Raw genomic sequence first — 230,686 nt, 5'->3', positions numbered from 1 at the left:
CCCTGTTCGTTGGTTACGCGCACGAAAAGTCCCAGCCTCCCTGGCAACCATTTCCGTTATTCTCGGTTTCTTCTTAATAATCGGTGGCGTCTTTAGTGCGATTGCCCCAATGGTTACCAGCCAGTCCAAGGATCTTTTCGCGAGAGTCCAAGAGGGTATTCACCGAGTCCAAGAATTAGTGCAGCAAGAACCGCTCAACCTCGATGCGAGCAGGCTCAATCAGCTCACTACCGAAATCACCAATTTCTTACAAAGCCGTTCCAAAGACATCACCTCAGGCGTGTTCAGTGGTATTTCCACCGCGTCGTCGATAGCTGTCACACTCGTTTTGGTACTTATCCTCACATTTTTCTTCCTCAAAGATGGAGATCGTTTCCTCCCGACAGTACGCAGCTTTATCGGACCGGGCGTGGGCTGGCACATTTCCGAAGCACTAACCCGAGTATGGAATACCCTCACTGGTTTCATCCGCACCCAAGCCATCGTTTCGCTTGTCGACGCCATTCTCATCGGTATCGGCCTGCTTATCCTCAAAGTACCCCTTGCGCTAGCACTTGCTGTTATCACATTCTTCGCTGGCTTTATTCCCATTGTTGGTGCTTTTACCGCTGGCGCACTCGCTGTACTTATCGCATTAGTAAGTCATGGCCTCACCAACGCCATTTTGGTATTGGTGCTTATCGTTCTCGTACAGCAGATTGAAGGAAATGTACTCCAACCAATTCTGCAGTCAAAAGCAATGAATCTACACCCAGCAATCGTTCTGCTCTCCGTTACCCTCGGCTCCACCCTCTTTGGTGTGATTGGCGCATTCCTTGCAGTACCAGTAGCAGCAACCGTCGCAGTCCTCATTCGCTATCATTCTGAGCTTATTGCACTCAGAGCAGGAGAAATTACGCTTGACGACGTCGTGATTGCCACTACAGAATCTGCAACCCCCGCGAAGAATCCCTCCGAAACATGGAATAGTTTTCGCGAACGGCTCAGCAATTTAGGCAAAAGGCAAAGAAACTCAGATTCAGATACTGCGAAAGAACAAGAAAAGACTGCCAAAGAATAAACTGAGCTAACCTCGGTACCTACAACACAAAGCACTGGGCATGGAGAATCATGCCCAGTGCTTTTCTATTCCCTATTCCTATCCTGCTCACGCACATATTCACGCAGATAGGGTAAGGCAAAATCAATGTGTCCACGCTCAGTTTCCACAATCAGTTCTGCATCTAGAAGCCTTCGTCGATAGTTGCTGATATAAGTTTTAGAACGTCGCATACGTTGTGCAATATCACTAATATGCGAGGGGCCATCATCATATGACATACACCTTAAAAAGGCTTTATCCACATTAGATAGCTCTGATAACGCTGGTTCATGCACTAGTTGCCCTAATTTACGTTTAGCCATTGCAATACTTTCTTGCGCGGCTACACGAGTAATGCAGTTTTCTTCTTTGTTTCGGAAAGAATACTGGCCAACTAACTGAATCATAAAAGGATAACCTTTGCAGGCACGCACTGCCATATCCAGTGCCTCCTCAGACCAGCTGACAGAACTTCCTCGTAGTGGGAGTTCAAGTCCTTGCCTTACATCACTATCACTTACCCGACCAAGCTCTATTCGCGCGGCGCGACGCAGAAAAGTAGCTGGATTAATACTCTCCCCATCATCAAGTCTGTCAGCCAGCAATGGTTTAATTGAAGAGGGAATACCAGCCATAGCAACCGCAATTTCTTCTCTTTCACGAACCAAATGCTGAATGACCACTCCGAAATCGATAAGCTCATTCGTATGTTGATAATGCATCTCATCTAACGTAATCAGTACGCCTGCAGGTGGTTGATTCACGCACACATCAACATTACGCTTATATTCCAGTAAGTCTTTCAATGCATCACGCAAAGAGTACGTAGTCTCTGCCAAAGGTTCGGTACCCCAATTAATACCGCCGCCTATACCTAAAATAGAAAGACTCAATCCAGTAAGCTGTTTCTGATTTTTGGCAAGGATACGTAAAATCCTATTCCGAAGACGCAGCATAAAGCCAGAAGTTGCTGTTTCACTTAAAACAAGCCAACCACGCTGATGTGCTTCATCCTCAAAATCATTCAACAAAGCTGTTTTGCCAATACCACGAGAACCAACGATAAGCGAGATACGCTCATGAGTTCCCGGACCATCATCTAATGAAAAGCGAAAGTCTCGGATAATTTCACTGCGCCCAACAAGTAATGGTGGCGTAGCACCCAATGTGGCATTAAATGGGTTCGGCTGGTAAGTCATACTCATCACTATAGCTAACTGAACTTATGAACTCTTATGAACACCTGTGAACTTTATGAATTTTATGAATTCTATGAACTTTATGAACAACTTGCCTTTCAAGGGTTAAGGTGCAAAAAACTCCCATGACATCGCCGATGTCATGGGAGTTTTACTAGAAAAGGCTAACGCACTTTAGCGCAAGCACTAAAGTGCAAACGTGAAATTAGCCCCAAATACCGTTGATAGCAAGTACGGATACTGCAGAAACAATTGCGGCAGCTGGCAAAGTGATTACCCATGCCAAACCGATTGGCTTCATCATGCCCCAGTTAGCTTTCTTCTGAACCAAACCGATACCCAAAATTGCACCAATCAAGATGTGGGTAGAAGACACAGGCAAACCGAGCAAGGACGCGCCCATAACCACTGCAGCTGCAGAAAGCTCGGCAGCGAAACCAGACGCTGGGTGCATTTCAGTAAGTCCAGAACCAACGGTCTGGATAACGAAACGTCCAATGAACCATAGACCAGCAATAAGAGCGACACCACAAGTAACCATAGTTGCAGTCGGCACCTCTGCTTTACCGTTAATGGAATCAGTACGCAGTACGTCGAGCACGGCAGAGAATGGACCGATAGCGTTCGCAATATCGTTAGAACCATGTGAGAACGCAAAAGCAGAAGCGGTGAATACCTGCATCCAAGAGAAGAGGATGAAGGTTGCACGTGGTAGTTCACGGTTCTTCAAGGTACGAGTGAAAATGAATACTGACATCCATACCACTGCAGCGATCATGGCAAGGATGAGGAAGTTACCCAGGTTAGAGAGGTGGAAGTCAAGGTTCTTAAGACCCTTGAACAACATCATTGCACCAATAATTGCTGCACCTACTGCTGCTAGCAAAGGCACCCAGTTTTCTAGTGCACGGTGTGTGTTAAGAGCATCACGACGAACATTGAGCTTATGTAGGTCACGGTAGTAATCTGATTCGATGTTATTTGGATCGTAGTTTTCCTCGTTGATAAGCGTCGAATCGCGAAGCATTGCTGAGGTGTAGCTGATCTTCTCTGTTTCGCTCAGGCTCTCAAAGTTCTTCTTGAACTTTTCGTGGAGCTGTGCACGCTCAGATTTAAGAACATCAAGTTCTTTATCTGCTTTGTCGTTGTAATCGAGAATGTTTTTCTTAATTGCACTGTAGAGCAACCATGCAACAGCACCACCAAGAACAGGAGACAATACCCAGCTCATTGCGATCTGACCGATTTCGCTCCACTGAACCATATCCCAGCCACCAATACCTTGGCTGAAGCCGAGAGTAAGGGAAGCACCAACGATACCACCGACGATGGAGTGAGTGGTAGACACTGGCCATCCCATGCGGGTAGCCACAAGGAGCCAAATCGCTGCACCGAGCAGTGCAGACATCATGATAAAGGCAAAGTGAAGTGGGTCGAGATCAATCGCGTCAAGATCAACGATGCCAGACTTAACGGTGTCGGTCACCTCGCCACCAGCGAGAACAGCACCTGAAACCTCGAAAATAGCAGCAACAACTAGCGCTTGCTTCATCGACAGTGTTCCAGCACCTACTGAGGTACCAAAAGAGTTAGCAACATCGTTACCGCCGATGTTAAATGCCATGAACACACCAAAAATAATGGTGGTGATGAGGATAGACTTGCTTGCTCCCTCACCAACATAATCAAAGGACCAGAGTAAATAAACAACGAGAGTAACAGCTAACAACCCACCAAAGGTAAGATGCCACCACAAATCAGAGGTGCTCTTTTTGCCAGGTTGTGGAATAGCCATGACATCATTAGACATGAAAATTCAACTTTCATCAGATTACGTACAAAAACGACTCTCGTAGTGTCCAGCATGGAAGTGAACTCAAGGTAAATAGAACTAAGCCATAGAGATAATTCTGGCAAAATGCCGTGTTTTTCCCTTGCCTTCGCATAAAAAATGTGAGCAGGCGCACAGATTTAACACACATAACCACCCCCTTTTCCTGCAACACCAAACACATAAAGCACACAAGAATAATAAATAGACAGAGTTGTATATATAATATAGACTCTTATTAGACATATCAGTCTACTTTGGGTCCTACTAGACACACCAAGCACATAGATGAGTTGAAAGGAATAACGATGCAGCCACAGCTATCAGTGATCATCATTGGCGCTAGCGCAACCGGACTTTACCTTGCAGATCAACTCATGTGCCGCCACAATATATCCATCAAGCACATAGATATGGTTGATCGTCGACCAGCACCCATAGGTATCGCACCTTACTCGCTTACCCAGCACCCTTTAGCAAAAATCGGGCGAACCAGTATCCACCTATTGGGCAATATAGAAGTTGGGCGCGATGTATCTCTGACAGAATTAACACAACTCTACTCACTCGTTCTCGACAGCACTGAACTACAACACGCCTCAGAGCACGAACTATCCACACTCTTAACGCGTCTAGAACAGATACGCCCTACGACGTTCCCCCTTGCCTCCTCTGGTCTAACAGAAATCATCCAAAGCCGTAATCTAGCAGTCACACGGTGGGTTAATCCTTTGCAACTGCCCACCGGTTATAGTTTGTCGCACTGGCGCAACCTTATTGACCGTGCTCATGGCATCCCAGTGTGCATATAGTTTCTTAGTTTTTCAACAGAATACTCACACCGTAGAATGGGCACAGTGCATCTCTGCATAGGCTCACCCATGATCCATGCAAAGAGCTATGCAGAAGAAAACCAAGCCCTAAGGATGTGATTGTGGTACCCTCCCCAACCCAGCTCTCTCCTTCTGCAATCCTAGGCATTATTGCGGTCATCATTTCCATTCCAGCATGGTGCTATTTCTTCTTTGCAGGAGCAAAGATCTACCGGCTTATCCGCTCCGGTACTGCCACTACTCCACGCACGAACCAGCCGGTGCGTCGGTTAGCGACAATGCTGCGCAAGGTTTTCTTCCACACTGAACTCGCCCGCAAGCCGCTCGTCGCAGCAGCACATTGGCTGGTCATGATTGGTTTTATCGGCGGATCACTCGTTTTATTCGAGGCGTATATTCAAGTCTTTGCGCCACATAGTGGCTGGTGGCTGCTGCACGAATGGCCGGTCTACCACTTCTGCGAAGAACTCCTTGCTGTAGGAACCATTGTGGGCATTGGCTGCCTTATGGTCATTCGCGCCACTTCCCCCGCACGTTTTTATGGCTCAAATTCCCGTGCCGCTGTGTTCGTGGAATTGGTAGTGCTCATCGAAGGACTGGGAATGTTGCTGGTCAAAGCCGCCAAAATTGCCACCTACGGCGGAGGTAGCGTATGGGCAGACTTCCTCAGCAGATACATTGCACTCTTACTGCCCGCTTCTGCCACCCTGGTCAGTGTTTTTGCCTTAATAAAATTACTCAGCGCCATGATCTGGCTTGGCGCAGTAGCGCACTACATTAACTGGGGTGTTGCCTGGCACCGATTCCTTGCCTTTTTTAACATTTTCTTCCGACGCAACCCCGATGGTTCCCCAGCCCTAGGCGCACTAACCCCCATGTTGTGGAAAGGCAAAGCCCTCACCTTAGATACTCTGGCTGAGCTTGATGAAGGCACTCTCGACAAAGACAACAAAGACAATGCTGACAAGGCGAACCATGTGGAACCGACCGAACCAACCCTAGGCACTGGTACTCTTGCCGATGGTTCCTGGAAAATGCTCCTCGATGCCACCACATGCACTGAATGTGGTCGCTGCCAGGAACAATGCCCGGCATGGAATACCCAAAAGCCTTTGTCACCCAAGCTGCTCATGACCGATATTCGTGATGCTGCCACAACCAACACCCACGCCAATGTCGATGTTCTCAAACTTGTTGGTGAATCAGCAATCATTAATCCCGACGCGCTGTGGTCATGCACGCATTGCGGTGCTTGCGTGGAACAATGTCCGGTGGATATTGAGCATATTGACCATGTGGCAAACTTACGCCGTTTCCAAGTTCTCGCCGAATCTGAGTTCCCTTCCGAACTAGCAGGCCTATTCAAGAATCTAGAGGTCAAAGGCAATCCTTGGGGGCGCAATAACACACAGCGCGCAGATTGGATAAGCAAAGCGCGTCGCGACGGTATCGAGGTACCAGTTTTCGGTGAAGATATCCATGATTTTTCCGATACCGAATACCTATTTTGGGTTGGTTGCGCTGGCGCTTTCGACGATGCCGCCCAGCGTACAACTCGCGCAATAGTAGAGTTACTGCATACTGCTGGCGTGAAATTTGCTGTGCTTTCTCGTGGGGAAACCTGCACAGGTGACCCTGCCCGGCGCGCCGGTAACGAGTTTTTATTCCAGCAATTAGCCAAAGAAAATATCAGCACTCTCAATGAGGTTTTTGAGGGGGTAGTTCCTGGTCAGCGCAAGATAATCACGAGTTGCCCGCATTGTTTTAATACACTGCGCAATGAGTATCCAGATTTTGATGGACATTTTGATGTGTTTCATCATACGCAACTGCTCAACCGTCTGGTTCGTGATAACCGACTCACCCCTATTCCGCGGAGTCCGCACAATCGTGCTCCTATTACTTATCATGATCCTTGTTTCCTCGGGCGGCACAATAAGGTGTTTGATCCGCCGAGAGAACTGCTTGGTGTCACCGGTGCCGAGCTAGTGGAGATGGATCGTACCCGCAATGAAGGCTTTTGTTGCGGTGCTGGTGGGGCGCGAATGTTTATGGAAGAAAAACTCGGTACTCGTATCAATGAAAATCGTGCTCAAGAGGCTGTTGCTACTGGTGCTGCAGAAATTGCCGTCGGTTGCCCGTTCTGCAACACGATGCTCACCGGTGGGGTAAAAACTGTAGCGGCACAAGCAGAGACAGCACCTGCTGTACGCGATGTTGCGCTTATGCTGCGCGACAGCATACTGATCGACGATAAATTACCTGATCCACAGGCTAAAACTTTCTTAGAAACCCCACGACGCACACCGCGTAAGACTACTCAGGTATCTGCTCAGGCAACCGCCAAAGAGCAGAAAACACCTTCAGCAAAGACCCACAAGGCACCTACAGTAGCGCCACCGGCTAATAGTGGCGACGTACCAGTTCCACCAGCTCCTGTCCCTCCAGTAGTGCCAGTGATTCCAACACCAACCACGCCGCCGGTTCCTACAGCACCTATTCACCCTGTAGTACCACCAGCACCAGGAGCAAGTTCTGTTCCAGTCCCACCTGTGGCCACGCCGCCGGTTCCTACAGCACCTGCTCAACCTGCAGTACCACAACCACCAACTCCCTCAGTGCCTATACCACCTGGTTCTGCGCTGCCACCTGGTATAACTCCGCAGCAGGATACTCAGCCTCAAGCAAAAGAAGAATAGTGTTTGGGCCAGCGGTGAGCGTCGAAAAGCATAATGGGGCAGCTAAAAAACTTTCGACGCACACCAATTCCTCATTGAGGATAAAAATTTCCCTAGCTCAATGGGCTTGCGTCCACTATTATGGAACGGTATGAGCAATCCCAACTTTTCTGATTATCGTATTAGTGATGCAGAGCGTGAACACGCCATTGACCAATTAACTACGCATTGTTCTGAGGGGCGCCTGAGTCTTGACGCCTACGAACAACGTGTCGATCAGGTAATCCAAGCAGTGCTGTATTCAGATTTGCTTGCTGTGTTTAGTGATTTACCAGCACCAAGTAGCCCACCTATGGATATCCAGGCAGCTACTCCAGAGCGTACTTATACTGAATCGGAAATTAATGAGCTACGTGTTTCAGGAAGAAGAATCCGTGCAGGTTTAAGCTGTCTTAGTGCTTTGGGCGCCACTTTTTATAGTCTGTATCTCAACGATCCCCTACCATTGGCATTCCTACCTGCGGTTATTATTCTGCTCTACATTATGCGCATTGGTCCAGATTCTTGGTACACGCCTTCGCTTCAGCAGCTTGAGCGTCAGCGCACTCGGGCAATTGCTGCGCAACAACGCAATCAACTTGCACTGATGCGGATGCAGCATCAACAGCAGCAGGCACAGCAGCGTGCTTTATTGCAACAGCGTCGTAATGAGCTCAAACATCAGGTTCTTGATTGGGCGGATGACGCTATCACCCGTTTTAAGCGTTAAAGGCGTATTCTTTCCCTTTTCATCCTTTCCCAAGGATTGCTCTGTGCACTGTATTCTGTGCTTTTCCTAGCGTAAGGGGCTATAGTAATAAAATGACTGAGAAAAAAACTGCCCCTAACGCCACTGCTCCTGCTAAAAAACGCCCGCGTCGTACCTTCGATCAATCAGACAAAATGAAGGATGTGCTCTACGAGATTCGTGGACCAGTTGCGGCAGAGGCTGAGCGTCTCGAACTCGACGGACACCGTATCCTTAAGCTCAATACTGGCAATCCTGCTATTTTCGGTTTTGAGGCTCCCGATGTCATTGTGCGCGATATGATTGCCTCACTCCCCACGGCACAAGGCTACTCTTCCTCCAAAGGCATTATTTCTGCTCGACGTGCAATTGTCACGCGCTATGAGATGACCCCAAATTTCCCGCATTTCGATGTCAATGATGTCTACCTGGGCAATGGTGTTTCTGAGCTCATTACGGTAACCACTCAAGCACTGCTTAACGACGGAGACGAAGTGCTCATCCCTGCCCCCGATTATCCTTTGTGGACCGCGGCTACCTCCCTGGCCGGCGGCAAGCCTGTGCATTATCATTGCGATGAGGAAAATAACTGGTTCCCCGACATTGAAGACATCAAAGCTAAGGTCACTGAGAAAACCAAAGCAATTGTGGTCATCAATCCCAATAATCCTACGGGTGTTGTTTATTCGGAGGAATTGCTCAAGCAAATCGTCGATATTGCTAGAGAACACGACTTGCTCATTCTGGCTGATGAGATTTACGACCGGATTCTTTTCGACGATGCCGTACATACGTCCATTGCCAGCCTAGCTCACGACGTTCTCTGCATTACCTACAATGGCTTGTCCAAGGCATACCGCGTCGCAGGATTCCGTGCTGGTTGGATGATTATTACCGGGCCAAAGCACTATGCCCGTGGGTTCATTGAGGGAATTGACCTCTTGGCTGGCACCCGACTATGCCCAAATGTTCCTGCTCAGCACGCTATCCAAACCGCTTTGGGCGGACGCCAGTCTATCTATGACCTCACCCGAGCAGGTGGTAGATTACGCGTACAACGTGATGTCGCGTATGAAGGACTCAATGCTATTCCAGGAATTAGCTGCGTGAAACCCCAAGGGGCACTCTATGCTTTTCCTAAAATTGATCAGAATTATTATGACATTCACGACGACACTCAGCTCATGCTCGATCTGTTGCGTTCGGAAAAGATTTTGCTTGTCCAAGGCACCGGTTTTAATTGGAAAAAACCGGATCATTTCCGATTAGTGTTTTTGCCTTGGGCAAGCGAACTAAGCGAAGCTATCGAAAGAATCGGTAACTTCTTATCCAGCTATAAACAATAGCTAGAGAGATACTGAAGATAGCTGCGCAAATATCTCTCCTTCTTCTAGTAGTGCTGAGAGTCTGTGGACTCTCAGCACTACTAGAAACGACAGACTCTCAGCACTACTAGAGGCTGCGCCCGAGTGCTTTGTATGTCCATCCCGCTGCTTGCCATTGCTTAGGATCAAGCACATTTCTGCCATCAATAATTGCTTTGGTGCGCACCAAGGCACCTACTTGCACAGGGTCAAGATCGCGGAACTCTTGCCATTCTGTGGCTAAAATAACCAAATCCGCATCTTCTAGTGCTGTTAGAGTACTGTCGGCATAAGTCAGGGTTGGGAAAACTGCACGCGCATTATCCATAGCTTGTGGATCATACACAGTTGTTTGAGCACCATGTAACGAGAGCGAACCTGCCACACTCAACGCTGGTGAGTCACGCACATCATCAGAATTAGGCTTAAAGGCACATCCAAGGACAGTAACATTCTTGCCGATAAGCGAACCACCAGCAGTTTTCTTAGCTAGCGCGACCAAGTGTTCGCGTCTGCGCATATTGATTGCATCTACCTCACGCAAAAAGGTCAAGGCTTCATTTGCCCCTAGCTCACCAGCGCGTGCCATAAAGGCACGAATATCTTTGGGGAGGCAACCGCCACCAAATCCCAGACCAGCACCGAGGAATTTACGTCCGATTCTTTCGTCGTAGCCGATAGCGTCTGCTAAGAGCGTAACATCTGCTCCTGCTGCTTCACAGACCTCACTTACTGCGTTAATGAAAGAGATTTTGGTTGCTAAGAAAGCATTGGCGCTCACTTTCACTAATTCAGCAGTGGCAAGGTCGGTGACCAGGAATGGAGTGCCGCGCGAAATGGGCGTGGCGTAGATTTCTTGAGCGCATTCCACGACCCCAGAATTAGATTGCGAGCAACCAATGACAATGCGGTCAGGGCTAATGGTGTCATGCACTGCATAGCCTTCACGCAAAAACTCTGGATTCCAGGCAATTTCCACTCGGGTACCAGGTCGTGATAAAGAATCAGCAAGCTCTTGCAGACCCGCAGCAGTGCCAACCGGGACTGTGGATTTACCAAAGATTATGTGTTCACCCTCAAGAAGCGGCACAAGTTCCTCAATTACCCCCCGCACATAACGCATATCGGCGGCATATGAACCACGTTGTTGCGGAGTACCCACGCAGAGAAAATGCACATGCGCATGGTCGGCAGCATCAGCATAGTTGGTGCTAAAAGCCAAATGGTTGGCGTCGATATTGCGCTGGAGTACCTCGGGTAGACCTGGCTCGTAAAAAGGAGCCTGACCAGAGGAAAGCAAATCGATTTTGCGCTTATCGACGTCAACGCCAAGTACATCATGTCCAAGTTCTGCCATGCACGCTGCATGGGTTGCACCAAGATAGCCGGTGCCAATAACACTCATCCGCATAGCATCGAACCTAGTGGACACATATGAACACGGGGCAAATAAAATCTAAAAAGCGTTTAACGGAAGTTTAAGTAGGCTTTCGACGGGGTAGGTCCACGCTGTCCTTGATATTTCGAGCCTAATACCCCAGAACCATAAGGCACTTCTGCTGGCGAGGTCATCTGGAATAGTGCCAACTGCCCGACTTTCATACCTGGCCATAGTGTGATGGGCAGATTAGCAACATTGGACAACTCCAAGGTGATATAGCCGCTAAAACCAGGATCGATAAACCCAGCCGTGGAGTGCGTGAGCAACCCTAAGCGCCCCAAGGATGATTTTCCTTCCAACCTGCCTGCTAGGTTCGACGCCAAACTAAACTTTTCCAAGGTAGAGCCCAGAACAAACTCGCCTGGGTGTAGCACAAAAGGCTCATCTTCTGCGACTTCTACCAGGCTGGTGAGCTCGTCTTGCTGCTCTTTAGGGTCAATGTGGGTGTACTTGGAGTTATTAAAGACACGGAAAAATCTATCCATGCGTACGTCAATGCTTGAAGGCTGGATAAGCGCTTCGTCGAAAGGTTCAATACCAAGATCGCCTTGAGCAATAGCTTTACGAATATCTTTATCGGATAGCAACACACCTATAGTGTATATGGAAAAGGTTTTTATTATGTATATCAGGGGCTTATTTTATTATTTCTGCATGAAAAACGGTATATATTCACCTTTTCTTTATTGCAGACTACTCTGTCTATTATTGTCGAACCATGACTTCTTATGACAACACAGATACAACCCAATGGGGATTCGATACACGCCAAATACACGCAGGTCAGCCAGTAGATCCTACAGGTGCCCGTAATCTCCCTATCTACAACACCTCCTCCTATGTGTTCAACTCCGCAGAACACGCCAAACAGCGCTTCGCCTTGGAAGATGCAGGCCCAGTATATTCACGACTAACCAACCCAACCGTGGAAGCCGTCGAAAATCGCATCAATTCTTTGGAGGGCGGAGTGCATACTGTTCTGTTTGCTTCTGGACAGGCAGCAGAAACAGCAGCGATCCTCAACCTTGCGCGCGCAGGCTCCCATATTGTTGCCTCCCCCAGGCTTTATGGTGGAACCGAAACCCTCTTTTCGGTAACTCTAGCTCGCTTAGGAATCACCACCACTTTTGTGGACAATCCTGATGATCCAGAATCTTGGCAGGCAGCAGTGCAAGACAATACTGTGGCTTTTTATGGTGAAACTTTTGCTAACCCCCAGGCAGATATTCTTGACATCCCTGCTGTGGCAGAGGTTGCCCACCGCAATAATGTTCCTTTGATTGTGGACAACACTCTTGCCACCGCAGCTCTTGTTCGTCCGCTAGAACATGGTGCTGATATTGTCGTTGCTTCCCTTACGAAGTTCTACACCGGTAATGGCTCCGGATTGGCTGGTGCACTCATTGATGGTGGTAGTTTTGATTGGACTGTCACCAACCCTAAGACCGGTGAGCCTATTTTCCCTGATTTTGTCACCCCTGACCCTGCCTATCACGGGTTGAAATATGCTGACCTCGGTGAAGCTGCCTTTGGTCTCAAAGCCAGAGTTGGTCTTTTGCGAGATACCGGCGCCACAGCCTCTGCTTTTAACGCTTGGGTGACAGCTCAGGGATTGGATACTTTGTCTTTGCGGGTGCGTCGTCATAATGAAAATGCAGCGCAGGTTGCCGCTTTCCTTGATGAGCATGAATTGGTGAAAAAGGTTAATTATGCTGGTCTTTCTTCTTCCCCTTGGTATGCGGTGAAAGAAAAGTTGGGGTTGGAATACACCGGATCTGTGCTCTCTTTTGACCTGGATGCTGAGAAAATCACAGGTTCTGCTGATAGCGATGCTGCTCGTGAAACGGCCTGGAAGTTTATTGACGCTTTGCGTTTGCACTCGAATCTTGCGAATGTGGGAGATGTGCGCTCACTCGTCGTGCATCCTGCAACCACCACACATTCACAGTCTGATGAGGCTGGGCTTGCTTCTGCCGGAATTAACCAGGCAACTATCCGTTTATCTGTGGGTATTGAGGATATTAAGGATATTCTTGCGGATCTTGACCAGGCTTTTAAGGCAGTTGCTGCTGCGAGCTAAGCAACATTGAGCACATAGTATGGGACAGCATAAGGAATGGGTCAGTTATTAGCTATTCGACGCCATTCCTTTGTTCTTCTAGCTCTAGACTTTCCCGTGCGGCTGATGAGCGCAATAGGTACGGTATATGGAACTTTATCCCACAGGGTTAGCTGAGAGTTTCCTGATGTTTAATCAGTAAACTCAGTATCTTTACACCAGTGATACGCAGTGACATATCAGGTTGTCCACAGAAATGATTTGTAACTTGATGGTCATGAGAAATAGAAAAATTTTCCTTCCTTTTGTGTCCACTGTCGTTATTGCTGGTCTAGCGTTGAGTGCTTGCTCTCAATCTGAATCCGCTCAGGCTCTCGCAACTAGTACAACAGCTACGAGTACCTCTTCTGCTTCTAGTCAAGATGCAACCGCCGACGCAACTACCACCACTCAAACAATCAAAGACACTGCGGCTGCAGCACAAGAGTTCCTGAACACTCTTTCTGAGGAGCAAAAGAACACGATCCTCAAAGACTACACGGATGAGGACAAAACAATTACCTGGTCAAACTTCCCGGTAACTTTCGTACAGCGCGCTGGTATCAACCTCAAAGATCTCAACGATGAACAACGCACCGCAGCCTTGAACGTCCTCAAAGCTCTCCTCAACGACGACGCCTATGCCCAGGTCACAGCGATCATGGAAGGTGATCAGTATTTGTTGGACAACAGCAACTCCACAGAGGATTCCCTTGGTCAGTATTACATTGGTTTCTACGGAAACCCTAGTGATTCTAGTGCTTGGACTCTCCAGTTTGGTGGTCACCACCTGGGCATTAACGCCACCATGAACAAGGACACGCTCACCTTTGCGCCTACTCACCTTGGCACCCAGCCCGCCGAGTTCGTCAATGATAAGGGTGAGACTGTCAAACCTATGGATAAGACCTATGCTGCCGCTTTTGCTTTCTATAACAGCTTGAACGACGACCAGAAATCCAAGCTTTACCAGGGCGAAGAAGTCGCAGCGATGAAATGTGCACCAGGTAGTACCTGTGATTACCCAACGGGCACTGGTATTAAAGGTTCCGATTTGACTGATGCGCAAAAGGATTTGCTTCTCGACGTCGTGGCGCAGTGGGTGGGGCTTGCTGATGAAGAAACCACATCCAAGCAGTTAGAGACTATTCGCCAAACATTAGATGACACCTACATCAACTGGTCAGGTGCCACTACTTATGACATGAATAGTGGGGAGGGTATTTATTTCCAGATTAGTGGTCCAAAGGTTTATATTGAGTTTGCTTGCCAGAATGGTTCAGCCGGTGCTGATGTGGAAGGCGTGATTACCTCTGGTTGGGGTCATGTGCACACTATTTACCGTGATCCGACCAATGACTACGCTAACTCTGCCACCCAGAAAGAAAGTAATGGTCCCGGTGGAGCCGGTGGCCCTGGTGGTCAAGGAGGACCGGGTGGATCTGGCGGAACTAGCGGTTCGGGCGATTCAGGTACCCAAGGCGAACCAAGTGACGCGACCGGAGCGCTACGTAAACCAAGTGAATCAGGCAGTGAAAGTGAAGCAAGTGTGATGGATAGAAAACCACCACAAGGGATACCACCGATGGGCGCTCCTGGAAGAACTAATAACTCTGGCAGCAGCATTTAGAGCCTCGCTTTCTGCGCTAGCAGCACTAAAGCTACACGGTCACGACAATGCAACTTTGCCAATAAATTTGAGACGTGCGTTTTAACCGTCGCCCCAGAGATAAACAGTTTTTCTGCTATCTCTGGATTTGTATGACCTAGTTCAATAAGTTTAAGCACTTCCACTTCGCGAGGTGTCAGCATATTTAATCCTTGGCGTGCCTGACTAGATAGTTCTCCCTGAGTCAACACTGCACGCCAGGACTCAAGCACCGTACCAGTAACTCCAGAAGACAAAACTGATTCACCACGCGCCACAGCGCGTACTCCAGAAATTAACTCCGCAGGATCGGCATCTTTAAGCAAAAAACCATGTGCACCCAGCCGCAAGGCAGTTTCTACATCACGAGGCTCATTGAAAGTAGTAAGCATCAGCACTTTTATTCCCCTCTCAAGAGCAAGTATTTCTCGTAGTGCGCTTAACCCATCACAATGCGGCATCCGAATATCCAAAATTGCAAGATCAAGATTGTAGCGTTGCGCACAGGAAATAGCTTGATCACCATCATGTGCTGTAGCTACAACCTCCATGTCCTCTTGAGAGTTCAAGATAGTTTTCAGCGCACTCACAAGAAGCGGTTGGTCGTCGGCAAGCATAATACGGATAGACACGTTTCTTACTGTACTTGGTGCCCATTATCTTTTACTCCTACCTAGGTAGGAAAAACTTTGCTGTATATTCATCCCATTGATGGAGGAATGAATACAACAAACCTGGCATGATCGAGTCATGAATGAAGAAAAAACAGTTAGTTTGTATCTACGTCTTGAGCTGCTGATCTGGCATCAGAACGAGAACGAATAGCAAAAGACAGCAATAACCACACAAGAAAGAAACCCCAAGTAACCGGAACATAACCCCAGGCAGGTGTCGTGCCAGGAAGAGAGTTAAGTAATGTCCACAGTAACCAGATTCCAATGCCAACAGCAAGGAACACATACCTACTTATGGAACGCGCGCTGATTTCTTTACTTATCAGGATTTTATTGGCACATAATAATACTGTTCCTATTATCAATGCAGCAGCAATACCCGGGAGAGTGTATAACGCAAACATATCTACTAGCCTATCAAGCAAAAATCAGGTACACGCCCTTGCATTCGTATCTGTTCCATAAATGATGTTTTGTCTGAAAACCTCGCAAAACTCGCAAATTTTTCTTACCAACATAGGATCCCATGCGCTTTATCCCATTAATTTTTAGTATGCTCTACGCAATCCTCTACCTAATTCAGGCATTGCAACCATCATGGTTGAGCATTACAGATCTCATACTCGCCATATTGCTGTGCATAGCAACAGGATTACTAGAGACAAGAAAATATCTCGTCCTTGGGGCATTCCTTATTCTTGGCAGTGTATGCGCATGGCAATTAGCTTTTATTCACGCGTTGCCTAACAATACAGGCATCACCCTATATATAGTCCTTGTCCCTTGGGCTCTTTATAAACTTGCCCGCTCATCACATACCCATAGTGCTGCATTGGGATGCCTCTTTGCCGGGGCAGGATCTATCATTTCACCGCTGATGTGGCGAATTAAAGAATATGACTTTGGTTATGGTCTTACCTATCTTGAGCGCCCACAAGATATTGCGTCAATGCTAGTGGCACACTGGTCAGTCATTCTTCTCGTGTTGCTGTGGGGCAAGCGTGAACGAGAAAAACAAGTGCAAGTTCGAGCAGAAGAACGTACACGTATCGCTGCTGAAGTACATGACACTCTTGCCCATTCTCTCGCTGTGATTCGTATGCAAGCATCAGCTGGAATATACGCCCCAGATCAGGCTCAACAGGCACTACAAACCATTCAACAAATAGCCGGAGAAGGAATTGAAGAGGTACGTACCTTTATCTCCAGTTTGCATTCCGACGCCACCCAAACCAGTCTTGCCACTGTAATTGATAGATTCCGCAGCAGCGGTATGGATATTGACGCTGAGCTGGATAATCATCTTCCACCTTCAACCATCATGTATAAAGCACTCAGCGAAACACTCACTAACGCCGCAAAACATCAACTTAATGCAAAAGTTTATATACGAGCTACATATAACAAGTCCTTTGAGCTAGATATCTTATCTATTGGTCCCATACAACAAGGAAAAGGCAATGGCATAGGGCTGAAAAATTTACAAGAAAAAATAGCGGCACACGACGGAATCTTCAGTTTTAGAATAGATGGAGAAAAAGCACATACTCATATATGCCTTTCAATAAATAATTAATCAATTCCTCAAACAAAAAGCTCAGTGGAGTCCACTCCGTAAGGAATGGACTCCATATGTTTTAGACATCAAAAACCTGTCCACCCTAATCTGATCCACAAGAGATATCCCACTCATCCCACCAAACCCAAAACCTCTACTACAAAGAACACTATTTCTCAGATCCAGTTCTCAGATTCAGTCAAGCAAATAACCTTCAAGAAAAGATTTAGAGTTGTTTAACTTTTGTTAATTTTTAGGTCATACTGGATCAGTATCCCAGAAAAACAACGAAAATCATAAGAAGGAATAAAATTTTTCTAAAAAATTTTCATTAAGCAAACCACAAGCTAGATGCGCATTTTTACCCAGACAAAAAGAGAAAATGTGGAGATTTTTCCAATCATGGGTTTGCACCAATGTTTTTGTGATGTAAGGTTAATTACACATTAACTAATTGAACTGTTCCTAGGACAGTTCCCGATCCATTAGGGAAAGGAGCTGAACGCTCATGTCAATCACATTTGGTATCAACAATAAGAAGCTCTCCAACCGATGGAGCCAGATCTTCTCACAATGCGTCGATACCGACGCAGCACCAATGCCAAAGTCCACAACAAAGGATATTGATAACGACAAAGAGATACAATCATTTTTGCGTGAGCAAATGGGTGGCACAATAAAGCAATAAATACCTCTGACCAACAGAGGTAGACATAGCCAGCATTATCTTGCATTAAGCGCACGCATCAATGCGGCACGCATCAAAAGGCGTATCACATCATATCAAAAACTTGATGTGATACGCCTTTTCATATTTTCAATAACAATACTCACCACGAAAATATCCAACACATAATCATTTTTTCGCCCACTAAAACACCGTCAACACCTTCCCAAAACAGCAATAAGGTGGGGATTTCACAAAAAGGACATTAGTTGGTAAATTAGTCTCGGTGATTTAATACATCACAGGGCCTTTAGCTCAGTTGGTAGAGCTACGGACTTTTAATCCGCAGGTCCCGGGTTCGAGTCCCGGAGGGCCCACAAAACCTCTTTAGCTTTTTATTTAGCTAGAGAGTTTTTTATATCCGTAGATTACGGTAAAAGATACTCTTCACCCCAATCCTGTAATGCGAGCAGCACAGGGATCAATGCTTTTCCCGATTCTGTGAGGTAATACGCTTGCCGTGCCCTTGCACCCGCTTCCCGATATTCATTGCGAGCAATTATTCCTGCCCGCTCAAACGTCTTGAGTCTCGTCGAGAGTAAATTTTTAGGACACCCAAGGCTTTGCTGTATCTCACTAAACTTGTTCATCCCGCGCGCAAGGTCACGCAGAATAAGCAAACTCCACTTTTCGCCAATAATTGCCACTGTGCGCGCTATGGGACATTGGGTTAGCGACGGATTTTCATGATTTCCTTTTGACAATTTTCTCCACCCTAGCTAAGTTTATTTTATAAACCTAGCATAGTCTATTGAACTGTTGTCGCATAATGCGCAACCTCCCAACCATCAAAAATAAAGGAGAAAACATGAAAGCACTAGCACTGACCGCATATAACAAACCATTCGAGTGGCTCGAATCCCCCATACCCGAACCAGACACTCATCAAGTAACTGTAGAAATAAAAGCAGTAGGCATTAACCCCTTGGATAACATGATCCAGCAGGGACAATTTAAGCAACTATTCCCATACAAACTACCGATGATCATGGGAAATGAGTTTTCTGGCATTATCACAAAAGTTGGCAGTGGCGTCAGCAATTGGAAAGTAGGCGATGAGGTTTTTGCCCGCCCAGATATCCTCACCCTCGGGGCATTTGCCGAATTTGTCAATGTCGATGTGGCAGATATTGCACCGAAACCATCGCAGCTGTCCTGGGAACAAGCTGCCTCGATTCCTTTGGTATTACTCACTGCGATTCAGGCATTCACGGAGAAAACACAGATCAGTGCAGGATCAAAAGTATTTATCCAAGGCGGCGCTGGCGGCCTAGGCTCCATTGCGGTACAAGTCGCCAAATATCTTGGCGCAACTGTAGCCACCACAGTGAGCACCAAAGATGTCGAGCTCGCACATGATTTGGGCGCCGATATTGTGGTTGACTATCGCACGCAGCGATATGAGGATTATGTCCAAGATTTCGATGTCGTACTCGATACACTCGGCGGCGAAGAAACATTGCGCGCAATGCACACCCTTAAGGCGGGTGGCACATTGCTGAGCGTCGTCGCAGCTCCTGATGCGGAATTTGCCGCACAACTTGGTAAACCACTCTTGAAACCGGTCATGAGTTTCCTCAGCCGCAAGCAGCGTAAAGCCGCCAAACAACACAACGTGACCTACAAATTCCTATTCATGCATGCCAGCGGTCACCAACTAGAGCAATTCACCCCAGCGCTTAACGATGGTTCCATCCGCCCGGTTGTAGGTGAAATTTTCGCTTTCGACGACCTTCCTCAGGCAATCGCACAGCTTAGTGCCAAACGTAGCAGCTCAGGAAAAATTGTTGCAGTGCGGCAATGACATTGTGCATAGGCTTTAGCCCATTCGTTTCCGATTATGACTCACCAATCGTCGGATGATCAATAACAGAGCACACAGCAACACAGAAATCGTCATATCCCATAAAAACCACATAAAAGTGCTTTCACCTAGAGAGATGTCATGAATGCGCTCAGCTATGCCCAAAGAATCCGCCCAAGGAAATAACCGATGCACAGCCGGAGATACCAAAATAAAATACAAAACAGGAACCGTAACGCTAACCGCAGGATTCTGAAATAACAAACCGATACAGCAACCAACCGCCGACAGTGTAATCACTTCACAACCAATGAGCGCATAAGAACCAACACTCATATACGAAGGAACAGCCGGATTACATACCAGAAAGCTCATCAAACCAACCACATACCACAACATCCCCAAAAGGACACACAGAATCACCACAGAATCATGCTTTACGACGCCTGGCCGTCTCGACAACAACTGCCCAAACTCACCGTCAAACTGATTACTACTGGTAGCTGCCACCCAACAACTAGCTAAAACCACCACATAACCCAACACCACAAAAACATTTGCACTACCACCATCTAGTGCCTGACCATTAATCTCCGCACCTAAAAGGGATAAAATCCTCATCCCTAAAACGCAAACAATGGGAAACAACACAGCAATCTGAACAGAGGGCAAGGACAGACATCTTCTTATGCAACTACGCATTGCGAACACAAGTTATCGCCTCTTTCCTACCGCAAGAGCCAAATAGATACCAGCACAAACCACAATCCAGGCGCACAGCAACCCTAAACTCCCCGCTATGCTATACGGACCTTCAGATGCTTTGAGGAACACAAAACTCTTTCCTCCGATTAACGGTAAGCAATTATGAAGAAACGGACTGACAACATTGAGCACTCCGCTGAGTGAAATAAAGAAAACAAGCAAAAGAGCGACGACACTAGCAAAAAGCTTTTGCGAAAGAGCGCCAACCAAAAGCGCCATGAGAGAAAATAATATCGCAAAGACCCATACTCGAAGACACACACCAGCAGCTGTAAGAATAGATAATTCTGCCCGTGCATCAGCATGCAATAATACGAGCAAAACACAATAATTACATACGGCACTTAAGACGGAAACCACAAGCGACCACACACAATGAGTAATCATTGTCCCTATTCTCCGAGCGAATAATCCTCGGGGAAATAAAAGTATTTGCTCATGATCACCATAAGAATACTCACGATGAAAAAGCACTGCCACAGTAATCGGTATAAATATCACAGCACTTTGATACACCGGTCCTAAGTAGCCTTCACTCAGTAAGTCAGTAATTGGTTTATCCGCCAAAGAAGGATCTAGGTTCTGAGATTCAAGATCACCAGTTACCACTGCATTGATGACACTGACGTTCATCACAGAAAAAACAAGTGACAGCACGACTGTAGGAACAAAAGCAATATATACCTCACGCATCGACCAAAATCGACGCAGCTCAGAAACAATTTGATTCATCACAAATCTCCTTTAGAAGAAGACGTGAGAGAAAAATAAGCCTGCTCTAGTGATTGATATTTTCCTCGCAATGTATCTCTATCAACTTGTTCGACAATATGACCACGATTCAAGAAGATAAAGGTCGTCGCTAGTTGCTCTAGTTCATTCATGAGGTGGCTAGTAATAAGAACCGTATTACCTTGTCCGCAATAGTCAGTAAGAAATTCCCGTAACCAACGAATCCCCTCAGGATCCAAACCATTAACTGGCTCATCCAAAATCAGCACTTTGGGATCCCCCAGCAAAGCACACGCAATTCTCAGACGTTGCTTCATCCCAAGAGAAAACTCCTTGACCCTACGTCGTCGTGCATCACCAAGACCAACAAAATCTAATTTTTCATAGCACTCTTTCTTCGTTAGCCCCATAGCCGCAGCAATCCATAACATTTGGTCAATCGCCCGACGAGATGGATGATGCACCATAGTGTCCAAGGAAACTCCTACACGAGCGTGTTGCGTGTAATGGGAATAATCCAAATCACCAAAACGAGCTGCGCCACTATCTGCAGTCTCCAATTGCAGCAATATCCTCAATGAGGTTGATTTTCCAGAACCATTCGGACCAATCAGACTCGTGATTGAACCTTCTGGAACCTCAAAAGATACATCAGACAATACTTCTCTACCCTTAAAAGACTTGCTGACATGATCAAAGGTAATCATTCATTCCCTCCTGCGCACTAAATACAGCATCTATTGCCCACGATAATCACGATGATAATGACCCTTGACATGGAGAAATTCAGCAAAGATTGGCACCACAATCCCTCACTGTGCCGATACGATCGCCATAATCAAACCAAGATCAAATCATCATCAAATCACGGAAGGATTGCCCCCCCCCCCCGCTGTGGATTCATACTTCAGACTACGGTATGCCCTGTTATTCGTCCACAGATAAATACATTTCTCTTCACTCACCTCCCCCTTGACCACGCCTCCCACAGGCGCGCATACTCACCTTTGGCACTCAGGAGCTGCCGATGGGTACCAGATTCGATAATTTGCCCGGAATCCATCACTATAATACGGTCAGACTGAACAGCTTGGTCTAGTCGGTGGGCTACCACCAACGCACTACGTCCCTCTAGCACCCGCTGAGCAGCCAATTCCAACTCCCCCGCCAGCGCCGAACCGGCCTCCGCAGTAGCCTCATCCATCACCACCACAGCAGGATCCATCAACAGCACCCGCGCCAATGCAATCTGTTGCCCCCGCACAGGATCCACCCGAACCCCCATAGCCCCCACTTCCGTATCCAGACCACACTCCAACCCGCGCGCCCAATCACCAGCCCCAACCGCATCCAAGGCTTCCCACACCTGCTGGTCAGTGGCATTTTCGCAGGCGATTGCCACATCTTCGCGCAGCGAGCCGGAGAAAGTGTGGGCTTCTTGGTTCACCATTGCTACTCGGGTGGCACGCTCGGCGTCAGACAGCGCGGACACGGGCACGCCATCCAGCAACACCTGGCCTCCACTGGGCACACGCAAGCCCATCAGTAGCGCTGCGATTGTGGATTTCCCTGCGCCGGACGCCCCCACCAGCGCCACAGTCTGCCCCGGTTGAATCTCAAAAGATACGCCATGCACCGCGGCCTGCCCGCCAGCAGCACCGCCAGTAGGTTCCGCGTCACTCGGATCAGCGCCTAGCTCAGCGCCATCGTCAGCGACGCCACCCGGCTCAGCACCGTCACTCAGATCAGCACCGTCACCCGGCTCAGCGCCACCAGCAACACCACCAGGATAGGAAAACTCCACATCACGCAGCTGAATCAACCCACGCGCAGCAGGGGCACCATAATCCGGCACCGGCTGCGGTGGATCCACCACCACCCCCACAATCCTCGCCAAGGAGGCATACCCAGACTGGATAGTATCCAGCACACGCATCAACATCATGATCGGACCGCGAATGCGAATCATCATCAACGCCGCGGCCGTCACCGTCCCCACGCTCACCGCGCCTGCGCGCACCAACAGAAAACCAACACTCAGCACACCCGCCACCAGGATAAACTCTGCAACAGTAATCCATAGGGATAGCACCATCATGCTCATACGTGCCCGCATCCCCTGCGTCACCACAGCCTCGGATGCCTCCCCAATGCGCGCATGTACCTCCTGCTCCATACGGAATGCGCGCACCGTCGCCCGCCCATGAATCGACTCCAACACCCGACGCGCCCGCGTAGCCATCCATGCGCGTTCCTGCGCATAGCGCCCCGGCGCGACCTTCAGATAACGACGCGCCGCCCACCAATACACCGGCAAGGTAACAAGCGCTACCGCCAGCAAGCGAGGGTCCAGGGAAGTCAGCGCTACCGCCGTCGCTGCGATAGTGAATGTGCTGGTGGTCAGCACAGGTAGGGTTTCGGAGATAGCAGCAGAGACTTCGGCAACATCGTCGGTAGAGCGGCTGACCAAATCCCCAGTACCCGCATCTTCGACGTTATGCAGGGGCAATCCCAGGGCGGTGCCCACCATCGTGCTGCGGAGGTTGGCGATCACGCGTTCACAGATGACCGCCAGAAGATAGAAGCCACTCCCCTGACTTATCGCACCAACCAGGGCAATTGCCGCCATAAGCCCAGCGAGAAGCCCCAGGTTCCCGGAACCATCACGCACCACGTCCACAACTTGCCCCAACAAGCGAGGCATCATCACGGTGCAGCCGGATCCTACGCACAGAAGGATAATGGCGCACAATGCTTTCAGGCGTGCACCTGGTACGGAACGCACTTGGCGCATAACTTCCCGACGCGCCTGCGACCAGGTTGCCAGCGGGAACGCCTGATGCTGCTCGGTATGTTGTGGCGTGCGGTGCACACTATGTTGTGCTGCATGGTGCGCACTGTGTTGTGGCGCGTGCTGTGTCACTGTTGTGCCCTCCGCTCGTCAGTGCGGTGCCCTGTCAGGCATTGTTGTTCCTGCGATTGCTCCTGTTGCTGTGCCCTCCATGCCGGTGCTTGGGACACCACAATGGTGGTTTTACCCCGGCGAGCATTCACCACCCCCTCCACAATGCGCACCTCTGTCATAGAATCCACCGCCGATGTGGGGTCTTGAAGCATCAAAATCGGCGGATCGGCAGCCAAGGCACGCGCTAACGCAACACGCTGACGCTGCCCACCAGAAAGCATCCTGCCGCCCTCCCCCACACGCTTCGACGCACCGCCGGGAATATCGGAGCAGCTCGCCGCCGCCAATGCACGCTGCGCTACCTCTGGGTTCGGGTGGACATTATCAGCGACGGTGCCGTCAAACAGATCAGCCTCATGCGGAACCACCACGGCAATGGACTTCGGCAGATTATCCAGCAATTGCACATACTCTGGTGCAGTGTCCGGATGAATAACAGTCACACCAGCAGGTAATTGCTGCTGTATGCGACGGGCATGGTCGAGGGTTGCGGGTTCATCGTACTGAGGCTGTGCCGTGAGCACACTCACCACGCGTTCAGCAGAGGCACTCGCCACAGCCAAGCGGGAGGAAATGTTTTTCCCCAGCATAGTCATGGGAGTGATGATGAACTGGGTTAAACCAACCACCGTGATCAACTCCCCGATAGAGATATGACCGCGCAACCCCAACCAACCAGCGAACATTCCCACCAACGCCACATACACCGCACCCGTGAACTCGGTGGTGATGTTGAGGCCTGCCTGGGCGGCGTCGGCATGGATCGTCGCAGAATACGCATCATCAGATACTCCGCGATACCGACGCTGAACCGTGCCCACGGCACCCAAACCTTTAAGGACACGCAAACCCTGCACCACATCCGTTGCCATTGCAGCGGCCTTTGCTAATGCCCGCTGCTTCGCACCCGAACGCGCACGCAAAGGACGCGCCGCGCGCAAAGCAATCATCACCACCATCGGGCCGGCAAGCAACACGGCCACACCCAGCGGCGGATAAATAAGGAGAATCATCATGCTGGTGTACAACAAAGAACCAATTTCCGCCACGGGGAAAACAGTGAGCATCAGTACCTGAGCCACACGCGTTGTATCCGTACTAGCAATAGATAATAAGGTACCTGCGGAACGCTGCGGTTCCATACCGCGCGGGTCTTGAATCCGATCCGTCACCGCCATGCGCAACTGATGATTCAGGTTAAGGGTGGAACGCTCCAACAGAAAACGCCCCAGGAACATGGCTGTGGCGTTGCAGGTAAACACCAACAGGAGTGCCACAATCCAGCGGATGAGGGGTGTTAATTCCGAGGTGGCGATGGCTTGGTCGATCGCACGCCCAACGATAACCGGCACCGTTGCATTGCATAAGAAACCAATGAGCACACACACCGAAGCAATAATGCTCCAGGGGCGCTGGGAAAATGCAATACGCGCCAACCAGCGAGATTCATAAGGGCTAGGTAACGGGCGCGGGGTGACGATGAATGAGGTAAAAGGGCCGCTAGATGTGGTGCCCAGGTTTTTCTTGCCGTGACCCATCGCGGAAGATACACCCGACGACTCACGGCGCTGCCACGCGTTATGTTTCATCGTTGGTTATTATCCCACAGAGTTGTTATGGGGTAGGAAAGGCTGTTATGCGAGAGGAAAGTTGGGTTTTGGTGGGGTGGGGCACTGAAGATTGGATTGATTATGAAAAGCTGGGTTGCTGTGGGGTAGCCCAGCTTTCACACTGATTAAGCATTTTTATGACTAATGACATAGGCGCCACTAACACTCAGTGCCACCATCGCAGTCATAAAAATCATCGGCGCGCCGTCGCCCAGCCAAAAATAGATAGCTACCGACAGGAAAAGAGCAATCCATGCCATTAGCAGTGCATAAAAAGGAACTTTTCGCATTACTATCCATCCTTTCAGTTGGTCAGGATTAAGTTTTCCAGAAAACTATTTAATACGGATAGATTTTCTAGCAATAAATAAAGATCCCAGAGAGGCAATAAGCGACCCAACGAATACCGACCACGCAGTAGCGGAATCATGACTAAAAAGCGATGGGACAGTCACGATCGCCACAATAGCTAACGCAAAACCCAATACCAGCAGAACCACTGGAAACACCGATTGTTGCTCATTTAGTTCCATAAAATATATTAAAATACAGAAAATCTACACGCGCAAGAGTTACTGAGTGATTTATAGCAAGCGACGCTTAGAAAAACACAAAGATACCTACGGAACCAGTGGAAATTATGTGGAACATAAACTAACCCGCAATCTAGTACACAGGTTCCATTTCCATTGCTGGCAGCAAAGTCAGCACTGAGTGGTACTCATAAAATTAGTGGATAGTATGAAACAGGTACGAAGCCAAGAATTGCGCAGCTCCAGCACCTAACGACGATGTAAGAGAAAAAAGTGCAACAATATACGCTCTGTCCTTCTCATTCCCAGCACTATATTGAATATCCCATGCAACAACCGTGGCTAAAGTCTGCCCACAATGAGCCAACACAAACACAACAAGCATGAGCAAAACAAAGACCAACACTGCCTGCGCCAAATGCAACACCATCAGCAAAGCTATCGCCATACTAGCCAGAAGAATACTCACCACAAGGATCAGAGAATTTCTTAATCGTCGATCCAACCCCCTATCTAATTGTCCATTCTTAAGAATCCCGCGATGCACAGCAAAGTTGATCACTATACCAATCACTGACGACGCTAATAGCAACCAAGACACCTGCTTACCTGCGTGCGCCACCACAAAAGGAATCAGAGCCACACCGATAGCAACAACACTAAAGGTGAACAATAAATAGACCCACATTCCCCATTCCGACCTAGCCAAAACCGCATCGGTTCTAACACCAAACCACTGAGGAGTACGCTGACGTGGCAGTTCAGAACACCAAGACAATGCCGTCGTACTCAAAAGACACAAAAGATAGCACCCCATCCCGATAGCTACCGCAAAGACTTTTATCCGCCAATTCATAATAGTCACAGCAGATACTGCCCCATCTGCACATAAGATTGTTATCAAAGTCAAAGTTCTCAGTCGCGTTTTATACACAATGATGGTAGCTCTATCCATAAAACGCGGCGGGAGAGCACCACGCAGCGGCGAGACTAATCGCCCCAGGAAAAAGATGGTAACTATCGAAATAATTAAGGTGCTCTGAGAAGTAGAATACCCAAATATGAGATAGGTACTTATCTGAAGAACTTGCACAATGGATAGCAATTTTCTAGTTCCTACTTGGTCTGCTACCCGACCAAGGATTAAAGAAGAAAAAGACCCTGCTAGTAGACCTAATCCAATAGCGTTCATTGCTTGGGAAAAATTAATGATTCCCACTTCAACAATCACATACCCAATACCAGCGCTAAAAAATGCCGTCGCAAACGCATCTGCTAATACATTTGCCCCTATTAAGAACTCTGGGGTTCTATTTTTCAACAACATCATGGGAAAAATCCCCCTACCGCCATAGCACATAGAAGTTGTTTTAATTATTCAGCATATTCAGCACTTGCGCTAAGTCACAATTCAGCGCCACTTCCCCTCACACCTAGCATTATAAGGAGCCTGTACTGGAGTTTGCTAGTCATGCGTCATCAACTCCTGACAGTTCTTCATCTAATCGTGCTACATCGAATTTTAGAAATTCAGGTACTTTCACCAAGATTATTCTTCGGAAGTGACTTTTATAACGTATGCGTGTCTGTCAGAGGAAAATAGCCCACACATCTACTCGAAAAATTTTCGAGTAGTTTCGAGTACTTTTCGAGTAGCCGCGGAGCAGTATTCAGACCCCGTCGCAAAGTAAACTACTCCACCCTGTACGTTTATGACACACTAACCCCCGATGGTTCCCTTTAATGTCACACGCTCACACCACAGGATTTAGGTGTCCTTAACCCAATGCCTCCACGGAGAAATTCTTAGCCGAACGTCCCCACACTTTGGTACCCAGCAAAGCAAGAATCGCCGGCAATAAAAGAGGACGTACAATCAAAGCGTCAAGGCTAACCGCAATCGCTAGACCCAAACCCAACTCACGAACAATGCTGATCTCAGCCACCATAAACGACAGAAAAACACCAATCATAATCACAGACGCCGAGATAACCAGCCGTGATGTTTTATTTACTCCCTCAGAAATTGCTTGAATATGCGTCGCCTCGTGAGTAAAAATCTCTTTCATACGCGACGCCATCAGCACCATATAATCCATGCTCAATCCAAAAACAATAGCGAATATCACAATTGGCGTGACACTATTGATGGAGTTTCCTGTAGCAATTCTCCATACACCAGAAAGCATTCCCATGGCGGCAGAAACAACAAGGGAATTGAGTGCTACAGCTATAATTGGAAGTCTCCAAGACTTAAAAGCCCATCCTAAGAGAACAATACTTACGAGCAGGACCGATATGATTATCCATGGGATAGACTTCAATACCAAGTGGTCAAAGTCCCGTCCTTGTGCTGTAGCACCTGATATATAAATGCCAGGCACTCCTGCCGTTTTATCTACAATTCCCTCGATCATACGATGGGCTTCATCGGAATCAGGCAAACCAGTTGATGTAATTAAGATACGAGCATACGAAATCCCGTCTTTAGAAGCAGATAACTTGTATGGTGATTGATCACCTACCGTATTGGAGGAGATAATGCCATTGCTGTACTCCACATTGTCAAGATTGTGGATAATTCCATTGACTTTTGTTCTGAAACCATCTAGTGATTCTCCTTTTTGAGATACAACTGTCACACTGGTTGGGAAAAGTTCTCGGGGATCAAGTTCTTTTTCAATCGCTTCAATTCCCTTACGGGAGTCTGCACCCTCTGGCAAAATACTTGAAGATGCAACAGGGACCTGCAGTTTTATCCCTGCCAGAAGGGCAACGGCAGCAAGCAGGGGAATGATAATTACCATGCTCACAGCCATAGGTTTCTTCACAGCTTTTAATATTGTGGAATTGCCTGTAGTCTCTGTTTTCTCTGCATGATACCCAGGGAGCTTCCCAAAGAAAACATTATTATTCAGCAAAGTTAACAGTGCTGGCACTAACGTCGATAGTGCCAGTAAAGCAATTAATGTAACAGTAATACCTGCTAAGGCAATGGAACTAAATACCATATTTCGCGCAATAAATAGGGAACATAAAGCAGCAATCACACTCAATCCACCAAATCTAATGGTGTGACCGGCTGTTCCAATTGCCGCTCTCAATGCCTCTTTATTTGAGTTTCCATCCAGCAGGTTTTCCTTGTATCGAGAAATGAGAAATAGGCAGTAGTCCACAGATACTGCTAGACCAATAAGTGAAGCGCCTGTGATGTACATATTCGATACATCCATAAATCTCCCCAAGATAGTTCCAACACCTTGGGTAGTTGCCAAGCACACACCAGCAACAACCAGGGTAAGTAGGGTTGGCCCCACTGATCTATAGATAAAGAGAAGTACAAGTATCAGTAATGGAAAGGCGATCATCTCTGCATGAAAAGCATCCTTTTGTGACTGTATATTCAGGTCATAGTCCAGAGCCGGGGCACCAGTAACATTGACCTCAATAGTTTTTCCTTCCACTGCCTTTGTTACTGCTTTTCTTAATTCAGGAACCAGGTTCTGTGACTCGGTATTATCCCCATTAATTCCCACTTGGATAATTTGAGTATTCCCAGTACCAGATCCTAGATTCGGAAGTTGCCTACTATCTCGCACATTCGCCACTTTAGGTAAGGCGTGGGCAGCTGTTTCAATCTGCTCTATAGTCTGATCAGCAATAGGCTCATTACTGGACACAACAACACTGAGTTCATTTTCCGGATCGCCAAAGGCCTTTTGATTTATTTTCTGCCCCTCAAAAGAAGCACCATGCTGGTCATTAAAACCTCCCGCTTTTACTGTGTCATTGAGATGCAAAGCTCCGAGACCACCAGCGAGGAATATAAGCAACCACAGAAAAACTATACTTTTGGGGTGTCGTTCAACTATGCGCAGTAGCATTTCCTTCTCCTCTTTCTGGCTCGGAACTTGAATTTTTCTTACGACGAAGCATCACGATGTCCTTTCCATATGCCATACTCTTCCCAGATACATGACATACCATGCATGTCATGTCATATATATAACCTCACTAAGGGGAAATTCGCAACAATAGACCCCACAAAACCAGAGAAATATAGAATATAGAGCGAGAAACAGGAAACTTAGGGCACCGATCCTAAGATACGGTAGATTAGATTACATGCCACACAAATCATCCCTTAGCTAAGAGCCGCCCTCCCCGAACAGCTCCCGCACACGATACGCCCAAACATCACAGAAATAATGAAGCAACAGACACAAGAAAGCCAAGAATCCTTGCCAACAGTAAACAGCACAGAATCCCTTGCCAAGCACCCGGAAGAGTTCCGTTACCTCATCCTCGCCCTCCAACGGCAAGGCAATCGCCAGCTAAATAAGGTTTTTTCGGAACTAGGACTCACAAACTCCCAAGCCGAAGCAATTGAAGTAGTCGGATCACAAGGACCATTAACCACCAAAGAAGTGGGACAATATCTTATTTGCGAATCAGGTAGCCCAAGCCGTCTCCTCAGCACCTTAGCGAAAAAAGGATTGACCGTAACTTCCCATCCGTCGAACGATAAACGAGCAACACTCCATGCCTTATCTCCCAAGGGGCGCGAAATCCTGAGCGAAATCCAAGCTCAACGCACTGCCTTTGAGAATCAGCTACAGGGCACGCTCACTACAGCGATAAAAGAGTATCCGGAAAATACCCTCAAACAATTAGTGAGCCTTTTGACAGACCCCGAACTCACATCAGCGATGTCCCGTCGCTTTCCTCATCTATTCCTATGAGTTATACGTCGCACGAAAGAAATCTCAACCACACGCCAAAACTAGACAAGCACATATTCCATTCAGTACTTGAAAACAATCAGATGAAGCATACTCAAGACAAACTCAATGCACACAAGAAGAGTTTTACAAGTTAGTTACTGAGATAGCACAAGAAGTATAAAATTGTTTCACTTCCTATTCCTGCCACCAGATTTTAAGGAGAAACCATGAAATTCCTAACACACCCGCTAACGGAAGATAGAGCCAAATCTATTCTCGAAGCATTGCCTCCAAGCAGGAGAAACACATATATTTCAATAGCACAGAATCATGAAAAATCCACCAACACAATCTCTCTATTAGCAGCCTATCTATACGTTTGGAATGGATATATAGCTTCATCTGTAGACAGAACAACTGGTGAAGTTGAGGTCTTGCTCCGTAATTTTATAGATGAAAAATTCTCTGCTTGGAACAACCTCCAAGCAGAATCTGAATCTTTTGGATGGATACTCCATCCCAGAGATGAATTGTATGAAATCGTGTTCCCAAAGAACGGAAAACCACTCGTAAAGTACGCAGACACTCACTCCGTCAATGGTTCCCCTACTCATGATGATTATGTTGCGGGTCTACCTTTTGGCTCTTGGGTTCACTTACTCCCAAAGAAACATGCTAAGGAAAAGAACGCCAGAGTAATCCTTTGGGAACAGGCCCTAGCGCCGCACTTGAATGTAGCGGACAGGAAAGCTTTTCAAGATGCAGCCATGAAAGTAAAAGATATGCGTAACCGTGCAACACACCGCCGACCTCTGATTAAGAACCTTAACGAACTCAGGGAAACACACCGACGCTGCGTTGAAATAGCAAGAGCAATCAACCCAAACATAGGCGAATGGATTCTGGAAGAAAAATGGATTCCTCAAGCACTTCGAGAAGACCCACGAATAGAAAGATGACCCCGCCATGCGGGGTCAGAGCCTATTTGCCTTGCGGCTTGATACACACAAGACTACTCTTCAACGAAAGAAAGTCAAACCAAGAATGATAGCGGCTTCTAGTAGTCATAAAAACCAAACAGTCCAGAGAAGATGCAGAAATTCTATTGACAGATAGTAAATAGTGGGCTTAACATGTGAAACACACTGCTAATGGAGGTGTAGTCACATGCAGAAAAGTATTGACGATAATGTTTTCTGGAAAGAACTCTTTGAGCCAAAATCCTGGGTATTTACCGGTTTAGCAACTCTAGTTTTCGGAATCATCGCCACCATTATTGAAAGTGGTATTCATGGACTAGGTAATAATATTTCCTGGTACGTCGGATCAATTGCCATAGCAACTCCAGGACTAATCTTTATACTTTTCCGAAAAACTTTCAGTAGAAGAATCTGCATTTTCCTCTCAGTAATGTTAGTTACTACTGAACTTGTTCTTTTTCTGGCGTTTACTTAGAGACAGACCACATACGATAGCATCCCCACATACCTAGAAACTACGCTCTTCTCATGGAAGAACGCAGCCTTACGTCGTTAATTTTTGGAAATGTTGTACTCGAATCACAGCTCATGGGCACCCATATCCGCGTGTACAGCAAAGATTTACGCTCTTACTATATGCACATACTTTCACATTAAAACCTTCACACTCCACACGAATAATACCAACCTCAGTCACTATAAAAGACAGAAAAACACCAGCCATACTCATAGACAGTGAGGTAAGGAGTCGGATTTTATCGGCTCGCACTCTTTATATTTTTTAGCTCTAAGCCAAAAGCCGACTGTGGCGTAAATGGATATCCTTCCTTCTTCCCCAGCTTCCAATAAAGAGGAGATCGGAAACAGAAAAAGAAAACCCCAATACACCAAATAAATGAGAGTACATAATCATACCAATGATAAAGATTTTGCCCTGATGTATGAACAAAGTAGTAAATAGCAATAGGAGTCATACCAAACACAGCAGTAACAAAACCAGGGTTATAGAAAGTTCTGAGCTTGACATTAAAAAGAATCAGATGCATAAACAATTCAAGAAACGCAAAGATTACTGCAGCAAGAGTCAAGAATCTAATTCCAGGAAGAAAAAGGGGAAGCAAATACACGAGAATAAGAAATCCCCAGTTACCGAAAATAGAATTCAGATTATTCGCATCCCATTTTTTCGGATCTTGCTCATCCCTACCAAGAAGAACTTTGACTCCCATGTAAGGAAAACCACCAGGAAAACCAAATTCTTCATAGAAGTGCAGAAATAAACACACGATTAAAGCAAGAATTATACGTTGGGTGAAATCCCACGGCCCCACAATCGCTAAAATTCCGGTAAGTACTGCCAGAAATATTGAAATAATCTGCCAATTATTGACAAATTTTTTCATCTGTAAACCTTTCCCTTCAACTTCAATAGCAACAGATCCCTCCCCATAAGAAGAAGCCTCACTTGCTCATAATAATAGATTCGAGAACAGCATAACGATTAGATAAACTGCAGCACGCTTTCCATCTATCTTTCTCGCTGCCTCAAACAATCAGAACTCCCCTACTATTCCTATCATTCACCTGGCACTACCATGATCCTCATGGACGAACGCAGGCTTACGTCGTTAATTTTTGGAAATGTTGTACTCGAATCACACCTCATGGGCACCCATATCCGCGTGTACAGCAAAGATTTACACTCTTACTATATGCACAGCGATCCTAATGTAGAGCTTTCAGTTCCGCTCAATGAACTCCGAGCAAAAGGCATCTCGGTAGATCACGCAGAAAAACTAAGCAAAAGCATATTCGACTCTTTCTCTAAAGAATTAGAAGAAACATACCCAGGAGGTGCACAGCGTGCACAAGAAGAATTCGTGCGCTGGCTACTAGGGGAAGCAGCAATTGAAACTTCGGAAGAAAATCACCCCTCATGCCCTTTCAATAACTCTTGAAAGGAAGGAACATTGTCCCCTATTCGAGTAGCACTATACCGAGCAGGATAAATATTTTTCCGTTCATCTTGAGTTTCATCACCATGACTAGATTTTCCCACGTCGCGCCCTAAAAACTCAGAAACCAACTCAACTGCAGCTCGTCGTATTCTCTGATCCAATCCACCATCAGAACCAAAATCCTGTGTTGCAGCAAAAATTCCTGTTGGAACCACCACTGCTCGTAAAAATGTAAACAATGGGCGCAATGCAAAATCAAGGACTAAAGAATGACGAGGCGTGCCAGCCGTAGCAGCGATAATAACTGGAACACCATTCAACGCGTTAGTATCCAGGGTATCTATAAACATTTTGAATAATCCTGAGTAGCTTGCACTGAATACAGGAGTCGCTGCAATTATGGCATCAGCGTCGGCAATTTGTTCCCATTCGTCAGTGAGCGCATCACTGGGAATACCAGTACTCATTATGGCAGCAAGATCCATAGCGAGATCACGAATTTCGATGCTGTGCGTTATTAAATTTTCATTTTGGTGGGATGCCTCAGCTTCCACCGCTTGCACTATACGGTCAGCTAACATACGTGTCGTCGAGGGCATACCTATTCCGGCACTGAGAACAACAAGTTTCTTCATCACTACGCATCCCTTACAACATTATCTTTAGCTGGCTCTACCTCATGAAATAATGAATCTGGCCCAGCCGTCACCAAAGAAGAATGGGTCGGTGGATCACTAGGGACATGTGCTGGCCTATGAATCTCAAACTCACGACGTAGAGCAGGAACAACTTCCGTGCCCAAAATCTCAATCTGCTCTAGTACAACTTCTAATGGCAACCCAGCATGATCAATGAGGAAAAGCTGCCTCTGATAATCACCCACTTCATCAGCATATTCAGCATAGCGCTCAATTACCTGTTGGGATGTGCCTACGGTTAATGGTGTGCTTTTAGAAAAATCTTCCATGGAAGGACCATGACCATATACAGGCGCATTATCGAAAAAGGGGCGGAAATAATCTTTTGCTTTCCGTTCAGTTTCCGCTATAAAAACTTGACCACCAAGTCCAACAATCGCCTGATCTGCTGAGCCATGACCATAGTATTCATAGCGTTCCCGGTAAAAATTGATCATCTGTTTCGTGTGGTCAAGTTTCCAGAAAATATGATTATGGAAAAATCCATCTCCATAGTATGCCGCTTGTTCTGCAATTTCTGGGGTACGTATAGACCCATGCCATACAAAAGGTGGCGTATTATCTAGTGGTCGTGGTGTGGCAGTAAAAGACTGCAATGGAGTGCGAAACTTCCCTTTCCAATTAACAACCTCCTCACGCCATAATTTCCGCAGAAGATGATAATTTTCTACCGCTAGTGGGACACTCTTGCGAATGTCTTGACCAAACCACGGATATACGGCACCTGTATTACCACGCCCCATCATTAAGTCAATACGCCCACCAGAAAGATGCTGTAACATCGCATAATCTTCCGCAATTTTCACGGGATCATTTGTTGTAATAAGGGTTGTAGAGGTGGATAGTAAAAGATTCCTTGTAATGCCAGCAATATAGCCCAATGTAGTTGTCGGACTTGAGGAGAAAAAGGGTGGGTTATGATGTTCCCCAATAGCAAAAACATCAAGCCCTACTTCTTCGGCTTTTTTCGCCATTGCAATCAATGCCATGATGCGTTCATGCTCTGTGGGAACTGCACCAGTCACGGGATTAGGTGTAATGTCACTTACTGTAAAAATACCGAATTGCATAACAACTATACCTATCTAATCCGAATAATTAATACCTACTCCATAAGCGCTTACATCTCTTTCAACCACACCTCGCACCCTTTTATTCCAGGCACAGAGCGGCGCATCATTCCAGCTGCACCAAATCAGAGACGCCCTTTAGAGACACAAGAGTCAGCACCGAACCAGAGATACACAGAGAACCAAGCTGATAGCAGTACTTTCACCAAGATTATTCTTCGGAAGTGACTTTTATAACGTATGCGTGTCTGTCAGAAGATTTTTCTATTTTTAAGCGTTCTTCCTGAGGCTTCAGGATCATAGTTTCTACTACATCTTCGCATTCCCACATACGCTCATGCCATTGTTCATCGCTTTGCAAGCAATTTCTTAGATCAATATATTCGATACAAGCCCGAATTTTCGTTTCTTGCACAGGAAGATGGATACCTTTTTTCAACGCAACCATTAAACGCTCAAAAGCGCTAGCACCAGTACTGTACTTCAGCAGATCAGCTATCCTGTCACCCCCAACTCGACCATGTGCTTCAACTAGCTTCGGCTTTCCCTGTTGAAGAATGAACTCTATATGCGATAATCCGAAACGGTATCCAACCAGGTCAAGGATAGCCTGAGCTGCCGTGAACAGTGCCTGACGTTCACTCTCAGAAAGGGGTGCAGGTTGGAGCTGGGCAACCTCAACCAGACCTGTCTCACCGCCGAGAGTTTTCTGTGTAACCATAAGGTTTTGATGTTTTCCATCAATACTAATACTTTCGACGGAATACTCCCGACCAATAAATCTTTCTTCTACCAATACTGGGTACTTAATTGAGGAAGAAATATCATCCCACTGTTCTATAGATACTACCGAATGAACATTCTTTGATCCTGAGCTATCAATAGGCTTGATAATAATTCCACTCGAAGAACTAGAGAGCATATTGAGAACATCCGACGCGTCGTAAGCCTTACAAAACTCTCCAGAATATTGCGCACAAGTTTTTCCCATAGCTTCACGTAGCATGAGCTTGTTACGCATCATTTCTAATGATTGGAACGTGGCAAACTTACTTGTCGATAAGCAAAGTGAAGCATTTACCATGCTAGCCACTTCACTCGAAAGATCCCCCAGCCCCAGACAAATAGTCTCAAGATCTCCAAAATTTACCCCATCTTTCAGCATTGTGTCGATGATGAGGATAGGGTCGCTACAATTAGCTACCTTCAATATTCGAGCTTTCTCTTCGAGTTCATTAGCAGATGTATCATTATCGACAAGAACAGTTACAATAAGCCCATTCTCACAGGCAGCATCAATAACTACAGGGCGGGGATTGATAACATAGATCTTTTTCATATACTTTTAACTCTTCGCTTAATCACCGAAATAAAGATAAGGGATAAGGCAGCAACAGGTACGCATACAATTACTGAACCTTGCAGACTATGCCACCGTTCTATAAGCGCTCCACCTAATGAAGAACCAATAATCGCACATATTCCAGCAGCAGAATCTAACATTCCATAGGCTTTAGTTAAACCCATATGTGAAGGTGCCAACTTCGCCGCTAATGAATCTATCGTCGGACTAACCAGCAATTCTCCAATGGAGAAGAATAAACAGAATAGTAATGGTTGCGCCATACTTGAGAATGGCAGCAAAACACCAAACGCAATAATGAAACTGCTAAAGCCCAAGAGCATGACCGACGTGTCTTCGACATTTTTCAACGCAAGAACCAGTAATGGGTACTGCAAACACAAAACAATAACGGCATTGGCGATATAAATTCCATTCGACGCTTCTTTCACACCAAATACATTTTCTGACATAAGTGGAACAATAATCGACCATTGCGAGTAGATAATCCAATATATACCCGCGATAGCAGCAATAAGCAGAAAAGAGTCTTTACCCTTACCGTCGGAAGTATTCTCCATACTGGTTGCTTGCGCTTCAGGCTGAGAAAACGGAAGAATAGCCAGCAGCAAGGCTAAGAATACATACGCCAGGATGGAAACAATGAGTATTGTATTGAAATGGAAAAAATAATGAAAAGCCGCACCGAGAGCTGGTCCTACAATAGCACCGGAGTTAATCGCCATTGATCGGAGTGTAATGTACTTACGGCTATGTGATAGCCGCATGAGTTCTGTCTTTATCCCCAATGCAGTAGCAGTTGAGCCTAGTGATGCAAGCGCGGCAAATACAACATAAATAAAAGTATTTACCTGGAAAAAGAACACAGCAATGCCGACGGTCCGCAAAATCAACCCTATACAAGCAGTTAATTTTGAGCCCACCCTACTGTTTATGGTTCCTATAACATACGCCAGGACCTTACCCGTCCCGGATAGAGCTCCCAACACCACTCCAACCTCTGTGAGATTCAAGCCCATATCGAGCAGCCGAAAAGTAAGCAGAGGATAGAGCATGAACGTGGAAACACCACTAATAAGGATGGAAATAAGCAAGAAAACAGGTATTTGCTCATTTCTCACACCTGCAAAATGACCGCTCTGAGGAAGCTGATTACTCAATTACACCTCCACCTTCCCACAAAGAATACTGTTCATGTAAAAGAGAAACTAGCATAAATACCCACACCAGGACAGGGCTTTTCATCCTAATACCTTTACTGATTATTTTTTCTTCATTTTCTTGCCGCAAGCCTGACTCTTTTAGGAACTTAAACGTTTTCCAAGCCGACGCACATTATGCGCTGGAATAATAAATCCAGCCCTCAAATAAAATTTTTCAGCTTCTCATCAAAAAGTAAGCACAATCTTTCCACGAACATGCCCACCTTCTCCCAATCTATGAGCTTGCGCTAGTTCCTTGAAGGGGAATTCCTGTTGAATATGAACAACCAATTCTTTCTCCCCTAAAGCCTTAGCGATAGTTTCAAGTTGCACACGATCTGGACGAACAAACACCCAATGCGCGTCATAACCTTGTTCACGCGCTTCTGAAATCTGACTAGGATCAGGACACGTCACAATACACCCACCTTGAGCAAGCAATTTCAACGAATTTTGGAATACTTCCCCACCAACCGTATCCAGAATAATATCGAAGTATTCAACAAAATCACTAAAGTCGTCCTGACTATAATCGATGGGGTGCGCACCTAATGTGGACAGAAACTCTTGGTTCCGAGTAGATGCACTAGCCCACACCCGAGCACCAGCATTCTTGGCAAGCTGTACTGCTACATGCCCCACTCCACCGCTGCCCCCTTGCACCAGTACTTTTTGTCCAGGCTGAATACCAGCAATATCAAACAGACTCTGATACGCGGTCAACGCTGCCAAGGGCACTGCTCCGGCTTCCACAAAACCGATATTTTCTGGAATTTTCGCCACATCTCCAACTTTCACCTGGATATACTCGGCGTAGCAATGCCCAAGGTCTGGAAATGCAGACATCCCAAAAATACGATCACCAACAGCATAACCAGTAGTCTCAGGCCCAGTAGCCACAACCTCACCTGCAAAATCCCAACCAAGCACGATAGGCTCGTCAAGAGCAAGCATGCCAGAAATCCCTGCCCCAGAGCGTGTTTTCCAATCAACGGGATTAATTCCTACTGCACAGTTCTTCACCACTAATCTCCCAGGGAGCGCTTCAGGAATTACAGAGTCTACATACTCGAAATTATCTACAGATCCCCACTGTCGTATTTGAGCTTGTTTCATCATGGTCATTAATCCTCCTTTAATAGCCCTCTCAAAAACTCATATGAGAAAGGAGAAGGCTGAAGTTGATTCCGCTGAAACGCATTAAGCATTTCCTTTGTTAAGAATGCAATAGCGCTCATAGCCCCACAAGAAAGCACTTTTGGGAAATCTAACAACCTACAAGTAACCTAGTTTCTTATGGAAACTATAGCCTGTTCTAAAACTCCTAAATGTTTACTCACAACAATGCCCCTGCCGCAAAATCCTTGACCGAGTATCAGATAAATGGACAGCACTGATCATCGGCAAACTCAGCCAACACCCTTTACGTTTCAACCAACTTAAACGTGATGTTCAGGGCATATCGGCTAAAATTCTTACACAAACTTTGCGATCATTAGAGCGAGACGGCATGATCACCCGCACTGTTTACCCAACCATGCCGGTTGGCGTCGAATACGAACTCACAGAACTTGGACGCTCTTTAGCGCTTCCGCTAGCAGCTATACGCCAGTGGGCAGAAGAACATCGCGATGATGTTTTAGCCGCTAATGAAAAATACGACGCACAAGCCCCCACTCCCTCACCTGCAAGCATAAATGCATCACATAATTACTCTTCAGAAAATTAGAGCTGATGAAGGCGCGCATCAAAATCATAAAGTTTTAATACTAGGTCAAAGTTTGCACCTTCTCGAAAAGTATCGAGGCTACAACGAGTAATAGGATCCATAGACCTCATTGGGTACCAGTAACCAGACAATCGATAATAGCTATGTGTACGCAAAACATGAACCGCATATTCAGGATCCGCGATAATCATTCCACGCTTCTCAAGTAATTCGACTTGCTCATTATAATCTGTGAAAAATTTAGACACTACAATCCCCCCGGATTAGAAAAGGGACCGGCCCTGGACTCCCACCTAGGCGGGCAGCGGAACCGGTCGTGTTGAGAGAAAGGATAACACAATATCTAACTCAGGTACAACCCTCGAAAAAGATACCTTGTCCAAGGGTAATCACATGGCAATATACGCAGTTCAGACATTGAAGTCAACACTACATGGAAGCAGTAACAAATTCAGTTCACGTCGTGCCCATCGCTCCGTCTAATTTCAGACTGGGATACTTCCCAAGCCGCGAGTAGTTCTTGCGCCACGTTACCGCCACCTGGAATAAACGTTTTTAACAAATTTATTATTCGATTGTGGTCAATCATTCCGTCGTCGGCATAGTCCTTAAAAAGCGTTATGGTTTCCTCCGGGAAAGGCAACAGTCCCTTTTCGATATCCACTTCTCGGTCACGTTGGAAAACTAGCACTGCTCCAAGAAGCTTTCGAGCTAGTGCTTCCTGCTCGAAGGTCAACCCAGTTAACATCGCAACCTTTCGGAACTCCATCATTGGAGATGGATAAGGATGTTGCATCTCTATTAGCCGTTCAACCTGGACAGACAGATATTCGATCCTCTGCTCCAGCTGCTTTAACATCTGCTGATTTTCCAAGGCAAGGATCCTTCCTACTAGTATCTCTCCTAGGAGCATATGCCAGGCGCATATGCGTATCAATCCAAAGACCTCAGCTCAGCTGAGGTCTTTGTGTATCCAGGTTTACGTTATGACGGTGGAGACGGTAGAGTAGTGCTTACTGAGTAGGAATCACCTGCAAATCAAAAGAAATTCCGATCCTGAGCTTTTAGTTCAGGGTCGTTTTTTGGGTTAAGGGGGTTAAGGGACAAAAAGTGTGTCTAAAATTTGTTCGGTAGCTAGAACGCCCTGTTGTGTCGGATACCGATGTTGTGACTGTAATCCCTAGGAACCGCTGCATCATATAACGCAGATCCGCAATTCAGCGTCACCGATCCTCTGCTTGCACAAATTATCAGTGCAGTGAATAAAGTTACCAGCAAAACAACCGAAAAATACCACCAGCCTAGCTACGGTGCTAATTTAAGAAAGCATGACAGAGCACGACCTCACCGCACATTCTCTCAACAAACAAGCACGCAGAATCGTCGCTATTGTTGCTGCCCTTAATCTTGTGGGTTGTGTGGCAGAAGTGACTATCGCGGGCCTTATTGGTTCTGCTTCTCTTTTTGCCGACGCCGCCGATTTCCTTGAGGATTTCTTCATCAATTTTCTAGTTCTTGCAGCTCTAGGGTGGTCTGTGACAGCTCGTCGAAAAGCAAGTTTTGGGTTAGCGGCACTCATTTTAATTCCCGCTTTTGCCGCTTTTGGAATGGCGATATGGAAAATCCTATCAGGAAATCCACCTGAGCCTTTTGCATTATCTTTCACAGCTGTTCTTGCCATGATCATCAATATGATGAGCGCATTATTACTTATGCGTTTGCGGCATGGTTCCGGTGCTTTAGTGCGCGGCGCGTGGCTCGCTGCGCGTAATGATGTTTTTGCCAATATTCTGATACTTCTGGGTGGAATTATCACAATAGTGTGGCTATCGATCTGGCCGGATGTCATTATTGGAATTGTTATTGGAATTATTAACCTCTCTGCGGCTAAAGAGGTTCTGGAACAAGCTCAGGCGGAAGAACCTGAGCTGGAGATGACTTAATTACAGAACAAGCCAACTCACCAAAAGATGAAATTGATACTACTGCATATGCTGTATTAGCCATGACGCAACGTATTCCACATCAATCTTGTGATTTACGAGAGCCACAACAAGTTGACCCGCCTCCACAGGATCCGCTTCAATATCAATCCCATTAAGTTCAAGATAAACACTGCATGACAACCACGCAGTCCTTTTATTCCCATCATAAAATGCATGAGCAGCTGCAATACCTTCCAATAAAGCTGCAGCTCTATGGAAAATCGTTGGATAGAGTAATTCCTTATCAAAAGTGTGCAAAGGTCTTGCTAGTGCCGATTCGAGTTTTCCACGATCAAGTAAACAAGAGGCAACGTCACTTCGATTGATTATTGCATTCCGAGCAATGACGACATCTATATCAAGACGAAATTCGTGCGTCACTTGTCTTTAAGCCATTCAAGGGTTACAGACCATTTATCTTCCATCTTAAGAAAAGACTGCTCAACTACCTTTTCCTCAGGTAAGGCGACATCAATAATCGGTGCTTTCGGAACGTCTCTAGACTGCATTGCTTTCTGCGCATAGTATTTCACCATTGCTGAGAATGGAATCAGCCTCGATGAATGCTCGTGTGGAGCGCAGCCTTCTCGACTATCAATCCAAGGCTTTTCGCTATGGGTCTGTTCAATGAGTTGCTCACCTGTATTCTGCCCATAAAACCGCAGCACGGAATCAATCATTGCTTTATCAGCATCGGTTAGCTTTGTGACGTCACCAGCAAGCTCACCACCAATACGATGGTAACGGTCACTTTTGTACAGTTCTCTAATCACAGGACCATCTCGCCAGGCTTCAATTTCATCAGAAAACAAAGGCTTACCAGTCCACGCACCAACCCACGCTTGCGCATAATAAGTAAGCTTCTGAAGCTTCCAGGAATTACCTGCAAAACCTCTCTTTTCAATATACGCAGCAACGTCGATTGCTGTTAGAGTGCTCATAAACATCCCCTCCTTTGTTAACCAGCATAGAACATACATCAACCTAACTTCTTCTCCAATTGAAGCAATCCACCAGTCCTGCACATCAAAAAACGATGGTAAAATGCTTTTACGTTAGTCTCTCTCTATTTTTGAAGAAGGAGCCCCTGAATATTATGTTCGAGACTCAGAACAATACACTCCGTATCCTTTGGCTTGTACTCTCAGTCATTCTCGCCGTTGTAGCACTATTCTGCGCGGTGTACTGGGCACCCATTCACAATAACAGCACAGGTCTATTCTGGGCCATATTCGCTCTTATGGCAGTACAATCCTACTCTCTATATAAAGAAGGTAAGAACTCCTAAAGAACAGATAATCCGGTACTCACCTTATCTGTTAACTTTCTCTCACTAGCTAAAACCGGTAATGGAGTGAAGACTCTAGGTTCGCGAGGCACGGGATTTTGCCCAAAACACAACTGTCTAGCATCTCCACTAACGACGTTAATTACTGCCGATTTATTATTTGCGCTCATTATATGCACTAATCAGAACACGGATTACATATAGACAACTCACACAGAACTAGCAGGAGCATATCCAATACCTGGAAGATTCTCTCGACGTAGTAGGGTTCGAATTAGATGATGATGGTAATCGCAGTACATGAAAATACACAATGAAAGCATAAAAATGGAAAAGACAGCAGCAGTAAACCAGTATCTGCTCCATTGCTTTGCTCTATCTTAGGTATTGTCTTCTGCTTCGAGTTCACGAATAACCTCGCTAAGAGGTTGTGTTTTTTCATTTTCCCTGTTGAGATCAAACTCGAGTGCTGTAATGGTGTCCTCAAGATCTTCCAGCCGCTCTAGGAGCTGGTCTATTTCTTTCATCTGCTCAGCTGGTACAACTACTGCCGCAATTTTACCATTACGGGTAATATAAGTTCTTTCACCACCATGACTAGCTCTAGCAACAATGTCGCCTAAAATCTCACGGGCTTTGGTCAGGTTAATTGTCATTGCTTCTTGGTCTATATCCAAAGTCATCAAAGCACCTCTTCCAGAGTTATATCATACCCAGTGTTATCTATACTACAAGCTTTTTAAGATATAAGCTACCCCTCCAACATCGCCTCAAAAGCGCTCCGGAGCACATCGATATTGCTTCTTCCTGCTGGTTCCTGTTCAATAAACACCAGGCCAAGTGCTTCGGAATCCAGCAGGGAGTGCGTCTCGGGGTACGTCGTACCTGGTGTGGCGTTTATTTCCCCGGAGATCACACCCGGGAGTGTTAAAAGTTCTTGGGGGTTAGCGTCTGTTTTGATTGTGCACGACCGATCTACACTCAGAAACTCAATTGTGGCTTGTTTGAGTAGCCGGTACGACGCCACCCCAGTTTCCAGCCCAGCATCTACCCCAGTACACAGCTCAGTGTCCGCCGTGCCCTCCCCCACCGCAGCCCGCACCTCAGCGTGCAGTTGGGAATCCCCTGTCAGCGCAAAGGTTTTCAGCGGGTGCCCAGCACCATGCGGGCGAACACCCAAGTCAATCAGGCAGGGCCCGTGATCATCAATGATCATCTCTGCATGAACTGCCCCATGCCAATGGTTCAGCGCCTCAAGATATGATTGCGCAAAATGAGTCAGCACGTCGGTTTCCTCCTGGTGTTCGTCGAGCCAACGCAGGCGGTCATACACCATAGAGCCTGTGGAAGATGGGTGCTTATCGTAAGTGCATATAGCTTTGATGTGGTGATTGCCATGCTCGCTGAAAGTATCCACGACGTACTCCCGTCCGGAAACACATTCCTGCACAATTGCCCGCGCAGGCGTTGTGCCGAAGAACCCTGCCTGTGACACTATGTTTTGGATAGCTGCGTGGGCTGCTTTAGCGTCGGACACTATGCGCACCCCAACACTTCCTGCTCCCACATCGGGCTTCACGACGACGGGATACGGGAGATCTGCCAGCACACCAGCACAGGATTCACCCTCTAAATCCCCTGCTAAATCCTCCGCATTGAAAATTGCCCACTGCTTGGGAACTCGAACGTTCTTTTCGGACAGAAAATTGTAGAGGCATTGTTTATTCCAGAAGCGTTGTCCTTTGTCGGGGAGGTTAGCCGCTAGTCCGAGTTCAATTTTGAGTGCTTCGCCACAGGGCACACCTGATTCTGCACCAATGATGATCCTGTCAATGCTGTGTTCATGGCATAGCTGCACGAGTTGAGTAACATCGGATAGTTCAACATTGTCTGCCAACAGGTCGGGAATAGGGGTGCCGTCGGATAAGCCACTATCGAGTGAGCGTTGTGTGCGCACAACATAATACTCCACTCCGGCTTGTTTTAGCAGTTCAGGGTAATATGCACCTGAGCTAAAAGGATCTACTATCAAGGTTGCCATTAGAAACTCCTTTTCCTAGTCACTGTCTCATGCCCACTACCGGATTCTTACTGCTTTACGCTCGCTGCGATTGCGCAAGCCCTCCTGCGATTCGTATAAGCACAACACTCACGATGCTTAATGCCACACAGCCCAACCACACACCGTCGTGAGTGTTAAAGAACATCCAGCTGCCGATACTGGGGCCAAGCGCTGCCCCACCAGATTGGAAAGCGGCAAGTTTTCCCTGGGCAGCGGATTGGGTGGCGTCGGACGCTAATTGTGAAACATAGGTATTGGACATTGGCGCGAAAATACATTCGCCAAGGGAAAACAACACCCACCCGAAAATAGCGAGTGCCATATTTTCCGCGAAATAGCCAGTGACCGCCACCCCCACAGCCATAATGAAAACACCCAGCATCAGCGCAGTATTTGCTGCAAGGCGTTTAATGAGATGGCTCAGCGGATATTCCACAGCAATCACAATCACAGGGTTGATAATCAGCAGCAAAGAATACAATTGCACACCACCAGAAAAGGTATCCAGCCGCAGCGGCACAGCACTCTGATGCTGCGCATAGATCACCATTGTGCACGCCATAGCCACAAGAACCAGCGTCAACGCCAGGCTCATATGCTTGGTGAATCCGCTTTCAGAATGAATAGCTGAGGACGTTTCCCCACCCTCAGGCGAGCCCTGGGATTCAGTTTTATGTGATGTATCCTGCGTATCTCGCCCAGCGTAAAGAATCACGGGTACGATGAGCGAGCTGAGTGCAGAAATGAAAAAGAGCGTATGGAAATGATCTCTACCAATTAACCCCACCAAAGCAGGAGCAACAATACTGCCGACGTTCACGAAAATGCGGTAAAACGCAAAACGTGTAACCCGTTCCTCGGGTTTGGCTGACTCAGCAACCAGCGCTGATGCTGGGCCCACAAAAGCCTGGGACAGCAAAATGCTCGCAGCCGATATAGCAATGACCCACCAGGTGCGGGAATAATCCACTACCCCAAGCAAGAAAAACAGGCAGATATTCATAGCAGTGCTCACGATGAGCACCGTGTTTTTACCCCACACATCAGCTAAGCGCCCACCGAGGATAGAACCAACAATGCCTGCGATTCCCGCAATAAACAGTGCAATGACAATGGTCTGCTGGTTCATTCCAGTTGAGGAAAAGAATATCGCTGCGAAAAGACCCAAGAAACCCGTGGAACGGTTGATGAATGTGGCAAGCGACAGTGCCCAAATGGTTTTACCTGGTGTGCGGCTACTCATTGCTTAATTTTACGACGCATCCCCCAGCAAAACAACACATATGGTGCATAAATATTAAAACTAGGCAGCCCGTACGACGCACAGATTACCCACATGAGCAATAAAACCACTCAGTGGTATTGAAGATGATGAAGAATTTTTATTCACCACTCTGGTATATCAAAAATTGGGTCTTGTCTGAGATATAACACTTGGGGCATAATAAAACTCCACTGAAAGTGAGGCACACTATGACCAAGATAGTTAAATACAGCATTATCATCATTGCCATTGCTGCTATATCTTTCATAATTTCACTCATTGCCAATGGCATTGAATACCGAATACTCGAAGATAGAGGAATAGAACGCAACGCATCAGCCTGGATTATATGGTGGACTAATATTTCATTTTTTGTTGGTGTGGCTGGCTTAGTATCGCTTAGTCTTGGGTGGATCCAACACACAAGGGCAAAGCATAACACCTAAGCCCACCAAAATATTGACCTAGGCAGCCCGTACGACGCACAGATTACCCACATGAGCAACTGCCGCAGAGGCACACATTGTCACAGCAAGCATCAACAATTTATCGGCTCCCAAGGCCACCATTGGACTCACAAGCCCCGCAACCAGGAACTGCGTTGCACCCAAAACCGCAGAACCCGCACCAGCCTGACGTGCAGCAATACCCTGTGCTAACACGGTGGTGTTTGCCATCAACAAACCATTGCCTGAAGTAGCAATGACCGTACATACAAGACACACAATAATGAACCAGACAGGCGCAGCCTCACCATCAGCAACGCTAGCACCCCTCACATGAGGGCCAAGCAGACATGCCACCAACACTAACGCCAAAGAACCAACAGCGATCAGCGCCAACCCCCACTTCTGTAATACACGCGGACTCACCACACCAGATAAACGAACATTCAACACGCTCATCACAATGAGCGAACTGGCGTTAATAGCAAAAAGCACGGAATACACCACCGGGGACATTCCCAATTGCGTTTGGAATACCACGGAAGAACCCGCAATAAACGCAAACATGGTTCCAAAACCAAACCCAAAAATCAGCACATGCCCCACAAAATCCGGTCTACTCAACAAGGTTCCCATGGTGCGATACGTATGCATCACACTCCCCTGGGCGCGTTTACCCACCGGCAGGCTTTCAGGATTACGCAACGCCACAAACAACTGCGCCACCGCAATCACAGCGAGTACCCAAAAGACCCCACGCCAACCAGTGACCTCATGCAACACCCCACCAATAAGCGGCGCCACAATAGGAGCCACACCATTGATAGCCATGAGAAGCGCAAAACTTTTCGCAGCATCAGTAGCACTGGAACGGTCTGTGATGATGGCGCGCACCAGCACAGCACCAATGCCACCAGCAATGCCCTGAACAAGACGCGACGTAATCAAAATATGAATACTGAAAGCCAAAGAACACATAACGCTGGCCACCAGCCCAAGGATGGTGCCAAGGATCAACAAACGGCGCCTACCGAGTTTGTCAGACACTGGGCCGAAAATAACCTGACCCAGCCCCATACCAATCATGAACGTGGTGATCGCCAGCTGAGTGCTAGCAGCATCAGTCGAAAGCGCTTCCGTGATCGCAGGAATAGACGGAAGGAACATATCCGTCCCCAAAGGGCCAGCAGCGAAGATAAGAGCTAGACCGATAAAACCGCTCAATGGTATGGATGACGATGAAGAAAATGATGAAGAATCTTTATTCACCACTCTGGTATATCAAAAATGATGCACCCTTCGTAAGTCGGATTGTATTGCGCCGTGTTATAACTGGCTGTGGTTTGTCATAGCATGCTGTAGCTGGTTGTGGTTTGTCTGTGACATAGAAGCTGTTAGCGCCTCACACGCCCAAGTGCGATAAACAAACAACATTGACACCATCTGGTCGTCGATAGCTCATACCGGTACCCGTGATGACCAGCAGCAACGGTGGTTTCTCATGCTCAAAACGAGACGCAAACTTACGTAGATTCTCTGCCGCAGTATCCACAACTCTCCCAGAAGAACCTAACTTCACCTCAACAAAACACGCCCTGCCCTGCGACGTAAAAATAGCATCCACCTCTAAACCGTCTTTATCCCGCCCATGAGAAATATACTCACCAGTCAACACCTGCAAATCATGCACCACCTGAGACTCAAATAATTGCCCAGCAAACTCCAAGTCTTTCATCAACGCATCGGGGCTGGCGTCCAAAGCAGCCACAGCCAAAGCCGGATCAACCAAATGACGCTTTGGAGTTTGACGTAAACGAGCACGTGAACGCAGGTGAGTAGACCATGCAGGCTGCTCCGTAGCAATAAAGATCCTGCCCAATGCACTGAGATAATTGCCTACAGTTTCCCGTGTAACACCCACATCACTGCCCATTGCGGACGTGGTCATCTCTGTGCCAACACCTCTGGCTAAGGAACGCAATGTTGCCATCACACGCATGGGGTCACGTCGTACTGCATCAAGATTCAGCACATCCACATGCGCCACAGTTTCTAGATAATCACGATTATTAGCCATAGCATCCACCAAAGCTAACCCGAGGTTTCCCGGGAAACCACCCCGACAGAGCCGTTCAATGAGCTCAGGAAAAGCCAAGTGCTGTGTCACTACTGGGTCATAGTCCGCACCGTCTACCAATGCGCGCATCGAAATTTCCCCGGTAGAATGACCTGACTCATAAAAACTAAAAGTGCTCATCCGCACACGTGCAAAACGCCCCGCCCCTGAGTGGCGTGACTCCTGCTCAGACGGAGCTGTGGAACCCGTGAGGATGAACTGACCTTTTTGCTGACGACGATCAATCTCATGCCGCACCACATTCCATATATCTGGGTATGTTTGCCATTCATCAAACACACGCGGAGTGGCTCCTTGAAGAAGAGCGTGAGGTAGTAATTCCAACTGCTGAGGTACTTGGGGATCAATATCTACCTGCACGAAAGAGTGTGCTTTCTGGCGGGCAGTTTCACTTTTACCGCAGCCTTTAGGCCCTTCGATAAGAACACCGCCACTACGATTGAGTGCAGAATCTAGCCACTCATCCGCAATTCTGGGCACATAATGAGTCATCATTTCCCCACTTCACAGACTTATTCGACAATTTGGCGGGATTTCAACCGACACTTTGGACAAAGTTTAGCCGACAATTTGGCGGGATTTCAACCGACACTTTGGACAAAGTTTAGCCGACAATTTGGACAAGTTTTGTTAGTTGTAGTGGAAACGTGCTTGGAGTATAACAACATCGTCGGCATCAACAAGATAAACCAACCGATGTTCATCCGTAATCCGTCGTGACCATACACCCGCAAGCATATGGCGAAGCGGTTCAGGCTTGCCGATACCCGAGGTAGGGTCACGAAGCACATCGTCAATCAACCGATTAATCCGCTTCAGTATTTGCCTATCAGCCTTCAGCCAGAACGTATAATCAGCCCACCCATTAGGAGTAAAAACAAGTCTCATCGGATCAGATCATGTTCCTCGTACTGACCAGCACGAGCCTGCGCAAGAGACTCAAGCAAATGCTGAGCATTTGCAGGAACACGGAGAAGATATGCCGTTTCCTCTAGGGATTCATAATCGGCACGTGAAATGAGAACAGCATCCCCATTCCGAGAGGTAATCTCCACGGGGTTTCGATCATCATTCACTTGTTGAATAAGTGGAAACAAATTCTTGCGCGCTTCAGTTGCAGTGATAGCCATAGTAACCTCCTCTAAATTGTACCAAAAATGGTACCACTCATATATTTTGCCCAGCAATACCACACGTGCACAGAATGAAACGCACCAACCTATCGGTAATCTAGGCAAGTTTCAGCCGACAACTTGGCGTACCCACCGCACACCGACTGTATTCACCCTAGCTGTATCACACGGTCACAACGCTCAGCCACCACAGGATCATGCGTAGCAATAAGCGCCCCACCAGCATCTGCCATCACAGTCTCAAACAAATCCAAAATAGAATCACGCGTACCCACATCCAACGCAGCAGTAGGCTCATCAGCAATCAATAACGTTGGTCGCATCACCGTCGCCCGTGCCAACCCAACACGCTGGCGCTGCCCACCAGATAACTCCGACACCCGTCGCTTAGCACAATGCTCCAGACCATACCGACCAAGCTCCGCTATTGCACGCTCCCGTCGCTGACGACGAGACACTTTAGGCGTAGCATACTCCAACGGAATAGCAACATTCTCCCAGGCACTCAAATACTCAACCACCGCATATTCTTGGTGAGCAAACCCAAAAAACTCATTACGCAGCTTTGCTCTGTCCTTTTCAGACACAGGTGCCGGAGCACCACTAATCACCACCTCACCGCTGCTAGGTACTGCCATAAGCCCAGCAATCATAAGCAACGTCGATTTACCTGAACCTGAAGGACCCATCAACGCAACTTTCTCACCACTAGCAACCGATAACGAAACATCACGAATCGCCTGCACAGACTCAGTTTTTGTTTTATATGTGTGGGAAATTCTGTCAAGAACTAGAAGCTCACTCATCTGACATACTCCGTTCTACGCACGATGCGCCATACCGATAACGCCACAAGACTATAAACCAGAACAATTGCCGCAACCATTACTTTGGCACCCTTATCCATCGGCGGTCCGAGACACCACAAAGCCCCGCAAGCTAGCAGTGGAACCACCACAGCCGCGGCAGCGATAAAAGTCAAAAGCCGCACCATAATCCGTCCACCTTGGGCTCCACACATACGACGAATAACAAAAGACCGTATCTCCGCTGTGATAATATCGCGCAAGGATGCCCAAAACGCACAGAACGCAAGACCACTAAAAGCAATCAAAGCAAGAACATACAGTGCGGATCTAAGCATAAGCTCATCCACGTTTGATTTTTGAGATGCCGATATTGTTTCTGGAATGAGATAGTGCTGTGAATGTTCCCGCGCAGAGGATATGTATTTCTTCACTGTTTCTTCAGGTGGTGAAAGAAACACAGTTCTAGTCATCAATTCTTCTTGCTCATACTCAGTCAAAACATCAATGTCTTCCGTGCGCAGTAAAAGAATTTGCTGATGATCCAGATTTATCTCCCCCATATAAGGATCAAACCACGTAACGCTCTGTGGCAATACACCTTTAACTGGAATATCCATGCCATGAAAATCAACAACAGAACCAGCCTGTAATGCCTGGGCACCGCGCAGAATACACGGTGCTTGACAGGATTGACCTAGCGAGGGGAATAATCTGAATGGTTCTTGCCCAATGACAATGATGGTATGTATCCCGTCAAGAAAGCCTACTTCTAGATCAGGTGTACCCATATTGACATTACCTATTACTGAAGCATATCCATTACCAGAATCTATCTCATGAGAAAGGATGGACAATGTTTCCTTATCACTCCTAAAGAAAGCTTCATTGCTCGGATATATCGGACTGAATACAACAGCCTCAGCCTTACGCAGATTATTGCCGTTATGCAATGCCTCTACCTGAGTAAGAACTTCACTGAGAATAAGTGACAAAACAACTGCGACAACAGAACAGATCAACCCGAGAGATATACTTTGTTTCCAGTGGTAAAAAGCAAGCCGAATACCACCAATGAGCTCATGAATCATCTGATGACACCTCGCTTATCATGCAGAAATAGTGAAAAAACTCCCACATAAACAACTACTGCGCATAGAATACCGAGAGCACAGGTACCCATAATTACCTGAAACATCCCTGCTGGCACGTCGGAATCACTAATACCAGTAATCAACACCGGAAATAGATATGCTCCCACCAGGTACCCCGGAACAATTGCATACAATTGTCTCCTAGTAAATTGCCGAATAAGCTGCCATTTCTTTGCCCCAGTACTAATCCGAACCACCAACTCTTTACGCACAAGTTCCATACGCGTTTTCCAATACAACGCCAGAAAGAAAATGCCCGCCGCAAAAAGTAAAAGCGAAGCCAACACCGTGGAATCATCTTTCAGAGACTCCCATATGGATCGAGCAGGCACCAAAGCCACTGCGTAACCGTCGTTAAGCAAAATAGTGCCTACCTGAGTAACAAGAGATTCTTCAGCATGGGTTAGCAGAAACTTCCCTTTCAGTATCGGGTCATGAGCAGCTGGTACATACAGATACTGTTCATACATACTGTTAGCCACAGGCTTTGGAATAGCTCCCTCAATGCTGCTACCCGACGGCACTAAAGCGCAACTACCATGCTTGTCATATTCCGCTTTGCAATAATTATCCGTATAGAGGTAAATCTGCTTCTGTTCACCCGGAATCGCCAGCTTATGATCCTCAGGCAGCCAACCCAACACCCCATGCGGATCAATCACACCAAGACCAGCAATATCAGCACCATCACTATCCATGATCAGCGCTGAATCATGCTCCGCAAGAACCTCAGTTAAACGCTGGACTATATTAGCATCAGTATGAGTAGCAGCCCCTGGCTCTGCGACGACAAGCAAAGCCGAATCCTGCGTAAAACCATACACTCCGGCACTACGGTTTTCTAGGCTCCATGTGATCGCCCACGCCATGAAGGAGCCAAGTATCCCAAGCAGTAGAGCAAGGATAAAAATAATGCCATTCCTCAACATGCAACTACTCCTTTACTCCTTATCACAAATAACAAGGACGATGAACAATACTGCACCAGCTTGTAAGAGCATTTACATGAAAGTAGATAGCGCCAAATACTTTCTACTTTTGTGCTGTAGATTTTATATCAGTCTGCAATATCTGCCAATAGGTAGGTAAAAAAGATAAAGAATAGATAAATAAAAACCATATGTGTTGCAAAATCTGCTGTTTTTTTTAGAATGGAGATTGTATCTTAAAAATCTCCATCTCACCAACCATCCCCTAAGGAGTATTGCAATGCAAGAACTTCAGAAACGCACTAACACATGGGCAATCATTGCCTTCATACTCATGGTTCCATTCGCAGTGAATGTCGTACTGTTTGGCAGTATCGCAATGAACTACGTATTCGGACTCGGTGCTGTGGCAGCACTACTGATAGCACTCACATACTATGTCGTTCACGAATTAAGAAACCGTCGACTACTCTAAAGAAACTTTTTCATACTCAATCTCTAATAAGAGAATGTAAAAGACCTCGGCAAAAGCCGAGGTCTTTTACAGGTTTAGGGGATTAAACGCCTCAAACCTACCCAAACCTACTCGCCCGGAAGAAGCCCTACGCCAAGGTTCCTAGACCACGTGAAAGAATCTTAAAACCCTCGTGCACCATCTCTTGTACAGAACCAAGATCATCAAACAGAAGGCTGTCATGAGCTTCAATCACTGACTTCATCACCATCACGAAAGTCTGCCCTAAAATGAATGCCTCAAATCTCGTGAGCTTATTTCCACTGTATTCCTGCAAAGCATCAATAACGGGGAGAAAGAAATCTAGGGTGTTTTCTGGAACTTTCTCATGTTCTGATAGTTCCTCACCTTTATCTTCTCCTCGGCACTGGATATAGTCAGCAACGCTATAGTGTTCAAGATGCTGTAATACAACCACGAGCGTATGGATGCTTACTGAACTCTCTTGTGGCTCATTAATGATCTCTATAGCCAGCATCTCTAACAGTTCAACAGTTTTCTTGTTTTGAGGAGAGGCCTGAATCATCTTCGCAATGGCATGGGGGAGCCTTTCGACGAAATAGAAAATAGCTTCTTCTCTATTAGAAAAATAATTGTAGAAAGTGCGTTGGGAAACGTCAGCACGGTCAACAATTGCTGAGATAGTGGTTTTCTCTTCTCCGACTTCCCGGAGGAGTTGCACAGCAACTTCAGCGATTCTTCTTTTAGTTTCTATCTTTTTTTGATCACGACGTCCCAACGTAACCATTACTTTTCCTCCACGCTCATTGTAGAAGCAGGTTGTGCTGTGCCAGATGTGTCAGAATCCAATTCTGGCTCAGTGCTCAATTCTGACTCTGGCGCAGACATGATTGAGGTTGGAGACGTCGTTAAGCTTTCTCCTTCAACGTCCACATGCGGCAAGATTTTGTCAAACCATGCTGGGATTTTCCACGCACGTTCTCCCAGGAGGAACATGGTGGCTGGAATGAAAGTCATGCGGATAATGAATGCGTCGAAGAATACAGCCGCTGCCAAAGCAAAACCCATCACCTTAATGAATGGTTCGTCCATCAAAATGAAGGCAGAAAATACGGACATCATAATCAACGCCGCAGCTGTAACCACACGGGCACCATGCTTGAAGCCGTACGTCGTTGCATCTGATGCAGCTTGACCATGTGCCCAGCCTTCACGCATACGAGTAACCAAAAAGACCTGGTAATCCATAGCAAGACCGAAAACAATACCGATCAACATAATGGGTAGGAAAGAAATCAACGGCTGCGGATCACTAATGATGCCAGCAAAGCCTTCCTGCCACAACGCCACAGTCACACCAAAAGTGGCGGCAACAGAGAGAGCAAAACCTAGTGCTGCAATCAACGGCACCCAGAAAGAACGGAATACCACCATGAGCAACACAACAGCGAGAGCCAAAACAATAGCGATATAAGGAATCAAAACATCAGAGAGACGCTGGGAAATATCCTCATAGATGGGGGTGGTACCTGTGATGGAGTACTGTGCGCCTGTTTTCTCATGGAATTGAGCCTCTTGAGAACGCAGATCAGCTAGAACATCGGCTGCGTGTTCATCAGTTGCGCCATAAGTCGGAGTAATAAACACCTGTGCAGCATCGCCAAGGGATTGTGCAGGGTCTTCCGGCTTACCATTAGTCTTCATAAGCTGGGCATTTTCTACACCTTCGACGCTCTGCAAGACCGCTACAGCTTTATTCAATACTTCAGCTTTGTCTTGATCTTTGACATCAGCGTAATCAACCAAAGCAATCATGGGAGCATTACGTCCAGGCCCAAAGGCCTCATCAACCATCTCATAGGCAGTACGATTAGGTGTACCTTGAGCCGAAGATCCATCACTTGGCATGGCAAGACGTAGATTCATGGCAGGAATTGCCAGCAAAGCCAAGACAATAACAGAACTCAACATCCATATCACAGGGTGTTTGCGGATAACACCAACCCAGCGTGAACCCATAGTTGGTTTTTCCTGTTCAGGGTCCGGTGCTTTAATACCTGGCACACGTCCAGCAAATACCTTTGTACCCACAAGCCCCAATATGGCAGGTAGAAGAGTAATAGCAACCAAAACAGCAATAGCCACTGTTCCTGCTGCAGCAAGTGCCATAGCGGTGAGGAATGGGATATTGATGATAGCTAAAGCAGCCAGTGCAATCAGCACGGTAAGACCAGCGAAAACAACTGCTGATCCGGCTTTACCCACAGCTAGTCCAGCTAAATGCGCACGAGTGCTCAGAGGTAAGGTCTTAAGTTTTTCTGCCAGCTCTTTAGGTTCCAGGTTAGAGCCTTGGACGTGGTTAATGAGTTCATTTCGGAAGCGAGAAACAATGAATAGCGCATAGTCAATTCCCACTGCAAGACCAATCATGGATGCCAGGGTTGGTGTTGTGGAATTGATTGTGTCTGTAAAAGCAGTAGCGGCAAAAACAATACCCAAGCCTGTTCCCACTCCAATCACAGCAGTAATCAGTGGCAGACCAGCTGCTATGAAGCTACCAAAAGTGATTGTGAGAACAACAGCGGCGACGATGATACCAATAAGCTCAGCGGCTCCGCCAATGCTTTGACTTCTGAAGCTATTACCGGACCACCCATACTTAAGATTTCCGGCATTGTCTTTGACTGCCTGCTCAAATGCGGTTTTATCTTCTTCTGAAACATCAGAAGCTGTTTTAGCATCAAAAGTCACACTGATCGTGCCTGTGCGACCATCTTTGCTCAAGGGACTCAACGCCGCAACATCGGCATCAATTTGTTCTTGAGGGATTCCTTGTGATGCTTTTGCCTGAGTAAGCTGAGCTTTAAGCCCTTCACCTGCTAGAACTGGCGAAACAAGAGCGTCTTTATTGACAAGAAAATCTAATTCTTTAAGCGCTCCGACGAGCTTATCGACGTTCTGGGCAGCTTCTCCTTGAGCCAAGGTTTGCCCTTCAGGGGCTTGAATAACCAAGGTTCCTACTGGGGCAGTAAGTTGATCCGCTCCATCTTCGACAGGGAACTTTTCCTTGAGCGCTTTTTGAGTTTCTACTGACTCTAACCCAGGAATATCAAAGGATTGTGCTGTTGGTTTACTGAGTGTACTAGCGGCTACTCCCACTCCTATGAGGATAAGTAGCCATGCTGCGAGAAAACGCCACTTATTTTTATAGGCACTGCGACCTATGCGATAGAGAAATTGAGCCATAACCACATAATTGCACACCATGCGAAAAGTTGCAAACAGTGTGCAATTATTTTCAATTAGTAGGAATCAGCAATACCGCCACAACTACAAACACGCTTTAGCGCTTAAAACGCTGTACTGCATACACAGTTCCATCTGGAGCATATGCAACACCAATGCCAATCTTTGTATAGGAATCAGTGAGCATATTCTGGCGGTGACCAGGAGAGTTAATCCAACCTGGTACTGCTTCGGTATAAGAAACACCCTTGGCCATCCAGATGTTCTCTCCGAAACGACCATTACCAAATGGGTAGTGCATGAACTGACCAGTTTTTGCCATGTATTCTGCCCATAATTGTGCGCCGATAGACAAATCTGGGCTCACCGCTAGTGGTCGCTTACCATTTTGGACGCGAAACGCGTTCGTATCAGCCACAAGGCGCTGACGCTCCACAGGGTTAAGTACGCCACCTGGCACAGCCAGGCTCTTTACAAGACTATCAAGAGTCTCTTGGGAAATAGGGGCAGCCGAAGCAGGTTGAGCAACAAGGCCTGTCGTCGCAATAGCAAATGCAGTACAAGCCATAACTGTTTTCTTAACAAAGCGCATGATCTTTTCTCCAATCCAAAGAAAATACTGAACGAGGGGTTACGTTTCTCAGTATCAAAGACTGTTGAGCGTACTGCAATATCGGAATGCAGTTCTGAAGAAAAATCCTCACCAAGTCCGCGAGACGAAACGTGGCTCGGATATTCTTAGCTCATGATTATTGAAAAAATCGTCGTTATGACCACAGATGGCGCCCTATCCGGCCCGCTTGAATTCCACATAAAAGACGGTGTCCCGTGGTGTCGCTATTCTTATGCCGCCGACGACGTCAGCTTTATTGCCGTCGAAGCTAAAGATGACTCTTCCGCACCAATCCGCGATAATGCAGATCTCCTAGACAGAATTGAATCTTGGAAAATAAATGGAAAACCTCCTCGTGATGCCGATGACAATGTCATCGCATTCCGGTATTAAGAATTATCTGCCAGGGTATGTAGCTGCTGCTGAGCTGGTTGCCAGTAGCCAGCGCGCTGAGCATGAATCTGATAAAAATGTGACGAAGTCACCTGCCCCAAAGCCTCGACATATGCTGGGACAATCTCACGCGGTAACCTCAACCCCATTGTGAGATGTGGAATCCATCGCGCTCCCCGACCGTCAGGGTTGAGCGCACTAATTTCTCGAGCGACTTCTTCTAGGCGCGTCGAGCCTTCCAATAGCCACGCGACTGTCTGTTTTCTTTTACGACCAAAAACCACAACACCACGTCGTTCTAAAGTGGCGGGAATAACCTCTGGTAATAATTCTGCTGCTCGCTGCACTACCTGCGGCTTCAATTTTGGCGCAAAAGTGATGCTAATGTGCGGAGTTTGTTTCTGCTCCGGGAAACCCATAGCCGCTAACTGACCAAAAATTTCACGCACCTGTGCGTCATGCTCTGGCGACAAATACAGCAAAACATTTTCTGGGGAGGTCATGGTTTTAGATTATAAGAACCACAAAAAAGTGCGTTCATATTTTCTTCACATCGGTGTTAATTTTTCGTTAAATTACATTGCTACCTTAGGTTAAATGAATAATTCGCATTCTCAACCGCAGATTTCTCGTCGTCGATTGCTACAAGGCGGCAGCATTTTCGCCGCAGGCGCTGTATTATCCTCACGCAGCAGTAACTACGCTGCTCAGGCTCAAGAAAGCAACACCAATACTGCTCTGCCATTGCACTTCAATAGCGACGGACGGTTTAAGATTGTCCAGTTCAATGACACCCAAGACGATCACATGACCGATAAACGCACTATCGAGTTCATGTCCAAAGTCTTGGATCAAGAAAAGCCAGACTTTGCGCTCATCAACGGTGATGTCATCACCGATGGTCCCACCAATCCAAAGCAGGTGTACCAAGCAATAAACAACGTGGTACTGCCTATGGAGCAGCGCAATATCCCTTGGGCAATCACCTACGGCAACCACGATGAAGACTCGGTTAAAGAAGCAAACACAGGCGTATATGAAAAGCATATGTCACAATTCGTGCGTAGCTATCGCCATAATCTCAATCCTGAGGCCACTGATCGTCCATTCGGGCATTCCGACGCTCAACTCTTGATCGGCTCCGCTAAGAACAAGGACAATGCTGCCTTTGCGATTTGGCTGCTCGATTCTGGTAACTACCTGCCAGAAAATGATTCCGTTCAAGATAATGATGAACTACCGCATTACGACTATATTCGTCCAGAACAGATCAAGTGGTATCGCGAGTTATCCCTGGCTACTGAAAAACGTTTCGGCAAGAAAATCCCGAGCCTGATGTATTTCCACATCCCTACCTATGAGCACCGTGATATGTGGTTCGGCGGTCCTGCAAATCACTCAGACTCTAAGCACAAAGATGCGACCAAGCGTCACAAAATTTCTGGTGTGAAAAACGAAGACGTCTGTTATGGCTCGTTTAACTCTGGCATTTACGGCGCAGTCCGTGAACGTGGCGATGTCCTTGGTATTTACTGTGGTCATGACCATATCAATAGTTACTATGGCGATTATTTTGGCGTAGAACTTGGCTACTGCCCAGGCACCGGCTTTGCCCCTTATGGTTTGCACGACGGCACCATTCTCCAACACACTTTACGCGGAGCACGAGTCTTTGAGCTCAACGAAAATAGTGACCGTATTTATGAAACAACACGGCTCATCTTTGCCAAAGATCTTGGTTTGGATATGCAACCAGCGAAACAACCAATCGCTCAACCAGCCGAGTTGCCTGAATATGTGAAAATGCCGAGCTAAAAACCTGTGCTCATGGCATTTTCAGGTATTTTGTAAACGATGAGCAAAAGAGAAGAGTCCGTAGCAGCAGCGTCGACAAGCTCCCAGCAACCACGCGTTGCTGCTGCTGGTGGCAAGGTAGCCACCACTCTCTCAAAAGATGAATATCGCCAAGAAGTATTCAAGGAACAGCGTTGGATACACCCGCGCGCATGGCCACTGATTATTCGGCGACTATACTTTGAGTTCTTCTACCACTCGCTTATCGACAAAGGCGCGACGCTGAGTTTTTTCACCCTACTTACCGCAATGCCCACTCTGCTCGCCTTTTATGCCATAACGACGCTTTTCCTTGACCACAATCGATCTCAAATACTGCAGCTTACCGACGAATTTATCAGTAAAAATATCCCGCATAATTATGCAGATAATGCACGGCATATCGCACTCGTGCTCATCGGTTCTACTGAGCAGTCAGTCATTATGCTGGTCATAAGTGTGCTTTTTGCGCTATTTTCTTCCTCTGCCTATGTCCGTGCTTTCTCTCGAAGCGCCAATAGTATGTATGGACGTTTAGAAGGACGCAGCATTATCCGTACCTGGGCGACTATGTGGGCTCTCACCCTGACCTTGGTTTTAGGCATGGTCATCATTGCAGGCGCTTACTTCATGCGAGAAGATCTCCTCCTGCCACTACTAGAACGCCTCGCCGAGCCATTAGGTTGGGAAAATGTTTTTCTCTTTATGGCCAATCAATTTCTCCCTGTCTGGCGTTATGTGCGCTGGCCAGCAATTCTGCTACTCACCATGCTTTTTATCGCACTGCTCTATCATGTCACGCCTAATGTGCAGCATGGACGCTTTCGATGGGTAACTTCCGGCTCTATTTTTGCTGTTGCTGGTATTGCCCTTGTGATTTATGTGCTTGAGTTCTATCTCAGCCACTTCGCACATATCGGCTTATTTGGTGCTCTTGGCGGTGTGCTTTCTGCACTCTTTGGTTTGCTCATTGCCAATACCATGCTCTTGCTCGGCATCAAACTCGATGCCGAGGTAGCCAGAATCCGCGAGCTGCAAGCAGGAATAAGCTCCGAGAAACTTATTCGCACACCGCCTCGGGCAAGTAATGCCCTGAATAGTTATCAGAAATTAAATACCCAGTTAGAGCAGCAATCAGTGCAATTGCGTGAACAAGAATAAAGTATCACACTGACTTCTCGGCTTTATCAGTCTATCCATCCACTTTATCCGCGACAGTAAAGCGCTGACGACGATACTGCGGATCATCAATCTCATCGAGGACTGCCTTGGCAAACGTACCAGTGCTCACATAGTCGCCAGCTGGTTGATCCTTGTTGAGAAGATAATCTTGCGTATCTTTACCTGGAGCTATCTCAGGTGATGGTGCAGCAATTGTCCAATCAAGGTCTGTGGCTGCACGATACAAATGAAGTATCTCCACAAAAGCACGAGCTTCAGCCTCATAGTCGGCAGGAAAATCTGGTGAATCTACCAAAAGCGTGCCGTCGGGAAGCTCTAATCCGCCAGCACCACCGACGACTATGACACGCGCCTGTGGTCGAGCCGCGATGAGAGCGCGGTGCGCTGCAATAATACTTTCTGATTCGCCAGTTTCTCGGTTAATCGGAATAGCGATCACGAGAACATCAACATCTGTTGCCACGTGTGCCACCATTTGTGTATCAGCGATGTCACCGACACGATAATCAACCGCATGAATAGGGTGCGCTGGCTGAGCTTTTCGAGAAAAGCCAATAACACTGTGACCGCGTTCGACGGCACGCTCTGCTATTGCAGAGCCAACCATTCCCGTTGCCCCGAAAATTGCAATTGCCACCATTTTTCCTCTTTCCTTTTTGGTATTCACTGCACTTATGTGTGTTACAACAACCATTCCTGTGCCACTATTCCCACCAAGCAGAAATCTCTGTCTATTTTTAATTAGACAAAGTAGACCAAGCTGTCTATATTTGATAGTGTATTTAACAGATAGAAAAAGAAGAAGGAGAAAATGATGAAAGGTTTTCTTGATACTCGAGTATCCCAATTAGATTTTGTGGTTCAATTCCTTGACTGGAAATTCGCCGCCATGGGGAAAACGCCCACAGAACAAGATATCTACAATGAATTAAAAAGTAGTAAACCTGACGAAAATGGGGAATGCCTCAATTCTCCCGAAAATGTCGCATACATCCTCGAGAAATTAGGGGTATAGAAATCGCAGAAATTACAGAAAGAGAGACAAAAATCTCCCCCTAGCTGCAAGAACTAGGGGGAGTTTTGCGGAGGCACAGGGATTTGAACCCTGGGTTGGTTTCCCAACGCTGGTTTTCAAGACCAGTACATTCGGCCGCTCTGTCATACCTCCACGTCCACACATAACTTAAGCGCATAAAAACTTATGCGACAAGAAATGCGCAACGAAAAGATATTGTACCCTAAAGACCCCAAAATAATCTAACCTAGTGTTCTATGAGGGCAATTACTATCAATTCGGATAAAAAGCTGATCCTGGACAACGTCGATAAGCCAATACTCAAACCTGGTGAAGTGTTGGTGAAAGTTCATGCAGCTGGAGTCAATCGCGCTGATTTGCTACAAGCTGCGGGGCATTATCCGCCGCCACCAGGCGAGTCGGAAATTTTGGGATTGGAATGTGCTGGTGAGGTCGTCGATTCAGGCGACACCACTGTTCCGGTTGGTCAGCAGGTCGCGTGTTTGTTGGCCGGCGGCGGCTATGCAGAATATGTGAATGTTCCCGTTGGCCAGCTCATGCCCATACCTGAAGGCTACTCCTATGTAGAAGCAGCCTCTGTGGTAGAGGTAGCCACAACAGTGTGGTCAAACATTGGGATGCTCACTGGATTAGAACCACAACACACCATTCTCATTCATGGTGGCGCTGGCGGAATTGGCACTTTCGCCATCCAACTAGCTAAGCATATTGGCGCCACTGTTGCTGTTACTGCCGGCTCTGCCGAAAAATTGGCAGTGTGTCAACAGCTAGGCGCGGATATTCTCATCAACTATCGCGAGCAGGATTTCGCGGAACTGTTGAAGAACAAATGCGATCGCATTTTGGACATTATGGGGGCGAAATATCTCGACGCTAATGTGCGAGCGCTCGCCCCTGGTGGTCATCAGGTGACAATCGGTATGCAAGGTGGCGTAAAAGGCGAGCTCAACATTGGTCGCTTACTTGCCAAGCGCGGCACATTATCGGCAACTGCTCTACGTTCGCGCGATCTCGACGATAAGGCTCGCATTGTTGCTTCTACCATTGAGAATGTCTGGCCGCTGCTTGCAGATGGCACCATTAAGCACCAGGTGCATAGCACTATCGAGCTTGCCGACGCCCAGCACGCGCATGAGCTACTGCAATCAGGGGCAGTGACAGGAAAGATAGTGTTGACTGTGCACTAGACTGTACTAGTCTGCAATCGGCAATGACAATGGGGACAAAGCAGGTTCACTTTTATCATGCCAAGGAGGCAAGGGCTCTGAGCAGCTGGTCAATATCATTCGTGGTGTTAAAGGCAGAAAGACCTATGCTGATTACGCCCTGTGTCTCTGCCGCACCCATGATATTGAGTAGCGGATCATTGCCAGTCATTGTGGTGATGATTCCGTGGCTGAGCAAACGCTTGTATATGGTGTGCGCTGGAACTCCTGCCATACAAAAACTGATTCTGGGGATACGTTCTGTCTTGGCGTTACGGGCTAGTTCTCCAGTTATGCCAAATAGATGCACTTTGGGTAGCACGCTGAGGGAATCAACAAGGTATCTGCTCAGGCTGGCTAAATAGGCGCCAGTTTCTTGCACTGCACTCTGTAGTCGATTGCGTCTGCTACCACGTTGCTCACCTGCTAAATCAGCAATGTGATCTACGATTGCAGCAACTCCCCCAGCCAACCCTGCTGAGATGGGAAACTCTAATGCTGTGGTGTCAATGCGGGGGAACATACTAGCGTCACGGAAGATGAGCGCTGCGATTTCTGGACCACCAAGAGCGGCACAATCTAGCGCAATGATATCTACTCCAAGCTCTTGAAAGCTCACCGGCTTAGCCCCAACCAGAGCTGTGACATCGCATAGTACCCAGGAGCGGGATTGCTCATGCACTATCTGGGATATTTCTGCAACAGGATTGAGCACACCCACGTGTGGATGCGCAGCGCTCAGGCTTACCAACCGGGTAGAGCCACTCACCAGATCTTTATACTGCCATGCTGGCACTTCTGCTGTACCCACATCAGGTTCGCTATAGCGCACTTCGCCAATGCCTGCGATGGTGGGGTCAATACAGTTGCGATCTGCTCGGGAACTAATCAGGTGTGCCCCACGACGCATCAGAGGTCGAATTGCCTGGGAAAGATGCGTATAGAGCATGGGCAGTTGTGCGCCAAGAATGACACACTGTGCTTGGGTGCCGGTCAGGTCAGCTAGTGCTCTACGAGCAGCATTAATGTGTTCATTGCCATAGAATTTCAGAGCTGGTGCCTGGGCATGGGTGCCGCTTAGCTGTTCGTCGAAAGCGGTGGTTTGCATGAGCCGGGCATTGCGGAAACTTCTCGATACTGCGGCTGCCACTGTTTCTGGCACTTGTGGTTGCGAGTCTGCGTTGAGATAGATCCACCCATCGCTCAAAGAGGTGTAAAGACCTCGCGCGTGGGCAATATCGAAAGACATGGACTACTCCCTCAACAACTCCAATAGATACTTTATTAGTATGCCTGTCAGCGCCAATAATTGCACCAAGCCAGCTAGGCTAACTATTTGTGCAAGAACATGATCATTCTGTTGCAGAAGAAAAACCCACACCTGGGGCAAGCGTGCATCCGGTGAGCAACATTGCTCGGATGACTCATTCTCCAGATACGCAACCGCAACCGTCTATGTCCAAGACGTTTGCCTCAGCGTGGCGCGATCTCACGCGCGGTTTTCGGCAGCATGAATTGTGGCTGCTGCTAGGTTGGCAGGATATTAAGCAACGCTATCGACGCTCAGTGCTTGGTCCACTATGGATAACTATTGCCACAGGCACTATGGCGTTAGCGCTCGGTTTACTTTATTCTGTGCTTTTTAAGATTCCGCTGTCTGATTTTTTGCCACACGTTACCGTTGGGTTAATTATGTGGAACTTCATTTCTGGGTGTATTCGGGAAGGTTCTGAAGTTTTTATCGCCAATGAGGGGTTGATTAAGCAATTGCCTTCCGCTTTATCAGTGCATGTATATCGTCTCGTGTGGCGTCAAGCACTATTTTTAGCACATAACCTGGTTATTTGGGTTATTCTGATGTTGCTTTTCCCACGTCCTTTAGGGTGGCAGGTGTTCTTGGCTGTTCCAGCGGTAGGGCTTTTGGTTATCAATGGCGTGTGGGTTGCTTTGTTTTTTGGCATTATTGCTACTCGTTATCGTGATGTGTCTCCACTATTGGAGTCAGCTACTCAGCTTTTGTTCTATGTCACTCCTATTGTGTGGACTACTGAGACATTAACTCAACAAGTCGGTCCTGGTTCTAAGCGTGCGCTTTTGGCACAGCTTAATCCGCTTTATCACTATTTGGAGATAGTACGAGCACCACTTATTGGCACTGACCTTCCTGTTTATCATTGGTGGGTTGTTATGGCGCTGACAGTTGTTGGTGTGTGTTTAGCTTTGCTCGCTATGCGTCAATGGCGTTTCCGAGTGAGTTATTGGGTCTAGCAGTAAACTAGCGACACTTAGGGAGAAAATATGGTTTCCATTGACACATATAACGCCTGCGTTGATTTTCCTATCTTCGACGCTAAATCTCGTTCCATGAAGAAGGCTTTTCTGGGCGCAGCCGGTGGCGCCATTGGTCGCAACACTGATAACACTGTCGTGGTGGAAGCGCTCAAAGATATCAACCTGCACTTGCGTGAAGGGGATCGTGTTGGCTTAGTTGGCCACAATGGTGCTGGTAAATCCACCTTATTGCGGTTATTGTCTGGTATTTATGAACCGACACGCGGGTCGGCGTTGGTCAAAGGGCGTGTTGCTCCGGTGTTCGATCTTGGCATTGGTATGGATCCGGAAATATCTGGTTATGAAAACATCATCATTCGTGGTCTTTTCTTGGGGCAAACCCGAAAGCAAATGAAACAAAAAATGGATGAGATTGCTGAGTTTTCCGAACTTGGCGAGTATCTCTCCATGCCACTGCGTACCTATTCCACTGGTATGCGTATTCGCCTTGCTTTAGGCGTTGTCACCTCGATTGAACCAGAGATTTTGCTGCTTGATGAAGGTATTGGCGCAGTGGATGCTGCCTTTATGGCAAAGGCACGTACCCGGTTACAAGAGCTAGTACAGCGCTCTGGTATTTTGGTCTTTGCCTCTCACTCTAATGAGTTTTTGGCGCAGCTATGCGATAGTGCAATTTGGGTGGATCATGGGCAGATTCGCCAAGCAGGTGCGGTTGATGAGATTGTCGAGGCCTATGAAGGAAAAGAGGCAGCTGATAGTATCCGCACATTATTAGCAAAAAATAAAAAGGAGAATGAGGTTCGTGGCGCAGGTTCAACTTCACCCCAGCAATAGCACTGCAGCAGTTATCGTTACGCATAATCGTGTGGAATTGCTCCGTCATTCCCTGGAGATTATTGCACAGCAAACGCACAGCGTACAGTGGATTATTGTGGTCGATAATGGCAATGACCCCAGCGTCGAAAAGCTGCTTAATGAGGTTGCTGGATCACGGGCAGTATATGTTCCCTCAGCCACCAATCTTGGTGGTGCCGGTGGGTTTGCTTTGGGGTTTTTGACTGCGCTAGCTCGCGGCGCCCAGGCAATTTGGTGCGCCGATGATGACGGTAGACCAGCAGATATTCATGTGCTCAAAACGCTTTTCGACGTCGCCCACAAGCATAAACTCGCAGAAGTATCACCAGTGGTATGCGATATTAACGAACCAGATACGCTGGCGTTTCCGCTTCGCCAAGGCCTGACCTGGCACCGCAAGGTAAGCGATCTAGAAGGTGAGTTTTTGCCAGGAATTGCCTCCCTGTTCAATGGTGCGCTCATTAGTGCACAAGCTATGGAGCTCATTGGAGTACCCGACTATCGGCTCTTCATTCGTGGTGATGAGGTGGAGTACCATCGTCGACTCGCTCGCAGCGGGCTTGCTTTTGGCACCTGTTTACGCACAGCATATCTCCACCCCAATGGCAGCGCGGAGTTCCATCCCATTCTTGGTGGTCGAATGCACACGCAATATCCCGATAATGAATTCAAGCGCTTTTTCACCTACCGCAATCGTGGCTATTTGATGAACCAACCAGGTATGCGCAAACTGCTCCCGCAAGAATATGCGCGTTTTGCGTGGTTTTTCCTGGTGCAACGACGCGATATCGCTGGTTTTAAGCAGTGGTTGCGTTTACATCATCTGGGCAGAAAAGAACGTTTCGAGCGCCCTTAAGCACCGCTGTCTTCTTGCGCGGCAGGCTCCTTAAAGACCACCAGGCGTTGCACCACAAAATTTACTGCTGTCGCAACACCTTGAGCAATAACAAACGCGATGGCATCTACCCAGAACTTTGTCAGCCCTAGGGCATAGAGTGGTGCTTCCAGCAGCTGAAATAGTCCAAGCTGCACAAGGAATGTGGTCAGATAAAGCAAGGCCACAGCAGCACCGGACTTTTTTGAGGTTTGCGCGTTAAAAGTCCATTTCGTATTGATGAAATAGGCGGTTATGGTTCCAGCTACCCACCCGCAGGTCTTTGCTAGTGGTCGGCTAAGACCGACATTCCTCAGGATAATCGTCAAACCAAAATCAATGACCGCAGAAAAAATACCTACGACGAGAAACCGAATCATTTGGACGCTTAAGGAATTACGAGCAGGAGCAGTTTCAGACACGCCCTCAAACCTACCACAGCGATACCGATGGTCGACGCAACAATTCGCGATAAATATCAATACGATCTACCAGGCTCACAGCATCAGTGCCATAGGCACCCAACTCATCTAGATACGACAATGACTCCTGGCATAGCACACGAATCTCCGCGGCACTGGCATAACCCCACCCCAATGCCTCCATAAGGCTTTCGACGACAGCATCAATGAGTTTTTCATCGCTCAAGCACAATAGCCCAAGCAAAGTTGCCCAATAAGCGTCGCGAGCTTGCGGATCACACTCCAGCGGCAAGTCTTTACGCACTATCTGTTGTTGTGGCGCAGGTGAATGAAGATCAATAGCCTGTAGCAGCGGCACAAAATCATACATTCCACTGCGCTTAATCACCTGCGCTGCTTCTGGGTGAATCATAGATAATATGCGGTTAATTACGTCGTCACCGGTAAGTTTGGCGTTAATCACTGAGGGATCAAAATCACCATTAGTTACCTCAAGCGCCCCACTACCACCGATACATAGCGCTTGTGGCGTACCTCGATCACGCGCAAAACTATCGACGTATTCTATGCCAATGCGCCATAATCCCCAGTAATAATCTATGCGTGATTGCTGTTGCCCCAACACATCATGCACGCTTTTCTCTCTACTGAGAACTCGATCATCCTGATCGCAAAATTTCCACGGAGTGTTTTTTTGCTCAATCCCGAAACAAATGTTAATGACATTATGCAGCTGTTCTAAGCTCATAGCGTCATTTACTCCCACAGAGCGGTACATATCCGCCTGGGCAGTAGACAAAGTAGCACAGATTATCGCCGTATGTGCCTGAGCAGGTGTTGTTCGTGCTCGGCGAAAAGTAGTCAGATCAATAATCTGGGCAACATCAGGATAAGATGTCATAACACCAGAGTAGCGCTATAGCGAGGATAAAGTCCGGGATAAAAGCATTTTCCCAGCTAAAGGCAGTAAATTCTTATTCGCTATCCTGTTTTTCACCCAAGGATGGACGTCGAAAGCTAAAATTTTCTTATGCGCAAAAAGTTCTCTTTATTCCAGCGGCAGAAACAAGAACCTGGTCATATTGCAGCAGAACATACTCATACCCCGATGAACCAATTTATGACCAGGCTTATCGCCCAGGAACTTCCGCTACTCGACAGTGTATCCAGACTCAGGGTCTATGAAATTTTAGATTCTTATACTGGACCGCAAATCACTTCCCAAGAAGAATTGCCACAAGAAATACGCGAAATGCTCGACTTATAAGTTTTTCTTCAGCTATGCAACCCGAACTTTATCCAAAAGACAGGTAGAGTTGAGAGTTAAAGCAAGAAAAAACGATAGAGACAGGTACTACGAACCTTATGGAATTACATACAACTGCCAAGAAACTCACTGGGTGGGGTCGTACTGCACCAGCCACTTCCCAGGTGCTATCCACACCAGATCTAGCGGAAATCATCAAGGCTGTCACTGTTGTTGCCCAAGATAACTCAGATAAACCAGATCACCTCAAGCGTGGCATTATCGCCCGCGGTATGGGTCGTTCCTACGGCGATCCAGCACAAAACTCTGGCGGGTTGGTTGTCGATATGCAGCCACTGAACAAAATCCACTCCATCGACCCAGAAACAGCAATTGTTGATGTTGATGGTGGTGTTACCCTCGACCAACTCATGAAAGCTGCCCTACCCTATGGTTTGTGGGTGCCAGTGCTGCCTGGTACACGCCAAGTGACCATTGGTGGTGCCATTGGTCCAGATATTCATGGTAAAAACCACCACTCAGCAGGTTCTTTTGGCGATCACGTTGTATCTATGGAATTGCTCGTTGCTGACGGTCGTATTCTACATCTGACCCCTGAAGGATCAGACGATGATCCTGATGGCAGCCTATTCTGGGCAACCGTCGGCGGTATGGGGCTCACCGGCATTATTGTGCGCGCACAAATCCGCATGACCAAAACCGAAACAGCATATTTCATCGCAGACACCGACCGCACAGATAACCTTGACGAAACAGTCGCATTCCACTCCGATGGCTCAGAGGTTAATTACACCTACTCCTCAGCCTGGTTCGATGTGATCTCACCAGAACCAAAACTTGGTCGCTCCACAATTTCTCGGGGTTCACTTGCCACCTTGGCACAATTAGAAGAATTAGCACCACGGCTAGCCAAAGAACCACTTAAGTTCAATGCGCCGCAGCTGATGACAGTTCCCGATATTTTCCCTTCTTTTACCATGAATAAGCTCACCCTTTCGGCAATCGGTGAAGCCTACTTCCTCATGGGAGCCCCTTCTCGTAATAAGGTGAAAAATCTTACTCAGTTCTATCAGCCACTTGATCTCATTGGAGAATGGAACCGCGGTTATGGTTCTAAAGGATTCTTGCAATATCAATTCGTGGTACCTACTGAGGCAGTAGAGCCATTCAAGGACATTATTCGCGATATGCAGCGTTCTGGTCATTATTCCGCGCTGAATGTCTTTAAGCTCTTCGGCGAAGGTAACAAAGCACCGCTGTCTTATCCAATGAAGGGTTGGAATGTATGCGTGGACTTCCCCATCAAACCTGGTCTAGGTAAGTTCCTCGACGACCTTGATCAGCGCGTCATTGAATTTGGTGGCAGACTCTATCTTGCTAAGGAATCTCGCACCTCAGCAGAAAACTTCCACAAGATGTACCCAGGCATCCAAGGCTGGTTAGAAACACGCAACGCCATTGATCCAACAGGTGTATTTGCTTCTGATATGTCTCGTCGCCTGGAACTACACTAATCCGCTGCATCATCTATTCGCCCACGTCACTCAGATTATTCAGAAAGTTTTTCCATGCTCAACGCTGTAGGTCAAGTACAAAATATCCTTTTACTCGGTGGCACTTCAGAAATTGGACTCGCCATAGTTACTGAATTCCTCACGCACAGCAGTGCACACGTCACATTGGCAGCACGTTCGCGCTCGCCACGTCTCGAAGCAGCCATAGATCAAATAAAACAAGCAGGCGCGACCGACGTCAGCGTCCTTGACTTTGACGCAACTGACTTTGATAAACACCCTCAGGTAATCGACGATGCCTTCGCTCATGGTGACGTCGATATCGCCATTGTTGCCTTTGGCACTCTTGGGGATCAAGAACGTCTCTGGCAAGAACATGACCTAGCAGTACGCAGCGCACAAACCAACTACACAGCACCAGTATCAGTCGGTGTGCTCCTTGCCCAAAAGTTTAAGCAACAAGGTCACGGCACTATCGTTGCCCTTTCCTCCGTAGCAGGTCAGCGCGTTCGACGCTCAAACTTTGTCTATGGTGCTGCAAAAGCTGGCATGGACGGTTTCTACCTCAACCTCGGTGAAGCACTAAAAGAATATGGTGCTCGAGTTCTCGTCGTACGCCCTGGTCAAGTGCGCACCAAGATGTCTGCTGACGCAGGTGAAGCACCATTGACAGTAAACCGTGAGGATGTCGCTAAAGCAACAGTTGAAGCAGTTATTGCAAAGAAAGACACCATCTTTGTGCATCCACTATTCCGCTATGTCTCGTTAGCATTTAACTTTATTCCGCAAGCAATTTTTAGAAAATTACCTTTCTAATCCTTGCGATATACACACCATGTATCACAATTTGATACAGTCCGATGAATACAGTGGCGTACTCATACCGAGTGCGCCACTAAAACACTCAACAGACTAGGGAGCACAGGGTGCATAGGGAGCACAGTATGACAACAACTACAAGCGCAGCAGATTCCCCGTCCATTTCACGATTCCACATGGATGTTGGTTTTACTCCCAATCCCCTTAGTCGCAAAGCAACCCTGGGCGCTATGACAGCTGCCGTCCTAGCTGGCGGTTTCCTTACTTTAATCGCTTGGCTTATCCTCAAGTCCACTTCATTGCCTGCCTTTGGCGGCTCCCTTGTCTCTCGATCACTTGCCACATTTAGCATTGTTATTGTCGTGGTCATTACCGGAATTTTATTGAGTGCACTGGTTAATGATCAGCGAACAGAACGTGCTATCCCCGCATGGCGACGAGCACTAACCTATGCTGTTTCTTACCTCAGCCCCGCTGGGCTCGTTATTGGTGCCCTAGCAATTCCCCTCTCTGCCACCAAGCTCTACCTCGACGGCGTTGCAGTAGACCAAGGTTTTCGCACTCAATATCTCACCCGACTCACCCAAACATGGCACTTATCTGACATGAACTATGCAGATCTGCCTGCTTTCTACCCTGCTGGATGGTTCTGGCTTGGCGGTCGCTTTGCCAATATCATGCACCTATCCGGCTGGGAAGCATTTCAGCCTTGGGCATTAGTCTCCTTAGCCGGTGCAAGCTGTATGCTCGTTCCCGTATGGCAACGCATTAGCGGCAGCCTAGCCGTCGCCACTGCCATTGCCCTAGTAAGCACTGCCATTGCTTTGGTAATGAGCGCTCAAGAACCCTACGCTGCAATCATTGCCCTTGGCGCACCTGCAGCAGCCATTATCACGTACCGGGCGTTAATGGGCAGTAGTTTTGCCATTGTGGGCTTGAGTGTTTATCTCGGCATCTCTGCCTCCTCATACACCTTGTTTACTGCCACAATCGCACTCAGCATTGTGTTTCTCTCTGGTATTCTCGCTGCTTTCTTTGAGCGTAGTTGGAAACCAATTCTCAGCGTGATCATTATTGGTTGTGGCTCCATGCTCATCGCAGCGTCTGTATGGGCTCCTTATCTTCTCGCCTTGCTAAAAGGTGAGCACACCTCAGGTGCTACAGCAACGCATTACCTGCCCATTGAGGGAACACAAATACCATTGCCCATGCTTGCGGCGAGCGTCGTCGGAATTTTATGTTTCATTGGTGTGTTGTACCTGATCGTTAACTTCCGCGAACCCAGTGTCCGCGCCCTAGGGTTGAGTCTTATTATTTTCTATGGGTGGATTCTTGCGTCCATGTCTACCACTCTGGCGGGTTCGACATTGCTGGGATTCCGTTTGGATATCGTCGTTACGCTTATTCTGGCAGTAGCAGGGGTGCTTGGGTTAGCTGACCTGCGTTTAGTGGGGATACATCGTCTCTACCCGGAGCGTTTCTCACCACGGGTATCGCGCACTATTACTATTGCGTTAACAGTTATTCTGATGTGTGCTGGCATTAAATATGCTCAAGAAATCCCTAATCGCAATGCTCATGCTATTGATCTTGCCTATACCGAAACTGATGGTAATGGTGAGCGCGCAGATAGATACCCAGCTGATTCGGGGCAGTATTTTGCCGAACTTGACCAAGAGATTCGCTCACATGGTTATACCCCAGAAAATGCCATCGTCCTCACAAGTGAAAACGATTTCTTGTCTTACTACCCCTACTATGGGTTCCAGGCTTTTACGAGCCATTATGCTAATCCGCTTGGTGAGTTCGATCAGCGCAACAAACTGATTGAGCAATGGGCTGAGCAAACCTGGGATGAGCTCAAAGAGCCACAAGCATTCCTTGATGCACTTGGTCGTTCCCCTTGGCGGGCTCCTGATGTGTTCATTTTCCGTGGTCATAAGGATGATTCCGAGGGATGGACCTACAACTTGGCTGAAGATATTTACCCGAATAATCCCAATGTTCGACTTCGCGGCATTAAGTTCAATCCTGCTAGCTTCGATTCATCTGAGTTTAGTATCACAGAAATTGGACCATTCGTTGTGGTGACTAGAGTGCACTAAGTGGACATTGGGTTAGAAGAAACGTAAGAGATAAGCTACACTTATTTTTTGTGTCTTTATCCGGTAAAAAAAAACACAGTTTGTACCTAAGCAATTAGTGCTCACTAGCCTTGTCACTGGCTTATTGGGGATGATGCTTTTCATCCTCACCCCATTTTTACCAGTGAACCAGGTTCAGTCTTCACTATCCTGGCCACAGAACTCCTCATTAAGCAGTATCAATGCGCCGCTGGAGAGTTATGCACCAGAAAAAATGGATGTCACGGTGCCAATCTCCGCGATTGGAGATCTTCGTGAGAATCAGCAGCTAGTTCTAGGCACACTGCCTCTGGATAGCAAAAAAGCAACGTCGCGTGGTCTTTTCATACGTTCTGCAGAAGGCGGAATTGATGTTATTGTGCGAGAAAAGGTCATCATTAACCTTTCTGCACAGCAAGTACAACAATTGCCTGCCGACGCCAAACTCGTCATTCATTCCGGCGAAAAAGAAACGACTGTCGCCATCCCAGGCGCTTTCGACGAAAAAGGCAAAGAATACGCAGCGACTATTGAAGAAGACAGCCGCCCACAAATCACTGGTATTTATACTGAGCTAGATGACACGCGCCCCGATGCTGCTCAAGCCTTAATTGCCAATGGGCTCTCTGTCAATGTAGAGATCAACTCTCGTTTTACCTCCAGCCCTTCCTTGCTCAAATTCAGCGCAATGGCATTGGGCGTTGTTCTCACCATCATTTCGTTGATTACCTTGTTCCGAATTGATCGCCATGATGGGCGTGGTCGCATTCATTCCTTGACCGCCAAAAGTTGGCGTCCCACATTCCTTGACGCTATCGTTGGTGCCCTTTTGACCTTCTGGTACTTCTTTGGCGCTAATACTTCCGACGATGGGTTCATCATTACGATGGCAAAGGCGTCGCATAGCTCCGGGTATATGGCAAATTATTATCGTTGGTTTGGTGCCCCAGAATCACCTTTCGGCGCTCCTTACTATGACCTCATTGCCTTGATGTCACAGTTCAATACAGCATCGACTTGGTTGCGCCTACCCGCCTTCATAGCTGCTCTGGGAATGTGGTTCCTTATCTCCCGCATGATTTTGCCAACATTGGGTGAAAAAATTAGCGGACGCCGCGTCGCACAGTGGACTGCGGCTTTCATGTTCCTCGCGTTCTATATGGCTTATGACAACGGTCTGCGTCCAGAACCAATTATTGCCTTTGGCGCCCTATCCACATGGGTACTCTTTGAGCGAGCAATTGCCACCGATCGCTTATTACCAGCTGCACTTGGTACTGCTACCGCTGCTTTCACACTCGCGTGTGGCCCTACTGGCCTTATGGCGGTAGCGGCTTTGCTTGCCTGCTTGTCTGGGGTTTTGGGAATTATCTACCGACGCACCAGCAGCCTTGCCAGAACTGAAACAAAAGTTGCACGTGGTGGCGCATGGCTAGCGCTGCTCGCCCCATTTTTCGCTGCAGGATTCTCAGTGCTAGTGGCAGTATTTTCCGATCAAACCTTGATGTCTGTTTTGGAATCTATACGAGTGCGAAGCGAAAAAGGTCCATCCCTGAGCTGGTACCAAGAATACTTCCGCTACACCACGTTGATGCAAACAACTGTTGACGGTTCTTTTGCTCGTCGTTTCGCGTTCTTGTTCTTGATGGTGTCGCTCGTCCTAGTTATTGTTTCAGTGCTGCGCAACCGCAAAATACCGGGCACTAACCACGGATCGGTTATTCGTCTTATTCTCGTGCTGCTCTTTACTTTCTTCTTCCTCATTTTCACCCCAACCAAGTGGACACACCACTTTGGTATTTTCGCCGGTTTTGGTGGTGTAATTGGTGGATTAGCAGCAGTGGCATTGTCTCAATTTGCGTTGCAAGCAAAACGCACTCGCACCTTAATCACTGGTATTATCCTGCTCGTTTTCGCATTCGCACTATCTGCTACTAATGGTTGGTGGTATGTTTCCAGCTACGGTATCCCGTGGTTCGACAAGACCATCCAGGTCAATCACATTGAGGCCGGTACCGTTATGCTAGTCATCTCAGTGATTGTCATTTTCATCGGCGCGTTGCAATCATATAGTAAAGATCTACACACCACCATTGTTCAAGAAGAAGGTGGTGCTGCGGCAGTAGCCAAAGAAGAAGCACGCAATCGCTTTAAGGCAGCTAGGTTTGCTGGCATAGCCTCGGCACCCATCGCTGTCGCGTGCATTATTTCTGTATTGTTCTCCTGCGCTAGTTTTGCAAAGGGCTTTGCAGCACAATACCCAGCGTATTCCGTTGGGTTAGGTAATCTGCGTACCCTCAAAGGTCAAACTTGTGCAATGGCAGATAATATCCTGGTAGAGACTAATAGCAACGATTCTTTCCTTCCAGTGCTAGATGGTAGTGAACTAGGTGCGTCGCTAGAGAACGAGGAAAACCGTGGCTTTGGACCAAATAATATCCCTACCCAGGTAGAGGAGGATTCCCCAACTGCTACTGTAGAAAGTCTCGCTAAGCCAGTTCCAGCATCAGAAAACACTGAGGAAACTGAAACCAGTGAAGAGACTCCACTCGACGGCAGTGGTGTCAATGGTTCCTTCGCTATTTTGCCCTTTGACTTAGATCCAAGCAGGGTGCCAGTCACTGGTTCTTTCTCGCTAGATTCTCAAACATATTCAGAAGCATTTACCAATTGGTACTCGCTGCCGCAAGCGAAAGAACAAGCACCTTTGGTAGTGGTCAGTGTGGCTGGTCGTATCCAATCAACTGATATCAATGGTGTGCTACAAAATGGGCAATCATTGGTTGTGCAATACGGTAAGAGCAATCCTGATGGTTCTGTTACTGAACTTGGCGAAACAACCATGTTAGACCCACTGGCACACACTTCTATTTGGCGTAATCTACGCTTGCCGTTAGCGGATTTGCCTGCCGACGCCAATGTGATTCGTCTCCACGCCATTGATTCCAGCTTGGATCCAAAACAATGGTTAGCCTTTACCCCACCGCGAGTTCCTACACTCGATACGCTCAACAATGTTGTTGGCACTGCGCCAACACTCATTGACTGGTCTACTGCATTCCAATTCCCATGCCAGCGTCCTTTCGGGCACTATGCCGGTGTGGCAGAAATCCCTGAGTACCGCATTTTACCTGATTATGATGTAGAAAGTGATGTTACTTACTTCCAGGACTATTATGGCGGTGGCATCATGGGTACTGCAGAAGCAGTGAACTATAGCTATCTCATGCCAAGCTACGCTAAAGACGATTGGCTGCGCGACTGGGGTTCTATTGAAGTGCTCAAGCAACGTCCTAATTCCCTAGGTCAAGCTCCACAATTAGCAAAAATTGACACCGAGGTTATCACCCGCTCAGGGCTATGGAAACCAAGCACCATGAGCACTAATACTGAGAATAACTAGCCTCATCCAGTGCTATAGAGCGAGCCGCAGAACACTATTGTTTCCGGCTCGCTTTTGTATTGGCTGGGCGTCGAAAAGCAAAAATGCGCAGATCTGCGTCCTTGGCGCGTATTTTTTATTAAAGTAGGGCACATGAAACTTCATGATCTCTACCGTCTTGTCAATGGTCCTTGGATAGATAACCACGAGATTCCCGCCGATCGTGGCGCCGATGGTGTCTTTCTTGCCCTGCGTGACCAAGCAGAAGAAGATGTACACGCCATTGTGCAGGAGGAAAAAGACTCACTTGCTGGGGTGCTCTACCAATCCTTCATGGATACTGATGGGGTAAATAGTGCCGGTACAGGTGCTATCGACGAAGATATCCGCAGTATTTCCACTGAGTCGGCAGCTGCTTTTCTGAGTTCCTTGGGTAAGCTGGACGCAACCGGAGTCAGTGGTCTGTTGAACTTTTGGGTGGCTAAGGACTCTGCCAGCGAAGACGCTGTTGCTTATGTATTCCAGTCGGGACTGGGATTGCCTAATGAAGCCTACTACCGAGAACAAGCACAAGCAGAGATTCTTGCTGCCTATGAAAAGCATGTGGTCGCCATGCTTGGTTTCTTAGCACCAGATATTTTAGGAGTTTCGCCTACAGAAGCAGCAGCACGTATTGTTGCAGTGGAAAAGAGTATTGCTGCTGGGCATTGGGATGTGGTGGCAAGTCGTGACGCGATCAAGACCAATAATCCCACTGAGTTTGCCGACTTACCTGATCTTATCCAAACGTATTTGCGGGCTATGGGACTACCTGAGCATCGACTTAATGTACGAATGCCAGATTATTTAGATCATCTCATCAGTCTCTTTTCTGAAGAAAGTACGCATAGCCTGGAAGATTTCCGACTCTGGGCACTGTGGCATATTTTGCTCTCTCGCGCCGCGTACTTAAGCGAGGAAATCTCAGCAAAGAATTTTGAGTTTTATGGCACTGTTCTCTCTGGCGCTACCGAACAGCGGGCTCGATGGAAACGCGCAGTGGCAACAGCTGAAGGACTTGTCGGGGAAGAAATTGGGCAGCATTTTGTGCAACGCCATTTCCCGCCTTCCTCCAAAACAGATATGTTGGGATTAGTTGATTATCTCATTAAGGCTTATCATGAGCGCATTAGTGCCTTGCAGTGGATGAGCCCAGCTACTCGCGAGCGTGCTTTAGAAAAACTTGCGCAGTTCCGGGCGAAAATTGGTTATACAGATAGCTGGCGGGATTATTCCGCACTCGACTTCTCCCCACTGGGTAAGGATCTGGTAGCCAATGTACGTGCTGGTGCTGCTTTTGAGCATGAGTATCAGCTCAGTACCATTGGTGCTCCTATTGACCGGGATCGGTGGCATTCCACACCACAAACAGTCAATGCGTTTTACAATCCAACGGTCAATGACATCACATTCCCAGCAGCTATTTTGCGTCCACCATTTTATTCTCCTGACGCTGATGCTGCGGAAAACTTTGGCGCAATTGGTGCTGTCATCGGACACGAAATTGGGCATGGTTTTGATGATCAAGGCTCACAGTATGATGGGCAAGGAAATCTCCACTCCTGGTGGACTCCAGAAGATCGAGAGGCCTTTAGCGCGTTAACCGCTCAGTTAGTAGAGCAGTTCACGGGTCTTGTCCCACACGCCATTGCAAGCACTGGTGCCGAATCCGCTGGTGTCAATGGCGAGTTCACCTTGGGTGAGAATATCGGTGACCTCGGTGGTTTAGGTGTGGCAGTCATTGCTTATCGCAATTACCTTGCCGACCAAGGGCTCGACTTCGCTTCTTCGCCACAATTACCCTTTGAGGTTGAGGGAGCCGAACCAGAGTTATCGGGTCAGACCTTTAATGGATTGCAGCGGCTATTCTTGTCGTGGGCAAGGGTATGGCGTTCTAAGACCCGCCCAGAGGTGGCAAGTAACTATTTGCTTATTGATCCGCATTCTCCTGCCGAGTTCCGTTGCAATGTTATTGCCGGTAATATCGCCGAACTCTATGAGGCATTCGACGTCCAACCCGATTCCCCCATGTGGATTGATGAGGATAAGCGCGTAAGCATTTGGTAAACCCAAACCCCCGGTAGGAGCCATAGTGAGTGAGGAAAACACGTCTGCCCAGCAACACAACCACGAGTTTCAGGTTGGTGGGATAGATCGCCAATTAAGCCAAGAGCAGCAATTAGAGCAACTGAGTTCTTATATTCATGCGCATTATGAGCAGCCGGAGAAGAATCCCCCTTGGGTAAGTCCGCCTGCTCAACCTTCCGACCCAGCACTGGCTGATTCTTATGATGCGCGCTTACCTGACCGGCTCACTCACGCAAGTATGCTCATGCTTGGTTCTGCCTTAGATCACGCCATGCCCGGTGTGGCTTTTGCCGACAAGGTGCAGCTCAAGGCCATACCTGAGCTTAATGCACAACTTTTTATGCCGTCGACGGCTGAATCGACTAATACCCAACGCTGGATTATTACGCTACATCCTGGTGGTTGGTGGAAAGGATCTGGGGTTGCCTTAGAAAATGCATGGCGCCCTGAGGTTGCTGCAGTAGCGGAATTATCTGGTATCCCGTGCCTTGATCTGGATTATCCGCTGTTGCCTGAGCATAATGTCGATCAGGTGATTGCCCATGTGCATACTGCTGTCTCTTGGGTCAGGGCACAGTATCCTCACATACGGTTAGGGGTGTGGGGTTATTCCTCAGGTGGGGCGTTAGCAAGCCTATGCGCCGAGCTTTTCGACGCCCAGGCGCTAACTTTTCCACACCTTGACTTGGATATGTTGCCTAAACAGTTGCGCGGCACGCATGAGTGCACCAAGACAAGCACATGGCCGCGTACTCTCTTCCAGCTTGCCACTTACGATGAGATTGCTGGTAGCTATCCACTGGTGCAACAGGCTGAGAATGTTGTAGTAAAAACCTATGTGTCCCATCATCGTATTTCTACGCCTGAGGTAGCACGCCAACGAGTACGCGATGTTGCTGAGTTTTTTAACCAAACTCTGGGTAGTTGCTGAGGTCTATGTCTTGAAGAGGGTCTGATTCTCTGCCCTCTACTACTGGTTCGGCAACCTCGCATATAGTCAGTGTGGCTCCCGTGGCGTCGGCAATAATGGCCATTCGACCAAAAGCACTATCCCAAGGTTCGCGGATAATGTCGCCACCGAGTTCTGGGACACGAACCACAGCAGCATCGACATCTGCTACGCCCAAGTATGATTGCCAGAAATTGGGCACATGAGCAGCAAAGAGTTGGTGTGCGTCAAGAATACCGGCGAAGGCTGCGCCGTCGACAAGCGCTGTGGTGTAGCTGCCGTATTCATTGCGCTGTTCAGACATGAGCCACTCAAAGAGGTCGGCATAGAATTGGGTTGCTTGAGCGTAGTCGTTCACGCAACTGAGTTCATGCCATACTGGTGTGCCAGGTTCGCCTGCGGCAATGAAAGAATCTTCGCCGCCTGGTTCGATAAGCCCAAAGGCAGCACCGGCATTATCAACCACAATGGCCATACGCCCGAGCCGCACCTCGGCAGCTGGTGCCAGGACTCGACCGCCCAATTGTGCAATCTGCTGGCACTGCGTATCAATATCGCCGCTGAGGAAATAAGTAATCCATGTGTCTGGTTGTGCACTGTTTTTGTCGCGCTGCACAATTCCTGCCACCGGCAATCCTTGGATCCGTGCCACATGATAGCCAGGGGAATATTCTGAGATTTCCCAACCAAATAATTCACTGTAGAACTGCACAGACTGTGCACTATCACTGCTGGTGAGATCGAGCCAATAAGGCATTCCCACTTCAGCTTGGAAGGCAGGCATTAGAGATTCCTCCACTGTTCAGGGTCAAAGTCGTCGTCGGCTGTGGCTTCATCGAAATAATCTTCGAGCTCTTCGTTTTGTGCCACAACCCGAGCACACAATGACCCAACGCAAATCACATCGCCATCACGCAATGTTTTTCCGCGCCTGGTATCTGTGTGCCCATTGACAGTTACCTCACCGGCAGCAATCGCTTCTTTTGCTGCACCACCCGTGTCGACGAGATTGGCTAACTTAATGAATTGACCAAGTTTTATCGTTTCATCACGGATATAAACGTCCTGAGGTGTGCGCATATCTTTAGTGTAATTGCTGCCTATGTGTTATACGCAATTTTATAGCGAGTCGAGGTTGGCTACATCGCTTAATACTGGCACTGCCATATCTTTTACTGGCGAGTTCCATACTTGCATTCGTGAGGGAGTCACCCGCAAATATATTTGGTGGAATTGCTCGCCTTTGAGATAGCCGTTCAGGAATGTCGCTAAGGCTGGATCCTGTGCTGCTTGTTGGCGAGTCTCCTCTGGTACTTCGAGTGCTGCCATGTAGTCGCGTGGAATCGCCTCAACTAAACCACTTGGGCGAGAGCCAAACTCTGATTCCATTGGCAGCATACGCATAGACAGTGCAGTGCCTAGTCTGCCGTCGACGGTATGGAGCGTGAAACGATATGTCTTACCTTGAATAGTCACTGCAACATCACGTTGTGGTGAGGCATAGGCAAACTCGGTAACTTTCATGTTCACGCCAGGAGCTAACTCGCCCTGATAATTGAATGGCGACGCAGCTACTAGGGTTTCTAAGCTCCGATCCTGTGGCGAATTCTCTAATTGCGCACCTACCAGCGGCATATTTGTTTGGGTGAACTCCCACTGCTGGGCGCGAAGATCTTTGTGCCAAAAACCGGTGTGGCCTTGTGCATCCATACCTTCCACGCGTAGTTCTCTGTTGTTGGAGCCTGGTGCTGTGGAGTGAATGGAGATGCGATTGGTGATTTTACCGGGGATTTTGGGTTGGTGATGCCAGTCGTCGGCGGGCAGGCCGATTGGTGCACTTTGTTCGTCGAGTCGATGTTGTAGTGCGTCTTGTGCTGCGGGTCGGTTGTCTTGACCCCAGCCATAGCGGAATTGTGCTGGATCGGAGCCGTTGATGTCGAAGTCGGAGAGTCTGGTATACATATCGCCGTATTTGTTGGTGATAAACATCATGGATCCGGAGGCAGAAATGGCTTCTGCTTGGAATCTCGAGTTCAATGGGGTGCCGACTTCATAGGAATAATCCCGTGCTAGCCAGGGGTCGAGGGAGTAGATACGGGAGCCGTCGTCGCTGAGTGCTACTAGCTGGGTTACTTTAGCCAAAGATACTGGTTGTTGTTTGCCGTCTGGGGTGTCATACACTCGGTCTGTGTGCGTGCCGATGAGGCTAAAGGACCAGCGTCCAGGCTTGGTGGTTGGTGATTGGAGTCCTTTGCCGAGCCATACTGGCCCACCCCAGGCTCTGATCCAGCCCCAGCGTTGTGGGCTGGATTGTAAATTAGAAAGGGTGTAGATCCAACCATCTGCGTCGAGTGCCACGAGTGCGTCGTCGTTAAGCGATATGCTGACAATTTTTCCGCGCAAGCACTCTGGTGTGGGCAGTTGGCGCCACTGTTGTTGGTCGCGGTAGCGCACGAATAGTTCGCCGTTGCGCAATGCTACTTCTAGTTGGTCGTTGAAGCCTTGGGTGTTATCGCGGAGGTCAATGCGCGCTGGTAGGGCTGGGTTATTGGCGAGGGGGAGTTGTTCGTAGCCTTGGGTGCCGTAGTCTGGTGGCACAATTCCTAGTGGGAATTGTCCATTTCCTTTGAGGAGGTCACCAAGATATGGCACGCATTCTTGTGGGCCGGCAGAGGCAGGAATGACTGGTTGAGGTGAGTCGGCAGGAATGGCTCCTGCTGGGTTTATTCCTGTGCATATTCCTAGTGCTACCAGGCTCAGTTCTGCAATTTTGGCTACTCGACGCCGCCCTTGCGGTTTGTGCTGCTTGGGCAACCTTTTCTGTGTATACATATGCCTCTCATTCTCTTAGTTATTGCTAAGCAATGAGTTTCATGATTGCGCTTGTTCCCTCGTACACCATGTAGAGTCCGATGAGGAGGAAGATGATGCCAGCGGCAATGTCAATGAAACTACCGCTGGCAATGATACGTCGTGCGAAGGCGCGAACGGCTATGGCAAAGCCGATAAACCATATGCAACCGACCACAATGAGAAAGAGCGCGATGCCAATTGTCCAACCAATGTTCATGCCTGGCTGGATGAATTGTGCGAAGATGCTGGCAAAGAACACAATTGCTTTGGGGTTGGATAGATTGGTCACAATGCCTAGTCGTAGTGCTTGCGCCATGCTAAGCGACGCACTTTGAGCTGGGTTGGCAGCTGGGTTGGCACTGTCGGCTGCGTCGATTAGCTCTTGATCGGCACTGTGTGTTTTATTGCGTGCTGCCCATCCAGCTTTGATTGAGCCAAAGCCCATCCAGGCGATATATGCGCCACCGAAAAGTTGGATAAGGTGCAGGATAATGGGTTGGGTTTCGATGAGGGCAGCCATTCCCAGTAGTGAGGCAATGATCCACACGGTATTGCCGATCATGATTCCTGCTGCGCAATAAATACCGGAGAGGCGATCTTTGGTACCTACTCGTATTATTTGGAGCAGATCTGGACCGGGTAACGCGATGGCGGCGATCCAGATCATGAATAATGCACCAAGAGAAGCTAAGCTCATGGGCATTTATTCTAACTAAATCACTTGATCTTGTGGGGTAATGACCATGCGATCTATGTTCATGTGTTCTGGTAGGCTTGCCACCCATCTGATTGCTTCGGCGATATCTGCTGCGGTGAGGTTGAGCTTGTCGGCATAGACTTGTGCTGCTTTGTGCGCGTCGCCGCGGAAACGTACTAGCGAGAAATCGGTTTTTACTCGTCCGGGATCAATTTCGCACACGCGTAGGTTTTTGTCGGCAAATTCAATGCGCATGACTTTGTTGACCGCGCTTACCCCGAATTTTGCCGCGTTGTAGCCGGCGCCACCTGCGTAAGCATTAAAACCGGCGACAGAGCTAATGTTGATGATCTGCCCGTTATCGGCTTCTAGCAGGTCAAGGAGGGCTTTTGTGACTCGAACTGTGCCAAGTACATTGGTTTCGTACATCCAGGTCCATTCTTCGAGATTGCCTTGTGCAATTGGGTCAAGACCTTTGGCGCCGCCTGCATTATTCACTAGGAGTTGGCAGTGCCCGTACTCTTTTACTTTTGCGGCAAACTTGTCGACGCTGTTCTGGTCGGTTACATCGAGTTCTAGTGCCACGCCCTGTATTTCTTTGGCTATTTTCTCTAGTCTTTCTAGCCTTCTTGCTGCGACAATGACCAACCAACCGTCTTTGGCTAAGGCTCGGGCTGCGGCCTCACCAATTCCTGAGGACCCACCTGTGACAACTGCTACCTTCTTTGACATTTGCTCACTCCTGTTTCTTATGTGGTTTCTTTTTTGGGTTAGTCATGTGGCCAAAAATGACCGTCGAGAGCCTAAAAAGACTCCCAAAAACTAGGTCAATCATATAGTTACATAACCGTTATATCGCACATATTTCTGCGAAATTTCCGCCATGCGCGTATCCAGACAAGCTACTGATGAGACACCTAAAATGGGCATATTTTTGGTAACAAAACCACATGGTTACGAACTTATATAATTAACCTATTTCTGTCATTCTACAGTTAGCAATGCCCGTGAGCTGCCCATACACTCGGTTGTAGTGCACTTGAGCAGAACAAGTTACAGGTTCCGAGTGAGTGCGCAAGGTTGAATTATCGTCTCATAAAGGTCGTGCACACTATGCAAGTGGCAATGACTGTAGAGAATGAGACAGAACAAAGTTAGAACAAAAAGATTCAGGAAGGAATCAACTTATCATGACTAAGAAGAGCGTTAAAGCACTATTCGACGCAACCGCTTACGACAAAGCTGGCGACAAGCTCGGTGGCGTAAAGGAAATTTTCGTTGACGACAAGACTGGTCAGCCAACTTTCGTTGAGGTTAACCACGGTCTATTCGGTTTGAGCAGCAGCCTTGTTCCACTACGTGGTCACCGTCTTAATGGCGACGAGCTTCACCTAGCTTTCAGCAAGGATCGCATCAAGGATGCTCCATCTCTTGACTCCGAGAAGGGCCTTAACCCACAAGAGCAGAAAGAACTCTACGCTCACTACGGTCTAGAGTCTATCGAAGATGTTGAGTCTTACTCTGCTGAGAACACCACCACTACTCACACCACTGAGCAGGCAACTTTCGCTGGTCAGACTGCAAACACCGAGACTGCTGCAGCTACTGAGCGTCGTACTGCTGCAACCGATGATGACAGCATTGTTCGTTCTGAAGAGCAGCTTACTGTGAACAAGGATCGCGTTCAGTCCGGTGAGGCTCGTATCCGCAAGTACGTTGTTACTGAGACTGAGACTGGTGAAGTTCCTGTTACTCGTGAAGAGGTTCAGGTTAAGCGCGAGCCAATCTCTGCTGAGGATGCTGCTAACTACAACGGCAAGATCGGTGAAGACGAGGCTTCTGTTATCCTGCACGAAGAGCGCGTTACTGTTCAGAAAGAAACTGTTCCTGTAGAGAAGATCTCTCTTGAAAAGACTCAGGTTCAGGACACTGCACGTTACTCTGAGGAAGTTCGCAAGGAGCGCGTAGAGTTCACCGACGACGTTGAGAAGAACTCTAAGAAGTAAAATCCTGCGATAACCGCGCAGAACCATTAAGCCACTGTATGCCCTCATGCGTGCAGTGGCTTTTTATATAGTCATATAGGCTCTTTTATGACCTGTTTATAGACCTGCAATTATGAGGAGAAAAAGATGAGTGATCGAAAAATGCGAGTACCTTGGCCGGAACTGTCCCTGGCTCTCCTCGGCGGTATCCTCATCGTCGTTGGCTTAGTTTTTTCGCTAGGAAGCGTAGGCGCGCTTGGTATTCCGATAGCAGTAGTCTCTGTTCTTGCTGCTCTCTTTACTCTCCCATTATCGTTGCTGCATAGTCGAGGACAATTTGTCTCCCTGTTCGTCGGCACGATTCTTAGCCTCGGTGGTCTTTGGTATGGCATGAGTCAACAAGAGGATGCAGAAATTTTCTCCCCTGCACTCTTAGCTTTCGTCGGAGCAGCACTTATCTTGTCCGCACTATGCAATCTCATTGCGCGTAGAGGATAGTTCTAGCGCATTGCCACGTATTGCTGCCAGGCAAGATACGCACTCATCACCACAACCAACACCAGCAGCGCACGTCGTAAAAGTTTTGTACCCCCACCAAGCACCGTCCGTGCCCCCAATTGTGCTCCGGCGATATTCGCCAACGCCAATACCACCCCTAGTTTCCACATCACATACCCACCTGCAATAAATACCGCAAGTGCACCCAGGTTGGTACTCGTATTGACAATTTTGGCCAGGACTGCTGATTGCATGAAGTCTTTGGCAATGATGGCACTAAAGCTCATAATTAAAAACATTCCGGTACCTGGCCCAAAGACACCGTCGTACATAGCAATAAGTGCTACCACACCCAAAATAGCTACTCGACGCAGCGTCGAGTGTTTTTCCTGATTATCCTGCCGCTGCTGCCCAAATTGCGGGCGCAGTGCCACAAAGGTTCCCGAGAAAAGCAATAACACAATCACCACGGGACGCATGATGTCCTTATTGATCTGTGCTGCCACTAACGCACCACCAGCAGAACACAGCAATGCAAGGGGTACGAGTTGGCACGCAAACCGCTTATCCAATGGTACTTTGCGCGCCAATGCCCATGTGGCTGAGGCGGTTCCACTTACCGCAGCCATTTTATTCGTTGCTGCTGCGGTGGCATAAGAAAATCCAGGTGCCACGCTGAGGATAAGCGGAATGAGGACTAATCCTCCCCCACCAATCACTGCATCCACCCATCCGGCAGCAGTTGCCCCAATGATGAGAACAATCCATTGCGCAATATCCATGAGAGTTATCATAGACCTGCTTGGGTATCGTCGAGAGCTTGTTTGTTTTTCGCTGTACTTTGTTTTTAATAAAATTGCACACGGGATAGATACGCGATGAGTGGAGGAAGTGGCTATGGCAGCAAAAGATAAGCGCATATGGTTGAGGTGGCTGATTGTCGTTGCTGCGTCGATAGTGTTCGGGCTGTTATTTCAGCGACTCCATATTCCTGCGGGTTGGATTTTGGCGGGCATTCTTGCCTCTGGGGCACTTGCGTTATCCACTGGTCAAGAATTGACCATGAATAAGCAGTTTTTTGTGTTTGTGCGAGGGTTCATTGGTATTTTGGCTGGTGTTCCCCTAGTTGGCACCCCATTAGTTGAGCTGACCCCCTATATTTTGCCTGCACTGTTTACCACCGCTATCACCCTTGGTATTGGGGTGATTGGCGGATTATTGCTCTCTAGGGCGCAGCGCGCAATTAGCTCTGAAACTGCTATTTTGTCCATGCTCGCCGGAGGTGCGTCCATGATGCCCATGCTGGCTAAAGAGTTAGGGGCAGATTATCGCTATGTGGCTTTGAGTCAATACTTGCGATTGCTGATTATCTCTATTTCTTTGCCGCTTATCACCCATGTGTTGTCCCCTCAAGGTGCCAGCTCTCATGCAGTGCACCCTCCACTCCAAGCGTGGTGGGTGTTGCTCATCATGGCGCTAATCGCCTTTTTCGGGGATCGTTTCGGGCGGCTATTGCACCTGCCAGCGCCGACTGTTCTTGGACCTATGGTATGTACTGTCATTATCGGCAAGGCATTATCCATTGACTTTACCCCGCCATACCTGGTGCAATATGTTGCCTTCATGGCAATTGGTTGGATGTGCGGTGGTGGATTATCTGTAGCAGCACTCAAACTTTTTGCTGCACAACTCCCGGCAACCTTGATTTTTATTGCGGTTCTTATCTGTGGTTGCGCTGCCACTGCTCTACCGTTAACTAGCTGGCTTGATGTGAGTTATTTTGAGGCGTATCTGGCTACTAGTCCTGGTGCATTAGAGACTGTGCTGGCATTATCCAGTGAAGGCAATGCAGGTTCTGTGGTGATTGCCTTCCAGATTATTCGTGTTATATGTGTGCTGTTATTGGCTGGTTATTTGCCTACGCTGATACGGCTTATATTGCGTCGGCGCTCGGATTAATTTTCGCCATGATGGCGTGTAGGGCGTGTAGATCAGCATCATCCAATCCTAATGACGCTGCTACTTGTGCATACATCTGTTTTGCTTCGGCTTCCATTGCTGTGCTTTTCGACGTTAAAAAGAAATGCACTTTGCGATAATCCTTAGGATTATGTTCTCTGGTTACCAGCCCTGCTGTTTCCATGCGTTTGAGCAGCGGTGACAAGGTGCCAGAGTCAAGGTCTAATGGTGTGGAAAGCTCCCCTATGCTTTGCCCATCTTGTTCCCAAAGGCACACCAGCACCAGGTATTGCACATAGGTAATGCCCCATTCTTCCAAGTATGGGCGATACATTCTTTGCATGAGGCGAGAGCCTGTGTAGAGCTGGAAACAGATGTGCTTATCTAGTTGCATTTCTTGAGCCATATATGCAATCATATTGTACGCAATTAAAAAATACAAGGAGAGAATACCATGACTATCGCACTATTCATCACTGCTGCCCTTGCAGCAATCCTCCATATCTTTATTTTCTATTTAGAGTCTTTTGCGTGGTTAGGTAAAGGACGAGCAGTATTTGGCATGAGCGAACAACAAGCACATGCAACCAAAGAAATGGCATTCAATCAAGGTTTTTATAACCTCATGCTTGCTATTGTCACAATCATCGGCTTAGTTTTGTGGACCATAGCACGTCCAGCAGCAATAGCCCTCATTGGTGCGGGCACCGGTTCCATGTTTGCTGCTGCTCTGTTACTTTTTGCTACTGCACCTGATAAGCGTTCAGCAGCAATCAAACAAGGAACTCTGCCCCTACTGGCACTCATTCTGCTTAGTTTTGCGGCTTAATCCGCTTAGTCCAAGAGCTGAGCTCGCAAAATAGACATCGGAATTGAGCCCAATGCCAAAGCGCGCGAGTGGAAACCTTTGAGGTCTTGACCTTGGGCCAGAGCGTCGTCGCGCAGCTGCTGCCACAGGCGCTGCCCTAGCGCATAGGATGGTGCCTGACCCGGCCAGCCTAGGTATCTATCCAGCTCAAAGGCAAGATTTGCGTCATCCATAGCAGAGTTTTCGCGCAAGAAATGCTTGGCATAAGTGGCATCCCACACGTCAGTACCCTCAGGGTTTTTCTTGCCTAAATGAATCCCAATGTCAAGCACCACGCGCGCTGCTCGCAATCGTTGAGCATCTAATAAGCCCATGCGGGTGCCTGGGTCATCGTGGTAGCCCAATTCTTCCATGAGCGCTTCGGCATATAACGCCCAACCTTCGCCATGACCTGAGTTCCAGCAACCAATGCGTCGCCATAAGTTGAGGTTATCGCGTTCGGCAATCGCTGCACCACATTGTAAATGATGTCCAGGAACCGACTCGTGGTACACAGTGGTTAATTCCTGCCACGTGTGAAAAACCTCTTGACCAGCAGGAACTGACCACCACATTTGACCTGGGCGTGAAAAATCATTGCTCGGTGGAGTATAGAAAATACCACCGGTGCCTGCGGGGTCAATGCGTGCCTGAATTGTGCGGATTGGTTGTGCAATATCAAAATGTACGCCGTCTAATGCCGCAATGGTGTCGTCGGCAGTTTTTTGCATCCACTCTTGGAGCTTGTCCGTACCGTGAATGGTATAGCGCGGCTCATTATTGAGCTTTTTCATTGCTTCGCGCACGCTGGTACCTGCGCCATAGAGTTGAGTAGCAATTTTTTGCTGTTGCGCAATTATTTCCTCTAATTGCGCCAATCCCCAGGTGTAGGCCTCGTCGAGATCGACAATATCGCCGACAAATTGGTGGCTAAATCGCTGGTAGCGCTCTCGACCTACTGCATCGTCGCTAGGAGCTTGGGGAGCAAGATTCTCTGCCAGCCACTCAGCCATAGTGCCAAACGCCTCTTTGGCTGCCAACACTGCGCTATGATCAGCAGCCAAACCAAGGTTTTCCAGCATGGAATCAGAATCGGCTAGTTCTTTGCATTGGCGCATGACTGCATCTACTTGGCGTTGTGGGGCGACTTTTCCTTGGGAGGCCGCCAAAGCCAAAGACTCGCGGTATCCCGCCAATGCTTTATCAACGTGGCTAAGTCGTGCTGCTATTGCCTCTTGTTGTTCTGGTGTGTCCTGCGGCATGAGCATGAAAGTGTCGCGGATTTCTTGCACTGGGGAGGCGATATTATTGAGCAGCTGGAGGTATTCCCCGTTGTGGTGCAAGGATAGTTCGAGGCAAAGACGATCATGTAGTACCTGTGCGGTGACAATATCTACGTCGTCAAAGTCGTCTTCGTCGTCGCTTTCGTCGGTGCAGTCGTCGAGGGCATCGACGTCTGCGATCATCTCGCGAGTGCGGTCAGCGATATTTTCCCAGTATTGCGGGGAAAAATCTTGAAGTTTGTCTTCGTACCCTTCGATTCCCCAGGCAGTTGCTTGAGTTGGCGATAATTGCGCAAGATCGTGGATGTAGGAATCGCAAGAAGCGTCGAGCAGGGATGGGGTTCTTGGGGACTGTCGTCGAGAAGTCATAGTTGGCTAGTTTAGCCACTTTGGGGCTTAATAACCACCCCACGGTCAGCGCTTATTTTTTCATGCTTACCGACGCCCACCTAAGACAAATCTGTCTATAACTTAGGGTTTCTTCCATCCTTTTTGGGGCAAAAATTGACCACAATTTAGACTATCCAGTCTATTTGACTTATTCTGTTTTTATGCGTAACAAGTTTACCGTCGCAAGTACGCCCGCTTTCGCGCGACCGCAAACCCCCGCAGCGGTCTGTATGCATATCACCCGCCTGCAGCAGCCCGTCACCAGACAAACAATCGTTAAACTTTCACAAAAGTCCCAACCGACTGTCACTCGTGCCATCAAGGCGCTTATCGACGCACAACTGATCAAAGAACGTCATGACCTATCGACAATTGCAGGCCCAGGGCGACCCACCATTCCCATCCAATTGAATACTTCGCCTTGGGTACAAATCGGTATAGCTGTGGGTACGCATTCCACATATATTGGCGCCTATAATATCCGTGGTCAGGTGCTGCGCGAAAAGTTTGTCGATATTACTGTTGCGCAGATTCATCCCAAAGAGTTTATTACACACTTAACGCCCCATATTCATGGGATTATTGAAGGCATTGGCTTACCACTGGCTAATCTGGGCATTGCCACATCTGGAACAGTCAATGCTGATGGGTTAGTAACTGCACCTAATTTGGGGTGGGATCGAGTAGATATCAGCAATTACCTGCATAATCAATTTGCTATTCCTATTACAATCACCAGCGTTATCACCGCCATTGCTGGTGCAGAGCAACAATTACAGTCGCCAGAAAAGAAAGACAAAGTGCTCTTGTTCTATGTCGATGATTCTAATGGTGCAGCAATCCTTACTACCGACGGGGTGTATCGCCTTGACGTTGCAAAAACAGATTCTCGCGTCGCTCTTGGGGCGATAGCCGTCGCACTGGCTAAAGAAACAAAACCAGACACCATCGTGTTAGCTGGTTCCGCTTTTGCACAACAAACCGATGCCCGCAAAGTTGGGCATAGCATTAAGCACTCTTATAAAAAAGAGGTGGAATTGCGCGTTATCCCCACGCATTTAGATAATGCTCGCGCAGCGGCACGAGCAGTAGCGCTCGACCGCCTCATCAACGATCCACTCGGCATCGCAGGACGAATGCGCAACGCAAAAGTAAAGGATACTCAGTAGGAATCGTCAATGCGTCGATTAGCGGCACGACCAGGGTGTTCCGGCGTTTCAGCAGGATAGCCCATCGCAATGACCATGCCAACGCCACGATTAGTACGCCCACCCAAACCGAGCGCGTCAAGCACCTTTGCCTCATCCCAACCAGTAGTAGGTGAGGTAGCCAGTCCTTCAGAGCTGGCAGCAATAAGCGCAAAAGAAGCAAGAATCATTGCGTCTTTCATGGCAGTTTCCCGCAAAGCAGCTGCGTCGAGCTTTTCATAATAAGAATTGACATAGGCTGCTCGTTCTTCGCCTAGTAGTTCAACAAGGTCATTAGGCACATCGGTATGAGCGACAGTCACCAAAACCACAGGAGCATCGCGCAATTGCTTCTGACCAGAGGCAGCAAAAATGCCGTCCTTTACCTTTTGATCACGAATAACCACCAAATCCGCACGTTGTGCGTTAAATGCAGTAGGTGCCTCTAGCGTAAGGTGAACCACCTTATCGAGAACTTCATCTGTGATTACCTGGTCAGTATATTTGCGCGTCGCCCGACGTTTTGCAATGGCTTCACTCACGGTCAATGACATTGCTCTGCCTTTCTCAAGTTATCTCTTCACGCATTTAATTGATGCAGCAACAATTATAGGTCAAGGCATAATTATCGCAAGCGCTTATAGGAACACAGATTAGGTATAAACAACTCACACGGAACTAACAGCTATGCATTTTTAATGAGTTTCTGTGCGCGCTGATGAGACACCCCAAGCAAGGCGCCAATATCCCGCAAGGTAAAACCCTGCTTTGATAAATCCTGAGCCGCACTGTGCATAGCGGCAGATGCTTGCATAGAAAGTTCGTGAGCTTTTTCATTGAGTTCGCGTGCCTCTGTAGCAAAAGCTAAATCCTCATTAGATACATCGACATGTATTACCGCATTCTGCGGGTCGTCGGTGAGTTCAGGAAAGAGTGTGAGTGCATCTTTGATTACATCCGGGATTTCGTCGAGTCGTCGTGCTTGTGTGATAATGCCAGGTTCTTCTTTTACACGGAGACTCCACCAGTTTTCATTGAGCGTTGCGGTGACGCGAAAAGTGTTCATGGTTAGTTGATTCCTAGCTGCTTGTAAATGCTTTTTGCATCGTTATTCGGGATTTCTGTGTGACGTGCGAGGGTTGTGTATTTTTCTCCGACCCAGATTCTTGTGTGGTTTGCGCCTTCGATGATTCGTATTTCTTGTTGTGTCTTTTTGGCGTGGTTTCGGATTGTTTTAAGGATTTCTTTTCGCTTCGTCGCTCACGGATTCTATAGCTGTTGAAACTTTTTTGCCAACAACTATAGAAATAAATCCATGCAAAAGGGGTGGTGTTGTAACACACCACCCCACCAGCGTACTAATAGCTGACTATGTAGGCACACTCACCATGCACGACTCGGACTACCTAGGCAGCACGTAAATGACCACCCGTGGTTACTCGCGCACCAGACTTCTGAGTCTTGCCACCAGTATTGGTCTTAGCACCAGCCTTATCCGTCTTAGCGGTCTTAGCGGTCGTGGCTTTAGCGGAATCACCAGGCTTCGCACCCTTGGCAGCGCCTGTACCCTTGGCAGCGCCTGTACCTTGACCATTCACACCAGAATCAGCAGGCTGTGCACCCTTAGCAGCAGAATCATCCTGCCCGCCCTGACCATCGCAATGCTTGGTCACCTCACCAGCAATCACATCACCAGGCTTTGCAGCATCAGAACCAGGCTTACCGGAATCGCCATCACCAGGCTTGCCAGAATCATCAGAGGCAGGATCATGCGGCTTGCCAGGCTTATCAGGCTTCACACCCTCACCAGGCGTATCCTCACCAGGCTTATCAGAAGCAGGATCATCCACCGACGCCTTCGCCACATCAGAATCACCCACAGGACCATCAGAACCAAACTCACCATCACCATAAACAGGGGTTGCCTCAACAGTCGCCACATTCACATGACCACCAGACATCGGCGCCTTGAGCGTTGCATGGCACATAAACGACTCACCCGGCTTGAGCGTGTCCGGCTTATCGTCGCAGGTGATCTGATCAGCAGGAATCACATTATCCGACAGCGCGATGTCACCGAGCGTCGCGGTACCATCATTAGTCACCTCAAACGTAATATCCATATCCTCACCCGGTTGAACCTTCACACCAGGCTTTGTATCAGCATCCTGCCCATTAATCTTCTTCGCAACCTTCACCGACGGGAACACCTCACGACCCTGCGGCTTAGGATCAACCGACGCCTTCGCCACATCAGAATCACCCACAGGACCATCAGAACCAGACTCACCATCACCGTAGACTGGGGTTGCCTCCACAGTCGCCACATTCACATGCTTACCAGACACAGGAGCTGTAAGCGTTGCGCTACAGGTAAACGACTCACCAGGAGCAAGAACCTCAGGCTTATCGTCGCAGGTGATCTGATCAGCAGGAATCACATTATCCGACACCGTAATGTTTTCTAATGTTGCGGTACCGATATTCGACACCTCAAACGTAATATCCATCTGACTACCAGGAGCCACCTTCACACCAGGATCCGCACTCGCCTCCTGACCATTAATCTTCTTCACCACTTCCACCGCAGGGAACACCTCACGAACACTCTTCGGCTTCACCCACGCCTTCGCAGTATCAGAATCACCCACAGGATCTGTTGAACCAGACTCACCCTCACCATAAACAGGAGTTGCCTCAACCGTTGCGATATTCACATGCTTACCAGAGGCAGGAGCTGTGAGTGTTGCCTGGCAGGTAAACGACTCACCAGGAGCAAGAACCTCAGGCTTATCGTCGCAGGTGATCTGGTCAGCAGGGATCACATTATCTGTCAGCGTGACATTGTCTAGTGTTGCAGTACCAGTGTTCGACACCTCAAAGGTGATGTTCATATCCGAACCAGGAGCAAGCTCAACGCCCAAACCATCACCAGCATCCTGGCCATTAATCTTCTTCACCACCGACACAGACGGATGCTTCACATCCTTCTGAGGCTCCTTCACCCACGCATTCGCCTCATCAGAATCCTTCACAGGCCCATCTGAACCAGTCTCACCATCCGCATACACGGGGGTTGCCTCCACACTAGCCACATTCACATGCTTACCAGAGGCAGGAGCCTTCACAGTTGCCTCACAGGTAAACGACTCACCAGGAGCAAGAGTCTCAGGCTTGTTCTCACACACAATGTCTTTGGCAGGGATCACGTTATCAGTAACCTCAACCTTTTCTAATGTTGCAGTACCTGTATTCGACACCTCAAACGTGATGTTCATATCGCTACCTGGAGCAACCTCAGCACCAGGCTTCACATTCGCATCCTCGCCGTTAATCTTCTTCACAACCTTAATGGAAGGCTTCTTTACTTCCTTGACCGGTTCATCCACCCACGCACGCGCAGCATCCGTATCCTTCACAGGAGTATCAGAACCAGACTCACCATCCGCATAAACAGGGGTTGCCTCGACAGTCGCGATATTCACATGATCACCCGAAGCAGGAGCCTTCACGGTTGCCTCACAGGTAAACGACTGGCCAGGAGCAAGAGTATCCGGCTTGTTCTCGCAGGTAATCTGGTCAGCAGGAATCACATTATCCGTGACAGTAACATCACCAAGTGTTGCGGTACCATCATTGGTCACCTCAAACGTGATGTTCATATCGCTACCTGGAGCAACCTTCACACCAGGTGCCACATTCGCATCCTGGCCGTTAATCTTCTTCACAACCCGAACAGAAGGCACACGCTGAGTATTCTGCGGCTCATCCACCCACGCCTTAGCAGAATCAACATCAGTAACTGGACCCTCAGGACCAGACTCACCATCCGCATACACAGGGGTTGCCTCGACAGTCGCGATATTCGTATGCTTACCAAACTCAGGAGCCTTCAACGACGCAGAACACGTGAAACTCTTACCAGGAGCAAGGGTTTCCGGCTTGTTATCGCAGGTGATCTGATCAGCTGGAATCACATTATCCGACACCACAGCACCAGCAAGAGCCACATCACCATCATTAGTCACCTCAAACGTGACCTTCATATCCTCACCCGGTTGAACCTTCACACCAGGATTAGCATTCGCATCCTGCCCATTAATCTTCTTCACCACCCGAACAGACGGAACCTTCACCACCTTCGCAGGCTCGTCGACGCTAGCGTGAGCAGGATCAGAATCACGCGCAGGCTCATCAGAACCAGTCTCACCCTCGCCGTAGACTGGGGTTGCCTGAACAGAAGCGATATTCACATGCTTACCAGCAGCAGGAGCCTTCACGGTTGCCTGGCAGGTAAACGACTCACCCGGTGCAAGGGTGTCTGGTTTATTTGCACAGGTGATCTGATCAGCGGGAATCACATTGTCAGTAACCTCAACATTTTCTAGTGTTGCAGTACCGTCATTGGTGACCTCAAAGGTGATGTTCATATCCGCACCAGGTTGAACCAACACACCCGGCTTCACATTCGCATCCTCACCATTAATCTTCTTCACCACCGACACAGACGGATGCTTCACCACTTTGGTTGGCTCTACGGGAATAACCGGAGTGGACGACGATGGCTTAGGATCCTCAACGGAAGTCGTTGGTGTTGGTTCAACAGACGAACTGGTAGGAGTCGGCTCAGCAGAAGAAGATTCCGTTGTAGACGGCTCAGACTCAACCGATGACGAAGACGGTGCTACAGACGACGTAGTAGAAGTAGGTTCCACTGATGTCGAGGAAGTAGACGCAGTAGAAGACGGCACAGCAGATGAAGAAGTTACTGATTCTGTTGGCTCATCATCACAGATTGTGATTTTTACAGCAGCGACGTCACAACCATCTTCAGAGATACCGCTATAACCTTCACCAACCTCTGAAGTCACACCTGGAAGAACAAACGGCTGGCTTACATCGATTTTTGTCTCTGGATCATCGGATGGTTCGACAAAACCTAAATCACGCGTTATTGCCGTAGTGATAGATTTTCCATCTTCCACGTCAGCACCAATTATGCCCATAGAGTCAGTCTCTTTGGTTACCAAACAGGTGCTATTACCAGTGATACCGTCGTTAGTTCTATTTTTGCGATAAAACTCAAGTAGCCCTTCACTAGGTGTTGTAGAGTATTCCGGCAACGTGTGCTCTAAGAAGCCACGAAAAACATGCTCTTCATTGTATTCTGCATCAGGATCAGGATAGAGTTCCCACATAGATCCCGGTTCCCCGTACGCAGTCCCGGATCCACCAGTCTGAAAACCTAAACCAAGTTCATTAAAGTGCGCACGTGGTCCAGATATTGCAAAAGGAAGGTACGTCTCCTCAGCAGCAACTTTATAATCACCCGTTACTTCTAAGGTAGTAACACCCGGCACATATTCCTCAGGATTAAAAACAATGTAAGTGTACGCATTTCCCTCAGCAGGTGGTGTATAAACAGACGGCTGATCGATACTTATGTAGTAGTCTCCGCCCGTATACTCAAAGTCTTCTAAGCTCTTTTTGCCATAGAAAATACGAGCCTCATATTTTCCATTCTTCCCAAAAGATTGTAAAGTCTCAAATTCGCCGCTATTCAAAGCAGCATATGCATCTACCAGATCAACTGAAATATCTTTCTCACTCACCGCAGGAGTTTCACCCAGACGAGCACCTTGCTGCTGACCAGCAAGATACTCCTCCAAATTCTGATCTGGAGAAGAAACAATACGCATTTTCACATTATCCAGAACAGCAGGAATAGCAATAACATAGCCACCAGATTGCAAGCTCTTATTCTCTGACATAATTGCCGGCTGCACTTGGAATGTCTTTGTCACATGAGCAGTGTCACCTACTTTAGACACACACATATCACCACCATGACAATTGACCACACCACCCGATTGCATATCCATGAGCTTAAGCTCGCTCAGACGATGTTTTTCCTCATCACCAATATGCACCTTAAAGCCATTACTTGTGGGCCAATTAAAATCAACTTTTCCGCTAGAGGTGTCTTCAGCACCAGCTAGCACAGGTGACACTACACCTGCTGCGAGCATTCCTATGCTCATCAATACCGCACCTATACTGCGCGGTATGCTACGTTTTCTCCCCACGACCTACTCCTTAGAAAACCTTAAGAAAACATAAAACACCTAAAGAATAGACCCCCCCCCCCATCAAAACGCCAGTCGAAAGAGAAAAACAATCAAGCACCTACCCCTGAAAATGGCTCATATCTCACCCCATAAATAAAAGTGGTGTTTCGGAAATAACATTTCCTCAAACACCACAGTTAGAAAGCCAGGCAAATACTGAATCGCACCTAGTCCATATTGCGCAATATGCCACCAGTAGTAACACGAGCACCCGATTTTTTGACTCCCCTTACGTCGGAAGTATGCGCAGTAGCCTTCTCAGCACTGGTTTTCTTACTAGATTTATCACAATGCTTTGACACCTCAGCGACAATGACACCAGGCTTGACCGGTTCAGGTTGAGCAGGCGCATCAGAACCAGACTCAGTAGGTACAGGAACAGGCGTTACCACCAAAGACGAAGATGCAGCAGCAGAGGATGGTTCAGGTTCCTTCACAACAGTGGTTGGTGTTGGCTCCGCAAACGATGTGGTAGACGATGGCTTAGCAGAAGAGGAAGGCTCAGATTCTGATGTAGATGGTTCAGATATAGATGTGGCAGGAGCCGCTGAGGACGACGACACCGCAGAAGAAGGCACAGGTTCAGACGTGGTTGGCGCAACCGAAGACGCAGACGGCTCCACCGCAGACGAAGATGTAGCAGATGTAGATGACGGTTTTACGTCAGCAACCTCCTCAGCCTCCACAACAAACTCACCACCACAGGAGGCACCATAATTGCCCACAGTCTCACCCTCAGCAGTCTTGCCCGCCTCAAGATCAGCCTTATCCACATAGTAATTCACCTGCGCCTCATATGTACCACTCTCATTAGGAGCAAACGCAGACACATAGGTGTCCAAAACCACGATAGGGGCAACAGGCTCGCCCTTGCGAAACTCATCAATGGCATCCTCATAATAAGTAATGTTTTTCTTATTACGCGAAGGAGTTGCACCAAAATCAAACCGCGTCATACCAAACAAAGTAGGCTGAGCATCAGCATGACTACCGCTACTGCCATATTTTATCTCACCTGTGTCTGGATCAGTATATCCATGTTCCAGCCTCCCCAGATAAACAGCTCCATATGGGAAATCGACACCATACTTTTCTTTTTCTTCCTCAGACAATTCTGTCGCCGTAAGCATGCTCATCTGCCTACCCATATCTTCACCGAAATCCGCGAGCTTGAACACAATCTCACCAGGAGAAACTTTCTCCACACTCAAATGAGTTTTTAACCACTCGCTAAATGCAGTTTCCACACCAGAACCAGACACTAACCCACCAATGATCTCATCATATTGAGCTATCTGTTCAGCAGAAAACTGGTCAGAAGATCCAGGCCCCTGCATGAAGTATTCTCGTGGCACACCCTGCGCTATCGCTTTATCCATAACAATACGACGAATCGCCTGGGGTACAGAAATATCGGACCACCGTATATTCCTAGCATCAAAACCATTGTAGGAATCTAAAGGCTCTGCTGATTGCAGGCGGATATACTGTGTTGGATCTTCCATGATCTTCGCCGCAAGAGCATGCTCACTCACAGGAGTAGTACCATCAAGGAACTCTAGGTCTTTCTCCCCAGTAGTTTTAATCTGCACATATAAATCTTGGAAGAAAGGATCAAACTGGTAATCCGATGGAGCTAGATGTGCTTCCTTAAACCACAAACGGTTATGCACCGTGCCATAGAACCCAGCACGCTTATCACCAGCAACACCATCCTGACGATAGGCCATATCAGTCAACGCACTGGTTGCCGGATCACGTTGTACACCAAGACCAGCCCACGTGGTATTACTAGTGTCAAAACTACGGTTTTGACACACAAAAAGCTGATTCAGATAATAATCTGCAGATTCATACCCAGCTTTTTCTAGTGATGCGCTATCACCACTCAGCTCCGTAACCTCACCAGTAAACTCTGGATCAGGCAAACGCAACTCATCAGAACCAGCACTCGTGTCCGCGTCGTCGGCAGCTAAAACTGGCGACATCGCACCACCAAAAAGCAAACCGACACCCATCACGACCGCGCCTACACGACGTGATAATCCATGCGCATTCCCCACGACCTACTCCTTAGAAAAACCTTAAGAAAACATAAAGCACCTAAAGAATAGCCCCCCCCCCATGAAAATGTCCAGCCGAAAGAGTGCTCCTTCTGCTCGCACAGCCCTTTTGCACAAAACAATGAAGCGCATTCCCCCTGTTGAATGTGAAAAGTGGGGTGGTGCTTGTTACACCACCCCACATCTGCGCCCACACTATACGTGCTATACGTGTGCAGGACACACGCCTGTTTAAGAAGCAGGCTTTAAGCTGCTAGATGACCACCCGTGGTTACCCGCACACCAGACTTCTGAGTCTTGCCACCAGTATTAGTCTTAGCACCAGCCTTAGCCGTAGTCTTAGCGGTCTTATCCGCAGCAGGCTCAGCCTTCACAGGCTCGCCGGACTGTGCCCCACCAGACTGGGCAGGGTTGGTTGGTTTCTGGCAATGCTTCATCACCTCACCAGCAATCACACCACCAGACTGGCCAGGCTCAGCAGGTTTGCTGGACTCAGGTTCGCTTGGTGTGCCACACGCAGGCTTAGCACCCACAGACTCACCACACGACCCAGCAGGCTTGCTGGACTCAGACCCAGCAGACTTAGCAGGCTTGTCTGCCTCAGACTCAGCAGGCTTAGCAGGCTTAGAAGGCTTCTCTTCCTCAGACTCCTCTGGTTGGTCAGGCTCCACCACCACAGCACGAGCCACATCCACATCCAACACCGGACCCTCAGAACCAGTCTCACCATCACCATACACAGGTGTCGCCTGGGCGGTAGCGATATTCACATGATCACCCGTAGCAGGAGCCTTCAACGATGCGTGACAGGTGAACGACTCACCAGGGGCGAGTGACTCCGGTTTATCCTCACACACAATGTCTTTCGCTGGGATCACATTATCCGTAAGATCAATGCTTTCCAGTACTGCCGAACCAGTATTAGTCACCTCAAACACGATGTTCATGTCTTCACCCGGTTGAACCTTCACACCAGGCTTACTATTAGCATCATCACCATTAATCTTCTTAATGACTGTAATAGAAGGAACCTTCACCACCTTCTCAGGCTCATCCACCCACGCACGAGCAACATCAGAATCCATAACAGGACCCTCAGGACCAGACTCACCCTCCGCGTACACAGGGGTACCTTCCACCGTTGCGATATTCACATGATCACCAGACAATGGTGCCTTCAATGTCGCGGTGCAAGTGAAACTCTCACCAGGCTTAAGTGACTCTGGTTTATCCTCACACATGATATCTTTCGCATCAATCACATTATCCGACAATGCAACGTCACCGAGTGCCACATCACCATCATTCGATACCTCAAACACAATGTTCATATCCTCACCAGGTGACACCCCCACACCAGGCTTCGCATTGGCATCATCGTCGTTAATCTTCTTAATGATTTTGACAGAAGGATTCATCACAGTTGCATCAGGAACATCCACCCACGCATTCGCCTCATCAACATCCTTAACCGGCTGATCAGAACCAGTCTCACCATCACCGTACACTGGGGTGCCTTCAACCGTTGCGATATTCACATGATCACCCGAAGCAGGAGCCTTCCATGTCGCATGGCAGGTGAACGACTCGCCAGGAGCAAGAGTCTCTGGCTTGTTATCACAGGTGATCTGGTCTGCTGGGATCACATTATCCGACACAATGACATTGCCTAATGTTGCGGTACCAGTATTGGTCACCTCAAACGAGATGCCCATATCCTCACCCGGTTGTACTTTCACACCAGGCTTACTATTAGCATCATCGTCGTTAATCTTCTTAATGACGTGAATGGAAGGCTTCTTGACTTCTTTCTGTGGTTCATCCACCCACGCATTCGCCTCATCAGAATCCCGCACAGGAGAATCAGAACCAGTCTCACCCTCACCATACACTGGGGTGCCTTCCACCGTTGCGATATTCACATGATCACCAGACAATGGTGCCGCCAGTGTCGCATGGCAGGTAAACGACTCACCAGGCTTCAACGTCTCTGGTTTGTTATCACAGGTGATGTGGTCTGCTGGAATCACATTATCCGACAATGCAATGTTTTCCAGTGTTGCCGAACCAGTATTCTTAACCTCAAACGAGACATCCATATCCTCACCAGGTTGCACCTTCACACCAGGCTTCGTGTTCGCATCCTCGTCGTTAATCTTCTTCACCACAGTAATAGAAGGCTTCTTGACTTCTTTTTGTGGTTCATCCACCCACGCACGCGCAGGATCATCATCAGACACAGGGCTTGTGGGACCAGACTCACCATCCGCATACACTGGTGTGCCCTCTACACTGGCGATATTCACATGCTCACCAGACACAGGAGCCTTCAATGTCGCAGAACACGTAAACGACTCACCAGGCTTCAGTGACTCAGGTTTATTCTCACACGTGATGTCTTTCGCTGGAATCACATTATCCGACAAAGTGACATTGCCTAAGGTTGCAGAACCATCATTCGTCACCTCAAACGACACCTTCATATCCGCACCTGGGACTACCCTCACACCCGGTGCCACATTCGCATCCTCGTCGTTAATCTTCTTGATCACTTTAATCGATGGGAGTTTCTCCACTTTCGCTGGCTCATCCAACCACGCAAACGCCGAATCATCATCAGTGACAGGAGTATCACCCACAGGATGACCCTCCTCATCAACAGGAACACCAGTTACCGTCGCAGTATCCTTATGTGTGACACCAGAGCTTGGTGCCGGCAACACTGCGGTACAGGTAAACGACTCACCCGGTGCAAGAACCTCTGGTTTATTCTCACACACAATATCCTGAACATTCTTAATCTGATCGTCAGACACTGTCACGTCTTTGAGTGGTGTTTCACCCGTGTTCGACACCTCAAACGAAATGTTCAACGACTCACCAGGTTTCACAGCAACACCAGGCTCACGATTCGCATCCTCACCATTAATCTTCTTCACAACCCGAACACCAGGAACACGTGGTTTCGGTACCCGAGCATTCGCTGGGTCAGAATCCGTTAACGGTGTATCACCCACAGGATTACCATCCTTATCCACAGGTGTAGCAGTCACCGTACCCGTATTCGTATGCATCTCACCAGCCTGAGGTGCAGGCAGGGTTGCATAACAAATCAGTTTCGCACCAGGGTTCAGTTTCTCTGGTCGACCAGGACACGTAATGTTACTTGGATCAGTAATCACATCATCACTGACCACAATATCCTTCAACGGCATATCACCAGTATTAGTCACCTCAAACATAATGTTCATGTCTGAGTCCGCATCAACCACAACAGCATCCTGTGTGGTGTTAGCATCCACAGCGTTAATCTTCTTCACAAGTTCAACACCAGGGACTGCACCATGCGCATTCGCAGGATCCTGTGCTGTTACATCCCCACCATCAACAGGATTACCATCCTTATCCACAGGTGTTGCTGTTACTGTCGCAAGGTTTGTATGCTGCTCACCAGGTTTCAGACCATCAAGAAACGCACGACATACCGCCATCTCAGCAGGCTGCAACACAACAGCATCAAGACTCGTACTTACATTATTCATAGCGCAGGCGATTTTGTCTGCCGGGATCTTATCATCAGCAAGTTTTAAGTTTTTCAGCACCGTATTACCCGAGTTACGGATCATAAACTTAAACTCTAATTCTTTGCCCTCAGCAGCAGCAATACCAGGAGCCTCATTCGCATCCTCCGCACTACCACGAATAAACTGGTCAAGAAGTCGTCCGCCAGGAAAGGTAACAACCCTCACTGTTTTCAGTACACTCACACCAGGCACAGATTTTGCTTGGAGCGGATCACCATGAGCAACACCCTCCATAGCCTGAAACTGTGTAGCTTCACCTTCGCCACAGGAACCATAATGCGCACCACCACCGACGTGAGCGCCTTCCTTGTAACTCACAGGGTCAGTGGAATAGGTCAGGATAGTGTTGTACTTCGCAGCACCAGAATACGGAGCAAACACATCACCACCAAAAACAGAGAGTCGATACAATGCACGCCTCTTGAGCACTGAGGCTACAGCATTAGCACTAGCATTACCATTCTCATCAGGGTAAACCTTGCCTATAGTGCGCAATGATGCAACAGACTCTCCCCAAGCATTCTGCATGATCACAGGTTTATACAACCCAGGAACCTTATAATCCACATACACAGTACCGTTTGCAGGATCATCATTGGATCCAATCACCTCAGGCTTATGAGCTTCTTGCCACGCCTTAAACGCTTCCGCAAACAATTCACCTAAAGCGTCAGCATCTTCTTGAGTAATTGTTTTACTGTTCCAGTCAAAAGACTCACTTAGTCCGTTGGTTCCTGGTTGTGCTTTCGCTTTGATACCTTCAAGATCAAAGTCAGGTGGATACACATACGCTTGTGGAGGAACAGGAGTACCAGAAGGGTACTTAACATCTATGTCATTAGGTATCCAACCACCATACGAATTAGAAAAACCCCAATCAGACCCTGCTGCATTTAGCACAACCTGCAAATGCGAAGAAAGTTCTGTCATTTTCATGGGTGTTTGTGCCTCATCTACACGTACACGCACATAGATGTCTTGGAAGGTTTCGTTCGCACCGCCAACATCACCAATCGGCGGAGTCACAAACACACGACCCTGCGCCTGACCGTACACGCCAGCACCTTGTGCAGCATTCTCATTGGTAGCAGCATAATACTTCAAGCTCATATCATCTGTTTCACATGCCATGCGGGGGATAGGCATACCGCCAAAACCCCTGGGGTATGGGTTCGTGTTGGTATTACATTTTCCACCATCACGTTCAACTGTGGTATATAAATTCCACTCATGATTGTTACCCTGTGAATCAATTGTTGTTGCAGTGTACTTCAAGGACGCCGGGTCACGCTCACACTGACCTCTGGGAATTTCTGCTGTACGTGTAAGTTGTGCCGTACGGTTTACGAATCCCTCAGACTCTGGCTGCAACGTAGCACGATAACCACCGTATATAGAGCTAACAGCAATGATTGTTTTTCCTGACTTAGGATCACTCACTGCTAAGTCACCATCGAGAGGAGGGAAAGCAGTGTGGAATCTATAACCTTGCGATTTCACTTTGATATCAACATAATCCCCTGGTTTTGCGTCATCAGGGAACACGAAATCAACAGTCAACACAACCTTATCCTTGTTAGTAGGATCAGCGGTTACTGTCATGTTTTTAATCACCGAATCAGGCAACCGCTTCCCACTAGCAGTATCCGCCGCTGGTGCTGTTGTCTCTTCTTGAGCCCACACCACAGGCACACCAACACCAGAGCCAGCACCTCCCCAGATACCACTGGATAGTAATCCAGTAGTCATAATCACTGCACCAACACGGCGCAGCAACCAGTGTTTCTTCCCCATGAACACTCCTTAGAAAAACCTTAAGAAAACATAAAACACCTAAAGAGTAGCCCCCCCCCATGAAAATGTCCAGCCGAGAGAGTGCTCACGCACCCACTACAGCACCCCTATAACAAAAACGCCCATGCACAAAGCATGAGCGTCGAAAAGCACAATTATCTTATTGATAGGAAACAAACCACGGACGCGGGTCAACCTCAGTGTATGTTTGCTCCGGACTAAAGGTTGGAGTGTCCTCGTCATAAAAGTTCTTCCACGCCATGAAGAAATCAGGGCTCAAATCTTGGCGTAACACATTCCACGTATCAAACTTTTGCCCAGGATCCCCATGCCCATCAGCGTGCAACACAAAAGCCAACTCAGGGTGGGCAGTGTCGAGATTCTCACGATCCTCAATCATCGCCACCTGGAATTGATGCAGCACAAAAGCCTTTTGCGGTAGCTCATTCTCGCGCACGAACTGCGCCAACCACTCGCTTACCTCGTTAATCTCCTCAGCAGTAGCGCTACCCACCCGCGACAACGGCTTCTCACCAGGATTAAGTTTCCACTCCGGGTCAAGCGCCAAACCAACATAAGGCAATTTCAGGAGCTCCTCATACAGCTTTGCCTGCTGAAGGAAATTCCCAGTACCAGGCTGCAAATCAATCACCGCATAACCGCCTGCCTGACCAATCGCCTCAATATACGGACGCAATTCCGCCACATCAGACTCATTGGAATAATTACCATCCGCTCCCGCGGAACCAGAAGCAACAGTAGCAATAACCTCAAATGCAGGAATCACAGGCTGGTCTTCCAAAGGCTGATACTGCGCAGCCAATTCCTGCACCCGCGCCACGGCCTCCGCAGGTGGCTGCTCCCCCATTGCACCAAGAGCCGGACCAGAAGGATGACCATAAAGCGCCACCATACGACGACCAGGGAATACTAAACCGCCGCCGCCAGGCAATTCTTCCTTACCCGCAATGCTGAGTAATTCGTCGAAATGGCTCTGGTCGCCAAACTCATCCCCGAGAGCAACCACTTTCTTACCGGTCATCACCGCATGGCTTGCCCGTGGGTCGGCCACCGGCAAAACCTCAATCTCAGCGCCAGCAGCACGCGCCGTAGCGACCTGCTCAGGAGCAGTATTTTCCGTAACCACCACCGTTAAATCGCGATACTTGGGGTTTTTCGGCTCTAACGCCGCAATGGCAGCGTTTATGCCCTTTTCAGGTGCGGTTTCTTCCGCAGCACCGTCGAGCTGCTCTGCAACATCAATATCCTTTGCGCCCTCAGGAACCTCATCAATAAATAATGCAGCACCTTGCTCCACAGCCTTGCGCGCCCCATCCCACACACGCTCTTGCGTTGCGACGATCGCCTTAGCCCCATCAGCATCGCCATCGAAAAAACTTTGCCAGGCACTCGCCTTGACCTGCGAGGAACTTAATTCATAGCTAGAATTATTAGCGCCAGCACCATCCTGTGAACTGCAAGCACTAAGTAATCCACCTGCCATGATGGCAGCAGTTAGGATCGCTAACATTTTCCGCGAACGCACGAAAACACCTCAATTATTATTGTTTACTCACAATTCTCTTACCAGCCGCCACTCTACCGAGACATAATCACAAGTTCAACGTTGCTCAAAATAGACACTATCGACGCTACCGTGACGTGAACACTGAGCTTGCCAGCCTGTAGGGCGAATTTGCACCACCATTCTGCGCCCGCATAACTGACAAAAACGCGGCGCTTCCAACCCCGCCCGCGCAGAAGGCGAAAGCTGAATATCGGTTTCTTCTGCTATTTTCTGCCCAGTGTTAGGGTGAAAAATAGCAGGCTCACCGGCTAATAATGCACTTAGTAATTCTTGAGATTGCTGAGAATTCATAGCAATTTCCTGATTCCTGTTCCCGTCCCTGTTCCAAGGCGCTATTCTTAGGCGCTATACACACTATACGCTCGAGTTGAGTGCTTTAATCGGCAAACGCAGTTTGCCAAGCATATCTAAATCCTGTTCCATTGGACGACCAAGCGTCGTGAGATAATTGCCCACAATCACCGCATTGATTCCTCCCAAAAGACCCTGCTCAGTGCCTAAATCACCAAGAGTTAGCTCTCGACCACCGGCAAAACGCAAAATTGTTTTCGGTAGTGCCAAGCGGAAAGCACCAATGGCGCGCAAAGCGTCGCTCGTCTCCATGACTTCTTTATCTGCAAAAGGAGTGCCTGGGCGCGGGTCAAGGAAATTCATTGGCACCTCTGTTGGGTTGAGTTCTGCTAGGTCACAGGCAAATTCAGCACGTTGCTCGAGTGTCTCCCCCATGCCTAAGATACCGCCTGAGCATACTTCCATTCCTGCTTCGCCCACCATGCGTAGGGTTTCTCTGCGTGATTCCCAGCTGTGCGTGGTGACAACATTCGGGAAAAAGGAACGCGCAGTTTCTAGATTGTGGTTATAGCGGTGCACGCCTGCTGCTTTGAGGCGATCGACTTGTTCTTGGGTCAGGATCCCTACTGAGGCAGCTACTTCGATTTCTACTTCATTTTTAATGGCGGCCACTGCTTCTTCTAGCTGGCTCATCAAGCGCTCATCTGGTCCTTTAACTGCTGCGACAATGCAAAACTCTGTGGCACCAGATTTTTGGGTTTGTTTTGCCGCTTCCACAAGTCCTTGAATGTCGAGCCAGGCAGAACGCACAGGGGATTGGAACAATCCAGATTGTGAGCAGAAGTGGCAATCTTCGGGGCACCCTCCGGTTTTCAGGGAGATAATGCCTTCTACCTCTACTTCTTCGCCACACCATTTCAGTCTTACTTCATGTGCAAGTTCCAGCAATGCTGGGATGTGCTCGTCGTCGAGCTGCAATACTTCAAGAACTTCTGCCTTGTTAAGCCCAATTCCTTGGTCTAAGACCTTGGTGCGGGCGCGGGTGAGAATGTCGTTCATGGGCTAGTCCTTCCGATAATTGATCACTGTTCAAGAAGTTTAATCAGAATCACTGAACAGTGTTCATGGATTGGTGGAAAGAATTTCCCCCATCACCACCCCCAAATAGCATTACAATAAGAACATGACACTCTACGACGAAGCCTTAGCACTACTATCCGAGCTCATTCGCAATCAATGCGTCAATGACTACACCCCCGGTTCTGGGCAAGAAATACGCAATGCCGCCACTCTGGAAAAATTCTTCGCTGGCGAAAACGTCCAGATCCAAAAATTCGAGCCTGCGCCTGGCAGAACCAGCATTGCGGTCACAGTACCCGGCAGTGATCCACAGGCGCAACCGCTGACCCTACTCGGCCATATCGACGTCGTGCCTATTGATGAAGCACAGTGGACTAAACCGCCTTTCGACGCCCATATAGAAGACGGAAAAATCTATGGCAGGGGCAGCGTCGATATGCTCTTTATCACCGCAGCGATGGCGACGGCAACGAGAAACATTGCCCGCAAAGGTGGCAATAAGGGCACGGTGACCTTTGTGGGAGTTGCCGATGAAGAATCACGCGGCGCATTAGGCGCACGCTGGATTTCCAAACATGAACCCACCGCTTTTAGCTGGGAAAACTGCTTGTCAGAAACCGGCGGCTCCCATATTCCCGGAGCAGATGGACACGACTCTGTTGTGCTCTACGTAGGCGAAAAAGGCGCTGCACAACGACGACTCCACGTTCATGGTGACGCAGGACATGGCTCCACCCCCTACGGACGAGACAGTGCCGTGGCGAAAATCGCCGAAGTTGCCAAACGCATAGCAGCCATAAAACCTGAAATCTCTAATAGTCCAGAATGGCATGGCTTTGTCGACGCCTTCCGCTTCGATACCAAAACCGAAGAACTCGTACGCTCCGGCACTGACCTAAGCCCTCTGGCAGAACTGGCTGCCTTTGGTGATGCCATTAGCCACCTCACCATCGCCCAAACAGTAATTCGCGCAGGTCAAGCCATTAACGTCTTGCCCAGCCACGCGTGGATAGAGCTGGATATTCGCACTTTGCCAGGTCAAGATGATGATTATGTCGACAGCCTTATCACCAAGGCACTAGGAGAACTTGCCGACGAAGTGCATATCGAACACCTCATCTCTGAACCTGCCATGACCTCGCCAACGGATACCAAACTCTACCATGTCTTAGAAGAAACACTGCTCGAGATATTCCCAGGCGCAACAGTCGTGCCTACCATTGCAGCCGGTGGTTCCGACCTGCGCTTTGCTCGAAACCTAGGCGGCATAGGATATGGCTTCGCTGTCCATGCCCAACAGCGCAGCCTAGGCGAAACCTATGCGCAGCTCCATTCCCACGACGAACACCTCTACCTTGAAGATCTAGAGCTTACCGTCCGCGGCTATGACATGGTGCTGCACAAGTTCTTGTACTAATGCTCTACTGCCCTCACTAATCGAGCTAGCCTCAAGCACTGCTAAAACCACCTGGCTACAGCAGTGCGCCAAGCGCCACAATAGCGCCTAACCCAACAATCGGAATCGCAATCGTACACACCGCAATGTCCTTATACGACAATCGGTGTGTCATTCCGCATACGATGAGCAAGGTCAACACCGCACCATTATGCGGCAATGAATCAAAACTCACCGACGCCATAGCAATAACCCTATGCATAAGCTCCATGCTTATCCCCTGCTCATGCGCCAACTGTGCCAACTGCTCCCCCAAAGTTTGCATGGTAATACTCAAACCACCCGACGACGAACCAGTGATACCAGAGATAACTGCCGTAGAAATAACACCTACAATAAGCGCATTGTCACTCAGATCAAGCATATTGCCCTTGATCAAAGCAAAAACAGCAAGAGAAGCGATAACAGCACCAAAACCTACCTCACTGGCAGTAGTCAAACAAGGGACAACCGCATTCTTTGCCCCTTGCGTACATTGCGATAACGTCTCGGCAGATTTCTTGGGGAACATCACAATGATGACCACAATGGCAGCCAGCAGCGAAATAGTTGGCGACCAAATACCCAACAATGCCTCTATCGACGTATTGCCAAATTTCTCCTGCCCCAGATAATCAGTATCAAGCCACCGAGAAAAACCATACACAAAGGAGAAATTCACCAGCACCACAACGGCAATGGGAATAAGACCCAACACACCCTGCATCCTCACCGATGGCTCTTCTGCTTCCGACGCGTCACCGGAAGTCGTCACAGGTGCGTCGGGAGTGGAATCATCCGAAATATGTGGGAGCGCAATAGCCTTGCCCTGAGCGTCGAGAGGCACAAAGAACTCACCACGCGAATGTAATTGCTTAACGCGAAACTCCAACCAGAATAAACCCAAAACCAGCATTAGAGCAGAAGCAACCAAACCTAACATCGGAGCAGCGTAGGTATTGGTGCCGAAATACGTGGTAGGGATTGCATTATGAATCTGCGGAGTACCTGGCAGTGCCGCAATACCAAAAGTAAAGCTACCAAGTGCAATAGCCGCAGGCATAAGTCGAATAGGGATACCTGTCTCTTGAAAAAGCGCCGTAGCTATCGGCACAATCGTAAACGCCACCACCCACGCAGAAACACCACCATAGGTAAGGAGCGCGGACGCTAACACAGTGGAGAAAATTGCACGCTTAGTACCCAATAAGGCAGTAATTCCGCGAGCAAGATACTGAGCCAAACCAGTAGTAGTCATAAGATGACCAAAGATCGCCCCGAATAAAAACAGTGGAAAATACTTTGTGACGAAACCGCCAAGAGCTGGCATGAAAATCTGAGTATAGCTGGCCAATAATGGCTGACCTGAAAAAAGCAAAGCTAATGCTGCTGCCAATGGCGCGACCACAATAACTGAATGACCACGATATGCCAATGTCACTAAGAGTATTAGCGATAGCAACACACCAATAAATGCAATGACCATATTTGTCTCACTTTGCAGAGATAAGAGATAAGAGATTATGTGAAATGTGTATTTCAGAATGACTGTGCAGGATAAACTTAGGTGCTATGAGTGACATTTCTTCGCCGCACGATGGCACTGGGCATGATGACACTGCGCACGATGGCACTGCCCGCCAGCGGATTTTGGCGTGTTCTCGGAAACTTTTTGCGCAAAAACCCTATGGTCAGGTTTCCTTGAGGGAAATATCGCAATTGGCTCACGTCAGCGTTGCACTTATCATTAAGCATTTCCACAGCAAAGAGGAACTTTTTGCCCAAACAGTAGACTTCACCTCATCTGCACAGGCACTTTTTTGTGGTGAGTTTTCCCAGCTAGGCACTACTGCAGTAAAAGAAACACTCACTGCCCCAATCAATGCCCCTTATTCCATGGCACGTATGATCGCCGTAGCCAGTGGAAATGACACCAGTCTTGATGCCATTGGGCAAAGAATCAAAACAGATCTGATGTGTGTGCTCCACAAACGCATTGCGCAAGAAGCACCATACCCCCAGCCTGCACCTGAATTACGTGCTCAAGGGGCATTGGCACTGCTCATAGGATTATCCATTATGCGACGCTTTGGCGATATTGATTTCCAACAATTCAGTCAAGCGTCGCTCCTCGATTACTATGGTCACAACCTACAAGAGCTTCTCGACGGTCACCCATAGGCATCCACAACATCATTGTGTTATGGCACGCACCTGCTCAATAATTGCCGAGAAATCTCGTCGGGAGTTATCCTCATCAGCTGCCATAAACTGCTCATATTGTTCGGCAGCGATTTTCCCTAACACAGTATCAGTGCCAGTTTCTGTCGCAGCTGCCATAGCGAGTTTGAGGTCTTTCACCATCAATGCTGTAGCAAAACCAGGCTTGAACTCGTTATTTGCCGGGGAACTCGGCACTACATCTGGCACCGGCGCATTGACTGATAGTGCCCAGGAATCACCCGTAGCATTAGACACCACATCAAAAAATGCTTGGTGCGCCAACCCGAGTCGCTCTCCCAGAACCAATGCTTCTGCAAGCACAATTTGGTGCACTGCCAGAATCATATTGTTGCACGCTTTTACTGCCTGACCATTGCCGACTTCGCCACAATGGGTAACGCAACGACCCATGATTGCGCAAATAGATTCAGCTTGTGCAAAGGCAGCATCACTACCGCCTACCATGAAAGCCAGGGTGCCCGCCTCTGAACCAGTTACGCCACCCGAAACCGGCGCATCCACAAAGTTATACCCTGCTTGTTGCACTAGCTCTGCTATTTCACGCGCTTCTGATACTGCAATAGTAGAAGAATCAATAAAGAGTGCTAATGCATCATCACTAGCTGTGCTTTGGGCATGGTCGCTAAGAATATCAGTGATTACTTGGCGCGCAAGGGTGCCATTGGGCAGCATGGTAATGACTATTTCTGCCTCACGGGCAGCGTCGATAGCACTGTCGAAAATAATAATGCCACGTTCCTGGGCGCGAGTGCGCGCTTGATCTACTACGTCAAAGCCATGCACTGTCATGCCAGCTTTGACCAGGTTAGCAGCCATAGGACCACCCATATTGCCTAGTCCGATAAAGGCAATAGTTGTTGTACTCATCGTCTTATTCCCTCTCTATAGCTCTGTATCGCTCTGTATTCCACAGCTCGTCAGCTCATCAGTTCATCAGCGGCATGGTAAATTGCGGGCCGGCTTCCTCATCTTCTGGCCAGCGCGAGGTAACGGTCTTTGTCTTGGTGTAGAACCGGAATGCGTCGGGACCATGCTGGTTGAGGTCACCAAATCCAGAGGCTTTCCAACCGCCAAAGGTGTGATATGCGATAGGCACTGGGATAGGAACATTAACGCCGACCATACCCACTTGCACATTCTTGACGAACTCACGTGCTGCCCCACCATTGCGGGTGAAAATTGCGACACCATTGCCATAACGATGTTCCGTCGGCAGTGCGGTTGCTTCTTCAATGCTCTTTGCGCGCACCATAACCAGCACTGGACCAAAAATTTCTTCGGTATAAATGCTCATTTCTGGTGTGGTGTGGTCGAAGAAACTTGGTCCGGCATAGAAACCATCAGCAATAGATTCCCCAGCAAAGTCATGTTCGGACATATCGAGTTCACGCCCATCTACTACCAGTTCAGCTCCGGCTGCGACACCTTCAGCAATGAGCTTTTCGACGCGCTGCTTTGCCTCTTTGGTCACCAATGGACCATAGTCAGCTTCTGGGTCGAGACTGTGCCCAACTTTTAGGCTCGGGATTTTTTCGACAATCGCTGCACGGAGTTTTTCTGCGGTTTCTTCACCTACTGGAACGGCTACTGATAGTGCCATACAACGCTCACCAGCGGAACCATAGGCTGCGCCTACGATAGCGTCGGCAGCGGCGTCGATATCAGCATCTGGTAGCACAATTGCATGATTCTTTGCACCGCCGAAACACTGCGCACGCTTGCCGGTGGCAGCACACCGCTCATAAATATAGGCAGCGATAGGGGTAGAGCCTACAAAGCCAACGGCTTTGACGACGTCGGAATCAAGGATGGCATCTACTGCTTCTTTGCCACCATGAACCACATTGAGCACACCAGCGGGTCCGCCTGCTTCGATAAAGAGTTCTGCAAGGCGATTTGGCACTGAGGGATCGCGCTCTGATGGTTTGAGTACAAAGGCATTACCACACGCTAGTGCTGGTCCTGCTTTCCAGAGTGGAATCATGGCTGGGAAATTAAATGGGGTGATACCTGCGACAACGCCTAGTGGTTGGCGTAGGGAGTAGGTGTCAATTCCGGTTCCTACTTCGCTGGAGTATTCGCCTTTGAGTTGGTGTGGTGCGCCAAGGGAGAATTCGAGGACATCAAGGCCGCGCTGCACATCTCCTTTGGCGTCTGGGAATGTTTTGCCGTGCTCGAGCGAAAGGGTGCGCGCAATTTCGTCGATATTCTCGGTGATGAGGTTGATCCACTTCATGATGACGCGGATTCGTTTTTGTGGGTTGAAGCTGCCCCAGATTTTTTGTGCTTGTGCAGCACGAGCAATCACACTGTCCACATCTTTTTTATCTGCTAGGACGACTCTGCCTTGTTCTTTTCCTGTGGATGGGTTGAGGATTGCTTGGAAGTTTTCCGTGGTTCCGTGAAAAGTTGCGCCATCGACGTAGTGGTAGACGGTATATCCGTCATGTTCGTGAGTATCTGCACTCATTGTGTCCTCCTTGGGGTGGGATTACGAGATGGGATTACTTAGAGCACAGAATAAACGAGACTTAAGACACATTTCTAGAAAAATAGAGATGTGAACAACATTTACCCCCTATAGTGTCATGACTTTCTCTTGCTTCTCGACGCCCACCCCAAGAAAAACACAGCAGGGGCGACGCTACTCATCACCCCTGCCATTATTGCCACTAGCAGCACATTTATGCGTGGCGGAATTGCGGCGCACGCTTTTCCACAAAGGCACTCATACCCTCTTTTTGATCGTCGGAAGCAAAAATGGCATGGAAAGTGCGGCGCTCATACTGCACACCGGCAGCCAAGAAAGTCTCATAAGCAGCATTAACCTGCTCCTTAATAAGAGTAGTTGCAACCAAAGATTTTTCAGCAATGACCTGAGCAGTCTCCAGCGCCACATCCAGCAACTGCTCTGGGGCAACAACTTGCGCAACCAAACCAGCACATTCCGCCTCTTGCGCACCCATCATGCGCCCCGTCAGACACATCTGCATAGCCTTTGCCTTACCAATAGCACGAGTCAAACGCTGCGAACCACCCATGCCAGGAGTAACACCTAAATTAACCTCTGGCTGCCCAAACTTTGCCTTCTCACCAGCAATAATGAAATCGCACATCATGGCCAATTCACAACCACCACCGAGAGCATAACCATTAACTGCCGCAATAATAGGAGTGCGCAGCGCAGTAAAAGCATCCCAACCAGCAAACCAATCCTGCATATACATATCAGTAGCGCTCTTATCTGCCATTTCTTTAATGTCAGCACCAGCAGCAAAGGCCTTTTCGGAACCAGTAAGAATAATGGCTCCAATGCCGGGGTCAACGTCGAGAGCTTGGGCTGCTTTTACGACCTCACGCATCGTTTCATGATTGAGAGCATTAAGGGCTTGAGGACGATTAAGAGTGATGATACCCACTCTGCCCTGGGTTTCCACCAGAATGTTAGCGAAGTTACTAGACTCATTGCTCACAACTATTCCCACTTCCTGTATCACATATCACAATGGTTAGGGTTCAAGTTGAGCATACTAAACCAGCCTAAAATTTCTGGCAGTTTTGCAAGAACTTTTCCATGAACTTTTCCATTTCGCCCATTTTCTCCATATGAAGAAAATAACAACATCATAAAATCTCCTCGTCACAGCGAAGAACCACACCACTGAGCACCACCAAAACCAGACAACGCTAAAACTACTGGTCAACGCCCCATTGCGAGATAAACAACCACATTCTTCACCCGATTGCTGGCAGCAAAAACGCATAGAACTGCGTCGAAAAAGCGTCACTGGACTCTAGTTTTTTTGGATAACCCTTTATACTAGGGGGCACAAGTATGTCTTTTAAGATATGCCTGGGTAAGTAACAGTTAAGTAATAGTAAGGTGCTAAGACTCAAAGGAGGTGTCAAGGTGTCATTCATGGACAAAATCGCAAAGATTGACAGCGCCATGCAGCGCGGCTTAGACAACAGCTTCGCTCTGGTCTTTGGCGGGCGCGTCGTACCAGCTGAAATTGAGGAATTACTCAAACAAGAAGTCCAAGATAACCTCTTGCACACCTATGAAGGCACCATCGAAGCACCTAATTTTTTTCGAGTCGGGGTAAGCAAAAAAGACGCAGCTAATCTAAGCGAAAACCATCCAGACCTTCCCTTAGATTTTGCCGATCAACTCACCCGCTACGAACGCAATCAAGGGTGGGTCACCCCAGGCATTATCACAGTCCTTATCGAAGTTGATTCTTCCCTCCGGACTGGTCAGCTCAAAGCCCATTCCGATATTGACCCCACATCGGACGGCAATTCCCGTTTTGTTGGAATAGAAACATACGACCCTACACACAACTACTACCTCGATCACAATGCCAACCCGCATGACCCAGGTATCCAGGAAGCAGAAAGGCAATTCGACGTGGCAGATCAGCAGCAACGCCAGTGGCCATCTACTGAACACATTCCTTCACAAGCACCGCTAAGCCCACCGACACCAGGACACAACTTTGGTGGCGTCACGGCTCAAGCAGCACCAGCCGAGCGGATGCCGTCGGTAAGTTTATTACTCCAAGATGGTTCCTCCAGGACATACCATGTTCATTCTGGTTCCAATATCATCGGACGCAGCAATGACGCAGACTTCCGCCTGCCAGATACCGGGGTATCACGCAAACACGCCGAAATCACATGGAATGGGCGCGACGCCATCCTTGTTGATTTGCAATCAACCAATGGCACCACCGTCAATGAAACCCCCATTGATAACTGGTTGCTTGCCGACGGCGATGTTATTACTGTTGGTCACTCCAATATCGAAGTGCGCATTAACAGGTCTGCCTAGGAGAGTAAGGATAAAACAATGGATTCAGTTATTCTGCTAGGGCTACGCATTGGTTTACTGGTTGTCCTATGGCTTTTTATCCTCATGGCACTGGGGGCGTTGCGCAAAGACACAAAAATTATCGCCAACAGTGGAAATAGTGCATTTTCCGCAGGTGCGAGCGCTGTACCAGCGCCAGCAAAGTCACGCATAACCTCTGGTACCCCACGCAGCTTAACTGTTGTCGAAGGTCCGCTGCTCGGCGCACGTCTAGATATTAGCGCCAGCAATGAAATCACCATTGGACGTGCAGCTGAATGCACATTCACCATCGGCGATGACTACGCATCCTCACGTCACGCAAAACTGATACGACGCGGTAATGAATGGTTCATCGAAGATCTTGATTCGCGCAACGGCACCTTTGTCTCTGGATACCGCATCGAGCAACCAGAGAAAGTGGGAGTCGGCGTGGATATTAAAATTGGACGCACTGTAGTGAGGCTGGTTCCCTAAATGCTGAAACTTAATTTTGCCATTGCCTCAGACCGTGGGCTTGTCCGCGGCAATAATGAGGACTCTGCCTATGCAGGTCCTTACCTTCTCGCACTTGCCGACGGCATGGGCGGTCACGCCGCAGGAGAAATAGCCTCACAGCTCATGATTACGCATCTCATGCGTCTCGATAGCGACCCAGGCGAAAATGATATGCTCGCGCTGCTTGGCACAGTCGCCGACGAAGCTAATCAATCTATCGCAGCGACCATAGAAAAGCAGCCTGAAACCGACGGCATGGGCACCACCCTTACCACTTTCTTATTTAATGGACGCGAATTTGGTTTGTGCCATGCCGGCGATTCCCGCGGATACCGTCTGCGTGGCAGTAGACTCACCCAACTAACTGTCGACGACACCTACGTGCAATCACTCGTCGCCAAAGGCGAATTAAACCCTGAGGATGTATCTACCCACCCTAATCGCTCCCTGATCTTTAAGGCATACACAGGTATGCCAGTAGAACCAACATTGAGCATAGTGGATGCCCGCAGCGGAGATCGCATTTTGCTGTGCTCTGATGGGCTTTCCGACCCTGTTACTGCCACCACGATTGAGCAGACCTTATGCACTGGCACGCCTCAAGAGGCAGCAGAAAAACTCATTGAGTTAGCGTTACGCTCAGGCGGACCAGATAACGTGACAGTGGTCGTAGCAGATGTGGTAGATGAGAAAACCACTATTGATCTACCCACAGAAGGTGTTGTCGCCGGAGCACTCGACGCAGAAACAGCCCCCCAATTGCGTCCAGATACCGCAGCTGGTCGTGCCGCAATTGCGCTTTCTCAACCTCAAGCCGATTCTAGTGCCAGCCCTGCCCATGAAGAACACCACCCACCAACTCCTGCAACCAACCAGAGCACTGCTGACGCTACCCCTTCGGTTTCTACTCCTCGGGACACTACCCCTGCACAGCCGATGGTGATTCCACCAACACAACCAACTGAGCAGGCACACCAAGCAGCCGAGGCCACAGGAAAATCAGACAAACCGGCAAAGGCAAAGAAGAAGAGCGCTAAGGCATGGTGGATTACGCTTATCGCCTTCACCCTCGTGTTAATCATTGCTGGTGCTGCCGCATGGTTTTATCGTTCCTTGAATAACACCTACTACATCACTACTCGTGGTGACTCACAGGAAATAGTCATTGAGCGTGGCTCAGATATCACCCTATTCGGGCGCAATCTTCATTCGACTTATCAGAAGACGTGTCTTGATGAAAATGATAATCTCACCCTCACTGAAGCTGATTCCAATAAGAATTGTCGTAGTTTCAGGCTTGATGATCTTCGAGAGACTGCCCGCACCCAAGTAGCAAGTTTGCCTGCTGGCAACTACGACGATGTGCAGCAGCAATTGCAACGCTTGGTTGAGCAACTCCTGCCGATATGCGTAGTACGTGCACATCAACCTGCACAAACATCTACCCCTGGTGCAGTACCACCATCTGCAAGCACTGCACCAACTAGCGCAACTACGGCTATACCGGACGTCGATAAGCACAAGACAACGACACCTACACCGGTTGGTTCTTTGTCATCACCTGGGAAGAATTGTCGGGAGGCGAAATAAGTGGGCTTCTTCTCCCGCCTCACAGCACGGCGCACCGAGTTTGGGCTATTGATTATGGCAACCATAGTCATTGCCGTGGCTTTGGTATCGCTTACTCTTTCCCAAGGCAATACTGTTAACGCAGAAATTGCCTGGGTAATCGGCGGCTTTATCGGTATCTTCACCGTGGCGCACCTTGCGTTATGCGCGCTTGCGCCCAGGGCAGATCAAGTCATGTTACCGGTGGCAGCCACACTCAACGGTCTGGGGCTGGTCATGATTTATCGCCTTGACCTGGCAACAGAGCGCACTTTAGTCAGCAGACAAGTGATGTGGACCCTGGTATCAATTGCCCTGATGATCGCTGTTCTCGTGCTCATCAAAGATCATCGCAGCCTTAGCCGATATTCCTTTGTGCTGGGCTTCATCGGGTTGATTCTCCTAGCATTGCCCCTAGTATGGCCAGTATCTTCCGATACCACTTCCGACGCAAAAATCTGGATCACCGTCGGCTCTTTTTCACTCCAACCAGGTGAGTTTTCTAAAATCCTGCTCTTGCTTTTCTTTGCCCAACTGCTGGTCAATAAGAGAGCGCTTTTTAGCGTGGCTGGTTATCATGTGCTCGGATTAGAATTTCCTCGCCTGCGTGACCTCGCGCCAATCCTTGGCGTATGGGCGATTGCTCTGGTGATTATGGCTGGCGAAAATGACTTTGGTCCAGCATTACTGCTCTTTAGCACTGTGCTCGGCATGGTATATTTTGCCACCAATCGAGTTTCTTGGCTGCTCATCGGGGTAATTTTGGTTGCTGTGGGCGGTACTGCGCTGTATCAGATTTCAGAGAAGATACAGAATCGCTTTAGTAATTTCTTAGATCCCATTGCCAACTACGACTCCACAGGTATGCAGCTATCTCAGTCACTATTCGGAATGTCTACTGGTGGTTTATTTGGCACCGGTCTGGGACAAGGGCACCCACAGATTATTCCCATTGTGGAATCAGATTTTATTTTGGCAGCCTTTGGCGAAGAACTAGGTCTAGTGGGCATAGCCGGGATTTTGATTTTATTTGCCATCTTCGTGACCAGTGGAATTCATACTTCTCTGCTGGTACGCGATTCCTTTGGCAAATTAGTCTCCGCAGGGCTGACTGTGACCATTGCGATCCAGATTTTTGTGGTTACTGGTGGCATTAGTGCACTCATGCCTATGACTGGTTTGACCACGCCTTTTATGTCTCAGGGTGGTTCTAGTCTGATGGCGAACTATATTCTGCTCGGAATTGTGTTGCGCATTTCTCACTCAGCTCGCACCAACTCGGCAGTGGAGGTGAAAAAATGAATCGCGCTATCCGTTTTAGCTCCATCTTCGCGTTATTACTTACCTTGATTTTGCTCATTAACCTCACAGTTGTTCAGGTATTTAGTGAAGAAAAATATGCGCATAATCCGCTGAATCGACGTGAGTTTATTGAGCAGAAGAAAAGCCCACGAGGCCAGATTTCCGCTGGTGGCCATATTCTTGCTGAATCCGTTAAAGATGAGAATGGGTTTTATCAGCGCCAATTCCCTGAGGGCTCCATCTCCTACGGACCTATTCAAGGCTATATCTCAGATACTTATGGTCTGTCTGGCATTGAGCAAAGCTACAATAACATCCTCAATGGTAAAGAAAAACCAGCAAGCCAGTGGTGGAAACAATTGCTTAACGACGAAAAAACCGTCGGCAATGTGGAGCTGACCCTTATGCCTACGGTGCAAGAAGTTGCCTATAGTCAGTTAGCAAATGCTGGTTATGATGGTGCCGTGGTTGCGATTCGCCCTTCCACAGGTGAGATTCTTGCAATGGCATCAACTCCTACTTTTGACCCAGCTGCGATCTCTAACGACGACACCGCAGAAAATGCATGGGAGCAGCTCAATAATGCACCTGGTAGTCCTTTGCTCAATCATGCCACGCAAGAGACTCTGCCACCAGGTTCTACGTTTAAGGTCATTACTACTGCTGCGGCATTAACTGCTGGAACATACGCCCCTGGTTCCACAGTGACTGGCACAAACCAAATTACCCTGCCTAATAGTACCGCTACCTTGGAAAATTATGGTGGACAAAGCTGTGCAGGAGCTAATAGCGTAACCGTAGAAACAGCATTCCAATACTCGTGCAACACTGCCTTTGTGGAGATGGCAATCGGCACCGGCATTAAGCCCTTGCAGGATATGGCTGCTGCATTTGGTATCCACGATGTTTATGACCTCGGTATCCCTATGGCAGCGGGCACAACTGGTGAAATAAATTATGATGCTGAACTGGCACAATCAGCAATTGGGCAGCGTGATGTGGCAATGAGCGTACTCGAAAATGCTGTGATTGCCGCAACAATTGCTAATGGTGGTAAGCGCATGGAACCGCACCTCGTGTCCCGAATCCTCGGCAATGATTTATCCACCACGATGCAAACAAAACCAAAGGAACTCAACCAAGCAATAAAACCTGAGGTTGCCGCTACCTTAACTCAGCTCATGCAAGCATCAGAGCGTCATACCAGCGGTTATACTGGTGCCGATATTGCTTCTAAAACAGGTACTGCAGAGCATGGTGAAGATTCGCGCAATTCTAATCCACACGCATGGTATATCGCTTTTGGACCGTCGAAAGACGCTGATGTTGCGGTTGCGGTTGTGGTGAAAAATGGTGGTGATCGTGGTCAAGCAGCAACAGGTGGTTCAGTGGCAGCGCCTATTGGTCGTGCCGTTATCGAAGCAGTACAAAGGGAGCAGGGTTAAACAATGACTTCAATCAGCGATTCCCAGCATGAGCTCCAAAGGCTCATTGGTGAAGATTACCAGCTCCAATGGATTATCGGTCATGGCGGTATGTCTACTGTGTGGCTGGCCGATGATGTAAAAAACCAGCGTGAAGTAGCAGTTAAGGTACTCAAACCTGAGTTTTCTGATAATAATGAGTTTCTCTCCAGGTTCCGCAATGAAGCTCTTGCGAGCGAAAAAATCAGCTCAGATAATGTGGTGGCAACCTACGACTATCGGGAAGTCACTCATCATGGTCGCACGCTCTGTTTCATCGTCATGGAGTACGTTCGTGGTGAATCATTGGCAGATATGTTGGCAAGAAAGCAATCGCTGCCCGAGGCTCTTGCCCTTGATGTTTTAGAGCAGGCAGCGCATGGTTTAGCGACCATTCACCGCATGGGCATGGTTCACCGCGATATTAAACCAGGTAATCTGCTCATCACGCAGAATGGTCAGGTAAAAATAACTGACTTTGGTATCGCCAAAGCAGCCGAAGCAGTACCGTTGACTCGCACTGGCATGGTCGTCGGCACGGCGCAATATGTCTCCCCAGAACAAGCACAGGGCGTAGAGGTAAAAGCAAGTAGCGACGTCTACTCCCTAGGCGTCGTTGGCTATGAAATGTTAGCTGGTGAACGTCCTTTTGCGGGGGATAGCTCTGTCTCAGTGGCGATTGCGCACATCAATCAAGCACCTTCCCCACTCCCGACGCATATCTCAGCACCTGCGCGTGAACTTATCGGTATTACATTGCGCAAAGATCCAGCGCATAGATATGCCGATGGTAATGAACTCGCACTAGCCATTGCCACTGCTCGTAGCGGGCACCGCCCACCGCAGCCGCAATCTTCTTTGCTCAATCAAGTAGCACCACAACCCTCGCCGACGGCTTCCACATATGCCCTCGGGCAAGTAGCCCAACCAACTACTGTTCTTCCAGCTCAGGATACGCAAGCAACGGCTGCTCGTCGACTAGCTCCTGCGGCAGCTGCCGCGGCACCAGCAGCTCGTGCCCAGAACAGAGTTCACCATAAGGAGAAGGATCGAGGTGGTTTAGGAGCTGGTTTTGCTGCTGCCGTGTTGTTATTGTTACTGATCGGCATCGGCATTTTTGGTTATGTCCAAGGGTGGTTTGGTAAATTCACCTCACATTCTGTGCCCACTACTAGCACCCCAGCGGTGGTAACCCATACCATTATCAAGGAGGAAACTCCAGAGCCAGAACCAGAACCCGTAGAGGAAGAGACTTTTGTTCCTGAGCGTACCTATATCGTGGAGGAACAACCCACAATCGCTGAGGATCCTCAGGAAGCAGAAACAGTGATCTTGGATGAGCCAACTGTAGCGGTAGAGACTGAACAGGTCACACCAACTCGCCTTGCAACAACTATTCGTAATTCTCAGGGTTCAGCAGGAACTGCTGGGCAAACACGTACTGTTGAGCCAATGACCACGGAATATATCGACGAGACTGTGGAAGTACAGTAAGAGAGCAATCGGGAGCACAACGTGAGTGAATTACTGGCTAACCGCTATGAACTAGGGGCAATCATCGGCACTGGTGGAATGTCCGAAGTTTATAGTGCGCAGGACACGCTGCTTGGTCGTCAGGTAGCAATCAAAATGCTGCGTCCTGATCTAGCAAGAGATATTAACTTTCGGGAGCGGTTCCGCAAAGAAGCAAAAAACTCAAGCCTACTGAACCACCCGGCAATTGTTGCCACCTATGACACCGGTGAGTGCGAACAAAACGGATTAGAGATTCCCTATATCGTTATGGAGCTGATTACTGGGCGCACATTGCGCGAGGTACTTGCCGACAGTGGTGCGCTAAGCCCAGAGCAGGCGGCACGGATTCTCATTCCCGTCTGCGACGCTCTCCAATCAAGCCATGATACTGGGATTATTCACCGGGATATTAAGCCTGCCAATATCATGATTACCAATACAGGCAGTGCGAAAATCATGGATTTTGGTATTGCCCGCGCGCTTAACGACGTCACCTCAGCCATGACACAAACCTCAACAGTCATTGGTACTGCTCAATATCTATCGCCTGAGCAAGCTAGAGGCAAAACTGTCGATGCTCGTTCTGATGTTTATGCTCTTGGCTGCGTGCTCTATGAGATGGTCACTGCGAAACCACCTTTTGAGGGTGAATCGCCTTTTTCCGTTGCCTACCAGCATGTTCAAGATGATCCCGTTGCCCCTAGCGAATTCCTTAAAGAATTATCTGCAACGGCCGCACTCAACATTGATGCTGTGGTATTGACCGCTATGGCAAAGCACCCTGGTGATCGTTATCAGAGCACAACAGATTTAGCGCAAGATCTAAAACGCTTAGAACGCAATGCGGTCACTGAAGCTGCACGTCACTATGTTCAACCAACGCACCAGGTCGAGGACGAACCCGCCGCCGAAGTGACTGAAGTCAACACCACTGCTCTAGCTGCACAAAGCGCAAAGCACAAAACTAAAAAGAGCCGACTCTCTCCTTTACCTATCGTGCTACTCGTAGTATTGCTTGGTGCCAGCTCTGTTATTGGCTATGAGCTGTTCCAGGGAGCGGAATCAAAGAAAGTGGAAGCTGCAATGGTGCAAATTCCACAACTGCAAACAGTTCCCCAAGCTGATGCAGTCAAGCGCTTAGAACAACTTGGGCTGCGCGTAAATACCACAGAAGAAGCTAGTCAAGATATTCCACGCGGTAATGTGATCAGAACAAACCCCGCATTCGGCTCTAGTGTGCAGCGCGATTCGACGGTCACCTTAGCTATTTCCTCTGGTAAAGAAATTACCGAAACCCCTGACCTGACCGGATTGAGCATTGAAGCGGCTGCTCAGGTACTCACCGATGCTGGTTTGCAATTAGATCCTGTGGTTCGTGAGGATAGCTCAGATAGTATTCCAGAAAACTCCATCATGGAACAAGCACCTGCAGCTGGTTCACAGGTTTCTAAAGGCTCTAAAGTGGCAATTACTGTTTCCACAGGTGTGGCCACTGAGCGCATTCCTATTGTCACTGGTTTGCTGCGGGATCAGGCGCAAGAAAACTTAACTGCGCTCGGGTTTAACCCACACATTGAATATGTCGATTCCTTAGAGCCCAAAGACACTGTGATATCCGTCGACAGCGAAGGCGCACAATTGCCTAAAGGGACGACGGTAACAGTGAAGGTATCTAATGGAATGCTAATAAAAATGCCCAATATCACCCGCTTGAACACCGACGACGCCCTGAAAGCCCTACGCGGTGCTGGCTGGGAGGGAGGCGCTGCCCAACTAAAAATTGGCTCACCGGTGAAAACTGCTGTTATCCTAGATCGAGGTTTAATTGCAGAACAAGGTACTGCTCCTGGCAGCACTATTCGCAAAGATGCAGCAATAAATGCTCGTCTTTATGAGTTCGATATTCTGGCGTTGGGTTAGTGTTTTGCTCGCACTTGGTATATTGTGCACATAGTTAATTAGATAGAAGAGGTTATTATGCCAAAGGCAAAAATTTCTCAGTCAGTGAGCGCGCCAATAAGCAGCTCCACTGATAATCGCACCCCTGTGAAAATCAATGCCACAGGTACTCCAGTGTGGTACAAAATCATCATGTTTGGGTTTATGCTTATCGGCTTAGGCTGGCTAGTAGTTAATTACCTGGCTGGACTGCATATCCCAGTCATGCGTGACCTTGGCGCGTGGAACTATGCCATTAGTTTTGGTTTCTTTATCGTTGGTTTGTTGATGACTATGGGTTGGCGGTAATAGTCCATAAACCACTCTGTCTTGTCTGTCTTGGGGAGTGTGCTTTAGTTAACCACTAGAGCACACTCCCCAGCTTTGTGTTGAGCAATGCTGAGGGTTTCCCCAATGGTTATGCACAAGTTATTCACAGCTGTGGAAAACTATTTTCCCCAGGTTTGACCTGCACATATGTTTGATTAAAGTCGGAAGTATAATCGCCTATCCAGCGGTTTTTCTTGAAAAATCGTGGAGCACCTGTGAATAACACCAATGTAATTTATCCACATTGTGGATAACTTCTGTGGATAACCTTTGGGTGGCGTCGAAAAGCTCAAGCAAAAAATTGTTCACGCTGGAAAATGAGCACTAGTGTCACTAAGAGCAGCACCACAATCCACACCAACTGCACCCCGCGTGCCTTCTTTCGACGCGCTGTAACCAAGGGCATCAAAGCTATACCAGTCACAACACCACCTAAATGCCCCCAAATCGAAATACCAGGAATGATAAATGTACTGACAATGTTTATCCCCAAGAGCACCAATGCACTTTGCATATTGATGCGCTGATAAAAAGCAATAGCCGTGTAGAGGGTCATGAGGGAAAAAATTGTACCTGAGGCACCAATGACTGGCACCGCATAACTCATCCAAGTAATCGCAGCACTAGCACCAGAAATGCCAGTAATAAAAATCAAGGTATATATGGCACTGCCAAAGAATTTTTCTACTTCACGTCCGAGGAAAATCAAGATAAAAAGATTCATCGCCAAATGACTCGCGCCCTGATGGACAAAAGCATTACCGAAAATTCGCACTAAACCTGCTGGAAATTGGGTTGCATAAGGCCCATACATCATCAATGCGTTGCCCAGGGAACTACCGGCAAGAGAATGGATGATGGAGGAGGATTGGAACACTGTAATTAGCCATATTGCCACCATCAGTGCAGCAAAACAGGTGGTTGCAGGTGCTTGCTTATAGTAGCTGCGCAATGCGCTCATGAAGTTCTCGTCTTTCGGTATCTTGTCAACGCCAATTTCCACTATCGGCTGGAATACATGGAATACTCTGAATACTTTTAGAAAGCTCTAGAATGCCAAAGCCCTTGCACTATCAGTCTTGATAGGCAAGGACTTGTAGGGGTATCACAATTGAGAAGGGGTTATTCCACGATCTCTACTGATTCAATAACAACTGGCTCGGTAGGACGATCAAAGCGATCAGTTGCAGTGCCAGCAATAGCATCGACTACTTTTTGAGACTCAGCGTCGGTTACCTCACCAAAAATGGTGTGATGATTATTCAAGTGTGGGGTTGGTGCCACAGTGATGAAGAACTGAGAACCATTGGTGCCAGGACCAGCATTCGCCATTGCGAGAAGGTATGCGCGGTCAAAATGTAGCTCTGGATGGAACTCGTCAGCGAACATATAGCCTGGGCCGCCACGACCGGTACCAGTTGGATCTCCACCTTGGATCATGAAACCGTCAATAACACGGTGGAACACTGAACCATCGTAGAAAGGACCAGAGGTGGTACCGCTGGCATTTTCAGTTTTATAGTCAGCAGTACCCTTTGCCAAGGTCACAAAGTTTTCTACAGTCTTTGGCGCGTGGTTGCCAAAGAGCTCTACGGTAATATCACCACGATTAGTGTGCAAAATTGCAGTTGAAGTTCTCAAACTCATAGCTACCATTCTAGGCATATTTTCAGCAGGAACGGCAAAACCTCGCTACGCTGGTACCTATAAAGTCTCACGGCACTGAAAGTTTAGAGAATTTTAGAAGGAATTATGAACAAAACAGTTCTATTTACTGCACTACGCTCACTCAAGCACGGCTATAAGAGCTTTTCCCGCTACCGCTCCGCCAAAGCCCGCCAGGCCTATGAAGCACTTCTCGACGCCGCTGCCACCCATGAGGATACTGTAGAAAAGATTGCAGGTAGTGTCTCTGATACAGTTCAGGCAAGCAAAGAAAATATGGCTGAGCTTTATCAAGGCTCTTCTAAGCAAGCCGCATCCTTGATTGCACAATATCGCAAGCGCTTAGAAAAAGCCGCTAGTGAAGCTGCTGCCAAGAAAGAAGAGCTAGCAAAAGCAGCTGAACATAAAGCACAAAAAACCTCGAAAAAACTCAGCAAAGCCTCTAAGAAAGCACAAAAGAAAGCCACACAGCGCGCTGATCTAGTCAAAGCAAAAGTACGTGGGGAAAAACCACGCGCTAGCTTGCCACTTCGGTTGGTTCGCAGCTCTGCACTCATCGCCGCTATCGTTGCTGTTATTGCAGTGGCAACTAATGTGGTGCGCAATAAACTCAACCCACAAACCAACGATGTCCACGATGAGCCACCACGGGTAGAAGATCACCAGGCAGCAAAACCAGAATCAACACTGGTATATTCCACCCAAACCCCAGAAACACCAGAGCAAGAGCATATCCCTTCCCCTGAGGAAGGTGTATCAGAGCGTGATGAACAATTACTCAACGCTCTCGACGAGCAAATCGGCAAACACCGCCTAGCAGAACAAGAAACAGAAAAAGAAGCAGAGCAAAATTAAGCATTCTGCACAAGCTCAGCTTAGCTACGTGCTAATTCGTGGCTAAGCATCTCTAATTCTTGACCACCCGCCATCATTTGGGTCAATTCTGCCAACGTAATTTCTTGTTTGGGTTTATCTAGTATCTGCCGACCTAGGTTGAGAATGGTGAATTGATCCCCCACAAGATAAGCATGATGAGGATTGTGCGTAATGAGCACTACCCCAATACCACGATCCCTCGCTGCTGCAATGAACTTCAATACCATTCCCGATTGTTTTACACCCAAGGCTGCGGTTGGCTCATCAAGCACAATCACGCGAGCACCAAAATAAATGGCGCGAGCAATAGCCACCACTTGGCGTTGCCCACCCGAAAGACTGCTAATCGGGGTTTCAACATCAGGAATATCGACTCCCATATTTTTTAATTGCTCGCTGGTTATTTTTTTCATCTCTTTACTGCGCAAGGCACCAAAACGAGTGCTCAACTCCTGCCCAAGAAAGAAATTGCGCCACACCGACATATCAGAAACCACAGCCAAATCCTGATATACAGTAGCAATGCCCTGCGCCAAAGCGTCGCGAGGAGAAGAGAAAGAGACACTTTCACCATCAATGAAAATTTCACCACTGGTAGGTTTATGCAATCCAGCAAGCACCTTAATCAAAGTAGATTTTCCCGCGCCATTATCGCCCAAAACGCACACTACACTACCTGCACTCACGCTGAGATTTACCCCTTGGAGCGCGTCGAAAGTGCCATAAGACTTCGTGATCTCTGTTAATTCAATAATCGCCATAATATCTACCGCTTCTGTGTAAAGTTGGCAAAGGAAGTGTTAGTAAACACAGCAAAGAGCAACATAGCCCCCAAGAAGAACTTAAACCAATCCGGGTTCCAACCTGCATAAACAATGCCTTGGTTCGTCATACCAAAAATCAATGCACCAATTGCAGTCCCTAACGCAGTACCACGCCCACCAGTAAGCGCACAACCACCAATAACCGCAGCAATAATATAAAGGAACTCATTACCCACGCCTTGACCTGCTTGAATCGAATCAAAAGCAAAAAGAGTATGCATTCCCACAAACCACGTCGCACACCCGACGAACATGAAAAGAATAATTTTTGTGCGTCGCACCGGAACACCCACGGCACGTGCTGCTTTTTTATCGCCACCCACCGCATAAATCCAGTTACCAAAAGTAGTTTTATGCAGGATAAAAGAAGCAAGCGCCACAAAGAATAACCACCAAAAAACAGTAACCCGTATAGCCACAGACCCAATATGAACCGTACCGGCAAATACTGCATGAGCACTAGCAAAACCTTCCATATCAGCAATCGTTGGAGTCGCCACCTGCCCAGTAACCAATTTAGTAATCGCCAAATTAAGCCCTTGAAGCATAAGAAAAGCAGCAAGGGTAATCAAAAAACTTGCAATGCCCGTGCGAGTAACCAAAAAACCATTAAGCGCACCAATAGCTAAAGAAAAAAGCAAAGCAATGCCCGCACCCACCCACGAATTGAGATGAAAATTGTAGTTAAGCATTGTTGCAGCTAAAGCACAGCTTGTTACTGACACACCGGAGGAAAGATCAAACTCATCACCAATCATGAGCAGACCGACCGCCAAAGCAACAATGCCTAACGTAGAACTGGCATACAACACCGTTGCCACCGCGTCGAGAGAGCGAAAAGGAGGTGCCACACTAAAGAAAAGAATGAAAATTGCAATCGCCCCAAGCAAACTGGCAAGTTCCGGGCGACGAATAAAACGCGCCCAGCCTGATTGCTTGCGCAAGCGATCATCAGAGCTACCTACATCATGTGCGCTAGGTGAGGTGTTGGACGCAATACTCATCGCAAACCCTCTTTCGCAGCCTGAGAAATCACAGCCACATTAGAGGCATCCACAAAACTAGGACCAGTATAAACTGGTCGGCCACCACCCACAGTGCCACCATTGCGCTTCGCTAACCAAATAGCATCCACAGCTAGATAACCTTGAAGATAAGGCTGCTGGTCCACTGCCCATGCGATACGACCATCACTAATTGCATCAACAACCTCAGCATTGGTATCAAAAGTAGACACCTTAGCATGAGAACCAGCATTCTTTACCGCCTCAACTGCACGCATCCCCACCGAGGCTTGCAGACTCATCACCCAGTCAATAGTGGAATCTTGGGCCAACTTTGCCTGCATGGTTGCACCAGCAGCCGTGAGATCCTGACCATTAACATACAACAACTCCACCTGAGTAGCACCTGCCCCGGCAGCTACACCAGCACACCGCGCTTCCTGAGAAGAATTACCCTGCTCATGGATGACACAAAGCGCGTGCTTGACATTTTCAGTTGCTAAACGCTCACCGGCTTTGGTACCAGCAACCTTTTCATCCTGACCATAAAAAGCACTCAGCCCATACTTTTGATACGCATCCATACCAGAGTTCAAGCCCACTGTTGGAATACCAGCTGCCACTGCCTTTTGCGCCACCGGACCAATAGCCTCCGCATTAGGCATGGTTACCGCGATACCATCCACACCAGAATCAATCGCAGACTGCACGAGATTTGCCTGGTTAGGTACCTGCGGATCACTCGAATAACGCAGTTCGATATTGTCCTTCTTTGCAGCGTCTTCCGCACCTTTACGCACCAAATCCCAATAGGTATCACCCGGGGCACCATGCGAAATCATGCTCACAACATAGCGTGGCGTATCGACGCCACCAGCAACCCCATTGGCTGACCCATCACCGCGCGGCGCGCCACCAGTAGCAGAACACGCACCCGCAAATAAAGTCAGGGTCGCCGCAGCAACCGCACCAAGAACTCGAAACCGTTTAGACACTGTAGACGCTGTAGACACTATTAACACCGAACCAAAATTACTGACCAAACTTGCCCAGGTCAAACCGCGTGACCTGCGGGTTTATCGATTAAGTAGCGTCAAGCAGGCACAAAGGAGCAGATAATTTTCTTCAATTGGACAAGGGGTTTTTGCCGTATGGTGATCTCATCCCAATTACACAGCTTCACCACCATAAGCCAAGTATGATGTGCACATATCTATTTGCTGAGAATGCTAGGAGGTACTCAACCATGCATATCCATGCTAAGGATATTCGTCGTTATGCTCTCAGCACTTACCTGCGTTCGACTGCTGTGACACTCATTCCAATGCCCCTGTGGTGGATTCTCAACCAACACATCAGCTTATCGACGTACCTCTCCGGCATGGCAACTGTGGGCATAATAGGGATTCTTCTTGATCTTCCCACCTCTATCCTGGCAGATCGTTTCCAACCAAAAGTATTTCTCCAATGTGGATGTAGTGCTTTCATATGCGCTTTTCTCTGTGCCGCATTGTGCAATGGACCAGTTGCTTTTCTTGGTTACCTTTCTTTCAGTACCCTAGCTGGTGCGCTTTTTTCTGGAGCAGATAATGCTTTACTGGTCAGTTTGGTCGGTGACAAAGAGTTTGGGCACGTCAATAGTAAAATCTCAAAGAATCTCTACTGGGCAACCATACTTCTCATCCCCCTGGGCGCGTTTTCTTATCTGCTGTATCCTAGCCTGCCACTCTATCTGCAAGCAGTACTTTTATGCGGTTCTTTTATCGCATTATCCCCAATTGATAGTGCGCCTGCTGCCCTACATAGCCCGCATACCCCACGTACTCGCAATAGTATGTACTCAGCTATGCAGGTGTTTTATCCCTCAAATACTGCTCATGCTGCTGCGTTATGTTCACTGTTTCTTGTCGGTGGGATCGCTGAAACGGTTATTAGCCATGTGAATCGAACTTTTCAGCTTCAAGTCATACCGGATACGACCATCGCAACCCCTCATGTTTTAGGGATAAGTGTTATAGCTTTTTGTACTGGTAATCTCCTTTCAGGGTTTAGTTCTGCTCTTGCTCAGCGTCAGTTTCGGCTGCATAGACCCTATAAATATATATTCTCAGCCGTTATCATTATGCTTATTGTTGGTTTGGGAGCTATTTCTTATTCGCACCCGCTTTTGCTTATTGGCGGATATTTATTGATTGCTCTTGCCAAAGGCATTATTCGTCCCATGTGTTTGGCTTTTCTGCAAGATCTCAAACCACTAGCAGCACCGCAAGCTACCTGGTTTTCTCTCTATTCTTTTGCCGGGGCGATTATCAGTGCTTGTCTTATTTGGTCACTTAGTGTCATGGGTAATGATGTATTGCGCACTATTAATTTTGGGCTTATTGCAGCGTTATTCTTATGCTGTGTATTGATCTTGTGTGCAATTAAACATTCGGATGCGTATTGCATTCATACTGAGAGGTCTGGTTTTTCCGCAAAGAAATCTGCAAAGAAAGTTTGGGCATTAGCTGCTACGACTCCACATTTTGTGCAAAGTTATCGCGATTGTTCTCTCGCGCCTGTCGACGTCGCCCGCTGCATGACTCATGCTTCTCTAGCTCACCCCACAATCATTTCTACTACCGACGAGGAACTAGAGGTTGAGCACTTCCCGGGAATAACTCTCAACAATGCGTCTGGGCAGCAAGCATATGATGCTATCACCGCTATTCTGCGCGACTATTCCACGGCACAATTATCTCCTGATTTGCCGCAAATCTTCCTTGGGCCAGCAGATCTATGGTGTGGCTGTGGTAGTACAGTAGTGCACGGTGACTTACATCCAGAAAATATCTTGGTGGATAAGGCTGGTCATTATGTGGCAGTGGATTGGGATTTAAGCCATCATGGCAGTCCTGTTTATGATGTGCTTTTGCTTCTTTCCCACCCTAGAACTCCTTTAGCAGTGGATCAGAGAATAAGCCTGCTCAAAGAATATCTTGAGCAGGCGCATAACGACGATTGCGTGTTGAGGCAATGGGATCACAAAGCGTTGCTTAGTCACTATATGCAGTGGAAAATCACCAGCATTGAACAGTGGGATACCACGGAGGAGACGTCGAAAGCACAAGAGCAGCTATTGCGGGAATATCGCATTACTGCTCGTCTACTTTAGGCATCTGCCACCCACATCTTGCGATTAGGCGTGGTATGTGTGTTAAGGAGAGCGTCGATAAGCCCAAAGAATTGTTCGCGGTCTGCTTTTTCAATGACAGTCGCATTGCGCTGCACATCGAAAACTTCCCATGCCATAGCGGAATAACCACGGGTGAGATCGGAGTTAGTTTCTACGTCTACTCGATAGCGCGCAGATTTTTGGATGAGTTCAGGATAGAGCAAAGTGGCTAAAGTCATAGAATCAGGGTGGGTAGACCCGTTGATGCCGGCGGCTTCGTCGAAATCTAAGGTAGTATCACACACCGCCTTGAAAAATTGTGCAATCGGGGTACCTACTGCGGTTTTTTCATTGTATTGCGCGCGCGGCAGCGTTGCGTCATTAAAGGTGACTGGATCCCAAGGCATAACGACGATATTCTCAAAGCCTGCATTAAATACAATCTGTGCAGCCTCCGGGTCAACATAGAAATTGAATTCGGCTGCTGGGGTGATATTTCCACGACCATTATTTGACCCACCCATGATATGCAGCGATTTTACATTCTGCACAAAGCTGCGATCTTTCACTACAGCTGTAGCTATGTTAGTCAGTGGACCAATGGCAACGATGGAAATTTCACCCGGGTTTTCCGCTGTGATTCTCAATAATGCGTCCACTGCGTGCTCATCTTCTACCGACGTACCGGAAAAATCCATAGTAAGCCCACCGGCACCGTCGCCATGCACATCTTCTGCGGACGACCACGGACGTAGCATAGGTTGGCTACAACCTGCGAAAATAGGTACTTCGCCGAGTTTACCGGCAGCATTGAGCGTCATATGCGCATTACTTATCTGGCGGTCAAAACCAACATTTCCCGCAACCATGGTGATGGCACGAAAATCCGCACGTTCGCTAAGTAAACCAAGCAGAATTGCCACACAATCATCTTGTGCGGTGTCTGTATCTAGAATGAATGGAACCTTGCTCATCTTTTCTCCTCCGTGGATCTCACCAGACCAATACTACCCAGCCAACACTACCGATGAACAAGCCTGGTTTGCCTGCGGTTCCCACTAAGCCGATTGCCACTAAGCACAGAACGGCAGTAACCGCTTTTTGCGCTCTGCGCGCAAAGCCAACGCTTCTTCCATAGTTACCTCGATAAATCTAGTAATGGTTCCCGCAGCAGCACGGGCAACAACATCCATATCAGCACTAATAACTGTGGCTACCATCGCGTATCCCCCACCTGAAACAGCATCACGGTGCAATAAAATTGGTTGAGTTCCACCTGGTATTTGGATAGAACCTACAGCATAACCAGCATCAACGATATTAGATGGATCGCTACCTGCACCAAATTTTTGCTCACGCTGTACCCATTCCACTCCTGGTCCCTCGTAACGTAATCCCATCCGATCTGCTGTTGCAGTTAGTGACCATTCTTCTTTGACCAGTCGTCTAAAACCTTCTTCTGTGAGATAGTGATCATATAGTCCTCGCACAATTCTTACTTCTTGATAATTGCTAAAAATTGGGCGCAATTTTTCCGCCACATAAAGCAATGTAGGAAAATGCTGCTCCTGATCGCCTGTACGCAATACATCACCAGCAAGTAATCGTCGTCCAGCAATACCACCTAGTTTTCCTAAGATATACGTCGAGCGTGACCCTAAAACAATCGGCACATCAATACCACCACGAACCGCTATATAGAATCGAATACCGGCATCAAGATCACCAAAAGAAAGTTCCTGACCTGGTCGTACGTGGATCCTTGTCCACATTGGCTGTTCTTTTCCATCTAACAGAACCGTTACTGGCGCACCAGTAATTGCTATCTCTACGTAATCATCAAAAAATAATGTAGGACCCACATAAGTACATTCAAGAACTGCTGCATTACGACGATTACCTACCAACGCATTCGCCAAATAAGCACTGAATTGATCAGCGCTGCCGGACTGCGGAATGCCAAGGTGATAATAGCCATTGCGTCCTTGATCTTGAATAGTGGTTGATAATCCTGGTTCAATAACATCAATCCGCATAAAGAACTCCTATTAATTTTTCATTGAGTTTGCGGGGATCCTCCAATGCTTCAACCGCGTTAAATTGCACAGATCGCTTTCTGTAGCGGAATGTTCCTGCTGCAATTTGTGTTTTGATTTCTTGGTATTCTTGCTTGCTAACAGGTCTAAACTTCACGATGTCACCTGGCTGAAAGAGCACCATTGATTCTGTAAAATCTGGTAATTTCTGCTCTGGATCGTAGATAGGAGACGCAGCAATACCAAACATTTGGTATCCCCCTGCACCACGTACAGAATATATGCACGCAAAGCAGCCACCATGTCCAACAGTTAGCTCAGGAGTATCTGTGCGTGGACTGAGATATTTTGGTACTTCAAGTTGCTCTTGTCTGTCTACAAGTTGAAACATGAATGGTAATCCCGCAACAAAACCAACCATAGAAACCAGCCAAGGGCTGCTGTAATGGGCTTTAATGAAATCGGCGGTATCTGAGAAATTATTGATTGCTGCCGCATATTCTAGATCTGTTTTCGTTGGATCTTGGTGATAGCCCTGTCGAAACTTAGTTACTATTTCTGCTGTATAAGGATCATTGTACCATACCGGTATTTCGATTATTCGAGTGTCGATAATCGTAGCATCGTCATCAAGTTCTTTTTCAATACTTCTAATCGTGGCAACCATGTCATGTGGATGAAAAATATCCGGGTCAATACGAATAAGAATTGAGGCATTAGCTGGACAAATATCAATAATTCCCGACTGACCGTGAAGATGTTTAGCTGCTCTTTGCTCTCGTAATTTATGAATTTGTTTGGCAATAGCAGTCACCCGAAAATTAGCAGCTAATGACATCTCATCGCTGACTTCAACAAAGACAAACTCATCTCCGCCAAAAGTTATCCTGGAAATAGGTGCGCCAGTATCAGACATGAACATGACCTTTCCGATCCAGAACCTCACGCACGGCATGAGCAATTTCTACTGAACGAGGCCCATCGGAATGTACGCAAATACTTCTAAAATCTACAGCTATTTCTTTGCCATTCTCGCTAAGAATTGTTCCTGTCTCTAATGCTTGAATCGTACGCTGCGCTACTTCTTCAGGGCTTTTCTCCTCCGGGTGGGCTTTGATGAGCAAGGTTCCTTGGTCAGAATAATCGAGATCAACATAAAGCTCACCGACGAATTCCACCCCCATATCTCGACAGACCTTTTCATGTGCAGTGCCACTTAAACCGAGAAAAGGAACATCATAATTTTTTGCAACCCCCGCAGCTTCACGCATTAATTCTTCATCGCGCGATAACATTCCATAAAGCGCACCATGCGGTTTTATGTGATTGAGCTGCATATTTTCTGCTTCTAAGAATGCAACTAATGCGCCTACTTGATAGGTAATTATTGTTCTTGCATCACGAGAATGTAATGCCATCGACCGCCGTCCAAAACCAACTATGTCTGGCAACCCAGGATGTGCTCCCACTTTTACCCGGTGCTGCCGAGCAAGCGCAATAGTTTCTTCCATAACATTTGGATCTCCAGCATGATAACCACACGCAACGTTAGCAACGTCGATGAGCTCCATAAGACGAACATCATTGCCAAAACTATGAAGTCCAAGTGCTTCACCCATATCAGAATTGAGAGTGTAATGAACCATTTTTCCTCCATGCCCTTTACAGTCTTTTATGTTTGTAAAGCGTTGCTGCGGTTCGCACTCAACCCCTACAACGCGATGTACTTAATAGATTGGTATTCTTCAATACCTTCCGTACCTCCTTCGCGCCCAAAACCAGATTGTTTGATTCCGCCAAAAGGCGCTGCTGCATCGGAGATGGCTCCACGATTTATCCCCACCATGCCAGCTTTAAGTGCTTTGGCAAGATAGTGCGCAGTGTGGATATTTTCGCTAAAACCATAAGCAGCTAGCCCATATTCGGTGCTATTTGCCAACGCGACTGCATCTTCTAGCTTGCTGAATGTGGTCACTGTGGCGACCGGACCAAAAATTTCCTGGTGCATAATATCTGCCTCTGGGGCGACGTCGATAAGCACGGTTGGCGGGTAGAAATAGCCTTGTGCTGGCGGTTTTACCTCCGGTGTGGTGACTTTTGCCCCTAGTGCGCGCGCATTATCCACAAGTTGCGCGATTCGGTCACGCTGTTTTTCGGTAATGATTGGCCCTAGCTGCGTTGCCTTATCCAACCCATGACCCATGCTGAGCTGGGACATTGCCTGCGTGAGCTTATCGACGAACTCCGATGCCAGTGACTCATGCACCAAGAATCGATTTGCTGCGATACACGCCTGACCCCCATTGCGCATTTTCGCCTGCATAGCACAGGTAAAAACCAGATCAAGGTCGGCATCTGCTGCCACCACAAATGGCGCATTACCGCCTAATTCCATGGAGGTACGCAAGAGATTGTGAGCTGATTGCTCCACAAGTTTCTTACCTACAGCAGTGGAACCGGTAAATGTGATTTTCTTCAGGCGGCTATCGGTCATAAGCTGTGCGGATAATTCGGCAGCAGCCAAGGTGGGAATGATAGAAACAACGCCGTTAGGTACCTCATGCTTATGGAATACTTCGGCAATGATTTCGCCCAAAAGTAGCATGGTCAATGGGGTTTCTGCGGCAGGTTTGATAATAATGGTGCAGCCTGCGGCAAGTGCTGGCGCAATTTTGCGAGTTGCCATAGCTAGTGGAAAGTTCCACGGCGTAATCGCCAACACTGGACCTACTGGTTCACGGGTGGCAATGATTGTGCCATTACCTGCTGGTGCTGGAGCTACTCGCCCATGACTACGCACTGCTTCCTCGGCAAACCAGCGGAAGTATTCATTGCCATAGGCTACTTCTCCTTGTGCTTCTGCTCGAGGTTTTCCCATTTCAAGGGACATGAGGGCAGCAAAATCCTCGCTGCGCTGTGCGACGGCAGTAAAGATGTCATAGAGGATCTCCGAACGTGCTCGGGCAGAAAAATCAGCCCATTGCGTTTGCGCGTCGTCGGCAAGCTCAAGTGCTCGATTCCATTCTTCTGCTGAAGCAGATGCTACTTGGGCAAGGGTTTCTTCGGTTGCTGGATCTACGACCGCAAAAGTTTCGCCACTGGCGGCTGGAACATTGTTGGTACCAAGCCAAATACCAGTAGGAACAGTGATTGCTACGCCATGAGCACTATTTTTTATGGTTGTATGTGTTGTCATATTGCCACCTTAACTGTTTTATTGCTGTGGGGTTCTATCAGCTCATCAGCTCTCATGTATTTTCACCCTTAGCCACAATTTTTGATAGCTTGTGCCAATACGCCGAGTCCATCACGTAGGGTTTCTTCAGCGATTACCAGTGGTGGCAGCAATCGAATAATGTTTCCATCCAAACCACAGGTAAGAATGAGCACCCCTGCTTGTTTACATTCTTGGGCAATAGCTGCCGCATAGGCTGCGTCGGGATTGCCTTCTTGGTCAAGTAACTCAATAGCAATCATGCCGCCACGTCCGCGTATTTCTCCCACGCGGTTTGACTCAGCTACCTCGGCTAGTTCTTCACGAATGATGTGTTCTATCGCCAGAGCACGGTCGTTGAGCGCAAGGGTTTCCATTTGTTCTAGTGCGGCAAGTGCTGCTGCACAAGCGACGGGGTTACCGCCATAGGTACCGCCTAATCCTCCTACGACAGCAGCATCCATGATTTCAGCGCGCCCGGTTACTGCCGATAGTGGCATTCCTCCTGCTAGTCCTTTTGCGGTGGTGATGAGGTCGGGAACTACATTTTCGTGTTCTACTGCAAACCATTTTCCGGTGCGGGTGAGTCCTGATTGGATTTCATCGGCGATAAATACCACATTGTTGTCACTGCACCATGCGGAGATTTCCGCTAAAAAGCCTGGTGCTGGCACGATAAAGCCGCCTTCTCCTTGGATTGGTTCGATGACAACGCAGGCGAGGTTTTCTGCGCCGACTTCTTGTTCAATTTTTTTGATTGCGCGTGCTGCTGCATCGTGTCCGCTTAGCCCATCACGGAAAGGATAGGACATTGGGGCGCGGTAGATTTCGCTGGCAAAAGGACCAAAACCAGTTTTATAAGGTTTGTTTTTTGCCGTCATTGCCATTGTGAGGTTGGTACGTCCATGATAGGCGTAATCAAAAACCACTACTGCTTTTTTCTTGGTGTAGGCTCGTGCAATTTTCACTGCATTTTCTACTGCTTCGGCACCTGAGTTGAGCAGCACTGATTTCTTTTGGTGCTCACCTGGGGTTAGTTCTGCTAGCTTTTCTGCCACTGCGACATAGGATTCATAGGGCGAAACCATAAAACAGGTATGGGTAAAGTGTGCTGCTGCCTCACTGATGGCTGCGACTACTGCTGGGTTGGCGGCACCTACGGTGGTTACTGCGATTCCTGAGGCCAGGTCGATGTAGGCGTTGTCGTCGGCGTCAAGTAAAATTGCGCCGTCTGCGTCGACAATATAGCCAGGTAGTCCTGGGTTAAGCGCCTGTGCCACTGCTTTCTTACGACGCTCATCGAGTTCATTATTTTTTGATACGCCCCCAGAGTGCGCAGTAGTTTTTATACTGCGTTGTTGTGGGAGTCGGTACTCTAGGGCAGTTAAGTGCGCATTTGTATTCATACTTTTTATTCTGATTGAACAAATACATAAAGGCTTATATACGCTTTGTATAAATATTTCCTTCTTTTTGGATAATGTGGAGGTTGCTGTGGTTGCTTTGGCTCAGGCAGAAAAATATCTCACGCTTTCTTGGCTTTTGGCGCAGCATAGTTTGGAATTGGAGTCTTTATGCCCTGCTCAGCAGCCTTTTAGCGTCGTACAGCCCAGTGAACTTCCCGACCCGACTCAATTCATTGTCCGCAATTCAATTGTGCTTACCGTAGGTATCGCCTTCGAGCACTGCCCTGAACAATTCCATGACTATGTCGCTTGTCTCAAAGAAGCAGGTGTAGTAGCCATTGGGTTTGGCGTCGGACTCATTTTTGCAGCTGCACCACAACAGCTTATCGACGCTTGTGCTCACCACAATATCGGTTTATTTATTGTTCCGAAAAAAATTCCCTTTGTGTCTATCCTTAATGTCGTAACTGAGGAGTTTTCTCGTCAGGACAAAATGGAGCATGAGCAGTTTATGCACGGTCAGAAGGTCTTGAATCACGCTGCACTTTCTCATGGAATATCTGGATTACTCTCACAAACTGCAGCACTCATTGGTGGCTCATGCACCATTATTGATAATGACAATCGCACTATTGCCCATGTTGCCTACGCAGAAACTGATCGGGAGCCACTGCACCGGGTAGAGCACAAAATGCTCAGTTCAGGGGATCGTTTTCACACTCTCATTACCCACAGTGTGCTGCCATTATCCCGTTTTGATCGTGACATTATTAAGCACAGCATTGGTCTGGCGGATCTTCTTTTGCAGCGACCAGTACAATTGCGCAAAGCACGAACGGAATTAAATACCCTGGCTTTAAGCGTATTGCTTGGCTTTGATGGCAACGAAGAACAGTTGAGGCGTATTTTTAGCAGAATCTCTGATAATCATGGCAATGTGCGCCCCGTGCTTATTCAGGCACATACTCAGGCACATATCAATAAAGCATTTCGCACTATCGACGCACAGCTAAGCGCCAACGACCGTGAATTGTGCGCAATCATGCTCAATGAGCACTCTGCCCTGCTGCTTTTCCGCGCAAGCCGATCCATTGACAATATCTTGACCCTTTTCGGCGAGAGCAAAGAGCAGCTCAAAATATGTATTGATACTACTCATCCGTGGCAGGATATTGATTCCCGTCTCGTCGAACAGCTCAATATCGCGACAAAAGCACTGGCAATCGGCACTCATTCTAGCCCACAGAATTCACCACTGCGGTGGCTGGCAAACCCAAATGTGATGCAAGCTCTCGACGCGCGGGCAAAGATAACCCTGGATAGATTGCGTTCCTATGATGCCCAGCATCATACTGAGCTCTACGACACGCTCAGTGTATTTCTGCAGCAAGGCTCCAATATCACAACAAGCTCTGCAACCTTAGGTATCCATCGACATACCATGCGCTCACGACTACACCGCATAGCAGGCATCTGCGAAATTAATCTCGATGACCCAGTTACCTGTGCAGAAATGCTCTTGGTGGTCATCAGTAGACCAAGTTCTGAGTAGTTTTAGCGGATTCTCATAAACCAGCATCTCATATTATTCGCAGCATGAGATGGGAATATAGGAAAATATAGCAGGAATTAGTAACCTAACTCTTGAGATATTTTCATTTATTTCTTATGCGCTTATAACTTGGAGTGATTTACTATGACTAATTCATACAACCCCTACTCAGGGCAGGATCCTCATACTTCGCAATCAGCACCCACACCTGCACCTGCCGAAAACCCTTTTGGGACATATAGTGCACATCCCTATGCAATGAATAGCGGTGCTTATTCTCATAACTATCCCGGTGGATTGCCATTTACCCCAGCCTCAGTATGGCATCGAATTGGAGCGTATGTAATAGACAGCATTATCATTGGTGTTGCTGCTGGAATCCTGATCTCACCTATCTATTTCATAGTGATTACATCTCTTTCTCACACCGACCCAGATCAGATAGATAGCCTTGACCCGCAAATAATTATCGCTGGCATCATTATCTTTATCATCTCAATACTCTTCTCCATAGCGGGCATCTTCTACCGCGTCTATTTTGACCATAAAAAGCAAGGCACTTTGGGCAAAAAAGCACTTGGTCTTGCTGTAGTTACTCACGACGGCAGCTCAATTAGTAAAAAGCAGGCCTACACCAGAAGTACCTGGTATATCATCATGACTGCGCTGTCTTTTATCCCAGTGATTGGCTCAATATCAACAATCGTTTTATATATTCTGGCGATTGTCACTATGGATAACCCACTCAAACAACACAAGTGGGATCAAAAAGCTGGTGTTCTAGTCATAAAAAATAAAAACTACTGATAGCAAAAAGGCTTCCTAGCAGGATATTTAATTATTTTTAATATCAATGCTATGATTGTTGAAGTCTTTGGGGCATTAGCTCAATTGGTAGAGCACCTGCTTTGCAAGCAGGAGGTCAGGAGTTCGATTCTCCTATGCTCCACGGATAATAAACCCTGCTGCTTTTAGCAGCAGGGTTTTTGGATTCACTAGATAAAATATCCCCGTAATGCAGGGGTTATAGCCAGCCTTGGCAAAAATTTTAGCAACAATAGTGGTAAACCATTGCGCGTCGAGCGAGAGTTGTTTAGAATACATAATGAAGCCTTAGGAAACGGCAATTTCCTAAGGCTTGTGAGTTGCCTCTCTAGTTAAAAAGTTCCTGCAAGAACTTAACTAGAGCAGTAACAAACTTTACGACTCCAGTCGCTAGTTGAAGTTTTGCGAGACTTCTAGCATTGGAGTCCTTTCCTTTGTCACTGACAACAGGCTTCTCACCATGTGGCTCCTCTCGGCTTGTGCTTTCCCCTGGCGAACAGGGGCGGGTGATTCAACCCAAGCGAGGAGCTGCGAACCCGCCCGCCAGAGAAGGAATTAAAGATAATTCACCGCTAGTTAGTTTAGCAAAAATAATTTCTGGATAATAGAGGCTCTGGGTTAAAAATAAACGACAACAATACGGATACCGTCAATTAATTTTCATTAGAAAACTAAAACGAATGTATAATGGCGCTGTTGTTTCAGATGCAAGTATCTAATATCAACTATGAAAGATGAAGATTCTATGGAAAACAAAAAAATTATGGTTACATTCGGAATAGTCATCGCAGCGCTCATCGCAACTATAGCTATTGGTTCTATCGCACTCCAGAGGCATTATAATCACGTCCTACTGCAAGAACTCATTGATGGGGCAAATGAACGAGGGCTAGAATACAGAGTAGTTTTGGACACAGATCTACGTGGCAACTTCTCTTTCGAGATAATAGACGAGCAAGAAAAATAATCTTGCTCGCCTGAACAGACCACATAACTAGGTCATATCCTCTTAAAAAGGCACCCCACTGCGGAAAATCACATTGGCATAGGGTGTAGTTTCTCCAGTACGTATCACAAAGGAACACTGCGTAAGCTGCTGCTTAAGCTGCTCATGTGCAACAGTCTGCACAGGAATATCAGGGATAAGCGCACGCACCTGATCAGGGGTTTGCGTAGCAATCGCGGCACCTTCTACCACTACCTCAGCCAATACCGCACTCACGACGTCGGCAAAGCGCGGTACCCCAAAGACCAGGGCTAAATCAATAACCTCTACATGAGCAGGAATAGGCAAGCCACAATCAGCAATAGCAAAGGTATCCGTGTGCCCGAGCTTGTTAATAGCGCGAGCAAGTTGTGCATGAAGAATTCCTGTTTTACGCATGAGTTACCTCTGGCAAAGTGTCATAGGCGTGTGGATATGAGGGTTGCGCCCCATGCCCTAACGCAGCAAACGCACCCACTCGAGCTGCATACTGAGCAGCCGATACCAAATCTGCACCCTCAAGTAGCTGAGAAACCAGTGCTCCTGTGAACGCATCCCCTGCCCCAGTCGTATCTACGGCATGAATGCGTGGCGTAGCAATAGCGGTGTAATCCACCTGACCAGATGCCGATTCCGCTGTGGCAGCAACTGCCGCTCCCTGCGCCCCCAAGGTCAGTACAACAGAGGGGAAACCTGCTGCTAATAATGCAGTCACAAGCTCGTGTGGTTGGCTATTTCCCTCGGTATTTTCCTCGGTGGTACTTTCAACCTCACCTAATTGTGCAAGTACCAGTCCTGCCTCATGCTCATTGACCACCAAGGGATCAGCCTGCAATAACGTGGCAGAATCTACTTCGATAACCGGTGCAAGATTGATGACCACGCGGGTACCAGCTGCACGCGCAATATCTACCGCGGCACACATCCCCTCAGCAGGGATTTCGCCTTGCAGAAGTACAATATGCGCTTGCGCAATAAGTTCTTGACGCGCATACACCACATCCCTATTCACCAGTGCATTTGCACCAGGAATAACGATGATACTGTTCTCACCATCTGCGGAAACAGTAATAACAGCCAAACCAGTAGTGGTGTCTTGGGCACGCAATACCTGATCAAGACGCACACCTGAAGATTCCAGTAAAGATAATGCAGCACCAGCATAAGCATCATCACCTACTGCACCAATAAAGCTCACCGACGCCCCTTGCAATGCTGCGGCTACTGCTTGGTTAGCACCTTTGCCACCTGCGAGAATATCGCCACCTGAACCCATAAGTGTTTCTCCTGGGCTGGGATGACGCTGCACTGAAACCATGAGGTCAGCGTTGATAGAGCCAACTACAACGAGGTTGGCATAATCGTCGTGGGATTTGCTCATGTTACTTCTCAAACTCCGCTAGGTTATCGCTGGTTACAGTAACTACTGGCACAGAAACTTCAGTTTCAGCTTGTTTACCCTCTAATACAGCTTTTGCTTGTTCTACTGCTCGCGCACCCAACTCATCTGGTTGTTGTGCAATAGAAGCAGTCAAAGTGCCCTTTTTCACTGCGGCTATACCATCTGCAGTACCGTCGAAACCAAAGACTTTTACCTCTTTCCCTGCTTTGGCACCGAGAGCCTCGATAGCTCCTAACGCCATTTCGTCATTTTCGGCAAAAATAGCTTTGACATTAGGGTGTGCCTGGAGCAAATTGGTGGTCACGTTTAGACCTTCAGTGCGGTCAAAGTTTGCTGTTTGCTTTGCAACCACTGTGATGTTGGGATATGCCTTAATGCCTTCACTAAAACCTGCACCACGATCACGGGAGGCAGAAGAACCAGCAATGCCTTGCAGCACGAGAATCTCACCTTGTTCGCCGATGGCAGCGGCAAGAGCATCGGCAGCTTGTTTACCACCAGCAATGTTGTCGGAGGCAATAAAGGAAGCAACTTTTCCTGCACTTGAGGAACGATCCACAGCAATGACAGGAATGTTGGCTGCGTTTAATGACTGCACTGCGGCACCCACGGCATCAGAATCTACTGGATTGACAATCACCGCTCCAACGCCGAGTGTTTCTGCATTTTTGAGTTGATCGGTTTGGGTTGCCGCATCATCAGAGGCATCTTTTATATCTAAGGTAATGCCCAGTTCTTTTGCCTTTTCTTGGGCTCCATCTCGCAATTCGACGAAGAAAGGATTGGTTTGCGTCGAGAGTGCCAAAGTGACAGATTCAGCACCAGATTCTCCACGATTACAGGCACCAAGTCCAAGCGACAATGCGGCAATAGATGCAATTGCGAACGTATTTCGGATTAGTTTCATGATATTCCTCCTATGTGTTTTATTTAATGAGCTGCTTTATTGCGAATGACGTCGAAGCCCACTGCCAAGGCAATGACCACACCAATGACAATCTGTTGCCAAAACGACGACACGTTAAGCAAGTTCAATCCATTACGAATCACAGCAAGCAACAAAGCACCCACCAAGGTTCCCGTTGCTTTGCCTGAGCCACCTGCCAAAGAAGCACCGCCAATAACTACCGACGCAATCGCATCAAGTTCATAACCGACACCGGCTTGAGGTTGCGCAGAAGTTAAGCGACCAGCCATTACTAAACCTGCCAGCGCAGCAAACATACCTGATAGACCAAAAACAGCTATCTGAACCTTATGCACTGCAATGCCAGAAAGGCGTGCTGCCTCTTGATTACCGCCGACGGCATACATTGATCGACCCAGCACAGTACGCTCTAAGATGAACCAGCATATTATTCCGGCAAGGATCATCATCACGATTGGGATAGGTACCCCAGCTATAGTGCTGCCCAGGAAGTTCACTGCTGGCGCCGTGGGAATGGGTGATCCTTGAGAGATAACGAGGGTGGCACCGCGGGCAATGGACATCATGGCGAGGGTAGCGATAAAGGATGGTATCTTGCCATAGGCGGTGGCAAGGCCACAGATAACACCAGCTAATAGCCCTATTGCTAAGCCAATGATGAGGCTGAGCCAACTTGGTAGTCCCACAGAACTAAACATGGATGCAGACACCATAGCGCCTAAAGCTGCAACAGAACCAACAGAGAGGTCAATACCTGCAGTGATAATGACAAAGGTCATGCCGAAGGCAAGAATAGCAACAGTGGCTGCCTGGATACCGATATTGATCACATTGGTGACGGTCAAAAAGTGTGGCGTAGCAATAAATAGAGCAATACATAAGGCAAGCAGACCTACTAATGCCCCATTATTCATCATCCAATTGAGGATTTTCTTACCCAGGGGTAATGAGGGTGTTGAGGTTTTTGCGGTAGTGCTCATGAGACTTTCTCCTCAATTTCTTTAGCAATTTCTTTGGCTTCATGATTTTCTTCAATAACAGCACTGCTGAGATTCGCCACTGCAAGGGTCATAATTTCATCTTGACTTGCTGTATTGGGTAGTTCTCCAGCGATCCTGCCATCTGACATCACCACTATGCGATCAGACATACCCAGCACTTCTGGCAGGTCAGAGGACACCATGAGCACTGCACCACCCGCAGCGGTAATGTCGTTGATGATGTTGTAGATCTCTACTCTGGCTCCCACATCAACACCGCGGGTGGGTTCGTCGAGTAGCAAAACTGTTGAACCTGCCAGCACCCACTTGGCGAACACGGCTTTTTGTTGATTACCACCTGATAAATCGGAAATTGGCTGGTCAATATCCGCCATGCGTATTTTTAATTTCTTGGCAACTTCCTGGGCGCGTTTCTTTTGCCCCCGACGATCCGCCAAGCCATACCGTGCTGAAGAAGATAACGTGGTCAGGCCAAGGTTTTCATTGATGCTGGCATCCAAAATGAGCCCTTGAGCTTTACGATCCTCGGGAACATGACCAATTCCTGCTTTGATGGCTGCTGCGATATTGCCCAATGGCATTGTTTTTCCATTGACCACAATCTTTCCACTATCAATGGTATCGGCACCAGCAATGGCTCGAATAAGCTCAGTGCGTCCTGCGCCAACCAAACCAGCTATGCCAACTACTTCACCAGCATGAACTTTTATGTTGATGTCGTGGAACTTTCCGGCAGCGCTGAGGTTTTTGATTTCTAGTACCGGTTGGGCTTTTTGTGTGGTTATGCGTGGGTATTGTTGTTCAATGTCACGACCGACCATGAGCCGCACGAGTTCATCTTCTGGGGTTGTAGCAGGCACTTCTGCTATGAAATGCCCATCGCGGAGTACAGAAATGCTGTCTGCAAGACGAGCCAATTCCTCTAGATGGTGCGAAATGAATACCATGCCCACGCCTTTGTCACGTAATTGTTCGAGTACGTTAAAGAGTTGGTCAGTTTCTTTGGCAGTAAGAGCTGCGGTGGGTTCGTCGAGAATAAGCATTCTGGCATTCATCGACAATGCTTTAGCAATTTCTACTAATTGTTGGCGGGCAATGCCTAATTCGCCTACTGGTGTATCCACGGACACATCCAGACCAATAAGGCGCAATGCTGCGGCTGCTTGTTGTTTGAGGAACGTGTAGTTCACGAGTCCCCAGCGTGATGGAGTGCGTCCGAGCATGATGTTTTCGGCAACTGTCATGCTTGGCACCAAGTTTAATTCTTGGTGGATTGTAGCGATACCCAGTGCTTCGGCTGCTTTGGTGTTAGGCAAGGTAACTTCATTGCCGTCGACGATGATTTTTCCAGCATCGGGCTGATACACACCTGACATCATTTTGATGAGCGTGGATTTACCTGCACCGTTTTCACCTAGTAGTGCTTGCACTTGCCCTCGACGCACTGCCAAGCTCACATTATCTATGACATTAACTGCACCGAAAGACTTAGAAATGCCTTCTAGCTGCATAATTACGTCAGACATCAAGCTCACCTCCTTATTAGTTTTTTCTTGCTTGTGCCTTTAGTAGTTGAGGCACGGGGAATGAAAGTAGTATCAATAGCGATTATTTCCTGTTCAGGTGGGGGTTGTGCTCGAGACATCCAGTTCACCAATAGTTGCACTGCTTGTTGTCCCATAGCCACTACATCTTGATCAATGACAGAAAGTGGTGTGGGTTGTACTCGCATATAGACCAGATCATCAAAACCCACTAGCGCGACGTCGTCGCCAATGTGTACCTCATGTGCATGGCAGTATTCCATGGCGCCTAGGGTCATCATGGAATCACCGGCAATGATTGCCGTTGCGCCGGCGTCGAGCAGGGCACGAGCACCTCTATGCCCCTGGGTTACCTCGAATCCACCATAGAAAATATGCTCTTGCGTATTATCCAATAATGCGGCATGAGCTGTGCGAAAAGCCTGCAAGCGACCTGCTCCGGTAGAAAGTTCCGCAGGTCCTGCAAGAAATCCGATATGGTGATGTCCTTGCTCAACGAGGTGTTCTAGTGCAGCATAAATACCAGGGTCAGGATGCGACACTACTGCTGGTAGAGAACAGTCGGTTAATACGCGGTCGATAAGTACCAGTGGTACTCCCAATTGCGCGATATGCTCTAATTCTTGTGTTGCCTTAGCGCTCGGTACGACGATCATCCCATCGACTTGATGCTGGTAAAGGGCATTAACGGTGTTTTTGAGTGTGAGAGCATCTTCATCATAAGAAGTGATGATGGTTGATAATCCATGTGCTGTGGCATTTTCTTGAATGGCAGCTGCCATAGTGGCGAAAAAAGGATTAACCAGTGTGGGAATACTTAAGCCAATGGTGTATGTGCGTGCAGTGCGTAACCCACGAGCTTGGATATTGGGTTTGTAATTGAGTTTTTGTGCTGCTGCTTGCACACGATTACGAGTGTCTTCAGAAATAATTGTTTTCCCAGCTAGTGCTCTCGATGCTGTGGATACAGAAACGCCTGCTGCGGCTGCAACATCTTTAAGATTTGCAGATGTGTTCACCAGCAGGTTCCTTTCTTTTTGCATTGCGGTGGAGTGTCCACACATAATGCAAACGATTGCACAAACTAACATCGCTAAAGCTAATGAGTTTTTATACAAAAGTCAAGTGAGGCGAGTCACTATCACTTTCTACTGATAACTGTAAGACACAAGCGATAGGCATTTATGCAACAGAGAAACCATATAATTCTATAAAATCCCGTCTAACTATTCCACAAAATCCGGTCTAGTAATGCCATAAAATCCGGTCTAAGTACCCCACAAAATCCGGTATATGCTATTCTAACTGCATGAATGAACAATACTAGGAGCTAATAATCAAAAACTTAAAGAGGACTTACTTACTACAGGTTTTCTTTTTGAGTCAGCTGTAGTGCATGATCTGCGTATCATGGTCGAGGCTTTAGGTGGAAAGATTTATCACTACCGGGATTCTAATGGTCACGAAATTGATGCAGTATTAACTTTTCCTGATGGGCGTTGGGCTGCAGTAGAAATTAAGTTGGGCGCTAAAGCAGCTCTCAATGCTCAAGATTCTCTCAAAAAAGCAGTCGCACAAATTAAAGCAGCTCAACCTCCAGCTTTTCTAGCAATTATCTCTGGGAATGGTCCAACATTAGCGCTGGGAGAAAACACAATTACTTTTCCGCTGAGTAGTTTAGGGTGGCATGGTAAGTAGAAACGACAAAATTTAGTTAGTCAACAAAAGACAATGTGGAAATTAAAAAAGCCCGCTGCCTGTGCAGCGGGTTTTTGTGGAGCATAGGAGAATCGAACTCCTGACCTCCTGCTTGCAAAGCAGGTGCTCTACCAATTGAGCTAATGCCCCTTGTTTCCGAGTGGGCCTAGCAAGAATCGAACTTGCGACCTCATCGTTATCAGCGATGCGCTCTAACCGACTGAGCTATAGGCCCTGGGAACGAGATAAAACTCTACCTAGTTCCCAGACATAAATGCAAATCAGCTGCATATGGGCTATATTATCGCCAATTTTTATCACTTATCATCGCGCACTGTTAGCTCTAACCCACCGAATAGGTCAACCAAGCTGTTATAGATTACTGCTGTCAAAGGAGCGAGCACGGACAACATGATTGTCACAATGGCACCTAATAGTCCGGCAAGGGATAGCACTAACCCAAAGCTGACAACTTGGTCACCACCAATACCGCCAATGATGTCATTGACATGATCCCAGACTCCGGCAATATCTAAACCGAGGTAGAGCAAACTGGCGCAAATAACCCAGGCAACCAAACCGACAAGGCTCAATGCCAGAGTCGTTCTAAACGCAGCTAAAGGTGAAATGCGGGTCACCAGCACCTTACGTCCTGCCATGATTAGTTCTCCTCTTTATCTGCTGGACCAGTAGTTTCGCCCTTTGCCACAGCTTCTGCTTCTTCTTCACCCTCACCTTCAACATTGCGATCAATTGCGAGCAATTCAACGCCATCTTCAAGATTGACTAAGCGAACACCCATTGTCGCACGCGAACTTGGGCGAATCTGATTAACCTCGGTGCGGATGACACCACCAGCTGAAGTGATTGCAAAGATTTGATCATCGTCGTCGACAGCCAATGCACTGATGAGTTTGCCACGCTTTGGCGTGTACTTGAAGGTCACTACACCAAGACCGCCTCGTCCTTGTGCAGAGTATTCTTCCATAGCAGTACGCTTACCATAACCGCCGCTTGTGGCAACCAAGAGGTACTCTCCGTCACGCACAACGCACATCTCTAGCAGTTGGTCGTCGCCACGGAAGCGCATACCTTTAACACCTGCTGTAGAACGTCCCATTGGGCGCAATTGATCATCATCAGCACTAAAGCGAATAGACTGTCCTTCTTCGGAAACAAGCAGGAGATCATCTTCATTAGAGCATAATGCGGCACCAATAAGTTTATCGCCTTCATTTAGATTGATCGCAATAAGTCCACCAGAGCGATTAGATTCATAGTCAGACAGACGCGATTTCTTGACCCTACCCTGTGCAGTAGCAAGTACCAGATAAGGAGCATCCTCGTAGGATTGAATTTTAATAACCTGCGCAATGCGTTCTTCTGGCTGGAACTCAAGTAGGTTTGCTACGTGCTGACCACGCGCAGTTCGCGTTGCTTCTGGCAGCTCAAAGGCTTTGAGTCGATACACTCGACCAAAGTTAGTAAAGAACAAAATCCAGTCATGGGTAGAACTAACAAAGAAGTGACGCACAATATCATCTTGCTTTAGTTCTGCCCCGCGAACGCCTTTACCGCCACGCTTTTGTGACTTATAAGCATCTACCTTGGTGCGCTTTGCATAACCAGTAGAAGTAATAGTCACCACAACATTTTCACGAGCAATCAGGTCTTCCTCAGTCACATCACCGGTGGCAGCAATGATTTCGGTGCGGCGCTCGTCGCCATGCTTATCGACGATCTCCTTAAGTTCATCACCAATAATTGCGCGCTGACGCTCAGGCTTTGCCAAAATATCCACATAATCGGCGATCTCTGCTTCAATTTCAGCCAATTCATCAATAATCTTCTGACGCTCCAGAGCTGCAAGCCTACGCAGTGGCATTGCCAAAATAGCCTCTGCCTGGATTTCGTCAACGTCGAGTAGCTCCATCAAACCAGTGCGAGCAACTTCAACAGTGGCGGAACGTCGAATAAGCGCAATAACTTCATCAAGCATATCGAGTGCTTTGATGAGTGCGCGAAGAATATGTGCTCGCTTTTCTGCCTCGTCTAAGCGGTATTGCGTGCGTCGAACAATAACTTCAATCTGATGATTAACATAATTGCGCAACATCTGATCGAGACGCAGGGTACGAGGCACTCCATCGACAATAGAGAGCATATTTGCGCTGAAATTGGTTTGCAGCTGTGAATGCTTATACAAATTGTTGAGCACCACGCGTGGCACTGCATCACGCTTGAGCGTAACCACAATACGCATACCCACACGGTCTGAGGACTCATCCTCAATTTTAGAAATACCGGCAAGTTTTCCATCACGAACTTGCTCTGCGATATTAGAGATGAGATTATCTGGATTTACCTGGAATGGTAACTCGGTAATGACAATAGCTTGGCGCGAACCTTCTTCTTCGATGGTACTAACGCCACGCATCCGAATAGAACCGCGACCAGTGGTATAAACATCTTTAATTCCTTGGCTGCCGACGATCAACCCAGCTGTTGGGAAATCTGGTCCTTTGATGTACTCCATGCACGCTTCTAGTGCAGTGGTGTCATCCGCGTCTGGATTCTCCAACATCCAGTAAATAGCATCGGCTAGCTCATTGAGGTTATGTGGCGGAATGTTGGTTGCCATACCCACGGCAATACCATTGGAACCATTCATCAATAGGTTTGGTACACGTGAGGGCAGCACCTGTGGTTCTTGAGTTTTGCCATCGTAGTTGGGAGAAAAGTCCACAGTATTTTCTCGAATGTCGCGCACCATTTCCATGGCCAATGGGGTGAGGCGACACTCGGTATAACGCATAGCAGCTGGACCATCGTTACCGCGAGAACCAAAATTACCCTGGCCGTCGACGAGCGGGTAACGCATATTCCAGTCTTGGCTTAAGCGTACGAGTGTGTCGTAGATTGCGCTGTCACCGTGTGGGTGGAATTGACCCATTGTGTCGGAAACTGGACGAGAAGACTTGACATAACTGCGATCTGGGCGGTAGCCAGAATCGTACATTGCGTAGAGAATACGGCGGTGTACAGGTTTAAGACCGTCCCGAACCTCGGGTAGCGCACGACCAACAATAACCGACATTGCATAGTCGATATAGCTGGTTTGCATTTCTTCATTGAGGTCAATGGGGCGGATACGGTCGAATGTATCTCCCGAGAGATCGTCGCTCATGAATTACCTTACTTTTCTTGTTATAGGAACATCACCCACTTTAATCGAAAAAAGACAAGAAAGCCGCTTATTTTGGCGTATAGTGCCCCAAAAGCAGGCAAGTGGTATCAAAGTGATACCACTTGTTAGGATGAGTTCATGGCAATGACACTTCGACTCACCCATGAACAAGACCGCGCATTGAGCTTACTTGCCCATATGCACGGCACCAGCAAACATGAAGCAGCAGTACGCGCCATAGTCTCTACTGCTGCCCGCGCGCTTGCCGACGCTCATGTCAATGATCTTGCCCATGCCCACATTGACAAGATCTCTCGCACCTATGAAAGACTGAAAGACCGCCCCACTCATGCACGCTCTAAGTAATGAACAAATGCTTATCATTGCTGATATTTTCTGCGAACGCTTTAATACACACATCACAGACTATGCTGCCTTGACCTGTATTAGTGCATTAAGTTCTGCAGCTATTCACTCAGTTCCTATATTCACTACCCCTCAGGCATATCTTGATTATGTCCATCTATTCATTGCACAAAATCCACCACTCGCCCACGCTAATGAAGCATTTAGTGAATACCTAGCGCGTATTTTCGTCGATCTTAATGACGCTACTTAATGTTTTTAACTACCTGAATATGTGTAGCAAAAGCACGCATTATCCAGTAACCTGCCAATCCAATAAAAGGACTAATTCCGCCTATACTAAACGCAAAAATGGCAGCAATCGGTATTTGAGAACCCCACACACTAATAAAATTGCTTAAAAACTCACTGCGAGTATCCCCAACTAAACGTAGTGCAGTCACATTACCGTAAGTAAAACCAATAATCGGACACAGAAGCACGATAATCAAGCTAACAAGAATATACGACCCAATAATATGGGTATCTTTTGCCAGAAACACAAAAGTTAGCGATGAAACAATAGCAACCATAATGGCAGCTACTACCCCAATACCCAGGAATAAACTACGAATTACGTGTATTCCAGCGACACCATTATGCTTTTGCTGCCAGTCATGTTCTTTACCAATGACATACAAGGCTGCCGTCGAAAAGCTTGACACCCAAATATATGCGACGATATGGAACTGCGTACCAAAACGCACACTTGCTAAAGCAGAGGCACCAGAAAAAGATAAAATAGCAACGAAAATAATACTGCCTGTGTAATCTACAAACGCAGAACTAGCTGCTGGCAGTGCCATTTTTTGCCACCCATGATAATTTTCAGCCGAATTTTCCTGCCGCACGTGTACGCTAGCCATACTCCACGTCAATGGCAGTAAAACAAGCAACGGAATACATACGCTAAAGGTGCTTGCTATACCTGCACCTAATGCCCCTAATTCTGGAAAGACACCAATACCAAAAATGAGTACTACATCTAGAAACACATTAATTGGTGCGCTCATTACCATGACCAACAGTGGAATGTTTTTTCGCCCCCACAAAGTCAAGAAAATTACCAAAGTCGTATTTATGATCTGGAAAATCAAGCCCGGAATTCTTGTAATGAAATAACAAAGACCCTCATGCCATAATTCGCTATCAACAAGATGCAAAGCAATGACTGCACCACCAATAGAAACAATCACAATACCTGCAGAAAGAGGAACCAAAAAACTTAAAACATTTTTTATGCCATATGTTTCACGTGACTGTTGTGAATTAACTCGTGGTGCCATGATTCGTACTGCCATGAGTGAACCTAAGAGAACATTCGTCGGTAATTCATAAAGCGTGATACCAATTGCAATTCCAGCAAGAGTCTGAGTGGAATAATGTCCAATAATTAAAGAATCAGTAAGGTCAATGGCAATACTGATAAATGAAGCAGCAATGATAGGTAAAGCATTTTTAGTAATTTCTTTAACTGAAAAATGTTTAGGCTGCATCATTATTCCTTAACTTTCAGAAAACCTAAAGAACTTAGATAGTAATATACGCGCACAAACAAAGTTTGCACGCGTATATTGTTGAGACAAAAGCCCAGAAGCTAAAACTTATACATCCAGGAAACGAACGTCCTTAGCTTTGCGAGTAATAAAGCTACGTCGGGCAGACACATCATCACCCATCAAAATGGAGAATAATTCATCTGCGCGCTGCGCATCCTCAATATCAACCCTACGCAATGTCCGAACACTTGGATCAAGAGTGGTTTCCCATAACTCTGAGGAGTTCATCTCACCAAGACCCTTATAACGCTGGATACCGTCTTCCTTGTTGATCTTGCGTCCTTGAGCAAGACCCTCAGCTAATTGTGCATCGCGTTCTGCGTCGGAATAAGCAAAACCTGGTTCACCCTTGCCCTGCCACTTCAACTTATACAGTGGTGGCTGTGCTAGATATACGTGACCCTCTTCAATGAGCTTTGGCATGAATCTAAACAGCAAGGTCAAAAGCAATGTTGCAATGTGCTGACCATCGACGTCCGCATCGGCCATAAGCACAACTTTGTGATAACGCAGCTTGCTAATGTCGAACTCATCATGAATACCTGTGCCTAATGCAGTAATAATTGCCTGCACCTCAGCATTTTTGAGCACCTTATCCAAGCGTGATTTCTCAACATTGAGAATTTTACCGCGCAACGGCAAAATCGCCTGGAATAAAGAATCACGACCGCCCTTTGCAGAACCACCCGCGGAATCACCCTCCACAATGTAGAGTTCTGATTTGACTGGATCATTAGAACGACAATCGGCAAGTTTACCAGGCAAACCAGCTGAGTTTGTTGCTGATTTACGAGCCATATCACGAGCACGTCGGGCAGCAATACGAGCATGAGCTGAAGAAAGCGCCTTATTAACAATGACTTTTGCTTCTGCAGGGTTAGCATCAAACCATTCAGAGATGTGCTCACCCACCATGCGCTGCACAAAACTCTTTACCTCAGTATTACCAAGTTTTGTTTTTGTCTGTCCCTCAAACTGTGGATCAGCAACACGCACAGAAATAACCGCAGCCAAACCCTCGCGGCAATCGTCGCCAGTTAATCGACCATCTTTTTCTTTGATTAACTTATGCGCTTTAGCATAGTTATTCATCAAAGTAGTCAGCGCAGCACGGAAACCTTCTTCATGGGTACCGCCCTCAATCGTGTTAATTGTGTTAGCAAAAGTATGCACACTTTGGCTATAACCAGAGTTCCATTGCATTGCTAACTCTACTTCTAGACCATCGCCTTTAGCATCAAAACTAACAATCGACGGGTGAATAGCTGATTTAGACTTGTTGAGGAATGACACATAATCCTCAAGACCATTGGGATAGTAGAAAGTCTTTTTCTTTTCTTTCTTTACTACTGCTTGATTGGAATCAGCTTGCTCATCGAGATCTTCCAAGGACGCAAGTTCAGCGCCCTGATCAGCAGCTGCCGCATCAGCAATTGCCTCTAATTCAATTTCTTCTTCAGTAGCTCGCTGATCGGTCAAAGTCATGGTCAAACCTTTGTTAAGGAATGCCATTTCTTGCAGACGACGCGCAATAGTGTCAAAAGAAAACTCAGTAGTCTCAAAAATTTCTGCGTCGGGCCAGAAACGAATAGTGGTTCCTGTACCACGAGCATTGCCACCCTCTACCAAATCATCAGGTACTGCATTGGTGAAGTTTTGGTACCAATGCTTGCCATCGCGCTTAATATCAGCTTCGACGCGGGTAGACAAGGCATTAACCACAGAAATACCCACACCATGTAGACCACCAGAAACTGCATAGGAATCTGAGTCGAACTTACCACCGGCGTGCAATTGAGTCATAACTACCTGCACTGTTGGTGCGCCAGAGGGGTGCATTTCCACTGGGATACCACGACCATTATCCACAACTTCCACGCCACCATCTTTAAGGAGGGTGACATCTACATTAGTGGCGTGACCAGCCATTGCCTCATCGACTGAGTTATCGACGACTTCCCATACTAAATGATGTAAGCCGCGTTCACCGGTAGAACCGATATACATACCTGGGCGTTTACGAACAGCCTCAAGTCCCTCAAGAATCGTAATGGATGAGGCGCCATATTCGTGTTCAGCAGTTGCCACGGAATTAGCACTCCTTGCTCTAAATTGCTCTTAGACGTTTTTATTCTACACTGTTTACTCCCCTACGCGCCTAGCTGCACACGGCTTTTAAGGGAAAATGAGCGCACTATCCATAGGTGTCTCTTGGACCTCTGCCCTTAACGTGCAAAGGACCATGCCGCCATGTAGGTGCTTTGGGACCATAAATATGCAATTTCACCACAACATTATCGCCGACTTCCACAGCAATTTTTTGCAAAATATCATGCTGCATATACCTAAGATTGGTCGCCCACGCAGTCGAGTCACAACTAATATGCAACTCTTTATTTTTCAGCATTTCTATCGTGGTATGCGATGCAACATTATGCCCCACGACGTCGCCCCAATGTGAAATAATCCAACCACCAGCGAGTTCTTTTTTCCATCCACGTGTTGTGATTTCCCTATTCACAATAGAAGAAAAACCCTCTAATTTATTTTTCTTACCCAATCCTCGTCCATCGCGACCAGTTGGATACCCTAAACGCGGTGGTCGAGATGGTGTTTTTTTCCTCGGCCGCACTATTGAAGTAAGTGAGATATTTCGTTTTTTTGCCTGCTGGCGGATACTAAGGAATTTTTGCGTTACTAAATCATCTTCTGGAGAAAAATCATTATCCATGCTTATTTCTCCTGTTCCTGAGGTTGATCGGAGTGCTTTAGTTGTTCAGTCTGGGAAGGATAAGAAAGAACCGACACTCTACCTGAATCAGTATCGCGCACACTGACGTTATAGCGATGTATTTGTTTGTCATGAGCATCGCTTTTAGCAAGATTTTCCGGTAAATCTTCATCAACAGCTGCGGTGATAAAGACCTGTTCCACATCATCAATGATTCCAGCGAGTTTTTGTCTACGCTGGGTATCAAGCTCGGCAAAAACGTCGTCAAGTATCAAAATGGGATTTACTCGGTCTTTTTTTAATAACTCGTATTCACCAAGGCGTAGGGCTAGAGCAAAAGACCAAGTCTCGCCATGACTTGCGAAACCTTTAGCAGGATAATTTCCCAAAAGTACCTCGAGATCATCTCGATGAGGACCAATAAGGCTTACCCCACGATCAATTTCTTTGGTGCGCATTTGTGATAATTCATGCAGCATTGCAGCTTCAAGAATCTCTACTCGTTCTACGACGGACAACTCTTGTGTTTGGAGTTGCTGCATAAGATCAGCATTATCAATAGTGCTGGAATATGCAATGGTCGCAGGACGTGATTCAGGAGCAATATGTGCATAAGCACTATGGACTAAAGGGAGTAATTCTGCGATAAGACTTAATCTAGCTTCAACAATTTGTGCACCATAATGAGCTAATTGCCCATCCCAGACATCTAATGTAGCAAGTGCTGTATCCGTATCTTCGCTAGCTGTGGTATGTGCCTGGGCAGTGTAACCACGTTTGAGAGCAGCAGTAGCAGTTTTTAATAATGAATTACGCTGCCGCAATACTTTGTCATAATCTGCTTTTACCCCAGCCAGTCGTGGGTATCTGCTGGCAATGATGTGGTCTAAAAATCTGCGTCTTTGTTCTGGTTCGCCACGTACCAGCGCTAAATCTTCTGGAGAAAACAACACAGTATGAACTACACCTAATAGTTCTCGTGGTGATTCCAAGCGAGTACGGTTTATCTGTGCCTGATTACTTCCTCGTGCGCTGATAAGTAAATGCGCTATGAGTTCTCTACCTTCATTGATTGCTTTTACTGATATTCGTGCAGATTGCGCACCTTGGCGAATCAACGGCATATCACTTGATACTCGGTGAGAACCTAGGTGCGCCATATATCCGATGGCCTCAACAATGTTTGTTTTGCCAAAGCCATTGCGGCCAACAAAAATGTTGACACCTGGTTGCAGTGCTATTGTGCACTGGTCCCAGGATCGGAAATCACGTAACTCAAGTTCACGAAGATACACTGTGGCGTCTTTTAATCCTTTTAATTCTTAGTTAGGCAGGCGAACTGGCATGAGCAAATAGATGAAATCAGATGCTGGCGTATCAAACATATCGTCCTCACCAAGTTCTGGTAATTGCTCTGGCTCTGGAATGAGAATTGCTGGTCGTGATGGCTCAGTAAAACCGAATACTACTCGGTCAGATGACACAGCACTCAGCCCATCTCGTAAATAACCTGGATTAAAGGCAATGAGCATTTCTTCATCGCCACTAAAAGCACAAGGGATTGCTTCTTCAGCATGACCGGCATCATTTCCACCTGCAGAGAGGATAAGTTCACCTTTGGTGAAGTTCATTCTGATCTGTGCATTGCGATCAGCAACCAAAGAGACACGTCGAATAGCATCTTGTAGCACGGAAACTTCTACACTTGCGATACAACGGTGTTTCTTTGGCAAAAGAGGCTCCACATTAGGAAACTCGGCATCGAGCATACGGCTAGTGGTTTGGCGCGACTCAACTCGAATACCAAAAAGACCATCTGATCCGATGTCCTCACCAGCACCAACAGCAATTTCTACCGGCTCTTTAGAATTTGCGTCTAGGGTACGAGCATTCTCAACTAGATTTTTTGCCAAAATAAGTAGTTTTGCTTGAGCATCTGCCACTGAAGGAACCCAGTTGAGGCGTCGAACAGCAAGACGGAATCGGTCAGTTGCAGTCAGAGTTACCAACTCACCATCAATTTCCATATACACACCGGTCAGCATTGGCAAAGTATCATCTTTACCTGCGGCAATACTGACCTGATTGATTGCATTAATAAAAAGTTGAGTATTAATAGCACCAGTAACCTCAGGTAATTGAGGTAAAGGTGGATAGTCGTCTAATGGAATTGAGGGCAGCTCAAAGCGAGAAGAACCACATACTAGCTGAACTGTGGAACCATCAACATAAATTTCTACTGGTTTAGCTGGCAAAGTATTAACAATGTCGGCGATGAGTTTACCAGCTACTGCTATTCGACCAGGTTGCTTTACCATTGCTGGGATATTTACCTTTGTGGACACTTCATAATCGAAACCAGCTAGTTCTAGTCCCTCGTCATGAGCAGTGATAAGCATAGCTCTTAGCACTGGTTGCGATGGTTTGGGTGATAAGTTTCGGGCAACCCACGATACTGCGCTAACTAAGTCTTCTTTCTCGACCTGAAATGACACATTCTGATCGTCCATACCAAGCTCCCTTTTGTCTTTTAATGTTTAGCCGTTTAGCTCAAAAATTTTTAATAAGAATTACAAAGACTAAAGTACCCGCCTTTCGACGTCAGCGAAACTCCATTTTTGTTCTTTGTGAATAACTGCTTCACTTTTTGTAATTTCTTGCCACTGTGGTTTTGAGCAGTTTTCCCCAAGCCCTGTTTTTATTAGAGATTTTTCTTAAATATATTTGGTAATAACAGTAAGTCCTGTGAAATCTGTGCATAACCATTGTAATTGCACGCTGATAAAAGTTTTTGCGTGTGAAAAATTATGTGTATTTTTTGTGAATAACACAGTTTGCTTGTGGATAACTTTTAGAGTGCTTTTGTTATTCACAATTTTTCCCCAGATTTTCAGTTTTTGTACACATTTTTTCTCTACTTTTCCACAACAGTTTTCCTTGATTTTTCACCCTGCTATTGCGCTGTAATGTGATGAGTTTCATATAGTTACATTGCTGTAATTACACAGCTGTGAATAACTTTTGTGGATAACTGATAAAAAAGAAAAACCTGCAGATAAAAAGATGTTTTTTATCCACAGGTTCTAGTTAGGAATGCAGAGAAATACTCTGCACTAGCCGCACTAGCCTTTAATCTGCATGGTAATCTGCTGAATCTCGTTATAGATCTCTTTGTTTTGTGCGATTTCCTTGCGTATTTTTCTGTCGGCATACATCACTGTTGTATGGTCTTTGCCACCAAAATTTTCCCCAATTTTCGGCAAAGATAGTTCAGTGAGTTCACGGCATAGGTACATGGCTATTTGCCGTGCATGGGCGATGTTTGTCCTTTTGACTTTGCCGCGAATATCAGCTGCTTTTACCTTGAAATAATCCGCAGTTACCTCAATGATTGTATCTGGTGTGATATCCACATTTGACTGGTCAGGGGTTATATTTTGTAGAGCAACTTCTGCTGTTTCTCTTGTGAGCTCAATTTTGTTCACTGAGGCATAGGCAGATACTCGAATAAAAGCACCTTCTAGTTCTCGGATAGAAGAATCAAATCTACTAGCAATAAGTTCTAGCACTTCCCTATCAGCTTCAATGCCTTCAGCTCGAGATTTCTTCGACAGAATTGCGATACGAGTTTCTAAATCAGGTGGATAAATGTCTGCGATAAGTCCTGCCTGGAACCGAGTGCGGAGTCGATCTTCCAAGGTGGTTAGCTGTTTTGGCGGACGATCTGAGCTGAGCACAATTTGCTTACCGCTTTGTTCTAGCGCGTTAAATGTATGGAAAAATTCTTCCTGAGTTCCTTCTTTACCTTGTAGGAACTGAATATCGTCAACCATCAAAATATCAACTTCACGGTAGCGACGCTTAAAAGAGGTTTGACGGTCGTCGCGAACTGAATTGATGTAGTCATTAGTGAATTCTTCACTAGAAACATATTTAATTTTTAGTTCTGGATTTAATTGGTGAGCATAATTACCAATGGCGTGCATCAGGTGCGTCTTGCCTAGACCAGAATCGCCCCAAATGAATAGCGGATTGTAGGCACGAGCAGGCTTTTCTGCTACAGCAATCGCAGCCGAAGCCGGCAATTTATTGGAGTCACTAATCACATAGTTGTCAAAGGTATGAGCAGGATTAAGCGATTCGAGTTTTTGTGCCTTATTCCCTGTTGTCTCGGTGAGAGTTGAACTAGGTGAGGTCGATAGTGTTGCTAATGTTGCTGCCGTGGTATTTGCCTGTGCGAAACTAATAGGATCAGGTTGTGCCACCTGGGTTTGACGCTTGAACCCTGTCTCATCATCAGCACTATGAGTAGTTTCCCAACCTATTTGAGCAGGTTGTGGCGCTGATTCTACCTGAGTAATTTCTTCATGCTCATTTTGCTGCTCGACGACAACCTGTGGATCAATGGTAACTGCAAGAGCAAAAGAGCGACCCATATGTGCGCTGAGCACTTGCGAGATGACACTACCGAGTTCGCCTTCGATAAAGTCCTTCGCCTTGGTATGGGGAACAGCTAGCACAGCAACACCTTGAACGAGTGCCACAGGCTTCGCCAAATGTAGATATGCGCGTTTTTGTGCACTAAGTGGATGCAGATTCGCTTCATTTTTCTCACTCAGTGAGATCAGCTCATCAACAACTTTCTTCCATGTCTCGTTGAGGGAAGTAGTATTTTCCGTCACGTTCTAGATTCCTATACCAATTTTTGTGTTCAAGCGTCCATATGGTTGTGTAATTGCGTCATTTTCAATTCACCGTTTTGTTCACAGAGTAAATTTCCGATGACCTGGAATTCCACAGAGTTTTCCACAGCTGTGGAAAACTCTACAGGATTACTTGTGGAAAAGTTATCCACAAGTAATTCACAAGCCTGTGGATAATGTTAAAAACTAAATTTAAGCCGTCTACCAGCAAAAACATTTAGTTTCCCACAAAGTCTCAACCTCACGTTGAGAGTTATCCACAGAAAAAGTTATTCACAAAAGAACTCCACACATTCTTACTTGAACACACCAGCGTTGTCTAAATGAGAATGAAAATAATTTTTTTCACAGCCTTATAGCAGCGTGATGTGTTACTTTTAGTTCAGATTTCATTAAGAAAACTACATATTGTTTCACGGTGAATAAAGTGCATGAGTAGTGCGATTTTCTACATTTTTATTGATGGCTGGAAAGGCTCAATACCCTACCAAGAGCAAAAATTACAAAAATGTTATTTCAGGGGTAAAATTGGGGTATTCGTATGTCGATTTGGTTAGGACAGCTTTTCTCGCGTACTCTTAAGGAAGTTTCGCATAGCGATGTGCTAGTTGTTACTGATTTCCAGTGATGGTTTGCCTCTCGCTTATGCATTATGAAAATCGCATTGATGTTTATCCAACAAATGAATATCTAGCGGTTGAGGTTTCCTGAGTTATTCAAGAGAAACCAGATATCATTTTTTGTTTGTGAAAAATGATCCAGCGCTTAATGCGCACGCATGACCTACCGTGTCATGCGCGTTCGATATGCGCTGATTATTTTTCTTTGTTATTGAGGAGTTTAATCGTGACTAAAGGAAAGCGGACATTCCAGCCGAATAACCGCCGTCGTGCACGTAAGCATGGTTTCCGTACCCGCATGGCTACTCGTGCTGGTCGTGCAATTGTAGCGGCTCGTCGTCGTAAGGGACGCGCACGCGTTACTGCCTAATGCAGTAGTGCTGCCTAAGTGTTTCGATAACGGTGTTTCCTTCACAGCATAAAATAACTGATTCTGCTACTTTCAGAAAAGTAATTCGGAATGGTAAACGTGCTGGTAGGAGCACCGTTGTTGTTCATTTATACCGAGAAAACTATGCCCATTCCACCACGTCTTCCAAAGACGCCACTGCATATCCCCACATCACAACAGGTGGACCTCGATGTGGTTTGATTGTTTCTAAAGCAGTAGGAAATGCGGTTAAGCGTCACCATCTTTCGCGTTGGTTGCGTGTGATAATAATGGATCAGATAAAACACAATTCCACACTGCGCGCAGATAGGGAGTTGTTGATCGTCGTACGGTTATTGGCACCGGCTAGCACTGCTAGTTTTAGCCAAATGCAACAGGATGTGAGTATGGCGTTGGAAAAAGCATATTCTCGGTTAACACCCCTGGTAAACACATAATCATGGCACAAAAACAACAAAGTTTTCTTACTCGTGGACTATTAAAAGCAGTTGAGTTTTACCAAAAGTATCTCTCTGCACTTAAAATGGGTTCTACGTGTCGTTTTGAGCCAGTATGTAGTGCCTATGCTTTCGACGCACTGACTAATCATGGTGCAGTCAAAGGTTGCATTCTCATTTGTGTTCGATTGGCAAAGTGTGGACCGTGGCATCCAGGCGGATTCGATCCAGTTCCGGTAAAGTCGCGGTGAGTGTGTCTAAAACGTCCAAGATCTTGCGTGTAGTGGAGGAGTTAAAGCTAAGGTGAGTATCATCACATGGCCTATGAATTTAATCTATTGGCCGATTTCTGCCATTTTATGGTTCTGGCATAAAGTCGTCAGTTTTGTACTTGATCCTGGATCCGGTATTTCCTGGTTACTAGCAATTGTGTTGCTTACATTCACAGTTCGTCTTTTGCTCTTAAAACCAACCATCAATCAAATGCGTTCTATGCGTCGTATGCAAGAGTTCCAGCCTAGAATGCAGGAAATACGCAAAAAATACGCAAAAGACCAGCAAAAAATGATGGAGGAAACTCGTAAACTCCAAAAAGAAATGGGCATCAATCCATTAGCTGGTTGTTTACCTATACTTATCCAGATCCCTGTATTTATCGGTTTGTTCCATGTGCTGCGTTCTTTTAACCGCACTGGTACCGGTATAGGTCAGATGGGCTTGAGCATTGAAGAAAATCGCCAAATGGCTAACTACATCTTCTCCCCACAAGATGTGCAATCCTTCCTGGATGCGCGTCTTTTTGGTGTTCCACTATCTGCCTACATCTCTATGCCGGAAAATATGTATGCAGCTTTCCAACCGGTTGATTTCACCCGTGTCAGTATCATGTTGGTTGCAGTACCATTGATTGTGCTTATCGTTGCTGCTACTCACATGAACGCTCGGTTGAGTGTGGCTCGTCAAAAGGAGCGCATTGCCTCCGGTAAACAAAAAGCTGCTACTTCTTCTCAAGCTCAAATGCAGGCAGATATCATGAACAAAATGATGCTCTGGTTCTTCCCTCTAACTATTTTGTTTACGGGTGTATTCTGGCACATTGGTTTGCTCATGTATATGGCATCCAATAACATCTGGACTTTCTTCCAGCAGCGTATGGTGTTTGCCAAAATGGATGCTGAAGAAGAGGCAGAAATTCAGGCAAAGAAAGAAGCAAAACGCGCTAGCGCACCAAAACCAGGACAGCGTCCTAATAATCCAAAACGCAAGAAGAAATAACACTCTCATGGTTATCACCGGCCCACCACGGCTGGTGATTTTTCTTCTACGACACCCTCTATGATGAACACTATGCACAATGTAGATGCCTACGGCAATGAGATAGTCACCTCGCCAGAAATACTCACCCTTGTGGAAGACATCTTTGGCACTCATGCGGAAAAAGCCATTGAATATCATCGTCTTCTCGCTACCGACGGTTCTATCCGCGGTTTTATGGGACCTAGGGAAATACCAAAACTATGGGATAGACACATTCTTAACTGTGCTGTCATTAGTGAACTTGTGCCTATAGCTGGACAACCAACAATCGTTGATATTGGGTCAGGCGCAGGATTACCAGGTATCCCTCTTGCGTTAGCGCGACCAGACATTGACATTTTTCTCGTCGAGCCGCTGCTCAAGCGTGCTACTTTTCTCCAAGAAGTAAGCGAAAAATTAGCGCTAGAAAATGTGCAGGTGATTCGTGGTCGTGCCGAGGAAAAAACAGTGAAAAAGCAAATAGGTAGCGTTGACCTCGTGACCTCGAGAGCTGTAGCGCCGCTTGGAAAATTAGCTGGTTGGTCATTGCCACTCTGCAAAAAACACGGCGCTATGATCGCCATGAAAGGCACAACTGTCAGGGAAGAAATCGCCAGAGATGCTGCGCTAATTAAAAAAGCAGGCGGTGGCACAGCTGAGGTTTTGGTCGTCGGTAAGCAATTAACGCAGCCAACGACCGTGGTGAGAATCCCAAAACTAGATTCGATAAAGAAGTAGAGTAGGATAAATACACGACTAATACCAACGACGAAGAAAGGTCTGTATGGACGAGTTAAACTGGGATGATACGCCGATTGCCGCAGCAGCACGTCGGGCAGCCCAGGTATTGACCCCCAACAGCCTCAGCTTGCCTCGTCCAACCGCACCACGACGACTTACCGTTGCCAATCAAAAAGGTGGGGTCGGGAAAACCACAAGCTCAGTAAATCTTGCTGCAGGACTGGCAATCAATGGGCTTAAAGTCCTCGTCATAGATCTTGACCCACAAGGCAATGCCTCTACTGCACTCGGTGTGGAACACCGCGCAGGAACCCCCTCAAGCTATGAGCTGATTATTGGGCAATGTACCGCCGAGCAAGCAATGGCACAATCGACAGCAAGCGAAAATCTTTATTGCATTCCCGCCACTATTGATCTTGCTGGTGCAGAAATTGAGTTAGTGTCTATGGTGCGTCGTGAGTATCGACTACGTGATGCTCTCGATTCACCATTTATCCAAGAGGCAGACTTCGATTATATTTTCATCGACTGTCCGCCTTCGCTGGGATTGCTCACAATTAACGCTATGACCGCAGTTAATGAGGTACTTATTCCTATTCAATGTGAGTATTATGCGCTAGAAGGTGTTGGGCAGTTGCTCAATAACATTGCGATGATTCGCCAACATCTCAACCCAGAACTGCATATCTCCACCATTTTGCTTACCATGTACGATGGACGCACCAAGCTAGCGGAACAAGTCACCCAAGAAGTGCGGGAGCATTTTGGTGATGTGGTATTGCGGACAAAAATTCCGCGTTCCATCAAAGTCTCAGAAGCACCTGGTTATGGGCAAACCGTGTTGGCCTATGATCCAGGTTCTCGTGGGGCAATGGCATATTTAGATGCAGCGCGTGAACTTGCTCGTCGTGGTGACTATGTACCAAACGAAGATTCGGGTGCTATTGGTGTGGCACCGCAGCCAGAGGCACAAGACTCAGCAGAAACTAAGGAGTAATTAGTGAATCAAGAAACTCGCAAAGGCGGTTTAGGTCGGGGTCTTGCCGCATTGATCACTTCGAGTCCACGCCCTGACACCCGCATTGGTAGTAGCGCTGCCGACGTTGTCTTTGGTCCACAATCCACGAACAAAGATCCTCAGGCCACAGAGACTGAACCCAAAGCGGAAAAAGCTACTAATGGCACTGGTAAATCAAAAAACAAAAAAGCTGCTAAAGCAAAGAAATCCGCTGATAAAAATCTAGCAGCAAAGAATATAAGCGACACTGGTCGTGTTAATCCCATCATCGCCCAGGCAATACAGGATAAGGCACAACAAGAGGCCAGTACCAAAGACCAAGTAGATCAATTTGGGGCTAGCTATCAAGAAATACCCATCGGCCTACTCATTCCTAATGACAAAAACCCACGTCAAGTATTCGATGAGGATGATCTTGGCGAGCTAGTGCACTCCATTAGCGAATTTGGACTATTACAACCAATCGTGGTGCGTTCTACTGGTGATGGGCGCTATGAAATCATCATGGGTGAGCGTCGTTGGCGAGCATCCTCTAAAGCAGGATTAAAAACGATACCTGCCATTGTGCGTCAAACAGACGATTCCGATATGCTGCGCGACGCTCTGCTGGAAAATATCCACCGAGTACAACTCAACCCACTAGAAGAAGCTGCTGCTTATCAACAACTTCTTGAAGAGTTTGGGGTAACAAAAAATGAATTGGCGGATAAATTAGGTCGTTCGCGTCCCATGATTTCTAACATGATTCGCCTATTAGGTTTGCCTGTATCTGTGCAACGCAAAGTTGCTGCAGGTGTGCTTTCCGCTGGACATGCCAGAGCAATCCTGGGTCTAAAGCAAGGCGAACAAGCACAAATTACGCTGGCAGAACGCGTTATCGCTGAGGGAATGTCTGTGCGCGCCACGGAAGAAGCGGTTACTTTGCTCAATCGTGGAGAAGAAAAAGCGCAGCCAGTCAAGCGGGCTAAAGCACCTACACCGCAGTATTTCTCTCAAGCGGCTCAGACTCTAGCAGATGATCTTGACACTAAAGTATCTGTCACTGTGGGTAAACGTAAAGGAAGAATTGTGGTGGAATTTGGTGGTCGTGATGATTTTGACCGCATCATGGAGATTCTTAAACATCAATAAGCCCCTCAATAAATAGAAAAATATAGCGCTGTGGGAAACACAGCGCTATATTTTTCAGCTATCGCAAGGGAATCACAGTCCTTCTTTGGCAAGTAACTCACTGAACTTATAAGTACCAGTAGGCTGATTATCATTATCAAGTAGATAAAGTCGCTTTACCGCAACAACGATAGCCTCTGCAATAGCATCACGCTGGGCAGGATCAGCCAAAATAGCAACATCACCAGGATTGGTGAGATAACCAGCCACAATTTCCACAGTAGGCATCTTGGTCATGCGCAGTAAATCCCAGGTGCGACCATGACTACCACAGTTGATAAGCGAGGTGCGGGCAACAATCTCACGCTGAATAACGCTAGAGAGCAACTCGCCAATAACCGAGGAAGTTCCCTGCTGAGAACCAAAATAGAAGGTAGCTACACCATTGGCTTTTTCATTATGATAGTGATCGCATTGTAGGCAAATCATTAGGTCAGCGTCGAAAGCATTAGCTAGCTCAGCACGATCCTTATGCGACGGATTATCGTGGCGTGATCGAGAAACAATGGTTTCCATACCGGCAGCAATCATGCGCCCTTCGATGCGGCTCGCGAGATCCCAGATGATTTCCTCTTCAGTGATGTCACCAAAAGGTCCTTTGACAACAATGCCTTTATCATTTCCGCCTAGAGCTGGGTCAAGAACTACCCTTTTACCAGCTAATTGTGGTCCCGCAGCGCGGACTATTTCACGCTCGCGAAGCACTTGCGGAGAACCGCCAGTGATTCTTCTGCCCAAGCGCTTAAAAGCGCGGATAGTGTTAGGACCACAAATACCATCAATGTTGAGTCCATAATTCATTTGATAATTTACTAGGGCTTTGTGAGTATGCTCACCAAAATGCCCATCAACACGATCAGTATAGAAACCGAGTTCCTGGAGCTGGCTCTGCAATTGGGCGACATCATCGCCAACTAATTGATTACCAGGCTGGTAACTAAGAACACGCGCCCCCAGGGTATAGGAAGCCTCGCGCAACACTCGCAAAGTTGTTTCATCAATTTCTCCTGAAGCGATAATGCCACGAGATTGCTGAAAGCCCCTGAGAGCGTGCGCAAGATCCTCGTCGAAAAGTGTGTCTGCATCAGTGTATGTTTGCTTTTTAGCATCTTGGATGCTGATTGTCGCCGCACCTTCGGATTCATTAAGTGATCCCAGGCGCGCAAGCGATAACCTGACTTCGGCAACTCGTGGGCTACGATCACCGACTTTTAGCGTTTCAGACACGTTATAGGTTCCTCATATAGCTGACTAGAATGATACTGCTCTAGGATACCAGTTAGATATACTTTTTTAGTTCAGCAACAATCTCAGATTTAGAGCGAACTCCCACAAATTCTGAGACTTTCTCGCCACCTTGGAAAATAAGCACGCTAGGGATTGACATGATCTGGAACATGGCACCAAGGGTACGCTCTGCATCAACATCTACCTTTGCCACAACTACTTGATCACCTAGTTCAGCGGCAACTTCTTCAATAATTGGACCTAGTTTTTTGCATGGACCGCACCATTCAGCCCAAAAATCTACTAATACTGGTCGATCAGCCTCAATAACGGTAGATCGGAATGTATCTTGCGTAACATTAATAACATTTGTACTCATATGTGCTCCCAAAATTAGTTATATTCAGTCATATCAAGTTATACACTAGCCAAATAGTGTTCTACATCAATAGCGCCGCGTGCACCAGAACCAGCGGCAGTAATTGCTTGCTGGTAGTAGTCATCAACAAGGTCGCCGATGGCAAATACGCCAGGAACATTAGTGCGAGTTGAAGGCTGAGCAACGATGACATATCCATGCTCGTCGACGTCTACCTGTGGGCTAAACATCTCAGAACGTGGATCATGTCCGATGGCGACGAACATAGCAGTTACGTCGAGAGTGCTGGTTTCTTCCGTGACAGTATCACGTAATACAAGCCCACTAACAGAGTTCTCACCAGTGACTTCTACCACGGCTTTATTGGTTAAGAAGGTGATTTTCTCATTGTTCTTTGCTCGCTCTAACATAATTGCTGAGGCACGGAACTCGTCTCGGCGGTGAATGATAGTTACTGATTTAGCGAATTTAGTGAGGAAAATTGCTTCCTCCATAGCGGAATCACCACCACCAATAACAGCAATATCATGATCCTTGAAGAAGAAACCATCACAGGTAGCACAGGCAGATACTCCGCGTCCTAAAAGGGTTTGTTCACCAGGGACACCAAGATAACGAGGTGCAGAACCGGTGGCAAGAATAACAGCTTTTGCTTGGTAGAGCTCATCATCTACCCAAACTTTTTTCACATCGCCATCAAGATCAACACGGGTGACCAATTCCATTCTGAGATCAGCACCAAATCGTTGTGCCTGAGTGCGCATATTTTCCATAAGATCAGGTCCCATAATGCCGTCTGGAAAACCAGGGAAATTTTCTACCTCAGTAGTGGTCATGAGGGAACCACCATATTCGATACCCTCAAAAACAAGTGGCGCTAATTCTGCACGTGCTGCATAAAGAGCAGCAGTATAACCTGCAGGACCAGAACCGATAATGATGACATTGTGAATTGTATTGGTATCGCTCATTGCATGACCTTTCAATGCTTATGACTATTGCTGAGTATTAGTGCATACTGAGTGCAGTTAACTCAAGTGTAATCGTGACCGCCATGTTCTTCTAACGACGCTGCCATAGGCATTATTCCACTACATTCTGAACTAAACATCATGCATTGAGCGCTAAATGTGTCTTGAGGTTTTCTCGCGCACGCGAACGACGAGACTTAATAGTGCCAGGACGTACCCCTAATTCTTGGGCAGCGTGAGTAGTGTCAAAACCTAAAAGATCAACAAGTGTTACGGCATTTCTTTGCTCCATTGGTAAAAGAAACAGGGCTGAGTTAATCATGATGCCGGTCGTAAAGCTCTCTGTAGGATCTGCACTCGTTGCTTTGGTAATTTTTTGCTGAGATAGTACATCGTCAATGGTGATGTGATTATCATGATTTTTCCGTTTCGCGTAGAGATCATGCGCATTATTTTGGATAAGTCTATGCAGCCACGTCGAAAAGCTTGATTTGCCACTATAAAGATGTATTTTGTAAAAGGCTTTGAGTAGTCCATCTTGCAGGACGTCGGTGGCATCTTCAATAGTGTTGGTATAGCGCTTGGCGATGGCCCACACTCGTCGAAAATGTTTGGCCACGAGGTCATTGTATGAGGCATAATTGCCACCCAAAAAATCATCAATGAGCAAATCATCCTCGGTAGTGATGACGATATCGCCAAGGGCTGCGAGATATTCAGCAGGTTTGAGCATGAAACATGGTGTGATACCTGTCGTAGTTGGTATAGGCACTATGGGCATATTTCCCCCACTCACGTATGAAGAATGTCGATTGAATTACTAAACAATGAGAAATTATTGATTAGTATTGGAAAACAAAATTTTACCGCTATGGTTATTATCGTCATATGCACACCGCAGTGAACAGAAAACCATACTGTGCCCACACTGCGCTTATACAGCGTTTATGCACAGGAAATATCAGTGATAAAAGCACACTATCCCCTAAAGGGTTACACACCTTTAAGGGATAGCTACAGGAATCCGCCCAAGAACTTACTAATTGCCAATCACTGCCAACTCCACAATTGCATTCTGATTATCCTCAGGAGCACTGGTGATATAAAGCAGCACACCAGCCAATTGCTGCTTAGATGAAAGCGTAATCGAGTTTTCTGTGGTGGTAAGCGTCTTTTCTGCCAATAGTGGCAAGTTATTCACAGAATCTACCTGCTCCTCATCAACAATGCCATATACCTTGACATCCATTGGCTGATCATTGACCGTAGTAACTTCTAATTCGCTAATAATGCCTGGCACAACAGTGCGTACCTCAAGTCCTTGTTGGCTATGAACAAGCCAAGAAGTCTGAGGATCACCGTCGATAGTAAAAGCACTGCTATTGACACTATCTTGGCTGAGCATAGTCGGATCTTGTGCCCATGCTTGGACAGAACTAATAGGACGAATGAGCTCTGGCGACGGCACAGCTTGGGTTTTAGAACCAACAATGTTATCAGCAGAAATAGGGGCATCATTGGAGTCATGCGACAAAAGCGTAGTCAAATAAGCAGTAAGCAATGCACAAATCAGCACCAACACCACGGCAACTATAGTCAAAATCCCGATACCCTTATTGCTATAGCCTGCTCGACCAAAACCAGGAACATTTGCCGGCCGTGGTGCCTTATCCTCAGTCACAGCAAGAGCAGTGGGCTGTTTCTCATCCACATCAGCATGAGGTAACTCAAGGCCAGCCAATTTTTCGGGCAATTGCTCTGGTGGTGTATGCATAAGAGCAGCAATATCAGCAGGTGCAGTTTCCGGATCAATCAATTGACCCAAACCAGCACGAATACCACGCAAATCATTCTCCGCATGAGTACCAGGAAGAACCGCAGGGAAAGCCAACACCGCATGACCCTCAGTAGAAATACGAATACGTGCTCGGTTATCCAACCCCAGCGGAGTGTCTATCTCATGTGCTTTCGTCACTGCTTGGGCAAGCGGCTCGAAAGCATAAGCAGCAGCATAAGGATTCGGGTTAGTTTGTGCGATAGAACTCAACGAACGCCCAGGAACCCAATCAGCAATAATCAGCACCCCATCTCCATAAGGCTCAATTGCGATACCACTAGCAATAGCAGGATGATTAAGAGCAGCCAATACTCGCGTGCGACGAGTAACCTGCGCATTGAGTTGCGCAATTTTGATCCGCAATCCAGTAGGAGTGATATTGCGCGGACTATCTTGTGCTGCCAATTTGCTGAGATCAACGAATACAAGAGCCACTTCCCTACCCGTGGCGCTTTCTTTAGCCTGCCAGAAACGAGCGCCAGTAACACCACCGTGAGCTGCTAAGAGTCGGAATCTACCCGCTGACACCTCTGCACCAGCGATAAGCCGTGGACCATGCACAATACCAGCAGACATAGGAGGTGGAACAGGTGTGGAATTAAAGGAATCGTCGAAAGCAAGGGCTTCTGCACTAACAAAGGATTGCGCATTTAATTGAGGAGTTTCCTGCTCACCAACAGGCGACACACGAATAATTTTATTAAGCCCCGGTATGCGAGTTAGTGAGCGGGCAATGCTATTTACTTCCTCTAGCTTAGAGCGGCTTAATACGATACCAGTCACAAGAAGAAATACCGTGCCGTCGAAAAGCAAAAAGATAATGTGATGCGCACTGCCTAGAGAACTCACCACGGGCAGCACAGTGCCCAGGGCATTAAGCGCCCAAGAACAACCAAGAGCAGCAATAACACCGATACCAGATGCTCCCAGAGCCCAGAATACACTGCGCATAACCGTTGCACTGCCTAAAGAACCTAATTTGCGCCTGAGCAAAAAACCACCAATAACCGCACCACTGATAAAACCAAAACCATTTGCGGCAGCCAGCAAAATCACCACATTTTCTGGTCGGTTAGCAAGCAACGGAGCCAAGCACGATAACAAAACCTTGGTGACCGTAATACCAGCGATAATAAAGGTCGGCGTCCAGGCTTCTTCGCGCGCATAAAACACACGTAAATGCAATAGCACTGTGGCATAAGGCAAAAGCGTAAACGCTGAAAAGCTCAAGGTCATACCCAAAATAGTGGCATCGTGATGATCAAATTCACCATAGGCAAACAACCCGGTAGCAATAGGAGTACCAAAGGCAGTAAAAAACACCACGATAGGGATAAGCGCCAGATAAGTCAGCTTAGAGCCAAGCACCAAATCCTTGACCACTGCATTATTATCACCGTCGGCAGCATTACGCGATAACCGAGGCATAATTGCTGTCAAAAGCGTTACCCCGATAATGCCATAAGGCATCTGCAATAATAACCACGCTTGCTGATAGATATTTGGTGCCCCACCATCTGCACTGGAGGCAATGCGAGTGGTAATGCTATAACCAAATTGCGAGATAGCAACATAAACGACGATAGCCAAAGCCATCCCAGCAAATTCTTTCAAGCGAGCGTCAATTCCCCACAAAGGCTTAAGCGAAATACCTGAACGACGAATTGCCGGTAACAAAATGAGCATCTGCACTACCACACCCAAGGTGGTTCCTAAGCCCAACAACAAAATATGCGGATCACTCAGCGACGCTGGCTCCGAAGGAGATAACTGCCCAGGCAAGAAGCGATAAGCAAGCATGACTGCCAACCCGATAACATTATTAGCTACCGGAGCCCACGCCCCTGGCTTAAACACCCCTTTGGTGTTCAGCACTGCCATAAGCAGCGCAAAAAGCCCATAGAAAATAATTTGCGGCAAGAGTAAATAAGCAAAGTTCGTCGCCTGAATAACATTTACTTTGCCATCACTTTTTAGCATGAGCCTCGTAAGAAAAGGCGCAGCCAGCACAGAAATAATAGTGATAGAACCTAAAAGCGCTGTGGCAAGAGTAAATAACTGACGCACAAAACGTTCACCACGGTCAGGATCTTCCTTCTCAGCACGCACCAAAACTGGGATAACCAACGAGGTCAGCACCGCGCCGAGCACAATCTCAGTAATGAGATTAGGCAAGGTATTTGCGGTATTAAACGCAGAGGAAATCGCTGAACCCAAGGTCGTAACAATAACGACATTGCGCAAAAAACCAGTGATACGCGAAAAAAGCGTCGCAATGGCCATCGAACCAGTAGAGCGCACCACAGTCGAGTAATTCTCAGCTGCTTTTTCTTCCTCGGTGCTTTGCGTGCCTTCGACCTGCTGAGCCTTGGTATCATCCTTAGGCTGAGCAGCACTCAACGCACTTTGATCAGAATGTGCCTTCTGCATTGGCTTTTCTTGGAGCAAAGAACGATCGTGTTTTTGCGCCACCAAACACTTGTCATCTCCCTTAGGTGTTTGTTCAGGAACTGGCGCCGGTGCTGCTGCTTGCACAAAACGACGACGAACACCAGAAGATTCCCTGTGTGCATCCACAATGAGTCTCGCAATCTATTATCTATACATTATCCAGTGCCAAATATGAAGAATATAGAAGAATATATAAGGACATATCAGGCTGAACTACTTAACTACCACCATCAGTGTTACGAGTGGTGTCGTTGGCATTATGCTCGCCATTATGCTCAGATTTGTCGGAATGCCTGCTACGACGAGTTCTAACACTATAACTGTCTTGAGCCCGGTTATGAATCCTCGACTTCATACGATTACGTATCTGCGTACTTTTCTTCCGAACTCGCATGGTCTTTATCTCTTGGAGATTCCACGCAACTCGACCAGATTGTTGCCGCGATTGCGAACGTGAACCATCAGTGTGGTGCACTTTTCTACGGCGCAACACTACCCTACCCAGCAATAATGCGGTCAGACCAAAAACCATAATGATCGTGAGCATGGAAGAACCAAAAATTCCAGAACGCGTTTGCACCCCAATAGTAACTGGTGGACTAATGGCAGCATTCTGCGGTGTCGCCAACCATAAGGACAAATCAGTGCGCTTATTGTCAGTGGCCAATTCAGCAGTCATCGACACTGTAATAGACCCTTTTGCTGGAATAATCAAAGAATCTGGCACATCAACGCTAGTTCCAGCAGGACCGTTATATTGGATATTTGCATTTACCGGCAATGGCAAGCCATTTTGAGCCACGATCAAAATAGGAGAAGAATCACTGATCCGAGTATATACATTGCCCGGTGGCAATAACCCAACCGAATTACGTAATTGAGTTAAGGTATCTCGATTCGCGTCAAGAATGGCATATGCCCTGTTCACGCTCTCATCAAAGCTGCGGATAGTATCGCGCCCAGAATGAGTGAGTGCGCGTAAAATATCTCGGCGTAGGGGTGCGGTGAAATTATAGGGAGACAGGGCTAATTTTTTATCGTTGATCATCAATGAAGTGAGGTCATCGATATAATCTGCCTGCTGCTTGGCGCGCATAATTTCGGTTTCGGATAGCACAGTCGGGTCGTCGAAAGGCGAGCCATAATGCTCACTGTCATTTTGGCTATCCTGTTGTTCTTTGAGTTGTTCTAATTGTTCTCGTTTGGCGTCGTCGAGCTGCATATAGCTTTCCACCGCTAGTGCTTGTGCCTCATTTTCTGCTAAGAGCTGTGCTGCGGTATCGAGCAACTGACTGGGATCGCTTATCGACGTCGGCAGCATGGCAAGCACTGGCTTGGTGGCAGTTGCAATGCTTTGTCGTAGTGCTGCATCTGCTGTGGCATTGCGTGCTGCTAGGGAGTCACGGTAAGGATCAATGCGTGTAGCAGTGTTGCCATAGCCGATCATCTGTGGATTATCGCCCATTGTTGCCAGTGATGCTGCTAGGGAACTATCAAAGCTAATGGCATATATTTGTGGCGCTAAGTAGCTGAACTGATCTACTTGTGGGACTTGCCACAAGGAGTTATCTGCCACTACTACCCGCACTGGTTGTGCCGGTGTGGGGTGAGTAGCACTTTCGACGCTGCTGCGTCTAGTTTCTTCGAGAGAACTGGAGCTAGAGTTATTGCGATCCGGATTTTGTGGTGCAGTATTTTTTTGTTGAGTATCCCATTCTTCAGCAAGGTCAGCACTGTGTTCGAGTTCATTATTGAGCGCACTGCTATCTGCAAAGCCGAGGTTATGCGCTGTTTCTTCTTCGATGTAGCCGCTAGGCGCGATAAGGACATCGAGAGGATGTGCGTCAAGTACCTTTTCTAAGGTGCGTTTTCCTTGTAGAGTTGCTTCACGCATAAGCCAAGAATTATTCGTTGCAGCAACAGCATTGAGATCGGTATTTGCCCAGGGTAATGCGATGGTGCATGAGTTTTTCGCTAGTTCTTTTAGGCGTGCTACAGTTTTTTTTGCTTCTGCTGCGCCTTTGCCTTCTGCAAGGGTGAGTTCTTGGGTATCGAGTCCCCAGGAGTCGCGTAAGCGTTGCTTCTTCGATACGACACTTGGACGTGTATCAGCTACCTGGTATCCCTCTTGCATTCTGCTGAGTGTATCCACTAGCTGTGGGTCGAGTGCCACACAACTGGCATGAGCTAATTGCGGATGTGCTGCTATTGCTTGTTCATAGACATCAAGCAGCTTATCGACGCGACCCTGTTCTTTGAGCTGTTCAATTAAGTTTTCATTGCGCAAAATAAGGGGAGCTTTTTTGGGTGCATCCCCAGTTTCACCAGGAAGAATATCGATGTTGGTGGTGATGGGATAAATAATACTGAGCTGTGCAGGGGTGTGTTCTGGCTGTGTGGCTGTCTGTTTTGTTTCCGGTTCTTTATTTTCTGCTGGCGGTGTGGGTGCTTGCGGTGGTTCAGAAACGGAAAGGGTGAATCTGCTTGTGGTGTATTTTCCTTCTTCATCACTGAGTTTGATGAGGATAGGATAGAAACCTGCGGTGAGTAGGTTGAGGCTTTCTGCGTCGCCAGTTGTGGTAATCGGAAGCGAGATTTCTATTGATTTCCCTGGTTGAATCACTGTATTTGCTAGGGAATCAACTGTTTTTTCTTGTGCTTGATAAGGGAAAAAACTAGGGTCACCTACGAGCACTTTGCGTGTGCCAGCTAATGTTTGCTCTGCGTCGGCATGGGAGACGCTTAATACCAAGTCAGATGTATTGATGGCATGATCGCTATGGTTAGTGATCGTGACGCCTATTTTTATGGAATCACCGAGCATTGTCTTTGAGGGGACGTCGTGAAGCTCTAGACTCATTGAGGTATCTTCGACTCGTAGTTCTGGATTAACCCACAGGTTTGCTACGTCTGGGTTAGTCGGTGATAGTGGAAAAACCTCTGCCTGTGCCCTGGGTATAGGAGTTAGTCCTATGGCTGTGCTAGAACCAAGTGCACATATGAGCATGGTTGCAGATATGTGTCGGGCAAGGCGATGAGTGGTGTGGTTTTTTCTCATCGTGGTGTGCTCCTCCCCTCGCTTGCCTCCTGCCTTGCGTATTGAGGTAAAAGTTCGTAGGCGATACGAGCTAGTTTGCGTTCATCTGCATAGGCAAAATGCTCAATGAGCTGTGAGGCAGGTATCCATGCCACTTCGGTAACTTCAGGGTCTTCGTCATTGAGGTCACCATCAACATAGCGTAATAAATGGTGGTGAACTGTTTTGTGGATCCGAACTCCTTCGGAGACAAACCAATAATCAATGGTGCCTAGGTCGGCAAATACTTCGCCATGAATACCAGTTTCTTCCCAGACCTCGCGTTCGGCAGTAGCGGCAATATCTTCACCATCTTCTACGTGACCTTTAGGCATGGACCATAGAATTCGTCCGCGGCGGTCGAGTCGACCGATGAGTGCAACATATACCCTATCGAGTGCGATACTTCCGTCTTCGCGTATTGCTTCTGCCAGTCCTGACATGACCAAGCCGCCGGCTGAGGTTTCATTACGCACCACCATTGTGCTGTTGTGGCTACTACGCTTTGGCGATTGGCGGAAATTCTTTCCACTCGTTCCATTCTTGTGATTCCGCCTACGACCACGTGAATTACGTGTAGCACGTGAATGTGGTGCACCAGCATTATTTTTTCTATTGCGAGCGGTACGACGACGTTTTGCGCCTTTATTATTCTCAGTTCCACTGTCCGTTTGCCGTGGTTTTTGCCCAGCACGCGTATTTTTCTTTGCTTCTGAGGAATGAGTTTGTGCGCTTTCTGCATGAGAGTTGCCCCGTCGGCGCGCACCTTGATTGTTTTTATTTTGTTTTTTCTTCTCTTTTGTCTGAGAAACTTGCTGCTGTGATTGTTGCCCTGATTGCTTCGAGGTGCGTTTATCCTGATCCTCGCGAGCATGGGCAGCATTATTATTGTGATTATTATTGTGAGCACGTGTGTGTGCTTGGGAATGTGAACGCCTACGGCGACGCCTGCGCTGTGCTGCAGGTGTTCGACCTGTCTGCGCTGGTTGTGCCTGGGAATTATCGTTCATTACTGTCATGCTAACTGCTAGGAGGGGGTAGCGGTGCTACGAACCGCTTTTAACTAGAATTATTTAAGCATACCGAGTCGATGGACGTAGAGTCGATTTACCCTATTCTGTTTTTCGTCCATTAGCGTGGTGGAAACAATGGAAAAGCCGACTAGAGCAGGTAGGATGTTCTGAGTGAATCCACAACATATTGATATTCAGTTAGCTGGTGTTTTAGCTCGTGCACAGGCAGCCCTCAACCAGGAAAAGGCACTGCTGCAACCATTAGCTCAGCTATTCCATGAGCATGGTTATCAGCTGTATGTGGTTGGTGGGTGTGTTCGTGATGCCTTGTTGGGAACCTTAAGCAATGATTTGGATTTCACAACTAATGCTCGCCCACAAGCCATTAAGGAAATTCTTTCTGGCTTTGCCGACGCTATCTGGGAGCCAGGTATTGCTTATGGCACAATCTCTGCAGAGAAAGATGAGCGGCAACTAGAGATAACGACGTTCCGTTCTGATACTTATGATGGGCATAGTCGTAATCCTGAGGTGCTTTTTGGCGATCGGCTTGAAGACGATCTCATTCGTCGAGATTTTCGGGTTAATGCAATGGCAATTGAGATCCTTCCCGATGGTTCTATGCAATTCCACGACCCTATGGGTGGGCTTGATGATCTCATGGCATCGCGTTTGGATACTCCTGCTACCCCAGAGCAAAGTTTTCATGATGATCCGTTGCGAATGTTGCGCGCGGCGCGTTTTGCTGCTCAATTAAACTTTGAGGTTGCTGAGCGGGTCCGGGTGGCAATGGCGCAGATGTCTCAGGATATTGCGCGCATTACTGCTGAGCGGATTAGAGCGGAATTAGATAAGTTGATGCTTGGTCAAGCACCGTGGCAAGGCATTGGGTTGATCGTCGATACGCATATCGCAGATATTATTTTCCCTGAGATTCCTGCTTTGCAATTAGAGCAGGATGAGCATCAACAGCATAAGGATGTTTATGCTCATTCTCTTAAGGTGCTGCGGCAGGCGATTGGGCATGAGCAAGAGCCTGATTTGGTGCTGCGGTGGGCAGCTTTACTGCATGATATTGGCAAGCCGGATACGCGTGCTTTTAATGAGCAGGGTCATGTGTCCTTTCACCAGCATGAGGTGGTGGGTGCTAAGTTGGCTCGACGACGTATGCGCGCATTGAAATACTCCAAGCAGATGATTAGTGATGTGAGCCAGCTGATTTATTTGCATATGCGTTTTCATGGATTCAGCGACTCTGATTGGACTGATTCCGCGGTACGACGTTATGTAGCAGATGCTGGGGAACTTTTGCCACGTTTGCATAAGCTAGTTCGTTCTGACTGCACGACGCGTAATAAGAAAAAAGCAGATCGTTTAGCTCGTGCTTATGATCGCTTAGAAGAACGCATTGAAGCCTTGGCTGCTGCGGAGGATCTTGCACGAGTGCGCCCTGATCTGGATGGGAATGAGATTATGGAAATCCTCGGCTTACAGCCCGGTCCAGAGGTGGGACAAGCATGGACATTCCTCAAGGAATTGCGGCTTGAATGTGGACCATTGCCGAGAGAAGAAGCGATTACCCGATTACAGCAGTGGTGGGCGCATACGCAGAAGGAAGGAAAATGATGTCTCGGTTATTTGCGGATTCCTTATTCAACGCGATGGAAAAAATTGATCCTGTGCCTGGGATGTTGCTCCTGGCCTCCCCTGGTCTTGCCAGTGATGACTTTGCCCGTAGCGTCATTTTGCTCTTGGAACATAATGAGATGAGAAGTTTTGGGGTGAACCTGGTTGCTCGTAGCGACATTGCCATCGGTAATGTGTTGCCTGAGTGGATTGATCTGGTAGCAAAACCCAAAGTTCTCTACATTGGTGGTCCGATCAATCAACAGGCTGTTGTTGGTGTTGGTGTGACTAAGCCTGATGTGGATATTGCGCAGCATGATTGTTTAACCCGTTTAGCTAATCGACTGGTGCATATTGATCTGCATACTTCACCCCAGCAGCTTGATGACCTCATTCAGGAAATGCGTATGTTTGTTGGTTATGCAGAGTGGGCGCCTGGTCAATTAGCGGAAGAAATCGAATGCGGCGAATGGTATGTTACTCCTGCCCTGCCTTCCGACGTTACGGCTGCCGGTGTTGTTGATGTATGGGGCAGTATTATGCGTCGGCAGCCAATGCCATTACCATTGTTTTCAACCTATCCAGAAGAGATTACCGATAACTGATGGTTTCACATGAAACGCGCAAAGAAATACTCGCTGCCATTAAACTTTCGTGGGCAGTGGGTTTGGGGCTTATCCCGCTAGGTCTTGCTTTTGGTCTTTTTCTCACACAATCTGGTTTTGACTGGTGGTGGACGCCTATCTTCTCCATCGTTATCTATGCAGGTTCTATGGAGTTTCTTGCTGTGGGATTAGTAACCCAGGGTGTTGGTCCTCTTTCTGCTGCTTTGACTGGTTTTATGGTGAATTTCCGCCATATTTTTTATGGACTGACTTTTCCACGACATCGGATCAAGAATAAATACGCCAAAGGTTATGTGACTTATGCACTTACTGACGAGTCCTATGCCATAGTCTCAGCCCATGATCTAGCTGCAACTCGTCGAGCTGAAAAACAGCTTTCTGGTAGGCAGATACTTACTATTGTCATTTGGTGCCAATTGCTATGGGTAGTGTCAGGTATTTTCGGTGCCTTGTGCGGAGCGTTTTTGCCTGCAGACATTAAAGGTATGGATTTTGCACTCACTGCCCTTTTCGCAGTTTTAGCGTGGGAGGCTTTTGCTGCTCACAAAGATTTATCATTGATAATTATCGCCAGCTGTCTTGCCTTGGCTGTAATCGTATTGGCTCCAGATAAAATACTTGTCCTCGCACTGACCCTTTACTTTCTGAGTCTAGTGCTGCGGCATCTCTCACCGAGATTGGATAAAGCATTAGAAATTCAACTAGGGAGTAGCGATAAGGATACAAAGCATGATTAACGAATTCACTGCTACTGCCCTAGCAGGGCTCCCGCCAGAGGTAACTTTAGAAAAAGTTGTGGCTGTGCTGTTGCCCGTGGGTATTGTCACCGTTTTATTGCGTCAACTTCCCTTTAGTGCTGTTCGCTTTCTTAAGGGAAGCTCTTTTATGGCATTATTGTCGCGAACAATGCCTGTGGGTGTTATGACAGTGCTCGTTATCTATACGCTCTATAGTTCCCGAACTAATCCAGGCGGTATAGGTGCTTCTGCATTAGCGTTATTTGCTACATTGCTCCTGCATTGGTGGCGCAGGAATGCTGGGCTATCGATCGTGGGCGGAGTTGTGTGTTATATGCTGCTAGTGAACATTGTGTTTGCTTAGCCTAATTCCGGGAATTTTTCTAGGACTTCTTGCCATAAAGCAAAGAAGTCCTTTTCTGTCAGGTAGTTACTCTTAATATCGGGAAAATTCTTATACTTTTCAGGATGAGGCACGGTTCTTTCCGGCGGTGCAGCAAGATTACGTGTGGTGCTTTCATTGGCGGCACCCTGAACTCTGCCGTGAGGATCCAATTCAATAATTTTGAGCAAAGAACATGGTTGCCCTGCTATATGCTCTTGCAGCTGTGCGATATGAGTGCTGGTGCCCACTTGTGGGATTGTCATCGTTAAGCGTATATAAAGTAATTTGCTCATAGAGTTTTAGTTTAACGCATGATTTTTTTAAGGGCAGTTTCACGTGAAACTGCCCTGCGTTACTTATGTCCTATTCACGGGCATAGCGACCGGCTAACCAAGAACAAATGATTAGCTGCACTTGATGGAAAATCATCAACGGCAGAATTAAAATGCTGAGATTAGTGCTTGGGAAAATAATTGCGGCAATTGGTAGTCCAGACGCTAGTGATTTCTTTGAGCCGCAAAAACTAATGGCAATGGTATCTTTTCTGTTGAACCGAAGCAGTGCACTGATTTTTTTGCTTAGAAATAGCATAAAACTTACGAGTAAAACAGAGAATATGATGAGGGTGATTATTTGCCAGGGTGCTATTGCTGACCAGATATGCTCCACCATTCCTGCAGAAAAAGCCGAATAGACAACCATGGCTATGGATCCCCTATCCACAATTTTCGTTGCTTTGCTTGCTGCTAAACGGGCGACCCAGGGGCGAGTGAGTTGACCTAGAATAAACGGAACTAGCAGTTGTAGCGATATGTCCATGAATACCGAAATGTCTATACTGACGGATTCCCCATTATTGGAATTGCCCATTAATAGGAATACCAATAATGGTGTCAAAACAACCCCAGCCAGATTAGAGACAGACGCTGCGACAATAGCTCCTGCAACATTGCCCTTGGCCATCCCAGTGAATGCTACAGAAGATTGTACCGTGGATGGAACCAGAGTTAGATAAAGAATACCAAGATAGAGTTGTGACCCTAAAAGATGTGTTAGTGGTTGTAGTCCCAGGCCAATAAGCGGGAAAATGACGAAAGTAAAACTGAGAACTGTAAGATGTAGCTTCCAGTTTTTCAGCCCGTCGAGAGCTTCTCTGGTGGATAAGCGCGCGCCATAGAGGTAAAACAACAGTGCAATACTTAGCTTGACACCGTAGCTAAATAGCTCAGCAAATCTGCCTTGAGCAGGGAAAATAATCGCGATAAGAACCGCGGAAAGAATAATGACAATCAGTGGGTCCAGTTTTTCTAGCCAGTGGAGCATGGTCATATTCTAGAGGGTATTTTCCCTGGTGTCAGGCAAACTTTTAGCTAAGAGGCGCTGAGCTTTTCACCTTCATTTTTGAGTGTAGCCGCGGTAAGTGGTGCCCGAGAAGGTCCGCTACTTACTGAGCCATCAGCGATATTGAACTCTGACCCATGCTTTGGGCAGCGCACGGTGTTGCCGTTGACCATAGTAATAATGCCATTAGCGTGCGGGCATATCGCAGAATAGGCTTTGTACTCTCCTTTAGTGGGCTGGGCGATGATGAACTTATCAACAATGATCGCACTACCGACGGGTACATCTTGGACAGAAACCGATGCGGAGCCGCTGCCACCACTACCCTGGCTGCAACCACTCAGAGCAAGAGCGCCAGCGAAAGTGGTTGCGGTACCAAGTAAGAAAGAGCGACGGGAACAAACTGTGGCAGATTTTTGGGAGTGAGTAGACATGATTCCATTATATCTCAGTCGTTCCTATGGGTGAGCAATTACATCACTGTGACGTAATTCTAATGACCTCAGGGCTGGCCAGAAAATTGCTAAAAATCTTTTGTCAGTGACGAGTCGCTGCTTTCATAGCAGAAACAAACTCATGGAGTTCTTTTTTGAGAGCTGGCATATCGGTAATATGAGCCGGGTTGGGATGAGTACCAGTTGTATGTGATTCGATAATGGCAGTAATCGCAGAACCGGTGATCGCTCCAGCGGCACCCGCGGAAATAGCATCAGCTACATGGGTTGGTGTAGAGATACCAAACCCAAGCAATACCGGTGCTCCATCATAACGAGTGATATTATCAATTACTTCCTTTAGACCAGTGGTCTGTGATTCACGCTCAGTACCAGTTACTCCATCACGTGAAATGGCATAAATATATCCGCGAGAATGTCTTGCCACTCCTTCAAGAGTTTGTGCACTTGCAGCAGCAGGAGCAATAAAAATAGGTGCAATACCAGCTACTTCAGCAGCTTTAATGAACTCATTAGCCTCTCTCACTGGAATGTCTGGCAGCAAAATACTATCGGCACCAGCTTGAGCAAACTCTTGATAGAAGGCATCGATTCCACGACTAAAAGGAACATTGCCATAAATGAGCATTCCAATGGGGAGCTGTGGATTTTCTGAACGAATAACCTTAATCAGTTCTAAGGCGGAGTCGATCGTTGCGTGATTATCAAGTGCTCGCAGGTGTGATTTTTGGATTGTTGGTCCGTCGGCAACTGGATCTGAAAAAGGGACACCGAGTTCTAAAGCGTCTGCTCCTGCGTCGATAAGCGTGCGGATGATCTCCAGACATTCTGCAGGAGAAGGGTCGCCAAGCATGACAAATGGCACAAAGGCACCTTCGTTTTTTGCGGATAGGGTGTCAAATAGTTGGGCGTAGCGATTGTGTGTCATTGGGCGATCTCCTGGAGTTTGAGTTCGGGGCGTTGTTCAAGCGTGCGACGAATGTGATCCACATCTTTGTCGCCACGACCCGATAACGAAACGAGAATGCTAATGTGCTCGCCTTTTTCCTCTGCCTGAGCAGCACGGTCAAGGGCATAGGCGAGAGCGTGACTTGACTCAAGAGCAGGGATAATCCCCTCTTTTAGCGAGAGAAGTTGAAAGGCCTGGAGAGCCTGCTCATCAGTGACAGCAACATACTGTGCACGTCCAGTAGCAGCGAGATAAGCATGTTGTGGTCCGACACCTGGATAGTCCAATCCCGCAGAGATGGAATATGACTCTTCCACTTGTCCTTCTTCATCGCGCATGAGATAGCTTTTTGCTCCATGCAGAATACCCATTTGACCATTGTTAATGGTTGCACCATGCTTGCCGCTGGCTAGACCAGCACCTCCTGGTTCTGCGCCAACTAATTCCACGGATTCTTCGTCGATAAAGTCGGCGAAAATACCAATGGCATTGGATCCACCACCCACACAGGCAACCACAACGTCAGGTAATCCACCCGTCTGCTCTAGCATTTGTTGTTTTGCTTCGGTGGAAATTACTCTGTGGAACTCTCGCACAATGGTGGGAAATGGGTGTGGGCCGGCCGCTGTGCCAAGTAAGTAGTGCGACTCATGGAATGTGGCAGTCCAATCCCGTAATGCCTCATTCACAGCGTCTTTGAGTGTGCCTGAACCAGAATCGACTGGAACAACCTGTGCACCCATCAATTGCATACGATATACATTTGGTTGTTGGCGTGCCACGTCGGTAGCACCCATATAGATCACACACTCTAGTCCGAGTAGTGCACAAGCTAAGGCAGTTGCAGTGCCGTGTTGTCCAGCTCCGGTTTCTGCGATAATGCGTTTTTTGCCCATGCGCTTAGCCAGAAGTGCTTGACCAATTACTTGGTTGGTCTTGTGCGCACCGCCATGCACCAGATCCTCACGTTTGAGGAAAATCTGTGCATAGCCCTTCCCTTTTCCTGGTAGCGGTAAATTAGAACATAGGGTAAGCGGTGTTGGGCGCCCGAGGTAATCACGGAAATAGCCGCGTAGTTCGGTGAGGAAACTTTCGTCATTCATGGCATCGACAAAGGCTTGTTCTAATTGATCAAGCGCCGGAATGAGTGATTCTGGGACATACTGTCCGCCGAACTCACCAAAATATGCTGGTAATAATGTTTTTTCTGTCATTTCTGTTATTTCTTTGGGTTGAAGTTGCGAATTTTTGCGAAAATTTCTCTCAGCTGAGCGGAATCCTTCTGCCCTGCCCATTTCTGAGCTGTCTGTGGGTATTCCACTCCAGAGTTAATGTCTACACCAAGACAATTTACCCTAAGAGCTTCCTCGATGTTCTTGGTTCCTATGCCGCCAGCAAGCAAACTCTTGGTTTTTATTTCATGAGGAATACGTGACCAATCAAAACTCATGCCAGTGCCTCCATTTCCAGCATCCAAGACGAGCTTATCGACGTTTTCCATAAGGTTGCGGGCAAGTTCTTCTGGTTGCTCTGCATGAGTCATAGAAACTGCACGCCATAACTCTATATGTGCACCACTGCTGCGTATTGCAGTGCGCGCTTGGTCGATAAGGTTGAGTTCTGCTTCGAGACTGCCCTGATAAGGTGCATGGAGTTGGAGTGCGCTCAGCTTGAGCTCCTGTGTTTGGTTAAGGAAGTCGGTGAAGTTATTGGTGAGCGTCGTAATGGCGACATAGCGTAAGTGGGGTTCGCCAGTGACAATTTTTTTTGCCGTTTCATGTGAAACGCTCCGTGGGCTTGGTTTGTGGAAAATGAGTCCGCCATAAACTGCACCCATAGCGCGTGCTGCACTGGCTGCTGCAGGGGTTTGTAGGCCACATACTTTATTGCTGCCATAGATGAGTTCTCGTGCTGCGCTATCAATATCTTCCTGACCGGTGAGATGTGAGCCTACTAAGAAGCCATGAGAATGAGAGCGAATACTGCGCACAGTATGGACGTCACGAATGCCAGATTCTGCAACAATCAGGGCATTATCAGGAATGAGTGCGCTGAGACGCTCAGAACGGGTCAGGTCAATGCTGAGGTCGTGCAAATTGCGGTGATTAATGCCAAAAATCTGTGCACCCAATGCCGTTCCACGTGAAACCTCGTGTTCGTCAATGACTTCGGTAAGAATATCCAGCCCGAGGTGAGTCGCTAAAGTGCTTAACCGGGTGTAGGTTTCATCATCCAGAATGGAAAGCATGAGCAGAATTGCGTCGGCGCCAAAATAGCGAGCAGCATATACTTGCACCTCATCAATAATGAAGTCCTTGCAGAGCACTGGTAAATGTGTACTTGCACGTACTACAGCAAGATGATCGTAGTCGCCACCAAAACGCTCTGGTTCGCATAATACTGATATGCCAGCGGCGTAGCGGGAATAGATACTGGCAATCTCTGCTGGGCGATAATCAGCACGAATGAGCCCTAAAGAGGGGGAAGCGGATTTGCACTCCATGATGAAATGCGCTGCTCCCCTGCCGCCAGCGCAAAGATTATCATAAAGACTGCGATCGGATTTTTCTAATGCCTGCACGTCGACATGAGCAATGCGTGCTCGTATTTCGGCAAGATGCTCACGACGATGAGAAACAATATCCTCTAGCACAGTAGGTAAAGAATTACTCATGGTGACCATCCTTAACGCTATATTTCTGACGACTCTCCAACCACTCGGCAACTGCACCGGAATCTAGGAGCTCCTGGGCGTAGTGAGTTCCTTGTGCTAAAGAATCGACCTTATCGTGAAGATAGAGCATCGCTCCGGCATTAACTGCTAGAGCATCACGATGTGCAATGGCTCCCGAACCGGAAAAGCTGGCACGCATAAGTCGTGCATTCTCTTGAGCATCACCACCAACAAGTGCACTGAGTGGTTGAGAAGCTACCCCTAAATCCTGTGGCGAGAGTTCATAATGCGTAATATCACCATCTTCATGTAACTCCCAGAAAAGGGTTGTGCCATGAAGAGCAATTTCATCAGTACCGCTGCCATGAATAACCAACGCACGTTTGCGTCCAAGCTCTCGGAACACCTCTGCAATAAGCTGCCCCATCGCTGGCTTGGCAATGCCCATAATCTGCAGCTCAGGACGCACAGGTGACAAAATAGGACCAAGAGTGTTGAAAATCGTCGGGAGTTTTAGGGCGCGACGCACCGGCATGACATGGGCAACTGCGGGATGATATGCAGGAGCAAAGAGAAAGGTGAAGTTGCTGTCCTCAAGCTCTTTGAGTGCTTGATCAGAGTCCGCGTCGAGACGAATGCCCAACTCCTCCAGCACATCGGCAGAGCCTGAACGTGAACTCACTGAACGATTACCGCACTTTACTACCTTGCACCCAGCTGCAGCAGTAACCAGCGAGGCGCCTGTGGTGATATTGATGGTATTGGCACCATCACCACCAGTACCAGCAGTGTCAATAATGCCCGCACCTGAAACGGGGAAAGGTCGGGCTGCATCCAGAAAAGCACGAGCTGCCCCGACGATATCCGCAAAGGTTTCACCACGAGTACGCAATGTGGCGAGTAACGCTGCAATATGAATATCGTCATATTCGCCTTGGGTCAATGGTTGGAATACCGCTTGAGCCTGAGCGATGGTGGGCTGAGGATTATCGAGATAGTCAAGAAGCGTCTTGAGCATGGTTTGATTAGTCATAACAATTCTTTTCTTAAACTAGTGCTGCAATAATTTCTGAATACACCTATCCAAAATAATAGGTCCTTGAGGGGTCAATATGGACTCAGGGTGGAATTGCAATCCAATAGCTCCTGCCTGATCACGGGTAGAGTCCTGGGAGTCCTGTTGGTTCTGCACAAAATTATCAGTGCACGCCGCCATAATTACTTCACCAATATCAGAGGGGCACGTCGCTAAGGCACTCATGCCATGAGGGACGTGAGTGCAGCCTAAAGAATGGTAGCGTGCTACTGGAACGCGAGGTGCGGAATGTGTTTGTCCTGGTTGCTCAGTAATAGTTAAGCCAGAAAAAATGCCGCTGGCTTCTCCCGCCTGGTTAAGAATCATATAGTCTGTTTCGCCATGAACAGGTCCACACATCTCCACGGTGCCACCAAAATGATCCAGTAGCGCCTGGAACCCTAAACAAATACCTAGTATGGGCACCGTGCCTAAAGCATGCTCGATAATGCTCATCATGGAGCCAGCTTCACGTGGGTGCCCAGGTCCAGGAGATAAACAGATCAAGTCAGGTTTGGCTGCAAGAACCTGCTCAGGGGTGACATTATTACGGAACACTGTGCACCGGTAGCCACCAACAAGGAAAGTATCGACGAGATTATAAATAAAAGAATCTCGATTATCGATAAGGACAACGTGAATATCTTTAGTCATGGGTGATTACCTCAATCTTTTTCCCTTGTGCCTGGGCAATAGCTGACAATGTGGCATAAGCCTTGTGATAAGACTCGTATGCTTCCTTAATAGGAACAGAATCACGAACCACACCTGCGCCTGCTTGAACAAAAGCGGTACCGCCGCGCACAAAGGCAGAGCGGATAACAATGCAGGTATCCATCGAACCATTGCCGCTAAGATAACCTACAGCACCGCCATAGGAACCGCGCCGAGTACCTTCTACCTCCCTAATCAATTCAATTGCGCGCAATTTAGGTGCGCCGGTCAAAGTACCCATATTCATACAGGCGCGATAAGCGTCGAGGGCATCCAAATCCGTATCTAAGGTAGCCACTACCCTACTCACCAAATGCATAATGCGAGAATAACGATCCACCTTCATAAACTCAGCGACCTTACGAGTAGCGGGCTGGGCAATGCGAGCTAAATCATTACGGGCCAGGTCGATAAGCATAATATGCTCAGCAATCTCTTTCGCATTACTACGCATCTCTAATTCAGCACGAATATCCAGCTCGTGATTAACCGTGCCATCGGGGTTCAAGCCTCTGGGAATAGAACCCGCAACGGGATAAAGCTCAACCTGGCGCGTATGGGCATCAAAAGCCAGATTTGTTTCTGGAGAAGCACCAAAGAGCTCAAAGTCCTGGGCTGTTGTGCTGCCGAGAATGTGCTCACCAAACTCAGCTGGGACATGACCACGCACATAAAACATATATGGGCTGGGGCTTGTCTCGCGCAAAGTCCGATACGCCGCAAAAGCATCAGGACAGTCCATGCGGAAAGTGCGCGCTGGAACAACCTGGTAGATATCACCCTGGCGGATATTTTCTTGGAGCTTGAGCACTTGCGCACAGAATTCATCGTCAGTGGTTTCTGCATAGGCGTATGCCTTTTCCTCTGTGTGTGCCAATGGCGCATAATCACTATGGAAATCGTCGATAAGCTGGGCTAATTGATCAAGATGAGCGTGGAGTTGTTCCTTATCTACGCCAATTGCCTCAATAACAGCCTGCTCAGAGAGGTGATCGACGCGCAGATAGGTCTGAGCTAATAAAAATTGATAATCCGGATAAGAATTAGACCCCGGAGGCACGCTAGCAAAGTGCTCAAAAGTCTCAATATAATCCGAAGCAAAGGCGCCGCCTAGAAACGGCAAAAACTCGCCTTGATACCCGGCCTCCAATTGCAAAGCACGCAGTACCCATGAGGGATTAGGAGCCTGCAAACGCTTGCGCTCATCAAGCTCATCGGCTGGTGGGAAAGCAAAAACCACAGTGCGGTCTTTACGCTGTTCGACGAGATACTCAGCTAATTGTTCAGCTACGCGCTGGGCAATGAGCTTGCCTGCTGTGGTTAATGGCTCGACATATACCTGCTGCCCCACACAGGTAACCCGAGCTGCTCCGTCGAGAATGCCAATGCAGAGTGTTTTTTTCTTAGAATCAATATCACTAGACTCCAGCAACACGCTATCGGTGGCAGTTACTCCCCCGAGGGCGGCAAATAGCCCAGCTACATCTTCGTGATAAGCGACTGAGCGCTTCTCGACGAATATCTCCATCCTTACTCCTTAAAGATACTCAAGCAAATGCGTATGACCAGTGCGCTTGGTGCTATAAGGACTTAAGGTTTATCCAAAAAGACCCGCAGCGCCAGGCAGTGCGGGTCATAAAATAAATGAGGTAATAATTCTTGTGGCATGACCCGCCGTTAAGCGCGCCACCACCATGTACGTGAATTAGTTACCAAAGCCATACTTTGTAAACCTACTGTGAGCATGGTTCTTTCGCAAGTTTCACCCCAGGTGGGGTAAAACTCAGCCCTCTGTAACAGGTTTAGCGGCAGGTTCGGCACCTGCATGAGCTGAATCAGCAGCATCTGCAGTATGCGCTGCCCGACGCAGAGCCGTCACATCTACCTCGGGAGTAGCAGCAGGTTCTGCATTTGTTTCTGTGCTGCAGGTGCCGCCACAATCACACCCTTGATCAGTGCTTTGTTGTTGCTGTTGATCCAAAATTGCGGCTGTCCGAGCACCTAAATTAGCGCCAAGACTAATGAGCACCAATGTGATTAGGCAAAAAGCTATCGGCAAAAGCCATCCCCACCCGTGGGCATTGAATGACATGAGTCCGCCAAAGGAAAGACTGATTGATGCCAGTACCCATATGGGTCCTGCGACATGATGAGCAGCATTCCAAAGCTCTTCAGATTTTCTTACCTCTGGGACCCGAATACCAATGATCTTATTGCCGCGTAATGCATTGCACCAGGACAAGACACCGATGGTGAGGAGAAAAAGTGAGCATAGACTGAGGGCAGTGCCGATAATAATGCCGGTATTCATGAGTTTTAGTTTAACGCTGGCTGGTTGCGTCTTGCTAATTCATGATTAAAGGCTTGGTTGCCGTCGAAAGTTCGGTATAGTAACAGCAAAGTTAATTATTCCCACCTTTAAGGGGTTTGACATGGACATTAAGCGGTTATCCTCGTCGCTATTATTTCGGATTATTCTCGCAATTATTCTTGGTTCCTTGTGCAGTTTGTTCTTCCCAGTGCCCCTAGCACGGGTTTTTGTTACTTTTAATGGGCTGTTTAGTAACTTCCTTGGCTTTTTTATCCCAGTGCTTATTTTCGCATTGATTACCCCAGCAATTGCTGGTCTTGGTCGAGGAGCTGGTAAGTGGCTGGCCATTACTACAGGAATTGCCTATGGATCTGCTGTGGTATCTGGTTTATTGTCCTGGCTAGTGGCTACTTCCTTGTATCCGGTACTCTTGGCTGGGCAGAAGTCGATAAAGGCGGCGGATATTGAAAAAGGCGCGCTTAGCTCATATATTTCCATTGACATTCCAGCGCCTATGGAAGTGATGACAGCGCTCATTCTTGCCTTTGCCGTAGGTGTAGCGATGACGGCAGTAAAGTCAGATACGCTCTATGGTGGTGTTGCAGACTTACGACGAGTGGTCATGAAAATTATTTCCTCATTCATTGTGCCACTACTGCCTATCTATATTTTCGGAATGTTTTTGTCGTTGGGCATGAATGGCAATCTCAAGACAACGCTTATTGCCTTTTCTAAGGTGCTGGTATTGGCAATCGTGATGAGTTTTATCCTGTTACTCATCCAATTCATTATTGCAGGTGCTATTGCTGGTAAGAATCCATTTCGTTCATTGAAGAATATGCTTCCTGCGTATTTCACTGCTCTAGGTACTTCTTCTTCAGCAGCGACAATTCCGGTTACCTATCAAGCAGCTCGTAAGAATGATGTCCATGCTTCAGTAGCCGGTTTCGTTATTCCACTGTGCGCCACCATTCATCTTTCGGGTTCCATGATGAAAATTACGCTTTTCTCTTTTGCGATTATCTTCATGGACAACATGGATCTGAGTTTGGGTACTGCAATCGGTTTTATCCTTATGCTTGGTGTGACTATGGTGGCAGCTCCTGGTGTTCCTGGTGGCGCTATCATGGCAGCGGTGGGCTTACTGTCGGCAAATCTTGGCTTCAGTGAAGATCAAGTTGCGTTGATGATTGCTGCCTATATAGCGATTGACTCCTTTGGCACGGCCTGCAATGTTACTGGTGATGGTGCCATTGCGATGGTCGTCGATAAGTTTGCTAAGGGTAATATCCAGCGCACCGAGTTACTTGATGAAGATGATTTAGGGCTGGCAGTTGCTATTGGTGCTGATGATTAAGTACGCTTAAGCCTTGTTCTCCCGCTGCTAAACTGGTGGCGGGATTTTTGTGTTTTATGTGGTTTCACATGAAACGCGTAGAGAGAGGACAGTAGTGCAAGCACATAAAATAGGGTTTGACCGCGATAAATACATTGAAATGCAATCGCAGCATATCCAACAACGGCGTGAAGAAATTGGCGGAAAACTCTATCTGGAAATGGGTGGTAAACTTTTCGACGATCTGCACGCCTCTCGGGTGCTTCCGGGATTTAGCCCTGACAATAAAATCGCCATGCTCGATCGCATTAAAGACGAGCTGGAAATTCTCATCTGCCTCAATGCCAAAGACTTGCAGCGCAATAAAATGCGCGCTGACCTCGATATTAGCTATGAAGATGATGTGCTGCGTCTCATTGATGTATTCCGCGAGCGTGGATTTTTGGTCGAAAATGTCGTGCTGACCCAAATGGAAGAGGATAACCACAAAGCAGCGCAATTTCGGGAAAGGCTCATCCGCCTTGGAGTAAAAGTTGCACGTCATCGTGTTATTGAAGGCTACCCCTCGAATATCGAGCATATTGTGTCGGAAGAAGGCTTGGGACGCAATGAATATGCCCACACCACACGTGATCTTGTGGTGGTTACTGCACCAGGTCCAGGTTCAGGAAAATTAGCAACCTGCTTGAGCCAGATTTACCATGAACATCGTCGTGGCATAAACGCTGGTTATGCCAAGTTTGAGACTTTTCCAATATGGAATCTCCCCCTTGAACATCCAGTCAACCTGGCTTATGAGGCAGCAACAGTGGATTTGGCTGACGCTAATGTCATTGACCATTTTCATCTGAGCGCCTATGGTACGTCGAGTGTGAATTATAATCGCGATGTTGAGGCATTTCCCCTGCTCAAGTCACTACTTAAGCGCTTAACCGGCAAAACACCTTATCAATCCCCTACTGATATGGGAGTCAATATGGCTGGTTTTTGCATTACCGATGATCAAGTATGCAGGCAGGCGAGCCAGCAAGAAATTATTCGTCGTTATGCAAAAGCACGCGTCGATGAGGTGCGCTATGGGCATAGCAGTGCGATCTCCGAGCGTGCCGCGCAAATAATGGCAAAAGCAGATATTGGTATAGAACAGCGGCGGATTATTACTATCGCACGTGAACGGGCAGCGCAAACACAGGAACCAGCGTGTGCAGCCATACTTGCCGACGGAACGATTATCACAGGGCGCACCTCTGCCCTACTAGGATGTTGCGCTGCTATGTTACTCAATTCATTGAAATATCTAGCCGGCATACCTGATGAGCAGCACTTGCTTTCTCCTGCTGCCATTGAGCCAATTCAGAATCTCAAAACAAAGCATTTGGGTAGTGTGAATCCGCGTTTGCACACCGATGAGGTGCTCATTGCGTTATCAGTGTCTGCTTCTAGTGATCCTCATGCTCGAGCTGCACTGGAGCAACTTAAGAATCTTCGCGGTGTTGATGTGCATACGACGACCATCCTTGGCTCAGTCGATGAAGGTATTTTCCGCAATCTGGGAGTATGGGTGACCAGTGATGCTCAGTATCAAGGAAAATCACTCTATCAAAAGCACTGAGCTTGTACCTTTGTCTTGTTCTCATCACTTTCCTGATCGAGCCTACAGCACACCGGTGGTGCATAAGAGCGTGACTATGGTTTATAGTTGATGTCGTCGTAGTGAACGGGAATGTCGGTGCGAATCCGACAGCGGACCTCGCCACTGTATGAGGCATAAGTATCAATAAGCATTGAATACTTGCGACATAACGCGTCACGGTATTAGCCAGCCACTGTTGCGTATGCAATGGGAAGGCTCACGCGTTATCGCCTTAAAGCCAGGAGACCGACTATGGCACATATAGCGTTATCACCTGCGAGGACTCGGGTGCCGATCGAAAGTTGGAGCATATGCATATTGCAGAAGGATTCTTGCCAATCTCACACGCAATAGGGTGGACGGCGGTAGCCACACCTTTTGTTGCCTATGGTGCTTATTGTGTGCATAAACAAGTAAAAGAACAACCAGAAACAGGATTGCTCTTAGGAGCCGCTGGTGCTTTCAGTTTTGTCCTGAGTGCATTAAAAATCCCCTCTGTTACAGGTTCTTCCTCTCACCCCACTGGCACTGGACTGGGGGCAGTATTATTCAAGCCCCCAGTCATGGCATTTATTGGAACAATAGTGCTGCTATTTCAGGCATTATTACTAGCTCACGGTGGCATTACTACTTTGGGTGCCAATGTGACCTCCATGGCAATAGTTGGTCCGTGGGTGGGCTATGCGTGCTGGTCGGCACTGAGAAAAGCAAAGATCGGGATAGAAGTAGCTATTTTCGGTGCCGCATTTTTCGCCGATATTTCTACCTACATGGTCACTGCTACCCAACTTGCATTGGCGCATCATGGTGGCAATTTCTTCTCAGCATTAGGTTCCTTTTTGGCACTCTATGCTCCCACGCAGCTGCCATTGGCGCTTATTGAAGCTATTGTTACGGTACTGATTATCCGAGCACTAAAGAGTATCGCTGCTGCTGAGCTGATCCGTCTGGGTGTTATGACATCATCAGAGAGCATAGAGGAGACAGCGCAGCCTACTCCTAACCAAGAGGTGTCAGCATAATGAAAAAATCAACATGGGTATCTTTGGGGCTTATCGCGCTTATTATTGTTATTGCTGTTTTGCCCTTTATGATTCATTCCACTAATTCTGCTGGTGAAGAAGCCTTTGGCGGTACTGATGATGGTGCAGAAGAAATTATCACGCAGTATTCTCCTGATTATCAGCCGTGGTTCCAGTCGATTATTGGTGAGCTACCCGGTGAAGTAGAGTCCGGCTTATTTGCACTCCAAGCAGCCTTAGGCGCAGGCGTGGTGGGATACACACTCGGTGTGTATCGGGGGCGCGCTAAAGAACGCGCAGGTAGTGCGTCGAAAGTGCATAAAGACACATAGATATTGTGAATCCACTAGAAAAAGCAGCTGTACGTAATCCCTGGGCAAAGCGTAGTGTTGGGGAAAAAGCCTTTTTATTCTTTGGGTTTGTTGTGCTAAGTATTGGGCTTGCACCGCTGCCGACATTGCCGCTATGTGCGCTCTGCCTGGGACTATTGGTACTGAGAACGCAGGTGCCACTGAGCCTGTTCTGTGCCACTATGAGTGCGTTGAGTTTTTTTATCGCGTTGGGTGTTTTGCCGCTGATATTTCGCTTGAGCCTGCATGGCATTGAGCTTATCGACGCAGGTCCACAGCGTGCAGCACTCTTGCTTTGTCGAAGTGTGATTGCTTCTGCGGCGATGGTGCTCTTTAGCTTGACCACTCCCCTAGCGGAAGTGATTGCTTGGCTGGGTAGAATAGGGCTGCCACAGACCTTGTGCTATGTCATTATGCTCATGTATCGCATGATTAGTATTATGCTGACCACGGCGCAGTCAATGTGGCAAGCTCAAGCGCTACGCTTAGGGCATAGTAATAAGCGGCGTATGGTGCAGTCGGCGGCCGCTCAAGCAGCTTCGCTCTTTGTGATTTCTTTTACAAAGGCACGCAATCTTGGCGCAGGTTTGGAGTTGCGCGCCGATCCAACGGCAATGCAGGTCATGCTGCCCCGACGTCAGGCAAATGTGATGCGCATTATTGCCATTAGTGTGCTTTTTGGTTTTATTATTGCTGCAAGTATATGAGCGCGATAGGACAAAAATATGCCAGAAAACCCGCCGATTATTCGGATTGATAATGTGTCGTTTAGCCACGAACACACCGAAGTATTGCGCGCGATAAATTTTTGGGCACACCCGGGTGAAGTTATTGCGTTGCTCGGACGCAATGGTGCAGGTAAATCCACATTATTCCGTATTATCGCGGGGGCATGGAAACCAGATTCCGGGACAGTATTTCTTAACGAGCAACCATATAGTTATCACCGTGCAGGACGCGATAGAGTACGTCGAGCCATTCAGCTTGTACTCCAAGAACCTGATGAACAAATTTTTTCCACAACAGTTAGCGCTGATGTGTCTTATGGTCCTATTAACTTGGGTTTATCTGAGGAAGAGGTAGCACAGCGAGTTGAATCTGCCTTGATACGTACAGGACTTGTCGAATATGCCAACCACGTACCACACCATTTATCTTTTGGGCAGCGGAAACGAGTCAGTCTCGCTGGGGCTTTAGCAATGCAACCAGCAGTATTAGTGTTAGACGAGCCAACTGCTGGCTTAGACCCGGAAGGCCAAGAGGCAGTGCGTGGGTTCATAGATGAGCTAGCACAAGCCGGCACGACGATTATTTTTGCAACACACAACGTCGATTTTGCTTATGAAATTGCCGATCGTGTTGCCATTTTGACGGATGCTACGTTGCGCATGGGAGAAACTCGGACAATTCTCGCTGACCAAAATTTGCTCACTCATGCTGGGCTCACCGTCCCCTGGGCATTGCGAGTAAGTGAAATTTTGGGGCGGGATATTCGTCGGGTAGCTGATTTAGTTGAGAAAACACAAGGCTAGACATAGTTTCATCCAGTTGCCTAGCCATAGCGGTAAAACGCATATTACTTTGGTGGTAGCAATAGCGCACCGGTAATTATCGACGCATGGAAGGTGCGTGCTGCAACAATAAACCACGCCACTACAAGAAGGCCATAGTAGACCACTGCCCAAAAATCGAGCACGGCGATGTCTATATGGCGTGACATAACACTAAAGCCGGTGACACACGTACCAACTGGGAAGGTAAAAGACCACCAAGTAAGGGAGAAATTCATGCCATTGCGTGCGGCATGGAAGGTGATAAGCACAGCGATTGCTGTCCAGAGCAACGCAAAACCGAGCACTGCCATACCGTATATTTGCCCAAAAATTTGCAAAATCTCTGCGGTAGATTCATCTACTACAATTGTCGATTTTTCCGCCATATTACCGACGGCGGTAACAGATTGCCCCAACGGGCCAAGCACGATGAATAGGGTGGGAACCATTCCCACTGGGCCTGGACCGTGGAGTCCCAATTTAGCAATGAGGAGCACAATGATAGGCACGGCAGTCATTAACGAAATACCGAACATTCCATAGCAACACCATAGGAGTGTTTCTTGCCACTGACCTTGTGGCAGGTATGGAATAAGCGCAGGACCGAGTGCAGCAGAAACCATAGGGGGCACAATAGACATCAGCCAACCACCAAAAGCTCCCTCAATTCCTGCTTGTTGGGCAGAAGCAGTGCGATTAAACCAGAAATAAGGGACGATAATGGCAGTGGCTAAGCCAAGAATGGTACCAATGCTCCACAGTGCGATGGAGATATGAGAAGCAATAGTTATTCCAAAAATCTCTTTGCCGTAAATAAGAAAACCAGCTCCGATAGTCAAAATCGCCATCGGTAGCGCACCATAGAAATGTTGGAACACAGGATGCGTGTGGTGTGCTGAGGCACGTTCGTGGAACATAAACCAGTGCAGAGTTGTAGCAATAGTCACAGCAAGGAAAATCAATACTGCGAGTAGCCACATAATAAAGCCAAAAGTATGTAACCCAGGAAATTGTAGCGGTAATGTTGCCGCAGCATTAGCGACGATTCCCGTTCCCATGACGCTTGCGTACCAATTGGGTACGATATGCGCAAAGAGCATTCTCTTGTGTTCTACTTGGCGAAATACTTTTTTAGAAGTGGGCTGAGCTGTTGCCATGACCGGAAGCACTCCTTATCTGCTGCATAGGTGTAGCTTATGGTGTAGCTATATTGAGGTATATCGAGTCCAATCTGTAATCATAAAAATTATTATATGCCCTGCACATCCCTAAAATTGCCTGCAGATTTTACCCACATTTTAGGGGCATAATGTGGTTTTCCCTTCATGTTGCGCATTTTTCTTTTGGGTTTTCGCGCTTTTGCTGCGGCTGTTGCTGTGCTTGGGTATCTTTGGCTAGTTCAAGGACAGGCTTAAGGTATATTGTGGCTTTGACTTTGTGCCTGGTACATCTCCATCAAGACTCGACTAAACTATTTACCCATGACTGAAACGAAAGAAAATACTGCTACTTCTGCTGCGCCACAGTGTCGTTATACCGCAGAAATAGCTGGTGAAATTGAACGCAAATGGCAAAAATACTGGATCGATAATGGTACTTTTAATGCGCCAAACCCAGTAGGCGATCTTGCGGAAAACACAGGTGCAACGAAACAGCAGCTGGCTCAAGATAAACTCTTCGTTCAGGATATGTTCCCCTACCCTTCCGGAGTTGGACTCCATGTGGGGCACCCATTGGGGTATATTGCCACAGATGTCTATGCTCGTTTCAACCGAATGCTCGGCAAAAATGTATTGCATACCTTGGGTTATGATGCTTTTGGTTTGCCTGCAGAGCAATATGCAATCCAAACAGGCACTCACCCACGCACGACGACGCAGACCAATATCGAAAACATGGAGCGTCAGCTTAACCAGCTTGGTCTTGGGCATGATCGTCGTCGTAAAGTAACCACGACTGATCCAGAGTTTTATAAGTGGACTCAGTGGATTTTCTTACAGATTTTTAACTCATGGTTTGATAAGCAGCAGCAAAAAGCTCGTCCCATTAGTGAGTTGATTCCCTTATTAGAGTCGGGGGAGATGGCAGTGCCGGAAGGGTTCAGCGCGCCATATAGCGAGCTAGATCCAGTTGAGCAACGCAAAGTCGTCGATAGTTTCCGTTTGGTCTATCGCAGCCATTCCACGGTTAATTGGTGCCCAGGTTTGGGTACAGTGCTCGCCAATGAGGAGGTCACTCCCGACGGGCGGTCTGAGCGGGGTAATTTCCCTGTGTTCAGAAAGAATCTTTCTCAATGGATGATGCGTATTACCGCATACTCTGATCGGCTTATCGACGACCTTGATGATCTTGATTGGTCAGACAAGGTAAAGAGTATGCAGCGCAACTGGATTGGTCGTTCCCGGGGTGCGCACGTGCGTTTTAGCGCTCTCGAACATGACATCACTGTTTTTACGACCCGACCAGATACCCTATTTGGGGCTAGTTTCCTTGTTCTTGCACCAGAGCATGAATTAGTTGATGAGCTATTGGCTGCGGCGAATACCGACTCAGCCTATGCCGATTGTGATGCACGCTGGACTTTTGGACAGGACAATCCCCGTGCTGCTGTGGCTCAGTATCGCAAAGCTATTGCTGCTAAAAGTGATGTTGAGCGCCAGGAGAATAAAGAAAAAACCGGTGTCTACCTGGGTGTTCACGCCGTAAATCCCGTTAATGGCAAAGAGATTCCAGTATTTATCAGTGACTACGTGTTGCTCGGCTACGGCACTGGTGCAGTGATGGCAGTTCCTGCCCATGACCAGCGTGATTATGAATTTGCCCAAGAGTTCGGCTTGCCTATTACCCCCGTGGTAGAAGGTGACATTTCTCAACAAGCATTTATCGACGATAATGCCCACATTAACTCTGCCAATGAACGTGGACTCGACATCAACGGTTTGGATAAGACCCAAGCCATTGCCAAGGTAATCGATTGGTTAGTGGCTCACGACTATGGTGAGGAAAAAATCCAATATAAATTGCGCGATTGGCTCTTTGCTCGCCAACGCTATTGGGGAGAGCCCTTCCCTATCGTCTATGACGAGCATGGTTTAGCACACGCGCTACCTGAGTCGATGTTGCCAATCGAATTGCCTGAGGTTGCCGACTATAAACCAGTATCTTTCGATCCCGAGGACGCAGATTCTGAACCACAGCCACCACTAGCAAAGGCAGAAGAATGGGTCAATGTGGAGCTTGATCTTGGTGACGGTCTGAAAAAATACACACGTGATACCAATGTCATGCCCCAATGGGCAGGGTCTTCTTGGTACCAATTGCGTTATATTGATCCACATAACTCAGAGAAGTTCTGTGACATTGACAATGAGCGCTATTGGACTGGTCCGCAGCCAGAGAAATACGGCAGCAATGATCCAGGTGGTGTAGATCTCTATGTTGGTGGTGTCGAGCACGCTGTATTGCACCTGCTTTATGCACGTTTTTGGCATAAAGTGCTCTTTGACCTAGGGTTTGTTAGCTCAAGGGAACCTTATCGACGTCTGTATAACCAAGGCTATATCCAAGCCTATGCCTACACTGATGCTCGGGGTGTCTATGTGCCGGCAGCAGAGGTAGAAGAAAAAGACGGTGCCTTCTACTATCAGGGCGAACAGGTCAGCCAAGAATATGGAAAAATGGGTAAATCGCTCAAGAATGCCGTTGCTCCCGACGACATTTGTCGTGACTTTGGTGCTGATACCCTGCGCGTTTATGAGATGGCAATGGGACCATTGGATACCTCTCGCCCGTGGGCGACAAAAGACGTCGTCGGTGCGCAACGATTCCTACAACGACTCTGGCGTCTTGTTGTTGATGAAAATACTGGCAATACCACGCTTATCGACGCTGAACTAAGCGACCAAGACAATAAAGCACTGCACCGCAGTATTGCTGGTATTCGTGACGACTATGACAACTTGCGGATAAACACCGTGGTAGCAAAGGAAATTGAGTACGTCAATTACCTCACCAAAACCTATCCACATGGGGTACCACGCGCTGCAGTAGAACCACTGATCATCATGGTTGCTCCTATTGCGCCACATATTGCTGAAGAATTATGGCAACGAATTGGCCACCAAGACACCATCACATTCCAAGCCTTCCCGACGCATGAACAACGCTGGCTCAAGGATGATGAAATTGAACTACCTGTGCAGATCAATGGAAAAGTTCGAGCACGAGTCATGGTTCCGGCTGATGCCACCCAAGAGCAGATTGCCCAGGTAGCACTCGATAATGAGAGTGTGCAGGCGCAAATCTCAGGTAAGCAACTCATTAAGAGCATTGTGGTGCCAGGACGCATGATTAACTTCGTGGTCAAATAACCCTGTGAAACCCTTGAGACATTGGATGTGAGGCGCTAGGCATTGAGCTTGGTGCCTCACAATTTTCTGAGTACCGTGCAAGATAATTTTTGCAAGGATATTTCTACAAGAATGCACACAGTATTCACATAAGTTTTACTCAGAGATCCTAGGCTTAGCCCTTATGAACCGAAAAAGCATTGTATCAACACTCGCAGCTACAACTATTGGTCTTATTGCTACCGCACAATTAACCTTTGCTACTGGTACAGCTCAGGCTGAGGAAAAATACACTGGCGAACTACTTTCCACCATTGACCTAGGCGAACCAGCAGAAGGCTTCGGTGGTATCTCCGGGCTTACTCACCTCGGCGGCGATGAATACATGGCGCTTAGCGATGACTCAACTGGCAAATCTCGGATGTACCGCATGACCATCCCCGCAGACTACAATGCTAATGACAAAATCAAGGTCACAGACACCATTATGCTGCACGACCCACAAGGAAACCCATACCCTAAAGAGTCAGTAGACCCAGAATCAATCCGCTTGCTTCCCGACGGCACCCTAGCGTGGACCACCGAAGGATGGGCAAAAGACGGTAACTTCATTGCACCAGGCATCATCATTAGCGATCAACAGGGCAAAGAGTTACGTCGTATAGCAGCGCCGGCATATCATGCGCCAACCCCAGATGGAAAAATGGGTATTTCACATAATCAAGCCAATGAAGGACTCACCCGCATTTACGGCAACGATGACATTCTTATGACCATCAATGAGGGAACACTCATACAAGACGGTGAACAAAATACCGAAGAACACGGCATGAAAGTGCGATTGACCCAATACTCCTTGAGCAAGGGCGAAGCAATTGCGGAATATGTTGTAGAGATTGGACCGCGTTATCCACACTCGAAACTTCGCGGACCTTCTGAAATTATCGCAGCTAATGACGGCAGTTTCTATATCATCGAGCGCGGTTATATCCCAGACAATGGCAACTTAGGCGAAATCTACCGCATCACCCTCGACGGCGCGACCAATGTGCTTGGGCGCAGCGCTCTCGACGGCACTGAAGTCCCAGTGAAAAAAGAATTAGTTTTTGACTTTGCCTCAATGCTCAAAAACGACGGCACCGACCCCATTGACAATGTGGAAGCATTATCCTGGGGACCTGTGCTACCTGATGGTCGCGCCCAGTTAATTGTCATTGCTGATGATAATTTCAACGAGACTCAGCGCACCCTCTTAGACCGCATTGCCATTGCTAAGAATTAGTGTTTTGGCAGGTTGGGCACCAAAATAGATTCCTGCCTTCCACAGTTGTGTGCGCAATAGGGCTTGCGCAGATATAGCAGGGTAACAGCTGTCGACGATACACATACACTTCCCCACCGTGATCATCTTTGCGCGGTGGGCGATTCATTGCTTGGGGGGTATGTTCTGGGCGAACCGTATCTATCCTGCCTGTCTTAACCCCCTCATTCATCAAAAAGACGAGATCCTGCCAGATATCGTCGAAAGCGCTCAGCTGGGCTCCGGGTGTAAAAGGGTTAATCCGCAATCGGAATAGGGTTTCAGCACGATAGATATTGCCCACACCAGCAAATAATTTTTGATCCATCAGCAGTGAAGCAATACTGCGCTGTGAGCGCATGACCTTTTCTCTAATTTTCGCAATATGCTCGGTGCGGGTATCTGCGCGCAAAGGATCAATACCGAGTTTAGTTGTAGCTATGTGTTGTTCTTGGTCGCTGATGAGTCGACACCATTGTGGACCGCGCAAGTGCGCAGAGAGAATATCCCTATTGTCTGGGTGATCAATTTTTAATCGAATATGACCAGGGGTGTGCTCGCGTGGCTCAAAACGAAAACTACCGATAAGCCCAAGATGAATGTGAACAATATGCGTGGGTGAGTCATTCTCAAACTCCAGAAATAAATGCTTTCCCCAGGCAGAGGCGCGCACAAAAGGATGGTTAGTGAGTAGTTGTGCTTCGTGTGCGAAACGTCCTTGCGGTGAGCTGACCAGTGGTGAGCTATGGCAAAAGGCATGGTTAAGGTCGTGACTGAGCTTGTGAATAACGTGTCCCTCGGGCATGAAATATATGCTACGCGCTTAGCGCGCTAGAATAAGCATGTGACTGATGACAAAATTCTGCTGTATTACAAATTTACCCCGATCGTGGATCCCAAAGCATTGATGCTATGGCAGCGCGAACTCTGTACTTTGCTGGGGCTCAAAGGGCGTATCCTCATCTCTAAGCATGGCATTAACGGCACCGTCGGCGGCGATATTGAAGCCTGCAAAACCTATGTCAAGCGGTTCAGGGAGTATGCACCTTTTTATAAAACCTCATTCAAGTGGTCAGAGGGCAGTGCCGACGACTTCCCTCGCCTATCGGTAAAAGTACGCGATGAAATCGTTGCCTTTGGCGCGCCTGATGAGTTGAAAGTGGATGAGCAGGGCGTCGTCGGTGGTGGTGTGCACCTCAAACCAGAGCAGGTGAACCAATTAGTTGAAGAACGAGGCGATGAAGTTGTGTTCTTCGACGGACGTAATGCGATGGAAGCAGAAATCGGTAAGTTCAAGAATGCGGTCGTTCCTGATGTGGAAACTACTCACGACTTTATCCGTGAGTTAGAATCTGGGAAATATGATTGGATGAAAGACAAGCCAGTTATTTCCTATTGTACTGGTGGTATTCGTTGTGAAATTCTCTCCTCGCTCATGATTAATCGTGGGTTCAAGGAGGTTTATCAAATTGATGGTGGCATTGTTCGCTATGGTGAGCGCTATGGCAACAATGGACTGTGGGAAGGCTCCCTCTACGTCTTTGACAAGAGAATGCACATGGAGTTTGGTGCTGGTGTCGAAGATCCAGGATTTGTGCAGCTTGGGCATTGTAAATGCGGTAAGCCAACTAATAAATTTGATCACTGTGTCAATGAAAACACTTGTCGCGATTTAGTGTTGATGTGTCGTGATTGTTTCGACAACATTGAGACTCGTCATTGCGGTAAAGAAGAATGCGCTGAGGTTGCTGCAGAACTTGCGCAGAAAGAAAAAGAAGTAGCAGCAAGCAATGCAGAATAGGCTGATTTGCAGGCAGCCCTTCGTTGCGTTTAGTGTGCGGTGATGCTGATTTGTAGCACTGAGGTCATCCAGACCATGCTGAAAGTGATAAGCGCCCAAAAGGTTCCCATCCACGGGCGCCACCGCAGATAGTTTTTATACTTGTGGTAGGTAATGTATGCGCAGATCAGAGTGCCACTTACCGGAATGGCACTGGTAAGGATTGGCCACCAAACCTGTGCCGCATGAGTGCATAACCATACTGCTTGGTTACTCTCGCAGCGGATACCACCTAAGTGGCGGATGAACATTGCGCTGAGTAGAGAAAGAACAGCAGTAAGTAGTGGAATGAAACAGGCAAAAATTATTGCTTGCTTTGTGGAACGCTTATTGGCTGCTGCTTGTGCCACGGGGTCAGGTTGATCCGCTAGCTCATCAAAAGTTTGTGGTTGTGGTCGATAGCGGTTGGCGTAATCAGCATCAGATCGCAAATCATTTTCTGGATGTTCTGGCTGGTCTGGTTCCAGGATGGGATACTCAAAGGGGCTCATATTACCATCCTGCTAGTTATGGGGGCGGATCATTAAGTCATGAATGACTCCGTCGTGCGGGGTATCAAGCAGATGGAGAATAGACTTTGCGACGGTATCGGCACGTAAGAAAGAATCTGCATGGTATTCTTTTCCTTCCTGTGCGAAGATTGATCGTTGCATTTGCGTATCAATACGACCAGGATAAATCGAGGACACTCGTAGCTGCGGTTCTTCTTGACGCAATGCTTCACACCAGGCACGCGCTGCGTGTTTACTAGCGGAATATGCTCCCCATTGCGGGTGAGTATGCAGCCCTGCCCCAGAGTTGATATAGACCACATGGCCACGAGCATGACGTAGCTGCGGCAATAGTGCATTTGTGAGGTTAATAGGGGCATGGAAATTGATATTCATATGCTGCGCCCATTGTTCATGTGCGGTGTGAGCACACGCGCCAAGAACAGCTACTCCCGCGCAATGAATAAGCGCATCTACGGTGTCTACCTGTGGGATAGCAATTGAGTCCCCGCGAGAGAAATCTGCTTGCCACCAGGTAATATGCTGGGCAATATCAGCATCAAGTTCGGGTATAGCACTGCGATATTGTGCGTGAATATGCCAGCCACGGGTAGCTAAAAGCTGAGTGAGGGCTAGACCAACTCCTTGGCTTGCCCCCGTGATTACTATTGTTTTTGGTTTATCCTGGTGAGCAGCATTCATTGGAACTGATACTCCTCTTCTTCCTAAATAGTGGTGGCACTTTCATTACCACTATTACCACTGTTTTCTTGTGCAGGTATGTGGTGTATTTGAGATGTCTCCTGATGGCAAGCATAGGGGAACATAATGATAGGAACTTTGCTATGAGGGAGAATCTCTGCAGTATGTGAGCCAATGAGTACGCGTTCCACTGTTCCTTGAGGTGTGGCACCAAGGCAGAGCAAATCGCCTTTTTTCCATTTCACGCCGTCGAAAGCGCCGGCCCAACCAATGCCGGAGCCGATGTCGCTTTCGATAACCACATCTGGAAAGTGCTCATGCACTTTATCGCTGAGTCTATCGAGGTTGGCGAGGGTATTTTCATGCCATTCCATCGTGAGCTCATGCGGTAGTTCGAGACGCTCTGAGATAACACTTTCACCGAACTCACTAGGAGATAGTGAGAGGATTCTCAGTGGTATTTTCCAAGAATGTGCTAGTTGCGCTGCTTGATATAAGCCTTCGGGGGAGTCATTTTCGCTGATATGCCCGAAGTTAATACGGGTTACGCCGCGTTTTGATAATTTTGGCGAAAGGGGTGCCAACCCCAACGTAGTGGAAGAAGAGCGGTAGAGAGAGTCTGCAGTAGAAACCAGCCGAAACCGACTTCTAGGGGTGGCTACCCCAGAACTGAGGACGATGAGATCTGCCTTGAAGTCTTTAGCGGCTTGATTGAGCAGTGTTGCCTCATTGGTGCCGTCGGCAAGCACAGAAAAGTGCTTGCTGAGCTGGTTTTCTTTAATTCCCGCTCGCAGTAGTTCGCTGTGAACTGTTTTTTGGAGACGTTCAGATTCTTTCTTGAGCCATTTGCGATATTTGCTGCCTAGACGTGCTATGACAGTTGATGGCCACGGGCGTAGCAAGGTGGTGATGCATCGTATTTTTACATCGGCAGTACGCGCGAGCCAGGCTGCCATTTCAATGGCGTCTGTGCTGGAATCGGCAGGTGACCACGCGACGAGTATGCGCAGTGGACAATGGCTAAGGCTAGTTTCCATAAGTCTCTCTAGCGAAGTGAACTAAGCGGAATAACGGGTGAGGCGGCAGACTAACGCTTTTCGACGGATGACTCAGCGCCAGAATAGGAATCAGCAAGTTCGTTAATGATGTCTGCCAGTTTTTCTAATTGGCTTAGTTGATTCTGGTTGAGCGAAGAAAGCATATCCGCGAGGTATTTATTGCGCTCCTGCCCTACTCGTTCTAGTTCTTGGGTGCCGAGTTGGGTTAACCGTACGCGTACACCGCGTCGGTCGGTTTCATCACGAGTGCGTTCAATCATGCCACGCTCTTCGAGTTGGTGGAGCGCGTTAGAAGCGGTAGGCATTCGGATGCCCTCTGCTTTAGCGATGCTGCTAATGCGTTGAGGACCTTCCTCTGCCAGGAGTGTCATGATGGTTAATTGTGGACCTGAGAGGTCGGAATGTTCGGCGACACGGAAATAAAGCACATGCAGTTTTGTCAGTGCTGGACGGATAAGTGCCGCAATTTCGTATGGGGTTAAATTAGACATGCTCTGTAGTTTAGCTGTTTTTGCTTTCGATAGTATTTTTTCAGCAATTCTATTAGAAGAAAATCAGAAAAATAAAATTGAGTATATTAACTAGCAGGATAAAACCAAGATACAGCAAAGCCGATGAGGGTGTACACAGCTATGGGCAAAGCAACGATGAGAACGAAGTCAGTTCAGTTTTGTAATGTCATTTCGCATAAGTTGCAGCGATTGCAGGTGCTCCAAGCGTGGCGTGGTGGGCATATTCGTCGTGAAGAAATATGTGATGCTGACTTTATCCTGGTTACTGCTGCACAGCATCATGGCTTTTCAGCACCTTATCAATGCCCTATCTGTGCCAACAATCAGTTATTATTTGTGTATTGGGTCTATGGCGATGAGTTAGGCAGAATTTCTTCAAGTGCACGTACTCTCAAAGAAATACAGGAGTACGTCGAAAAGGGGAAAAGCTTTTCCATCCACACTGTAGAAGTGTGTCCTGTCTGTAGGTGGAATCATGTGCTTGAAGAAGCAGTGGCTACACGACATGAGGAATAGGGCTTACAATGGCCGATGAAAATAGTAAAGACAGTAATGACAGAGCAGAAAGTGCAGATCTAGTGACCGAAAATAAGAGATCAAAAACATCTGGTTCGTCACCTAAAAGAAAAGGTAGAGCACAGCATAAAGTAAAGAAAAGTTCTAGGCGCTGGCTGAAGTTTTCTTTGCTGAGTGTCATTCTTGCTGTCATCCTTGTGCCCATTGTCACATTCATAGTGGCGTATATTCTTGCCGATGTACCTGAGCCGGGCGAGTTAGAAACCAAGCAGATTACTGAGATCTACGCTTCGGACTCCAAGTTAGAATTAGCGCGCATTGTTCCACCCGAGGGTAATCGCAGTGAGATCAAAGTATCGCAATTGTCGGATACCACTAAACACGCTGTTCTTGCTGCAGAAGATCGAGAGTTCTACACTAACTCCGGGTTTTCGTTCACCGGTTTTGGTCGCGCAGTATGGGGGCAGCTCACTGGCAATGACTCTGCCGGTGGCGGTTCGACGATCACCCAGCAGTATGTAAAGAATGCGGTAGTTGGTAATGAACGCTCCTACAGCCGTAAGGCAAAAGAGCTCGTGTATTCGGTCAAGATGTCCCAAGAATGGTCCAAGGATCAAGTGCTCGAAGCCTATCTCAACACCATCTATTTTGGGCGTAACTCCTATGGAATCGAAGCAGCTGCTCGTGCATATTTTGGTATCCCAGCGGCTGAGTTAAGCGTCGAACAAGCAGCGGTATTAGCTGCTGCAATTCAGCGACCAAGCCAATTGGATCCTTGGGTCAATATCGAAGAAGCACAACAACGATGGAACTATGTGCTCGACGGCATGGTATCTTCTGGTTGGTTAGATCAAAATGTGCGTGCTGGATTGGTTTATCCTGAAACCCTGGATCCAGCAATTAGTCAAACCTCTGCACAGGCAGAAGGGACCAATGGGCATATTAAAAACCAAGTCAGTGCGGAACTTCTTGCTTTGGGCATTACTCAAGATGATATTGATACTAAGGGTTTGAGAGTAACCACCACTATTGACCCTAAAACTCAACAAGCAACATTAGATGCCGTGGAAGAAAACCTATCTGGCGAGAATGAGAATCTTCGGATGGCAGCGGTATCTGTAGAACCGGCAACAGGTGCGGTACGTGGTTATTATGGCGGTGAAGAAGCTACTGGTTTCGACTTCGCTAATGCTGCTTTGCAGACTGGTTCCTCATTCAAGATTTTTGGATTAGCTGCGGCAGTACAACAAGGTATTCCTACTTCTGCGTATTACAGTTCTGCGCCTTTCCAGCTTCCTGGTGGTATTACCGTTACTAATAATGATGGTGATTCAGGTTGTGGCTCTTGTACCATCAAAGAGTCCTTAAAAAACTCTTACAATACGAGTTTCCTTCGGCTCCAAGAAGATCTTGCCAATGGCACTCAAGATACTGCCGATATGGCTCATGCTCTTGGCGTTGCGCGTTCTTTGCCAGGCATCCCAGAGACATTAACAGAAAATGGTGCCCAACCTTATGAAGGCATTATCCTCGGTCAGTATCAAACCCGTCCGATTGATATGGCTCATGCCTTAGCTACTCTGGCAAATTTGGGCGTTTATCACGATACGTATTTCGTCGAAAAGGTCGAGGACGCTAATGGCGATCTGCTTTATCAGCATGAAAACTCTCCTGGTGAGCGTCGAGTGAGCGAAAAAGTAGCAAGCAATGTGCTCGATGCAATGGCGCCGATTGCTAATTGGTCAGGCTATAATGCCCTTGCTGGTGGTCGTCCTTCTGCTGCCAAGACAGGAACTGTGCAGCTTGGCGATACTGGGAATAATAAAGACGCGTGGATGATTGGTGCGACTCCGCAATTGTCTACCGCAGTATGGGTAGGTACAGCTGATGGATCTGCCATTTTTAATTCCTGGGGCGGATTAATGTACGGCTCTGGTTTACCTGCCTCAACATGGAAAGATATTCTTGACAACGCATTAGAAGACGAAGAAGTAATGTCTTTCCGCTCCCCTATGTCCTTAGGGTATAGCGCAAAGGTATATTATGGCACCGCGCCAAGTAACTCGGGTAGCTCAAGCTCTAAGGCTACGAGTTCTAACTCCAGCTCAAGCAGTAATTCTTCTAGTACATCGGGAACAACTAATTCCGCTAATGATCCTGCTCCGCAAGATTCCGCAGCAACAGATACGACTGATCTTACCAATACAGGTGGCGGAACTGGCATAACCCAAGGCGGCACGGGTACCACGACTGGAACTGGCACTGGTGCCGGCACTGGCACCGGCGGCGGAGCAACAGGTGGAACAGGTGGAACAAGTGGCACTGGTGGCGGAACCAATACTGGAGAACAGGATCAAGGCGGCTTAGACATCCTGCAAGAATTACTAGGTGGCGGTTAGAATCTAGGATGATGTCACGGCTGTATGAGCCGATAAGTTTTGTATAACTGCTTGAATGAAGGAGAACTGAACGCATGACCACTATGCGTCGACAAGTGCGTGAGCAGAATGATTCTCGACCACCAGCTCGATTAGTGCCAGGAAAAATTGGTGATCCACGATATCGCGTTCAGGTTCTCCATGCTGATAACTCGGCGGCAGGATTGCATACTTTTCTTGGCGGCGCACTAGGGCGGTTTGCCGTCGTAGGCACGCAAAGGCTGTTTAGCCCGCTGCGAGTAATTTTCGCATTAGGGTTAGGGATGCTTAGCGCCGGGTTTTTAGCGAAGGCGCCTTGTTTACAGGGTCGGCTCGATAATGGCATTGTGCGGTCGTCGTGGATAAATAATAGACAGTACGTCTCTGCTTGTTATAACGATATTGTCCCGCTTTATTCTGGTAGAGGACTCGATCATTCCGGTTTCCCCTATGCGTATTCTTGGGTAGACGATGGGGTTACTCGCTATATGGAGTATCCGGTGTTAACTGGCATATTCCAATGGATTATGGCCTCGCTTACTCATATCGTTTATCCACTTGTTCGCCATATTCCACTCAAAATTAGTGAGGTAGCGGTCTATTTTTCCATTACCGCCATCTGCTATGGATTCTTGTGGCTGCTGATTTTATGGATCGTGGCGCAATTATGCGGTAACCGAGTGTGGGATAGTCTCGTGGTTGCGTGCTCTCCCCTGCTCATTGCGCATGCTTTTACCAATTGGGATATTCCGTCAATTGCCGCAGCTATGCTGGCAGTATGGTTTGTGGCCAGGAAAAAACCGCTATGGGCTGGTGTGTTTATTGGTATTGGCGTGTCCTTAAAATTATGGCCACTCTATCTTTTGGGTGCGTATCTGATTGTGGCGATTCGCACGAAGCGCTTTATGCCGATGTTTACTATGACTATGGCTGCGGTGGGCACATGGTTAGTCGTCAATGTGCCTATCATGTTGAAATATCCGCAGGCGTGGAAAGAATTTTTCCGCCTCAATTCTGAGCGTGGTTGGGAATGGACAACGCTCTATGCGGTATTTTACCGAGAAACCCCGTGGCAGGGTTTTGGCTCTGCGGGCAACCATGCTGTGCTTAATGTAGTAAGTTCCGGTCTTTTTGTTTGTGCGTGTTTAGCGATCTTCATCTTTGGGTTGCGTGTGTCCCGACAGCCTCGTGTAGCTGAGCTTGCTTATCTCATTATTGCTGCCTTTTTATTAGTCAATAAAGTGTGGAGTCCTCAGTATTCTCTCTGGTTGTTGTGCTTTGCTGTGTTAGCGTTTCCGAAATGGCGTTTGATCTTTACGTGGGGTGTTATTGATTCGCTGACGTGGTTGGTGCTGATGTGGCACATGATGGGTAAGGAAAACAAAGGTGTATCAGCGCATTTCCTTGATCTATTCATTCTCGGTCGGGATATTTGTGTCATTGCGATTGCAGTAGGAATCATTATGCAGATGATTTCTAAAAAAGAAGATGTAGTGTTGCGCGATAATGGCGGTGTGGATCTATTGAGTGGTGTTTTCGCCCCTGCTCCTGCCCCTGCCCCTATTTCTGCTCCTGCCTTTGGAGAAGCGATAGCGCAGCCTAGTGGAAAGTACAGCAAAGGACATAGAGATGGTCGATGAGGTTGTGCTGTGGACTATCGCTAGCGTTTTTATTGGATTCTTGTGCTTTGGTAGTTCCTTTGCTTGTTTCATGTATAAAAAATCTCAGGTATTGGTGTGGTCGCTTTTTGGAGTCGCAGTAGTATTCATCGCGCTTATCCCAGTGTGTTTAGCAGTTTTTGTGGCTAGTAGCCCATAACGTCGAAAAGCTTTTTTGCTTTTCGACGCCAATCCAAAGCAAATAAAACGCGATAAATAGACTTTTGCCTTTTTCTTAGCTACATTAGATAGGTTGCTGACGCAACGATCCTCCTGCCATAGCCAAAAGGGTTATGGCCGATAAGAACTACAAGACCATAGGAGGTGATGAGGTCCGTGCGTCACTACGAAGTTATGATTATTCTGGATCCAACCCAGGATGAACGCACCGTTGCCCCGTCCCTAGACAAGTTCCTTGAGATCGTCCGTAAAGATAACGGTTCGGTGGACAAGGTTGATATTTGGGGTAAGCGCCGTTTGGCATATCCAATCGCTAAGAAGGAAGAGGGCATCTACGCTGTGCTTAATCTCAGCTGTGAGTCCAGCACCGTTCAGGAGCTTGACCGTGTTCTTAACCTTAACGACAGCGTTTTGCGCACCAAGGTGCTTCGCGGCGATAAATAATTTTATCCGCGCACACCTTTATGCACATTAATTCCCAGCTACAATTTCTATGGGCAGTTAATCAATAATCAAGGTAAGGAAGAAACATGGCACAAGGAGATGTGAATATCACTGTGATTGGCAATGTTGTTGCCGATCCAGAACTACGCTTTACCCCAGCAGGTGCTGCTGTGGCTAATTTCCGTGTTGCCTCTACCCCGCGTCGTTTTGATGCACAGACTAATCAGTGGGTAGATGGTGAGGCTATGTTCATCTCATGTAACGTATGGCGTCAAGCGGCAGAAAATGTCGCAGAATCTTTGACAAAGGGAATGCGCGTTATCGTTACTGGTCGACTTCGTCAACGCAGCTATGAAACCCGCGAGGGTGAAAAGCGTAGCGTTATGGAGATTGAAGTCGATGAGGTGGGTCCTTCATTGCGTTATGCTACTGCCCAGATTGCTCGTAACCCTCGTGAGGGTGGTTATGGTGGCAATAATGGAAACTTTGGTGGCTCTAACCAGGGTGGACAAAACCGTGGTTATGGTAGCCAAGGCGGTTTTGGTGGTTCTCGTGAGTCTTCTCGTGAACCTCAGGCTGCTCCACACAATGATCCGTGGAGTAGCGCGCCAGTAGCTGGTGGATTTGATAATGAAGATACTGAGCCACCATTCTAAGAATCTAAAAGCACAGTATCTGCTCTACATCAACCATTTTCACTCCATCTCTATATAGCTTATATAGGGACCGTAATAGGAAAGGCAGGGATCATGAAACTGATCCTCACCGCCGAAGTTGATAACCTCGGTGTCCCAGGTGACATCGTTGAGGTCAAGGACGGCTATGGACGTAACTTCCTGCTTCCTCGCGGGCTAGCTATTGTTGCTACTCGTGGTGCAGAAAAGCAGATTGAAGGAATCAAGCGTGCACAGCAAGCTCGCGCTATTCGCGACCTTGATCATGCACGTGAGGTAAAGGAACAACTAGAGGCGCTCGACGGCGTTTCTGTTTCAGTTCGTACATCAGAAAAGGGCAAGATCTTCGGTTCTGTTTCTACTGAAGACATTGTCGCAGCAGTAAAGAAAGCTGGCGGCCCTAACTTGGATAAGCGTGCCATTGAGCTACCAAAAGGTCACATCAAGACCGTTGGTTCTTATGCCGCTAATGTTAAGTTGCACTCTGATGTTGCAGCTACAGTGAACTTTGAGGTTGCTGCTTCTTAACCAAGAAAGCAGTAACGGCTAATGTGAGTTAGCCCATCCGACAACAGCATAAAATAACCTTGTGTCCCAGAATTTGCTGGGCGCAGGGTTATTTTTTATCTTGGACAGAATACTTTTTGTGGATAACTATGTGAGTAACGACGGAGAAAGCAAAGATAAAAACACTTTTCTTTTGGTTTGTCAAATGCCTTATTGTGGACAAAACCTTTTGTCTGTTGAAAGGTATCCACAAGGAAGAAACTACACTTAACCTGCTGAAATATAGATTTCTCCGAGGGGAAAATGGAGGTTATCCACAAGTTTTCCACAATGGTTGTGAAAAAATAGCAGGGAAAATGTGAAAAAGAATTACCCCCTGTGGATAACTGTGGATAACTCTGTGGAAAACAAATGAGGATTCGTGTGCGAGAATAGAGAGCATGACAAAAAATACACAGAATACTAACCCCCATCTCATAGCAAAAACTAGCACAGCAAATGGGTCAAGCAGGTACAACGATGTTCCTCTAGAAGATTATGCATTATTATCCGATCTGCAAACAGGGCTATTAGTCAGTAAAGAAGGTTCTGTAGATTGGCTTTGCCTCCCCCGTTTTGACTCCCCCGCTATCTTCTGTGGCATCTTAGGCAGCCCCGACGACGGCAGGTGGAAACTTTCAGTACGCGGCGGAATGGTCGTCGAGCGTAGATACAAACCCAATACCTTTATTTTGGAAACTATATGGGAAACCGCCACTGGAAAAGTTAAAGTAACTGATTTCCTGCCCCCTGCCACTCTTCAAGCGGATCTCATTCGTGCGGTGGAATGTCTCGAAGGTGAGATCACCATTACCCACGATCTTCGAGTCAGGTTCAACTATGCGCGGGCACTGCCCTGGTTTAGCCCGACCACAATCCCTGGAACAGAGGAACCAGCTCTGCTGTGTAAAGCGGGTCCAGATGGCTTACTTATCTCTGGCCCTCGGCTTTATAGCGCCTCGCCAGAGGATCTCTCGGAGGAAGGGGAATCTAATCTTTTACCACGCCTCATCGGCGATTTCACGCTCACAGCTGGGGATAAACTCGACTGGTCACTCACCTGGTTCCCATCGTGGCAGCAGACACCTGTTCCTGCTCAAGCTGATGTAGCACTAGAGACTACTACTGATTTTTGGCAAGACTGGATTAGTAATTTTGAGGTGGATTCTCCGTGGAGCACGCTCGTTAAGCGTTCTTTGCTGGTTCTTCGCGCGTTGACTCACTCTGACACTGGTGGAATTGTTGCTGCCCCGACGGCAAGTTTGCCGGAAGATTTTGGTGGGGAGCGCAATTGGGATTATCGCTATACCTGGCTTAGAGATGCTGCCTTGACCGTGGAGGTTATGGTTTCGCATGGTTTTGCCGATGGTGCAATGGATTGGCGTAACTGGCTTTTGCGTGCCGTCGCCGGTGATGTAGAAAATCTACAGATTATGTATGGTTTGGGCGGGGAGCGCGAACTAGATGAAAAAGAATTGCCTAATTTGCGTGGTTATGCGGATTCACGCCCGGTGCGTATTGGTAATGGTGCGGCTGGCCAATATCAGGCTGATGTGGTGGGTGAAGTCATGCTTGCGCTGGCCAGTTTGCGTGATGCGGGATTGGCGGAGGATGAGTTTTCTTGGGGATTGCAAAAGCGTCTTTTGGATTATCAGACTAATAATATCCACCAAAAAGATCATGGTATTTGGGAAATGCGTGGTGAACTCCACTATTTCACTCATGGTCGCGTGATGATGTGGGCTGCCTACAACGAGGGTATTCGTGCCGTGGAGGAGCATGGGCTCGATGGCGATGTGGAGAGTTGGAAGTATCATCGCGATCGTTTGCGTGATGAAATTCTCGAACATGGCTTTGATACTGATCGGGGGTGCTTTACTCAGTTCTATGGGGGCACAGAGGTAGATGCGTCACTTTTGCAATTGCCGGCCACTGGATTCATTGCTGCCGACGATCCGAAAATGCTGGGTACTGTGGCAGCTATTGAGCAAGACCTCGTCGATGAGTATGGCTACGTCTATCGTTATCGCACTGAAGATGGTGTCGATGGGTTGAGTGGCGACGAAGCCCCATTCCTCATTTGTACCTTCTGGTTGATTGAGCAATATGCGGCGTCTGGGCGGGTAGCAGATGCTCAGGAAAGAATGAAAGTGGTATGTCAGGCAGCGAATGATCTCGGGTTATTGGCTGAGGAATATGATCCTCGTCATCAACGTTTGACGGGAAACTTTCCGCAGGCATTTTCGCACTTGTCGCTCATTCGTGCCTCGGATGCTATTGGTCGGGCGTCGGCAAGCGAAAAGATGAGCTAGAATAGGCAAATCGTGAACCTGACGTAGTGAGAAGGCAGAGAAGAATGAGCACACAATCAGCACAGAGTTTTGATAGTTTTGATGATTCATCGGCGCAGTTTGCGCCGGAGCCACCAGACTATGCTGAGTCTGATGCTGGGTACTCATATGGCGGCGGGAACGGTGGGCACGGCGGGTACCGAAAAGGCAATAATTTTCCTAATGAGTTTCGCCAGCCCCCGCATGATAAAGATGCTGAGCAAGGTGTGTTAGGCGCTATGCTCATGAGTCCACAGAAAGTAGTGGATATTATCGAGTTATTGCTGCCAGAAGATTTTTATTTACCAGCACATCAGCTTATCTATTCTGCGATTATTGATCTATTTACCGACGGCAAGGAAATCGACCCCGTTATTGTTTCAGCGCGTTTGGATCGGAATAATGATCTAGAACGCGTCGGCGGAGCACCATACTTACATACACTTACTTCTGTTGTGCCTACGGCGGCTAATGCTCACTACTATGCGGAGATCGTGAGCGAGAAAAGCATTTTGCGTAAGTTGGTTAATGCAGGTACGCGTGTGGTGCAACTTGGTTATGAGGGCACTGAGGGTGCTGAGATTGAAACTGTGCTCGACCTTGCCCAACAGGAAGTCTATGGTATCTCACGCAAAAATACTGCTGAGGATTATTCAATTTTTGCTGATCTCATTCAGCCGACGATGGATCAGCTCGATGAGATCACCGAAAATGGTGGTTTGGCAATGGGTATTCCCACTGGCTTTATCGATTTGGATAATCTCACCAATGGGTTACATGGCGGGCAGATGATTATTGTTGCTGCGCGTCCTGGTGTGGGTAAATCGACTCTTGCGCTTGATTTTGTGCGCTCTTGCTCCATTAAGCACAATAAAGCTAGTGTCATTTTTTCCTTGGAAATGTCTAAGAGCGAGATTGTGATGCGCCTGCTTTCTGCAGAAACCGAGATCAAACTTTCTGATATGCGAGCCGGGCGGCTCGACGACCATGCGTGGACAAAATTAGCAAGTCGAGTAGGGCAAATCGAGAAGGCTCCTATTTTTATTGATGATTCTTCGAGTTTGACGATGATGGATATTCGCTCTAAATCGAGGAAGCTCAAAGAAAAATATGATTTACAGATGATCGTAGTGGATTATTTGCAGTTGATGAGCTCGGGTAAAAGAGTGGAATCGCGCCAGCAAGAGGTGTCTGAGTTTTCGCGTCAGCTGAAACTGTTGGCAAAAGAACTTGATGTGCCACTGATTGCTATTTCTCAGCTCAACCGTGGGCCAGAATCACGCACTGATAAACGACCGCAGATCGCTGACCTGCGTGAATCTGGTTCTTTGGAGCAGGATGCGGATATGGTTATGTTGCTTTATCGACCAGACTCGCAGGATAAGGAAAATGAACGAGCCGGTGAGGCAGATATTATTTTGGCGAAGCACCGTGGTGGTCCAATCGATACTGTGGAAGTGGCGCACCAGCTGCATTATTCCCGGTTTGTGGATATGGCTCGTGGCTAGTTGAATTAGCATCTCGACTACTCTGTGGCTATGATGAGAAAGACTTTTAAGTTTTTCTCAGCTTTGTGTTTTGTGGTTGAGGATGGCTTGGAAAGTGTTTTTGTTCTTTTTCCTAGGAAGAAAATAAGAGGAAATATGTTTTTACAACGTTTTGCTAAGCGTGCTACGGCGGTTGCTGCCGTAAGTATGCTTGGTGCGGGTTTTCTATCCCCCCCCCCTCAGTATTAGCCGCTGGTCCTGACGGTTCTGATGCTGGTATCCAGCGCGGTGGTGCTGATAATGTTTTTGGTTCGTGGGGTGGTGCGAACTGTGACACTGGTTCAACCTGTGTAAAGCAAGTGGGGGATGAAACACAGGTCACCTGGCAAGTGCAACTATCACCTGTGGTGATGTCTGAGGATCACATCCAAACTACTCGTGGTGCGCAGATCATGATCCCATCCACTGTGAAGGATGTGTCGATTAAGCTAACGCATATGCCTAATGTGCAATGGCATAGAGGTGATGCCGCTCAGGGGGAAGACACTCAGAAAACTTATTGGGAAGATTTGGATGGTAATCCGCTACCTGAAGAAAATATCATCTCATCAAGTAATGATAGTTATGTTCTTACCAAGGCAGTGGACTATCAGGTTCCGATCGTTGATTCTTTCGAGAAGAACGATGAAGGGATACCGTATCTGATTGATAATGACACGTATAAAGTATCGTCGTTTATTAAGAATCCTCATGGTTCTTTAGCTGATGATGAAGGGGCTCTATATGGTGTTCAGCGCTCTTCTTTTGCTGATCAGCCTGAGTGGGATTTCTACCAAATCGGCTTGAACGCGCTGGGTGTGTTCACTTTCGAGGTCACCGGTACTGTGGAAGCAGTCGGTGAGGATACTTACATTCCGATTCGCGCGGATAATATGCTGTGGAAATGTATTAAAGAAGGTGGTGGACCTGGTAGCACTGAAGAGGGTTGCTTGAATCTGAAAGAATATGTGTGGGGTCGTACGGGTGAATTACCTCCTGTCTCTATCCCAATGATTCCTGAAGATGAGTCTGCGTCTTCAGCTCGTAAAGCAGAGATTGAGCAGCGCAACAAAGAAATCGCTTTGGAGAATGAGCGTATTGCTAATCTTTATGCTGATCAGGGCACTCGCCATGGCTTAACGAGTGTGGGTACCTGTGCAGTTACTCGTAACACCAATCGCTTTGACACGATTGGTAATGACATTGAGTCTGGTGGTGATCGCTACCGGCAGTATGTGAAGACTTTTAATCTTTACTTGAATCCTACGGTGTATTATTTTGGTTCGTTGCTTGGTGGTGAGGATAACTGCGACCAGGGCTTCCAGCATATTACTCTTTGTCCTGATGAGGAGACTGAGGTTCCGCCTAGCAAGGAGCCTGTAGAGTCTGAGGAACCTACTCCTTCTGAGGAAGAGGAGGTTGATCCTGCTAAGCCTTCTAAGGAAACTGAAGAACCAACTGATTCTGAGGAACCTGGGGAGTCTGAGGAGCCAACTCCAAGTGAGGAAACTCAGGAGCCTACTCCTTCTGAAGAACCTGAACAGGAGAAACCTGTGAAGCCAGCTGAGTATCCTGAAGAACGTGAGGAACCAGTTAAGCCTGTTGTTCCACCAACTGTGCCTGACACAGATGTTGAGGCTGAGCAGGGTGAGGTTGTTACCACCGTTGTAGAACCTGAAGATAAGGAAGAAAAACCTGCCGATTCTAAACCAGAATCCAAGCCTGCACCTAAGACCGTTATTTCTGAAAGCGTGAAGGATAACGTCGCTAAGCAGGCTAAGACTGTAGCGAAGAAAGACCGTCCTAAAGTAACCACGGGTGGACATCTACGCGCAGCGTAATGCTCATGCATGAGCATTACCACAAAGCCGGCACACAGCAGATAGTTGCTTGTTGTGCCGGCTTTCTTATGGGCATTTTCTTAAGATACCTATTGATTCTGTTCCTCAACTCCAAAAGCGGAGCGAAATCTGTTGAGTCGCAGTGAGTTGCTGAGTACAAAAACAGAGCTTAGCGCCATTGCGGCACCGGCAAGCATGGGATCAAGCAACCCCCAGGCTGCCACTGGAATGAGTATGACATTATAAGCAAATGCCCAGAATAAATTGGTTTTTATGGTTGCGAGAGTGCGATTGCTTAGCCGCAGTGCGTCGACAATAGAGCGCGGGTCGCTATTCATAATGGTGATGTCGCTCGCTTCAATGGCAACATCAGTGCCTGCACCCATCGCTAGCCCTAGGTCTGCTTGCGCAAGTGCTGCGGCGTCGTTGATGCCGTCGCCAACCATTGCCACGCGCATTCCTTTGTGCTGCAAGCGCATAATCGTTGCTGCCTTATCCGCAGGTAACACGCCTGCAATCACATTTTCTGGCGCTATCCCCACTTCTTGAGCAATGTTTTGTGCCGCTCCTGTATTGTCGCCGGTGAGCAAAATTGGGGTCAGGTGCATCTCTTTTAATGCGCTGATGGCAGCTTGACTCCCCTGTTTGACCTGGTCACGAATGCTCAGTGCAGCAACCGCTACCTGATCAACGCTCATAACCACCACGCTGGCGCCTTTATCCTGCTCCTTCGTGATAAATGCTGCTAATTGTGACTCGACATCCGCTTGCGGCTTTGTTAATGCCACTACTACCCCATTGATATCTGCCTGCACACCTAATCCAGCGAGCGTGCGAAGATTCTCAGGTTGCAACGAATCAGGTAAATAGGGGTAAGAACCGTAGTGCTGGGCTGCTGTTTCAATTGCGCGCGCAATAGGGTGAGTGGAACCCTGTTCGATTGCTGCAGCTATCCGCAGTACCCATTCCTCAGTGAGTTTAGTTATACCAAGTGGTGTTACTGATTCAGCTGCCACATAGAGCTTTTCGACGCTCATCTGCCCCGTTGTCAATGTTCCAGTTTTATCTAGCACTATGGTTTCGACTTGGCGTGTGTGCTCTAGCACCTCGGCGCTTTTAATCAATAAGCCCATTTTGGCGCCTCGACCTGTTCCCACGAGCAGTGCAGTTGGCGTAGCTAATCCGAGTGCACACGGGCAGGCAATGATGAGTACGGCAACCATAGCCGCAATGGAATCGCTGAGAGCATTTCCCAACCATAGGTGAATCGCACAACTTAGCAGCGCAATGCCAATGACAATGGGCACAAAAACTTGGGCAATTTTATCCACGAGCCGCTCGACGGGTGCTTTCCCCAGTTGTGCTTGAGTGATAAGCGCAGCGATATGTGCCAGTGTGGTGTCCTTGCCAATGCGCGTGGCTCGTACTTCGAGAGTGCCAGTGATATTTATTGTTGCCCCAGTTACTTGGGAGTTCTCCGCGACTTCTACGGGTAACGCCTCGCCAGTAATCATGGATTCATCCAGAGTGGAATTGCCGCGCACAACCACGCCGTCGGTAGCGATCTTTTCTCCAGGACGCACCAAGAAAATATCCCCTACCATTAGTTTCTCAATGGGCAGCGTGAGTTCTTTGCCCTCGCGTAGCACGTGGACTTCTTTGGTGCCCAATTCCAACAAGGAATGTAATGCTTGTGCACTTCGTGATTTGGCACGAGACTCAAACCATTTGCCGAATAGCAAAAACACAATGACCATTGCTGCCGACTCGAAATAGAGGGCTGTCCCCCACTGGTTGAGTATGGTGACCACACTCCACCAATATGCTGCGCTGGTGCCAAGACTAATGAGCGTATCCATTGTGAAAGAACCATGTTTGAGATTTCGCAATGCAGCAGCATGGAATGGATACCCACCCCAAAAATACACTGGGGTACTGAGCGCAAAAACAGTCCACTCCCAATGCGGAAAATGCAGCGAATGCACCATAGAAATGACAAGCACCGGCAGGGCAAAAATCACAGAGATGAGTGCCCGTTTCTTCAGCGACTCTCCCCTGCTCTGTGTCGTTTCCTGTGCAGTGATAAGGTGCGCGCCATAGCCAGTGTGCTGCACAACCTCAATCAGCTTGTCGACGCTGACCTGAGTCTCGTCGAAAGCAATGGTGGCAGTTTCTGTCGCAAAATTGACCTGGGCGTTTACTCCTGGGGTTTTGTTGAGCTTGCGTTCCACACGTGCTGAGCATGCTGTGCAGGTCATGCCGGTGATAGCAAGTTCAATGTGGGTGCTGCGATTATTCGACAGTGTCGGCAAGAGCATAACCCGCTTCGTCGATGGCGGCGATAATATCTTGGTCATTGAGCTGGGTACCTACTACCCTAACCTGACCAGATTCCAGATCAACGGTGACGCTGTGGACGTCGGCAAGCTGATTGAGTTCTTCTGTGATTGCATGAACACAGTGCTGGCAGCTCATGCCCGACACGTAATAGTCTTTTGTTGTCATTGTCATTCTGGGGTTTCCTTCCTGAAAAAGGTGAGGGAATAAAAGTTCTCATTGATTGGTTAGCCTATAGTGAAAGCAACATTTCATAAGAAGGAGTTATTCCCGTGGCAACTGTACCAGTAACCGAAGACACATTTGAGGAAACAGTAAGCAAAGACGGCATTGTTTTGGTCGACGCATGGGCATCATGGTGTGGACCATGCCGTGCTTTTGGACCAACCTATGAAAAGGTATCTGAGAACCATGACGATGTGACCTTTACCAAGCTCGATACCGAGGCAAACCAAGGTTTAGCTGCAGCATTACAGATTCAGTCCATCCCAACAGTGATGGCCTTCCGTGATGGCGTTCTTGTTTACCGAGAAGCCGGGGCTCTTCCTGCCGCAGCATTGGAAGACCTTGTTGCTCAGGTTAAAGCATTGGATATGGAAGAAGTAAAGCGTCAGGTTGCTGAGCAGCAAGACTAACAAGACCAGCAATAAGCAGGATAAATAGGTATACTGCCACCTAAAGGACCAAAAAAGATATGTAACGAGTGAAGGTGACTTTAGGTGGCTAATCCTTTTGCAAAAGGCTGGAAATATCTCACTGCCTCTTTGGATCAGAAAATTGAGGAAAATGCTGATCCAAAAGTGCAGATCAACCAGGCAGTAACAGCAGCTAAGCAGCAGCATGAACAGATTGTTCAGCAAGCCAGTGCAGTTATTGGCAACAAAAACCAGCTTGAGATGAAACTCAATCAGCTAGTGCAGGAACAACAGGATCTTACCGAAAAAACACGCCAAGCTCTGGCGCAGTCCGACGCAGCCCAACGCACAGGTGATGCAGAAGAAAACACTAAGTTTGCTCATGTAGCTGAGATTTACGCGACCCAATTGGTGAGCGTCGAGCAGCAGCTGGAAGAGGCAAAAACCTTGCATAAGCAGTCAGTTAATGCTGCGGAGCAGGCAAAGCAACAAGTTAAAGCATCAGAAATAAAACTTAAAGAACAATTAGCGCAAGCTGATGAACTTATGCGTCAGGTTCAGCAAACGCAGATGCAGGAGAGCAGCGCGCGTAGCGTCGAACAGCTAGGGGCTTTTCAGGCTGATTCCACAGTGCCCAGCATGGATAGTGTGCGGGAAAAAATCGAACGACGTTACGCACAGGCTTTGGGTGCTCAAGAACTCATGCAGGATAGCGTCGATGGTCGTATCGCTGAGATTGATGTTTCAGGTCAGGATATGCGGGCAGCAAGTAGACTAGCCGAGATTCGTGCCGAGCTTGATGCTGGTAAAACTCAAGCTCAGGGTGAAATTGAGCAGTAGCGAGCTGTCGTGTGCTAAGACAAAAATCTGGATGCTACCTCTAAGAGATAACATCCAGATCAGCGCTGCTTAGGCAGTTTTAGCTGTCGAGCTGCCGCACGGTCACATCAACGTGGCGCTCACGAGGAGCTACACCGTAGAACTGTGCACCAAGCTGCTCCCATGTGCGGTTGCTATTGCAACGTACACGGTGGCCGATGAACTCATCAACGATGAATCCCCAGCGCAATGTACCAATCTCACCTGGGTAGATTGGGTATGGGCCAATGTTTTGTCCCATAGACCAGATCATTTCACGGCTGTATTCCCAACCGTACTTACGGGTGATTTCCTCTGTGTACTTCACAGACACGTTCACGGATGTCCACCACTTCTTGGTTTTGGACTCGTTGATGGTCTGCTTCAGTGGAATCTCGCCCTCATCCAAGGTGTTTGCCGCAGAAGCGGAACCCTCGACGTCGAAGCGAGAACCAGTGATCTCTACGTACTCGGCAGTAGCACCAACGCGCTCACAGGTTGTTCCTGGTTGTGGGCCAGAATCAAGAGCCTGTGGCTTTGCTACCGGAGTCCACTCCTCAGTAGGAGCGCCTTCAGTGTTTGCATATGCACTGGTGATCTCGGCCTGTGCCGGGGTGAATCCCGCACATGCCAGACCTACGGTTGCCAGAGCAACAGCTGCTTTGTTGATTGTGCGCATTGCTTACTCCTTGCCGTCGATCGTTGCGGCACCTGGGCCGCTATCGCTCATGGCTGGCATCTCCACGTAGTTCTCGGAGTAGTCACCTTCCTTGGTGGTGTGGTGCCATACAACGAAACGTGTGGAAGGACCTTTACCAACGTACTTGCCGAAGTAAGGCTCCATGCGCCATAGTCCAGTGTTCTTGTCACAGGTACGAACGCGGCCAATGAATTCCTTCATGTGTACGCCGTAGTCAGCACGAACCGTCTCACCAGGCTGAACGGTGATAGGACCTAGCTTGTCACCAACAGCCCAGTTGCTGGTCTGCACAATGCCGTACTTGTTCTGCAGGTGGCCGAAGAAAGGCTCCCAGGTGTTACCGGAGCTCATGGCCTTTACAGATTCGTTCACGCCCTCGGTTACCTCAAGGGAGAACTGGATTGGACGGTCCGTGTTGTTGGTGAAAGAGTTGGTGCCGTTGTAGCGGTCATACTCGTTGGTGATCCAACTTTCGTATGGGTGACGGCTCTGATCTGCTTCCCAGTTGCAGGTGTCGTCATTGACAAAGTCCTGACGGTGCTCATGCTGATCTGGTGTTTTGGTAACTGGTGTAGCGGTTGCCACACCAGAAACCATAGGCACCGACACCACAGTTGCTGCTGCAAGGAGCGATCCGATGATTTTCTTCTTCATGAGGTGGTCCTTAACGAGGATGAAAGATCAATTAGACATCGTTAGAGCGCATAGAGACGCGAACGTGGCGCTCCTTAGGGATATTGCCCCAGAAAGGACGACCAGTGTCTACCCACTGACCACCCTGGCAACGCAGGTTCTTACCCTCGAAGTTGCTGATGAGGAAGCCGTACTCAAGAACACCAGTGTAACCAGGCTTTACTGGGTATGGTCCAAGGGTCTGCCCAACTTCCCAGGTCTGGGTTGAGGAGTAACCAGCGCTAAGGGAAACGTTGATGAGTTTGAGAAGGTCGAAGCTCACGGTTCCGCCAACGTTCCAGTTCTTGGTCTTACCCTCGCGGATGGTTTGGGTTAGTGGGAGATCTTCGTCGTTGTAGTTAGCGACGGTAGCTGTACCCTCAACCTCGAAAGTAGAGCCAGTGATGGTTAGCTCCTGCCCTGCCATTCCTTCACGAGAGCAAGATCCGCCAACTACACCAGGGTTTACCTCGGTGTAAGAAGCTGCTTGTGCAGGAAAAGCGTGAAGAGTGGATGCTGCCAATACGCCAGCGCTAAGAGCAGTCATGAGACGTTTACGCATGAGAAAGCCTTTCTGTGAAAGAAAAATAAGCGATCCTTAGGCTCCCCTAAGGAAAATACTTAGAATTATCTTAGAATGAGTTATTGCGTATGCGCTAGCCCCTTTTGCATATTATTTATCGACGTGTGGTGGGGATGGATATCAGGGCAAGGTGGTTGACGGTTAATTATTTCCGCTCCAAAAGCGTCTGAATGCCGTGCGACCTGCTTATACTTTTCTCAGTATTCTCCGCATGAATATGAGAAATTATTATTTTTCTAAGCTATCGACAGTTTGTGTATAAAAAAGAAAATGCCCTATTTCGGGGGTGATTCCCTTTGGTGAGTATCTAGTGTGCGGTGGAAATGCGAAATAAATTTCGCCCAAGTTCTCCTTGAATTTTAGCGTTATATGCAGCGTAAAAGGGTGAAAAGTTGGAAAAACTCCCACTTTTATCAACGTAATCAAAGCTCTGCTCTGGGTGAGGAGCATCACTATGGGAAATCCACCCTCACTCCCTAAGGAAACCTGAGAAAAACTCAGGAAAACTTTTGGTGGCACGCGCACGCCCACACGCACACGCGCGCATGCACCATGCTTTCTAGACATATCCAATGCGTTCTAGCAGCAGCGCGTTTCCGAGCATATTAGCCCTATGCGCTGCTCGCCTATGTAACCCTTTACCCCTGTGCTTATGAGCTGCTTATTGGCTATTGCGCAATAGTATCCCACGTATTCCAGAATGGAATCCGTCGCGTAAATTGACTCGTTGAGTTTCGGTCAGGGTGTATTCATGGAGAGTTTCGCAGGCGAATTGCAAAAGTGGGCGGTCAATCTCTGGAGGCAATCCTCCACCAGAAAGCATATGGGCGGAATCGCGTTGTGCAGTGCTTGCTGCATTGTCGTACCACCACACAGCATATTGTTGTCCCACGTCAAAAGGTGTTTGATAGCCAGAGGAAGACCATACTTCACTCGGTAATGGTACGTAGCGGGAACGTAGTTTGCGTCGTGGAGCCATCATTGATGGATTTGGGACGGCACGTGGCGTAGGAACTGTGCCTGGAGTAGGCGCTGGCTTATCTTGAGTAGCTTTATCCTCAGCGTCTGCTGCATTATTCGGGCTGGTGCTAGTGGAATCAGAGATCTCTACCTCTAATGATTCCTCAACCCTTGAAGTCACTTTAATAGTTCGTGCGTTGTTGGTGGTATGGTGCGCAGATTCATCCGAGTTTGTGGTTTCGCTTGTCTGCGCTGCAGAATCTTCTGGTTGGGTAACGTGTGGATCAGTATGCTGTGCCGTCGGCGTGCTATCTTCACGTGCTTTATCGACGATCACCTGCGGTTTTTTAGTTTCTGGTTCGGTTAAACCAGCACTTTTCGCTTCGCTGTGCACGTCGTTTAGTGCTTCTTTGTCTTCTTCATCAAATAATTGCGCTACATGGACGTCGATAGCCTCATCGGTATCACCATGATTACCTTGTATGGTGTCATTGTGTGCCGGATCGTTTGTTTGATGTTGCGCGCAGGCTTCTTCTGGTTTTTGCCTGATTACTGGGGGAAGCGGACCTTCGAGGATTTCAAGTTGCATACATTCTGCGAAGTCTTCTCGTGGGTCAAGGATGGTGGTGGAATCGCAGGCATGGCGTAGTGCTGAGGACATGGAGTCCCAGCCAAAGCCATAGAGATGTACGCGAACACCGGCATTTACTGCTTCTTGTACCCCTGGAATCATATCCGCATCGCCAGAAACGATGACAATGTCACTAACTTCTCGACGAACACCTGTCAGTACCATATCGGCTACTAGGCGGGTATCAACTGCTTTTTGTGTACGGCGTTCGCCCCATTCAATGAGTTGACCAGCGCGAAGTTGAACTCCGTCGCAGGTGCGTAATGCTCGCTGATAGCGGTGTGGTCCTGATTCTGGAATGCCGTCGTACCATAATTGTCGGTGAACGGGTTGCCCTAATTGCTGGCTGACCATATTTCCTAAGGTGGTGACTACTTCGGGAAGGTCTATTTCTAATTGCGATCTGGCACCTATTTCCCAGGAATTATAAAAACTTGCTAGTAAATAACTGGTATCAACAAAAATCTGTGTTCTTTCGAGCATGGTTCTAAAACTTTCACTATCTTTGGGTAAAACTTTTCATTAAATTAACCGATCACATATTGTGACTCTGTTACATCTTCTACTATGCCTTATTGCAGGGTGTTAGGCGATAGAAAATTCTAAAAGTGCAGTAAGTGCTGGTGGTAGAAGTATCTTGTGGGGGCAAAATGTCGATTGGGCTTGTCGAAAACTCTTGACAGCAACCTCCCTTAGTTATATGGTTGGTTACATGAGTAACTAACCAACTATGTGGAGGTGTTATGGATGATCAAGCAGCACCATTGTTCCGGCAAATCGCTGTCCTCATTGAAGATTCCATCGTTGATGGCACGCTAGTTCCAGGTGACCGAGCTCCATCGACAAATGAATTAGCTGAATTCCATTCCATTAACCCAGCTACAGCTCGAAAAGGACTGAATCTCTTGGTCGACATAGGAGTGCTGGAAAAACGTCGAGGGCTAGGAATGTTTGTGACGCATAATGCTCGAACCAACATTATCGCCAGAAGAACAGAGAAATTTGCCGCTGATTACGTCGCCCCGCTTATCGACGAAGCCGTGAAACTCGATCTGCGTCGAGAAGCGTTGCACGATCTTATCGAAAAGGTTGCAGAATCTCGTGGTTTGTATCAGTAAAGCAAGAAAAAGTACCGAAAGCACAGAAAAGAGTTGAGGACATGGATGTATTGATCCAAGCCAGGAATCTCAGTATTGGCTATGGCAGTCATAAAAAAGAAAAAGAACCACCAATTCTTAGCAATGTGAATCTCGCGTTGCCTGCCGGCGGTATCTATGGACTAGTAGGTGCCAATGGGCAAGGAAAGACGACATTATTACGAGCACTAGCAGGGCAATTAGCGGTGCAAGGGGAGCTAAGAGTTTTTGGACAAACCCCGTTTGACAATGCACATGTGCTCGATCGAACAGTATTCATGGGCATTGATACCGAGTTGCCCAATCGTAAAGTCTCACAAATCTTCGCCATGTGTGCTAGCCGATGGGTCAATTGGTCGGCGGAATTAGCGCAGAAACTCGTCGAGGATTTCGCGGTGCCAATGGATAAAGATTACAAAGAGCTATCGCGTGGACAACGCTCAAGCGTGGGGTTCATTATTGCACTGGCAAGCGGGTGTCCTCTCGTATTGCTCGATGAGCCATATTTGGGGTTGGACGTCGAAAAGCAAGAAAAACTCTATGCCGCACTGCGCAATTATCGCAGTTCAGAGCGTACTTTTATCATGGCTACGCATCAACTGGCCCAGGCGCAGCCAATTCTGGACCACATTGTGCTTATCGACGCAGGGACAGTCGCGTTATCCGCTGATATTTCCGAATTGCTCGGTAGCATTTTTGAGATCCGAGGCACGAAAAAGCAAGTGGCAGCGGCATTGAGCCCAATACCCAGCGAGTTTATTGTGCAAGAAACGCACATAGTAAGCGGTAGCAAAGCGCTCATTGACCTGCGCAAAGGCGAAAATCTTATTCCGGATTTAATCCAGGGAGCTCACGAGAGTGGTGCAGCGCTCAGAGAAGTAACACTAGAACAAGTAATCACACTCATGACGGGAGATTCTCATGATTCATAGTGCACATCCGATAAAATTATGGTGGCATCTTAACGCAGAAAGTGTGTTATGGCGCGTTATTTACTGCGCTGCCTATGGTTATTTTGTTTTTCGACTGGTTCATAGTGAGCATAGTCTTGTGCTACTTGCTCTTGGGGCGCTATGCGTTGCAGCTATTGTGTCTATCTTCACGTTTGATAGCTATATGCCTTATCGTGCTCTGAGTATTGATATTGCAACTTGGCGACGCGATCAAAAGCTCATTGGCGTGTTTTTTAACGCAATTTTGTTTGCGCTTACCGTGGTTTATGTGTTTGTGGCGCCGAAAAAAGTCGTGGTGCTAGCAGGTATTTTTGGTTTTGGGATGGTCTATCGTCTGCTGTGTACTGCGCAGCCTCATCTTGAAGAAGAAATAAGAGGAGAAATAAAAGATCGGTCTATCGCATCGCGTAAGCAGCGGTGGGTGCGCAAGAGGATTCCTGATACTTTGCGTGGTCAGATTACCTATGCGCCACTCATTGATATGTGGTTGAGCGCTTTCATAGTGTTCTGGATAGCGATCGGTTGCGCCGCGGTAGTGAGCATTCTAAAAAATACGTCGCTAGATAGCGACAGTCTCTTCATCTCCACATTTTTGACCTGCTTCTTCGCAGTAATGAATGCGCGACCAGCCCAGAAATCTTTAGCTGATTTCGTAGCTTTGGGCGGCCAGAGGGCACAATGGCTTCGAGATTACTACCTATCTTCTGCGCTCTTTGTCATTGCGCAAATCGGTTTTCTATTCACCATTACGCTCTCGACGTCTACTCCTGTGTCTCAAGAGCAGTACGCAGTGATGATTCTGCTTATTCTATTCACTCCTCACTTTGTGCTTCAGTCGGGAAATGTTCTGGTTTCACTACTGGTGATTGCTGCGCTTATCGGTATCCTCATGCTCTGGTCCGGTCAGATAATTTCTGGTTGGCTCGCTCTCGTGTTAGTTGCCATCGCCTATTGCGCGATGATGAGCTACGTATGGAAAACGCTAAGAACAAACACACCAAAAAATGGCTTATCAAAGTTTTTTGGAATCTAGTTTTTGTGGTGTTGTGGTGGGGATTTGTGTTTTTTTGTTGGGGTGTGTAACTTTGTGTGAGTCGCTCAGGGCGGTTGTGCTTGTGGGTGGTGGGGGATTCCATTGTGATGCATGGTTTGTTGTGTGTTGTGTGGGGTCTTGTGTTGTTTGAGAACTCGATAGTGTACTGATAGTGATCATTTTTTGATGGTTGATTAACATTTGTTTTTTTGTGGGGAGTGTTTTTGTCTCGTCGATGGGATGCTCTTCATTTGTTTTTTGGTGGATTGATTGATTGCGCTGCATGACATATGACTTGGTTGTGTGTTGTGTGGTGTGGTTGGTTGGTTTGCTGGTTTTTGTTTTTTGTTGGGTATTGGGCTTTTCACGGCCTGTGCTTGCTTACTTTTTTGTTTGTGAGTGTTTTTGTGGAGAGT

At 47.7% G+C, this 230,686-nt stretch carries 211 protein-coding genes, 5 tRNA genes and 1 riboswitch (1 of these 217 cut by a window edge); of the genes, 93 read left to right on the top strand and 123 right to left on the bottom strand.

Annotated elements, in window-relative coordinates; translation table 11 throughout:
* Positions 1–1,060, top strand: the 3' portion of a protein-coding gene (locus tag EML15_RS04540) for an AI-2E family transporter (protein WP_246858160.1). The gene continues 140 nt to the left of window position 1, outside the view; only the last 1,060 of its 1,200 coding nucleotides appear in the window; its start codon lies off the left edge, out of view; the stop codon is at positions 1,058–1,060.
* A gap of 65 nt (positions 1,061–1,125) precedes the next feature.
* On the opposite strand, the gene EML15_RS04535 is transcribed toward EML15_RS04540, so the two are convergent.
* A complete protein-coding gene (locus EML15_RS04535) occupies positions 1,126–2,280 on the bottom strand; it encodes an ATP-binding protein (protein WP_144273673.1) in 1,155 nt (384 codons plus the stop codon).
* 205 nt (positions 2,281–2,485) lie between these two features.
* The gene (locus EML15_RS04530) at positions 2,486–4,090 is read right to left on the bottom strand and encodes an inorganic phosphate transporter (RefSeq protein ID WP_246846930.1); all 1,605 of its coding nucleotides are present in this window, start codon (positions 4,088–4,090) and stop codon (positions 2,486–2,488) included.
* A 329-nt stretch (positions 4,091–4,419) separates the two neighbouring features.
* Here EML15_RS04530 and EML15_RS04525 point away from each other — a divergent pair, with 329 nt between their 5' ends.
* The 4 genes from EML15_RS04525 (at position 4,420) to EML15_RS04510 (ending at position 9,755) form a co-directional block, all read left to right on the top strand.
* On the top strand, positions 4,420–4,923 hold the full coding sequence (locus EML15_RS04525) for a hypothetical protein (protein WP_144273672.1): 504 nt from the start codon (positions 4,420–4,422) through the stop codon (positions 4,921–4,923).
* A gap of 119 nt (positions 4,924–5,042) precedes the next feature.
* Positions 5,043–7,643, top strand: a complete 2,601-nt coding sequence (locus EML15_RS04520; protein ID WP_144274122.1) for a (Fe-S)-binding protein — start codon at positions 5,043–5,045, stop codon at positions 7,641–7,643.
* Between the two features lie 130 nt (positions 7,644–7,773).
* Entirely contained in the window at positions 7,774–8,391 is a 618-nt protein-coding gene (locus EML15_RS04515) for a DUF1707 domain-containing protein (RefSeq protein ID WP_168195004.1), read from the top strand.
* A 92-nt stretch (positions 8,392–8,483) separates the two neighbouring features.
* Entirely contained in the window at positions 8,484–9,755 is a 1,272-nt protein-coding gene (locus tag EML15_RS04510; RefSeq protein ID WP_144273670.1) for a pyridoxal phosphate-dependent aminotransferase, read from the top strand.
* Positions 9,756–9,861: 106 nt separating this feature from the next.
* Here the strand turns inward: EML15_RS04510 and EML15_RS04505 are convergent, their stop codons facing one another.
* Complete coding sequence (locus tag EML15_RS04505) at positions 9,862–11,184, bottom strand: UDP-glucose/GDP-mannose dehydrogenase family protein (RefSeq protein ID WP_144273669.1); 1,323 nt, start codon at positions 11,182–11,184, stop codon at positions 9,862–9,864.
* 56 nt (positions 11,185–11,240) lie between these two features.
* Entirely contained in the window at positions 11,241–11,804 is a 564-nt protein-coding gene (gene dcd, locus EML15_RS04500) for a dCTP deaminase (protein WP_144273668.1), read from the bottom strand.
* Between the two features lie 128 nt (positions 11,805–11,932).
* Here dcd and EML15_RS04495 point away from each other — a divergent pair, with 128 nt between their 5' ends.
* Together EML15_RS04495 and EML15_RS04490 are read left to right on the top strand one after the other, a co-directional pair.
* A complete protein-coding gene (locus tag EML15_RS04495; protein ID WP_144273667.1) occupies positions 11,933–13,294 on the top strand; it encodes an O-acetylhomoserine/O-acetylserine sulfhydrylase in 1,362 nt (453 codons plus the stop codon).
* A gap of 256 nt (positions 13,295–13,550) precedes the next feature.
* On the top strand, positions 13,551–14,942 hold the full coding sequence (locus EML15_RS04490) for a DUF3500 domain-containing protein (RefSeq protein WP_144273666.1): 1,392 nt from the start codon (positions 13,551–13,553) through the stop codon (positions 14,940–14,942).
* Here the strand turns inward: EML15_RS04490 and EML15_RS04485 are convergent.
* A complete protein-coding gene (locus EML15_RS04485) occupies positions 14,939–15,577 on the bottom strand; it encodes a response regulator transcription factor (RefSeq protein ID WP_185967196.1) in 639 nt (212 codons plus the stop codon). The two genes, EML15_RS04490 and EML15_RS04485, sit on opposite strands and share 4 nt — an antisense overlap.
* Positions 15,578–15,729: 152 nt before the next feature.
* Positions 15,730–16,038: a hypothetical protein gene (locus tag EML15_RS04480; RefSeq protein ID WP_144273664.1), complete on the bottom strand. Its 309-nt coding sequence runs from the start codon at positions 16,036–16,038 to the stop codon at positions 15,730–15,732.
* A gap of 122 nt (positions 16,039–16,160) precedes the next feature.
* On the opposite strand from EML15_RS04480, the gene EML15_RS04475 reads away from it, so the two are divergent.
* From EML15_RS04475 to EML15_RS04465, 3 genes are all read left to right on the top strand, one after another.
* Positions 16,161–17,210, top strand: coding sequence for a histidine kinase (locus EML15_RS04475; RefSeq protein WP_144273663.1), 1,050 nt, complete (start codon positions 16,161–16,163; stop codon positions 17,208–17,210).
* Between the two features lie 490 nt (positions 17,211–17,700).
* A complete protein-coding gene (locus tag EML15_RS04470) occupies positions 17,701–17,880 on the top strand; it encodes a hypothetical protein (RefSeq protein WP_144273662.1) in 180 nt (59 codons plus the stop codon).
* Positions 17,881–18,163: 283 nt separating this feature from the next.
* Positions 18,164–18,236 (top strand) — tRNA-Lys (locus EML15_RS04465).
* 51 nt (positions 18,237–18,287) lie between these two features.
* Here EML15_RS04465 and EML15_RS04460 read toward each other — a convergent pair.
* Complete coding sequence (locus tag EML15_RS04460; RefSeq protein ID WP_144273661.1) at positions 18,288–18,623, bottom strand: helix-turn-helix domain-containing protein; 336 nt, start codon at positions 18,621–18,623, stop codon at positions 18,288–18,290.
* 104 nt (positions 18,624–18,727) lie between these two features.
* Between EML15_RS04460 and EML15_RS04455 the strand changes: the two genes are divergently transcribed.
* Positions 18,728–19,723, top strand: coding sequence for an NADP-dependent oxidoreductase (locus EML15_RS04455; protein ID WP_144273660.1), 996 nt, complete (start codon positions 18,728–18,730; stop codon positions 19,721–19,723).
* Between the two features lie 15 nt (positions 19,724–19,738).
* On the opposite strand, the gene EML15_RS04450 is transcribed toward EML15_RS04455, so the two are convergent.
* The 9 genes from EML15_RS04450 to EML15_RS04410 all read right to left on the bottom strand — a co-directional run bounded on the left by EML15_RS04450 (position 19,739) and on the right by EML15_RS04410 (position 30,212).
* Positions 19,739–20,344 (bottom strand): hypothetical protein, encoded by a 606-nt coding sequence (locus EML15_RS04450; protein ID WP_144273659.1) that lies wholly within the window; start codon positions 20,342–20,344, stop codon positions 19,739–19,741.
* A 93-nt stretch (positions 20,345–20,437) separates the two neighbouring features.
* Positions 20,438–21,220, bottom strand: coding sequence for a hypothetical protein (locus tag EML15_RS04445; RefSeq protein WP_144273658.1), 783 nt, complete (start codon positions 21,218–21,220; stop codon positions 20,438–20,440).
* A complete protein-coding gene (locus EML15_RS04440) occupies positions 21,220–21,927 on the bottom strand; it encodes an ATP-binding cassette domain-containing protein (protein WP_144273657.1) in 708 nt (235 codons plus the stop codon). The genes EML15_RS04445 and EML15_RS04440 overlap by 1 nt, the downstream gene beginning before the upstream one ends.
* A gap of 254 nt (positions 21,928–22,181) precedes the next feature.
* Positions 22,182–24,143, bottom strand: a complete 1,962-nt coding sequence (locus tag EML15_RS04435) for an ABC transporter ATP-binding protein (protein ID WP_349236854.1) — start codon at positions 24,141–24,143, stop codon at positions 22,182–22,184.
* Complete coding sequence (locus tag EML15_RS04430) at positions 24,140–25,774, bottom strand: ABC transporter ATP-binding protein (protein WP_246858129.1); 1,635 nt, start codon at positions 25,772–25,774, stop codon at positions 24,140–24,142. The genes EML15_RS04435 and EML15_RS04430 overlap by 4 nt, the downstream gene beginning before the upstream one ends.
* A 146-nt stretch (positions 25,775–25,920) precedes the next feature.
* On the bottom strand, positions 25,921–26,085 hold the full coding sequence (locus EML15_RS04425) for a hypothetical protein (RefSeq protein WP_168195002.1): 165 nt from the start codon (positions 26,083–26,085) through the stop codon (positions 25,921–25,923).
* A gap of 45 nt (positions 26,086–26,130) precedes the next feature.
* Entirely contained in the window at positions 26,131–26,328 is a 198-nt protein-coding gene (locus EML15_RS04420) for a hypothetical protein (protein WP_144273656.1), read from the bottom strand.
* A 196-nt stretch (positions 26,329–26,524) separates the two neighbouring features.
* The gene (locus EML15_RS04415) at positions 26,525–27,658 is read right to left on the bottom strand and encodes a hypothetical protein (protein ID WP_144273655.1); all 1,134 of its coding nucleotides are present in this window, start codon (positions 27,656–27,658) and stop codon (positions 26,525–26,527) included.
* A gap of 448 nt (positions 27,659–28,106) precedes the next feature.
* The gene (locus EML15_RS04410) at positions 28,107–30,212 is read right to left on the bottom strand and encodes an MMPL family transporter (protein WP_246858128.1); all 2,106 of its coding nucleotides are present in this window, start codon (positions 30,210–30,212) and stop codon (positions 28,107–28,109) included.
* 324 nt (positions 30,213–30,536) lie between these two features.
* On the opposite strand from EML15_RS04410, the gene EML15_RS04405 reads away from it, so the two are divergent.
* The 3 genes from EML15_RS04405 to EML15_RS04395 all read left to right on the top strand — a co-directional run bounded on the left by EML15_RS04405 (position 30,537) and on the right by EML15_RS04395 (position 32,507).
* Positions 30,537–31,070: a winged helix DNA-binding protein gene (locus tag EML15_RS04405; RefSeq protein WP_144273654.1), complete on the top strand. Its 534-nt coding sequence runs from the start codon at positions 30,537–30,539 to the stop codon at positions 31,068–31,070.
* A gap of 209 nt (positions 31,071–31,279) precedes the next feature.
* Complete coding sequence (locus EML15_RS04400) at positions 31,280–32,011, top strand: hypothetical protein (protein ID WP_144273653.1); 732 nt, start codon at positions 31,280–31,282, stop codon at positions 32,009–32,011.
* Between the two features lie 208 nt (positions 32,012–32,219).
* Positions 32,220–32,507 (top strand): YfhO family protein, encoded by a 288-nt coding sequence (locus EML15_RS04395; RefSeq protein ID WP_144273652.1) that lies wholly within the window; start codon positions 32,220–32,222, stop codon positions 32,505–32,507.
* Between the two features lie 280 nt (positions 32,508–32,787).
* Here EML15_RS04395 and EML15_RS04390 read toward each other — a convergent pair whose 3' ends face one another.
* Positions 32,788–33,435 (bottom strand): HXXEE domain-containing protein, encoded by a 648-nt coding sequence (locus EML15_RS04390; protein WP_144273651.1) that lies wholly within the window; start codon positions 33,433–33,435, stop codon positions 32,788–32,790.
* A gap of 201 nt (positions 33,436–33,636) precedes the next feature.
* Here EML15_RS04390 and EML15_RS04385 point away from each other — a divergent pair, with 201 nt between their 5' ends.
* On the top strand, positions 33,637–33,990 hold the full coding sequence (locus tag EML15_RS04385) for a hypothetical protein (RefSeq protein WP_144273650.1): 354 nt from the start codon (positions 33,637–33,639) through the stop codon (positions 33,988–33,990).
* Here the strand turns inward: EML15_RS04385 and EML15_RS04380 are convergent.
* The 5 genes from EML15_RS04380 to EML15_RS04360 form a co-directional block, all read right to left on the bottom strand.
* On the bottom strand, positions 33,960–34,625 hold the full coding sequence (locus EML15_RS04380; protein WP_144274116.1) for a CE1759 family FMN reductase: 666 nt from the start codon (positions 34,623–34,625) through the stop codon (positions 33,960–33,962). The two genes, EML15_RS04385 and EML15_RS04380, sit on opposite strands and share 31 nt — an antisense overlap.
* Before the next feature lie 2 nt (positions 34,626–34,627).
* Positions 34,628–35,758 (bottom strand): CE1758 family FMN-dependent luciferase-like monooxygenase, encoded by a 1,131-nt coding sequence (locus EML15_RS04375; protein ID WP_144273649.1) that lies wholly within the window; start codon positions 35,756–35,758, stop codon positions 34,628–34,630.
* Between the two features lie 211 nt (positions 35,759–35,969).
* A complete protein-coding gene (locus tag EML15_RS04370) occupies positions 35,970–37,097 on the bottom strand; it encodes an ATP-grasp domain-containing protein (RefSeq protein WP_144273648.1) in 1,128 nt (375 codons plus the stop codon).
* Positions 37,094–38,281, bottom strand: coding sequence for an MFS transporter (locus tag EML15_RS04365; RefSeq protein WP_144273647.1), 1,188 nt, complete (start codon positions 38,279–38,281; stop codon positions 37,094–37,096). The genes EML15_RS04370 and EML15_RS04365 overlap by 4 nt, the downstream gene beginning before the upstream one ends.
* Positions 38,282–38,509: 228 nt before the next feature.
* Positions 38,510–39,448, bottom strand: a complete 939-nt coding sequence (locus tag EML15_RS04360) for an NADP-dependent oxidoreductase (protein ID WP_144273646.1) — start codon at positions 39,446–39,448, stop codon at positions 38,510–38,512.
* 235 nt (positions 39,449–39,683) lie between these two features.
* On the opposite strand from EML15_RS04360, the gene EML15_RS04355 reads away from it, so the two are divergent.
* Entirely contained in the window at positions 39,684–40,052 is a 369-nt protein-coding gene (locus EML15_RS04355) for a helix-turn-helix domain-containing protein (RefSeq protein WP_144273645.1), read from the top strand.
* Here the strand turns inward: EML15_RS04355 and EML15_RS10195 are convergent.
* Both EML15_RS10195 and EML15_RS04345 read right to left on the bottom strand, forming a co-directional pair.
* Positions 40,049–40,300: an Abi family protein gene (locus tag EML15_RS10195; protein WP_144273644.1), complete on the bottom strand. Its 252-nt coding sequence runs from the start codon at positions 40,298–40,300 to the stop codon at positions 40,049–40,051. The two genes, EML15_RS04355 and EML15_RS10195, sit on opposite strands and share 4 nt — an antisense overlap.
* A gap of 203 nt (positions 40,301–40,503) precedes the next feature.
* Positions 40,504–40,824 carry a hypothetical protein gene (locus EML15_RS04345; protein WP_144273643.1) on the bottom strand — a complete coding sequence of 107 codons (321 nt, stop codon included), beginning with the start codon at positions 40,822–40,824 and terminating at the stop codon, positions 40,504–40,506.
* 556 nt (positions 40,825–41,380) lie between these two features.
* Here EML15_RS04345 and EML15_RS04340 point away from each other — a divergent pair.
* Entirely contained in the window at positions 41,381–41,995 is a 615-nt protein-coding gene (locus tag EML15_RS04340) for a cation transporter (protein ID WP_144273642.1), read from the top strand.
* A gap of 39 nt (positions 41,996–42,034) precedes the next feature.
* Here the strand turns inward: EML15_RS04340 and EML15_RS04335 are convergent, their stop codons facing one another.
* From EML15_RS04335 to EML15_RS04310, 5 genes are all read right to left on the bottom strand, one after another.
* Positions 42,035–42,418, bottom strand: coding sequence for a type II toxin-antitoxin system death-on-curing family toxin (locus EML15_RS04335; RefSeq protein ID WP_144273641.1), 384 nt, complete (start codon positions 42,416–42,418; stop codon positions 42,035–42,037).
* Positions 42,415–42,978 (bottom strand): type II toxin-antitoxin system antitoxin SocA domain-containing protein, encoded by a 564-nt coding sequence (locus tag EML15_RS04330; protein ID WP_168194999.1) that lies wholly within the window; start codon positions 42,976–42,978, stop codon positions 42,415–42,417. Before EML15_RS04330 ends, EML15_RS04335 begins: the two co-directional genes overlap by 4 nt.
* Before the next feature lie 727 nt (positions 42,979–43,705).
* Entirely contained in the window at positions 43,706–44,008 is a 303-nt protein-coding gene (locus EML15_RS04320; RefSeq protein ID WP_144273638.1) for a type II toxin-antitoxin system Phd/YefM family antitoxin, read from the bottom strand.
* 68 nt (positions 44,009–44,076) lie between these two features.
* Positions 44,077–45,366: an ATP-grasp domain-containing protein gene (locus EML15_RS04315; RefSeq protein ID WP_144273637.1), complete on the bottom strand. Its 1,290-nt coding sequence runs from the start codon at positions 45,364–45,366 to the stop codon at positions 44,077–44,079.
* Positions 45,367–45,421: 55 nt separating this feature from the next.
* The gene (locus EML15_RS04310; RefSeq protein WP_144273636.1) at positions 45,422–46,630 is read right to left on the bottom strand and encodes an MFS transporter; all 1,209 of its coding nucleotides are present in this window, start codon (positions 46,628–46,630) and stop codon (positions 45,422–45,424) included.
* Between the two features lie 230 nt (positions 46,631–46,860).
* On the opposite strand from EML15_RS04310, the gene EML15_RS04305 reads away from it, so the two are divergent.
* A complete protein-coding gene (locus tag EML15_RS04305) occupies positions 46,861–47,097 on the top strand; it encodes a hypothetical protein (RefSeq protein WP_144273635.1) in 237 nt (78 codons plus the stop codon).
* A gap of 18 nt (positions 47,098–47,115) precedes the next feature.
* Here the strand turns inward: EML15_RS04305 and EML15_RS04300 are convergent, their stop codons facing one another.
* The 7 genes from EML15_RS04300 to EML15_RS04270 form a co-directional block, all read right to left on the bottom strand.
* Positions 47,116–48,366, bottom strand: a complete 1,251-nt coding sequence (locus EML15_RS04300) for a multidrug effflux MFS transporter (RefSeq protein ID WP_144273634.1) — start codon at positions 48,364–48,366, stop codon at positions 47,116–47,118.
* Positions 48,367–48,499: 133 nt separating this feature from the next.
* Complete coding sequence (locus EML15_RS04295; RefSeq protein WP_144273633.1) at positions 48,500–49,729, bottom strand: DUF4143 domain-containing protein; 1,230 nt, start codon at positions 49,727–49,729, stop codon at positions 48,500–48,502.
* A 135-nt stretch (positions 49,730–49,864) separates the two neighbouring features.
* Positions 49,865–50,122 carry a Txe/YoeB family addiction module toxin gene (locus EML15_RS04290; RefSeq protein ID WP_144273632.1) on the bottom strand — a complete coding sequence of 86 codons (258 nt, stop codon included), beginning with the start codon at positions 50,120–50,122 and terminating at the stop codon, positions 49,865–49,867.
* Entirely contained in the window at positions 50,119–50,364 is a 246-nt protein-coding gene (locus EML15_RS04285; protein WP_144273631.1) for a type II toxin-antitoxin system prevent-host-death family antitoxin, read from the bottom strand. The genes EML15_RS04290 and EML15_RS04285 overlap by 4 nt, the downstream gene beginning before the upstream one ends.
* Before the next feature lie 152 nt (positions 50,365–50,516).
* Complete coding sequence (locus EML15_RS04280; protein WP_144273630.1) at positions 50,517–51,173, bottom strand: ABC transporter ATP-binding protein; 657 nt, start codon at positions 51,171–51,173, stop codon at positions 50,517–50,519.
* Positions 51,170–52,264, bottom strand: a complete 1,095-nt coding sequence (locus EML15_RS04275; RefSeq protein WP_144273629.1) for a hypothetical protein — start codon at positions 52,262–52,264, stop codon at positions 51,170–51,172. Before EML15_RS04275 ends, EML15_RS04280 begins: the two co-directional genes overlap by 4 nt.
* Positions 52,261–53,256, bottom strand: coding sequence for an FtsX-like permease family protein (locus EML15_RS04270; protein WP_144273628.1), 996 nt, complete (start codon positions 53,254–53,256; stop codon positions 52,261–52,263). The genes EML15_RS04275 and EML15_RS04270 overlap by 4 nt, the downstream gene beginning before the upstream one ends.
* Positions 53,257–53,536: 280 nt before the next feature.
* Here EML15_RS04270 and EML15_RS04265 point away from each other — a divergent pair, with 280 nt between their 5' ends.
* The gene (locus EML15_RS04265) at positions 53,537–53,731 is read left to right on the top strand and encodes a hypothetical protein (RefSeq protein WP_144273627.1); all 195 of its coding nucleotides are present in this window, start codon (positions 53,537–53,539) and stop codon (positions 53,729–53,731) included.
* 127 nt (positions 53,732–53,858) lie between these two features.
* Here EML15_RS04265 and EML15_RS04260 read toward each other — a convergent pair whose 3' ends face one another.
* The 3 genes from EML15_RS04260 to EML15_RS04250 all read right to left on the bottom strand — a co-directional run bounded on the left by EML15_RS04260 (position 53,859) and on the right by EML15_RS04250 (position 57,569).
* Complete coding sequence (locus EML15_RS04260) at positions 53,859–54,518, bottom strand: TetR/AcrR family transcriptional regulator (RefSeq protein ID WP_144273626.1); 660 nt, start codon at positions 54,516–54,518, stop codon at positions 53,859–53,861.
* Positions 54,518–56,977 carry an MMPL family transporter gene (locus EML15_RS04255; protein WP_144273625.1) on the bottom strand — a complete coding sequence of 820 codons (2,460 nt, stop codon included), beginning with the start codon at positions 56,975–56,977 and terminating at the stop codon, positions 54,518–54,520. Before EML15_RS04255 ends, EML15_RS04260 begins: the two co-directional genes overlap by 1 nt.
* A gap of 97 nt (positions 56,978–57,074) precedes the next feature.
* Complete coding sequence (locus EML15_RS04250) at positions 57,075–57,569, bottom strand: CAP domain-containing protein (RefSeq protein ID WP_144273624.1); 495 nt, start codon at positions 57,567–57,569, stop codon at positions 57,075–57,077.
* Between the two features lie 153 nt (positions 57,570–57,722).
* Between EML15_RS04250 and EML15_RS04245 the strand changes: the two genes are divergently transcribed.
* The gene (locus tag EML15_RS04245) at positions 57,723–57,983 is read left to right on the top strand and encodes a hypothetical protein (RefSeq protein WP_144273623.1); all 261 of its coding nucleotides are present in this window, start codon (positions 57,723–57,725) and stop codon (positions 57,981–57,983) included.
* Here the strand turns inward: EML15_RS04245 and EML15_RS04240 are convergent.
* The gene (locus EML15_RS04240; protein WP_144273622.1) at positions 57,980–58,486 is read right to left on the bottom strand and encodes a 2'-5' RNA ligase family protein; all 507 of its coding nucleotides are present in this window, start codon (positions 58,484–58,486) and stop codon (positions 57,980–57,982) included. The genes EML15_RS04245 and EML15_RS04240 overlap by 4 nt on opposite strands.
* 94 nt (positions 58,487–58,580) lie before the next feature.
* Between EML15_RS04240 and EML15_RS04235 the strand changes: the two genes are divergently transcribed.
* Together EML15_RS04235 and EML15_RS04230 are read left to right on the top strand one after the other, a co-directional pair.
* Entirely contained in the window at positions 58,581–59,798 is a 1,218-nt protein-coding gene (locus EML15_RS04235; protein WP_144273621.1) for a metallophosphoesterase family protein, read from the top strand.
* A 39-nt stretch (positions 59,799–59,837) separates the two neighbouring features.
* Positions 59,838–60,977, top strand: coding sequence for a YihY/virulence factor BrkB family protein (locus tag EML15_RS04230; RefSeq protein ID WP_144273620.1), 1,140 nt, complete (start codon positions 59,838–59,840; stop codon positions 60,975–60,977).
* A gap of 31 nt (positions 60,978–61,008) precedes the next feature.
* Here the strand turns inward: EML15_RS04230 and EML15_RS04225 are convergent, their stop codons facing one another.
* Positions 61,009–61,665 (bottom strand): NAD(P)H-binding protein, encoded by a 657-nt coding sequence (locus EML15_RS04225; RefSeq protein ID WP_349236853.1) that lies wholly within the window; start codon positions 61,663–61,665, stop codon positions 61,009–61,011.
* A 144-nt stretch (positions 61,666–61,809) separates the two neighbouring features.
* Between EML15_RS04225 and EML15_RS04220 the strand changes: the two genes are divergently transcribed.
* A complete protein-coding gene (locus EML15_RS04220) occupies positions 61,810–62,013 on the top strand; it encodes a hypothetical protein (protein WP_144273619.1) in 204 nt (67 codons plus the stop codon).
* 68 nt (positions 62,014–62,081) lie between these two features.
* On the opposite strand, the gene EML15_RS04215 is transcribed toward EML15_RS04220, so the two are convergent.
* Positions 62,082–62,166 (bottom strand) — tRNA-Ser (locus EML15_RS04215).
* Positions 62,167–62,270: 104 nt separating this feature from the next.
* On the opposite strand from EML15_RS04215, the gene EML15_RS04210 reads away from it, so the two are divergent.
* The gene (locus EML15_RS04210) at positions 62,271–63,221 is read left to right on the top strand and encodes an NAD(P)H-quinone oxidoreductase (RefSeq protein ID WP_144273618.1); all 951 of its coding nucleotides are present in this window, start codon (positions 62,271–62,273) and stop codon (positions 63,219–63,221) included.
* Between the two features lie 55 nt (positions 63,222–63,276).
* On the opposite strand, the gene EML15_RS04205 is transcribed toward EML15_RS04210, so the two are convergent.
* On the bottom strand, positions 63,277–64,488 hold the full coding sequence (locus EML15_RS04205) for an aminotransferase class V-fold PLP-dependent enzyme (protein ID WP_144273617.1): 1,212 nt from the start codon (positions 64,486–64,488) through the stop codon (positions 63,277–63,279).
* A gap of 170 nt (positions 64,489–64,658) precedes the next feature.
* Here EML15_RS04205 and EML15_RS04200 point away from each other — a divergent pair, with 170 nt between their 5' ends.
* The 3 genes from EML15_RS04200 to EML15_RS04190 are packed head-to-tail and all read left to right on the top strand — an operon-like array spanning position 64,659 to position 67,242.
* Positions 64,659–65,507, top strand: coding sequence for an ABC transporter permease (locus EML15_RS04200; protein ID WP_144274112.1), 849 nt, complete (start codon positions 64,659–64,661; stop codon positions 65,505–65,507).
* 30 nt (positions 65,508–65,537) lie between these two features.
* Positions 65,538–66,365: an ABC transporter ATP-binding protein gene (locus EML15_RS04195; RefSeq protein WP_144273616.1), complete on the top strand. Its 828-nt coding sequence runs from the start codon at positions 65,538–65,540 to the stop codon at positions 66,363–66,365.
* Positions 66,334–67,242 carry a glycosyltransferase family 2 protein gene (locus EML15_RS04190; protein WP_144273615.1) on the top strand — a complete coding sequence of 303 codons (909 nt, stop codon included), beginning with the start codon at positions 66,334–66,336 and terminating at the stop codon, positions 67,240–67,242. The genes EML15_RS04195 and EML15_RS04190 overlap by 32 nt, the downstream gene beginning before the upstream one ends.
* Here the strand turns inward: EML15_RS04190 and EML15_RS04185 are convergent.
* On the bottom strand, positions 67,239–67,682 hold the full coding sequence (locus EML15_RS04185; RefSeq protein ID WP_246846929.1) for a GtrA family protein: 444 nt from the start codon (positions 67,680–67,682) through the stop codon (positions 67,239–67,241). The genes EML15_RS04190 and EML15_RS04185 overlap by 4 nt on opposite strands.
* A gap of 10 nt (positions 67,683–67,692) precedes the next feature.
* The gene (locus tag EML15_RS04180; protein ID WP_144273614.1) at positions 67,693–68,583 is read right to left on the bottom strand and encodes a plasmid pRiA4b ORF-3 family protein; all 891 of its coding nucleotides are present in this window, start codon (positions 68,581–68,583) and stop codon (positions 67,693–67,695) included.
* A gap of 129 nt (positions 68,584–68,712) precedes the next feature.
* On the opposite strand from EML15_RS04180, the gene EML15_RS04175 reads away from it, so the two are divergent.
* From EML15_RS04175 to EML15_RS04145, 7 genes are all read left to right on the top strand, one after another.
* Positions 68,713–68,949: a hypothetical protein gene (locus EML15_RS04175; protein WP_144273613.1), complete on the top strand. Its 237-nt coding sequence runs from the start codon at positions 68,713–68,715 to the stop codon at positions 68,947–68,949.
* A gap of 98 nt (positions 68,950–69,047) precedes the next feature.
* The gene (locus EML15_RS04170) at positions 69,048–70,463 is read left to right on the top strand and encodes an FAD-binding oxidoreductase (protein WP_144273612.1); all 1,416 of its coding nucleotides are present in this window, start codon (positions 69,048–69,050) and stop codon (positions 70,461–70,463) included.
* Positions 70,464–70,517: 54 nt separating this feature from the next.
* Entirely contained in the window at positions 70,518–71,279 is a 762-nt protein-coding gene (locus EML15_RS04165) for a decaprenylphospho-beta-D-erythro-pentofuranosid-2-ulose 2-reductase (protein ID WP_144273611.1), read from the top strand.
* 128 nt (positions 71,280–71,407) lie between these two features.
* On the top strand, positions 71,408–73,387 hold the full coding sequence (locus tag EML15_RS04160; protein WP_144273610.1) for a galactan 5-O-arabinofuranosyltransferase: 1,980 nt from the start codon (positions 71,408–71,410) through the stop codon (positions 73,385–73,387).
* Positions 73,388–73,484: 97 nt separating this feature from the next.
* A complete protein-coding gene (locus EML15_RS04155; RefSeq protein ID WP_255455981.1) occupies positions 73,485–76,808 on the top strand; it encodes an arabinosyltransferase domain-containing protein in 3,324 nt (1,107 codons plus the stop codon).
* Between the two features lie 132 nt (positions 76,809–76,940).
* Entirely contained in the window at positions 76,941–78,893 is a 1,953-nt protein-coding gene (locus EML15_RS04150) for a M13-type metalloendopeptidase (RefSeq protein ID WP_144273609.1), read from the top strand.
* A 25-nt stretch (positions 78,894–78,918) separates the two neighbouring features.
* Positions 78,919–79,845, top strand: a complete 927-nt coding sequence (locus EML15_RS04145) for an alpha/beta hydrolase (protein ID WP_144273608.1) — start codon at positions 78,919–78,921, stop codon at positions 79,843–79,845.
* On the opposite strand, the gene EML15_RS04140 is transcribed toward EML15_RS04145, so the two are convergent.
* Genes EML15_RS04140 through EML15_RS04120 form a run of 5 tightly spaced genes read right to left on the bottom strand, consistent with a single transcriptional unit; the run spans position 79,820 to position 84,145 of the window.
* Positions 79,820–80,647 (bottom strand): VOC family protein, encoded by an 828-nt coding sequence (locus EML15_RS04140; protein WP_144273607.1) that lies wholly within the window; start codon positions 80,645–80,647, stop codon positions 79,820–79,822. The two genes, EML15_RS04145 and EML15_RS04140, sit on opposite strands and share 26 nt — an antisense overlap.
* Entirely contained in the window at positions 80,647–80,943 is a 297-nt protein-coding gene (locus EML15_RS04135; protein ID WP_144273606.1) for an RNA-binding S4 domain-containing protein, read from the bottom strand. The genes EML15_RS04140 and EML15_RS04135 overlap by 1 nt, the downstream gene beginning before the upstream one ends.
* A 39-nt stretch (positions 80,944–80,982) precedes the next feature.
* Positions 80,983–82,695, bottom strand: coding sequence for a hypothetical protein (locus EML15_RS04130; protein ID WP_185967172.1), 1,713 nt, complete (start codon positions 82,693–82,695; stop codon positions 80,983–80,985).
* A 25-nt stretch (positions 82,696–82,720) separates the two neighbouring features.
* The gene (locus tag EML15_RS04125; RefSeq protein WP_144273605.1) at positions 82,721–83,413 is read right to left on the bottom strand and encodes a LysE family translocator; all 693 of its coding nucleotides are present in this window, start codon (positions 83,411–83,413) and stop codon (positions 82,721–82,723) included.
* A 15-nt stretch (positions 83,414–83,428) separates the two neighbouring features.
* Positions 83,429–84,145 carry an SDR family oxidoreductase gene (locus EML15_RS04120; RefSeq protein ID WP_144273604.1) on the bottom strand — a complete coding sequence of 239 codons (717 nt, stop codon included), beginning with the start codon at positions 84,143–84,145 and terminating at the stop codon, positions 83,429–83,431.
* A gap of 458 nt (positions 84,146–84,603) precedes the next feature.
* Between EML15_RS04120 and EML15_RS04115 the strand changes: the two genes are divergently transcribed.
* Together EML15_RS04115 and EML15_RS04110 are read left to right on the top strand one after the other, a co-directional pair.
* Complete coding sequence (locus EML15_RS04115; RefSeq protein ID WP_144273603.1) at positions 84,604–85,419, top strand: PRC and DUF2382 domain-containing protein; 816 nt, start codon at positions 84,604–84,606, stop codon at positions 85,417–85,419.
* Positions 85,420–85,545: 126 nt separating this feature from the next.
* Positions 85,546–85,896: a DUF2583 domain-containing protein gene (locus EML15_RS04110; RefSeq protein ID WP_144273602.1), complete on the top strand. Its 351-nt coding sequence runs from the start codon at positions 85,546–85,548 to the stop codon at positions 85,894–85,896.
* A 2-nt stretch (positions 85,897–85,898) separates the two neighbouring features.
* Here the strand turns inward: EML15_RS04110 and EML15_RS04105 are convergent, their stop codons facing one another.
* On the bottom strand, positions 85,899–86,678 hold the full coding sequence (locus tag EML15_RS04105) for a TSUP family transporter (protein ID WP_144274104.1): 780 nt from the start codon (positions 86,676–86,678) through the stop codon (positions 85,899–85,901).
* A 115-nt stretch (positions 86,679–86,793) separates the two neighbouring features.
* Between EML15_RS04105 and EML15_RS04100 the strand changes: the two genes are divergently transcribed.
* Positions 86,794–87,855 carry an AbrB family transcriptional regulator gene (locus EML15_RS04100; RefSeq protein ID WP_144273601.1) on the top strand — a complete coding sequence of 354 codons (1,062 nt, stop codon included), beginning with the start codon at positions 86,794–86,796 and terminating at the stop codon, positions 87,853–87,855.
* On the opposite strand, the gene EML15_RS04095 is transcribed toward EML15_RS04100, so the two are convergent.
* Positions 87,830–88,261, bottom strand: a complete 432-nt coding sequence (locus tag EML15_RS04095) for a MarR family transcriptional regulator (protein WP_144273600.1) — start codon at positions 88,259–88,261, stop codon at positions 87,830–87,832. The two genes, EML15_RS04100 and EML15_RS04095, sit on opposite strands and share 26 nt — an antisense overlap.
* A gap of 48 nt (positions 88,262–88,309) precedes the next feature.
* Here EML15_RS04095 and EML15_RS04090 point away from each other — a divergent pair, with 48 nt between their 5' ends.
* Positions 88,310–88,684 (top strand): DUF1304 domain-containing protein, encoded by a 375-nt coding sequence (locus EML15_RS04090; RefSeq protein ID WP_144273599.1) that lies wholly within the window; start codon positions 88,310–88,312, stop codon positions 88,682–88,684.
* A 5-nt stretch (positions 88,685–88,689) separates the two neighbouring features.
* Here the strand turns inward: EML15_RS04090 and EML15_RS04085 are convergent, their stop codons facing one another.
* Positions 88,690–90,354, bottom strand: a complete 1,665-nt coding sequence (locus EML15_RS04085; protein WP_144273598.1) for a DUF885 domain-containing protein — start codon at positions 90,352–90,354, stop codon at positions 88,690–88,692.
* 182 nt (positions 90,355–90,536) lie between these two features.
* On the opposite strand from EML15_RS04085, the gene EML15_RS04080 reads away from it, so the two are divergent.
* Positions 90,537–91,544, top strand: coding sequence for an ROK family protein (locus EML15_RS04080; protein WP_144273597.1), 1,008 nt, complete (start codon positions 90,537–90,539; stop codon positions 91,542–91,544).
* Here EML15_RS04080 and EML15_RS04075 read toward each other — a convergent pair.
* From EML15_RS04075 to bioB, 8 genes are all read right to left on the bottom strand, one after another.
* A complete protein-coding gene (locus EML15_RS04075; protein ID WP_144273596.1) occupies positions 91,538–92,116 on the bottom strand; it encodes a nitroreductase family protein in 579 nt (192 codons plus the stop codon). The two genes, EML15_RS04080 and EML15_RS04075, sit on opposite strands and share 7 nt — an antisense overlap.
* A 131-nt stretch (positions 92,117–92,247) precedes the next feature.
* On the bottom strand, positions 92,248–92,628 hold the full coding sequence (locus EML15_RS04070) for a transcriptional regulator (protein WP_144273595.1): 381 nt from the start codon (positions 92,626–92,628) through the stop codon (positions 92,248–92,250).
* 340 nt (positions 92,629–92,968) lie between these two features.
* Positions 92,969–97,648 carry a hypothetical protein gene (locus EML15_RS04065; protein WP_144273594.1) on the bottom strand — a complete coding sequence of 1,560 codons (4,680 nt, stop codon included), beginning with the start codon at positions 97,646–97,648 and terminating at the stop codon, positions 92,969–92,971.
* 209 nt (positions 97,649–97,857) lie between these two features.
* Positions 97,858–99,753 (bottom strand): hypothetical protein, encoded by a 1,896-nt coding sequence (locus EML15_RS04060; protein ID WP_144273593.1) that lies wholly within the window; start codon positions 99,751–99,753, stop codon positions 97,858–97,860.
* Positions 99,754–99,998: 245 nt separating this feature from the next.
* On the bottom strand, positions 99,999–105,131 hold the full coding sequence (locus EML15_RS04055; protein ID WP_144273592.1) for a hypothetical protein: 5,133 nt from the start codon (positions 105,129–105,131) through the stop codon (positions 99,999–100,001).
* 160 nt (positions 105,132–105,291) lie between these two features.
* Positions 105,292–106,662 (bottom strand): cell wall-binding repeat-containing protein, encoded by a 1,371-nt coding sequence (locus EML15_RS04050; protein ID WP_144274100.1) that lies wholly within the window; start codon positions 106,660–106,662, stop codon positions 105,292–105,294.
* A 90-nt stretch (positions 106,663–106,752) separates the two neighbouring features.
* Positions 106,753–107,010, bottom strand: coding sequence for a hypothetical protein (locus EML15_RS04045; protein ID WP_144273591.1), 258 nt, complete (start codon positions 107,008–107,010; stop codon positions 106,753–106,755).
* A gap of 63 nt (positions 107,011–107,073) precedes the next feature.
* A complete protein-coding gene (gene bioB / locus EML15_RS04040) occupies positions 107,074–108,069 on the bottom strand; it encodes a biotin synthase BioB (RefSeq protein ID WP_144273590.1) in 996 nt (331 codons plus the stop codon).
* 124 nt (positions 108,070–108,193) lie between these two features.
* On the opposite strand from bioB, the gene EML15_RS04035 reads away from it, so the two are divergent.
* A complete protein-coding gene (locus EML15_RS04035; protein ID WP_144273589.1) occupies positions 108,194–109,507 on the top strand; it encodes a M20/M25/M40 family metallo-hydrolase in 1,314 nt (437 codons plus the stop codon).
* 55 nt (positions 109,508–109,562) lie between these two features.
* Here EML15_RS04035 and EML15_RS04030 read toward each other — a convergent pair whose 3' ends face one another.
* Positions 109,563–111,011, bottom strand: coding sequence for a GntP family permease (locus tag EML15_RS04030; protein WP_144273588.1), 1,449 nt, complete (start codon positions 111,009–111,011; stop codon positions 109,563–109,565).
* 86 nt (positions 111,012–111,097) lie between these two features.
* Here EML15_RS04030 and EML15_RS04025 point away from each other — a divergent pair, with 86 nt between their 5' ends.
* Positions 111,098–111,706 (top strand): TetR/AcrR family transcriptional regulator, encoded by a 609-nt coding sequence (locus EML15_RS04025; RefSeq protein ID WP_144273587.1) that lies wholly within the window; start codon positions 111,098–111,100, stop codon positions 111,704–111,706.
* 12 nt (positions 111,707–111,718) lie between these two features.
* Here the strand turns inward: EML15_RS04025 and mmsB are convergent, their stop codons facing one another.
* From mmsB to EML15_RS10190, 4 genes are all read right to left on the bottom strand, one after another.
* Entirely contained in the window at positions 111,719–112,636 is a 918-nt protein-coding gene (gene mmsB / locus EML15_RS04020; RefSeq protein WP_144273586.1) for a 3-hydroxyisobutyrate dehydrogenase, read from the bottom strand.
* A 58-nt stretch (positions 112,637–112,694) separates the two neighbouring features.
* The gene (locus tag EML15_RS04015; RefSeq protein ID WP_144273585.1) at positions 112,695–114,239 is read right to left on the bottom strand and encodes a CoA-acylating methylmalonate-semialdehyde dehydrogenase; all 1,545 of its coding nucleotides are present in this window, start codon (positions 114,237–114,239) and stop codon (positions 112,695–112,697) included.
* A 214-nt stretch (positions 114,240–114,453) separates the two neighbouring features.
* Entirely contained in the window at positions 114,454–115,242 is a 789-nt protein-coding gene (locus EML15_RS04010; RefSeq protein ID WP_185967171.1) for an enoyl-CoA hydratase, read from the bottom strand.
* 20 nt (positions 115,243–115,262) lie between these two features.
* A complete protein-coding gene (locus EML15_RS10190) occupies positions 115,263–115,397 on the bottom strand; it encodes a hypothetical protein (RefSeq protein ID WP_255455980.1) in 135 nt (44 codons plus the stop codon).
* A gap of 282 nt (positions 115,398–115,679) precedes the next feature.
* On the opposite strand from EML15_RS10190, the gene EML15_RS04005 reads away from it, so the two are divergent.
* The 8 genes from EML15_RS04005 to crgA are packed head-to-tail and all read left to right on the top strand — an operon-like array spanning position 115,680 to position 125,254.
* Positions 115,680–116,603 (top strand): DUF3662 and FHA domain-containing protein, encoded by a 924-nt coding sequence (locus EML15_RS04005; protein ID WP_144273584.1) that lies wholly within the window; start codon positions 115,680–115,682, stop codon positions 116,601–116,603.
* 18 nt (positions 116,604–116,621) lie between these two features.
* Positions 116,622–117,098 carry an FHA domain-containing protein gene (locus EML15_RS04000; RefSeq protein WP_144273583.1) on the top strand — a complete coding sequence of 159 codons (477 nt, stop codon included), beginning with the start codon at positions 116,622–116,624 and terminating at the stop codon, positions 117,096–117,098.
* Positions 117,099–118,709 (top strand): protein phosphatase 2C domain-containing protein, encoded by a 1,611-nt coding sequence (locus tag EML15_RS03995; RefSeq protein WP_144273582.1) that lies wholly within the window; start codon positions 117,099–117,101, stop codon positions 118,707–118,709. It abuts the gene before it with no gap.
* Complete coding sequence (locus EML15_RS03990) at positions 118,710–120,029, top strand: FtsW/RodA/SpoVE family cell cycle protein (protein WP_144273581.1); 1,320 nt, start codon at positions 118,710–118,712, stop codon at positions 120,027–120,029.
* A complete protein-coding gene (locus EML15_RS03985) occupies positions 120,026–121,474 on the top strand; it encodes a penicillin-binding transpeptidase domain-containing protein (protein WP_144273580.1) in 1,449 nt (482 codons plus the stop codon). The genes EML15_RS03990 and EML15_RS03985 overlap by 4 nt, the downstream gene beginning before the upstream one ends.
* Positions 121,475–121,477: 3 nt before the next feature.
* A complete protein-coding gene (locus EML15_RS03980) occupies positions 121,478–122,986 on the top strand; it encodes a serine/threonine-protein kinase (RefSeq protein WP_144273579.1) in 1,509 nt (502 codons plus the stop codon).
* 21 nt (positions 122,987–123,007) lie between these two features.
* A complete protein-coding gene (gene pknB, locus EML15_RS03975; protein ID WP_144273578.1) occupies positions 123,008–124,927 on the top strand; it encodes a Stk1 family PASTA domain-containing Ser/Thr kinase in 1,920 nt (639 codons plus the stop codon).
* A gap of 57 nt (positions 124,928–124,984) precedes the next feature.
* Positions 124,985–125,254: a cell division protein CrgA gene (gene crgA, locus EML15_RS03970; protein WP_144273577.1), complete on the top strand. Its 270-nt coding sequence runs from the start codon at positions 124,985–124,987 to the stop codon at positions 125,252–125,254.
* 310 nt (positions 125,255–125,564) lie between these two features.
* On the opposite strand, the gene EML15_RS10120 is transcribed toward crgA, so the two are convergent.
* Both EML15_RS10120 and EML15_RS03960 read right to left on the bottom strand, forming a co-directional pair.
* Complete coding sequence (locus EML15_RS10120) at positions 125,565–126,278, bottom strand: rhomboid family intramembrane serine protease (protein WP_144273576.1); 714 nt, start codon at positions 126,276–126,278, stop codon at positions 125,565–125,567.
* A gap of 119 nt (positions 126,279–126,397) precedes the next feature.
* On the bottom strand, positions 126,398–126,922 hold the full coding sequence (locus tag EML15_RS03960) for a peptidylprolyl isomerase (RefSeq protein WP_144273575.1): 525 nt from the start codon (positions 126,920–126,922) through the stop codon (positions 126,398–126,400).
* Positions 126,923–127,027: 105 nt separating this feature from the next.
* Between EML15_RS03960 and EML15_RS03955 the strand changes: the two genes are divergently transcribed.
* A complete protein-coding gene (locus EML15_RS03955; protein ID WP_144273574.1) occupies positions 127,028–127,795 on the top strand; it encodes a hypothetical protein in 768 nt (255 codons plus the stop codon).
* Between the two features lie 20 nt (positions 127,796–127,815).
* On the opposite strand, the gene EML15_RS03950 is transcribed toward EML15_RS03955, so the two are convergent.
* The 3 genes from EML15_RS03950 to EML15_RS03940 are packed head-to-tail and all read right to left on the bottom strand — an operon-like array spanning position 127,816 to position 130,594.
* Entirely contained in the window at positions 127,816–128,580 is a 765-nt protein-coding gene (locus EML15_RS03950; protein WP_185967194.1) for an ATP-binding cassette domain-containing protein, read from the bottom strand.
* Between the two features lie 2 nt (positions 128,581–128,582).
* On the bottom strand, positions 128,583–129,644 hold the full coding sequence (locus EML15_RS03945) for an ABC transporter permease (protein ID WP_144273572.1): 1,062 nt from the start codon (positions 129,642–129,644) through the stop codon (positions 128,583–128,585).
* Positions 129,641–130,594 (bottom strand): substrate-binding domain-containing protein, encoded by a 954-nt coding sequence (locus EML15_RS03940; RefSeq protein WP_246847018.1) that lies wholly within the window; start codon positions 130,592–130,594, stop codon positions 129,641–129,643. Before EML15_RS03940 ends, EML15_RS03945 begins: the two co-directional genes overlap by 4 nt.
* 296 nt (positions 130,595–130,890) lie before the next feature.
* Between EML15_RS03940 and EML15_RS03935 the strand changes: the two genes are divergently transcribed.
* Positions 130,891–132,798, top strand: a complete 1,908-nt coding sequence (locus tag EML15_RS03935; RefSeq protein ID WP_185967169.1) for an MFS transporter — start codon at positions 130,891–130,893, stop codon at positions 132,796–132,798.
* On the opposite strand, the gene EML15_RS03930 is transcribed toward EML15_RS03935, so the two are convergent.
* The 6 genes from EML15_RS03930 to gabT all read right to left on the bottom strand — a co-directional run bounded on the left by EML15_RS03930 (position 132,795) and on the right by gabT (position 139,454).
* Positions 132,795–133,772, bottom strand: coding sequence for a nucleoside hydrolase (locus EML15_RS03930; RefSeq protein WP_144273569.1), 978 nt, complete (start codon positions 133,770–133,772; stop codon positions 132,795–132,797). The genes EML15_RS03935 and EML15_RS03930 overlap by 4 nt on opposite strands.
* 99 nt (positions 133,773–133,871) lie before the next feature.
* Positions 133,872–134,834 carry a biotin-dependent carboxyltransferase family protein gene (locus EML15_RS03925; protein ID WP_144273568.1) on the bottom strand — a complete coding sequence of 321 codons (963 nt, stop codon included), beginning with the start codon at positions 134,832–134,834 and terminating at the stop codon, positions 133,872–133,874.
* Positions 134,824–135,750 carry an allophanate hydrolase subunit 1 gene (locus EML15_RS03920; RefSeq protein WP_144273567.1) on the bottom strand — a complete coding sequence of 309 codons (927 nt, stop codon included), beginning with the start codon at positions 135,748–135,750 and terminating at the stop codon, positions 134,824–134,826. Before EML15_RS03920 ends, EML15_RS03925 begins: the two co-directional genes overlap by 11 nt.
* Positions 135,743–136,480, bottom strand: a complete 738-nt coding sequence (pxpA, locus tag EML15_RS03915; protein WP_144273566.1) for a 5-oxoprolinase subunit PxpA — start codon at positions 136,478–136,480, stop codon at positions 135,743–135,745. Before pxpA ends, EML15_RS03920 begins: the two co-directional genes overlap by 8 nt.
* A 65-nt stretch (positions 136,481–136,545) precedes the next feature.
* Positions 136,546–138,030 (bottom strand): NAD-dependent succinate-semialdehyde dehydrogenase, encoded by a 1,485-nt coding sequence (locus tag EML15_RS03910; protein WP_144273565.1) that lies wholly within the window; start codon positions 138,028–138,030, stop codon positions 136,546–136,548.
* 68 nt (positions 138,031–138,098) lie between these two features.
* Positions 138,099–139,454, bottom strand: coding sequence for a 4-aminobutyrate--2-oxoglutarate transaminase (gene gabT, locus EML15_RS03905; protein WP_144273564.1), 1,356 nt, complete (start codon positions 139,452–139,454; stop codon positions 138,099–138,101).
* Positions 139,455–139,530: 76 nt separating this feature from the next.
* Between gabT and EML15_RS03900 the strand changes: the two genes are divergently transcribed.
* The 3 genes from EML15_RS03900 to EML15_RS03890 all read left to right on the top strand — a co-directional run bounded on the left by EML15_RS03900 (position 139,531) and on the right by EML15_RS03890 (position 141,955).
* A complete protein-coding gene (locus EML15_RS03900) occupies positions 139,531–141,006 on the top strand; it encodes a PucR family transcriptional regulator (RefSeq protein ID WP_255455988.1) in 1,476 nt (491 codons plus the stop codon).
* 144 nt (positions 141,007–141,150) lie between these two features.
* On the top strand, positions 141,151–141,813 hold the full coding sequence (locus EML15_RS03895; RefSeq protein ID WP_144273562.1) for an RDD family protein: 663 nt from the start codon (positions 141,151–141,153) through the stop codon (positions 141,811–141,813).
* Positions 141,814–141,882: 69 nt separating this feature from the next.
* Positions 141,883–141,955: transfer RNA gene (locus EML15_RS03890), tRNA-Ala, on the top strand.
* On the opposite strand, the gene EML15_RS03885 is transcribed toward EML15_RS03890, so the two are convergent.
* Entirely contained in the window at positions 141,946–142,110 is a 165-nt protein-coding gene (locus EML15_RS03885; protein ID WP_185967168.1) for a hypothetical protein, read from the bottom strand. The genes EML15_RS03890 and EML15_RS03885 overlap by 10 nt on opposite strands.
* Positions 142,111–142,558: 448 nt before the next feature.
* Between EML15_RS03885 and EML15_RS03880 the strand changes: the two genes are divergently transcribed.
* On the top strand, positions 142,559–142,798 hold the full coding sequence (locus tag EML15_RS03880; RefSeq protein ID WP_144273561.1) for a hypothetical protein: 240 nt from the start codon (positions 142,559–142,561) through the stop codon (positions 142,796–142,798).
* A 42-nt stretch (positions 142,799–142,840) separates the two neighbouring features.
* Here the strand turns inward: EML15_RS03880 and rbsD are convergent, their stop codons facing one another.
* From rbsD to EML15_RS03850, 6 genes are read right to left on the bottom strand one after another with little or no spacing between them, the layout of a single operon-like run.
* Complete coding sequence (rbsD, locus tag EML15_RS03875) at positions 142,841–143,215, bottom strand: D-ribose pyranase (RefSeq protein WP_144273560.1); 375 nt, start codon at positions 143,213–143,215, stop codon at positions 142,841–142,843.
* Positions 143,208–144,197, bottom strand: a complete 990-nt coding sequence (locus tag EML15_RS03870) for a ribokinase (RefSeq protein WP_144273559.1) — start codon at positions 144,195–144,197, stop codon at positions 143,208–143,210. Before EML15_RS03870 ends, rbsD begins: the two co-directional genes overlap by 8 nt.
* Before the next feature lies 1 nt (position 144,198).
* Positions 144,199–145,125 carry a substrate-binding domain-containing protein gene (locus tag EML15_RS03865; protein ID WP_144273558.1) on the bottom strand — a complete coding sequence of 309 codons (927 nt, stop codon included), beginning with the start codon at positions 145,123–145,125 and terminating at the stop codon, positions 144,199–144,201.
* Between the two features lie 23 nt (positions 145,126–145,148).
* Positions 145,149–146,126 carry an ABC transporter permease gene (locus tag EML15_RS03860; RefSeq protein ID WP_168194991.1) on the bottom strand — a complete coding sequence of 326 codons (978 nt, stop codon included), beginning with the start codon at positions 146,124–146,126 and terminating at the stop codon, positions 145,149–145,151.
* On the bottom strand, positions 146,123–147,673 hold the full coding sequence (locus EML15_RS03855) for a sugar ABC transporter ATP-binding protein (RefSeq protein WP_144273557.1): 1,551 nt from the start codon (positions 147,671–147,673) through the stop codon (positions 146,123–146,125). The genes EML15_RS03860 and EML15_RS03855 overlap by 4 nt, the downstream gene beginning before the upstream one ends.
* Before the next feature lie 5 nt (positions 147,674–147,678).
* Positions 147,679–148,710 carry a LacI family DNA-binding transcriptional regulator gene (locus EML15_RS03850; protein ID WP_246846926.1) on the bottom strand — a complete coding sequence of 344 codons (1,032 nt, stop codon included), beginning with the start codon at positions 148,708–148,710 and terminating at the stop codon, positions 147,679–147,681.
* A 301-nt stretch (positions 148,711–149,011) separates the two neighbouring features.
* On the opposite strand from EML15_RS03850, the gene EML15_RS03845 reads away from it, so the two are divergent.
* Positions 149,012–149,389, top strand: a complete 378-nt coding sequence (locus tag EML15_RS03845; protein ID WP_144273555.1) for a DUF4143 domain-containing protein — start codon at positions 149,012–149,014, stop codon at positions 149,387–149,389.
* Between the two features lie 77 nt (positions 149,390–149,466).
* Here EML15_RS03845 and EML15_RS03840 read toward each other — a convergent pair.
* The 4 genes from EML15_RS03840 to gyrA form a co-directional block, all read right to left on the bottom strand.
* Positions 149,467–149,539 (bottom strand) — tRNA-Ala (locus EML15_RS03840).
* A gap of 11 nt (positions 149,540–149,550) precedes the next feature.
* Positions 149,551–149,624 (bottom strand) — tRNA-Ile (locus tag EML15_RS03835).
* A gap of 82 nt (positions 149,625–149,706) precedes the next feature.
* Positions 149,707–150,048: a DUF3566 domain-containing protein gene (locus EML15_RS03830; protein ID WP_144273554.1), complete on the bottom strand. Its 342-nt coding sequence runs from the start codon at positions 150,046–150,048 to the stop codon at positions 149,707–149,709.
* A gap of 2 nt (positions 150,049–150,050) precedes the next feature.
* On the bottom strand, positions 150,051–152,576 hold the full coding sequence (gene gyrA, locus EML15_RS03825; RefSeq protein ID WP_144273553.1) for a DNA gyrase subunit A: 2,526 nt from the start codon (positions 152,574–152,576) through the stop codon (positions 150,051–150,053).
* A 138-nt stretch (positions 152,577–152,714) separates the two neighbouring features.
* On the opposite strand from gyrA, the gene EML15_RS03820 reads away from it, so the two are divergent.
* Entirely contained in the window at positions 152,715–152,942 is a 228-nt protein-coding gene (locus EML15_RS03820) for a CopG family transcriptional regulator (RefSeq protein WP_144273552.1), read from the top strand.
* Entirely contained in the window at positions 152,926–153,195 is a 270-nt protein-coding gene (locus tag EML15_RS03815; RefSeq protein ID WP_144273551.1) for a hypothetical protein, read from the top strand. The genes EML15_RS03820 and EML15_RS03815 overlap by 17 nt, the downstream gene beginning before the upstream one ends.
* On the opposite strand, the gene EML15_RS03810 is transcribed toward EML15_RS03815, so the two are convergent.
* From EML15_RS03810 to dnaA, 6 genes are all read right to left on the bottom strand, one after another.
* Entirely contained in the window at positions 153,188–154,480 is a 1,293-nt protein-coding gene (locus EML15_RS03810) for an MATE family efflux transporter (RefSeq protein ID WP_144273550.1), read from the bottom strand. The genes EML15_RS03815 and EML15_RS03810 overlap by 8 nt on opposite strands.
* Before the next feature lie 105 nt (positions 154,481–154,585).
* Positions 154,586–156,628: a DNA topoisomerase (ATP-hydrolyzing) subunit B gene (gyrB, locus tag EML15_RS03805; RefSeq protein ID WP_144273549.1), complete on the bottom strand. Its 2,043-nt coding sequence runs from the start codon at positions 156,626–156,628 to the stop codon at positions 154,586–154,588.
* Positions 156,629–156,734: 106 nt separating this feature from the next.
* Positions 156,735–157,271, bottom strand: a complete 537-nt coding sequence (locus EML15_RS03800) for a DciA family protein (protein WP_144273548.1) — start codon at positions 157,269–157,271, stop codon at positions 156,735–156,737.
* Between the two features lie 2 nt (positions 157,272–157,273).
* Positions 157,274–158,566, bottom strand: coding sequence for a DNA replication/repair protein RecF (gene recF, locus EML15_RS03795; RefSeq protein WP_144273547.1), 1,293 nt, complete (start codon positions 158,564–158,566; stop codon positions 157,274–157,276).
* A gap of 27 nt (positions 158,567–158,593) precedes the next feature.
* Positions 158,594–159,781, bottom strand: coding sequence for a DNA polymerase III subunit beta (gene dnaN / locus EML15_RS03790; RefSeq protein ID WP_144273546.1), 1,188 nt, complete (start codon positions 159,779–159,781; stop codon positions 158,594–158,596).
* Between the two features lie 612 nt (positions 159,782–160,393).
* Complete coding sequence (gene dnaA, locus EML15_RS03785) at positions 160,394–161,953, bottom strand: chromosomal replication initiator protein DnaA (RefSeq protein WP_144273545.1); 1,560 nt, start codon at positions 161,951–161,953, stop codon at positions 160,394–160,396.
* Positions 161,954–162,820: 867 nt separating this feature from the next.
* Here dnaA and rpmH point away from each other — a divergent pair.
* The 7 genes from rpmH (at position 162,821) to EML15_RS03750 (ending at position 167,608) form a co-directional block, all read left to right on the top strand.
* Positions 162,821–162,964 (top strand): 50S ribosomal protein L34, encoded by a 144-nt coding sequence (gene rpmH, locus EML15_RS03780; protein WP_144273544.1) that lies wholly within the window; start codon positions 162,821–162,823, stop codon positions 162,962–162,964.
* A 32-nt stretch (positions 162,965–162,996) separates the two neighbouring features.
* Positions 162,997–163,422, top strand: a complete 426-nt coding sequence (gene rnpA, locus EML15_RS03775; protein WP_144273543.1) for a ribonuclease P protein component — start codon at positions 162,997–162,999, stop codon at positions 163,420–163,422.
* A gap of 2 nt (positions 163,423–163,424) precedes the next feature.
* Complete coding sequence (yidD, locus tag EML15_RS03770; protein WP_144273542.1) at positions 163,425–163,673, top strand: membrane protein insertion efficiency factor YidD; 249 nt, start codon at positions 163,425–163,427, stop codon at positions 163,671–163,673.
* A 73-nt stretch (positions 163,674–163,746) separates the two neighbouring features.
* Positions 163,747–164,697: a membrane protein insertase YidC gene (gene yidC, locus EML15_RS03765; RefSeq protein ID WP_144274094.1), complete on the top strand. Its 951-nt coding sequence runs from the start codon at positions 163,747–163,749 to the stop codon at positions 164,695–164,697.
* A 72-nt stretch (positions 164,698–164,769) separates the two neighbouring features.
* Positions 164,770–165,456 carry a 16S rRNA (guanine(527)-N(7))-methyltransferase RsmG gene (gene rsmG, locus EML15_RS03760; protein ID WP_144273541.1) on the top strand — a complete coding sequence of 229 codons (687 nt, stop codon included), beginning with the start codon at positions 164,770–164,772 and terminating at the stop codon, positions 165,454–165,456.
* A gap of 46 nt (positions 165,457–165,502) precedes the next feature.
* A complete protein-coding gene (locus EML15_RS03755; RefSeq protein ID WP_144273540.1) occupies positions 165,503–166,456 on the top strand; it encodes a ParA family protein in 954 nt (317 codons plus the stop codon).
* 3 nt (positions 166,457–166,459) lie between these two features.
* Positions 166,460–167,608: a ParB/RepB/Spo0J family partition protein gene (locus tag EML15_RS03750; protein WP_144273539.1), complete on the top strand. Its 1,149-nt coding sequence runs from the start codon at positions 166,460–166,462 to the stop codon at positions 167,606–167,608.
* Between the two features lie 72 nt (positions 167,609–167,680).
* On the opposite strand, the gene EML15_RS03745 is transcribed toward EML15_RS03750, so the two are convergent.
* The 7 genes from EML15_RS03745 to EML15_RS03715 all read right to left on the bottom strand — a co-directional run bounded on the left by EML15_RS03745 (position 167,681) and on the right by EML15_RS03715 (position 178,598).
* Positions 167,681–168,874 carry an N-acetylmuramoyl-L-alanine amidase gene (locus EML15_RS03745; RefSeq protein WP_144273538.1) on the bottom strand — a complete coding sequence of 398 codons (1,194 nt, stop codon included), beginning with the start codon at positions 168,872–168,874 and terminating at the stop codon, positions 167,681–167,683.
* Positions 168,875–168,926: 52 nt separating this feature from the next.
* On the bottom strand, positions 168,927–169,253 hold the full coding sequence (gene trxA / locus EML15_RS03740; RefSeq protein ID WP_144273537.1) for a thioredoxin: 327 nt from the start codon (positions 169,251–169,253) through the stop codon (positions 168,927–168,929).
* Between the two features lie 38 nt (positions 169,254–169,291).
* On the bottom strand, positions 169,292–170,224 hold the full coding sequence (gene trxB, locus EML15_RS03735) for a thioredoxin-disulfide reductase (protein ID WP_144273536.1): 933 nt from the start codon (positions 170,222–170,224) through the stop codon (positions 169,292–169,294).
* Between the two features lie 139 nt (positions 170,225–170,363).
* Entirely contained in the window at positions 170,364–170,957 is a 594-nt protein-coding gene (locus EML15_RS03730; protein WP_185967167.1) for a sigma-70 family RNA polymerase sigma factor, read from the bottom strand.
* A 306-nt stretch (positions 170,958–171,263) separates the two neighbouring features.
* Positions 171,264–174,638, bottom strand: coding sequence for a murein biosynthesis integral membrane protein MurJ (murJ, locus tag EML15_RS03725; protein WP_255455979.1), 3,375 nt, complete (start codon positions 174,636–174,638; stop codon positions 171,264–171,266).
* Positions 174,639–174,729: 91 nt separating this feature from the next.
* Entirely contained in the window at positions 174,730–177,570 is a 2,841-nt protein-coding gene (locus EML15_RS03720) for a hypothetical protein (protein WP_144273534.1), read from the bottom strand.
* Positions 177,567–178,598 carry an NUDIX hydrolase gene (locus EML15_RS03715; protein ID WP_144273533.1) on the bottom strand — a complete coding sequence of 344 codons (1,032 nt, stop codon included), beginning with the start codon at positions 178,596–178,598 and terminating at the stop codon, positions 177,567–177,569. The genes EML15_RS03720 and EML15_RS03715 overlap by 4 nt, the downstream gene beginning before the upstream one ends.
* 195 nt (positions 178,599–178,793) lie before the next feature.
* On the opposite strand from EML15_RS03715, the gene EML15_RS03710 reads away from it, so the two are divergent.
* The 4 genes from EML15_RS03710 to EML15_RS03695 are packed head-to-tail and all read left to right on the top strand — an operon-like array spanning position 178,794 to position 181,954.
* Positions 178,794–180,227 carry a CCA tRNA nucleotidyltransferase gene (locus tag EML15_RS03710; RefSeq protein ID WP_246847017.1) on the top strand — a complete coding sequence of 478 codons (1,434 nt, stop codon included), beginning with the start codon at positions 178,794–178,796 and terminating at the stop codon, positions 180,225–180,227.
* The gene (locus tag EML15_RS03705; RefSeq protein ID WP_144274090.1) at positions 180,227–180,832 is read left to right on the top strand and encodes a YqgE/AlgH family protein; all 606 of its coding nucleotides are present in this window, start codon (positions 180,227–180,229) and stop codon (positions 180,830–180,832) included. The genes EML15_RS03710 and EML15_RS03705 overlap by 1 nt, the downstream gene beginning before the upstream one ends.
* The gene (locus tag EML15_RS03700; RefSeq protein WP_144273531.1) at positions 180,832–181,590 is read left to right on the top strand and encodes an AzlC family ABC transporter permease; all 759 of its coding nucleotides are present in this window, start codon (positions 180,832–180,834) and stop codon (positions 181,588–181,590) included. Before EML15_RS03705 ends, EML15_RS03700 begins: the two co-directional genes overlap by 1 nt.
* Complete coding sequence (locus tag EML15_RS03695) at positions 181,583–181,954, top strand: AzlD domain-containing protein (RefSeq protein WP_144273530.1); 372 nt, start codon at positions 181,583–181,585, stop codon at positions 181,952–181,954. The genes EML15_RS03700 and EML15_RS03695 overlap by 8 nt, the downstream gene beginning before the upstream one ends.
* Here EML15_RS03695 and EML15_RS03690 read toward each other — a convergent pair.
* From EML15_RS03690 to EML15_RS03645, 10 genes are all read right to left on the bottom strand, one after another.
* A complete protein-coding gene (locus EML15_RS03690; RefSeq protein ID WP_144273529.1) occupies positions 181,951–182,268 on the bottom strand; it encodes a hypothetical protein in 318 nt (105 codons plus the stop codon). The two genes, EML15_RS03695 and EML15_RS03690, sit on opposite strands and share 4 nt — an antisense overlap.
* 70 nt (positions 182,269–182,338) lie before the next feature.
* Complete coding sequence (locus tag EML15_RS03685; protein ID WP_144274088.1) at positions 182,339–183,298, bottom strand: bile acid:sodium symporter family protein; 960 nt, start codon at positions 183,296–183,298, stop codon at positions 182,339–182,341.
* A 47-nt stretch (positions 183,299–183,345) separates the two neighbouring features.
* Positions 183,346–183,750, bottom strand: coding sequence for a Rieske (2Fe-2S) protein (locus tag EML15_RS03680; protein WP_144273528.1), 405 nt, complete (start codon positions 183,748–183,750; stop codon positions 183,346–183,348).
* Positions 183,751–183,853: 103 nt separating this feature from the next.
* Positions 183,854–184,699 carry a tryptophan synthase subunit alpha gene (gene trpA, locus EML15_RS03675; protein WP_144273527.1) on the bottom strand — a complete coding sequence of 282 codons (846 nt, stop codon included), beginning with the start codon at positions 184,697–184,699 and terminating at the stop codon, positions 183,854–183,856.
* Positions 184,696–185,934: a tryptophan synthase subunit beta gene (gene trpB / locus EML15_RS03670; RefSeq protein WP_144273526.1), complete on the bottom strand. Its 1,239-nt coding sequence runs from the start codon at positions 185,932–185,934 to the stop codon at positions 184,696–184,698. The genes trpA and trpB overlap by 4 nt, the downstream gene beginning before the upstream one ends.
* Positions 185,935–185,939: 5 nt before the next feature.
* Complete coding sequence (gene trpCF, locus EML15_RS03665) at positions 185,940–187,394, bottom strand: bifunctional indole-3-glycerol-phosphate synthase TrpC/phosphoribosylanthranilate isomerase TrpF (RefSeq protein WP_185967166.1); 1,455 nt, start codon at positions 187,392–187,394, stop codon at positions 185,940–185,942.
* Complete coding sequence (trpD, locus tag EML15_RS03660) at positions 187,387–188,427, bottom strand: anthranilate phosphoribosyltransferase (protein WP_144273524.1); 1,041 nt, start codon at positions 188,425–188,427, stop codon at positions 187,387–187,389. Before trpD ends, trpCF begins: the two co-directional genes overlap by 8 nt.
* A gap of 18 nt (positions 188,428–188,445) precedes the next feature.
* Positions 188,446–189,123, bottom strand: coding sequence for a gamma-glutamyl-gamma-aminobutyrate hydrolase family protein (locus tag EML15_RS03655; RefSeq protein WP_144273523.1), 678 nt, complete (start codon positions 189,121–189,123; stop codon positions 188,446–188,448).
* Entirely contained in the window at positions 189,116–190,711 is a 1,596-nt protein-coding gene (locus EML15_RS03650; RefSeq protein WP_144273522.1) for an anthranilate synthase component 1, read from the bottom strand. Before EML15_RS03650 ends, EML15_RS03655 begins: the two co-directional genes overlap by 8 nt.
* 255 nt (positions 190,712–190,966) lie before the next feature.
* Positions 190,967–191,494, bottom strand: coding sequence for an SdpI family protein (locus EML15_RS03645; protein ID WP_144273521.1), 528 nt, complete (start codon positions 191,492–191,494; stop codon positions 190,967–190,969).
* A gap of 121 nt (positions 191,495–191,615) precedes the next feature.
* Here EML15_RS03645 and EML15_RS03640 point away from each other — a divergent pair, with 121 nt between their 5' ends.
* The 6 genes from EML15_RS03640 to EML15_RS03615 all read left to right on the top strand — a co-directional run bounded on the left by EML15_RS03640 (position 191,616) and on the right by EML15_RS03615 (position 197,367).
* A complete protein-coding gene (locus EML15_RS03640) occupies positions 191,616–192,851 on the top strand; it encodes a dicarboxylate/amino acid:cation symporter (RefSeq protein ID WP_144273520.1) in 1,236 nt (411 codons plus the stop codon).
* A gap of 94 nt (positions 192,852–192,945) precedes the next feature.
* Positions 192,946–194,442 carry a DUF1846 domain-containing protein gene (locus tag EML15_RS03635; RefSeq protein WP_255455978.1) on the top strand — a complete coding sequence of 499 codons (1,497 nt, stop codon included), beginning with the start codon at positions 192,946–192,948 and terminating at the stop codon, positions 194,440–194,442.
* Between the two features lie 60 nt (positions 194,443–194,502).
* Positions 194,503–194,733: riboswitch (cobalamin riboswitch) on the top strand.
* A gap of 41 nt (positions 194,734–194,774) precedes the next feature.
* Entirely contained in the window at positions 194,775–195,485 is a 711-nt protein-coding gene (locus EML15_RS03630) for an energy-coupling factor ABC transporter permease (RefSeq protein ID WP_144273519.1), read from the top strand.
* Entirely contained in the window at positions 195,485–195,817 is a 333-nt protein-coding gene (locus tag EML15_RS03625; RefSeq protein WP_144273518.1) for an energy-coupling factor ABC transporter substrate-binding protein, read from the top strand. The genes EML15_RS03630 and EML15_RS03625 overlap by 1 nt, the downstream gene beginning before the upstream one ends.
* Positions 195,818–195,822: 5 nt before the next feature.
* On the top strand, positions 195,823–196,542 hold the full coding sequence (locus EML15_RS03620) for a CbiQ family ECF transporter T component (RefSeq protein ID WP_185967165.1): 720 nt from the start codon (positions 195,823–195,825) through the stop codon (positions 196,540–196,542).
* 18 nt (positions 196,543–196,560) lie between these two features.
* Positions 196,561–197,367 carry an ABC transporter ATP-binding protein gene (locus EML15_RS03615; protein ID WP_144273516.1) on the top strand — a complete coding sequence of 269 codons (807 nt, stop codon included), beginning with the start codon at positions 196,561–196,563 and terminating at the stop codon, positions 197,365–197,367.
* Positions 197,368–197,411: 44 nt separating this feature from the next.
* Here the strand turns inward: EML15_RS03615 and EML15_RS03610 are convergent, their stop codons facing one another.
* Positions 197,412–198,545, bottom strand: coding sequence for a TDT family transporter (locus EML15_RS03610; RefSeq protein ID WP_210415245.1), 1,134 nt, complete (start codon positions 198,543–198,545; stop codon positions 197,412–197,414).
* Positions 198,546–198,869: 324 nt separating this feature from the next.
* On the opposite strand from EML15_RS03610, the gene leuS reads away from it, so the two are divergent.
* Entirely contained in the window at positions 198,870–201,758 is a 2,889-nt protein-coding gene (leuS, locus tag EML15_RS03605; protein WP_144273515.1) for a leucine--tRNA ligase, read from the top strand.
* Between the two features lie 163 nt (positions 201,759–201,921).
* On the top strand, positions 201,922–203,019 hold the full coding sequence (locus EML15_RS03600; RefSeq protein ID WP_144273514.1) for an esterase-like activity of phytase family protein: 1,098 nt from the start codon (positions 201,922–201,924) through the stop codon (positions 203,017–203,019).
* Here the strand turns inward: EML15_RS03600 and EML15_RS03595 are convergent.
* Positions 203,009–203,842: a DNA-formamidopyrimidine glycosylase family protein gene (locus EML15_RS03595; RefSeq protein WP_144273513.1), complete on the bottom strand. Its 834-nt coding sequence runs from the start codon at positions 203,840–203,842 to the stop codon at positions 203,009–203,011. The two genes, EML15_RS03600 and EML15_RS03595, sit on opposite strands and share 11 nt — an antisense overlap.
* A gap of 39 nt (positions 203,843–203,881) precedes the next feature.
* Between EML15_RS03595 and EML15_RS03590 the strand changes: the two genes are divergently transcribed.
* Positions 203,882–204,838: a rhodanese-related sulfurtransferase gene (locus tag EML15_RS03590; protein WP_144273512.1), complete on the top strand. Its 957-nt coding sequence runs from the start codon at positions 203,882–203,884 to the stop codon at positions 204,836–204,838.
* Between the two features lie 29 nt (positions 204,839–204,867).
* Here EML15_RS03590 and EML15_RS03585 read toward each other — a convergent pair whose 3' ends face one another.
* The 4 genes from EML15_RS03585 to EML15_RS03570 are packed head-to-tail and all read right to left on the bottom strand — an operon-like array spanning position 204,868 to position 207,619.
* Positions 204,868–205,368 carry a hypothetical protein gene (locus EML15_RS03585; RefSeq protein ID WP_144273511.1) on the bottom strand — a complete coding sequence of 167 codons (501 nt, stop codon included), beginning with the start codon at positions 205,366–205,368 and terminating at the stop codon, positions 204,868–204,870.
* A gap of 12 nt (positions 205,369–205,380) precedes the next feature.
* Positions 205,381–206,070, bottom strand: coding sequence for an SDR family oxidoreductase (locus tag EML15_RS03580; RefSeq protein WP_144273510.1), 690 nt, complete (start codon positions 206,068–206,070; stop codon positions 205,381–205,383).
* Between the two features lie 23 nt (positions 206,071–206,093).
* A complete protein-coding gene (locus tag EML15_RS03575) occupies positions 206,094–207,107 on the bottom strand; it encodes a universal stress protein (protein ID WP_144273509.1) in 1,014 nt (337 codons plus the stop codon).
* Positions 207,108–207,157: 50 nt separating this feature from the next.
* Positions 207,158–207,619 carry a MarR family transcriptional regulator gene (locus EML15_RS03570; protein ID WP_144273508.1) on the bottom strand — a complete coding sequence of 154 codons (462 nt, stop codon included), beginning with the start codon at positions 207,617–207,619 and terminating at the stop codon, positions 207,158–207,160.
* A gap of 156 nt (positions 207,620–207,775) precedes the next feature.
* On the opposite strand from EML15_RS03570, the gene EML15_RS03565 reads away from it, so the two are divergent.
* From EML15_RS03565 to EML15_RS03520, 10 genes are all read left to right on the top strand, one after another.
* Complete coding sequence (locus EML15_RS03565; RefSeq protein WP_144273507.1) at positions 207,776–208,156, top strand: DUF5318 family protein; 381 nt, start codon at positions 207,776–207,778, stop codon at positions 208,154–208,156.
* Between the two features lie 8 nt (positions 208,157–208,164).
* Positions 208,165–210,555, top strand: coding sequence for a transglycosylase domain-containing protein (locus EML15_RS03560; RefSeq protein WP_210471993.1), 2,391 nt, complete (start codon positions 208,165–208,167; stop codon positions 210,553–210,555).
* A gap of 74 nt (positions 210,556–210,629) precedes the next feature.
* Complete coding sequence (locus EML15_RS03555) at positions 210,630–212,213, top strand: glycosyltransferase 87 family protein (protein ID WP_144273506.1); 1,584 nt, start codon at positions 210,630–210,632, stop codon at positions 212,211–212,213.
* Positions 212,203–212,391, top strand: coding sequence for a hypothetical protein (locus EML15_RS03550; RefSeq protein ID WP_144273505.1), 189 nt, complete (start codon positions 212,203–212,205; stop codon positions 212,389–212,391). The genes EML15_RS03555 and EML15_RS03550 overlap by 11 nt, the downstream gene beginning before the upstream one ends.
* A 176-nt stretch (positions 212,392–212,567) precedes the next feature.
* On the top strand, positions 212,568–212,855 hold the full coding sequence (gene rpsF, locus EML15_RS03545; RefSeq protein ID WP_185967164.1) for a 30S ribosomal protein S6: 288 nt from the start codon (positions 212,568–212,570) through the stop codon (positions 212,853–212,855).
* A gap of 86 nt (positions 212,856–212,941) precedes the next feature.
* A complete protein-coding gene (locus tag EML15_RS03540) occupies positions 212,942–213,511 on the top strand; it encodes a single-stranded DNA-binding protein (RefSeq protein WP_144273503.1) in 570 nt (189 codons plus the stop codon).
* Between the two features lie 93 nt (positions 213,512–213,604).
* Entirely contained in the window at positions 213,605–214,057 is a 453-nt protein-coding gene (gene rplI / locus EML15_RS03535; RefSeq protein WP_144273502.1) for a 50S ribosomal protein L9, read from the top strand.
* Between the two features lie 419 nt (positions 214,058–214,476).
* A complete protein-coding gene (locus EML15_RS03530) occupies positions 214,477–216,387 on the top strand; it encodes a glycoside hydrolase family 15 protein (RefSeq protein ID WP_144273501.1) in 1,911 nt (636 codons plus the stop codon).
* Between the two features lie 44 nt (positions 216,388–216,431).
* Positions 216,432–217,913, top strand: a complete 1,482-nt coding sequence (dnaB, locus tag EML15_RS03525; protein ID WP_144273500.1) for a replicative DNA helicase — start codon at positions 216,432–216,434, stop codon at positions 217,911–217,913.
* Positions 217,914–218,251: 338 nt separating this feature from the next.
* On the top strand, positions 218,252–219,772 hold the full coding sequence (locus tag EML15_RS03520) for a hypothetical protein (protein ID WP_210471992.1): 1,521 nt from the start codon (positions 218,252–218,254) through the stop codon (positions 219,770–219,772).
* A gap of 89 nt (positions 219,773–219,861) precedes the next feature.
* On the opposite strand, the gene EML15_RS03515 is transcribed toward EML15_RS03520, so the two are convergent.
* Both EML15_RS03515 and EML15_RS03510 read right to left on the bottom strand, forming a co-directional pair.
* Positions 219,862–222,090 carry a heavy metal translocating P-type ATPase gene (locus EML15_RS03515; protein ID WP_144274082.1) on the bottom strand — a complete coding sequence of 743 codons (2,229 nt, stop codon included), beginning with the start codon at positions 222,088–222,090 and terminating at the stop codon, positions 219,862–219,864.
* On the bottom strand, positions 222,065–222,283 hold the full coding sequence (locus EML15_RS03510) for a heavy-metal-associated domain-containing protein (RefSeq protein ID WP_246846925.1): 219 nt from the start codon (positions 222,281–222,283) through the stop codon (positions 222,065–222,067). Before EML15_RS03510 ends, EML15_RS03515 begins: the two co-directional genes overlap by 26 nt.
* Positions 222,284–222,381: 98 nt before the next feature.
* On the opposite strand from EML15_RS03510, the gene trxA (EML15_RS03505) reads away from it, so the two are divergent.
* Positions 222,382–222,744, top strand: a complete 363-nt coding sequence (trxA, locus tag EML15_RS03505; RefSeq protein WP_144273498.1) for a thioredoxin — start codon at positions 222,382–222,384, stop codon at positions 222,742–222,744.
* An 84-nt stretch (positions 222,745–222,828) separates the two neighbouring features.
* Positions 222,829–223,584 (top strand): PspA/IM30 family protein, encoded by a 756-nt coding sequence (locus EML15_RS03500; protein ID WP_144273497.1) that lies wholly within the window; start codon positions 222,829–222,831, stop codon positions 223,582–223,584.
* Positions 223,585–223,663: 79 nt separating this feature from the next.
* Here EML15_RS03500 and EML15_RS03495 read toward each other — a convergent pair whose 3' ends face one another.
* The 4 genes from EML15_RS03495 to EML15_RS03480 all read right to left on the bottom strand — a co-directional run bounded on the left by EML15_RS03495 (position 223,664) and on the right by EML15_RS03480 (position 227,631).
* Complete coding sequence (locus EML15_RS03495) at positions 223,664–224,281, bottom strand: hypothetical protein (RefSeq protein WP_144273496.1); 618 nt, start codon at positions 224,279–224,281, stop codon at positions 223,664–223,666.
* 3 nt (positions 224,282–224,284) lie between these two features.
* Positions 224,285–224,956 (bottom strand): hypothetical protein, encoded by a 672-nt coding sequence (locus tag EML15_RS03490; protein WP_144273495.1) that lies wholly within the window; start codon positions 224,954–224,956, stop codon positions 224,285–224,287.
* Positions 224,957–224,987: 31 nt separating this feature from the next.
* Positions 224,988–225,536: a hypothetical protein gene (locus EML15_RS03485; protein WP_144273494.1), complete on the bottom strand. Its 549-nt coding sequence runs from the start codon at positions 225,534–225,536 to the stop codon at positions 224,988–224,990.
* Positions 225,537–226,218: 682 nt separating this feature from the next.
* The gene (locus EML15_RS03480) at positions 226,219–227,631 is read right to left on the bottom strand and encodes an NYN domain-containing protein (RefSeq protein WP_144273493.1); all 1,413 of its coding nucleotides are present in this window, start codon (positions 227,629–227,631) and stop codon (positions 226,219–226,221) included.
* 260 nt (positions 227,632–227,891) lie between these two features.
* On the opposite strand from EML15_RS03480, the gene EML15_RS03475 reads away from it, so the two are divergent.
* Genes EML15_RS03475 through EML15_RS03465 form a run of 3 tightly spaced genes read left to right on the top strand, consistent with a single transcriptional unit; the run spans position 227,892 to position 230,270 of the window.
* Positions 227,892–228,266, top strand: a complete 375-nt coding sequence (locus EML15_RS03475) for a GntR family transcriptional regulator (protein WP_144273492.1) — start codon at positions 227,892–227,894, stop codon at positions 228,264–228,266.
* Between the two features lie 41 nt (positions 228,267–228,307).
* Positions 228,308–229,216, top strand: coding sequence for an ABC transporter ATP-binding protein (locus tag EML15_RS03470; RefSeq protein WP_144273491.1), 909 nt, complete (start codon positions 228,308–228,310; stop codon positions 229,214–229,216).
* Complete coding sequence (locus EML15_RS03465; protein ID WP_144273490.1) at positions 229,206–230,270, top strand: hypothetical protein; 1,065 nt, start codon at positions 229,206–229,208, stop codon at positions 230,268–230,270. Before EML15_RS03470 ends, EML15_RS03465 begins: the two co-directional genes overlap by 11 nt.
* Positions 230,271–230,686: the final 416 nt, after the last annotated feature.

The sequence above is a fragment of the Corynebacterium sp. sy017 genome, assembly GCF_017918135.1.
Taxonomy (GTDB): domain Bacteria; phylum Actinomycetota; class Actinomycetes; order Mycobacteriales; family Mycobacteriaceae; genus Corynebacterium.
The sequence above is the reverse complement of the archived record's forward strand: the minus strand, read 5'-3'. Positions and strand labels throughout refer to the sequence as shown.

Bases quoted from the DNA above. Each gene is read 5' to 3' on its own strand.
- EML15_RS04535 (WP_144273673.1), bottom strand. From the start codon at position 2,280: ATGACTTACCAGCCGAACCCATTTAATGCCACATTGGGTGCTACGCCA.
- EML15_RS04530 (WP_246846930.1), bottom strand. From the start codon at position 4,090: ATGTCTAATGATGTCATGGCTATTCCACAACCTGGCAAAAAGAGCACC.
- EML15_RS04525 (WP_144273672.1), top strand. From the start codon at position 4,420: ATGCAGCCACAGCTATCAGTGATCATCATTGGCGCTAGCGCAACCGGA.
- EML15_RS04515 (WP_168195004.1), top strand. From the start codon at position 7,774: ATGAGCAATCCCAACTTTTCTGATTATCGTATTAGTGATGCAGAGCGT.
- EML15_RS04510 (WP_144273670.1), top strand. From the start codon at position 8,484: ATGACTGAGAAAAAAACTGCCCCTAACGCCACTGCTCCTGCTAAAAAA.
- EML15_RS04505 (WP_144273669.1), bottom strand. From the start codon at position 11,184: ATGCGGATGAGTGTTATTGGCACCGGCTATCTTGGTGCAACCCATGCA.
- EML15_RS04495 (WP_144273667.1), top strand. From the start codon at position 11,933: ATGACTTCTTATGACAACACAGATACAACCCAATGGGGATTCGATACA.
- EML15_RS04490 (WP_144273666.1), top strand. From the start codon at position 13,551: ATGAGAAATAGAAAAATTTTCCTTCCTTTTGTGTCCACTGTCGTTATT.
- EML15_RS04485 (WP_185967196.1), bottom strand. From the start codon at position 15,577: ATGCTTGCCGACGACCAACCGCTTCTTGTGAGTGCGCTGAAAACTATC.
- EML15_RS04480 (WP_144273664.1), bottom strand. From the start codon at position 16,038: ATGTTTGCGTTATACACTCTCCCGGGTATTGCTGCTGCATTGATAATA.
- EML15_RS04475 (WP_144273663.1), top strand. From the start codon at position 16,161: ATGCGCTTTATCCCATTAATTTTTAGTATGCTCTACGCAATCCTCTAC.
- EML15_RS04470 (WP_144273662.1), top strand. From the start codon at position 17,701: ATGTCAATCACATTTGGTATCAACAATAAGAAGCTCTCCAACCGATGG.
- EML15_RS04455 (WP_144273660.1), top strand. From the start codon at position 18,728: ATGAAAGCACTAGCACTGACCGCATATAACAAACCATTCGAGTGGCTC.
- EML15_RS04450 (WP_144273659.1), bottom strand. From the start codon at position 20,344: ATGAGGATTTTATCCCTTTTAGGTGCGGAGATTAATGGTCAGGCACTA.
- EML15_RS04445 (WP_144273658.1), bottom strand. From the start codon at position 21,220: ATGAATCAAATTGTTTCTGAGCTGCGTCGATTTTGGTCGATGCGTGAG.
- EML15_RS04440 (WP_144273657.1), bottom strand. From the start codon at position 21,927: ATGATTACCTTTGATCATGTCAGCAAGTCTTTTAAGGGTAGAGAAGTA.
- EML15_RS04430 (WP_246858129.1), bottom strand. From the start codon at position 25,774: ATGAAACATAACGCGTGGCAGCGCCGTGAGTCGTCGGGTGTATCTTCC.
- EML15_RS04425 (WP_168195002.1), bottom strand. From the start codon at position 26,085: ATGCGAAAAGTTCCTTTTTATGCACTGCTAATGGCATGGATTGCTCTT.
- EML15_RS04420 (WP_144273656.1), bottom strand. From the start codon at position 26,328: ATGGAACTAAATGAGCAACAATCGGTGTTTCCAGTGGTTCTGCTGGTA.
- EML15_RS04415 (WP_144273655.1), bottom strand. From the start codon at position 27,658: ATGATGTTGTTGAAAAATAGAACCCCAGAGTTCTTAATAGGGGCAAAT.
- EML15_RS04410 (WP_246858128.1), bottom strand. From the start codon at position 30,212: ATGCTACTGCGCATAGTTGAACGACACCCCAAAAGTATAGTTTTTCTG.
- EML15_RS04405 (WP_144273654.1), top strand. From the start codon at position 30,537: ATGAAGCAACAGACACAAGAAAGCCAAGAATCCTTGCCAACAGTAAAC.
- EML15_RS04400 (WP_144273653.1), top strand. From the start codon at position 31,280: ATGAAATTCCTAACACACCCGCTAACGGAAGATAGAGCCAAATCTATT.
- EML15_RS04395 (WP_144273652.1), top strand. From the start codon at position 32,220: ATGCAGAAAAGTATTGACGATAATGTTTTCTGGAAAGAACTCTTTGAG.
- EML15_RS04390 (WP_144273651.1), bottom strand. From the start codon at position 33,435: ATGAAAAAATTTGTCAATAATTGGCAGATTATTTCAATATTTCTGGCA.
- EML15_RS04385 (WP_144273650.1), top strand. From the start codon at position 33,637: ATGGACGAACGCAGGCTTACGTCGTTAATTTTTGGAAATGTTGTACTC.
- EML15_RS04380 (WP_144274116.1), bottom strand. From the start codon at position 34,625: ATGAAGAAACTTGTTGTTCTCAGTGCCGGAATAGGTATGCCCTCGACG.
- EML15_RS04375 (WP_144273649.1), bottom strand. From the start codon at position 35,758: ATGCAATTCGGTATTTTTACAGTAAGTGACATTACACCTAATCCCGTG.
- EML15_RS04370 (WP_144273648.1), bottom strand. From the start codon at position 37,097: ATGAAAAAGATCTATGTTATCAATCCCCGCCCTGTAGTTATTGATGCT.
- EML15_RS04360 (WP_144273646.1), bottom strand. From the start codon at position 39,448: ATGACCATGATGAAACAAGCTCAAATACGACAGTGGGGATCTGTAGAT.
- EML15_RS04345 (WP_144273643.1), bottom strand. From the start codon at position 40,824: ATGATGGAGTTCCGAAAGGTTGCGATGTTAACTGGGTTGACCTTCGAG.
- EML15_RS04340 (WP_144273642.1), top strand. From the start codon at position 41,381: ATGACAGAGCACGACCTCACCGCACATTCTCTCAACAAACAAGCACGC.
- EML15_RS04330 (WP_168194999.1), bottom strand. From the start codon at position 42,978: ATGAGCACTCTAACAGCAATCGACGTTGCTGCGTATATTGAAAAGAGA.
- EML15_RS04320 (WP_144273638.1), bottom strand. From the start codon at position 44,008: ATGACTTTGGATATAGACCAAGAAGCAATGACAATTAACCTGACCAAA.
- EML15_RS04315 (WP_144273637.1), bottom strand. From the start codon at position 45,366: ATGGCAACCTTGATAGTAGATCCTTTTAGCTCAGGTGCATATTACCCT.
- EML15_RS04310 (WP_144273636.1), bottom strand. From the start codon at position 46,630: ATGAGTAGCCGCACACCAGGTAAAACCATTTGGGCACTGTCGCTTGCC.
- EML15_RS04305 (WP_144273635.1), top strand. From the start codon at position 46,861: ATGACCAAGATAGTTAAATACAGCATTATCATCATTGCCATTGCTGCT.
- EML15_RS04295 (WP_144273633.1), bottom strand. From the start codon at position 49,729: ATGATGACTCATTATGTGCCCAGAATTGCGGATGAGTGGCTAGATTCT.
- EML15_RS04290 (WP_144273632.1), bottom strand. From the start codon at position 50,122: ATGAGACTTGTTTTTACTCCTAATGGGTGGGCTGATTATACGTTCTGG.
- EML15_RS04285 (WP_144273631.1), bottom strand. From the start codon at position 50,364: ATGGCTATCACTGCAACTGAAGCGCGCAAGAATTTGTTTCCACTTATT.
- EML15_RS04280 (WP_144273630.1), bottom strand. From the start codon at position 51,173: ATGAGTGAGCTTCTAGTTCTTGACAGAATTTCCCACACATATAAAACA.
- EML15_RS04275 (WP_144273629.1), bottom strand. From the start codon at position 52,264: ATGATTCATGAGCTCATTGGTGGTATTCGGCTTGCTTTTTACCACTGG.
- EML15_RS04270 (WP_144273628.1), bottom strand. From the start codon at position 53,256: ATGTTGAGGAATGGCATTATTTTTATCCTTGCTCTACTGCTTGGGATA.
- EML15_RS04265 (WP_144273627.1), top strand. From the start codon at position 53,537: ATGCAAGAACTTCAGAAACGCACTAACACATGGGCAATCATTGCCTTC.
- EML15_RS04260 (WP_144273626.1), bottom strand. From the start codon at position 54,518: ATGGTTACGTTGGGACGTCGTGATCAAAAAAAGATAGAAACTAAAAGA.
- EML15_RS04255 (WP_144273625.1), bottom strand. From the start codon at position 56,977: ATGGCTCAATTTCTCTATCGCATAGGTCGCAGTGCCTATAAAAATAAG.
- EML15_RS04250 (WP_144273624.1), bottom strand. From the start codon at position 57,569: ATGCGCTTTGTTAAGAAAACAGTTATGGCTTGTACTGCATTTGCTATT.
- EML15_RS04245 (WP_144273623.1), top strand. From the start codon at position 57,723: ATGATTATTGAAAAAATCGTCGTTATGACCACAGATGGCGCCCTATCC.
- EML15_RS04240 (WP_144273622.1), bottom strand. From the start codon at position 58,486: ATGACCTCCCCAGAAAATGTTTTGCTGTATTTGTCGCCAGAGCATGAC.
- EML15_RS04235 (WP_144273621.1), top strand. From the start codon at position 58,581: ATGAATAATTCGCATTCTCAACCGCAGATTTCTCGTCGTCGATTGCTA.
- EML15_RS04230 (WP_144273620.1), top strand. From the start codon at position 59,838: ATGAGCAAAAGAGAAGAGTCCGTAGCAGCAGCGTCGACAAGCTCCCAG.
- EML15_RS04220 (WP_144273619.1), top strand. From the start codon at position 61,810: ATGATGAAAGGTTTTCTTGATACTCGAGTATCCCAATTAGATTTTGTG.
- EML15_RS04210 (WP_144273618.1), top strand. From the start codon at position 62,271: ATGAGGGCAATTACTATCAATTCGGATAAAAAGCTGATCCTGGACAAC.
- EML15_RS04205 (WP_144273617.1), bottom strand. From the start codon at position 64,488: ATGTCTTTCGATATTGCCCACGCGCGAGGTCTTTACACCTCTTTGAGC.
- EML15_RS04200 (WP_144274112.1), top strand. From the start codon at position 64,659: ATGACTCATTCTCCAGATACGCAACCGCAACCGTCTATGTCCAAGACG.
- EML15_RS04195 (WP_144273616.1), top strand. From the start codon at position 65,538: ATGGTTTCCATTGACACATATAACGCCTGCGTTGATTTTCCTATCTTC.
- EML15_RS04180 (WP_144273614.1), bottom strand. From the start codon at position 68,583: ATGACATCTTATCCTGATGTTGCCCAGATTATTGATCTGACTACTTTT.
- EML15_RS04175 (WP_144273613.1), top strand. From the start codon at position 68,713: ATGCGCAAAAAGTTCTCTTTATTCCAGCGGCAGAAACAAGAACCTGGT.
- EML15_RS04170 (WP_144273612.1), top strand. From the start codon at position 69,048: ATGGAATTACATACAACTGCCAAGAAACTCACTGGGTGGGGTCGTACT.
- EML15_RS04165 (WP_144273611.1), top strand. From the start codon at position 70,518: ATGCTCAACGCTGTAGGTCAAGTACAAAATATCCTTTTACTCGGTGGC.
- EML15_RS04160 (WP_144273610.1), top strand. From the start codon at position 71,408: ATGACAACAACTACAAGCGCAGCAGATTCCCCGTCCATTTCACGATTC.
- EML15_RS04150 (WP_144273609.1), top strand. From the start codon at position 76,941: ATGAAACTTCATGATCTCTACCGTCTTGTCAATGGTCCTTGGATAGAT.
- EML15_RS04140 (WP_144273607.1), bottom strand. From the start codon at position 80,647: ATGCCTGCCTTCCAAGCTGAAGTGGGAATGCCTTATTGGCTCGATCTC.
- EML15_RS04135 (WP_144273606.1), bottom strand. From the start codon at position 80,943: ATGCGCACACCTCAGGACGTTTATATCCGTGATGAAACGATAAAACTT.
- EML15_RS04130 (WP_185967172.1), bottom strand. From the start codon at position 82,695: ATGTATACACAGAAAAGGTTGCCCAAGCAGCACAAACCGCAAGGGCGG.
- EML15_RS04125 (WP_144273605.1), bottom strand. From the start codon at position 83,413: ATGAGCTTAGCTTCTCTTGGTGCATTATTCATGATCTGGATCGCCGCC.
- EML15_RS04120 (WP_144273604.1), bottom strand. From the start codon at position 84,145: ATGTCAAAGAAGGTAGCAGTTGTCACAGGTGGGTCCTCAGGAATTGGT.
- EML15_RS04115 (WP_144273603.1), top strand. From the start codon at position 84,604: ATGACTAAGAAGAGCGTTAAAGCACTATTCGACGCAACCGCTTACGAC.
- EML15_RS04110 (WP_144273602.1), top strand. From the start codon at position 85,546: ATGAGTGATCGAAAAATGCGAGTACCTTGGCCGGAACTGTCCCTGGCT.
- EML15_RS04105 (WP_144274104.1), bottom strand. From the start codon at position 86,678: ATGGATATTGCGCAATGGATTGTTCTCATCATTGGGGCAACTGCTGCC.
- EML15_RS04100 (WP_144273601.1), top strand. From the start codon at position 86,794: ATGGCAGCAAAAGATAAGCGCATATGGTTGAGGTGGCTGATTGTCGTT.
- EML15_RS04095 (WP_144273600.1), bottom strand. From the start codon at position 88,261: ATGGCTCAAGAAATGCAACTAGATAAGCACATCTGTTTCCAGCTCTAC.
- EML15_RS04090 (WP_144273599.1), top strand. From the start codon at position 88,310: ATGACTATCGCACTATTCATCACTGCTGCCCTTGCAGCAATCCTCCAT.
- EML15_RS04085 (WP_144273598.1), bottom strand. From the start codon at position 90,354: ATGACTTCTCGACGACAGTCCCCAAGAACCCCATCCCTGCTCGACGCT.
- EML15_RS04080 (WP_144273597.1), top strand. From the start codon at position 90,537: ATGCGTAACAAGTTTACCGTCGCAAGTACGCCCGCTTTCGCGCGACCG.
- EML15_RS04075 (WP_144273596.1), bottom strand. From the start codon at position 92,116: ATGTCATTGACCGTGAGTGAAGCCATTGCAAAACGTCGGGCGACGCGC.
- EML15_RS04070 (WP_144273595.1), bottom strand. From the start codon at position 92,628: ATGAACACTTTTCGCGTCACCGCAACGCTCAATGAAAACTGGTGGAGT.
- EML15_RS04055 (WP_144273592.1), bottom strand. From the start codon at position 105,131: ATGGGGAAGAAACACTGGTTGCTGCGCCGTGTTGGTGCAGTGATTATG.
- EML15_RS04050 (WP_144274100.1), bottom strand. From the start codon at position 106,662: ATGTTAGCGATCCTAACTGCTGCCATCATGGCAGGTGGATTACTTAGT.
- EML15_RS04045 (WP_144273591.1), bottom strand. From the start codon at position 107,010: ATGAATTCTCAGCAATCTCAAGAATTACTAAGTGCATTATTAGCCGGT.
- bioB (WP_144273590.1), bottom strand. From the start codon at position 108,069: ATGAACGACATTCTCACCCGCGCCCGCACCAAGGTCTTAGACCAAGGA.
- EML15_RS04035 (WP_144273589.1), top strand. From the start codon at position 108,194: ATGACACTCTACGACGAAGCCTTAGCACTACTATCCGAGCTCATTCGC.
- EML15_RS04030 (WP_144273588.1), bottom strand. From the start codon at position 111,011: ATGGTCATTGCATTTATTGGTGTGTTGCTATCGCTAATACTCTTAGTG.
- EML15_RS04025 (WP_144273587.1), top strand. From the start codon at position 111,098: ATGAGTGACATTTCTTCGCCGCACGATGGCACTGGGCATGATGACACT.
- mmsB (WP_144273586.1), bottom strand. From the start codon at position 112,636: ATGAGTACAACAACTATTGCCTTTATCGGACTAGGCAATATGGGTGGT.
- EML15_RS04015 (WP_144273585.1), bottom strand. From the start codon at position 114,239: ATGAGTGCAGATACTCACGAACATGACGGATATACCGTCTACCACTAC.
- EML15_RS10190 (WP_255455980.1), bottom strand. From the start codon at position 115,397: ATGATGTTGTTATTTTCTTCATATGGAGAAAATGGGCGAAATGGAAAA.
- EML15_RS04000 (WP_144273583.1), top strand. From the start codon at position 116,622: ATGGATTCAGTTATTCTGCTAGGGCTACGCATTGGTTTACTGGTTGTC.
- EML15_RS03995 (WP_144273582.1), top strand. From the start codon at position 117,099: ATGCTGAAACTTAATTTTGCCATTGCCTCAGACCGTGGGCTTGTCCGC.
- EML15_RS03985 (WP_144273580.1), top strand. From the start codon at position 120,026: ATGAATCGCGCTATCCGTTTTAGCTCCATCTTCGCGTTATTACTTACC.
- EML15_RS03980 (WP_144273579.1), top strand. From the start codon at position 121,478: ATGACTTCAATCAGCGATTCCCAGCATGAGCTCCAAAGGCTCATTGGT.
- crgA (WP_144273577.1), top strand. From the start codon at position 124,985: ATGCCAAAGGCAAAAATTTCTCAGTCAGTGAGCGCGCCAATAAGCAGC.
- EML15_RS03960 (WP_144273575.1), bottom strand. From the start codon at position 126,922: ATGAGTTTGAGAACTTCAACTGCAATTTTGCACACTAATCGTGGTGAT.
- EML15_RS03955 (WP_144273574.1), top strand. From the start codon at position 127,028: ATGAACAAAACAGTTCTATTTACTGCACTACGCTCACTCAAGCACGGC.
- EML15_RS03945 (WP_144273572.1), bottom strand. From the start codon at position 129,644: ATGAGTATTGCGTCCAACACCTCACCTAGCGCACATGATGTAGGTAGC.
- EML15_RS03935 (WP_185967169.1), top strand. From the start codon at position 130,891: ATGCATATCCATGCTAAGGATATTCGTCGTTATGCTCTCAGCACTTAC.
- EML15_RS03930 (WP_144273569.1), bottom strand. From the start codon at position 133,772: ATGAGCAAGGTTCCATTCATTCTAGATACAGACACCGCACAAGATGAT.
- EML15_RS03925 (WP_144273568.1), bottom strand. From the start codon at position 134,834: ATGCGGATTGATGTTATTGAACCAGGATTATCAACCACTATTCAAGAT.
- EML15_RS03920 (WP_144273567.1), bottom strand. From the start codon at position 135,750: ATGTCTGATACTGGCGCACCTATTTCCAGGATAACTTTTGGCGGAGAT.
- pxpA (WP_144273566.1), bottom strand. From the start codon at position 136,480: ATGGTTCATTACACTCTCAATTCTGATATGGGTGAAGCACTTGGACTT.
- EML15_RS03910 (WP_144273565.1), bottom strand. From the start codon at position 138,030: ATGACAACACATACAACCATAAAAAATAGTGCTCATGGCGTAGCAATC.
- gabT (WP_144273564.1), bottom strand. From the start codon at position 139,454: ATGAATACAAATGCGCACTTAACTGCCCTAGAGTACCGACTCCCACAA.
- EML15_RS03895 (WP_144273562.1), top strand. From the start codon at position 141,151: ATGACTAATTCATACAACCCCTACTCAGGGCAGGATCCTCATACTTCG.
- EML15_RS03885 (WP_185967168.1), bottom strand. From the start codon at position 142,110: ATGTATTCTAAACAACTCTCGCTCGACGCGCAATGGTTTACCACTATT.
- EML15_RS03880 (WP_144273561.1), top strand. From the start codon at position 142,559: ATGAAAGATGAAGATTCTATGGAAAACAAAAAAATTATGGTTACATTC.
- rbsD (WP_144273560.1), bottom strand. From the start codon at position 143,215: ATGCGTAAAACAGGAATTCTTCATGCACAACTTGCTCGCGCTATTAAC.
- EML15_RS03870 (WP_144273559.1), bottom strand. From the start codon at position 144,197: ATGAGCAAATCCCACGACGATTATGCCAACCTCGTTGTAGTTGGCTCT.
- EML15_RS03865 (WP_144273558.1), bottom strand. From the start codon at position 145,125: ATGAAACTAATCCGAAATACGTTCGCAATTGCATCTATTGCCGCATTG.
- EML15_RS03860 (WP_168194991.1), bottom strand. From the start codon at position 146,126: ATGAGCACTACCGCAAAAACCTCAACACCCTCATTACCCCTGGGTAAG.
- EML15_RS03855 (WP_144273557.1), bottom strand. From the start codon at position 147,673: ATGTCTGACGTAATTATGCAGCTAGAAGGCATTTCTAAGTCTTTCGGT.
- EML15_RS03830 (WP_144273554.1), bottom strand. From the start codon at position 150,048: ATGGCAGGACGTAAGGTGCTGGTGACCCGCATTTCACCTTTAGCTGCG.
- gyrA (WP_144273553.1), bottom strand. From the start codon at position 152,576: ATGAGCGACGATCTCTCGGGAGATACATTCGACCGTATCCGCCCCATT.
- EML15_RS03820 (WP_144273552.1), top strand. From the start codon at position 152,715: ATGGCAATGACACTTCGACTCACCCATGAACAAGACCGCGCATTGAGC.
- EML15_RS03815 (WP_144273551.1), top strand. From the start codon at position 152,926: ATGCACGCTCTAAGTAATGAACAAATGCTTATCATTGCTGATATTTTC.
- EML15_RS03810 (WP_144273550.1), bottom strand. From the start codon at position 154,480: ATGATGCAGCCTAAACATTTTTCAGTTAAAGAAATTACTAAAAATGCT.
- EML15_RS03800 (WP_144273548.1), bottom strand. From the start codon at position 157,271: ATGGATAATGATTTTTCTCCAGAAGATGATTTAGTAACGCAAAAATTC.
- dnaN (WP_144273546.1), bottom strand. From the start codon at position 159,781: ATGGACGATCAGAATGTGTCATTTCAGGTCGAGAAAGAAGACTTAGTT.
- yidD (WP_144273542.1), top strand. From the start codon at position 163,425: ATGGCACAAAAACAACAAAGTTTTCTTACTCGTGGACTATTAAAAGCA.
- yidC (WP_144274094.1), top strand. From the start codon at position 163,747: ATGAATTTAATCTATTGGCCGATTTCTGCCATTTTATGGTTCTGGCAT.
- rsmG (WP_144273541.1), top strand. From the start codon at position 164,770: ATGCACAATGTAGATGCCTACGGCAATGAGATAGTCACCTCGCCAGAA.
- EML15_RS03755 (WP_144273540.1), top strand. From the start codon at position 165,503: ATGGACGAGTTAAACTGGGATGATACGCCGATTGCCGCAGCAGCACGT.
- trxA (WP_144273537.1), bottom strand. From the start codon at position 169,253: ATGAGTACAAATGTTATTAATGTTACGCAAGATACATTCCGATCTACC.
- trxB (WP_144273536.1), bottom strand. From the start codon at position 170,224: ATGAGCGATACCAATACAATTCACAATGTCATCATTATCGGTTCTGGT.
- EML15_RS03730 (WP_185967167.1), bottom strand. From the start codon at position 170,957: ATGCTCAAACCTGCTGAATATCTCGCAGCCCTTGGCGATATCGTCATC.
- EML15_RS03720 (WP_144273534.1), bottom strand. From the start codon at position 177,570: ATGAGAAAAAACCACACCACTCATCGCCTTGCCCGACACATATCTGCA.
- EML15_RS03715 (WP_144273533.1), bottom strand. From the start codon at position 178,598: ATGAACGATAATTCCCAGGCACAACCAGCGCAGACAGGTCGAACACCT.
- EML15_RS03705 (WP_144274090.1), top strand. From the start codon at position 180,227: ATGTCTCGGTTATTTGCGGATTCCTTATTCAACGCGATGGAAAAAATT.
- EML15_RS03700 (WP_144273531.1), top strand. From the start codon at position 180,832: ATGGTTTCACATGAAACGCGCAAAGAAATACTCGCTGCCATTAAACTT.
- EML15_RS03695 (WP_144273530.1), top strand. From the start codon at position 181,583: ATGATTAACGAATTCACTGCTACTGCCCTAGCAGGGCTCCCGCCAGAG.
- EML15_RS03690 (WP_144273529.1), bottom strand. From the start codon at position 182,268: ATGAGCAAATTACTTTATATACGCTTAACGATGACAATCCCACAAGTG.
- EML15_RS03685 (WP_144274088.1), bottom strand. From the start codon at position 183,298: ATGCTCCACTGGCTAGAAAAACTGGACCCACTGATTGTCATTATTCTT.
- EML15_RS03680 (WP_144273528.1), bottom strand. From the start codon at position 183,750: ATGTCTACTCACTCCCAAAAATCTGCCACAGTTTGTTCCCGTCGCTCT.
- trpA (WP_144273527.1), bottom strand. From the start codon at position 184,699: ATGACACACAATCGCTACGCCCAACTATTTGACACCCTATCCGCAAAA.
- trpB (WP_144273526.1), bottom strand. From the start codon at position 185,934: ATGACAGAAAAAACATTATTACCAGCATATTTTGGTGAGTTCGGCGGA.
- trpCF (WP_185967166.1), bottom strand. From the start codon at position 187,394: ATGAGTAATTCTTTACCTACTGTGCTAGAGGATATTGTTTCTCATCGT.
- trpD (WP_144273524.1), bottom strand. From the start codon at position 188,427: ATGACTAATCAAACCATGCTCAAGACGCTTCTTGACTATCTCGATAAT.
- EML15_RS03655 (WP_144273523.1), bottom strand. From the start codon at position 189,123: ATGACTAAAGATATTCACGTTGTCCTTATCGATAATCGAGATTCTTTT.
- EML15_RS03650 (WP_144273522.1), bottom strand. From the start codon at position 190,711: ATGGAGATATTCGTCGAGAAGCGCTCAGTCGCTTATCACGAAGATGTA.
- EML15_RS03645 (WP_144273521.1), bottom strand. From the start codon at position 191,494: ATGAATACCGGCATTATTATCGGCACTGCCCTCAGTCTATGCTCACTT.
- EML15_RS03640 (WP_144273520.1), top strand. From the start codon at position 191,616: ATGGACATTAAGCGGTTATCCTCGTCGCTATTATTTCGGATTATTCTC.
- EML15_RS03630 (WP_144273519.1), top strand. From the start codon at position 194,775: ATGCATATTGCAGAAGGATTCTTGCCAATCTCACACGCAATAGGGTGG.
- EML15_RS03625 (WP_144273518.1), top strand. From the start codon at position 195,485: ATGAAAAAATCAACATGGGTATCTTTGGGGCTTATCGCGCTTATTATT.
- EML15_RS03615 (WP_144273516.1), top strand. From the start codon at position 196,561: ATGCCAGAAAACCCGCCGATTATTCGGATTGATAATGTGTCGTTTAGC.
- EML15_RS03610 (WP_210415245.1), bottom strand. From the start codon at position 198,545: ATGGCAACAGCTCAGCCCACTTCTAAAAAAGTATTTCGCCAAGTAGAA.
- leuS (WP_144273515.1), top strand. From the start codon at position 198,870: ATGACTGAAACGAAAGAAAATACTGCTACTTCTGCTGCGCCACAGTGT.
- EML15_RS03600 (WP_144273514.1), top strand. From the start codon at position 201,922: ATGAACCGAAAAAGCATTGTATCAACACTCGCAGCTACAACTATTGGT.
- EML15_RS03595 (WP_144273513.1), bottom strand. From the start codon at position 203,842: ATGCCCGAGGGACACGTTATTCACAAGCTCAGTCACGACCTTAACCAT.
- EML15_RS03585 (WP_144273511.1), bottom strand. From the start codon at position 205,368: ATGAGCCCCTTTGAGTATCCCATCCTGGAACCAGACCAGCCAGAACAT.
- EML15_RS03580 (WP_144273510.1), bottom strand. From the start codon at position 206,070: ATGAATGCTGCTCACCAGGATAAACCAAAAACAATAGTAATCACGGGG.
- EML15_RS03575 (WP_144273509.1), bottom strand. From the start codon at position 207,107: ATGGAAACTAGCCTTAGCCATTGTCCACTGCGCATACTCGTCGCGTGG.
- EML15_RS03570 (WP_144273508.1), bottom strand. From the start codon at position 207,619: ATGTCTAATTTAACCCCATACGAAATTGCGGCACTTATCCGTCCAGCA.
- EML15_RS03565 (WP_144273507.1), top strand. From the start codon at position 207,776: ATGAGAACGAAGTCAGTTCAGTTTTGTAATGTCATTTCGCATAAGTTG.
- EML15_RS03560 (WP_210471993.1), top strand. From the start codon at position 208,165: ATGGCCGATGAAAATAGTAAAGACAGTAATGACAGAGCAGAAAGTGCA.
- EML15_RS03555 (WP_144273506.1), top strand. From the start codon at position 210,630: ATGACCACTATGCGTCGACAAGTGCGTGAGCAGAATGATTCTCGACCA.
- EML15_RS03550 (WP_144273505.1), top strand. From the start codon at position 212,203: ATGGTCGATGAGGTTGTGCTGTGGACTATCGCTAGCGTTTTTATTGGA.
- EML15_RS03540 (WP_144273503.1), top strand. From the start codon at position 212,942: ATGGCACAAGGAGATGTGAATATCACTGTGATTGGCAATGTTGTTGCC.
- rplI (WP_144273502.1), top strand. From the start codon at position 213,605: ATGAAACTGATCCTCACCGCCGAAGTTGATAACCTCGGTGTCCCAGGT.
- EML15_RS03530 (WP_144273501.1), top strand. From the start codon at position 214,477: ATGACAAAAAATACACAGAATACTAACCCCCATCTCATAGCAAAAACT.
- dnaB (WP_144273500.1), top strand. From the start codon at position 216,432: ATGAGCACACAATCAGCACAGAGTTTTGATAGTTTTGATGATTCATCG.
- EML15_RS03515 (WP_144274082.1), bottom strand. From the start codon at position 222,090: ATGCTCTTGCCGACACTGTCGAATAATCGCAGCACCCACATTGAACTT.
- EML15_RS03510 (WP_246846925.1), bottom strand. From the start codon at position 222,283: ATGACAATGACAACAAAAGACTATTACGTGTCGGGCATGAGCTGCCAG.
- EML15_RS03495 (WP_144273496.1), bottom strand. From the start codon at position 224,281: ATGCGCACAATCAACAAAGCAGCTGTTGCTCTGGCAACCGTAGGTCTG.
- EML15_RS03490 (WP_144273495.1), bottom strand. From the start codon at position 224,956: ATGAAGAAGAAAATCATCGGATCGCTCCTTGCAGCAGCAACTGTGGTG.
- EML15_RS03485 (WP_144273494.1), bottom strand. From the start codon at position 225,536: ATGCGTAAACGTCTCATGACTGCTCTTAGCGCTGGCGTATTGGCAGCA.
- EML15_RS03480 (WP_144273493.1), bottom strand. From the start codon at position 227,631: ATGCTCGAAAGAACACAGATTTTTGTTGATACCAGTTATTTACTAGCA.
- EML15_RS03475 (WP_144273492.1), top strand. From the start codon at position 227,892: ATGGATGATCAAGCAGCACCATTGTTCCGGCAAATCGCTGTCCTCATT.
- EML15_RS03470 (WP_144273491.1), top strand. From the start codon at position 228,308: ATGGATGTATTGATCCAAGCCAGGAATCTCAGTATTGGCTATGGCAGT.
- EML15_RS03465 (WP_144273490.1), top strand. From the start codon at position 229,206: ATGATTCATAGTGCACATCCGATAAAATTATGGTGGCATCTTAACGCA.